The organism is Enterovibrio norvegicus FF-33 (assembly GCF_000286835.2).
In the GTDB taxonomy this organism is placed as follows: domain Bacteria; phylum Pseudomonadota; class Gammaproteobacteria; order Enterobacterales; family Vibrionaceae; genus Enterovibrio; species Enterovibrio norvegicus_A.
In genome coordinates, this window is the sequence record NZ_AJYD02000038.1 from 2,827,626 (window position 1) to 3,058,311 (window position 230,686).

Here is a 230,686-nt window from a genome sequence, read left to right on the forward strand (position 1 = left end):
GTACTCTTGGCGCTGTCGATTTTATTGTCGAAAACCCGCAAGGCCAATTAGAACATTGGGAAGTGGCCGTTAAATTTTATTTGGCATTTAACACCGACTGGCATGGCCCAAACGGCAAAGATACACTGGCTAAGAAATATCAAAAGATGACAACCCAACAACTGTTACTTTCTAATACCGAGGAATTCCTCTCGCAATTTCCGCAATATCCCATTAGCCAGCGAAAACTCTTGATGCCAGGCAGGCTATATACCAATCCTTTTCTTCCTAAACATAAAGTCACTACGCCGTCAGTGACATCAGATGCGGTTTGCGGGCATTGGTGCTGGCCTTCTCAATTACCCAGTGATAGACGTTTTTATCATCTTCACCGTCATCAATGGATGGAAGCGCCATCAGTTCATGAGCTTGATAAATTTACACTGAAGCTGCCATTGTTACGTGCACAGCATGTTATCGATGAACAGGGAGTGCGCTGGTTCGTTGTACCCGAGACTTGGCCTGAGCCCCACTAAAAAAGCCACCGATTTTCGGTGGCTTTATACACAACATTAGCGGCTACGTTTACAGGCCTGCGCTTTTGAACACTTCGCTGACGATTTTCTTCGCTTCTTCTTGGATCTCACGAAGGTGCTCGTCGCCTTTGAAGCTCTCACAGTAAATCTTGTAGATGTCTTCCGTGCCAGACGGACGTGCCGCAAACCAACCAAATTCAGTGGCGACTTTCAAACCGCCAATCGCTTGGCCATTGCCTGACGCATGCGTAAGTTTGGCTGTGATTGCATCACCCGCTAAGGTTTCAGCCGTCACCATCTCAGCGGAGAGCTTACTCAGTACCGCTTTTTGCTCACCGTTGGCAGGCGCTTGGATACGCGCATAACAAGACGCGCCAAACTTTGCCGCTAGCTCGTCATAGTACTGCTGTGGGTTTTTGCCGGTGACGGCAGTGATTTCTGCGGCTAACAAACAAAGTAAAATACCATCTTTGTCCGTTGACCATGGCGTACCATCCATACGAAGGAATGATGCACCTGCGCTTTCTTCCCCGCCAAAGCCTAATTCACCGCTATACAGTCCATCAACAAACCATTTAAAACCGACAGGCACTTCGCACAGTTTTCGGCCGAGATTCTCAACCACTTTGTCGATGATCGCACTTGATACCAGTGTTTTCCCAACCCCCACTTCACTGCCCCATTGTGGGCGATGCTGATAAAGGTAATCAATGCACACAGCGAGGTAGTGATTTGGGTTCATCAAACCCGCAGGTGTCACAATGCCATGGCGATCAAAATCGGGGTCGTTACCAAACGCGAGATCATATTGATCTTTGTATGCCAGCAGTCCTGCCATTGCTGAAGGCGACGAACAATCCATGCGGATCACGCCATCTTTATCCAATGACATAAAGCGGAATGACGGATCGATATCGTCATTCACTAGCGTAATATCTAGGTCGAAATGTATCGCGATGGCTTTCCAGTAATCAATACCAGAGCCGCCCAGCGGATCAACACCGATGTGCAGTTTGGCTTTTTTGATGGCTTCGATATCAACAACCTGACCTAACTCACGCACATAAGGCATGACCAGATCCGTTTCAATAAACAGATCGCTCTCCGTCGCTTGCGCAAAACTGATGCGACGTACGCCATTGAGGCCAGCTGCAATCAACGCATTCGCGCGTTGCTCAATGGCCTTCGTTAGCTCACCTTCCGCAGGACCACCATGCGGCGGGTTGTATTTGATACCACCATCTTGAGGCGGGTTGTGAGAAGGCGTAATAACAATGCCATCTGCTTGCATCTCGTTGGTTTTGTTGTGTGTCAAAATGGCATAAGAGATACCCGGCGTCGGCGTGTAACCACCGTCTGCCTGCGCAATCACTTTCACGCCGTTTGCGACCAGCACTTCTACCACAGAGCAAAATGCTGGCTCAGACAATGCGTGCGTGTCTTTACCTACGAAGAGTGGGCCAGTGAACCCTTTCTCAGCGCGCACATCTGCAATCGCTTGTGCTATCGCCAGAATATGATCCTGATTGAAGGTATATTTATCTGCACTACCACGGTGACCCGAGGTGCCAAACTCGACTTTATGAGCAGGGTTGCTTGGATCCGGCGTCAGCTGAAAATAGTTCGACACCAATAGAGGAATGTTATGAAGATCTTGTTGCTGAGCACGTTGCCCCGCGCGATCAAAACTAGCCATGAGTTCGCATCCTTTCAGGAAATCTAATTCATAAAAATACAAAGAGGCTCGTCAATGACAGAGCCTCTATTCGATCTTATGTATTCGCAGTAAGCATTTCGATGTGATTTATTGCGATATACTTAGATTTCGCCAACAACTTTTTCAGTAATGTCGCTAGCAAAACCCATTTTAGTCATCAGCTGCTCAACCATCTGGCGCTTACGACCGGTATTCGTATTGGTGATCACCCAAAACGGGGTGCTCGGAATGTGCTTAGGTTTCGTTGTTTTGCCACTTTCTAGCAAGGTTTGCTCGTTATCAGCGAAGTAAACGCGAGTACGGCCTTTCAACGCAGTAACCTCTGAAAACGCTGGACCATCAATACGATAAAGTGTTGACAGAACAAGCATAAAACGTCCGATCGCTCTTTCTTGCGCTGCAAATTCGTCAGAGATCAACAATGAGCGCATTTCTTTAACGCGATCCACAGAATCGTGTTTTCCCGCATCTTTGCTGACAACAATTCCCTTTGGCTTATTAGCGGGAGTCAATGTCGCAACGGGTTCTTGCTCCATCTGCGGTGCCATTAACAGGCGGCGCAGGATGTCCGATGCACTTTCGCCAATGTGATGCGTTTGGCTGGCAATGTACCGGTATAGCTCTTCATCAACCTCAATTGTCTTCATCGTTTGATCATCGTGTCCTAATTACAATTCAACGGGGCGATTATACAGAGTTAGACAGGTATACTCTACGGCAAACGATTCATATTGAGAGAAAAGAACGGTGTTTTTGAACTACAAGATCCAAGGAGAAGGACACCCTTTGCTGTTGATCCACGGACTTTTTGGCAGTCTGGACAACCTAGGGGGACTCGCACGCGTATTGGCTGAGCATTATAAGGTCTATCAAATTGATCTGCCGAACCATGGACAGTCGCCACGCTCTGAACAGGTAGACTACCTTTCACAAGCTAATGCAGTGAAAGAGTTCTTGTTTCAACAAGGCCTTGATCGCGTCTCCGTCGTCGGTCACTCCATGGGGGGTAAAGTCGCGATGATGCTTGCCATCACCTGCCCCGATCTTGTTGATCAATTGGTGGTCATGGATATTGCGCCCGTCGCTTACCAAGTCCGTCGACACGATGCCGTTTTTTCGGGTTTAAATGCTTCTGTGCAATCCCCCATCTCAAATAGAAAAGAGGCGGAAGCGCGTTTAGCAGAGCATATTCAAGAGCCCGGCGTCCGCCAATTCTTACTTAAGTCACTGGCAAAGCAAGAGAACGGAGAGTTTGGGTGGCGCTTCAACGTTAACGCATTGGAAGTGAACTACAGTGACATTACTGGCTGGCCCGCGAGTGGCAAGTTCGACGGTGACACGTTATTTATGAAAGGTGCGGATTCGGATTACATTTCAGCGCAACATCGTGATGACATCGAGCGCCAATTTCCTCAAGCAAAAGCGCACGTGATTGCGAATACCGGACATTGGTTGCACGCTGAAAAACCCGACACAGTTGCCCGTGTGATCACTCGCTTTTTAACAAAGTCAGGGCGTTAACAGACCGGTCTGAGTTGTGATATAGTGCGCGACGAAATAGGTTCCGAAAGGAGAGGGAAATGCTGTACGAGCATTTTGAATTGCTCGAAACGATAGGACTTGATCTGCTGTTTGCAGCAATCTTCTTCTTCATCGGCATGGCAATCAAGGACGTTTTAAAGGAAGGGAACGTACCGCCTTTTGGCCGACGTATTGTTTGGCTGGTACTTTTCTTAGGTTGCGCAGGTTTCATTACCAAAGGCGTGATTCAGTTTTTCTGGGAAGGCGCAGGCATCGGCTGATTGTCAGCATCTTACCCAAAACAGCAAGAAGGCTTGCCCTTCTTCTACACTTTAGAATTTGGGATGTGTATATTGCATCTCGACTAACAGAAAACAGGTATTCTCTATTATGGCGAGCGTAGGTCTCTTCTTTGGCAGCGATACAGGTAACACTGAAGCTATCGCCAAGATGATTCAAAAACAACTGGGTAAACAACTGGTACACGTTCAGGATATTGCTAAGAGCAGCAAAGAAGACATCAACAACTTCGACCTGCTGTTACTGGGTATCCCAACGTGGTATTACGGTGAAGCGCAGTGTGACTGGGACGACTTTTTCCCAGAGCTTGAGCAAGTTGATTTCTCAACCAAACTCGTTGCGATTTTTGGTTGTGGTGATCAAGAAGACTACGCAGAGTATTTCTGTGATGCGATGGGCACCGTTCGTGACATCGTTGAGACTAAAGGTGGCACTATCATTGGCCATTGGCCGACTGAAGGCTACGAGTTTGAAGCATCGAAAGCCTTGGTAGATGATAGCCACTTTGTTGGCCTATGTGTTGATGAAGACCGCCAACCAGAGCTAACTACACAGCGCGTTGAAACTTGGGTTAAACAAATCCACGAAGAAATGTGCTTGTCGGAATTGGAAGGTTAATTCCCTCCTCCGGCGGCAAAAAAACGCGCCCCGAGCGCGTTTTTTTATGCCTGCTATTTGTGTAGCCTCGCAAATTCGTGATGTTTGGATAAATGCTTAAGGCTCTTGACGGTACTTCGGCTTTTTTCGCACATACAGCACCCGCCTGACACGACTGACGACTTCGCCACCCTCATCAACAACATTGACAACAAATTCGGGAAACACCTTGTCGCCGCTGGCCGTTGCGTGCTGAATGGAAGTAATTGTTTCTTCCGAGATAACAAATTCTGCAAACAAATCCGACGAACCTGGTTTGATGAAGTTAATGTCCGCTTCTTTGTCCCAAACAAAGTATTTTTCACCCAAAATCCCCATCAACATCAGGGCATAAGTTGGATCTGTCATTGAAAAAATACTGCCACCATACTGAGTACGGTTGGCATTTTTATTCCACCAGCGAAGCTTTAAACGCATTTTAACAAAACGAAAATCATCGCTGATCTCTAGAATTTTAATGCCAGCCCCCCAAAATGGTGGCCAGCAGTTAAGCGCAAATTTCACTATCCCTGGTTTGTAGTATTTATACACAGTAACTCCCTTTCTGGTCTAACCAGTTTATCGTGCCATTTTTGCTTAACAACAACAAGCCGCAAAACCAACCAATTAGGTCAGTTATTTATCGCGTGACACTGGCGGCGACTTATCACATTTGTTACGCTAACACACAACTTTTCCCGTTCTCACAATTACAGGGAAAAAAGCAATTACGTAGGAAGAACCGGATGTCAGATAATAACAAGGCACTGAAAGACGCAGGACTGAAAGTCACGTTGCCACGATTAAAAATCCTAGAAGTCCTGCAACAACCGGACTGTCAGCATATCAGCGCCGAAGATCTCTATAAGAAATTGATTGATATTGGCGAGGAGATTGGCCTTGCTACCGTTTATCGTGTTCTAAACCAGTTTGACGATGCTGGGATTGTCACCCGTCACCACTTTGAAGGTGGTAAATCAGTATTTGAGCTCGCAACGCAGCAGCATCACGACCATTTGGTGTGTTTAGATTGCGGAAAAGTGATTGAATTCACAGATGAAGTCATTGAACAACGTCAAAGAGAAATTGCGACTCGCTTCAATGTACGTCTGACAAACCATAGCTTATATCTCTATGGTCACTGCATCGAAGGCGACTGTAAGACTGATGAAACGCTGCACGATGCACGCTCTTAAGTCACCTTTGTAATTCAGCCTCTGTCTGTTTTAGTCACTAAAATAACAAGCATAAAAAACCGGAGCTTATGCTCCGGTTTTTTTGTTTACTACGGGTGATACACCAATCGGATTAAGTAAGCGGTCATAAATTTGCGCAGTAATAATTGGCAAGAATGACTGAGTACTGCTTCTGGTTGGTATTAGCCGTCAATTTTCGCCCAAGTGTCACGAAGACCCACGGTGCGGTTAAAGACCAGTGCATCTTCCGAGCTGTCTTTACGATCTGTGCAGAAATAGCCCATGCGCTCAAACTGATAACCTTGCTCAGCAGCCGCTGCTTTTAGGCTAGGCTCAACAAAGCCATGAACCACAGTCAGTGACTCAGGGTTGATTGTTGCAGCGAAATCATCAGCAGCACCAGGATTTGGCACAGTGAACAAGCGATCATAAAGACGGATTTCAGCTGGTAAACCTGCATCTGCAGATACCCAGTGAATTACGCCTTTAACTTTACGGCCATCCGCTGGATCTTTACCCAAGGTTTCTGGATCGTAAGTACAGTAAACCGTCGTGATCTTGCCATCTGCGTCTTTATCACAACGCTCAGCTTTCACCACGTATGCATTACGCAGACGCACTTCTTTACCTAGTACCAGTCGCTTGTATTTCTTATTCGCTTCTTCGCGGAAATCTTCAGCTTCAATCCAGATTTCACGACTGAACGGCACATGGCGCTCACCCATTTCTGGTTTGTTCGGGTGATTCGGCGCTGACAAGGTTTCAATCTCACCATCGAAGTTTTCAATCACCAGCTTAATAGGATCGAGAACGGCCATGGCACGCGGTGCATTGTCGTTCAAGTCATCACGAATACAAGACTCAAGAGAGCCGATCTCAATCGTGTTCTCTTGCTTGGTGACACCAATGCGCTTACAGAACTCACGAATAGACGTTGGCGTGTAACCACGACGACGTAGACCTGAGATCGTTGGCATACGCGGGTCATCCCAGCCATGGACCAGATTTTCACTCACCAATTGGCTAAGTTTACGCTTAGACATCACGGTGTATTCAAGATTCAGGCGGCTGAACTCATACTGGCGCGGTTGACACTCAATGGTGATATTTTCCAATACCCAATCGTACAGACGACGGTTATCTTGGAATTCCAACGTACACAAGCTGTGTGTAATGCCTTCAAGCGCATCAGAGATACAATGTGTAAAGTCATACATTGGGTAGATGCACCACTTATCACCGGTTTGGTGATGGTGGGCAAAACGCACTCGGTACAATACAGGATCGCGCATCACCATGAACGGCGACGCCATATCGATTTTCGCGCGTAGGCAAGCTTTACCTTCTGCGAATTCACCGTTCTTCATTTTGTCGAACAGTGCCAAGTTCTCTTCAACGCTACGTTCACGGTATGGGCTGTGCTTACCCGGTGCAGTCAATGTTCCGCGATATTCACGGATTTCATCTGCACTCAGCTCTTCCACATACGCCAAGCCTTTCTCGATCAATTCGACGGCATAACCGTGCAAACGGTCAAAGTAGCCAGACGAATAACACACTTCGCCGCTCCATTGGAAACCCAGCCAGTTCACATCGCTTTTGATTGATTCAACAAATTCGATGTCTTCTTTTTCTGGGTTCGTATCGTCAAAACGCAGGTTACATTGACCTTGATAGTCTTTAGCAATACCAAAGTTCAAACAGATCGACTTCGCGTGACCAATGTGAAGATACCCATTCGGCTCCGGAGGGAAACGCGTATGAACTGTTGTATGAACACCACCAGCCAAATCTTTATCGATGATTTGACGGATAAAGTTGCTTGGACGAGCCTCAGACTCACTCATCAAAAAATACCTCGTAGGAAGAACTACATGAAATTAAGTCAATGATCCACGATCACGAGGTTTTACTCAACCTCTACAGAACGTCGAGACGAAAAAAAGCCCGCATATAGCGGGCTTCTGAGTCATAAGGTGTCGTTATAGTGACACTACACGGCCTTCACGTTGTTTGTCAGCACTCAATGCACGTACTTTTACATTGCTTGCGTCGGACACGGTAACAGGTGCAGCGTAATCAGCCCACGTTTCACCGCCGTCTACAGAGTACTGAAGTGGCAGGCCAGGCATGCTGATGTTCATGTGCAGTTTACCTGCTTCAATCATAGCGCCAGGAACTGGGATACGGTATTGAATACCCGCCGCGTCCAGTTTCGCCATTTCACGTTGACCCATTACGTTTGCAAAGCGTGTCCAATCTTGCAACTGAGCGTCTTTGTTTACGTGGTCGGTATCAAGGTTAAAGGCTTTACCCGCTTGGTAGTCCAATTCCCAATCTGCTTTATGCCATGCGCGTTCTGCAGCAGCAATGACACGCGGGAACACCATGAATTCATACTGCTCGTCAGTACGAACGGTTTCGCTCCATAGCTGCGCAGACAAACCGTGGAAGCCTTTCGATTCCACAGTGCCTTTGCCGTTAAAGCCATTACCATCACGGTCTACTGATGTTTCAGCGTTCTGTGGCAAGTTTTCTGGTGCAAAGCCAAACATTTTACGCGTATCAGTAGCACGGGTTGCCCAATAGTAACCACGTTCTTTTGGATCAACCTCGTAAGGCATATCCATGTAAACGTAGTCTGGGTTTGACACGATCACGTCATAACCCTTATTCGCCCACTCGTAAGCCGATGCGTCTCCGCCCCAGTACAGAACGTCCCAGAAGTTAACGCGAACGTTGTCAGTGTCAAATGCTGATGCATCTTTCGAATACTTCAGGCCATCCTGCCACGCTTGGAAGTTAGGAATATCATGCGCCGCAACCACCTTGCTTACGCGCTCAGCAAAGTAGCTTGGCAGGTGACCGAAATCTTCTGCCACACCTTCTGCAATCGCTTTTTGACACACTGGCGACTTAGCGAAAGGCTTGTCTTCCTTGCTCAGATCAATGTTACCTTTCCAAGAAACAGGCTCTGCTGCATTCACGTCTTGGAAACCTGCGTTTAGCTTGATGTTCTTCGCTTCGTCACCACCAAAATGCCACGTCGTCAGAGGCATACCTGCTTCCGCGTGCATGGCTTTAACTTCGGTGATCACTTTGTCCACGAAGTTCACTGATGAATCCATGCATGGGTTGATGAAGCTGCGCTTGTCATAAAGCTGAACCGTCGTCACATTTGATGTATCCAACGGATCCATCAGACGGAACTCTTCTGCTTTAGCCAGATCGCCTTGCTCTGCATACTTGCTGTAGCGTGCTTCCATAGAAACAACGGCTGCACGAGAGTGAGCTGGCATATCGATTTCAGGGATCACTTCAATACCGCGTGCCTTCGCATGGCGCAGGATTTCCATGTAATCCGCTTTAGAGAAGAAACCTGAACCGAAGTTTTCAGTTGTTGGACCTGAACCCAGTTGTGGCAGAAGACATGAGGTTTCAGACAAATCATGACAACGATCCGCGCCGACTTCTGTCAGTTCTGGCAGGCCTGGGATCTCTAGTCGCCAGCCCTCGTCATCAGTCAGGTGAAGGTGCAGTTTGTTCAGCTTGTACGCCGCCATCTGATCAATCGTGCGCAGCATGGCTTCTTTTGAGTGGAAGTTACGCGCAACGTCAACCATCACACCGCGGTATTCAAAGCGAGGGGCATCTTCAATCGCAACCCATGGCAGCATGCCGCTGTCGTCTTTGTCCATCAATGCCATCAGTGATTGCAAACCGTAGAATGCACCTACACGGTCAAAACCAAGAACATCAACACCAGCTGCATTCACTGCTAGCTTGTATGCACCCGATACCGCTTCTTCGCCGCTAAATGCTGTCGCATCAACATTGATGTTAAGTGCGATATCACCGTCTACGTTGACACCCAAAAGCGCTGCACGATCTTCAAATGCCGCCAATTGGTCAGCATCAAGGGCATTGTTCGTCACGGCAAAGCCAGACGTAACATGCAGAGCGCCACGCATTTGCTTAGTTTTCAGTGGTGTTGGGATAATAGATGCTTCAATCGCACCATCCGACAGTTGCGCTACATCGCTGTTTTTTGCAAAGCGCGATGCCGCGGTTGCCAAGATATTGTTGTCTTCAGGCGTGCGTTTCCACTTGTTCCCATCGATTTCAGCAACAAATGCATCAACGTTTTCAGTGTCCATTGAAGCGATGGTTTTTGGTGTTGCATCACCAGCAACAACATACGCACGTGGCATAAAGTCAGTTTCAAACAACTGCCAGTATTCCGCAATCAGGGGAATTTCGATTTTTTCGCCAGCCGCGAAACCATCGAAAGATTGTGTTGGCGTCAGCGCGTAAAGATCACCCGTTAGGTGTTCAATCGTGAAGTCGTCACTTGCGACATCTAGGAACACACGAATGCTGTGCAGATAGATTGTCCAATCGTTGCTAGCAACGGCATCGCCTTCATTAACAACCGTCATGTTTACTTTGTTACAAGATGCCCACTCAGCGCCCATGTCCTGACATGCTAGACCTTCTTGCGCACCATGGTTGGTTTGAACGTCGTAGCTAATGTTCAGCTGAGAAGCCAATGCATCTACCGTTGCTTGTTGTGCAGAGCCAGAAGGCAGAACGCCACAACCAGCCAGACCTGCAGCAACCGCTGCAGATAAGATTCCCATCTTAAATGTCTTATTCATTTGTATTTTTCCCTACGATTTAGCCGAATTCGGCCCAAAAAAAGCCGACCCCGCTAAGGGCCGGCTATATTGACTGTTTAGTCAGTATAATTTAATTAAGGCAGTTTGATTTCCGTCAAGTCTTCAGTTGTGCCGACTTTTTTCATTTCGCCAGCAACGATTTCTGCCAAAGGACCCAAGATAACCTGCAGGTTATTGGTGCCCAATTTAACAACACCCATCGCACCTAGTGCTTTCAGTGTTTTCTCGTCGATCTGAGCGCCATCTTTAACAGTCAGACGTAGACGAGTAATACATGCATCGATAGTCGTCAGGTTGTCGTGACCGCCCAACGCTTTAAGATACTGGCGAGCCAGGATGCTGGTTTCTTTAGATGCTTCAACACCATTTGATTCAGCGTCGTCATCTAGGTCTTCACGACCAGGCGTTTTCAGGTTGAACTTAACAATCGCGGTGCGGAACACGGCATAGTAAACACCGAAGAAAACCAGACCTTGAACGATAAGCATGTACCAGTTAACAGCCAGCGGGTTACGTGTAGACAAGAACATGTCAACAAGACCTGCAGAGAAACCGAAACCTGCAATCCACTGCATAGATGCAGCGATGTATACAGAGATACCAGTCAGAAGTGCGTGAAGCACATACAGACCAGGAGCCAAGAACATGAATGAGAATTCAAGAGGTTCTGTTACACCGGTAAAGAACGATGCGAAACCAGCAGCGATCATGATAGATGCTACTTTTTCTTTGTTCTCAGGCTTAGCCGTGTGGTAGATAGCTAGCGCTGCACCTGGCAGACCAAACATCATGATTGGGAAGAAGCCCGCTTGGTACATACCTGTTACACCAACAGTTGCAGTACCTTCAGCCAGAGACTTAGCGCCACCCAGGAAGTTAGGAATATCGTTAATGCCAGCAACATCGAACCAGAATACTGAGTTCAGAGCGTGGTGCAGACCCACTGGGATCAAAAGACGGTTAAAGAATGCATAGATACCTGCACCCAGTTCGCCCATGCCCTGAATACCTTCACCGAAGTTAACCAGACCACCGTAAACAGTTGGCCATACGTACATCAGGATGAAAGAAACAATGATTGCAGCAAAAGAAGTAACAATTGGAACCAAACGCTTGCCCGAGAAGAACGACAACGCTTTGTGCAGTTCTACTGTTGAGAAACGGTTGTACAGTTCCGCTGACATGATACCGACCAAGATACCAACGAATTGGTTCTGGATCTTACCGAAAGCCGCTGGAACAGCACTTGGGTCAATATTTTGAATTTGAGCAACAGCACCTGGCGACAGTAGCGTCGTAACAACGTACATACCAACCAGACCTGCTAGTGCAGCAGCGCCGTCTTTGTCTTTAGACATACCGTAGGCAACACCTACAGCAAACAGCCAAGACATGTTATCGATAATTGCAGCGCCTGCTTTAATCAAGAATGCCGCCAGAACGCTGTTCGCGCCCCAACCGGTCGGATCGATAAAGTAGCCGATACCCATTAAGATTGCAGCTGCAGGAAGCGTGGCAACGGGTACCATTAACGCTTTACCTACTTTTTGGAAATAACCGAGAATATTCACCTGTGTTCCCCCTATAGTGGTTCTTTCTCAGAGATGTAATGACAACATGGGACTTTTTTTACTATCCAATGTGGGTCAGGTGGAGTTTATTCCATTAATTTCGCCCCGCAAATTAAAACAGGTGCAATTGTGATTTTTGTCACTCAAAACGATACGAGATCCTGTTTTTTGCTAGCACCATCATAAAACTTATTTTATGATGAAAACTAAGATACAAATCCACTATGCTGTATAGTCTGAATTTGAATTAATTAAGAGGTGTACCGTGAGACTTATCCCTTTACAAACCGCACATGAAGTAGGCTTTTGGTCAGCACGCTATATTGTTGATGCAATTAACAAATTTGCTCCAACTGAAGATCGTCCGTTTGTTCTGGGTTTGCCAACTGGTGGCACTCCACTGAACACGTATAAGCAACTGATTAATCTTCATAAGCAAGGCGAAGTAAGCTTTAAAGATGTGGTTACGTTCAACATGGACGAGTACTGCGGCATCCCAGCAGATCATCCAGAATCTTACCGGAGCTTCATGTTCAATAATTTCTTCAATCACATTGATATTAAACAAGAAAATATCAATCTATTGAACGGAAACACTGACAATCACGAAGAAGAATGTCAGCGTTACGAAGACAAGATTAAATCTTACGGTCGAATCAATCTGTTCATGGGCGGCATTGGCAACGACGGTCACATCGCATTTAACGAGCCAGCATCGTCACTTTCATCACGTACTCGTATCAAAACCTTGACGGAAGATACGCGTATTGCTAACTCTCGTTTCTTTGATAATGACATCAACCAAGTACCTAAACACGCACTGACCATTGGCGTAGGTACCTTGCTTGACGCAAAAGAAGTGATGATTCTGGTTACAGGTCACAACAAAGCACTTGCTCTGCAAGCAGCGGTAGAAGGTTCAGTGAACCACCTATGGACTGTCTCTGCACTTCAATTGCACCCTAAAGCACTGATGATTTGTGACGAACCATCAACAGCTGAGCTTAAAGTGAAGACAGTTAAGTACTTCCATGAGCTAGAAGCTGAAAACATCAAAAACCTGTAAGGTAAGGAAGTATTCATGTACGCACTGACTAACTGCCGAATTTTTACTGGTAGCGAAGTGCTGGATAATCATGCTGTCATCGTCGATGGTGGCCTGATCCAGAACGTTTGTCCTGAAAGTGAATTGCCAGAAGGCATTGAAACTCGTTCACTTGATGGCGCATATCTCAGCCCTGGCTTCATCGATCTACAACTCAACGGTTGTGGTGGTGTGATGTTCAACGATGAAGTGACCGCGGACACTATCCACACGATGCATCTGGCTAACCTGAAGTCTGGTTGCACCAGCTTCTTGCCAACACTGATCACGTCTTCTGATGAAGATATGAAGGCATCAGTCAGTGCGATTCGTGATTACCAAGCACAATACGAGCATCAAGCACTCGGTTTGCACCTTGAAGGTCCATACCTGAATGTTGCAAAAAAAGGCATTCACAGTGTTGATTTCATTCGTCGTTCAGATGACGCAATGATCGATTTCATCACTGCTAATGCCGATGTCGTCACGAAAGTGACGCTGGCACCAGAATTAACGCCAGCGGATCATATCCGTCAGTTGGCTGATGCAGGTATCGTTGTATCGGCAGGTCACACCAACGCAAGCTACGTTGAAGCGCGTCTAGGCTTTAAAGCGGGTATCACGTTTGCCACCCACCTGTTCAATGCGATGACGCCAATTGCGGGTCGCGAGCCTGGTATGGTTGGCGCTATCTACGACACCCCGGAGGTTTATACGGGCGTGATTGCAGATGGTTTCCACGTAGATTATGCAAACATTCGCATTGCCCACAAATTGAAAGGTGAGAAACTGGTTCTTGTTACTGATGCAGCAGCGCCTGCAGGAGCAGACATGGATCACTTTATTTTTGTAGGTAAGAAAGTATATTACCGTGATGGTAAGTGTGTTGATGAGAATGGCACACTTGGCGGTTCGGCATTGACCATGATTGAAGCAGTACAAAACTCTGTCGAACACGTAGGCATCGCTTTGGATGAAGTGATCCGCATGGCAACCTTGTATCCTGCACGTGCAATCGGCATGGATGACAAGCTAGGGGCTATCAAGAATGGATATGTCGCTAACCTGACCGTGTTTGATCGCGATTTCAATGTCAAAGCGACTGTAGTTAACGGCGAATATACATTGAATTAGGACATTTATGACAGGCGGACAAATTGGTAACGTAGATCTGGTTAAACAGCTAAACGGTGCCGCCGTTTATCGACTTATCGACCAACAAGGGCCGATATCTCGAATCCAAATTGCTGACGTGAGCAGTCTTGCTCCAGCAAGTGTTACCAAAATTACCCGCCAGTTGCTTGAGCGCGGCCTGATTAAAGAGGTCGCGCAACAAGCGTCCACAGGAGGTCGACGAGCCATCTCGTTGACCACCGAATGCGCCCCTTTTCACTCTCTTGCTGTACGACTCGGCCGTGACCGCATCGAACTAACACTGTTCGACTTGTCGGGCAAACCTCTCGCCGAGCATGACGAAGCGTTTCACTATCCCAATCAGGAAACCCTGATTGAAGGTCTTCTTTTTCACCTTCACAGTTTCCTCGCTAGCCAACAAGACATTGTAAAAGAACTGATTGCCGTGGCGATTTCGCTTCCCGGTCTCGTTGATGCCGAAACAGGTATCGTCGAATACATGCCACATATTACGATCGACAAATTACCGTTAAGTGACTTAATTCGCGATGAATTTGGTGTGCAGTGTTACATCGGAAACGACACCCGGGGTCAGGCACTGGCAGAACATTATTTCGGGGTGAGTAAAAACTACTACGACACCCTACTCGTCAGTGTTCACAATGGTGCTGGTGCAGGTATCATCGTTAATGGCCAAGTGTTTTTAGGCTACAACCGCAACGTTGGCGAGATCGGACACATTCAAATAGACCCGCTCGGCAAGAAGTGTCAGTGTGGTAATTTTGGCTGTCTTGAAACGGTTGCTTCTAATCCAGCTATTATCGAGCACGCACAGCAGCTTTTGGCACAAGGCCATGAAAGCATGCTGCAAGGCAAAAAAGACCTCAACGTATCCGACATCTGTCGTGCTGCTGTTGCCGGTGATGAACTCGCGCGTCAGGTATTGGTAAAGGTAGGTAATCACTTAGGCAAAGCCATCGCGATGACAATTAACTTGTTCAATCCACAACAAGTGGTGATCTCTGGTGAAATTACCGAAGCAAAAAGCGTGGTGTTCCCAGCCATTCAACGCTGCGTAGAAAACCAATCACTAAGAGCCTTCCACCAGAATCTTCCTGTTGTCGCAGCCAGCTTGTCTTCTACTACACCGACACTCGGCGCATTTGCGCTGGTTAAACGCGCGATGCTTAACGGAATATTGCTTCAAAAACTGCTCGAAGACTAAAATTCTGTTACACAAATTAGGCACAGCTTAAGCTAATTTATGTTTAGCTTCATAGGCAACACAGGTTTACCGTGTTGCCTTTGTTTTATCTTATCATTTTCTGTTGTTAGGCCCCCTGTTTGACCGGCTTAGGCTTAAACGCGTTATTTTTTCGCAAGGAAACAATCAAAACCATGGATCTCGTTATCATTGCCGTCGCATTTCTCAGCGGTTTTTTAATGCTGCGCTGCCACATGCCCCCACTCGTCGGCTTCTTGATTGCTGGATTTGGCTTACATGCAGCAGGATTCACCTCCACGCCCGTTATCCAAACGTTAGCCGATTTGGGTGTTACCTTGCTGCTGTTTACTATTGGTCTCAAACTCGACGTAAAGTCTCTGCTCAATAAAGAGATTTGGTTCGGTGCCACACTCCATAACGTGATGACAACTGCACTGTTCTCACTTTGCTTGATGGGCTTTAAGTCACTTGGCTTTTCCGCATTTTCAAGCCTCGCGTTAAACGACATTGTACTTGTTGCTTTTGCTCTCTCTTTTTCCAGTACCGTTTTCGCCATCAAAGCCCTGCAAGAGAAAGGCGAAATGAACGCCACCTACGGCACGTTAGCTATCGGCGTTCTCATCATGCAGGATATCTTTGCCGTTATTTTCCTGACCATCGCCTCAGGAAAAGTGCCCGGTATAGAAGCTCTACTGTTATTTGCATTGCCATTGGCCCGTCCGTTGTTCTTTAAATTACTGGATCGCGTCGGTCATGGTGAAGTCTTAGTGCTTTATGGTGTTTTCCTTGCGTTGGTCGCAGGGGCGGGGTTCTTTGATGCTGTTGGCATGAAAGCAGACCTAGGTGCTCTGCTTCTGGGCATGATGATGGCAGCACATCCCCGTGCATCAGAGATGGCCAAATCACTGTTCAACTTGAAAGAACTCTTTCTGGTGTGCTTTTTCCTTAATATTGGCTTGTCAGAGCAGCCAACGTTGCAAGGATTGATGATTGCGCTATTGCTGTTGCTACTGTTGCCATTAAAAGGCCTGCTTTACTATGTCATATTCAATGGCTTCAAATTCCGTGTCCGGACCTCACTTTTCGCCACGCTCACCCTGTTTAACTACAGTGAATTTGGCTTAATTGTCGGTGGTATTGCCTACCAAATGGGCATCATGCCCGGCAGTATTTTGGTCGCCATCGCCATTGCAGTGTCTTTGTCCTTCATGTTAGCTGCACCACTAAATACGTTCAGTCATAAAATTTACGGTGCTGTATCATCACGCTTCAACGACCCGTCACCAGAGCGAATCCATCATAACGATCAGCTTATCGATCTCGGTGATGCTTCCGTGGTTATCATCGGTATGGGCCGCATAGGCAGTGGTGCGTATGATGAACTCGCAATAGAGTTTCCGTCAAAAGTACTAGGCATTGAAGCGCGTGAAGATTCAGTCGCTAGCCATCAAGAATGCAACAGAAATGTGATTCATGGTGATGCCACAGATCCTGATTTCTGGTCTCGTGTCACCTCCTCTCACCATATCGAACTGATCCTTCTTGCGATGCCTAATAGTCAAGCTAACACCTTGGCCATGGAGCAGATCAATCAATTAGGATTCGACGGCAAAGTCGCCGCTATTGCTAAGTACGTCGATGAACTTGAACAACTCAAAGCGCTTGGCGTTAACGAAGCCTATAACATCTACAACGAAGCAGGTGCGGGTTTTGCTCGCCATGTAAAAGACCAACTGCTTTAAGCCTCATTCTGAAATCCGTGACCACTCTTGTGCTCCCAAGCACAAAAGCGGTCACAAAATCATCAGCACCAATGTTTCATTCACTAAAAACCGCATATTGGTGAATGAAATTAAACTTCACCTCGGGTTTATTATTTTTATCTTCATAACAGGTTGCTTTTTTCTATCAAATTGGCAAATTGAAGACAATACAAAATTGAAACGCGTTTATGATGCGTGCATTAGGGAAGTTTGAGAGGGAATTATGTGTTCTGTATTTGGCATTTTAGATATTAAATCAGATGCGTCAGTGTTACGCGAATCTGCCTTGGAAATGTCCAAGAAGTTACGTCACCGTGGACCGGACTGGTCTGGCATCTATTCATCAGAGCGTGCAATTCTCGCGCACGAACGTCTCGCTATTGTTGGTTTGAACAGCGGCGCACAACCTCTTTATAGCCCTGATGGCAAGCTTATCCTTGCGGTTAACGGTGAGATCTACAACCACAAAGAAATTCGTGCGCGTTACGAAGACAAATACGATTTTCAAACCGATTCAGATTGTGAAGTCATCTTGGCGTTATACCAAGACATGGGTGCAGATCTGCTAGAAGAGCTAAATGGTATTTTCGCCTTTGTTCTTTATGACGAAGATAAAGACGAATATCTGGTTGGTCGTGACCACATTGGTATTATCCCGCTATACCAAGGCTACGATGAGTACGGCAACTACTTTGTTGCATCAGAAATGAAAGCACTCGTGCCTGTGTGTAAAACCATCAGCGAATTCCCTCCAGGTTCGTACTACCGCTCTCAAGATGCAGAGCCACAGCGCTACTACATTCGTGATTGGAATGAGTACGCAGCCGTACAAAACAACTCTACCAGCAAAGAAGAGCTGACTGAAGCACTGGAAGCTGCTGTAAAGCGCCAGTTGATGACTGACGTACCTTACGGTGTATTGCTATCAGGCGGTCTAGACTCGTCAATCACCTCTGCAGTTGCGAAACGCTACGCGGCAATGCGCATTGAAGATGATGGACAATCAGCCGCATGGTGGCCTCAGCTTCACTCTTTTGCCATTGGTCTTGAAGACGCACCCGATCTCAAAGCCGCACGTGAAGTGGCTGAGCAAATTGGTACTGTTCACCATGAAATGACGTACACCATCCAAGAAGGTTTAGACGCGATTCGTGATGTGATTTATCACATTGAAACCTATGACGTGACGACCATCCGCGCTTCGACGCCTATGTATCTGCTAGGACGTAAAATCAAGGCGATGGGCATCAAAATGGTCCTGTCTGGTGAAGGTGCAGACGAAATCTTCGGCGGTTACTTATACTTCCACAAAGCACCAAATGCCAAAGAGTTCCACGAAGAAACCGTGCGTAAACTGCTTGCGCTGAACATGTTTGACTGTGCACGCGCCAACAAATCACTGGCTGCATGGGGTGTTGAAGGTCGTGTACCTTTCCTCGATAAAGAGTTCATCGACGTAGCAATGCGCCTGAACCCTGCAGACAAGATGTGTGGCAACGGCAAAATGGAGAAGCACATTCTTCGTGAGTGTTTCGAGCACTACTTGCCAGAAGCGATTGCATGGCGCCAGAAAGAGCAGTTCTCTGATGGCGTAGGTTATGGCTGGATTGATACATTGAAAGCTGTTGCTAACGAGAAAATCTCTGATCAGCAAATGGAAACCGCCAGCTACCGTTTCCCTTACAACACGCCAACGACAAAAGAAGCTTACGTTTACCGTGAGATCTTTGAAGAGTTGTTCCCACTGCCATCAGCAGTAGAGTGTGTACCAGGTGGTCCATCAATCGCATGTTCAAGTGCGAAGGCCATTGAGTGGGATGAAAGCTTCAAAAACGCAGCAGACCCTTCAGGTCGCGCAATTGCAGCAGTTCACAACGAAGCCTACTCAAAAGCATAAACACCAGCATCCACCAATAAAAAAACCGCCATCACGGCGGTTTTTTATTTTTCGTCTCTAGCAAAGACCCGTTATCTCAACGCATTTGACACCAAGGCAAGGCGATGAAATGGTGACTGCTTAGTAGCTTAGTTCACTCAGTGACTAACAGCATTCATAAAATCAACGCAGCATCAGTGCCCAATAAGGCAGAGATTTAGCGCTCCCAGTAAGCTTCTTCCAGAGAATCTTCTCTCTCTGGCAAGCCGCGAGAAAGGCGCGGAGAATGCTGCGCCAACACTTCATAACTCACTCGGTTTGCGTACTTACACACCTGTGAAAACGAACTGTAGGTCAAGAACTGATGCACATGCTTGCTTGAGTTTGGCACGTTATCGCGATGGTAACGGTTTGCAGACATATCGTGCAGTACCGCTGACAACGCGCCATCGCCCGCACCATTGGTGTTTTTGATACGCTCTGGACCGCCCATGTAAGGCGCAATATGTGAATACACCTTCACTGGGTTAACGCACTGATCTTTCATCATCGGACGGCTGAATTCATAGCGGTTGAACTCAGCAATCGAACCTGGCAGCAATGGCAATGTGGTCTCACGTTTTGCATCATCATCGGTGTAACCTGCCATGTAAAGGCCAATTGGGCCCGCGGTGCAAAGCACCATGTCGACCCAATCCAACGTTTTGTCTGCAGCCACTAACGGATCAGATTCACCGGTTAGTGCTTCTGCTTCTTCTTCGTTCATGGCAACCACGGACACGTGCTCTGCCAAGAACTCACGCCACCATTGCGGGTTATTTTGAATGACGTACTTAGTACCCATGGTCATTACAACTGGCACATCATATTTTTTCGCGTATTCAATGGCTTTCATTGTCGCTTCAGGCATCGGATCGCCTTCCTTGCAACGCACCAAATAGGCAGTTAGCACCAGTGCCGACGCATTTTTAAAAATGTGCTCAGGAATAGATTGCGGTGTCAGCTGATTCATCAGCCCTTCGCTAATAGCAAAGGTACGCTCGCCTTCTTCACTGATAAGCGCATAGCAACGACCAATTGGGCCTTGCACTGCTTCGAGATAATTCAGATCCATACGGCTAGACGTGTTGCACAAGTAGCGGTAAGAATAGCTACCAATGGTGATATCGCGGCTCATCACACCCAGAAGGATCGACTTATCATCTGCCAGCGTGGAATAGTTATGTAGCGTATTCCCAATCGTGCCACCCGCAAACTCATGGCTGATCATGTTGTTTTCTTTTAGCTCTTGATACAGCGCTTCTGCTCGCTTGTCATCAATCACCAAAGAATGGCCCTTACTTAGCCCATACTTTTCCACAAATTCATCGCTCACCTTCGCTTCAATATCAACCAGCGTTTGGTCAATACCGATAACATGAGGACGTTTCAGCTTACGTTGTTCACTCGCTTGAACAATCAATGGATCGCGGGCATGTACCGGAAAATAATGCTTAGACTTGCGTTGGCCTGGGAATTTCATGATTCAATGCGTCGTAGTAGGGGCGAAAATGAGAATTCTATCACAGATTTTTGAGGGTGGAATATCCCAATTACAAATATACCCGAGCACAGATCATATGCTCGGGTATAACATCAAAACGCAATCAGGTGGGAACTGGGGCTACCAATTTTGGGTATGACGCTCAACCAACTGTTTCATCATGGCAATATGCGCGGGAGAATCATTTAGGCAAGGAATAAAGTTAAAGACTTCCCCGCCCGCTTCCATAAACGTCTCGTGGCATTGATCAGAGATTTCTTCCAACGTCTCTAGGCAATCGACCGAAAATGCAGGAGAAATGATGTCAAGGCGTTTAACCCCTTCCTTTGGCAATTGCTCCAATGTTTTGTCGGTATATGGCTGTAGCCACTCTTCCCGACCAAAACGTGATTGGAACGTGGTTTTTATCGCGACATCGGTATCGAGACGTGCAATTAGCTTTTCCGTGGTCGCTAGGCAATGCTCGCGATACGGGTCACCGTTATCCGCATAACGTTTAGGAATACCATGATAAGAACACACCAACATGTCAGGCTTTCCATTCGCAGCCCACTGCGCTTCGACCGATTGAGCCAAGGCATCAATGTAGCTGTCCTCACTGTAATAGTGATTAATAAACCGAAACTCAGGCAAGACAGGTTGGTCTTTTAACGATTTGGCCAGCTTATCAAACACCGCCGCCGTGGTAGTGCGTGAATATTGAGGGTACAAAGGTAGCACCAAAATCTTGTTACAACCTCTGTCCTTCAACGCGCTCACTGCAGACGCTATGCTTGGCGACCCGTATGTCATGCCAATCTCAACGGGGATATCCAGAATTTGCTCTAGCGCCGCTTGCTGACGCTTTGAGTGCACCATTAACGGTGAGCCCTCATCCATCCATACGCTTTGATACAGCTTTGCCACTTTCGGCGAGCGCACAGGAAGGATAATACCGTGTAACAACGGGCACCAGAGCCAGCGAGTCATATCAACCACTCGCTGATCGTGCAAAAACTCACTTAAAAATGCGCTAACTGCTTTGGCGGTTGGCGCTTCTGGCGTTCCAAGATTAACCAGCAGAACCCCTACATTGTTTTCGTTATTTTCCATTTCAACCTGCTTAAACAGAGCGTTATCAATACACTGACCCAAGATTCATCTCATCGAGATTAGCGGGTTTCGTCTTAAAGGCAAAGCGTTAACTACATACTCTTTTTGTATCCAGTAACCTTGAGAAGTTTGGGAATAGAGGAACACAGAGCATGAGTCCAATACTGCTTCATTCATTAAAGCGATCAAAAAAGGGCAATCATAAGATTGCCCTTTTTGCATCGAAAAAAGGAATTAACCTAGTGCTTTTTCGATCGCTTCGCTCACGTCAGAAACTTGCAGTGTTCCATCGAACTTCAGGTATTGAGTGTTACCTGCTTCAGCTTCTTTTTGGTAATAAGCAATCAGTGGAGAAGTTTGCTCATGGTATACGCCAAGACGTGCCAGAACGGTTTCTTCTTTGTCGTCATCGCGAACAACCAGATCTTCACCCGTGATGTCATCCTTACCTTCCACTTTTGATGGATTGTAAACGACATGGTAAGTACGACCAGAAGCTAGGTGGGCACGACGACCGCTCATGCGTTCAACGATAACGCTATCAGCAACGTCGAACTCCAAAACGTAATCCACATTTACACCGACTTCTTTCAGGCCATCCGCCTGAGGAATCGTGCGTGGGAAGCCATCCAACAGGAAGCCTTTCGCACAATCTTCCTGTGCGATGCGCTCTTTTACCAGACCCAGAATGATATCGTCAGATACCAATTGACCTGCGTCGATAACCGCTTTCGCCTGTTTGCCCATTTCAGTGCCTGCTTTTATTGCAGCACGCAGCATGTCACCAGTGGAAATTTGTGGAATACCATATTTTTCCATGATGAATTGCGCTTGAGTACCTTTACCTGCACCTGGAGCGCCCAGAAGAATGATGCGCATAGTTATCCCCTTTCTTTACTTTGGAGTTTCGCAAAAACCTGAAACATACACGGTTATTGATACCTAAACAACCTCACGTCCTGAGTTTTAGCACGCTAGAGCACGTTTCGAACGGTTTCCCGTTAAACGTTCTTTGCACTAAAATTCGTGCTGACTTGCCCGATAAAAAATTCGATTTTCATGTCTCAATGAGGGCGTTTAGGTATATGACATAAATAAGCCCAGCTTTTCATGCTGGGCGTATATTGATGTTTATCTATTCGTTACCTGAATGCAATTAGCCTTTAGTCAAGAGTTGGTTAACTGCAGTCAAGAACTGTGACGGATCTTCCATTGAACCGCGCTCTGCGAGCATGGCTTGCCCCAACAGCATTTCCACCCAACGACCAAATACCGCCTCGTCGGCTTCATCAGCCATTTGTTTGATTAATGCATGCTCAGGGTTCAATTCGAAGATGTACTTTACTTCTGGCGCTTGCTGACCCGCTGCTGCCAGTAGTTTTGCCATCTGTGTGCCCATTTCAAACTCATCCGTCACCACCACTGCTGGTGTTCCTGACAGCTTGAAGGTCGTGCGTACTTCTTTCACTCGATCACCCAAGTAAGCTTTCGCACGCTCGACCACAGATTCAAACGCTTTTTGGGTTTCTTCACGTTTTTCTTTCTCGGCATCATCGTCAAACTTGCTCAGATCCAGGTCCGCTTTCGTGATGGCCTGGAACTGCTTACCGTCAAACTCTGGCAAATAACTCATTAGCCATTCGTCGATACGGTCATACATCAGAACCACTTCAATACCTTTCGCTTTGAACTGCTCAAGGTGCGGGCTGTTTTTAGCCGCTTGATAGCTATCTGCCGTCAAGAAGTAGATTTTGTCTTGTTCTTCTTTCATGCGTGAAACGTAGTCAGCCAGTGACACGGTTTGCTCACTGCTGTCAGTGTGCGTTGATGCGACACGCAGCAGACCCGCAATTTTCTCACGGTTTGAGAAGTCTTCCGCAGGGCCTTCTTTTAATACCAAGCCAAACTCTTTCCAGAAGCTTTGATATTTTTCAGCGTCGTTATTTGCCATACGCTCCAGCATGGTTAAAACACGCTTGGTACAGGCATTGCGCAGCGTTTGCGTCACTTTGTTATCTTGCAGAATTTCACGTGACACGTTCAAAGGCAGATCATTTGAATCAATCAGACCACGAATGAAACGCAGGTAGTTCGGCATAAACTGCGCGGCATCATCCATAATGAACACGCGCTGGACATATAATTTCAGGCCGTGTTTGTGATCACGGTTGAACATGTCCCATGGTGCTTTTGAAGGCACATACAGCAAGCTAGTGTAATCATTCTTACCTTCTACACGGTTGTGGCTCCAAAGCAGTGGATCCGCAAAATCGTGGGAGAGGTGTTTATAGAATTCTTGATATTCTTCGTCACTGATATCAGATTTTGAGCGGGTCCAAAGCGCCTGCGCTTTGTTAATTTGCTCCCACTTACCTTCGTCTTTTTCGTTGCCTTCTTCGTCGCGTTCTTTGGTCCACATTTCAACCGAAATACCAATGTGATCAGAATATTTACCAATCACTTCACGAAGACGCCATTCATCTAAGTATTCTTTGTCATCTTCACGAAGGTGCAGGGTGATTGACGTACCACGGGTTGTTTTCTCAATGCCCTCAATGGTGTAGTCACCTTCGCCAGCAGATTCCCAAAGGGTCGCATTCGCATGGTCAGTGCCAGCAGCGCGGGTAGTGACAGTCACTTTGTCCGCCACGATGAACGCAGAATAGAAACCCACACCAAATTGGCCGATAAGTTGGCTATCTTTGGTTTGATCATCTGAAAGTTGTTTGAAGAAATCGGCGGTACCTGATTTTGCAATCGTCCCCAAGTTCTCGATCACTTCTTCACGAGTCATGCCGATACCATTGTCATCAATGGTCAGGGTTCCTGCTTCTTTATCAACACTCAGGCGCACACGTAAGTCGCCTTCATTTTCATACAGTGCAGAATCAGACAGCGCTTTAAAGCGTAATTTATCTGCCGCATCAGACGCGTTTGAGATCAATTCACGTAAAAAGATCTCTTTGTTGGAATAAAGAGAGTGAATCATGAGGTGTAGCAGCTGCTTCACTTCAGATTGGAAACCTCGTGTTTCCTTATTATGTAGAGTGGCTTGATCGCTCATTATAACTCCAAACAAATGTGGTTCAGTTAAGTACCCTCTTTAGATAAGGCCGTAATGTTGCTTTTCAAGGTCTAAATTTCATTTTTTGATTTCTTGAGGTCTTTTTCGCAATTCGAGTATAATCCTTCTCAATCCCGTCCAAATTCAGTGGTTTTTATCTAAAATCGCTCAAAATACGCGCAGGTTAATATATCGGATGTTAATTAAATCGAACCGTTACCTTCTGGGAGAGCGTTTTGTCTTTTCTCCTAGCGAAAGCTCGTTGGTCGATCTCCATGAAAATGATGACCTCGTCAGGCTGGGCAGTAACGAGTGCCGGGTACTGATGGTTCTTATCGAGGAACCTCACGCTATCGTTACGCGTAATCGCATTCATGACTATGTTTGGCGTAAACAAGGTTTTGAAGTCGACGACTCCAGCCTAACCCAATCTATTTCCACACTGCGAAAAGCGTTAAAAGATTCGACAAAGCACCCACTAGTGGTCAAAACCGTGCCTAAACGCGGCTACCAAGTTATTTGCTCTGTCGAAGCGTATAACGACCAAGCAGTAGATCTGCCGCATACCGTTGAGGCGACAAATCAAGAATCCGAGCCAGAAGTGACATCCGGTGAGATTACAGAGATTCAAGAAGACGACATTAAAGTCAGCGAGCAACACGACGTGTCTGTGGCGCCAGAGCCCATAGTTGCTGACGTATTCGCCCAGCCAAACGTTGTTAAAAAAGTCAAAACTCCCCTGAGTTCTTGGACTGCCTTTATTTTGGCGCTACTGGTACCCATCGCATTTCACGTTTACTCGACGCCAAAGTCTGAAGCATTTCGTGAAATACTCACCGTACAAAACATACCCGTCTATATCCCAGTGACCAATGCGCGTATTAGTCAGTGGCAACCTATGGTTGAACGATGTGTCGCTAAGTACATTAGTTACTATGGTCAGGATCGCGAATTAGAAGAAGTGATTGTGACTGGTGGGCAAGATAGCCAAATATCATTGAATTACATTCACAGCGAAAAAGATGCAGATGAAAACCTCACCTATGTTCTGCTGACGAGCCATGAGGAGAGTCATACGCTATGCCGTTAATGAACGCACCGCGCAGAAGGGATCAACTTAAGCGCTTCGGCCCTTTTGTTTTGCTACTGCTCTCGATTGTTGGCAGCGGCTGGGTATACCTGGGTGAAGATTTCCGTATCGCTAATCTGTTGCTTACCAAGCATTGGAACTCTAAAACCATTAACTATATTGAAGAGTCAGCGTACAGAGATGTCACTGGCCTAACAACCACAGAACAACATAGCAATATGGTGTTCTTGCCGGACAATACCTACTCTCGCGATACGCAGATCATACTGAAAAATGAAACCGAAAATATTCAGATAGTGATGTCTGTTTCCGAATCGGGCGAGTGGGAAGTCAGCGGCGGCTATTTAAAACTGAAACTGGGTCAAATCAAAGACGTAACAACAGGCGACACCACAGAGTTGTCTGAAGAAGACCTTGCACTGGTGCGCACCTTCTATCGACTCGGTGCGGAGAAAGTTCGACGTATCGATGTCTTGGGCGACGGTTCATTACTTCTGACGAGTTTGAATCATGGTTCGATGATTTTATACAATCAAAGTTAGCCTTACCCTCTCTGTTTCTTTTTCGAATCCAGTTTATAAAAACGTCAGCATTGCTGGCGTTTTTTTTTGTTTTTCGCTTTATTGAAAGTTACTCAGAAACCATCAGGTTTGACCGGAAAAACAAAAGAATCTTGCACCAATTTTTAGACCGATTAGAGCAAATAACTCTGTTGTGATCCTTTCTGATTGTTCTTATTGTGTAGACATTGCTGATACAGCAATTTTGACAGGAGATATTATTATGAAAACCACAATTCTTGCTTTGAGTATGATTTTCAGCTCTTCTATCGCAATGGCAATGCCATCACATCAGTTAGATATTGACGTCACACCAATAAACGATGGCGCCTGGGTTAAGCTGACACAAGCTGGTGAGCCTATCGTTGGTGCAAGCATCAATAATCAATTTGTCACTAACGATCGTGGTCGAGTGTTTGTTTCCGTGGACAGCCAACGACCGAAGTCCGTTAAATTCACTGCGATAACCCTTGATGGTGAAACCGTTTCAACAAAAGCGTTTATTTCACATCAATAAAGTCATCATTAGCGTAAAAAAATAAAGGCCGATCTCTCGGCCTTTATCTATTCAAACAAATCATTAACCTAATCGGTGCCGGCCAATGATGGAATGGGACAAGGTTGTACCGTCCACCAGTTCTAGCTCACCTCCCATGGGAACGCCATGGGCAATACGACTCGCTATCACACTATGTTCAACGCATAATTCGCTGATGTAATGCGCAGTAGCTTCGCCTTCAACCGTCGGATTCGTCGCCAAAATCAGCTCAGAAATAGACTCAGTGGCAAGGCGTCGTTCCAACACATCCAAACCAATGTCTGTCGGCCCAATCCCATCGAGAGGTGATAGGTGACCCATCAGCACAAAGTAGCGACCAGAATATTGCCCCGTCGCTTCAATGGCTGCAATATCTGCGGGGCTTTCTACCACGCAAATCTGCCCATTTTCCTGACGACGAGGATTGGCACAAATCGCACATTCCTCTTCCTCAGTGAAGGTTCGGCATTTAACGCAATGACCAATATCTATCATTGCCGATTGCAGCGCTTCAGATAGCCTAATGCCACCTTGACGATTGCGTTGAAGAAGATGAAAAGCCATACGCTGTGCCGACTTCGGGCCTACACCCGGCAGACAACGTAACGCTTCCATCAATTGTTCAAGCAGTTGGCTTGTACGCATAATTAATTAACGAATTCCGTTAGAATGGCATTTTAAAGCCTGGTGGCATCTGCATACCGCCAGTCACATCGCCCATTTTATCTTTTTGTGCTTCTTCAACACGACGCGCCGCATCGTTGAATGCCGCAGCAATCAAATCTTCCAGCATGTCTTTGTCGTCTTCCATCAAACTTTCATCGATTTCGACACGACGAACACTATGGCTGCCCGTGATGGTGATTTTCACTAGGCCTGCACCTGCTTCACCGGTCACTTCCATGTTTGCGATTTCTTCCTGCATCTTCTGCATGCGCTCTTGCATCTGCTGCGCTTGCTTCATCAGGTTGCCCATTCCGCCTTTACCAAACATAATTTTCTCTCTTTTTGATGGAGCTATTTACCTTGAGGTCGACACTCAATGTGGCCTCAACTTAGTTCATTGTGGCCAATCATAAAGCGTATACCGCTAAAAATTCAATTTCGAAAAGTAAATAGCCTCTTAGGTGGTTTATATAGGTCGAATGCTCTCTTCATCTATTTCTGCAGAAAACCGCTGACAAATAAAGCGAACATTTGGATCATCACTCAGGTTTTGACTCGCTTGAGCCAGTTTTTCTGTGTAAAGCTTGTCTCGCCATTCCAGTGGTGTCGTGCCCTTTTCACTCAACTCGACAGAGAGAGTGACGGCAAAGCCAAGCTGTTGGCTCAATGCTTCAACAAGCACCGCCTGCGCGGGTTCTGTGTTTAGATGGCCTTGTTCCGCGCGAAGAAACAAGTGGATCTGCTGTCCGTCTTGCTCCATCGCAGCATTGAGTGCCATTTGCTTAACAAGACGCGGAATGTTCAACGCACTGGCTATTTGACTCCACGGATCTTGTTCTATGGATTCCACCTCAAGCTTTTCACGCATTTCTGGCGTACGTTCATGCGCTAACGCTTTCTTTATTTTCTCTGGTGTAATCACGGCTATTTGAGGCGCGGGCGCTGCGAATGTTGGCTTCCAACGATAAGCGTCATCACCAATATTCACTTCAGCTGTCGGCATCGACGCCGCTTGGAATTTTGCCGGATCGGCAGGTTTATGCTTTGCCGCGATCCTCTCCATCACTGACAGCGATTCGCTGCCAGCCGATACCGTTTTACCCTTTTTTGGCGATTGGCCCTCTTGCTGACGTACTCTGCTTCTCAGCATATTACGTGCAGCTAATAAGCTTTCCGCGGATGAACCACCTTGTGATCCAGAAGTCGACGTCGCTGTATTCGTGCTTCCCGTCTGAACAGGCATTTGGGGCGCTGATGATTCAGGTTCAATATGCCCATCTTGCTCATATTCACGCTGCGCATCTTGCTCCATGGCCGCCATGTGTGAAGACAACTGTGGGTCTTCATCATATTGCGGCTGCGCAACAGGCACAGACTTTTGCGGTGCAGCCTGAGAAGGTGCTACCGCAGGCACAGCCGTCGATGGCATCGCCGCAGGAGCAATGGTTGGTGAGGCGGCCTGAGGTGCAGGAGGCACTTCCACATGTGGCTGAGGCACTCGGCTATAAGCCACTTGCGCTTTCAACGAGGCGAGTCTGTCTTGCGCGACCGAGCTTGCAGCTTGCGCAGGTGAGCTCTCGGCTGTTATTGAAGCGGGTTCTACCGATGGAACGGCAATCGATGCAGGTTCGAATTGAGACGACGTCACAGGTCTAAAGGCCAACAGACGAAGTAACACCATTTCCAATCCAGCACGACCGTCCGGTGCATACGGCAAATCTTGACGCCCTTGAAGCGTAATTTGATAAAACAGCTGAACGTCTTGTGGCGACAATGTGCGCGCCAAAGACAAAACGCGTTCAGCATCAGGCGAAGAAGCATCAACCGATTCAGGCAATGCCTGCGCCATGGCGACACGATGAAGCTGCGACGCGATTTCTTTTAACAATCCGTCCCATTCAACGCCGACTTCAGCAAGATGGGTCAAACACTGCATGACATGATCGGCATGGCCTTCAGCCAGTGCTTCTAGCAACAAAATCGCTTGGTCTGTGCTCAACGTACCGAGCATTTCGGTGACTTGCAGTTCAGAGACTGAACCATTGCCAAGCGCTATGGCTTGATCGGTCAGCGACAGCGCATCACGCATACTGCCTTCAGCCGCACGCGCGATCAGGGATAATGCACGAATCTCAGAAGGGACTGCTTCTTGCTCAAGTACATACGTGAGCTGATCTTTAATTTGGGTCGCATCTAGGTGCTTCAGGTGAAACTGAAGACAGCGAGAAAGTATCGTGACAGGCAGCTTTTGAGGATCGGTGGTCGCCAACAGGAATTTAACGTATTCGGGCGGCTCTTCCAGCGTTTTGAGTAAGGCATTAAAGCTGTGTCTTGACAGCATATGCACTTCATCAATCAAGTAGACTTTGTATCGCCCACGTGCCGGCTTGTATTGCACGTTATCAAGCAAGTCACGGGTATCTTCAACCTTAGTACGGGACGCGGCATCGATCTCCATCAGATCAACGAATCGACCTTGATCGATTTCCTGACACGTTGAACACACACCACACGGCGTTGATGTGACACCTTGTTCGCAGTTCAAGCCCTTGGCAAAGATACGAGCAATGGTTGTTTTACCCACGCCTCGGGTACCACTGAACAAGTAGGCGTGATGCAATCGGTTGTGATCTAACGCGTTAGCTAACGCGGTCAGAACGTGTGACTGGCCGACCACATCGCGAAACTGATGCGGGCGCCATTTTCGGGCTAATACCTGATAACTCATGCGTTATAAATTCTGGTGATAATCTTCGGCAATCGTAGCACAGACACAAAAAGAGCGCGATCCTGACGATCACGCTCTTCCATCAATAACCGTTCAATTGGGCAATTAGTGACCGTCGAATTCACACAGGCTGTAAACATCAAGGCCGAGTGCTTCAAGGCGCGTTTCACCGCCAATCTCTGGCAAGTTAATAATGAAAGCGGCGTGAGCGACTTCGCCACCTAAACGACGAATCAGCTTAGTGGTCGCTTCGATTGTGCCGCCAGTCGCCAGCAGATCGTCGACCATTAAGACCTTGTCACCTTCTTGGATCGCATCGACATGAATTTCTAACGTGTCGACGCCATACTCCAACTCGTAGCTTTCACTGATCACTTCACGTGGCAGTTTACCCGGCTTACGAACAGGCACAAAGCCAACGCCCAACTCGAGCGCCAGCGGTGCGCCGAAAAGAAAACCGCGCGCCTCTGTACCCACAATTTTAGTGAAGCCTTGGTCACGATATTTCTCAACCAATAGCGCGATGGTGGTTTGGTAGGCTTGCGCATTTTCCATCAAGCTAGTGATGTCACGGAAAATGATACCTGCTTTTGGATAGTCAGGAATGCTTTTGATGCTGTCTTTAATAAATGCGATTTTGTCTTGGCTCATAATAGCTCACCACGAGAAGTGGCTTCCGTAATACTCAGGAAGTGTGTGTGTCCCATTGCGTGAGTGCTTTACATTGGGCATTAACGCCCGCCCGACAATGGGGACCAAACCGCCATGTTATGTATTTTCAGGGGCGTGAGCAACAGGTTCAATTTCGCGCAAACGATTAAACCAAGTTAAAAGTACGCACGCCATCACAATCAGCATACATTTGTGCCAAAGCTCAGGGACAACAGCAACAGAAAGGGAAAAGCTCAGGACGATGAAGACATTGGCGCGACGTTTGATTTTTCGATCAATCGCACGATGCTCATTCCAATTACAAATGATGGGACCAAATGTGGGATGTTGATGCAGCCAAGCTGCAATACGGGGAGAGCCACGCATAAAACACGCACTGGCTAACAACATAAAAGGGGTTGTGGGCAACAGCGGGAGGAATATACCGATAACGCCTAAAACAACCGATATCCATCCGAGGATGATAAATAGAAATCGTTTTAAAGAAAACTGCACGCTCCCCCCTTGCTTGCAGATTATCTGCTCAACATGCCGATCCACGTTAGGGTTGCCGGCAATGTTGGGATCAACACCACTGCCACCATTCCCAAAAAATATACGGCATTAAACGGGTCTTTGTAGTTAGCATCCATCATTCACTTCCTTCTACTTCAACATCTATTGATTGGGCTGACAATATAACCGTTTACCACCGCGCTAAATACCGACAAACATCAGGGTTTATCCGCGTTGTCTTGATATATATCAGAGCACGAATACCGTGATTCGCTAGACTACTTCGGATATGACGCGCACTGAGATATCACCATGCTTGATATAGAAATCGTAGCACAGCTACAAAAAAACCTCGTAAATGAGAAAGAAACCGTTCGTAGCAGATTGGAAGATGCGCTGATTGAACTGACAGGATTAGATGTATCCAACGTACCGACGGCACATCTGATTAAACTTTGCAGGAGAGAAAGTAGTACCTTGCATGCTGATGGCTTACGCTTAGAAAAAATTGATGCGGCACTTTGTGCAATCCACACAGGTCTCTATGGGCTCTGTGCAGACTGCGAAGAAGAAATTGCTTTAGACGATTTACAACGTGACCCAGCAGAGTTACGTTGTGAAGAGTGTCGTAATCACAATCACTACCATCATGTAAGAGCCTCTTTATAGAGGCTTTTACTCGTGCTGAGTTTGGTTAATCAAAAGTCTTGATCAATCATCCAACGTTTAAATGCTTTCTTCTCTTCGTTGGTTGCTTTTGTATACCAAAGTTTTAGCTGTGTTGCGGCATCGCCAGTGATATCAACGTTGCCTTTATCATCAATATTGACCAAAACATCTTCTAGATCTTTCGCTTCGCCGCCTTCGATGATGATACCGTTCTGGCGATTATAGTTTGCGACAGCCTCTTCCATATTGCTGTAAGAACCAAAACCACTGCCCTTCATCAAAACACCTAAAATGATTGCAGTTTTACCCGTAGAGACAGTTTCAATTCCCCACTCAGGATTTCTAAAGAAAGCTTTCGCTTGGCTCTCAGATCTAAATTTCGGAACAACTAAAACAAGATCTTCATTCTCAATCTCAACATCAAACACGTAGGGCTTGGATGTGAAGATTGTTGTTTTAGAACCACGCTTCACTTCTCCATCAAATCGAGCAACAATTTGGTGATTCCCCGAAATAAGGTCTAATCGCTTATTGGCTTCTGGCCCAAATTCTTTAGCGCCCTTACCATTGATAACGAGAAACTCAAGACCATGGCTCGCTTCAATCTGCGCCGCATTTACGCTACCCGAAACAATAACAAACACCGCCAAAAGCACTCTAAACATCTATTCTCTCCATTCAAACAAAAAGCCGCCTGAAAGGCGGCTTTAACATATTACGTTTAAGCAATAATTAGAATTTAACTTCCATGCCCAAAACATAACCAGTGTCAGTGTTAACATCTGCGTTGTTTACTTCTTGGTCAGTTACACCAACTTCAGCATAAACCTTAGCATTGGTAGCTACCTTGTAAGTAGCGTTTGCGTAAAGGCTGTTGGTTTCTTTTTTGGCATAAGAACCATTCGCCGATGGGCTGGTATCAATAATGTCATAACCTACAGCGAAATATGTTTTTTCATCCGCTTGGTACCCACCAGAAATACCAAACACATCTACTTCTGTTTTGTCAGAAGTATTTGTGTGAATTTTGTAGTCAACTTGACCGTAGCTCAATGCAACATCAAATGCATCGGTAATAACCCAGTTCAATTCTGCATTAAAGCCTGATACATCTTCGCCTGAGATATCTTCAGCATCGTACAGATACACGCGACCATCAAGACCTTCATAACGCGCACCGATACGACCACCAAGAATCTGACGACCGTCTGTAGAATCAGCCTTATCTTGGTCTAGATCTACGTTAGCACCCGCATAGAAAGTACCATTATCGTATACCCACTTGATAACTTGTGAGCCTTGAGTTACAACAAAATCAATTTGCTCGGTACCTAACTCGTAATCTTTCTGGTTGCCTGCATCATCAGATAGCAGCAATTGGCGACCAAAAGTCAGTGAACCAAATTCACTGCTCGCAAAACCTACCCACAATTCATCATTTTTAACAGCGCCATTGTCATTAGAAAGGGTGCCATTGAATTGGTCTTCGTACTTGAAACCCATACCTGCAACGGCATCCAAAGTATCAGACACAGCAATAGCCGTGCTCAAAAACAGGTCTGCATCGTCAATACGAAGGTTTGCATCTTCTGATTCGCTGTAGCCTTTGTAGTATTGGATTTCAGCTGCGCCTGACAGATCAACAGAAACGCCGTCTGCATCGTACAAGTTAACGCTTGCTTGTGCCGCGCCTGCTGCCAACAGAGCTGGAACTGCCATAGCTAGAATTGTCTTTTTCATGTTAATCCACTGCCTTTTCTTTATTAGAATGGAATTCCTGTTCCAGGATCCCTTTTATAGTTTGTACTTGTCACAGCGTCACAAAGAACGAGCAACAAATACGCTTTAACTTCGAAACTTAGAGTGCAGAGAAATCTAAAATCTGTCAAATCCACAAAAATCAATATCAAAAAAACAAAAAACCATTTAAATACAGCAATATAGACAGGCAGCCTCGAGCGAGATCACAATATTAATGTCAAAATGTAAAAAATCTGCAAAGTTACTCGCAATATCATCACGATATATAAATCCGAAAAACAGCAAAAAAACAAAGATTTTTAGCATAACATGCTGCAAACCACTCCACTATTCAGTGAATGGCATTCACTATGGTTTTCATAGCGATAGCTAATATTAGTTCAACTCATATTCGTGATCTGAATCCCAAAACAAAAAACAAATGACCGAATACTTGAACTCATTCACATTCTCCAGCCGTGATATAATGCGGTTCCCGTTACCTTTATGTGCCCTCAATGCTTAGTCCATCAGTTAAAAAAGACATACGTTGCAGCTACGAGAATTTAAAAGCGCAATTGCAGAATTTTGTTCCAAGAAAGGCGCAAAACTACCTTGTTGCAGAGTTAGCAAAAACACTTGCTGGGGAGTACAACCCCAAGCGTCGAATTCTGGTTGCAGAGGCTGGCACGGGCATCGGGAAGTCAATGGCTTACCTGATGGGTTCTATTCCTTTTGCATTGAACAACAATAAAAAGGTCGTTATCTCTACCGCCACGGTTGCCCTGCAAGAGCAGCTCATCGAAAAAGACTTGCCGTTGTTCAGACGGATCATTCCGAAAGAATTCAGCTTCGTCTTAGCCAAAGGCCGTCAACGATATTGTTGTGGAGAAAAACTCGCCGGTGCAGCGAGCGCCGAAGGTCATGGTCAACAGGCACTTTTTGAAAAGAAACCTAAAAAGTCTGATATCGACCTCGTCAACGACATGTATGAGGCATATAAAAAGGGGAAGTGGGACGGGGATAGAGACGCATGGCCGAAAACCATTCCCGACTCGGTCTGGATGAGCATTATCTCAGACAAGCACACTTGCCACTCCGGTTTACACGCACACCGAGGCTGTCCATTTGCAAAGGCGCGTGAATTTCTCGACAAAGCAGACGTGGTCGTTGCCAATCACAGCCTTCTTATGGCGGATTTGGAGCTTGGCGGTGGCGTGATACTCCCAGAACCTGAACAAGCGCTATATATGATAGATGAAGCGCACCATCTTCCTATTGTGGCACGCGACTTTTCGGCAGCATCGGCAAGTTTAATTGGTGCGGCTTCGTGGTTAGAGAAACTCAATCAATCCGCATCAAAACTCGCTAACGCAGGCGACATCAAACGTAGCAGCCGATTCCTTGATGCACTTCAAACGGGCATCCAAGTTCTTATTCCCGGGCTTCGTGCAGTGCGCGAAATGCTCAAATCGCTGCCACTTAATGCCGATGGCATCTATCGCTTTGAAGATGGCGAGTTGCCTGAATCTCTGGTTAACGAAGCCAAGGAGCTGCAAAAGGCAGTCAAAAAAGCTCATCAATCTCAAGCAAAAATGCATGACCTTGTGTCCGAGCGAGTGAAAGACGGCGAGATCAGCGCCCGACTTGCCGATCCCCTACTAGCTGAATCCGCGTTCTTCCTGCAACGGATGGAAAACCTAGAAAAGGTTTGGACACTGATGGCACAACCCAACGCCACCAAAGGTGCGCCTCTGGCTCGCTGGATCCAACAATGTCCTGAACGTGAAAATGATCTTGTCGTGCATGTTTCCCCGCTCGAGATCGGTTGGCGACTCGACCAACTGTTGTGGTCGCGCGCAGCAGGTGTGAGCTTAATGTCTGCAACACTTCGCGCGCTCAATTCGTTTAGCTATTTTTGCCGCCAAGTCGGGTTGGATGAAAACGATGGCACACGTTTCTTAGCCCTGCCATCGCCGTTCGACTACCAAGAAAACGCATTGCTCGTTGTTCCATCGTTACCTTATGAGCCACAGCAGGATGGGTTTACCAACATGCTTCCTGACGTATTGATGGAATACCTTGAAGGGCAAACATCTAGTCTCGTGCTGTTTTCCTCCTATTGGCAAATGAATCAAGTGGCAGACAAAATGCGCGCCCAGATCAAAAAGAATGGATGGCATCTTCATATTCAGGGAGAAGCTTCACGCACGGCCATTCTTGACGCGCACCGGCGTTGCTGCAAAGAAGGAAAGGTGAGCGTACTGTTTGGTACAGGCAGCTTTTCAGAAGGCCTGGATCTGCCCGGTAATCAACTGACAAATCTTATTATCACAAAGATCCCGTTTGCGGTGCCCACCTCGCCCGTTGAAGAAGCCCATGCAGAGTACATTGAACGGAAAGGTGGGAATCCTTTCCTGCAAATTTCAGTTCCAGAGGCAAGTAAAAAGCTTATACAATCAGCAGGTAGACTGCTGCGCAAAGAAGACGACTCAGGTCGAGTGGTCTTGTTAGATCGACGCGTCGTTACCCGCCGCTATGGCAAGGCACTGTTGGATGCATTGCCACCGTTTAAACGTGTCATAGATCACTTATAGCCGTTATGACACACAACTTGACGAGCCACCTTAAATGCTAGAACTTTTTGACCCATCCACTATTGCCATTCTCGCCGTGGTTGCATTTTTGGCTGGCTTTATTGATGCTGTCGCAGGCGGAGGTGGCATGCTCACCGTGCCCGCCCTCTTGTCAATTGGCCTACCGCCGCACATTGTTTTGGGTACCAATAAACTCGCTGCCACGTTTGCCTCCTCAACAGCAGCGTTAACCTATTACCGTAAAAAGCTTTTCTCTCCGACATTTTGGCGTCAGGCGTTTTTTGCCACGTTAGTGGGGGCAATATTAGGTACTTTACTGGTGAACTACATCAGTACCGCATGGCTTGAGAAAGCACTGCCTCTTATCATATTGGCGATAGCGGTTTACACCATCTGGCATCCACAGCCGAAAGTCGATGGGCATGCATTGCCAAAAGATGACCCAAAATTAAAAACAAAACAATGGGGCCAAGGACTCACGCTTGGGTTTTACGATGGCGTCGTCGGGCCTGGAACGGGCGCGTTTTGGGTCGTTTCGTCGATGTCGATGTACAAGATGAATATGTTGTTATCATCCGGTCTCGCAAAGGCGATGAATTTCACCAGTAACATTACTTCGCTCATCACCTTTATCATTCTTGGTCACGTTAACTGGGCAATTGGCCTCACCATGGGCGTTTTTCTGATGATGGGCGCTTTCATTGGCGCACACTCTGCGATTCGTTTTGGCAGCGCTTTTATTCGCCCTGTGTTCATCACCGTTGTCGTGATACTGTCGGTGAAGCTCGCCATCGATGCGTGGTTCTAATACCAATCAGCGTAAATATTCAGTCATTCTTGCTGGTTTATCCGATTGGTATGATTTTTCACCGTCAATTTGAGAAATAACATGGATTTATCCTCGCTAAAAGAACAGCTCAATGCATTGGCAATTCAAGCCGCTGAGATAGATAGGCGACGCGGCGAAGGCATCAAGCCACTGTTTGATGAGCGCTTGTTTCGTACCCTTTCTCGTTTCCTCACGCCTTGCGTGGCAGAAGCAAAAAGCGTGGTGGACACACTAGAACGAGAACAATCCAGTGGCCGGCTATCACCTCAACGCGCTGAACATCTGTGTGAAAAACTCATCAATCAAATTAGCGCGTTGCAACGCGAAATGGCGACGGTATCGATTCGACAGAAAGAGCGTAGTTTTGCACCGAGGTTCGGCACCTCCACAGGGCAACTATACCAAGAGCTTGCTCAACATCAGGAGTGGGAGCGGCGTTTAGCCGATATGGTACGCGATGCGGAATTGAACATCGCGCATGGCAATACTATCGCGGAACAACAAGGCGCACAGAAAAATTTGTTGGTCGCGGAAAACCGACTGGCACGTTGTCGAGAGTCCAAAAAGAAAATTGAAGCTCAGATTGCATTTCGAGAAAAGAAAGGGTGATAAGAAAATATGTTGCCCCTTGTTTATCATGATATTTATTCTAATTTCCCGTTACCTGACGGACATCGCTACCCGCTTCAAAAATATCAATTGCTCAAAACATTTATCGAGCAACAGCAGTGGCCCGTTCAATCGTTTGAACCTACTGTCTTGTGCAGCGACAAACTAAAGGCCATTCATCATGTCGACTATGTCGATGCGCTCATCTCTGGCAACCTCCCTTTGGTCAAAATGCGACGAATTGGTTTTCCTTGGACCCCAGCGCTGATTCAGCGATCACTGACATCTTTAGGCGGTACAACACTCACAGTCGACAAAGCAATTGAGCACGGTGTGGCGATTCACCTTACTGGCGGCTACCACCACGCACACTTTGATTTTGGTAGCGGATTTTGCTTGTTTAACGATCTTATTCTTGCCGCTAACCATGCACTGTCTTACCCGGAAATTGAAAAAGTACTCATTGTGGATTGTGATGTTCATCAAGGTGATGGCACCGCAACACTGGCACAAGACCGATCTGACATCGTGACGCTCTCGGTGCATTGCGACAAGAACTTCCCATCGCGCAAACCTGAATCTGACATCGACTTACCCATGCCCATCGGTACAGACAGCGACAAGTATCTTCGTGAGTTTATACCGTGTCTGACACTCGCCCTCGCGCAGCATCAACCCGACATGGTGATCTATGATGCAGGCGTTGATATTCATACCGACGATGAACTTGGCTATATGTCTGTCTGCCAGAGTGGTATTGCGCAAAGAGACAACGCAGTATTTGAAGCGTGTAAAGCACACCAAATTCCTGTTGCTGCAGTGATCGGTGGCGGTTATCGTACGGAACAGACGGCACTGGTTCCGCTCCATGCAGAACTTGTTCGCGCGGCATTGAACACCTACTACCCACATACCGAGATATGAAAACAATGAATCAATCTGGATTAGAGCAAGCACCTGACGACGTAAAACTTGCCGTCGATCTTATCTATTTATTGGAGAACAATAATGTGACGCCAGAAACCGTATTGAAAGCGTTAGAGATCGTAAAAGCGGATTTTGAAAACAAAGTACAACGTCAAGAAAACTGATTCTTCAGGGCACAGCCCAACGCTTTACTAAGCAGGGCTCGTTTCATTTCTTCGCCCCCTACTGCTACATCTATCCCAGTCGAATCCACCCCTTCAATGTTAACCAATTTCAGTGTTTATGTTGGAATTACCCATCAAAACCCACCCATATGATTACAGAACGTACAATTAGCAAAACTTTCAGATGCTCAGATCACCAATTTGAAGTATTATCGCGCCGTTTTAAATCTCATGGCGCTAAAAGCTCATGAATTAAGACTGGCCGTAGGGACATGCTCAAACGGATTTGGAGATAGCGCAATAGACGCGCAACGCTACAGGCCATGAATCTCTGCAAGGAAGCGTCGCCAGGGTGATTTTTGTTACCCGGGGCAGAGAGCTGAAAAGGAAGTTTCAGATCCCTTGTCTCCTCCTTATCGCTCCGCTGCCTTTTTATTTTTGACGACAGTAGAGTTTGTTATGACGGAACTAAAAGAATTATTCGTATCCTTTGTCGATGCCGGGAATGGCTTGCTATGGGGAAGCGTGCTTATTTACCTTTTGATCGGCGCGGGTCTGTACTTCACTATTCGCACTGGTTTCCTCCAATTTCGCTCTTTCGGGCACATGTTCTCACTTATCAAAGTCAGCCGAGAAGGCGCTGATGGTGGTATTTCCTCTTTCCAAGCATTCAGCACCAGCCTCGCGGCTCGCGTTGGCACCGGTAACATGGCAGGCGTAGCTGTCGCTATCTATCTGGGTGGTCCTGGCGCCGTATTCTGGATGTGGGTCACTGCATTGGTCGGCATGTCGACTAGCTTTGTGGAGTCAACACTGGCTCAGGCATACAAAGTTAATCACAAAGACAACACCTTCCGCGGCGGCCCTGCGTACTATATCGAAAAAGGTCTAGGACAGCGCTGGTTAGGCATCGCCTTTGCAATTTGTTTGATTGTTGCATTTGGCTTGGCATTTAACGGCGTCCAATCAAACTCGATTGCCGCAGCGATGAACACCGCATTTGGCACTGATAACACCTGGGTAGGTATCATTCTGGCCATAGGCGTCGCGCCAATTATCTTCGGTGGAATGCGCTCCGTCGCGCGTGTTGCTGAACTGGTTGTGCCATTCATGGCCATTGGCTATCTGATTGTGGCCGTTTACGTTATTGCTATTAACATCGGTGTATTGCCTGAAATTTTTGCCACCATCGTTAAAAGCGCGCTGGGCTTTGAACAAGCTGCCGGCGGTGCGATTGGCGCTGCAATGATGCAAGGTATCAAACGCGGTCTATTTTCGAATGAAGCGGGTATGGGTTCGGCGCCAAACGCAGCTGCAACTGCGACAACACGTCCAAACCACCCTGCCGCCCAAGGTTACGTTCAGATGCTGGGTGTGTTTATCGACACCATCGTTATCTGTACAGCAACAGCGTCCATCATCCTGCTTTCAGGCATGTTGGATACGGAAAGTGGCCTAACAGGTATTGCACTGACTCAAGCAGCACTGGTTACCGAAGTAGGCCCATGGGGCGCAGGTTTCGTTGCTATCGCTATTTTGTTGTTTGCATTCACGTCGTTGATTGCCAACTACTCGTATGGCGAATCAAACATCGAGTACATATTCAAAAGCAAGTTAGCAATCAACATCTACCGTGTAGCCGTACTGGCTATGGTAGTGATTGGTGCAGTGGTCGATTTGCCAACCGTGTGGGCATTCGCTGATTTGTCGATGGGTATGATGGCGATGATTAACTTAGTCGCCATTCTGGGCCTTTCTGGCGTCGCGTTCGCTTTGTTGAAAGACTACGAGGCACAACGCAAGGCTGGTAAAACGCCAACCTTCGACCGCAAGAAGTTCCCGAAACTGGACAAAGAAATCGACAAGGACGTTTGGCAATAAGCCTCGGCTTATACCAATCGAATTAAGTCAGCGGTCATTAAAAAAGGGAGCCTTCGGGCTCCCTTTTGTGCATCAATAAAATCATTGGTTGGTCGGTGTCGACTAAGGCTCGGATCTTAGAATGCGCAAAGCTTCTTTGGCGTGCTCAACCGCATCACGACCAATAGATGTCAAATACCCACCGTCTTTCGCTGTGACCAGTTTTTTATCATACAAACGTTCTGTGGCAGCAACCAGAATAGGATCAGCATCGCTGCGAACCTTTAATCCCGCCATGTCTGTTGAAAGTGTAAATTTCACCAGTACATTCATTTCTTCAAGCAGTTCTGAGGTAAAAAGCATAAGGGCTCCGCAATCATTTACAATCAAACAGTTGAGTCAATATAGACCTTCAAACGTGCGGTAAACTGTGCCGAGATCAAGAACTGGTCGATCAATTTATTCAATTTCCAGTAAAACCTCAGAAATTTGATTTATGCCACATCTTGGGTGTGCTTCGTTCTGAAAAATCGCACTTCATTTCCAGGCTCTGGTACTGAAGGAATAAAGCGAGATAACACCAACGAACTCAACGCCAACGCTGTCCCGAACAAAAATACAACCGTTGGAGAATACAACCATACCAACCCTAACGCCGCAGGAATGATAACTGCCGCAATGTGATTGATGGTGAAACTGACACCTGCCGTTGACGCAATATCTTGTGGATCGGCAATCTTTTGAAAATAGGTTTTAATGGCAATCGCCATAGCAAAAAACAGGTGGTCAATCACATACAAGGCACCCGCCATTTGCGCGTTCTCAACAAAAGCATAACTCGTAAAGACAATGGCGAGACCCATGTATTCAACGGTCAGCGCCCGTCGCTCTCCCACCCTGCCAATCCACGCGCCAATTTTAGTGGCAAACAACATGTTGAAGGCATAATTAACGATGAACAGTAGACTGACCTCACCCACTGAGTAACCGAACTTCTCCACCATCATAAATCCCGCAAATACGATGAAGATTTGTCGGCGTGCGCCGCTTAAAAACGTCAAGCCGTAATAAAGCCAGTATCGTTGACGAAGAATTAACTGACGTGTTTGTACGTGGGGCGAATCAAACGAGGGGAAGCTAAGCCACAGAAACAGCACGGCGCCCAAGCCAAAAAAGCCGAATAACATGTATACCGCATTGTAGTCCGCACCTAGCCATTCCATGACAAACCACACAGTGGCATAAGCGATGAGACTCGCGGCGCCTTTCCACGCCAATACTCGCCCCAAAAACTGCGCACTTTTGTCTTTATCCACCCACTGTAGAGTCAACGACTGATTCACCGTTTCGAAATAGTGAAACCCAATCGACATCACCACGGTGGTGAGATAAAGCCCCCATTCGCTAGGAAACCACCCCGTCACAGCCACCCCGATGCACATCAGGGCGAGAAACAAAATTGCAAAGCTCTGCTCGCGTATCCAAAGCAGCAAATAGATAGCAGTAAATGCCAGAAAGCCAGGGACTTCGCGCAAGCTTTGTAATATCCCGATTTCTTTCCCCGTAAATGCCGCTTTCTCTACCACAAAGTTGTTAAGCAAAACATTCCAAACAGAAAATGTCATCGCCATGATGAAAGCCATCGCGATCAATAAGTTCGTTGGTGTTTTCAGTGCATTCACGCAGACGCTCCCAGCAGGTTTTTCCACACTGTAACTGCGTTGTATCAAATAAGCTAACGAGAATGGTTTAGGTCAAACATAAGAATCATTGAAGTCATGTTGCTTATCGTTTGAAGATGATTGAAGAAAGAAGGGGGTTAAACGTTAAGCAGGAGAGCAGGAGGGTAGGAGTTAATCGGTAACGGCGACGTTAAGCTAAAGTATGTAAGACGTGAATGGCAACAAAAAAGCAGCTGACTGGCAGCTGCTTTTTCAATATCGCTAGCGAGCTTGATATTACGCTTGGATACCCACAATTAACCATGGTGAGTTAGCTTGTGTCATATCGCGTTCCAAGTGCCAGATGTCAGTAATGTCTTCTTCGACACCTTCCTGACCATCACGGTAACGACCGCTGAACTGCAAGCTCAGCTGCGCGCGTTGATTGTCGTAATCCGCACGAACAATTTCCGCATCAACATACATCACTTCAGTTTGCTGCTCGCCAGAAAGCTTACTGCGCTCTTCTGACAGGTCATTGTAAAGCTCAGGGGTCACATACTCTTGGATGGTTTCGAGTTGGTTGTGATTCCATGCGCCTTGCAAAATACGGTAATGCTCACGCGAACCGTTTACAAATCCCGCCATGTCAAAATTAGGGGGAAAGTTAAAAGGTACGTCGTTGTTTACCGCACCAAAACCACCCGTTGAAGACGTTGCTGTCGACTCGCGAGACTGAGGCTGCTCATGATAATAGCCGTTACTTTTTTGCTGGCTATTACCGGCATACGCTTGTCGATTCGGCTGGCTTATTGCACCATTTTTCGCGGCCATTAAGCTCTTGAAGATCTTAAACAGCACAAAGGCAATCACAGCGATGATCAGAAAATCCATCATCTGGAAGCCATCAAACGCGCCCCCAAACATAGCAGCGATCAAACCACCAGCAAGAAGGCCGCCCATCAAGCCACCCAACATGCCTTTTCTAGACGAAGATTTCGCCGCAGAAGCAGGGTCATTTTGCTTGTTGAGAGAATTCGTGTTGGTTGGTTGAGATTTAGGTGCTGGAGCAGTCTTAAAGCTTTTGCCGAAAGATTTCCCGCCACCAAATTTTTTCGCTTCAGCATGTGGGGCAGAAACCACCATCACAAACATTAGCGCGAACAATCCAAAAAAACGTTTCATTGCAAACCTTTACGTTCAGTTTCAAGACTACGCAAAAAGCGTAACATGCATTCATGCTAAGCCCATCGCAAATAAAGTCAATCTATGCACCCGTTGAAAATGTTACTAAGCGTTTATTTCCACCTTCATGCTCTCTCATGCCTTTTGCGATCAGGCTTCTTCTTTTAGCGACTTTGACAAAAAAAACGCACTCAATACGATTTACATCAGTCACTTTGCGCTTAAGTTGTTTTACACTCTCGCGTTAAATGCTTTAGGGGGAAATTCCATGAACGATACACACAGTAAAACAGTCGGTTATATACTCTGGATTTTTGGTTTTCTTGGCGCGCACCGTTTCTATTACGGCAAACCAGTGACGGGAACGATTTGGTTATTCACGCTCGGATTGTTCGGTATCGGCTGGTTAATCGATCTCTTTTTGATCCCTTCCATGGATCGCGAAGCCGATCTTCGTTTTAACAGCGGGCAGTATGACTATTCTGTTGCTTGGATTTTGCTGACATTTCTTGGTTTATTTGGTGTTCATCGTATGTACATGGGCAAATGGATCACCGGTATTCTTTACCTCTTTACAGGCGGATTTTTCCTTATCGGACTCATCTACGATTTCTGGACACTAAACGACCAAGTGTCCATTAAAAACTCTCAGCGCTTCTCGTAAAAGCACACGCCGCTCACATAAGCCTCTCTGTTTGCTCTATATCTTCAAACTGAGAGGCACGTAACTTGCCCTTTAGATCCGCCACTCCTAGAATATCGAACATTGTTCACTATTTTGTAGCATTGATGTAATGGCACGCAGAAACGACCATAGCCGCGAAGAATTGGTAGAAATGACGCTAAATTGCGTTGAAGATTTTTTGAAGTCAGAACCCTATCAATCGCTAAGCCTCCGCAAAATCGCCGCCATGATCGGCTACGTCCCCAGCACCTTGGTCAATGTTTTTGGCAGCTATAATATTTTGCTTCTCCACGTTGTTACCCGCACCTTGGACGATCTTCAGTATCAGGCAAAAAATAGACTCGCCGATACCGATACCCCAAATGCCGCCCTCTTTGCACTTGCGCACCTTTATTTAGATTTTGCAGCGGCCAATCCTTATCGCTGGCGATTAGTGTTCGAACACACCATGCAAGGCGACAAAATGCCTGAATGGCACAGTGACCGAATCCAAAATATGACAGGAATGCTCGAAACGCTGCTCCGACAGCTTTCACCAAACAAAAGCGACGATGACATTGTACAAGCCAGTCGTGTCCTGTGGTCTGGTGTTCATGGTATTACCTTGTTGAGTGTTGATGACAAATTGTTTACTGATGCCCCCGTTGACGGCGGTAAGTTGATTGATAACCTGCTCACAGGGTATTTATCCAGCTGGGTAGCAAGCTAACTGCAAGGAAAAGGGCAATGTCGAAGCAATCAGCACTGTTAACACAGCGACGCTTTCTTCCGTATTTCGTCACCCAAGCGTTTGGCGCATTTAATGATAATGTGTACAAGAATGTACTGCTGATATTGGTCGCCTTTGCTGCACCAGGCGCACTTGGTGTAAGCACCAATCTATTCATTAATCTCGCTGCTGGCTTGTTTATTCTGCCTTTTTTCCTTTTTTCCGCGTTTGCAGGAGAGCTGGCTGACAAATACGAAAAATCGCAATTTATCCGCATTGTTAAGTTGGTTGAAATCGCCATCATGAGCTTGGCAGCGGTCGCTTTTATCTTCGAAAGCTACATGCTCTTGCTTTTTCTTCTCTTTTTGATGGGCACACAATCAGCTTTCTTCGGGCCCGTGAAATATGCTTTGCTGCCTCAAACGCTCAAATCCAATGAACTCGTCTCGGGTAACGCCTTGGTCGAAACCGGCACCTTTCTGGCCATTTTGCTTGGCACGATTGTCGCGGGGGTCATCGCCAACCAATCCGATGCCAAATACCTTGCCGCATTCTCGGTGATACTGTTTGCTGCACTTGGGTATCTCAGTGCGCGTTATATTCCTAAGGCCAGTGCTGGTAACCCATCACTCAAGATTCGCTTTGCCCCTGTGCGCCAAATGAAAACCACCATGAGTATCGCGCACAAAGACAAAGTGGTGCTGCAATCCATTTTAGGGATCAGCTGGTTTTGGTTCTTAGGCGCCAGCTACCTCACCCAGTTTCCTAACTACGCCAAGCTGTATCTCGGTGGCAATGAAGCATCCGTCTCCTTCTTACTGACCTTGTTTTCCATTGGTATTGCACTCGGCTCATTGCTTTGCGACAAATTATCAGGGCACCGAATCGAACCGGGTATCGTGCCAATTGGCGCACTAGGGCTGACTGTTTTTGGGGCGCACCTGATGTTTTCGACGCCGGATGTTGCGCCGCACACTGACACTTTTCTCGGTTTCATCTCAGAGCCGTCTCTGTGGTGGGTGTTTATAGATTTATTGTTTATTGGTGTTTTTGGTGGGATTTTCATTGTTCCGCTGTACGCCATGATGCAAAGTCGCGCCGAAGAAACGGAGCGCTCACAAGTCATTGCTGCCAATAATATCTACAATTCACTGTTCATGGTGGTGAGTGCGATTCTCGCCATAGTGTTATTGGGTGTGATTGAACTCAGTATTCCCGCGTTCTTCTTCACGTTAGCCATGATGAACCTTGCAGTGGCGTTGTACGTTGGTAAACAGGTCCCCGTATTTGCACTTCGCTTTATCATTTGGGTGCTCAGCCACAGCGTTTACCGTGTCCAACACAAAAACTTGCAGCATATTCCCGAACAAGGAGGCGCATTGCTGGTCAGTAATCACGTCAGTTATGTCGATGCACTGCTACTCGCCGGAGCCTGTCCTCGCCCTATCCGCTTTGTGATGGATGAAGATTATTACCACCTCCCTGTGTTGCACTATTTCTTTCGCACCACGCGCGTGATCCCTATCAAACTCACCAGCGGCTCTATTCGCTGTGCGCTTAATCAAGTCAAACAGCAATTGGAAGCCGGTGAACTTGTGTGCATTTTCCCTGAAGGGCAACTCACCTCTGACGGTGACATGCAGCCCTTTAAACGAGGGATTGATTTGATCCTCAAGCAAACGCCCGTTCCCGTCATCCCTATTGCCCTAAAAGGCCTTTGGGGTAGCTATTTCAGCCGTGAAGGTGGACGCGCTTTATTGAAGTTTCCAAGACTTTGTCGATCTAACGTGGAGGTTGTGGCGGGCTCGCCTGTTTCACCTTCAGAGGCGTCATCAGAACGGTTGTTCAATGACGTGAAAGCGTTGCGAGGAGATATCTGTTAAGGCTAACTTGCCTAAGCAAGCTTAATCCATCAACTGCTGGTTCAGCCAATCTGACAGTGCTTTACGAGACACTTTAATGCCCGACGCCAAGAGATGTGTTGGCAGCACAAAAACACGTTGCGGGCACTGATACGGTGGCACCTGCATTTTCGCCCATGTCAAAAAATCCTGCGCGTCGCACTCCCCTTCGATCAGCACCACAGGCACTTGCCCCCACGCTTTGTGTGCAACCGGTAGGATAAAAAGCTGAGTCACCCCATTAAAAGCACTGAGTATTCGTTCCACCGTTTCTGGCTGAACGTTTTCGCCACCGCATATAAACATATTGTCTAAGCGGCCTATGATTTGAAGATCTGGTCGCCGACGCCCTTCAACACGCCAACTAGCTTTGTCTTTGGTCTGAAACCAATCCTCGGTTAACGGGACCAATTCGCCATGAATCATGTAGCCCGGTGACAATGTTTTCCCTTTTACGCACACTTCGCCGTTTGGTGACACACTCAACGCTCGGTATGGCAGCGGCGATCCGACAGAGAAATGCCCATCGGCGCGCTTTGCCGTGATCGTCGATGCCATCTCTGTCATGCCGTAGCCACACCAACAGCGAATGCCTTGTTTCTCGGCCAGATCAACCCAGTATTGAGGGATCACTGCGCCGCCAAGCAAGACAGAATGCAAGCTTGCAGGCTTGCCAGCCATGACAAGGCGTTCAAGTTGTGTCGGCACTAGCGATGCGTGGGTCGCACCATTTAACGCCGTCATAAGCTTTTCACCGCGCGTATCAGCAATTTTTAGCGTTGCGCCTTGCGCTAGCCAACGCCAGACAATGGCAAGGCCTGAGATATGAAAAAGTGGAAGAGACAGTAACCAGCAGTCAGCAGATTCAAACGGCATGAGCGAAAACAGGCCTGTTGCACTGGCAAGGTGATTTTCTGCCGTATGAGCAACCGCTTTGGGTCTGCCACTGGAGCCGGAAGTCAGGGTTAACGTCAGACAACGCTGCGCGTCATAGTCAAACACTGGCGTGTTAACCGAGGTGTTCAGCATCATTCCACTTGGTGTCGTTACTAAGGAATCAATACCAATATGGATTAGCAGATCGTTGCCCTCACGTTCTGGAAAAGCAGGATTGAGCATAAGCGTCGTCAAACCGCGCTGCCATGCGGCAAGCATCAGTACGAGGGTATCGTAATGATTATCGCTAGGGATGGCGATAGACACGCCAGCTTGCAACGAGACGTCGAAGTGAACGCTCGCAACGTCGGCGCAAAGCTGTCGCCAGCTTATTTCAACATCATCGCGCACAATGGCCGTCACATCAGGATACGTTGTCATCCAATGCTGCCACGGCCACTGCTCGAAACGGATCAGGCTGTTTGCTGCCATACAAAGCTGCAATCGGTCAGGGAAGTCAGAGGCAACGCGCAGCCCGGCCAAGGGGTATCGAGTTGTGCACCAAACAAATCCACCGTATCTAAACCGGGAAGCGTGTCCGGTGTCAGCCAATGCGCAATGCGTGCCAGTTGATTCAAACCAAAGCTTGATTCAAGACTTGAACTTATCACCGCATCCATGCCCAATGCGTGAGCTTGCGAAACAAGACTTTTAACTGTGTGCAGGCTACCAACCAATGTCGGTTTGATGACAACGGCGCGAAGCCCCTCTGCTGCTGCCAGCGCAAAGCCGTCATCACGCACGGTTTCATCCCATGCCAGTGCAATCCCGGTTTCTTGCGCAAACACCAAACTTTCTTCCGGTGTTTGACAAGGCTCTTCCAAAAAAGCGATGCGGGAACGAAAAACAGGACTCACATACTTGGCAAACTGCCGAGCTTTTGTGGGTGTCCACTGACGGTTCGCATCAAGGCGCAGCATGAGATCGGGGATCGCTTCAAGGAACATGTTAACCACCATGCCATCGCGAATCGCCTCGTACATGCCCACTTTGATTTTCGCCACTTTCTGCCCCGGCATGTCAGCAAGCTTTTGTACCAACTCATCCGGATCGCCGCTGCACAAAGGGGCTGTTAGAAAGTTGCCCTGCTCAGGAAGCTGACCATCAAGCTCTGCCAGTGCCACTGAAAAGCCAAAGGCGACAGACGGATATAGCGCATTCCAATCAATCGATTTGTTGGCAAGCCAATCAGACAACACCTGCTCAATTTGCTTCGCGGCATCGTCCACGGTTTCTTGACTGAACTCTGGCAAAGGCGCGATTTCACCACGCCCTAGTCGCCCATTATCACTCAGCTCAAGGATCAACCCCTCACGCGTTGCCAGACGGGTGTGACGTAAAATCACACCACTGTCCATCGGCAGCGAATAGCGATATATTTTCGCGTGTTTCATTGCCGCTACCATTATGGGTTGCGCGGGAATTTATCGAAATCAGGGCGACGCTTTTCGTTAAACGCGTTGCGTCCTTCCTGACCTTCTTCAGTCATATAGAACATCATGGTCGCATTGCCCGCCAATTCTTGTAGACCAGCTTGGCCATCACAGTCCGCATTCAGCGCGGCTTTCAAGCAGCGCAGCGCCATTGGGCTGTGTTGTAACACTTCACGACACCAGCGAACGGTTTCACGCTCAAGCTCTGCATAGGGCACGACATGGTTAACCAGCCCCATATCCAACGCTTCTTGCGCATCATAGAAGCGGCACAGGAACCAAATTTCACGCGCTTTTTTCTGGCCCACAATGCGAGCCATGTAAGACGCCCCCCAGCCACCGTCAAACGACCCCACTTTCGGGCCAGTTTGGCCAAACTGCGCGTTGTCTGCTGCTATAGTCAGGTCACACATCATGTGAAGCACATGACCGCCGCCAACCGCATAACCGGCGACAGCGGCGATAACCGGTTTCGGGCAGGTGCGGATTTGACGTTGGAAATCCAACACGTTTAAGTGGTGGGTGCCTTGGTCATCACGGTAGCCGCCGTAGTCGCCACGAATTTTCTGATCGCCGCCTGAACAAAACGCATGCTCACCTTGGCCTGTCAGCACAATGACGCCCACTTTCTCGTCATAACGCGCATCCGCTAACGCTTTGATCATTTCGTTGACAGTTTGAGGACGAAACGCATTACGCACTTCCGGACGGTTGATGGTAATGCGCGCAATACCGTCAACAGACTTATGAAACAGAATATCTTCATAGCCTTCAGAGCAGTCATTCCACTCTACCGATGCATAGAGTTCTTGTTCGGTTAAACCTGTTGTTATCGCCATAATGCTTCCATTAATTCATCAATTAAATGTCAAATCAGCCTTTTTACGTGCTGGCTAAACAGCGCTGGCTGTTCAGTATGAATATTGTGTCCAGCGTTTGGGATGGTAAAAAATGCGAATCCCGAATACTTCGCCAGTGCAGCAAACTTGTGGTCGTTCTCGCCACACAAATAATAAAGCGGCAACCCGCTGTTTTTCAGTGCTTGCGATAATATCGGCTGCTTAGCTAACGATGTAGCACGCAACATACTGGCCACTTTGACTCCGAGGTTATCACTGCGAATAGCCACCAAACTTTGTTTTTGCTCATGATTTAGTGAGGAAAAGACAGCTTGTTGATACCAATCCTGAAGCACATCAACAATGGGCTCCTGCTCAAATCGCGCGGCCCATCGCGCATCATGGTCTTTTCTTGCTGCCCGCTCTTGAATGGGCAACCCTGTATGGCCGCTTTCAATGATGAGTCCCGCCAACCTTGCATCACCTTCGCCAACGCTCTCTCGCTGTACGGCAGACAAATACATGGCAAGGCGCGCGCCAAGAGAATAGCCAATCAGCCAAAACGGTTGATGAAGATGATATTGAATGGTTGTCGCAATCAACACGCAGGTATCGTCAAAGCCGGCAACATCAATGTGCTGGCTCTCTCCATGGCCGGGGAGGTCAATGGTTAGGCAGGTGAAATCATTGCCGAGCGCGTCGATCACGTCTTGCCAATCTTTCCCGTTACCCAGCAGACCGTGAAGAAACACTAACGCATGCTTGTCTTTCGCATTGCCTGACGGTGAAGACAACAAGCGAGCAGACAATACAGACGCAGAAACGGGTTGTGCTCCAATTGAAGGTAAAGACGAATCCTCAGAAAAGATGGGCATGTGCAATGACATCAAAAAGGGCTTTCACATCACGTCCGCACTCACCTTCGGGCACGGTTAATTCCATTACCGTGGTGCCGTTTTGCGTTAAAGCTTCAAGGCACGCATAACGCGCTTCAAGCAACGAAGTCGGACGGAGGTAGTTAAGACCAAACATGGCTGCAGCATGAGAAAATTCGACGCCATGGGGCATACGATAATAGGCGTCTTTTTTAGCATCCGGCACGGGCAACATATCGAAAATTCCGCCGCCGTTGTTGTTGACAACCACTATCACCAGCGGCAGAGGATTACGCGCCAGCAAGGCCAAGCTGTTCAGATCGTATAACGCGGACGTATCACCAAGCACACACAGCATCGGACGTTGACGCGTTCGCTGAACTCCCGCTGCCGTAGCAATCAAACCATCAATGCCTGATGCGCCACGATTGGCAAACACAGTGACATCCGGCAAGCAGCAGCACATATCCAGAAGACGGATTGCCATGCTGTTGCCAACAAAAAGATCGGTCTCTGACGTCAACCAATGAGCAAAATCGGTAGCAAACGTTTTTTCAGAAAGCGTATTGGACGCTTCACATTGCTGGCGAAGCAGTGCGAGGTATTTATTGCTCGCGACGGCCAGTGATTTCGCCCAGTTTTTTCCCGCCACGTTGGCATCTAAAGCGACCAGATCTTGTGCGAGCGCATCCGCAACTTGCAAGGACCTAGCGACAATACGATATGCCGGCTTGTGCGACGGGTCGAGTCTGCCGGGGTGCTCATCCACCAGCCAGTATTCCCCAGCAAAAGATGAGATGAATTGGCCAAGGCGTTTTGATACCAAGCGAGCGCCAAACTGCACCACGCATTCCGCCTGATTGAGTACGGATACGCAGTCTGGGTTTTGCAGCCAAACGTCAAAGCCCGCAAACTCGGAGCCTTGCCCCGCTTGGGGATCACACAATAACGGCCAGCCTAATTGTTCGGCCAACCTTTGTATGGCGTGGCGATCGGCTTGCGTCATCCGACCCGCAATCAACACGCCTTTTTTGTGTTGCAAGGTTTGCCATTGCGTTAGCGCGGTATCAAGCGAGGTGGATGTCTTAGAAAACGTCAGATAAGGCTTATCACCCGTTAGCCAGGTTTGTATCGGCGCAAGATAACGACCTGCATCATCGACATTGCCATAAAGCGGCTCAGGAAACGGACAGTTGATATGCAAACTGCCGCCATTCACGGCCTGATGATGTAATTTTTCACTTACCAGCGAAAGCAGCCAGCCCGGCGCGATGCTTTCAGTGGGGCTGGGCAAATCAGCAAAGCCATCGGCATGTTCACCGAAGATCGCTTTCTGGCTGATAGCTTGATTCGCACCGCACTGGATCAGTTCTGCGGGGCGATCTGCTGTCAATAAAATGAGTTTTTCGCGAGTAAGACGACTTTCAGCCACGGCGGGTAACAAGTTAGCCACGGCGGTGCCTGAGGTGACAATCACCGCAACAGGACGGCTCGATGCTTTAGCAAGGCCGAGCGCAAGAAAGCCCAAGCCTCGTTCATCAAAATGCGTATGTAAGGTAACGCTCTTGCCATCTTGGCGTAATTGTTCAGCTTCAAGGGTCAGTGGCGTCGAGCGAGAACCCGGCGCAATACAAATATCAACGACGCCAGCGCGATGCAGGGCTGTCAGAATAAGACGAGACCAGATCCGGTTTAACGTGACCTGGTTTAACGCCGTTGTGTTCGAAGAAGCCGTGTTTTCAGAGGCCATGTTTGCAGAAGCTGAATTCATCCTGCTCGTTTCTCCAAGGTGGAATCAGGGATAGGTGTGAGCAGGCTTAAAAGTGTCGACATTTTGCGGTCCAACTCTTTCCACTCGCTCTCAGCCACAGAGCCTGGAACAATGCCCGCGCCTGCGAAAAGCTGCAAAGAATCCCCCATCATCAAAGCGCTTCGAATGGCGACGCAAAATTCGCTGCATTCTGCACTCAAATACCCCACAGACCCGCTATACCAACCACGAGCAAACGGTTCGTTCTCCACAATAAACGCCACCGCGTCTTCTCTCGGCAATCCTGCGATTGCAGCGGTCGGCTGCAACGTATCGAGCAAGGTTGCGCTCGACACACCTTTATTGAGCGATGCATCAATCGCGCGCTTTAGGTGCTGCACTTTGCGCAAGCGCACCAGATGAGGTGTTTTTTCAATGGTTAACGTCTGGCAATGCGAGGCCAGACGCGATGAAATGTCATCCACCACCAAACGGTTTTCATACACATTTTTGCTGTCATTAAGCAGCCATTTGGCCAGCGCAAGATCGTCTTCCGCACTCTTGCCACGACCAATCGTTCCCGCTAAAGCTTCCGTCGAGAGATCTTGCCCATGGCGGTTGAACAGACGCTCTGGCGTTGATCCCACAAAGCAGTGTTTCTCGTCCAGCGCTAACATGAAATGGAAATTTGCGCGGTTCTGGTCGCGGCTGGCTTTAAGCAGTTGGGCGGCAGACACGGGGCGATCGAGCGATAATGAGGTTTTTCTCGCCAAGACCACTTTTTGCAGATCGGTTTGTTCGATGTGGGTCAGAGCACGATCAATCATGGCAGACCAATCAGGGAACGACGGCGAATGCTCAGTAGACAGTATATGGCACTCTGGCGGAGACAATGTGGGGTGCGCCATGGTCACTTTTGACAATGCAGCCTGTGTCTTCAGCAAGTCACCACCCAAATTAACCGTCAGTGTCCACGTGTCGTCCTGACGCGCAACTTCAATTTGCGGCAAGAAAAAGAAAGACTGCAAACAACGCTGATTGCGCGCGGTTCTACCGTCAAATGAACGGCCACCCCAAATACGTTGATTAGTCGATAACACGTTTTCCGCAGCAGCGGGATCGGTAAAGGTTTTCACTTGACCGAGCGCCATCACTTCTTCGCGACCGTCACGAGTTTGCCAGTAGAATTTGGGATAAATAGGTTGGGCATCCAGCCATTCAATCGGGTCGACCTCTTCAGGCCATGAAAAACACACCGAAAGCTGATGGGGGATCGGGGACAGTGTCGACAAGGAATCAACAAGCTGGGCTATCGCTTGGCTTAAATCGGTCAAACTAACCTCACTGAATACTCACAAAGTGCCCGATTCCTTGGGTATTGCTGTTTGCTGAAACTCACGGGTAAAAGACCCCGATTCAACCTCTGCTCACACCATGTTCCAAACATGCAGTATGATTTATGGGCAAAATATCACCAAAGTGGCTTTTTTTGCACCAACAGACGTCATTTCGCGACAAACTCGATAATATTTCCTGTTGGAAACGCATTCTACAACCTTATTGATTGTGATGAAAACCGAATGTTCTAGCATAACGTATGGGTTTACTGGCATTAAATCACTGATTTCTCTCTTTTTCGTTATTTATTACTATTAGCTACTTATATAAGCCTTTTCGTTAGTGTAATTTACTGCAAACACCAAAATTTAAGCTCAGGAATCATGATGCAAGATATCGGGATGTCGACCAAGCTGGATAATGTCTGTTACGACATTCGCGGGCCAGTGATGAAGCAGGCAAAGCGCCTTGAAGAAGAAGGCCACAAAATTCTAAAACTGAACATCGGCAACCCCGCCCCATTTGGCTTTGATGCACCAGATGAAATTCTGGTCGATGTGATCCGCAACCTGCCAACTTCTCAGGGATATTGTGATTCCAAAGGCATTTATTCCGCCCGCAAAGCCGTGGTTCAGCATTACCAAAAACGCGGCATGCTCGATTTAGACGTTGAAGACGTTTACTTGGGTAACGGCGTGTCCGAATTGATCGTGATGTCAATGCAGGCACTGCTCAATAGCGGTGACGAATTGCTGGTTCCATCACCTGATTACCCACTGTGGACGGCGGCAGTGTCGCTGTCTGGCGGTAATCCAGTGCACTATATGTGTGATGAAGAATCGGATTGGTATCCCGATCTGGCCGATATCAAAGCCAAGATCACACCAAAAACCAAAGGGATTGTGTTGATCAACCCGAACAATCCGACGGGTGCCGTATATAGCAGAGATTTCTTGTTAGAAATCGCTGAGATCGCACGTCAGCACAACCTGATTATTTTCTCTGACGAGATCTACGACAAGATCTTGTACGACGGCGCTCAGCATCACTCGATTGCGCCACTGGCACCGGATGTCTTCTGTGTCACCTTTAGTGGCCTGTCTAAATCCTATCGCGTATGTGGTTTTCGCTCTGGCTGGATGATCCTGTCTGGGCCACTCCACAAAGCGACAAGCTACATTGCGGGACTGGAAATGCTGTCTTCAATGCGCTTGTGTGCCAACGTACCGATGCAGCACGCCATTCAGACGGCGTTAGGCGGATATCAAAGCATTAACGAGCTGATCTTGCCCGGTGGTCGTCTGCTTGAACAGCGTGACAAAGCCCATGAACTGCTCAATCAAATTCCTGGCATCAGCTGTGTGAAGCCCAAAGGCGCACTGTATCTGTTCCCGAAAATTGATACTAAGCGCTACAAGATCTATGACGATGAAAAAATGATGCTGGATTTTCTGATGCAGGAAAAAGTATTGATGGTTCACGGCACAGGCTTTAACTGGCCGAAACCAGACCACTTCCGTATCGTAACCTTGCCTCGTGTCGATGATTTAGAGCTGGCGATTGGTCGCTTTGAACGCTTCCTGTCGACGTATAGTCAATAAGAGCAAGAGATAGTATCGAAGGCCTAGGATTGCGGAAATGTGGTTCTAGGCCTTGTCGCTCTATAGGTCCTAGGTCCTAGGTCCTAGGTCCTAGGTCCTAAATATTTTCACTTCCACTCAGTTTCCACACTAACGCGAAAATTAAGCCTACGACAGCCCCTGCCCAGTGCGCTTGATACGCGACCCCAGCTTCAATTAATTCCGCCGTCATCGAATCACCGCCCGTATAGGCTTCATGAACCAATTTGAGCGTGACGCCTACCAGCATGACCCATCCCAGTGGGACTTTGTTCTGAATATCTCGGACGACACCAAACACAAATAACCCATGCAGTACGCCTGACAGCCCCGCATACCAATCGAATGGGCTAATAAACATCACTGCACCAATTGCCGCCATCATGGTCCATAGCATGGCTAACAGCGAGCGAGGCGCATAGTACCTGCGATGCAGTAAAGCCAATACCAGCAAGGCTGCTAAGTTCATGGCCATGTGGATAGCGTTGGTATGGGTAAGGTTTCCTGTTACGATTCGCCACCACTGACCCGCTTGTATATCAAGGCGATCCCAAACCAGCGCCTCATGGACAGTGGGAACTTGGGCAAGCAGGGTGAGAACCACCAAAACAACCAGTATTCGAGAAACTGACAATCGTGTCTCCAACTCTCGATATTTCATTTAGTTATAGCGTACCGTGGTAATGAATAAGAAAGCCAGTCGATATTGCGAACATTGCGGGAAAGCCAAAAAGGCCTGTATCTGCCACTTCATCTCTCGTATTGACAGCGATGTGCCTGTCATCGTGCTTCAACACCCTTCTGAAGTCGACCAACCCATAGGCACGGCGCGTATTTTGTCCTTGTCACTGCCCCATTGTGTGTTGTTCGTGGGTGAAGACTTTTCCGATCATGCGCAGCTCAATACCCTGCTGGCTCAAGACAATATCGACTTTGCGTTACTTTATCCTGCCGAGAACGCCATTCCTGCGTCTCTCTGGCAGGGAAAGCCCAATACAACTCGCGGCATCATCTTGCTAGATGGAACATGGCGCAAAGCCTTTAAGATGTATCAGCTGTCTGCCAACCTTCACGCGCTGCCTGCGGTGACATTGGATGCAATAAGTGAGGGGAATTATCGTATTCGTAAGTCCCCAAAAGAAGGTGGACTATCAACGGTTGAAGCGGGGTATCACGCGCTATCGGCAATGAGCGGCAATGATATGCGTTTTCAGCCGTTACTGGATGCCTTTGATGGAATGATCGAGTTTCAGATAAGCCAAATGCCGCCCGGGGTGTATGAGCGGCATTATGGGAAGAAAAGCGAATGAAAAGAGCTTAAGGTCCTAGGGTCCTAGAAGGAATTGTCCATCACTTCTTTCGGCGGAGATTCTCTGAGGTTGAATAAAGCAGGCACGAGTAAATTATTCAACGGCACTGCTTTTCCTAGGACCTAGGACCTGCTCTTTACCTAAGACCTGCACTCCCCCATTCCTACCTTATCTGATGCAAGGGTCCCTGATTTACCGCCGTAAACATGGTGGCGTATAGGCGCTGAGCGTAACCATCTGTCATCGCAGAAATGTAGTCAGCAATCACGCGTCGACCTGTTTTTCCATCAGCCACATCTTTTAACCATTGGTCACGCGTGGCGACAGGCAACAGACGTTTTGGGTCGGCATCAAACGCATCGAACAACTCCATCACTAATTGCTGACCTTTGTATTCAATCACCTGAAGCTCAGGCTTTTGCACAACGTATTCGCTAACAAAAGCTTTGAGTACACCTAGTACGGTGTGCATCACGTCGGTCAGTTTGGCATTCCACTGCAAAAGCGGATCGTCGAATCGGCTGACACCGTCTTGTACCGCAGGCTCAATGGCAATCGACGTCAGCAAGGTATTCACCAGCGCGCCAATGGCATCTTTGCGCTCATGATGAGGGCCAAACATCTGCTCACTCAAATGGCCGATATTGGTTTCAAGCCAAGGATCGCCGCATTCGGCCAGTTTACTGGCGACAGCTTCTTGCCATTGGTCTCGCTGAACAATCCCCATCGCGATGGCATCTTCTAAATCATGCACGCCATAAGCAATGTCATCGGCCAATTCCATGATGGAACAATCGAGCGATTTATATTTTGATCGGCCGTGGTGATCATCATCAGGCGCACGTCTTAAAGACGTAAACAAGTTCGCGTCTTTGTCAGACAATCCGCCTAACACCCAATCAAAGCGATCGGTATCATCCTGATAAATGCCCTTGGCGGGATGCCATAACGCTGCTTTGAGATGGCGAAATTCTTTCACATCCTCCGGCAATTGAAGCCGTCGAGTGTGCTTCAACAACGTCGGATATTTCAGCAGCCCCAATAAGGTTCGGCGAGCCAAATTCATGCCATCTTGCTCAGTATAAGGTTCGAGCAATGACACGATACGAAAGGTTTGCGCATTACCTTCAAAACCATCGTCGTTGCGCATCATATAGTTCAGCGCAATCTCACCGCCATGCCCATAAGGGGGATGACCAATATCGTGCGCTAAACACAAGCTTTCCATTAAGCTGGTTGAAGGCAGCAAGGGTTTAAAATCTGGTTGCTTCTCTTTGAGCTGGGCAACGATGCCCGTGCCAATCTGTGACACTTCTAGCGAGTGCGTCAGGCGGGTTCGATAAAAATCGCTGTGCTCGGCCCCAAGCACCTGAGTCTTAGCTTGTAGGCGCCTAAAGGCAGCCGAATGAAGGATACGGGCGCGGTCTCGCTGAAACACCGTGCGCTTATCGTTACGACGCTTCTTATTCTCTTCTGCCAGCCGTGCTTCCCATGTCGATGACACCAAAAACTTACTCATCGCTGATCTCATCGAGCGTTAGCCCAAAGCTCGCGCCAAACGTTGACATAAAATACGCCGTCGCCTCACTGCCACGGTCTTCCATGGTGGTTTCAAGACGACGCTTCGCCTGCTCGAATTCGTGGTTGCCCGCCGACAGCTCTTCTAAACACTTTAAATAGGCACAGATAGAATCAGCTTGCTTTACTAACTGATAGTCTTCGGCGTCTATCGCCGCGCTGTCGATTAACGGGCGGTAATCATCACGAAACTCTTCCGGTAACATGGCCACCAGTTTGTCTTCCGCAATACGCTCAATTTTTTTGTATTCGTCGGCAATAGCAGGATTAAAGTACTTGATTGGCGTAGGTAAATCCCCCGTCAGCACTTCACTGCAATCGTGAAACATGGCCAACAAGGCAACGCGTTCTGGCGAATAATTGCCGCCAAATTTTCTGTTTTCAATCAGTGCGAGCGCATGGGCAACAAATGCGACTTGAAGGCTATGTTCAGAGATATTCTCGTTGAACACATTTCGCATTAACGGCCAGCGATAGATAAGTTTCATTCTCGCGAGATGGGCAAAGAAATGGCTGTGTTTCTGGCTCATGGCTTCCTTGACTTAGTTGAGGCGTGGGTACTGATACCATTCTGTTGTCACAGTGATCTTTTCTCAAGCTTTTCACATGAAAAATCAGCCCATAAAGGCGGTAACCACTCGAGTGTCACGCATCAGAAGGTTAGGTTCAAATAACAGAAGGCAAGGGAAGACTACAAAACGCAGGGGGCAAATTAAATGAGACTGGGGAGAGGGTGCTCCCCGACACACAGCCTAGCGGGGATTACAGCGTAATGCGATCGCGATTTTTCTCTACGATGGCGTTACCAATACCTTTGACACCTGATAGTGCTTCTATAGATTCGAAAGCACCGTATTCGTTGCGAAAGTCGACAATAGCCTGCGCTTTTGATTTACCGATCCCATCCAGATACTTATCAAGCTCATCGGCTTCCGCCGTGTTGATGTTCACTTCAATTGGTGCGCCCTGAGCCCCATCTTGCGCTGTCGCAAAAGGGCTGATGATTAGCGTTGCCGCCAGTACCAATGCTGAAAAGAGAGTTTTTATCATTTCCTGTTCCTTAGGTTGTATGAATGACTGTCCTCACCAGCATACGAATCCTTTCCCTCGGCTCCATTACAATGTACAAAAAAACGACGGGGCGCTAAAAGCGCCCCGTCGATGTGACTTATCAATTACAACTGCGATGCAATCACTTCAAAATATCAGTGATTATTGCTCCGCCGTGTCTAAAGAATAAGTGACCTCTGTTTTTTGTTTTAGCTGTGCAATCAAAGCATTCAGATCAGCATTGGCGGTGGTACGTGCCACACGTTCTGCCATCTGGCTTTGTAAGCTAATCTCTTCGGTTGCCGGTTCTTTCACGCTATCAAGCGCAACGATCAGAACATCACCGTTAACAGCACGCGTCAGACCATACTCACTCGCATCAGCAGCAGGTGTAGGCATGGTAAACACCAATTCAACCACTTCACGCTCTGGTGACACACGGCTAACTTCACTTTCAGCACCAAATGCGTAACCTGATGCGTTAACGCCTGCATCATTGTCAGCGTTGAGTTCAGTGAGCAAGGTATTCGCCAATGCATCCGCTGCTTTTTCGCCATCTTGACGCTTAAGCATCGCCGTCACCTGCGCTTCCACGTCTTCATATGGTCGCACGGCTTCAGGTCGAACATCATCAACTCGCAGAACCAACACGTGTTCTGGTGCAATTTCGATGATGTCGGAGTTCAAGCCATCTTCACGCACTTCTGGTGTTTGTAACGCTTGCACAACCGCAGGGTTTGCGAGCGCACCGGACAGTTCGTTTAAGGCAATAAAATCCGTTTTATTCACCGTCGCATTCACTGCTTCAGCGGCATCATCAAGGTTGTCTGGCATTTCAAAGGCTTTCTCAGCCAGTTCGTTTGACAGTGCGTAGAATTTTTCAGCGGCATGTTGTAGCTTCAACTGAGCGATAATTTCATCGCGAACATCAGCAAAAGGCTTTGCATCAGACGGTTTAATCTCATCAAGTTTGATGATGTGGAAACCAAAATCAGACTGAACAACATCAGTGACATCGCCCGTGTTAACCAGTGCAAAAGACGCATCTTCAAACGCTGGGTCCATCACGCCTTTGTCAAACCAATCCAGTTGACCGCCTTGTTCTGCGCTAAAGGTATCATCTGAACGCGTTTTTGCTAGCTCTGCAAAATCCGCACCTGCGTTAAGCTCAGCAAGTACAGCCTGTGCTTTTTCGTTGGCTGCATCATCATCACCTTGGATCATAATGTGGCTAACTTTACGCTGCTCTGACGTGCCGTAAGCGGCTATGTTCGCGTCGTAGTAAGCTTCAGCTTCTTCTTCGGTCACATCCGCAACGTCAGCAACGCCTGAACCCGTAAGCTCAACATAAGACAGCTTAAATTGCTCAGGGCGAACAAATTGACTCGGATTTTGCTCATAGTACGCTTTCTTCTGCTCGTCAGTGATTTCCGCTTTATCAGAGAAATCAGACAATGGCAGCGTCAAGGTACGCACCATGCGCGTTTGTCCTTCAAGCTTATACAGCGACTCTAATTCGTCTTCTAGGGCAAACTCGCTGCTTACCAGCGCGTTAACCAACTGCTCACGAACCATGTCTTGGCGAACGTATTCAGCAAATTGATCCGGACTTAAACCGTTACGACGTAGTGCCGCAAGGTACAAATCATTATTGAAAATGCCATTGTTTGAAAAAGCAGGCATTTCTCGGATTGATTGTTTAACCTGAACATCACTTACTCGTAGACCCAGTCGATCAGCTTCTTGGTCAAGAAGAGACTGATTCACCATACGGTCTAGAACATTGCGACGGAATTGAGCCAGATAATTGGGATCGCTCAACATCGTTGAGAAGAAATCTCCAGCCTGTGATTGCATCTGCGCGCGCTCATTTTGATAAGCTTGCTCAAATTGGCTACGGCTAATTTCTAGATCACCTACTTTCGCCGCCGGAATCTCAGTACCACCAGCGAGGTAGCCACCGACACCTGCAAAGGCAAAGGAAAAGATAATAAGGCTTAAGATGATCTTAACCGCGATGCTATTTACGCCTTCACGTAGTCGCTCCATCATAACGTGCCGCTACTCCTGCTAAATTGAAACGTTCGTCTTAAAAATTAAAACCAAGTAATAAAGATTAAAACTTAAGTATTAAAAACTAAAAAAGCGCATCCCGAGATGCGCCTTTACACTCTGTTGAGCCTGATTATACGCTGATGTCACAGACATTACAGCCTTAAACTCGGCTCTCTGCGACAAAGAGCAAACGGTATATTTAAGATTAGTTAACCGCGTCTTTCAGAGCTTTACCCGCTTTAAAGCCAGGGACTTTAGCGGCTGGAATATCAATTTCTGCGCCGGTTTGTGGGTTACGACCAGTACGTGCTGAACGCTCACGAACAGAGAAGGTACCAAAACCAACTAGAGCAACTTGATCGCCATCTTTTAGGCTACCTGATACTGCATCGATCAGTGCGTCTAGTGCGCGACCTGCTGAAGCTTTAGACAGATCTGCATTTTCTGCGATTTTATCAATTAACTGCGACTTGTTCACTTTTTCATCCCCTTTACAAACGAACCACAAATCCCATTTTTTGCGGTGGCGAATAATTAGTCATCGCCTTTGTTATCAAAACAAGGCTGTAAAACGCTGTAGCTGTTATGAATTAAGGGCTTGCAACGTTTCTCTTAACTTAGCCCTCAAAAAAAAGACTGACAAGCCTTTTACTGACTGTCAGCCCTTTGCGTTGCTTATTTTTGCTACGCGTCACTCTTTTTAGCGGTGACAAGCTCGATTCCGAGCGGATTGTTCTGCAATGCAAGGGTCAGAACATCGTCGATCCAACGCACAGCATGGATATCTAGGTCCGCTTTCACGTTATCTGGGATTTCTTCCAGATCGCGTTCGTTTTCTTTTGGAATGATGACCGTTTTAATACCACCACGGTGTGCAGCAAGCAGTTTTTCTTTCAAACCACCAATCGGCAACACTTCACCACGAAGCGTGATCTCACCTGTCATGGCAACATCAGAGCGTACAGGGTTACCCGTCAAGCTAGAAACCAACGCAGTACACATTGCGATACCCGCACTTGGCCCATCTTTCGGTGTTGCGCCTTCTGGTACGTGTACGTGAATATCACGTTTTTCGTAGAAGTCGTTGTTAATGCCCAGTTTCTCAGCACGAGTACGCACCACGGTCATCGCAGCCTGAATCGACTCTTGCATCACATCGCCCAGCGAACCGGTTTGTGAGAGCTTACCTTTACCCGGCATTGATTCAGTCTCGATGGTCAGCAGATCGCCGCCCACTGATGTCCACGCTAGGCCCGTTACCTGACCCACACGGTTGCTCTCGTCTGCTTTTCCGAAGTCGAAACGCTGTACACCAAGATACTTCTTCAGGTTTTCCTGATTAATGGTGATCGATTTCAGCTCTTTGTTTAACAGAATTTCTTTCACTGCCTTACGACACAGTTTAGAAATCTCACGCTCAAGGCTACGCACACCCGCTTCACGCGTGTAATAACGAATGATGCCAACAATGGCGGAATCTTCAATCGTGATTTCGCTTGGCTTAAGGCCGTTACGCTGCACTTGCTTATCAAGTAGGTGCTGCTTAGCAATATTCAGTTTTTCATCTTCGGTGTAACCCGACAGACGAATCACTTCCATACGGTCAAGCAAAGGACCGGGAATATTCATGGAGTTCGACGTCGCCACAAACATCACATCTGACAGATCGTAATCGACTTCCAGGTAATGGTCATTGAACGCATTGTTTTGTTCAGGATCAAGCACTTCTAACAAAGCAGACGATGGGTCGCCGCGCATGTCTGAAGACATCTTGTCGATTTCATCCAACAAGAATAATGGGTTTTTCACGCCCACTTTAGCCATTTTCTGAATCAGCTTGCCCGGCAATGAGCCAATGTAAGTACGACGGTGACCACGAATTTCCGCTTCGTCACGCACGCCGCCCAATGCCATGCGGGTGTATTTACGTCCCGTTGCTTTGGCGATCGACTGACCCAGAGAGGTTTTACCCACACCAGGAGGGCCTACCAAGCAAAGGATTGGACCTTTCAGCTTGTTGATACGGTTTTGTACCGCGAGATACTCAAGGATGCGTTCTTTGACGCGCTCCAGACCATAGTGATCAGAGTTAAGGATCTCTTCAGCTTTCGCCAAATCCTTTTTCACTTTCGAGCGCTTCGACCATGGCACGCTGACCATCCAATCGATATAACTGCGCACAACGGTCGCTTCCGCCGACATAGGAGACATCATCTTGAGCTTTTGCAGCTCTTGCTCTGTCTTCTCTTTGGCTTCCTGAGGCATTTTCGATTCTTCAATCTTCAGCTTCAGGCTTTCGAATTCATCTGGTGCATCATCCAGCTCACCCAGTTCTTTCTGGATAGCTTTCATTTGCTCATTGAGGTAATACTCGCGCTGGCTCTTTTCCATCTGCTTTTTCACGCGACTACGAATGCGCTTCTCAACTTGTAGCAGATCGATTTCTGATTCCATCATGGTCATCAAAAATTCAAGGCGCTCAGCGATGTCCACAATTTCGAGCACTTGCTGTTTGTCATGCAACTTCAATGGCATGTGCGCAGCAATGGTATCCGCCAAACGTGCGGCTTCTTCAATACCATTTAGCGAAGTGAGGACTTCCGGCGGGATCTTCTTGTTCAGCTTAATAAAGCCTTCGAACTGGCTGATGGCTGTACGCACCAACACTTCTTGCTCACGCTCATCCATTTCTGGCGTTTCGGTGTACTGAGCATCAGCAATGAAGAAATCATCCTCGCGGAATTTTTTAATTTCTGCACGCTGCAAACCTTCAACAAGCACTTTGACCGTGCCATCAGGCAATTTTAGCAACTGCAGGATTGAGGCCACTGTACCGACTTCATACAGATCAGCAATGGATGGGTCATCAGTTGCCGCGTCTTTCTGCGCAACCAATAGAATCTGCTTATCATTGTCCATCGCTGCTTCAAGGCAACGGATAGATTTATCCCTTCCCACAAATAGTGGAATAACCATATGAGGATAAACAACCACGTCACGCAAAGGCAGGACCGGAATCTCAATGCGCTCGGAACGCTCCAAGTTCATATTTTTCTCTCTTCCGTTTTAGATACTAATGAGTATATGGGGATAGTTTGTCAGGATTCAACGGCATACCAAGCAGAATGTAAAAAAGGGAGCGAGCGCTCCCTTTTTTTTTATAATTTGTTGGTTAAATAAGCTATTTAACCGCACGCATAGTAGGACTTATTCCGCACCCGCTGCTTGACTCTCTGCTGCTTCATAAATAAGCAAAGGCTCAGATTCGCCTTTAATCACAGATTCGTCGATCACCACTTTGGAGACGTCTTTGCTCGAAGGCAAATCGTACATGGTGTCCAGCAACACAGCTTCAACGATTGAACGCAGGCCACGAGCACCCGTTTTACGATCCATTGCTTTCTTAGCAATCGCCGTTAACGCGTCATCACGGAACTCTAGTTCAACGCCATCAAGCTCCAACAACGCAGCATACTGTTTCGTCAGTGCGTTCTTAGGCTCGCGCAGAATTTGTACTAGCGCATCTTCGTCCAACTCGGTCAGCGTCGCCGTCACAGGCAGACGACCGATGAACTCAGGGATCAGGCCATATTTCACCAAATCTTCCGGTTCAACCTTGCTGAACAAATCACTCAGGGTTGCTTCTTGGTCTTTAGAGCGAACTTCCGCACCAAAACCAATACTGCTACCTTTTGCGATGCGTTGATCAACCACTTTGTCGAGACCCGCAAATGCACCGCCACAGATAAACAGAATCTTAGAGGTATCAACCTGCAAGAACTCTTGTTGTGGATGCTTACGGCCACCTTGCGGTGGAACAGAAGCGATGGTGCCTTCAACCAGTTTCAACAGCGCCTGTTGTACACCTTCACCCGACACGTCACGTGTAATTGAAGGGTTGTCAGACTTGCGTGAGATCTTATCGATTTCATCGATATAGACAATTCCACGCTCTGCTTTGGCTACGTCATAGTCACATTTCTGAAGCAGTTTCTGGATAATGTTCTCGACATCTTCACCCACATAACCCGCTTCGGTCAGTGTGGTTGCATCAGCCATTGTGAACGGAACATCCAGAAAACGCGCCAGCGTTTCAGCAAGCAAAGTCTTACCGCTACCGGTTGGACCAATCAGCAAGATGTTACTCTTACCTAGCTCAACACCTTCCGCCGTCGTATCACCATTTCTCAGACGCTTGTAGTGGTTATAAACCGCTACAGAGAGCACTTTCTTCGCTCTGTCCTGACCGATGACATAGTCATCAAGGTGTGAACGAATATCCTGTGGTGTCGGAAGTTCGTTGCTGTCGCGCTTAGGCATGACCTCTTTTATTTCTTCACGAATGATGTCGTTACACAGGTCAACACACTCATCGCAGATATAAACAGAAGGTCCAGCAATTAACTTGCGTACTTCATGCTGGCTTTTGCCGCAGAAAGAGCAGTAAAGCAGTTTGCCGCTGCCACCGTCTTTTCGCTTGTCTGTCATTCGCTAACCTCTTTAGGCTTTCGCCCATGTTTGCCATGATCTGAGTCTATATCAACTCGGCGGAAATTTCCGACAGCCGCAAGACCCAATTCCAAAATAAAAGGGGGATAAACCCCTAACTATCTCAGAACTAAAAAATTAATCGCGCTTATTTAATATCGAATCAACTATGCCATAGTCTACCGCATCTTGCGAAGCCATGAAGTTGTCACGATCGGTATCACGCTCGATCACTTCCAGCGGCTGACCAGTGTGCTCAGCAAGCAAGCTATTTAGCTTGTTCTTGATGGTCAGAATTTCTTGCGCATGGATTTGGATGTCCGACGCTTGGCCTTGGAAGCCGCCCAGCGGTTGGTGGATCATCACACGTGAGTTTGGCAGACAGTAACGCTTACCTTTCGCACCACCAGCCAGTAGAAATGCGCCCATCGAACACGCTTGGCCCATACATACCGTGCTCACGTTAGGTTTAATGTACTGCATCGTGTCATAAATAGACATACCCGCGGTAACTGAACCACCTGGAGAGTTGATGTAAAGGAAGATATCTTTTTCTGGGTTTTCTGATTCGAGAAACAGCAACTGCGCAACAACGAGATTCGCCATGTGATCTTCAACCTGACCGGTCAAAAAGATCACGCGCTCTTTCAGCAGGCGTGAGTAGATGTCGTAAGAACGTTCACCGCGGGAGGTTTGCTCAACCACCATTGGCACTAGCGCATCAATAATAGAAGGCATTCCGTTTTTTTCTTGAAAGCTCATAGTGTTATTTCCCTAAAATAAATGGCCCGGATGAATATACTTCATTCGGACCATTGTTATCAGAAGAGTGAATTCTAAGTCAAATGTCCACTCTACAATTCTAGCACTTATGCTTGAACTGGGTTCATCAGCTCAGAGAAGCTTTGTGCTTTTTCAGAAACTTGTGCTTTAGCTAACAGAGCGTCGATAGCTTGTTCTTCAAGAGCAACATTACGCATGTTCTCCATTAGACGCTGATCTTTCGCGTAGTAAGAAACCACTTCTGATGGATCTTCGTAAGCAGAAGCCATTTCTTCAATCAGTGCTTTCACACGATCTTCGTCAGCTTTCAGCTCTTCAGCTTTAATCACTTCACCAAGTAGCAGGCCAACAACAACGCGACGTTTCGCTTGTTCTTCGAACAGCTCACGTGGAAGTTCAGGTGCGTTTTCCATGTTGCCACCGAAACGCTGAACCGCTTGTTGACGCAGAACATTCACTTCTTGGTCGATCAAAGCAGAAGGAACGTCGATGTCGTTTTTCTCAACCAGACCGTCGATCACTTGCTCTTTGATGCGGTTTTTCACAGCTTGCTTCAGTTCGCGTTCCATGTTTTTACGCACTTCTGCTTTCAGGCCGTCAACGCTACCGTCTTCAACGCCGAAACGCGCAACAAACTCTGCCGTCAATTCTGGCAGTTCTTGTGCTTCAACTTTGTGCAGTGTGATGTCGAACTTCGCTGCTTTACCTTTCAAGTTTTCAGCGTGGTAATCTTCTGGGAAGCTCACTTCAATCGTGAATTCTTCGCCTGCTTTCTTACCAACAACGCCGTCTTCGAAACCTGGAATCATACGGTTTTGACCCATAGCCAGCGCGAAGCCTTCAGCTTTACCGCCTTCGAACTCTTCGCCATCGATAGAACCGATGAAGTCGATAGTGACACGGCTATCAGCTTGTGCTGGTGCATCAACGTCTGCCCAACCCGCTTGTTGCTTACGCAGGGTCTCGATCATTTCAGCAACGTCGTCTTCGTTAACGTCAGCTTGTGGCTTAACCACTTCAACTTTGTCCAGATCTTTCAGTGCGATTTCTGGGTAAACTTCAAAAGACGCTTTGAATACCAGATCTTTACCTTCTTCAACATCAACTGGAGTGAAAGTCGGTGCGCCTGCTGGGGTGATTTTTTCTTTGATGATAGCTTCGATGAAATGACGCTGCATCACTTCACCCATCACGTCGTTACGTACTGCTGAGCCGTACATACGAGAAACCATTTTCAAAGGCACTTTGCCTTTGCGGAAACCATCGAAACGACGATTTTTAGCAATGTTGCGTAGTTCAGCAGTCACTGCATCTTCGATGTTTGCTGCTGGAACAGTAATATTCAGGTGGCGCTGCAGGCCTTCTGTGGTTTCAACGGTAACTTGCATTGTATATTTAACCTCAAAACTTACTCAGATTAGCTGAGTGATGTTGCCCGGCTCCAGCCGGTAGCATCCTTTCGTGCTACAGCGATTCGATCGCCATAGCGCCTGTGAATTTGCGTACAAAGCGATAAAACGCTTGTATCAAATAACCTCAAAATACGAGGTGTGGTTTTTTAGACGCGCCATTATAGCGACACTGCCCTGCCGAGTCGAGACAGGCTGGGTCCATCGTCGTGTTTCTGTGAGATTGGGGCGTGAAAATGGAATTCAAGGGGTATAACGAAGGTTTTTAGGGTATTAAGGCATAGATCTTAGATAATAGGGGCCTAGGTTTTAGGATCTACTCTTCCCTGAAAAAATTCTATTCGGGAACAAGGAGTTTGACTGTTTAAGAGAGTGAAGCGAACAAAGGAACTCGGGGGAAGGAAATTGGTACGCCCTACAGGATTCGATCCCTTATAGGGTATAAATCCTATCTCCACAAGGTAGGTGAGTAGGTAATGTCGCCGTCTCACATTAATATTTCTCAATCGGCGTAACTTAACAGAACACAGAGAGGACAAGGGCTCTTGCCCTTTTTGTATGCGCTCAACAAAAGAAATACAGATCTATCCGTCAACCCATCCGCGATAATTTATAGATGCACTTGAGTGCAAACGTAAATATCTCGGCCAGTGCAACCTAGTGCAAGCATGCGAACCTGCCAGAAGTAAAACAGCCCAACGGATCCCTCTTTATAGCCAGCCGTTCGCGGTATTCCTGTCAACTAGATACAAAAGACGGACCCAAAATACTACCAAGTTTATAGTGTCCTATTGCCCCCCGACCACCATTCCAAGCTCTGCTAGAAAGTTTGACACTATCATGTCTATAAGTATTTATACAATTAGCTAAATCGTCGTCGACTACTTGACTGCCTTCAACTTGAACACACCTAATTAGACTCACCTCTACACATCGTGGTTAGCTCACAAGTGAACAGAAACATGTCAGTAATTTCTCTAAATTAGTAAATCATGAATTATTTCAAGTATGGCGAAGTTGCTTTGTACAAAGTTCATACTGATAGTGTATTAAGATACAATCCTACTAGCTTAAAGTAGTGTAGCCTCCTCTTTAAGAAGCTAAGTACTTCTTAATTTTTTTGGTATAGAATCGAGTTAGTATCTTTTGAGGTAATATTATGTCTGGCTATCTGACTAAAATTAAAACTAAAATCCCTTATTCAAATAAGGAAGTAGACATCAATGTCAATGGAAAAACACTGATTTTAACTGGCGGAAATGGTTGCGGCAAGACTCAACTACTCAACTACTCAACTATCTTTACGAAAAATTAAATCAATATATAGTCAAGAAAGAGAACACTAGTTTAGAGCAACTAGAACGAGATAAGGCAAATTACGAGCAGGCTCTGGAGCGTGATGGGCCCGCAAACAAGTCTTATGACTCTTGGGCTCAACAGTTACAAAATACTGTTCAGAAAATAAAAGAAGCCAAGCAACCACCAATAATTTTATCTGATCTGGAGGGGTTTGTTTTAAAGCACAAAGATTTTCAAGCGCTCCTTCTTTCTTTCGAAGCGGGAAGAAAGTCAGATATTTTGAAACCATCATCAGTTACATCAATGAGTAGCCTTAAGGAAAAAGACCGAAATTCTGTAACAAGGCCACACAATAAACAGACTGCCTCATCCCTCTTTGAAGAGTTCCTCGTCACAAGTATTGCCAATCAAGCTTTTTCTGAATCCAAGAAAATCAACAATGACCCAGTAGAAGCGGATCGCATTGATAAATGGTTTAAGAAGCTAGAGGCGGATTTACAGAACCTCTTTGAAGATGAAGAGCTTAGATTAGTTTTCCAATCGGACTCATTTTCTTTTGAGATTCATCAGCCACACAAAGACCCCTACACCTTTCAAAGCTTGTCATCTGGATTCTCTTCAATCATGGCAGTGTATGCTGATTTAATTACTAAGGTGTCATTACGTTTAATAGACCCAGATGACATAACAGGAATCATTTTAATTGACGAGATTGACGCACACCTTCATGTATCATTACAGAAAAAAATTCTAGCTTTCCTTAAAAACGCATTCCCGAAAGTGCAGTTTATTGTGACTACACATTCACCGTTTGTAGTTTCATCTGTAGATGATGCCGTAATTTACGACCTATCAAAACTAGAGCAAGTCGAAGATCTATCTATGTATTCTTATGAATCTGTTTTAGAAGGCTTGTTTGGCGTACTTCCAATTTCTAACTTACTTCAACAAAACATCGAAGCACTAGCTAAGTTGTTAGAAAAAAATCCTATTAACCTTGATGACGTTCAATCACTTTTAGATAAGCTCCCGCAAGATGAAGATTCACTGGATTCTGAATCACTCTACTTTGTTAATTCAGCAAAACTAGCTATCAACAAAGCAAAGAGGTAGTAGTATGTTCAATGTGGTAAAAAATGTACCAACTCCTGCTTCGCTAGCTGGTAAACGAAAGTACGACTCAGAAGATGTATGGAATGCGCTAAACATAGTATTCCACAAAAAATGCTATATCTGTGAAACTTGTGAGCCTCAAGACATAAATGTTGAACACTTCATACCACATGAGGGTGACGAAGATTTAAAGTTCGATTGGAATAACTTGTACTTCTCATGTGGGCGTTGTAACAACATAAAGCTTGCTAAATATGATGAGCTACTCGACTGCTGTGATCCAGGCACTGATGTTGTTCGCGCTGTTAAACATTTACCACCATCGACTCCATACGCAAAACGGCTTCAAATTGAAGCTCAACATGATGATGATAAAACTAATTTAACAGCTGAACTCTTGGACAAAGTTTTTAACAGTGAACACACACCTAACAAAGCGGTTTCAGCTTCGTTCCTAAGAAGGAGAGTGTTTGATCAATACAACCTGCTCTTAAAACAATTAAGCAATTACTATGACCCTGTTGCTTTGCCAGAAGAAAAAGCTAGTGCTGTTGAGCGCATAAAGCTACTTCTCAAAGCTACTTCACCATACAGTGCATTTATAAGTTGGTGCATCATGGAAGATGAGGAATTAGGACCTGTATTGCATGACTTTATTGGTATGGCTGAGTAGTATTTTCATACATAGTACTATTAGAAAAGGTAAGGAAAATAGCTACCCTAAGTTACTTTGCCAACCTTGTTATAACTTGTTTTGGGGCATAAACGTGCCAGAACCGATCGGTTTATCACGGGTTTGGACATAAACGTGCCAGAACAGATCTGCCGGACACGCTTATGGACATTTATGAGTTAGGAATTGCGTTTCCGACAGCACAGTTCGGATAAATTCAGGTAGGGGAAAACGGAGTAGACGACTTTGTTGTTCGAGAGCATTGGCTGCTAATGCAGCCAAAAGAATGCTATTGCCTATTGACCGGAGAAGGGCTCATATGTGTTAAGTACCTTTACTACAATGTTAAATAGTTGGCACTGACGGCATTGATTGAAAGCGAATAGCTCCCATTGCCCATTTGTTACCCGAAATTGCATACTGATGTAAATTTTCCGGTGAAGAAATTATGAAGCCTGAGATTTTCTTCTTTGCTGCTTTCGATGAATACCTTTTTTGGCACATATCTACAAAGCTACTGATATGCTCGGCTATGTCATCTGGAAACCTAAACTCTACATTTTCGTCGTAACGAATTTGGTCTCTATATTGTAGACTCTTTGGCAATGAACCTTTTCGCTCCCAAGCAATCATTGGCATTGGGACTCTTGGTACTTTCGAGCTTTTAGGTAGATAAGAAACATTTGGATCCAGTAACACATCGTTGACTTCCACCCAATAATGACTTGGTTGATCACGATTGGAACCAGCAAAGCCCTCTAAGGAAGCTTGACGCCCATCGATTGACATTGTGAATGCGCCAACATTACCCCCAACAATAATGGAACTAACACCTTCTTTTTTCAGTATCGAATATATTGCGCAAGCCGTATAAAGACACCGAGAATCATAATCTGTTGGAAACGTTTTTTTCAAACACCAATCTATTGTTGCGAACAAATCGTCTACTTTTACTCGACCAAGTCTCAATCACATTCTCCTTTTACTATTTGATGGTTCGATAAACTCACCTAGGCACTTAACGCCCGCCTTAACTGCCGGAAGCTACTGGCGTTTTTTTTCCGGGGTTTTGGCAAAAAAGGTGACAGTGGCCGGAGGTCAGATTGCAGGCGCTTGTTAACTTTTTCTACGTATCAAGCATATCCCAATCATCACCTAGGACCCAGCGAAGTGCAGATAGCTTGCCATTTAACATTCCCCATTCGAAATCATCCCAAGGGCCTGTATCATCATATTTTTCGGTTACTCGTTGCGCAGACTTTATCGCTCCAGCCCAGATGCTTTCATATATCACATCATTACCATATCTTTCCGTACCATCTGGAGCAATCTCGATATTCCCATTTTCAATATGGTACGCACGATTACAATGTCGGTTAAACCAAATTTTATCTACAAACTCATCCATTGCATTGAGAATTTCACTTAGGCCACGAGTTTCCTCTGTGAAGTCATACTCAAACTGAACTTCATCTAGAAATTCATCATCAATTAGAGAAATTGCAGACGCAACGTTATTGCAGTAATGCACATTATCCTTTTGAAATATTTCCGATAAATCTTCATGCGGTTGGCGATGATCTTTTGAAGAAAAATCATTGTGATTATGAGTTATAAAAACAAATACATTCTCTTCTGAATCGTTGTCAGAAATATACTCAGAGAAAAGCTCTATGATTATAGCGTCTGCTACAGAGTTCTTACTTATATGAAAAGGGGCTTTTTTATCTAAGGCTCTCTGGACTGATGAAAGTTTAGCAGTATCTGAAACAGGATAATTTACCGACTCTTTGATTAATTTTTCAACTCTAGCAATCGTTCCGTAATTAGCCTCTGACAAAAGTGGTAAGCGTGTATTCACATCATTTAATATTTCAATGGCCTTATCTTTGTCATCTCCACCGAACTCATTAATTACACTCTTTACTTGCTTAAACTCTTGAGAAAGGCGTTTTCTAGTCTTATCCGCCACATCATCTTTATTTCGTTCATATTCATCAATGACTAAGCTTGGGATAACTAAAGTGACTTGACCACAATTTACTAAACTTTCCAAAGCCGCAACAATCGGCAAGTCATTTTTTCTTGTCGATATATCAAGTAATACACAAGTATCAAGCATTAGGTAATGCATTTATTCTTCCTAAATAGAGCAGAGTTGAAAAGATGCGTCAAAGTTAACGCCGCACTAAGCGGACTAAAATAGTGGTTTATAATGTGTAGCGAATCAAAACTTAAGCCACTGTTTTAGTTGCGTTTAAGTGCCTTGTTAGCTGCTTCTACCAGATCGATACTTTGTAGTGTCCAGCTATCTTTACTCAAACCACAACCGAACAATTTACTTTCTGGTTGATGCTCTTCTACTATACCTATTAATTCAAGAGCTTTATCTAGCCCCATATATTCAGATCTTGCACCAACGTATACCTCTTTGATAGTTCCTGGCTTCAAACTCAAAAGGTATAAAGGTCTGTTTTGGATTTCAATTACTGAAAAGTCACCACTTTTATTTGAGCTTTCTTCGTCTAATCCTTTTAGGCATTTTGCAACTCTCACTTCTTCCTCATATGCCCAACAAGCTGGCTTATAAAGAAATAAACGTTGTAGTTGTTCTAGTTGACCATACGGGAAGTGGAATGTACCTCCAACTTCAATCGCTTCTTTTGGAGTGCTTATAAAATTATTTACAGGCCTTTTATCTGTATAGATTACATTTCCAAATTGAACAGGAATAAGATTTGATCTTTCACATGAAAATTCAGAACAAGTTACATCAAAGCCAATAACCATACCTTTATGCTCCTTGCCATAATGAGCCCACATCAAAGGATTCAAAGGTTGTCTTGTCAAAGAAAGTATCCCTGTACTATTTTTCCATGCTTCTTTCTTTATATTGTTTCGGATTTTTTGAATTGGATCTTTTAACTCTTCTGGTGGATAAGAAGCTTCACTCTCAAATGGGTCATTAAAAAACTGAGGTTGAGTAAAACCTATAGAGTTATTCTCTATAATTTTAATCCCTGCTTCAAATGACACGTATTTATACAGAATCAATGTGCATACTCCTTAGCAGCTAACAACTTATTAGCGGGCAACTTGCCCGTTTAGTACAAAAAACGGGCCGCCCGATTAGTCCGCGTACAGTTATCCAAACTTACCATATATCTCCATAAAATCAGTAGATTAACTTTTTGGGTTGCGACCTGAATGGGAAAATTCGGGCGTCGCGTACTAAGAACGAGCACATTTTTACTATGTCCAATGACGTGTGCTTTTATCAGGGGAATGCATAAGAAAAATTTGGCCGCAGAGAGATAATTCAAGAGCTCAGATGCTCGAAGTATCAACTCACTTTGGGGCAGAACCGTGTCAGTTTTCTAGTTCTGACACAGTCCCCCATTGTCCATAGGCTTAGTTGTAACAATAGGTGCAACTAACTCACGTAGCGAAACGCTTCAATGACTCGTTCTTTGAATTGATTGAGCTGAATATCGATGCAAACGCTATTTGTGCTGTTTTTTGATTTTTGAACGCTCGGTGTAGCGTTCCAATCGATATTCACTGGGTCGTTAACATTGTCCGCGGACGTCACTGATATGAGGGGAGCAGTCTTTAAACTTGAACCGTAAATCGTATCATTTGTGTGGTGATTGAATTTTACATAGAAGCAGCTTTCAGGAATGTCTCTTTCGATTTCTTCCGAGAACTCCAACAGAGAAGGTTCTGCGAATGTATACAGCCACGCTTCTTGATTAGGAGCACTTGTTGTTCGAAGTATTCGCCCTAAGACTTGGCGGAAATGTAGCTCGGTTTTAACGTTACTGAGGTGACAACACACCTGAAGTCGCGGGATATCGGTTCCTTCACTGACCATTCCGACGCTGACAATCCATTCCAAGTCGTTTGTTCTGAACTCATCGATAAGTAACTGAGAGTTATCATGTCTATAAGTGACAAGTACAGTGGTTTGCCGATATGAATTCACAAGCAGCTCTTGTATATGCTTTGCATGACCTACGGAGGCAGCAACGATCAATCCGCCAGCGTTAGGATTATGTCGGCGAATCGACGCCAACTTCTTTACCGCGAGCTTCAAAACGTTATCTAGAGCAATTTCATGATAAAGAACGTTTCGGTATTTTATCTTTCCGCGAGTGAACAAAGCGCTCAAGGAATCAAAAGTCTGTGTGGGTTCGTTTCCCTTTGTCAAGACCAAGTTTTGACCGTCGATAAGAGTGATCGTTGGACGGCGGCAAACTTTGTCTAACACGGCTTCATGCAAAGAATATTGATAGTCACATGTGATCTTTCCTTCAGCATCAGAGTATGAAGCGAGAGCAACGGGCGTTGAGTCTGATCGCCAAGGCGTGCCTGTCAATGCAAGCGTATAGGCAGATGCGCTCTCTATTCTGAATAGGATCTCATGGCCCCAAGAGTTGGTGTTGAATTCATTATCGCCAGCACAATGGTGAATCTCATCGAAAACGCATAAGACACGATACTTGGCCAATGTTGACCAAAATTGGTCACCCAAATGCCTCAATGACTGATAAGTTATTGAAAAGCCTCTTGAACCAATCTTCCCATTGAACGGGCACGAAAGCATACTGGAGAACGTATCTTGAATGCTTGCTGAAACTGACTTTGAAGGGGAGATACAGACAATGAAATCGACCATATTTTCATCGACAAGTTTTTTGGCCAAATGCGCAGCCATTAGCGTTTTTCCTGCACCAGGTGTTGCTTGTACTAAAAAATGACGCTGGTTTGTTCGATATTTGGTCATTGCTTTGGTGATACAGGTATGTTGCCAAGATCTCAGCATGGTGCAGGCCTACTTTGTTTAGTAAGTTCGATCGCTTTTGACCAAACATTCAGCTTTGCTAAATGCGACGCTGCTTTTTGAGTGGCGGTTGAATAATATGGACCAAGTAAGCTGTTTAATTCTCCAGAGCGCCCCATCAACGTCTTGTATTCCTTGATCTCAGCAAGCGCCAGTGTGAGTTCAGACTCGATGTCTCTCTTTTCTTGCTCCAACTCAAGGAGGATTGATATGTCTCTTTGATGTGATTCAGTATCTGTTTCTTCTGCTCGTCGTCGTATATCTGTCAGTCGAAAGTTGGCACTATCGAATAGCTCTGATTTTATAAAGTACTTACTTCTCCCGTTACCACTGCTTGTAAGAAGCCCTTTACCTTCTAGCTTGTTTAGCTGCCTAGCGACAAATAGGCGCGTCGATTGCTTGGTTCCGAATTTGTTGGATGTTGATTGAATGTGATCTCTTATATCAATCACTTTGAACTGGTGAAACATGTTGGATGAAAGTGCGTCGTAGATAGCACTGTCGATTCGAATTTTGTTAGTCACTGCGGTACTACCTTTAAAATTTTGCGGATTATAATCCGTGGTAATATTTGCATCAAGAACGGATAGTCTTTCATTTTGTGAGCCGTTTTAAATGAAAGACTTAGCAAAGCGTTTCGGCATCAGATTGAAGAACGTGCGGCGGGATAAAGGCATTTCTCAAGATAAGCTCGCTTTACTCGCAGACATTGACAGAAGTTATGTGGGCAGAATTGAGAGAGGTGAAGTAAACATCACACTCGAAAAGGCTTACCAAATTTCGGCCGTGCTAGAGTGTGATGTAAGGGACCTGCTTCCTTGAATTATCTGCTTGTTCAGCAGTGATTTGATCTTGAACGCGTGTAAAAGTGGTTCGTTTTTTATCAGCTACTATGCAGCAGTGATGAGGCTTATAATCCTCATTGGAAGTTAAAACAAACAGGCTAAAGGCTGTTTGTGATGTTACAGTCCGTGATTTGAGCTTTGTCTTAGTTTGTATCGGCCTATGCGACCGTGAACAAGCAGAAATTGGATGTGTTGATACAACCATCTGTTGATATTTACGTAAAACTGCAATCTACGAAGTTTTTCCCAGAAAGAAAGTTTCAGACACTTTTGGGGAGCAATAATGCCACCCCAGAACGGCATAACACGAGTATGGACAATTTCTTGTTAGAGCCAAAACCTAGCTTTGGCTCTTCAGATTAGCTTGTTTAACAAATATGAGTCTGTCCATCCTCACTGAGGAAGAGGTAGTACGTTGTTTCTATTGCGTATCGACGACTAAGCGTGCCTGTTCCATAAAGTTAATCCGGCCCACTGGCATTCCGAATTTTTTGTACTTATAACGGAAGTAAGCAGACATGCGATCCTCATGCGTTGAGATAATAATCTGACGGTTTGCAAACTCAGTACGCAACAATTCAATGAAACCTGCTACATTAATTTCGTCTAATGTCTGTACTGGGTCATCAATCAGCAATAAACTGTGTTTCGCATACCGTTGATTAAGCGCTAACGTAAAAGACAGAACCAAAGCGGAAAGTTGACCAGAGCTCATGGAAAACACGACATCATGGTCTCGCCCTGGCGTTTCATGGAAAGCAATCGAATTACCATTGTTCTCAATGAAGATCCCTAATCCTTGTTGATAACTTTGCATTAGTCGGCCTGAATAAATATGAAACAAGATTTCGATCTCTTTCACAATGGATTCTAGATAGCGTTTTTTTTCGTTTTCGTATATTTCCTTGAGCTTTTTCAGGTGCCCTCTGACCTTACTGGCATTTTTCACCTGTTGGTCAGCGTCCCTATACGCCTGCTCACAAGTCGTTGCATATATTGAAGACGCAAGAGACTGTTGCTGTCGCATGTAGTTAGTTTTCATCTCGATCTGCTTAAGCGTTACCTGCCTTACCGCCGACGAATCGTTGTTAAATACTACCCTATATAAGCTGTCAAAATCAGTATAAAGACAGCTGTCGTCTACTGGTTTAAACTTGGACCGAACTCGCTTATCCAACTCAGACAATTGTAATTGAGCATTCTGATCAAAGCTCTCAACTAGCAAATCCTGAAATTCAATTCCAGCCACCCCCAACTGCTGGCTGTAATTCTGCAACCAATGGATTTGCTCTTGACTCAGTGCAACAAGTTCACGTTTGAAAGCAACCTTATCTTGCTGTTGTTGTAAGTAAATACCCAGTGCTTGCTCAATTGGTAACTGGTATGTCTGCTTAAATTCAGCTAACTGCTCAGTCAATTGACCGTTTTGCTGCTCAGCCAATAGCTGTAGTGTTTCTCCCTGTTTCTCGATCCCTTTAAGCAGTGCTTCAACTGAGTCCCAGCTATGACCACATATAGGGCAAACTTCTGTGGGTTCTCCATGTAACTGGTGCTGTTTAAAGGCTTTCACCAACTGCTCACGCATCGACACCAGACCAGCCAAGCTCTCATCCAGTTTGTCAATCGAGGTCATATGCTGTTTTAGGAGTACGACCTGACGACCGAACTCGCTCGGCGTAACATTCTCTGGGAGTAGATCCGTCAGGACATGAGGAAAAGTAAGCTGATCATGTTTGACAGCCTTCACAATATCTTTAAACGCATCAGTTATCCGTATAGCTGCGTCATATCGCTGTAATTCTAGCTCCCACGTCTGCTTATGAGGGATACGATGGACAAACATAAGCATCCGCTGCTGTAACTCTTTCTGCGGCAGGAGATTTCTTGTAAGTTCATGGTTGTAAATATGATTTTCATAATTTACAAAATTCTTAATAAATCTCCCTATACGGAACAACTCGCCATCCGTTGATAGCCATTGCTCAAACTGTTGAACTTCACACTCTAAAACTTCCCGATCCCAGGGTTGATCGGTAACATTGATTAATCGTTTATAATTAACAGGCTCACCATCCGGTAACAGTTGCTGTTTAGCCGTTTCCCATTTGGCTTTTAGTGCTTTAACCTCCTGCGTTTTTTGCGTGCCACATAACTTACCGATTTTGCCAAATGACAGGTTGATATTATTGATTTTCTGTTGGATCTCCCCAATTTCAAACAGGTGAGCGATCTGTAGCTGGCGATCTTTTTCTTTCTGTTTCAGTAACCGAGTATTTTCTTCCTGCTCCACATAGTGGAACAATTCAAAGTCTCGCTTATACTCCGCCCCTTGTAACTCAGAAAGATATCCCTCCTCATCGGAAACCGGTACATTACGCTCAGCTTCCAGAGCCGTTAATTCATATAACGGTAACTTTAATTCCTTCAGTCCCTTATGCTTATCCAGTTCATTCTTACAAGCCGCCCGTTCAAAGAACTTGGTTTGTTCGTCTATTACCACTTCCGCACGTATGGATAACCACGATCCCGCTTTTGCTTTATTAAATAGCCATGGGCATCCTAGTTTCTGGCTGCGCCCATCCACCGTAAGATCTTCTAGCTCGACGTAACGCCGAATAGTCCCAGTCAATAGCAACTCTAAAGCATCAAAAAACGATGACTTGCCAAAGCCATTGGGACCATCGAGAACAATCAGGCGATCGTTATCAATGACTATTTCACGACGTTCAAAAAGTTTGAAATTCTGGATTACTAGACGTTTAACAGTCAAGTTCATAGCCATTCCTGCCTAATTCTTCAGTCATAAGTGCTAGTAAATTTTCTGGGGTGATTTCATGTAAGGGATTTTGGTCAGTTATAGCCGAGAGAGCCAGTTCAGTCGCTCTCAAAATCTCAGCATTGGGCGACTTCAAGACTTTTTCCTGAATATTCTGTTCAAGGTTGGTTAGATCCGCTTTACTTGAGCCTTGAATCGTAAGTGCTGATACCTTTATCGCCAACCTGTACAGCAAACTTTGCCAGCCTCCCTGATTGTACTGTGCTTTGTATGCGGTAAATGTCTGAGTATCAGTCAGAACATTGCGAAACACTGACTCCAGCCCATCCTGTTCAACTATCAGCTGTAAAGCTTCCAGTTCATCAGACGTATAAGGTAAAACATGCTTTTTAAAGAAGTAACTATCCTCTTCTGCGTGATGTACCATTTTACTGGTTTTCTCATTCAAACTTTCGGTTTGCCATGCAATCAACAAGTTAATATTTTTCTCAAGTGCAGGGTCTACCGTCGTTTTCTTGCAGTCGCTCAACCAATTTGCCTGAAGTTCAGGAGAAAGATCAGGCTCACCATGAATCACCAGCCAGTAACCCGTTTTAATCGGCTCGCTGTATTCATACAACTCCAATTCAGGTAGAGCTTTTCGCTCCATCCCCTGCAATTCGAACAACTTTTCAATTAACTTCTGCATCTTTTAAGCTCTCAGGTACATTATTCAAAGAAACCAGCCCCACCTGCTGAAACCTGCCGATACTAGTTCCTATAAACGTTTCTTCTTCCGTGGCATCCACACCAATTTTCACATAAGTAATAGATGGCCTATCTATAGCGCTGGTAATCAAAGCCCCACACTCAAATAAGCACTCAACATTTTCCTCAAGTGCCTGTTGCAAAATATCATGGCAGACCACGTCTTGATGTTCTGCTGCAGTATGAATCCCTGTTGGATAATAGAATCGACCGTCAACTTGCCATGCGAAATGAACCCTTTCACTGTCTGGTCTCTGTGCCTTAACCAACTTATGGAAAATCGTAAACAGCCCCTGTCTCATCGAGTCACGGTCAAGCGTTTGGTCCTTAAACTCACTTAGTGTGGTAAATCGCCCTTTTCGATGTGGCATCGTTGCGCGAAGAAATGCCTTCATACCTTGGCTATCCAAGTCGGTGATTGCTGCTATGCAGTCATCTAACTTGTCGTATGCTGCTTGTGTTATCGTATCGTGCTGCTCGCAGAATTCTTGATAGTAAGCTCCAATATCAATTTGCAAGCGGCTAAGGAAATACTCTTCATTGTTAAATTGCTCATAATCGTCAGCTTCCAGAATTTCATAGATATCCGAAAACTCGATAAACTCATTAGCTGCAATCGCTGTCTGGTTCCGATTTGATTGGTGTATCTGGTGATGTACCATGACAACTTTAGTGTTCACTATCGCTTCGAGGGTCTCTCGGATTGAAGTGCAAAGCATTGTTTTCCAAGGAAACAAACAACCTACAACTGATATCATTTCCCTGATCTGAGCTTCAATATACCTATCAACCTCATCCAGTGGACAATAAAGCTTGGTATGCTCCTGCTCCGCACTTGGTTGTAATGGGTAGCGATACAACGCTACAGGTTGGTATTCCTGTTCGAATGATTCTGGTAGATCCCTTATTTCACGAGCAACGTGAAAATATGCCGTTTGGATGCCCCGTTCTGTGGCATTTTCCTTTTGGCTATTAATACCTGCGCGATAGCCAGAAAACACCGTAGCCTTGTACGCTTTGACTTGGTGCAATGATAGGCACTGGTTTGCTCGGAAAATCGCAAAATCATCCTGACTTTCCAACTGCAGTTTAAGATCGCGATTCGCCTCATAGTCATTAGTCATTAACCGAAGACAATGATACAGAGCGAGCTTTCCCTGATATACAAACCCACTCCATGTTGAAACCGCTGTATGAGGGTCGTCCTGGTGGTTTTGAGTCATATAATTTCCTGTCACCTGAAATCTGGGTCACCCACAAAGCACTCACGAGAATTCGTAACGCTTCCGGAAAACAACTAACCATCAAGTGTTTAATATAATTAATAAAATATACCACCAAGCATATAATAGCGGACTTGAATTAGGTCAAAGTGGCGGCCGTTTGGTGAAAAAATGAGCAGGCACCAAGTTTGGATATGACTTGAATAGCAGGTATTTTGCCATAGAAAAAGGTAAGCTGTTTAAAGTTGAGCGCTAACACGAATTGGGGCAATAATGCGTTCTGCTCCTCACATGATTTTATGTATGCGCTATCAAAGCGATTTTAGTTGGGGTATAAGACGATTACACCTAACCAGGGAAAAATTTGATATTAATTAAGAAAATAGCGATATCCCTTTTAGCGCTCATCTCTGCTTCAGAGGCCCAGGCAGAATGGAAGGAAGCTGATTATATAAACCACTACTGTAAAGGGGAAATTGAGTATGTCTTGCCTGACTTAACGAGGATAGATTGCCTGACAGCTAATCACGCTATCGAATATGATTTTGGTCACAAATGGGCAGAAGCCATAGGTCAATCGATTTATTACAGCTCACAAACAGGACGGAAGGCAGGTATCGTTCTAATTGTAGATGAACGAACCAAGCACAGATACTTAAAAAGGTTAACCGCTGCAATCGATGCTGCAAAGCTAGATATAGATGTGGTAACCATACCCACTAAGCCGAACGTTGAAGAATAATGGCTGATATAATGTGTAACTTGTTGAACTCATTACCACATTAGTTTGAATTGAATATAATTGGGGGAGCAGATTAATCAGTTCTTTCTTATTTTTATCACTAAGCTTATCAATCAAAAATTTTATTACCCTCACTATCATTCAATCCCTAGCTAATTATATTTCCAGCTATAAGAAATTGAGTTGTGAAAAATTAAAATCATGATAATGCACGTAAAATTTAACTAGGAAGGCGAGGTTTTCATCGAAACTCAATGCGCTAGGTTGGTCTGTATCCAAGCTCAACCAATTAGCCCTTAATCTGTAACTTATACTCCCTGTACCACTTAAAGAACTGAGGACATTTTTCGTTCAAAACTAGACTCTTGGTATTAAAATTCATATCGAGCTTTGATATGTTATAACCATCGATTGACACGCCATATTCATCAAACGCTTTAACAAGTTCAAGTAATACTTTGTAGGCCGCTACCTCTCCGGAAGGGTATTCCTCTTTAACACCACCTTCTGTTCGAGAATTAATATCTTCAATCCACACATTATCCATTTTGGAATGAGCCACTTGAAGAGCCCGCCGAGTTTCTTTAAGCTCTTCAATTGCATTGGCCAAATCAAGCTGAGTAAGCAATAACTCTTGCTCCAACTGAAATTCACGATCTTGATATCTTGCTTGTACGCGCGCTTCTGTCTTGTAGTAGCTCTCTACCAACGCCCTATATGCACTATTTTTCCTTCTAATCGTTGATCCACTCATAAGGGTGTTCGTTATCTCTTGATACCGAGATGCAACAGCTTCTGTAAGAGCAGTAAATGAATCGTAATAATCACAATTCATATCATGAAGAATATCTTTTAAGACCTCTTTTCGCTCGCTAACAGTCTTCATTTGTTTTAAGCGCATTTCATCATGGCTTTTGACTTCTTTAGACAAGTTTGAGCACCTCAATAAAGGAAACATCCTGATTAGACATAGTAGTTTGTTCAATTAAACATTCAGGCGTTGTATTATGAAGCTGAGCTAACATACTAAGGTTGTTAACTACATAACTAACGGGGTCATACCGCAGTATGAATTGTGTTTCAGCAGATAATGCAGGCATTGTTTTTTGGCTAACATTGTTGTTAATTTTGTGTGCAATCATAGCAGCTACTTTCTTCAGCGCATTACTCTGCAATGACGGTACACCACTTACCTCTGTCATCTTAGCTAACAACTCGTTTGAAACTTTGCTCGCCGGTACATAGCTGTACTGCTTCAAGGCATCAAAGCCAGCAATGACAAACTTATCTGGGTTATTCCTGATGTGGTTGTGCCTGGCAATCCAACAAGAAGCAATATGTACTTGCTCCAAATACTTAACATTTAGCTGCTGCTTTTCGGATTCATTGCTTGAGACAAGAATCATCCCAGAATATTCCTGCATTTCATCAAGTGCTCTGCGGGCTGCAGCCGCGATGGCAAATCTATTGTGGCTAGTGATACATGCATGACTACATTCATGACAGTTCATGTAACCATGCAAATTGACAACCTCTTCTGGGCACTTATTGTCATAAGGGCAAATGTGAGTATGGTTGATTGCCAAACCACGACCACCTGAGTCTCTGAAGACTTTAAGAGCCATCTCTGATTCTGCGAAAAAAGGTATATCGTTATTAGTCCAATTTATCTCATCAAACATTTGTGTAAGAACACCCTCGGTGATACTCATTTTTAGTACAGGTACCACATCACTGCTATTTTTAATTTTTCTCGCTATCCTAGATAGGTTTGCTTCATCTTCAGGCGTTGCTTTGGTGTAATAGCCAATCGTGCCATCTGTTTGCCCAGTGAACATCCTTACAGCTTCGTTATCACCTGTTGTGATTTTTATGAATGTGGCCAGTTGGGCACGTAAACTGTGTGGTGTCAGAGGTGTTTTTGGCGTTAGCGGAGTAAAAGGAATTGGCTCATCTAAATCCTCATACTCAATCAGCATAACTTTGGCTATTTCTTCTAAGCCATGTTCTCTAACAGTCTCATATTGCTCAACTGTAAGATTGTTAGGAGTTAAAACTAGCTTCGAGTCGAATTCTATTCCATGCTTTTTAAGCCATTTTTCATACATAAAGACATAAGCCCCCATATTGGGGTGTATGTCAGAGTGCCCCGTAGTTGACTGAAGTAATGGCCTAAAATGTCCGTGAACAGAAAGATCATTATTTTGATAGGCTCTTGGGTCTGTGAAAGCCTTATGGGAATAGTGTTTACGGATTTCCTTGGCGTGACGCAGCATAATCATCACATCCTCTTGGATGGTGCTTTCTAAGCCATTCGCTTTAATCTTGTCAGTTCTTATACGCAGAGGTACAAGAACGTCAACGGGGTTTTCAGCTGCAGTTCGAATATAGTCTTGGTCGAATGTATCAGCACATAAGTGAGCACCGTTAGATGAGCGCTGTCCAGCATATGCAGATACATTGAGAACCAGAAGGCTTTGGTAGTTAGGCAATGTCACCTTCCTAGCGCTCTGACCTATATTGTTAGTCTTAGTACGCATATACCGAAATTCAGGTGAAAAAATCTCACCTATATCAAGCATTTTGCTGCCTATTTTAATTGCGCTAGGAATAGTGATGCGGTCGAAATTTGATGAGTAAGTAACAAGATCAAGGTGTTCAAACCCCTTTATCTTGGTAAGTTCACGATTATATTCTAATAGTTTCTTTCCTTCATGAGGAGCAAGTGCTTTTATCACTTCTTTTGAAGCCGCAAACATTAAACCTTTAGCTACTTCTTTAATAAATATACGAAAAGCAATCCAATACCCTAGATTAAAGGTCTCTTTAACGGTCTTACCTGAACGCCTATAACCAACATTTTTCAAGGGTATAATTGGGTTGCTCTTTATGGCAAACCCATCGATATCGCTATACCTTGCTTGAATGAAATCGAAGAATCTTCTTAGGCCTGAGCAAGCATCCCTCAAGCCATTACCAATATTTTTTTTCGTCACTTTCATTCTTGAAGAATTAATCAGCCCATCAGCGAAGGATAACAACGAAACCGGATAAATCACTTCTTTACCAAGTACTTTAGCTTGTTTTTTATATTCAGAATCAAGAACAGGATCAGTCTTTACAAAGACACTCCCCAAAAATTTGCTTGGAGTATCAGGATATTCAAATAATACATTGGGATGCTTTTCAAAGAACCACGGTAAATATTCAAATAGATAAGCATTGAGATATAGCAGCATATTTGAGCGAACCTTTTCTGTTGAACGCTCAATATCAGTGATGCTTGTCCATGATAACTCAACCTTTTTCCAAGCATTTTCATCCGAAAGGTGCTGGTGTGCAAAATGGTCAAGCTTTCTGTTAATCATAAACTCGCCAAATGAAACAATATTTTCTCTACCTTCTGGGACATAGACTCGCACCACACCCTTAGAATAGATGCTGCTAAGCACTTGTTTCTTTGTACTTCCGGAGTCCAATTTGAACTCGCCGAATACATTTGAGATATAACCGCTACGTTTTATTTCTTCGGAGCCATTTCTTTCTGCCGCTTTCATCAATGCCGCAGGTTGAGAAAAACTGTACTCCTCAATGACCTTTTCAACCCATCCACTTGGAAGGAGGCCCTGTCTTTCATAGATTTCACAAAGGATTTTCCAAGGGATATCTGTTGTTGGCCTATCGATAAGTTGCTCAATTCGAAATGATACAAAACTCTCAACAGTCATTTCATTGAATGACTCGATTCCACGACATAGCATATATCGTGCAATTTGGTTCGCATTCGCACTTAATGATTTAGGTTTGATATCAAACCCAGTTAACTTCGGAGTAATAATCCCTTTGTACTTTTCCTGTCGAATCTTCGAACTTTCAGCTAGCACTTCCAAAGCAAGCCTTGGGTAGCAAAGGCTTAGTGGGCTAGAACCATGGATCTCTTCCACAACATCAGTATCCCATCTTAAATGAGCCGGGATTGGTGCTACTTTCTTTCTAGCACAGTTAGTTACTAATGATAGAAGTGAAGAGCGAAAGAACTTCTTGCTCGGCGCAGATATCCCATTGTACGGAAATATCTCGTCCATGACATTATCCCAACTCGAAGCAACAGACACATTATTCAGCAAGGTTTCCACCATTTCAGGCGCCCACGTAGTAACATTATTGCGGAGCCACCACACTGTCCACATCTTCTGATTCATGTTTCGAGCCGGAGGCTTTGTTGAGCTAAAATATTCAATATCTCCAGCCAAAGATTGACCGACTAGTTCGAGATATTCATCAGTGTAACTAGGAGAGGCCATTGTTAAAAACCCGCCCCGAAACTACCCATAAGTAATTTTTTTTGTTCTTTATCAAGCCCGACACTATTAGTCATGTTAAGTGCTTTCAGAACTTTACTCATCACTCGACTTGTATCCGGCACCGCGTAAACTTCAGTAGCAGAGATATTCGCGTGGCCCATTAGGTGCTGAACCACATTTAAATCAAGACCTATAATTGGAGTGCCATCCTTGTGGAAACCAATACACAAGTAATTCAGGCAATAAACACCATAGAAATGTCTTAACGAGTGTAAGGCTAAACCTCGCGGTTTCGGCAAGCCCCTTTTCTTATAAACGCGTGTTAGTGCCTGTTTGAATGCGTGCTGCCTAGTTTTATCTGAACAAAGTGATAGCGGACGACCTTGAGTCTCACCTTTTCTCAAGACAACAAACAAAAAGCTGTGCCCCACATTTAAAGGCTTTCTCTCTAGCTCAAGGTAATCTCTCAAGGTCCGAAAGAAGATTGTTCGAAAAGGTTCTATGAAGAACGTTTCATCGGTTGAACGGCCTTTGTAGGCCATATCATGCGCAGTCTCACCATGGAATGATTCGAACGCGTTGCCGTAAGCTAATGGCCGACTTAACGGGTTGACACTCCTAATGGACTTATTCTTAACATCTATGTCTTGCAAAAGGATGTTAGCTGCCTCTATTTCCCTCAGTCCCGTTCCCAAAGCTAGTGAGATGAATAGACGATCACGCATAGTCTTAGCTTCAGACAAGACAGGCATTACATCTTCATGGGGGAGCGCTTTGTTGATTGAAGAACCTCTTTCTTGGTTAACGATAGAGCTTTTTCTTGTTTTCAATATGGTGCTATTTGCCAACCTAGCACCATTGCGACAAACCCCTGAAATTAAAGATTTTTTCAATAGTGCCTTACGTTGACTTCTCGGCATGCTTTGGCGAAATAGTGACTCACCAAACATGATATCTGGTGCTACAGATAGGTCTACAACACCCATTTCAGAGGCGCTTTGTAATTCAGCTTGCAACTTTGCAGACTGTTTAAGGAACCCTCTTACTGAAGAGATCACCCTTTGGTTGGTAACATTGGAGGTTGGCTTTCGGTTTGTCTTGCCAGCTACAAGCGCAGCTAATGATTTTTCTGGAGCCTTACGCCCCATAGATAGGTAGAGTGGAAACTGTAAAACAATCTCTGTAAGAAGAGACGTCCCGGTATCTTTGCATACTTCAAGCTCAGTAATTTCATCTGGGTTATCGAGTACATCCAAGTACGCAAAGAAGATTCTGAGATCGGATGCCTTACTCTTTACTGTGTTAGCAGCTTCGGTTCTAGCTAGATCATTTATGTAACGATTAAAAGCATAAACAGGCTCTCCATTGATGTAGAGAGCATATGATTTTTGACCCGATGCCAGACGAAAGTTAACTGATTCCATTTTACCCTACGCACGCACTGCAGATTTATACTTTGTAGTCTATATACAAGTGTAAATCTCGTGCAAGAAAACTAATGGGTAAAAAAAAGAGCACAGCAAGTTTAATTGCTGTGCTCTCATATGTGGCACGCCCTGTAGGATTCGAACCTACGACCACATCCTTCATCACACTATAGCTTTCGCTACCACCTATAAAAGGCTTTGTGCGCTGGACTATCCCTTTACCATAGCTTTAAAAGCTTTAGGTAGACGCCGTCTAGTCTCTACACCTTCCCAGTATTACTGGGCTTGGCTCGGGATTGCCAACTCGTTAAAGTAAGGTTTCCCCGAATTTGACGTCTTACACTCTTATCGTTTCCAAAAAGAGGCCCAACCTGAATGCTAGAAAACTAGCGAATTAGAAGGGACGTGCTCTATCCAGCTGAGCTAAGGGCGCATTATTTGTTCCACGACTATAACAGTCAAAGAACGAAATTCAATTTTTTTGCAACTTACGTATGCACTGTCATCTTATACTTTATAAGAACCTGTGACCCACGGCTTAGAAGGCCGTTGCTCTATCCAACTGAGCTAAGGGCGCACTTGATTCACACGAGTGTGCAAATGCAAGCCGGATTATAAGGGTCATAGACACTGCGTCAACGCTTTTCCTCACGCTTTGATATCAAATGCCTAATAAACAAGCACAGTCACCGCTAATTCGATTCAAACCACACCGTTGCACGCTCCGATCATGTCCATGATGTCTCGAGACGGACAAATCCAAGGCGTCACGTCAGCAGCCGTGGTTTGGCTAATGGCAGGATTGGGTATGATCATCGCTTTTGACTATGGCCGACAAGCACTTTTATTGTGCGGATTCGTACTCTTTGTTCTGGTGGGATTAGATAAAGTTGAATCTACATTTTCTGCGTTACGCCGAGGCGTGCATAGAAAGTGGGAAAGTTCGCGTAAGAAGCCGGAAATACCTGACCAACAGGCCTAAGCGTATGCACAATTCTGAATATTCATTTCGATAAAAAATATCGATTATTACAAACAGTTTATCTCACTTTACGTTTTAGACTGGCGAAATAATAATCACGCCAACAAACATAGAAAACCTGCCCACTTTGAGCAGGTTTTTTTCATTTTACGTCATTACGATAGAGAAAACGCATTGCAACAGACCCTCGAAATTCGGACTGAAGGTAACAGCCCACTCGTGCCTGTTATCAGCCTGAGCCTATTTGCCGTCGCTTCAGGTTTCCTGATGAGCTTGATCCCGCTTGCGCTGAGTGCAAGAGGGATGTCGGTCGATCTCGCCTCTTGGCTTGCAAGTGTGTTTTACGCTGGCCTGTTGGGCGGCGCACTCATTAGTGCACGTATCGTGGGTAAGTTTGGGCACCGCAATGCGCTAGTTGCATTCTTAATAGCTATCGTGGCGACAGTCGGCATGATGGCCACTATTGCCTCACCTGCTGTTTGGCTCGTCTCACGATTTCTCGCAGGCGTTGCCGTTGCCGGCGTTTTCGTGGTGATCGAATCATGGCTATTGATGGCTGATACTGAAAAAGCACGTGCAAAGCGCCTAGGTCTTTATATGGCGTCTCTGTATGGCGGTTCGGCGTTAGGTCAACTGGGCATTGGTTTCTTTGGCACTGAAGGTGCGATGCCATTAATGGTCGTTGCCACCCTGTTCTCTGCTGCCATGCTGCCACCGCTGATTTTCAAAAAAGGTCAGCCAAAAATCGTTGAACATTCGAGCATCAAGCTACGTGAAATGCGAGATTTACCGTCAGCTGCCTACATTGGCTGCATCGTGTCAGGCTTGGTGTTGGGTTCTATCTACGGGTTATTGCCGCTCGATCTAGAGCAACACTACAGCCACAACCAGGTGGGTATGTTGATGGCTATCGTGATCTTGGGTGGCATGGCAGTGCAGCCACTTGTGAGCTGGCTAAATTCACGCGTAGAAAAAGCACTGTTAATGGCCATGTTTTGCTTTGCTGGCCTCCTGGCTATCGCGATGATTGAAATCGCGACCGTGGATGCTGGCTTAATGGCGGGATTATTTCTACTCGGCGCAGCAGCCTTTGCACTCTACCCGGTCGCCATTACCCTTGCATGCCGAAAAGTGAGTGAGTCGAAAATTGTGGCAGCAGCAGAGTTAATGCTACTCAGCTACAGTGTAGGCTCCGTGATTGGCCCCGTATTGGCAGGTAAAGCAATGAATACAGAAAGCGGTTTGATGTTCTATTTCGCTATTTGCTTCGCTGCTACTCTCATTTACATGCTGGTATCCACCAAGCGCAACCGCCGTCGTGGTGCGAATGGTGTCGATGACGTGATGCCGGTAGATTTGTAATTGGGCTTTAGGGCCCTAGGGTCGTCAGGATTTGGCTGATGCTTGGCAAATCAAATAAAAAGCAGGTCTGTATTTATAGACCTGCTTTTTTATGCTGTTTTTTCATGCTGTCTACCCTCTAAGGCACATAGCCAAAACCCAGATTTTACCGACCTGCTGTCGATATAATTTTGGCACTTACTCACTTTTTTGCTGTTCCATTTTCATCACTCCATACCTAACGCACTCTTTTTCTTCTTATCTTTTTTAATTCTCGATGAGAATAAAGAAACCGCACTTCATGCCTTATATTGTGAAAAGTATAATTTTCAATACAGCCCAGAACCCTTAAAGACTGACTAAGAAGACAATAAATATATACAAAATTAGACCTCGCCATAAATCCGACCAAAAACAGCCATTTTTGATAAAAACAAAAATATTAAAGATATTTAAACTATTACATTCAGTAACTTAATTATTAATTGAGTGAATAATCAATAGATTTTTGTGCATTGCTAACTTGCTTCCTATGCTCACATTAGCCGCCTCATTTTTGAGACGCGCGTCACGGCACTGGAGGTTTTCAAATGGCCCAGGTTATACGCAATGCTTTAGTCTCTCTGGTTATCCTTTTTTCTCTTCAAGGATGCTTTTTGATTAACGGTCCTTTGGAATACGCACAAGAGACCAATGTACCAGCAGTTAACTACCTCCCCATCGGCATTCCATTTGTGCTTGGTGGTCATGGCAGCAGCGTTCCCATTACCCCAGAACTCAGCCTTACTGCCAAACATATCGCCAAACTCGATTACAGTACGGTAGTTGCTTATCACCCTGATTGTGACATCGCATTGATCAAAGAAGACAACACAGGCAAAAACACCGCCCCAATGGGCACCGTGAAACAAAATGAATCCATCACCACCGTCGGCATGGGTCTCACGGGTAAGGTGATTGTTGGACAGGGAAAATATTTTATCGACGTCAACTTCGTTGATAGCAGCCTATTTGCTAGCTGTCCTGCCAGTATCACCGACGCGCCGGTTCAATCGGGCATGAGTGGTGGTGGTGCGTTTAATCACAAAGGTGAGTTGGTCGGCATCATTTCAGGCATTTCAGGTTCGGGGTTCAAATTGCTTGATGGCACCGACCTCGGCAATGAAAGGACCAGCGTGTTTGTCTCCACGCTTCACGTCAAACCGTGGCTAGCAGAAGCGATTGAAAACTACTACGGTCAAGCCATGGATATGCTCACCGCAAACTTAACCTCACCCGCATCTGAACCACTTATTGACGCTTCTGGGACAGGAAAAATAAAGTGAGCGTAGCGCAAACGTTTGCGCTATAGCCATGTCACATTTTTTTTGTCAAAATACGGCCTCTTTCCCGTCTGTATCTTTGCCAAAGGAAAATCATGGCCGCTCAAATTATTGATGGAAAAATCATTTCTCAAACTGTTCGACAAGAAGTTGCCGCGCGCGTCGAAGCAAGAAAGGCTGCGGGCCTGCGAGCGCCAGGGTTGGCTGTTGTTCTCGTCGGTGATGATGCCGCGTCACAGGTCTATGTCGGCAGCAAGCGTCGCGTTTGTGAAGAAGTGGGTTTTATCTCTAAGTCTTACGATCTCCCATCAAGCACACCCGAAGCCGATTTGCTGGCATTGATTGATACGCTAAATGCAGACGACGAAATCGACGGCATTCTGGTTCAATTGCCTCTTCCGGCGCAAATGGACGCAACTAACGTACTTGAGCGTATTCACCCAGAGAAAGACGTGGATGGCTTCCACCCGTACAACGTAGGTCGCCTGTGTCAGCGTATTCCTAAGCTTCGCTCATGCACACCGAAAGGCATTATTACGCTGCTTGATCGCTACAACATCCCGCTTCGTGGTATGCACGCAGTCGTGGTTGGCGCATCAAACATTGTGGGTCGTCCGATGACCATGGAGCTTCTGCTCGCAGGGTGCACCACCACCACATGTCACCGCTTCACCAAAGATCTCGAAGGGCATATTCGCCAAGCCGATCTTGTGGTCGTAGCGGTTGGCAAACCTAATTTTATTCCTGGTGATTGGATCAAACCTGGCGCAGTCGTGATTGATGTGGGCATTAACCGCATGGAAGATGGCAAACTGGTGGGTGACGTGGAATACGATGTCGCCAAAACGAAAGCCAGCCACATCACGCCAGTACCGGGTGGCGTTGGCCCAATGACCGTCGCAACATTGATTGAAAATACGCTACTGGCGTGTGAGCAGTTTCATTCGTAAGCCAGCCCAATACATCGCATAACCTCTCCATATATCAAAAAGCACGGCACTCCTCGTGTCGTGCTTTCTCTACCACAGCATGCTCGTCGGCATATAGAAGAAAACCACGAGCTCTCCCTGTTCAGTACTGCTATTTCATTCTACTCGGCAACCTCAACCGCACTTTGTAGCACCTATATCCAATCAACCTGAAGATGCTCGCTTTCTACATCTTTGACATCAAAACTCGCAAAAACTCAAAGCCTTTCATGTCAATTTATTGACTACTCAGTCTCATTTTTGAATCCTATGCATATTAATCAAGACATTGTTTGGGCATTATTTTGCGCATTAGAGTGGGGTACCAAATGAAACCACCAGAATGAAACCACCAAACGACGTCAGAACTCACTAATAGGCCTGACTCCATTAGCAAGACTGTTGGAGCTAACATGTTAACCCCACTCGTGATGGTATTTGGACTGTCGTTTTTATCTCTCTACCTTCTTAGACTCTTAGCCTTCCGTATTGGCTTACTCGATAGGCCCTCAGAAAGAAAACACCACGCAGGTGCCGTGCCATTAGTGGGCGGGCTCTCGTTATATGTTTGCCTAATGGTCTATTTCTTGTTCTATCATCACCTCGATACGGTTGAGACGATCTATATTCTGTCCATTAGCTTATTAGCGCTTGTGGGCGCTCTCGATGATAAGTTTGATGTGAGTTACAAAGTCCGGTTTTTCATCCAAATCATGTTAGCCCTGCTGATGATATCAACCGTTGAGGTTGAACTTTCTTACCTAGGAAACATGTTTGGATTCGGCGAAATCCATTTAGGTATTCTTAGCTACCCCATCACCTTATTGGCTGTCATTGGCGCAATTAACGCCTTCAACATGGTGGATGGTATTGATGGTTTGCTAGGTGGGTTATCCATTGTGACATTCTCAGCGCTTGGCTATCTATTTGGCACGTCCGGTGCGACTGATTTGATGTTGCTGTGTCTCATTGTGATCGTGGCACTTGTGCCTTATATCATCATGAACTTGGGACTGATTGGAAAGACAAGAAAAGTCTTTATGGGGGATGCGGGATCCATGTTGATTGGCTTTACCGCTGTATGGTTACTGATCAAAGCAACCCAACCCAACTTTGAGCCGGTGATGCGTCCGGTGACAGCGCTCTGGATCATCGCACTGCCACTCATGGATATGGCCGCCATTATGATACGAAGAGTAAAACGCGGCGACTCTCCATTTAAACCCGACCGCGAGCATTTACATCATATTTGTCAACGCGCTGGCCTTAATGCGAACCAAACCCTTACAGCAATTTGTACCGTTGCGCTGTCGATGACAGGCATAGGATTGATTGGCGAGAACTTACAAGTGCCAGATCTCGCCATGTTTGGGCTATTTATTATCATGTTTTGCGCCTACTATTTGGCACTTGCTCATGTTTGGCGTTTACTGACAGTGATTCGACGACTCGTCAAAAAAGACAAAGTATTTGAAACAGAGGCTAAGTCTTGATTGTTCACATAACTCACTGGAATGATCTGTCGCTACGCTAGTCAGCGCCAAACAAATCTCTTGTGTACACCTTATCTTCAACATCCAGCAAGGCATCATCCATACGGTTCGACACAATCACATCGGTGCACTGTTTAAAGGCATCAAGATCGGTGAGCACTTCTGAGTTGAACAATGTTCTCCCCGTGTACACAGGCTCATAAATCACAATCTCAATGCCCTTCGCTTTGATGCGCTTCATCACGCCAAGAATCGAAGAAGCACGAAAATTGTCCGATCCTGTTTTCATGATCAAACGATAAATCCCGACCACTTTTGGCTTTCTTTTCAGTATGGATTCCGCGATGAAGTCTTTTCGGGTGCGGTTCGCCTCAACAATCGCCCCAATAATGTTATTGGGTACCGAATTGTAATTCGCCAACAGCTGCTTAGTATCTTTCGGCAAGCAGTATCCACCGTAGCCAAAAGAAGGATTGTTGTAATGGCTTCCAATCCGAGGGTCTAAACACACCCCTTCAATGATCTCGCGAGAGTCTAACCCCAAAGCTTCAGCATAAGAATCAAGCTCATTGAAGTAAGCAACACGCATGGCAAGGTAGGTATTCGAAAACAACTTAACCGCTTCGGCTTCGCTGGAATGGGTAAATAGAACGGGGATATTCTCGTCTTCTGCACCTTCTAACAACAGGTTTGCAAACAACTCCGCAAACTCGGTTTGCCCACCGATAATGATACGAGAAGGATGCAGGTTGTCATACAGCGCTCGCCCCTCGCGCAAAAACTCCGGTGAAAAAAGCAGGTTTTCTGTCTGATAGTGGGTTTTGGCATTTTCCGTAAACCCAACCGGTACAGTCGATTTCACCACAATGAGTGCATGAGAATTGCAACACACCACGTCTTGAATGACCGCCTCAACGGAAGACGTATTAAAAAAATTGGTGACAGGATCGTAGTCCGTCGGTGTCGCCACAATCACAATGTCTGCCCACGCATAGGCTTCGCGACTGTCCAATGTGGCGTAAAAACGTAACCCTTTATGCGTTAGAAAGTTTTCAATGTCTTTATCAACAATCGGCGACACACCATTGTTAAGCATGTCGACTTTCTCTTTCACAATATCAACGGCAACCACATGATTATGCTGTGCAAGGAGCATGGCGTTCGAAAGGCCAACATAGCCCGTTCCTGCTACCGCTATCTTCATTCAACGCTCCATGCTCTGCAAAGAAAAGTGCAGAAACGACAAAATGCACGCACCTAGATGAGCTCATTTGCATATCCATCACACCATTAATCTTAAATATAGAACATGACGTTTTTCTGATGTTTATTTTGAGGTTTGATGATGTTGTCGTCGCGAGGAAAGGAGGAAACGAAGGGGAAAAACTGAAAGGACCGCGAGGACATTCACAGTCGCATCACTCATGCTCCCATCGCGCCCTTGAACCCAATAGGTTTGGGCTAACTCGGAGCCAATACCAAGGGCTATGAGCAAACACCACACGAAACGTCTTTTTCCTGAATCAAGGGTAAAAACAAGCCAACTGCTTAGATGGAAAAGCGCGAAATGAAATAGCCAGTCACCATGACCGAAGAAAAAATGGCTGCTTTCGACGTTAATGGCAGAAAGCCCGACGCCCGTAAAGAGAGAACCCACACCGATAAACGCAATACACAGTGCGGAAATATATAGGGCGAGAGATAACGACGATTGTTTCAACGAGTGAGATTCCTTAGAAACGGGAGTAGGGACTAGGGAGGAGTAGTAACTAGGAAAGAGCAGGTCCTAGGGCCGAGGGAAGAGCGGGGGCAAAAGCAAGAGCTCGACATCAACACTCACAGCCTTTCGCTCTTGTCTCTGTTCTTTCTGCTTTTCCTAGCACCTAGGACCTTCTTTTCCTAGGACTTTGCTTTCCCTAGAACCTTGCTCTTACTTATCAGGATAACCATTCGGGTTGTTTGACTGCCAACGCCACGTATCCGTTACCATGTCATCAAGCGTATGGGTGGCTTTCCAATCCAGTTCAGTTTGCGCTTTGATTGGGTCAGCCCAGCACTCAGCGATATCGCCCGCGCGACGTGGCGCCACTTGATAGGCAATCTCTTTGCCGCTGGCTTGGCTAAAGGCCGCAACCATTTCCAATACGCTCTTACCGTCGCCAGTCCCCAAGTTGTAAATATGCAGCCCAGGCTTAGGCCCGACTTTATCCAGCGCCGCCAAATGGCCATTTGCCAAATCAACAACGTGAATATAATCACGCACGCCACTGCCATCTGGCGTTGGGTAATCATCACCAAACACCGACAAAAACTCGCGGCGACCAACAGCCACTTGTGAAATGAACGGCATCAAGTTATTCGGAATACCTTGTGGGTCTTCACCCATCTCACCGGACTTGTGTGAGCCTACAGGGTTGAAGTAACGAAGCAGCGTAATGCTCCAATCAGGATTTGCTTTGTGGAAATCCGTTAAACACTCTTCCACCATCAGCTTGCTGCGACCATATGGGTTGGTGGCAGACGTTGGGAAATCTTCACGAATAGGCACAGAGGCCGGGTCGCCGTATACCGTGGCAGAAGAACTAAAGATGATTGATTTCACCCCCGCATCACGCATGGCATCCACCAGCACCAGTGTACCGTTCACGTTGTTGTCGTAGTATTCAAGCGGCTTTTCTACCGACTCACCCACCGCTTTCAAACCCGCAAAGTGGATGACTGCTTTGATGTTGTTTTCTTTTTCAAAAACAGAAGTAAGAAAAGCTTTGTCTCGAATATCACCTTGATAGAAGTTAGGTCGCTTACCCGTGAGCTTTTCTATACGATCAAGCACAGCCAACTTACTGTTGTGCAGGTTATCCACCAATACCGGATTAAACCCTGCTTCAATCATTTGTACGCAGGTATGGCTACCAATATAACCAACACCACCAGTAACGAGAACGTCCATTTTTAAATCCTGTTTTGCTTGCATATCAGCTTATACCAACATAACAACCGCTGCAAAAGCGCCTGCTGTGTCTTTAAGTAACCGAAAGCACGAATATTAATTAAAAATCTGGCAATGATTATATCGCCAATCGGCAAGTTTTCCGATAACTATCTAGATACTCTCGCCTACCAATTTGGACCAGCCGCACGCGATAACCGTCAACCTTCGTGCGCTTTGATTCTAGGAGCAAGCACATCGCGGTATGACGAAATTTTGAGTCCTATTAGTTGAAGATCAGGATGAGGGTGAGAACGTCGCAGTTAACATGGCCGAAAATTAATGGTGGCGAGCGGGGATTATCAGGTCCAATGCGAGGAAGATGCGCTTCAGTTTCTGGTGGGGAAAGGCTGCCAACACATTGTGATGCATAGCAAAGCCATGAGTGATGACGCGCTCACCGCATGGGCGAAAAACTGCCTGGGCTAGTGCTGGTGAATCGCTGTGTGAAAGACATCGCGCCGCAGTGTGTGTGGCTCGATAATGCACAAGGCACGTACTTGGCTACCAAGCATCTGATTGAACACGGCCACCGAGAAATTGCGTATATTTCTTGTGAAATGGCGTTAGATGATAAAGCCGCGAGGTTTGAGGGGTATCAACGTGCGTTGCAAGAGGTGGGAATTGCGGTGAATCCAGACTGGGTTGAAGAGGTGCCGTTTGGCGAGCAAAGCGGTGCAATAGCGGCGACTAACCTTCTCAACAAAGGCTTGCCGGTTACCGCCGTGGTGGCCTTCAACGATTTCTTTGCCGCTGCCGCCATGCAGGTGTTTCGCGAACAAGGCGTGAGCATGCCAGAGCGGTTATCGATTGTGGGGTTTGATGACGTGCTGCCCTCGTGCTATTTCAGCCCTGCACTGACAACGATAAGAGGCCCTATTGAGAGCGCGGGCATGAATGCGGCCAGATTATCGCTAGGTGAACAAACCACCGCGCCGGTGCGCGAGTTCCAGCCAATTTTGATTAAGCGCCAATCGGTGCAAAGGCGTTAAGGCTGAGCGAGTTGGCCCTTTTAGCAGGCCAATCATGCTCTCGCTTCTCTTTTTATCCTTGTTTCTTATCTCGTGACACTGAGCGGCTCTTACTCGACCCGACCTTCCCACCAATAAGACAAAACAACCCGCCATCGCCCATTACTATCCTCTCTATCACATCACTCGTAACAGACTGATAAGCAATTCATTTCTATTAATCGCATTGATTAATGCAGAGGGGATACGGATGTCCAAAACGCTCTTCACCATTGCCATCATTTTATCTTTGATGGGCTGCAATCATTCAACGTCAAACCCAAATACCCGTTCGACGCCCCCTTCCAATGATGCGCCGCCGTCATCAGAGCCCGACACTGAAACTGATACTGATAATCAGGAAGAAGAATCAACGTCATCGTTTTCCATGGAACTAAGAGCGCAACCGTCGGTAGACGATCAACTTGGGCTTATCTACCAACATTTTGACCATACCCTCGACAGAACCGATTCGTTGACAGGCACTGATGACAATCAAGACGGTATTCGTGACGACATTGAAGCCTTTTTAAACATGCTGGAAGTGGAAGAGCCGGTGAGAAATGCCCTCAAACAAAATGCACGTCATGTTCAAGATAACCTTCACTATGATTTCACCGAAGATACGCCAGAGAATGAAGATCTCGCGTTTGAAATCAGTAAGAACTACGTCAAAGTCATTGCTTGCGAGGGCTTTCTAGGCATGCCTGTGCGTGACATGACCAATACGTCAAAGACGCTCGTCGCACTCACCTACAACACCAAAGCACGCACCATGGCATTTCTGGCCTACAACAGGCTGTTAGATGGAAACTACTATAAAATGCTTGACGACAAGGAGGAGTATTGTGAATAAACACCTCATTACGATGATGTTTATTGTTTTAGCATCACAACCCTTGCACGCAGCAACATCGCCATTGTTCACATCGCCCCTGCTTCGCCTATCTTGAACGGTGACTATGTATTATCAAGCAGCGACTTCGTGATAAACGGGTTACAGTTTACCGGCCCCACTAGTGTGCCATTGCCCAATGCCTTACTGCCTATCACCCGCACTGACCCATCAGGTCACATGTTGATTGAAAGTTATTTAGGGCAATCAAAGACACGCACAAAAATAAAAAGTCTGATCAGCAAAGCATTTGCTCGCCTGAGTAAACCAGAGATGGAAGATTACCTGTTCCAACTGAGTTTTGAGTACTCAGCAAACTTTGTACAGCATCATGAAAAAGCGCAATTCGACTTTATCGATTCCAAGAAAGATCGTAAATACTGTGATTTCTTTTGTTATGAGTACCTAACACGCACCTCCGAGCGCGCGACCTATCCTCATATATACGAGCTAAAACCCGCTGAAAATGTCAAACCACTGATTTTTGTGGAAAGAAAGGAAGAACAAGACGAGGAAACAAATAACGAGGATGGCGCAGAGGAAAGTTCAGGCGGCGGTGATGGCGCAGAAACAGAAGAAGGAACCGGTGAAGATATGGAAGGGAAAACGCGTAACATTCATGTTGAAACCTGCCAGAAAATCCCCGAGGAAGGCTCATTCCTGTTTGGCGAATTCTCAAACATTACCGATCTTTCATCACCGTTGGACATGACCAAAAAGCTCAAAGTGATAGACCGATACGGTGATACCTGGATATCCAAAACCCGAGATGTCAGCCCCCGTTATGAAGACGGTTACTCACCCTGCGCAGGTAATGGCGAAAACATCGAAATCATCGCGAGTCAGGCTCACTACACCAGCAAGCAAAAAAGCTATCTCGAGAAAAATGACCTGTCAGGTAACTATCGAACAGGATCAACCGATCTCGACGGAACTTGCATACTGCACTGAGGCGAGTTGGCGAGTACGTATCCATTCTTACTCGCCACTCGACACTGCTCTCCCTCGCCCCTGCTCGTTACGCCATCTCCACCAACGGTGCTTTACCCATCCACTGGCGAATTTTCGACGTGATACGAAATATGTGGCTAATGGTGGCAAAGTAAACCGCAAACAATGCCATGAAGGTGATGAACATAGCGGTTTCATTCACTTGATATAACTCACCCCAAATACCGATACCGGCGAACGAAGCAGCAAGCAGACAAATCGCCACCAAGGTCATACGAGATGACAACCCGATACGCTGACAAATGTGATGCAAGTGCTCACGATCAGGTCTAAACGGTGAATGCCCTTTGCGAACACGACGCACCATAATGGTTGCCATGTCCATGAGCGGTAACGCAATAAACCAAAGCGCAGTCACCGGGTTTATCGAGGTGGAGTGATCGGGCTGAGAGCCGCGGATCAAAAACCACACCACGGTAAAGCCAATCAACATGCTGCCCGCATCACCCATAAACACCTTAAAGCGGGGGCCAAGCGGAATACCAAGATTAAGCAAAACGTACGGAATAATCGCCGCAATCAACATGGCACAGTTCAGCGCAAGAGCGACATCCCCTTGCAACCAAAACATAATACCCAAGGCCCCAAAAGACACTGAGGCCAAACCGCCCAGCAAGCCATCGATACCATCCACCATGTTAAAGGCGTTAATCGCGCCGATCACGGCAACGATAGTCACGGCGTAGCTCACCCAATCAGGCAAATACACAGGCACATTACCGGCAATGTTGCCCAAACTCTCTAAGCTCAAGTTCGCCAACATGATCATAGAAAGCGAAATAGCGCCCTGCACAAACAGGCGCACTTTAAAGCTGATATCGAATTTATCGTCGAGCACACCAATACCAATCAATACCGCGCCACAGGCGAGATACAACCAATCGCTTTGCGCCATATCGATATATAAAAGGGAGGACAGCAAAATCGAACAATAAATGGAAACGCCACCAACAAGCGGAATCGCACCCTTGTGATGTTTACGCTCATTCGGTTTATCAACCAAATTAATTTTCTTCGCCACTTTTCGGAAAACAAAAAGCAGCACAAAAGACAACAGAAATGTTGTTGTGATAGCCAAAGACATAGTGGGTTCTTATTTTGGTTATAGAGACAGGTTACGGATTACGGATTACGGATTATGGATTACGGATTACGGATTACGGATTACGGATTACGGATTACGGATTACGGATTTTCCCAAGGTCACACTGATTTTCAAGCTTTTCCCTGTAATCGGTATTCCTTGCTCTTCCCGTATTCGAGCTCTTCCCCGTATTCCTAGCTCTTACCCCTTATAAACATTCTCAAAGCAGTAATTGGTGGCTTCAATAAACCCTTCGACGCTGCCGCAATCAAAACGCTTACCTTTAAACTTGTACGCCAATACACAACCGCTCTTGGCCTGTTGTAGTAATGCATCCGTTATTTGGATTTCGCCCCCCTTACCTGGGGGTGTATTTTCAATAATATCGAAAATATCCGGCGTCAAAATGTAGCGGCCAATGATCGCCAAATTACTTGGCGCTGTGCCCTGCTCTGGTTTTTCGACCATGTCAGTCACACGCATTAGGTTATCGGTTAATGGTTCACCCGCAATCACGCCGTACTTATGGGTTTCATCGGCTGGCACTTCTTCGACGGCAACAATTGAGCAACGGAACTGCTTATACAACGCCACCATTTGCGCCAGCACGCCTTGGTCGGGGTTAATGCAAAGGTCATCCGCCAGAACAACAGCAAATGGGTTATCACCCACTAAGTCACGCCCCGTTAAAATGGCATGGCCTAGGCCTTTCATTTCACGTTGGCGAATATAGGTAAAGTTCGCTGAATCAATCACACTGCGAATATCATCAAGCAAGGCTTCTTTGCTGGTGCCTGATATTTGATGTTCCAATTCATAGTTCTTATCGAAGTGGTCCATCAAAGAGTGTTTACCACGGCCAGTGACAATACACATGTCCGTCATGCCTGCTTGAATGGCTTCATCAACACCGTATTCAATTAAAGGCTTGTTGACGATTGGCATCATTTCTTTTGGCATGGATTTGGTGGCTGGCAAAAAGCGTGTCCCGTAGCCAGCAGCGGGAAATAAGCATTTTTTTATCATTTTAGTAAAGGTCCTAGTATTTTAGGTCCTAGATCCTAGGTAAGAGAGTCCTAGGGAGAACCTTTGCGACTAATCATTTGTGGGGAAAAGATAAATGGAGTTAAGTCGATATATTTCCTAGGCCCTAGGATCTTCTTTTCCTAGGACCTGAATTTTAATCACTTCCAAACAAATCTCGGGTATAAACCTTGCTGGCTACATCCGCTAATTCTTCTGCCATGCGGTTCGAAACGATCACATCAGATTTCGCTTTAAATGCATCAAGGTCGGCCATGACTTCAGAATGGAAGAACTCTTTTTCTTGAAGTACAGGTTCATACACAACAACTTCAATGCCTTTGGCTTTCAAGCGTTTCATGATCCCTTGAATAGAAGACGCACGGAAGTTATCAGACCCTGACTTCATAATCAGGCGATAGATTCCGACGGTTTGAGGATTCTTCTTTAGAATAGATTCCGCGACGAAGTCTTTACGTGTGGTGTTTGCATCTACTATTGCGTTAATCAGGCAGTTAGGTACGTCTTGGTAATTTGCGCGTAGCTGCTTGGTATCTTTTGGCAGACAGTAGCCACCGTATCCAAACGAAGGGTTGTTGTAGTGGTTACCAATACGAGGGTCTAAACCAACACCTTCGATAATCTGGCGTGCATCAAGGCCATGAGATTCAGCGTAAGAATCCAACTCGTTAAAGTAAGCCACACGCATTGCAAGGTAAGTATTGGAGAACAACTTAACTGCTTCTGCTTCCGTTGAATTAGTGAAAAGTACTTCAATCTTTTCTTTCACTGCACCTTCAACGAGAAGACTGGCGAAGACTCGTGCACGTTCACTTCGCTCACCCACAATAATGCGAGAGGGGTAGAGGTTATCGTGAAGCGCTTTACCTTCACGCAGAAACTCCGGCGAGAAAAGAATATTCTCACAGCCAAATTCTTCCTTAATACGTTGAGTATAACCAACAGGCACAGTGGATTTAATCACCATCACTGCTTCAGGATTAATAGTCATAACATCTTTAATCACAGCTTCAACAGAAGATGTATTAAAGTAGTTATTCTTAACGTCATAATCCGTTGGCGTTGCGATAACAACAAACGCAGCGTTCTTGTAGGCTTCTTCTTTATCCAAAGTCGCTATAAAGTTTAGATCTTTATTTTTAAGGAAGTCTGTAATTTCAGTATCAACGATCGGAGAAATACGATCATTTAGTAACTGGACTTTTTCTTGGATAATATCAACCGCTATAACTTCATGGTTTTGCGCCAATAGCATAGCGTTGGAAAGGCCAACATAGCCTGTTCCGGCAATAGCAATTTTCATAGTTTTCTCGGAAGATTAAGAAAAGTGAACAGTCTGAATGTTTTGTAGGGCTTGGTTTACAATACGTTGAGCGCTCATCTCGGAGTCAGATTCAGCATAACAACGCAACTCGGGGGCATTGCCAGAAGGCCTAAAATGAATGATATCGCCATTCACGAGAGTGATACGCAAGCCATCTGTTTGATCGACAAATTCAACCTGAGCGGATTCAAAACCCAATGCGCTCAAGAATGACGACGGCTGTGCTTGAGCGCTGGCTAAAATCGCTACGCTCTTTTCAGTAGCAAAATTTTGGATACGATCACTGTGCGTAAAGCGTTTAGGTAATAGCTCTACCAACGTAGAAATTGCGATATCCTTGGATGCAGAAAGAAGCATTAATGCGGGAAGCACAGCATCTCTCGTTGGTAGAGCTTTAATGATCTGTCCACCAAACGTTACGTCTGATCCTAAAAGAAAACCGCCATTAGCTTCAAAACCGGCAACACTCTCGTGATTTTTTGCAAGATGATCAAACTCTGCAATCACATAGGGAGAACCAATCTTTGTGCGAGAGGTATGTGGGAATACATTAGATAGCTCGACAGAAGTATTGCAGCTAACCGGCAATGCTAACGCTTCTATTCCTAACTCTTTTGCACACAATAGACCAAGAACATCCCCTCTCAACCAATTACCCTTTTCGTCAGAGACTAATGGTCTATCGCCATCACCATCTGTGGAGAAAATGAAATCAAGTTCATGTTGTTGAAACCAACCAATTGCCTTTAGTTTATCCGCCTCAGAAACAGCTTCAGTGTCGATAGGAACAAACTCATCGCTCCGCTCAAGCGAAATAACTTCTGCCCCCATACTTTCAAACAGTTGTCCGTATAGATCACGTCCAGCACTTGAATGTTCGTAAATACCAATGCGGCGACCTTTTAGAAAGTGCTTATCCAATAGAGAAACATTTCGGTCAAGGTAAGCCTCAGAAGCTTTTGAGCTTACGAACAGTTCTTCTTCACTGACTGAGAGTGAAAATTCAACGTTCGCGTTCAAAATAGCTTGCTCATCGCCTTTGGTGATTTCACCATCTGGGCGGTAAAATTTCAGGCCATTTCGATCAAACGGAATATGGCTGCCGGTGACCATAATACAGGGCATTTTATCTTGCATGGCAACATAAGCCAAAGCTGGCGTTGGAACAACACCATAATAAATTGGTGTTAACCCCATTTGCTTTACCGCACTAACAATAGCTTTCGCCATATCAGGGCTACTAGGGCGATTATCTATCGCGATAGCTACCGATTCGAACTCAAACTGATTACGGACGGAACAAATAAAAGCATGGGTGAAAGCGGCACAAGCTTCCGGAGTAAATTGCTCAACCAAGCCTCTGGCACCGCTAGTACCAAATTGTATGCCTGAGCGCGAGAGAACATTAGACGTCATTAGCATATTAAACACTCTTGAAGAATTGGGGTATTTTTGAAAGGTTTTTGACCAAAATCGCTTTCGCCCAAGGAACTTCACTGTTATTAAGTGCTCGAATATCTTCTTTGGTCTTATGAATAATATTCGAAATACTACGGTTACTTGCTCCGCCTACGCGCATCTTTATTGTGACGGTAGGAACATAGCACAGTGTAATTTCACCTTTCCAGAGATACCTTAGAAGTGAGTCGTAATCAGCAGCGATTTTGTATGACAAATCAAAAAGGCCATGTTCTTCATAAAGTGATTTTTTCATATAGAATGTTGGATGAGGAGGCATCCATCCATATTTCATCGACTCTCGTTTATATTCTTTAGACTTCCAATATCGGAGTACCTTATTGGTATCTAACTTGTCTACATATTGCAAATCAGAGTAAACCGCATCCGCATTACTCTCCTTAATTGTAGATACGATGTCAGCAACAGCATCTTCATAAGCAAATAAATCATCAGAGTGCAAGAAACCTACAATATCACCTGTGGCCGCTCGTATCCCTTTATTAAGCGCATCATAAATACCATTATCTGGCTCCGAAATCACTTTAGATATACGAGTGCAATTTTTAGATATTATTTCTAAAGTCTCATCAGAAGAATTGCCGTCTACAATGATGTACTCAATGTCTGGATATGTTTGTAATTCCAATGAGCGGAGTGTGTCGGTAATGGTTTTCGCACTATTATAAGTCGCTGTGATAATACTAACTTTCATCAATAACCTACGCCATAGTCTTCGATGCGTGTCACATCATCTTCGGAAAGATACGCGCCCGATCTGACTTCAATGAGTTCAAGGGGAATTTGACCGGGGTTTTCAATCGAATGTGCTTCACCAATTGGGATATAAGTCGATTCGTTTTCTGTGAGAAGAAAATGGTCTTCGCCATTTCTGACTTTTGCTGTACCTTTCACTACGATCCAATGTTCAGCACGATGGTAATGCATTTGAGTGGCCGTTTTTTCTCCAGGTTTTACCGTTACATGTTTAACATGAAACCTATCTCCTGAAGCAATTTCGTCATGTGTACCCCAAGGGCGATAAACTTCGCGATGTTGAAGATGCTCATAGCGTTCTAGCGCGCTGAGCTGATTTACGATGCTTTTTACATCTTGAACTTTGTCCTTGTGAGCCACAAGAACAGCATCTTTAGTTTCAACAATCACTAAATCAGTTAGACCAACGGCTGCGACGAGCTTATTTTGGGAGTAAATGTAACTGTTCTTTGTATTCTCAAGAAGAACGTCACCCTGTGCAGCATTTCCATCATTGTCCTTATTGCTCACTTCCCACAAAGAAGCCCAAGACCCTACATCACTCCAGTTGGCATTGAGAGGCACCACTGCGGCGTCATTGGTTTTTTCCATAACGGCATAATCAATAGAATCACTTGGGCATTCAGAGAAAATTTGAGAAGATATGCGGAAAAAGTCCAAGTCTTTTTCGGCGTTTTCCAAAGCAGCTCTACAGACTTCTAAAATCTCTGGTGAATGAGTTTCAAGTTCTTCAAGAAACTTAGATGCTTTAAATAGAAACATCCCGCTATTCCAGTAATAGTCCCCGCACTCACAATACGTCTTCGCGACATCTAAAGCAGGTTTTTCAACAAATGCATCAACCTTGTAAATGCCATCAGCAATACTTTGACCACCCCGAATATAGCCATATCCTGTTTCTGGGTGAGTAGGTACGATGCCAAACGTTACAAGCTTGCCGTCTTCAGCACTTTTCTTTGCACGTTCTATCGATTGAATAAAAGCATCTGTATCTTGTATCACATGGTCAGCGGCCAGCACTAGTAATAGTGGGTCATTACCGTTTTCAATAGCCTTTAATGCAGCCAAGGCAATTGCTGGCGCTGTATTCTTCCCCATTGGCTCTAGAATAATGCCATTATTTTCTATATTCGCTTTTCTTAACTGTTCAGCGACAATAAACCGATGCTCCTCGTTACAAATAAAAATAGCAGGTTGATGCGTTAAGCCTCCTAATCTATTCACCGTTTCTTGCAGCATGGTGGCATCTTTGGTAAGTGATAAAAACTGTTTCGGATATAGCGTTCTAGATAGCGGCCAAAGACGGCTCCCTGAGCCACCTGCCATGATGACGGGTAACAACATGTGTTTTACCTTTTATTATTTGTATAAACCTGAGAAATAGGCCTTAGTATTTCGATGCACTTGATTGCTATTTAATAGTTCTTCGACGTCCCACCACTTATAGTTATTATGCTGATCTTGTGGTAGTTCGGATAATTTGAGGTCAATACTAAGCTGATATCCGAGCACGACATAATGCGTTGAAAAAGTCGTCCCGGAGAAGTTATCTTGATAAAGATGTTGGTAAGGTCCAATAAATTCTGCCTGGCCAATATCAGTCTTTTCACCAAGTTCAATGTAAGTCAGACGCTGAAAAGCGTCATTAAAGGTTTCGTCTTTGCAAATACGCCCACCAGGTACAAACCAATAACCTTGAGCTGGCCGATTGGTTCGGTAACCAAGCAAGACCTGATTGGCGCTGTTACGCACAATCAGATCAATCGAAACTAATGGGGTAGATGCAACGACCGTTTTGAATGTCTCAATGTCTAATCGTTGCGTCATAGCTGTCTAATAACTAGTTACGGAAGGAGTTTTGATTCTCTAAGAACCACTGATAGGTTTTGGTCAAACCGCCTTCTAAATCTGTTGTGAACATCCAACCAAGGTCAGCCAAACGTGACACATCCATCAGCTTGCGAGGTGTTCCATCAGGCTTTGTCGAGTCAAAAGAAACACTTCCTTTGAAACCAATAACTTTTGCCATGGTTTCGGCCATCTCACGAATCGTACAATCGACACCAGTGCCGACGTTGATGTGCGAGAGCATGGGTTGAGTGCACGAGTGATATGTGTCGTCAGAAAGTTCCATTACATGAATACTAGCTGCCGCCATATCATCCACATACAAAAACTCACGCATTGGTGTGCCCGTACCCCAAACGATGACTTCGGAGTCTTTATTGACTTTGGCTTCATGAAAACGACGCATTAATGCCGGAATGACATGAGAGTTATCAGGATGAAAATTATCATTCATTCCATACAGGTTCGTCGGCATAACGCTTCTGTAATTTCGACCATATTGGCGGTTATAAGACTCACAAAGTTTGATACCAGCAATCTTAGCGATCGCATATGGCTCGTTCGTAGATTCCAACTCACCTGTAAGCAATGCAGTTTCAGTCATTGGTTGGTCGGCGAGTTTTGGATAGATACAAGACGACCCCAGGAACAGAAGGTTTTGAACACCATGACGATGAGCTGAATGGATAATATTGCATTCCATCATCAAGTTTTCATAGATAAATTCTGCAGGAAACGTGTTATTTGCGTGTATACCACCAACTTTTGCTGCCGCCAGATACACTTCATCGATATCATGTACAGCAAAAAATGTGTCAACAGCTTTCTGATCCAACAGATCGAGTTCAGTTCTGTCCTTAACTATAAGCTCTACGTCGTTGCGACAAGATAGTTGACGAATAATAGCAGAGCCGACCATCCCTTTATGACCAGCTACAAATACTCTTTTCTTTTTCAAAGCCAATCCCTTAACTCTCTAGAGAAATTGCCACATCGAAGCCATGCTCTTTCAGCAAAACATGCTGCTTTGCTTTGTCGATATCGGAAGCGACCATTTCAGCACACATTTCTTCAACTGTGATTTCAGGAACCCAACCGAGCTTTTCTTTCGCTTTAGATGGATCACCTAACAGAGTTTCAACTTCTGCAGGACGGAAGAATTTAGGACTAACACGAACAATAATGTCACCAACATTTACAGCAGGCACCTTTGCACTATCAACATCTACCACAGTCGCAATTTCATCCACACCTTCGCCAGAAAACTCAAGTGTGATGCCTGCTTCTTTTGCAGATAGACGAACGAACTCGCGTACTGATATTTGCTTGCCTGTAGCGATGACAAAATCATCTGCAACGTCTTGCTGAAGCATCATCCACTGCATACGAACGTAATCTTTCGCGTGGCCCCAATCTCGTAACGCATCCATATTTCCAAGCTGCAAACAAGACTCTAAACCTTGAGAGATATTAGCAATAGATCGCGTGATTTTGCGTGTCACGAAGGTTTCACCACGACGAGGAGATTCGTGGTTAAACAAAATACCGTTACATGCATACATACCATATGACTCGCGGTAATTTACTGTAATCCAGTACGCGTACATTTTTGCCACAGCATAGGGAGAGCGAGGATAAAAAGGTGTTGTTTCGCGTTGTGGGATTTCTCGAACCTCACCATAAAGCTCAGAAGTTGACGCTTGGTAGAAACGTGTTTTCTTTTCTAGGCCATTGATACGAATTGCTTCGAGCAAACGAATCGTGCCAAGCGCATCTACATCTGCAGCGTATTCTGGCGACTCAAATGACACCGCAACATGAGACATTGCACCAAGATTATAGATTTCATCGGGTTGGATTTCCTTAACCAATCGAATAAGATTTGATGTGTCTGTCAAATCACCATAGTGCAGGTGAATTTTGTCGTTAGAATTACAAATTGAATCGATTCGACCAGTATTGTAAGAGGATGCACGACGAATAATACCATGCACTTCATATCCCTTTTCAACAAGGAGTTCCGCCAAATAGGAACCATCCTGTCCTGTGATACCAGTTACTATTGCCACTTTTGTCATTATTACACCTCAAATATTTCTTTAATTTTTTCTTCGTGACGAATGTTAGAGTATCTTTGAAAATAATAATTTCTATTCTCGCAACCTATAGCCGTATAGTTTGATTCAATACACAGCTTCAAAGTATCATAAAGCGAGGAGACATTTTTAGGCTTACAAATAAACGCATAATTTTCATCAAACATCTCCGGTATATACCCCACATCCGATGCAACAACAGCTAAACCATTGTACATTGCCTCGATTATAGATAATGGCTGACCTTCATTATGTGAAGGCAGGATGAATATATCAGAACGACGAAATGTATTATATTTACAAGCTAAACTGACTGGAGGTTCTAATACCTCTATACTGAGCCCTTCAGAAGCAGCATTAATCTCATTCAAAATAGAGGCATCCTGTGGAAGTCCGCAAAACGTCAGTTCCAGTGCACTGAAATCACGCGAAAGCATACGAAAAGCAGAGATGATTTCAAAAACGCCCTTTTCCCTTATTATATTAGAGAAGTAAAGCAATCTAATATTCTCCCCACACTTAACCCATGGTTCCAATTCACTTTCATCAACCTCTTCAATAACATTTTCTAGTATATGAACGCAATCATCCCCCAACAACTTTCCAACTTCATTATCGTGAGACAAGAATATGAAATTTTGAACAAACTTTCTAAGTGTTTTCAGTAACAATAATCTACACATGCTTTTAACAAAAAAATCATGAAAGTCGCCTCGATGTACATGCGTTACAATTTTCATATTATTAAATAAAAACTTAACCCACACAATCATTACTAGATCCCTTAAGAGACCAAAATTCGTCAAAGACAACGAGAAATAGAAGTACGTGGGATTTATTTCTTTCTTTTTTTTAAATGCGTACCTCATGCTGCCAATTAGATTAATTAATACCCTGAATTTTTTATTATAGTTCGACTCTTTACCATAACCTGAATCATAGCAAATCTTGGTTATGTTAAAATGCCGTTCTAAAATATTAACATTAATATCATTGGATATACTTACACCATGCACCACATCTGGAGGAAGTTCTCCAAAAAAAATCAAATCTTCCACGTAGGCCTCCGATAATTATTGGAAAAAAGTAATATAAGCATATAAACAAAAGGATTTGAAAACGTTACTCCACCAAACAAAGGTATGAACAGACCTATAAACATTAGTCGTTTAAATTTTGTTCTCATCATTACAAAGCACAAGAAAAAAATGTATAAAATTGAGATTATCCCTATTTCATAGAACAGTGCACCCCAGTATGAAATGACTTTATCACTTACTGCTCCATACCAAAACAAACCATCACTAAGAGAAGCTTTGTTGCCTGTATAATATGAATAAGTATTGAAGTATCCTGGTAATAAATTATTATCGACAAACCCGTAAAATGACAAATACACCTGCCCAACCCGATCATTAATACTAGCATCCATAAGTATTGCACTAATATCCATACTCATTAGAAGGTCAACAATCTTGAACAAACGGCTACTATCGTCCAGCATGGATTGGCTCACAGAAGCAAGACCCAAAAATGAAGGAATTATTACCAAGGAAAGATACAGCACACGCTTTGGTTCAATTACAGACAGAAGAAAAAATAATAGAAAAACTACTGCCATAGAAGACTTAGCTATAAATATTATAGCCAAAATCATAGAAAAAATTAATGTTTTCTTTGGTTCGAAATCCGGAAGCACATAGACAATCAATACCATAAGGTACAATATTATCCCAAAAAATGTAGGCTCAGGGGTTAGGGAAGTCACTCCTCTATCTAGCGTTGTCCTTGAACTAACCAGCATTGATACTATATCTGGGCTATACAGCTGTAAGATGCCAACTCCAATATAAACAGCAATGGATAATAAGAAAAGTTTTTTTGGAAACCCATATTTTTTAAAATAGACATGAAGGCCGATTAAATAAATCACAGCGGCATAGTAATTTGCAAAACCTCTTAAAATTTCAACACCTCCACTTTTAAATATACCTCCAATCATAGAGATAACTGCAACTGAAAATAAAAACAAAAAGAGGAAAATGAAATGTCTTGGCACTCTTTCGCCTGAAAGAATTGCACAAAATACAAATAAACTTGCAAGTAATATAGAGTAGGGCTGCGTGTCAAGCCCATTTGGAATAGGAGAAACATAGAAGTAAAGGCAAGATATAAACATAACATTACCTAATGTAAGCAATAAGCCATTCTTCGCAAAATTGTTATTTATATCAGTATTCACTATCTCTCAAGAACTCCTTATTTTCCTTAAAATATCTCGTTTTATTCTTGCCATACATATCTCTAAGTACCTAGATAACAGGTTAAAATTTGCGTCTTTGACAATATAACAAAAAGATGGATATGAAAACATCGGATACTGATGCTTGTTTAAATAGTTTATTTTTTCTATAGGAAACTCTGGGTAGATTTCTTCATGTTTAGAAAAAAATTCACTTGCGTCTTCAATCCTTTTTGACGAAATCGATATCGAATCGCTTGACTCTTCAACAAAGTAAGAAAACGCGCCTACATTTAAAGCACTACCATACTCAGTAATGAGTCTTATCCATAGCTCATGATCTTGCCATGCTGGCAACTTACTATTGAAACCCTTTACGTGTTCCAATTTATACTTTTCAATGAAGATTTGATTTCCAATGCCATTTTTATAGATTATATCTTTAAGGCTTATTCTATTAGATCGAGTTAATGATCTTTTACCTATATTGTAATTGCTATATAAGAATGAATGATCATTTAGCCTATCAATGCTATTAACGAACTTTTCAATACGATCGTGTTTAAAATAGTCATCATCATCAAGACCTGTAATATAATAACCTGAAGCAGCTTCTATCGCCACATTTCGAGCATGGCATGCACCTTTCGGACTTTCACTACGAATGTACTTTACATTAATTTTTTTTTCCAACAATGACTCGCAAAAAGTCTTGGTGTTATCGCTTGACCCATCGTCAGATATTATTATTTCAATATTATCGTAGCTTTGGCGGAAACATGAATTTAAAGCCCTCTCCAGTTTTTCCTTTCGATTATGTGTTGTTACATAAATGGAAACGAGAGGTCTTATGTCTTCATTCATTTTAATTTCCTATAAAAGTAATTGTCACTTGAGATGGTAAGTTCACTTAGCTCTGGGTATATAGACTTACGCACAAATCTTCGATAAATTAGAAACTTTACGAAGGATGAAACATAATTTTTCTTACCCTTTTTTTCTTCTGTTTTTTTTGTGAAATTAATTTTCACACTATTATTTTTAGTATCATTTATAACACTAAACTCACTACCGACTCTAACAGAGACCTTGCCCAGTTGATCCTCGTGGAATACCCCAGAAGTCTTAGTGATAATCTCGTCGCCATCAGAGTGCAATGTATATATCAAAACCAGCGCTCTAAGAGACCATAGAGCACTGTTCGGTCCACTATAATCATCTACAACCTGTTTACTATCAGTTATAAATCCTTGAGTTATTGTTCCGTTTTTTAAAATGCCATTTTTGAAATGATATTTGAAAAAATTTGGCAACAGAGAAGAAATCCTATCCTTATCACGCTTCGATGCTTTCAAAGAAAAATATGTTATGAGAGGACATATGGCAGCCAATCTATATGATACACTACGACCAAAATATGGTAATCGCCCACTGCTATCAAAGAAATATTGATATTTTTGAAAAGTATCAGACACCATACTTTCCAAACCTGGGTCAAGGTCACCTCCCGAAATCCTATTTAACCAAAACAATCCGTAGTTAAAACCCCAAGCATTATAATAATCAATCCCACCATCATTCCCATCTTTAAACCACCCAGGTTCCACTTGAAATCCGGAAATTTTTTCGTATTTATTTTTGTCTATGGAATCGAGGAATCCAAAATTATAAAGCACAGCTTCTATTGTTAGCTGAAATATGATCCAGTTATTCTGGGACACATCTTTTTCAGTAGCACTTTTTAGCCAATTACAAACATTTTCTTTCTCAAAATTATTTAGTCTGTCCCATATGAAAGGTTTAGAAATCCAAAGGCTGATAGCTATATCAGATGCCTCGCATATAAGCTGATCATAATCTAAATGGTCTCCCCAGTAATAATCTCCTTTAGTGGTACCATTTACAATGGATTCCCTTACAAAGGTTAGCATCTCATTGAAGCATTCTTTTTCATCGTCTGCAGAGCCATGCATATAATTGAGGTAACTTGAAATTATAGGTAGAAATCTAGACACGCCCTCAATAGAGTCGATATCATTGCCATTTCTACTAGCTAAACCAACTGTCTTTATCCTCGTGTTTCCTATAATTGCCCTAGAAGAATAGCACTTATAGATGTATTCAGTAAGAGAGTTGTAATCTAAAATATCATTGAACTTTAAATCCCCAATACTTTCTTCAAACTCTGCATCACTGTAAAAGCCTGCATTATTTACATAGAGCCTGCCGTTTCTATAATACTTCAACACTCTGCGATATATTTCTTTAGCTTCAATCATCACTTCAGCTCTTTTTTCAAATATGACTTTATCTCTTTTATATTTAGCATACCAATGTGTACCTTAACGTAATCAACTTCCTTGATTAAAATATAATTTAATATCGAAAAAGCCAACAACTCAGTAATCAGGTAAGCAAAACCCGCGCCACGAATACCATAATTTTCTGTTAGTGCATATGAAAGAGCCACTGCCAGAATAGAAACAGTAAAACTCTTGATCACGAGTCTATTCCTAGAATTTTGGAATAGACCTATTTGTCTGTTAGACAAAAATACAAGCACGCTAAACAGATTAGCCACGACTAAAATAGGAAGTACTGAGGCACCTTCTAGATAAGCAATTCCAAATGCATGCTCAACTATTTCGTTTGAAAATAGGAACGAAAACATTATTATCGGTAGCGAAACGAGTATTGGAATTAAAAGCGATACAGAAAATCCAATATTTTTATTATCTTTCCCCTCTAAAGCTTTTGTCAATATCGATATCCCAATCGAGCTGGGTATAAATGTCCACGCAAGAGCTAACGACATCATTGCAGAATATATCCCCAGTGATTCAAACCCCTCCCAATATGCAATGGAACTTATATTAACCTGAGAATAGATAACAACTAACGCGCTTATAAAAAAGAAAGGTAATCCTTCTTTAAAGTAGAATTTAACATATACACTTTGGTCTTTCTTTTTTTTCTCTTCTTCGTTTATGACTTTAAATTTATATATATAAAGTATTATTCCATCTAAAAAAAACGGTATTATAAAGTAAAATGCATCGAGCTCACTATTTACAAGTATAAGTCTAACTGACATAGAAACTGTTTTAGAAAGAAGCGAAGCTTTGGTGTTCTCTTTTGACTTCAACCTCCCATTGAAGTGATACTGCATTATATCTAAGCCAATAAATAAATTAGAAACCACCAGTGAAAACAAAAAAACCGTCACACTTTCATCATTTGTAAATAGATAATAACAGATAGAAAAAATGACTGAGCACAATAGGTATATCGAGACTCTATACCATACTGTTGACCTAATATATTTCAGACTCCTAGAATTGTTTTTTATTGATGTCTGGAAAATTATTTGACTTGCCCCAAACTGCGACACTACGCTACATACACCTGCGATGAAAATACCAAAACTAAACTGTCCTAGTTTTTCAGGCCCAAGATATCTTGATACTATCGTAGTTACTATTAACCCACCAATTAAAAGGAAAAATTTATCTGCAATTAGCCACAATGTGTTTTTTATATACTTATTATTAACCATATTGTTACGTTCGCCCTTTTTCTACTCGCTTGCGTCGTTTTGTTATTGATGGGCTCAATTTAGTTGCTTGGCAGAAAACCATTTTCATATTATTGTCATAGAAATTAGACGAAGTAGAAAGCACTCTGTGCCCACTTAACCTTCTGTTTTTAATTAGCTTATTTCTCTTTGGTCAACAGGCTTCACTGTTGGACTAATCTTCCTGCTTAAAAGTATGGCGAACAAGCACAAAACCCACACCAATCATCCCACCAAGTAGTGTTGACAATATGAAAATCAAAGCGCGCTTCGGCTCTGTCTTCATTTCAGGAACAACTGGGCGGTCAATGACCTTGAATACAAATTCATCTTGCACTTCGGCCAGCATCAAGCTCTTGGTTTGTTCTTCAATGAGTGAGTAAAACGTGCTTTGCATGTCCGCAATGGCCGTTTTTTCCAACTGGGTTTCTAGGTAGACAAGGTTTTGTGTCGTTTCTTTTATGGTGCGCTCACGCATGACTTTGTTAATGTCTGCAATGAGCCAATCCGTCCATTGTTTCGCTAAATATGGCGAATAATGTTTGATTGAAAGCGTATAAAACCCACTTTTTTTATCTGAACCCACGGAAAGGATTTCTTTCACAAATGCTTCATACATTTCTTGTTCAGAAGGCTCAGGACCTCGCAGTCCTTTAGCTTCACGCAACCAGGTATTCGTTTCGGCGTTATACAATTCTTCGTCAAGAATCAGTTCATTCTTGCTTAAGTCCCACCCTTTGGCTGCCATAAGCGGCACCATCAGTTCGTGTTTTGCGATGAATGCGTTCACAAATTGGCGAGATTTAATCACTTCTGCTGCTAAATCGGTTTGTGAGGCTTCTCCGCCACCCAAACTCACACCAGCCAAAGATGCCAAGCCACCAAATTGCGCTGCCATTTTTGAAAGACCACCACTGCTTGATTCTGCGGGCGCCAAAAGCGCATCGGCTTTGTAAATGTTTGGTAGGCTCAGAGCGTAAAACACGCCAGCTGCAGCAAATAGGAATGTGGTTGCGATGATGATCCACTTGCCTTTCCAGAGGGCGGAGAAAAGTTCGCGGAGGTCGATTTCATCGGAAGGTGGAGACGGAAAGTTAACGTCAGCAATATAGCCTGTTTGTGTATCTGTAAGATTCTTATTCATAGTTAGTGGTTTTTGAGTACGGATTACTGATTGCTGGGAAGGGCTAAGAGCCTGGATTAATGAAAACTGATTACGGAATACTGGTAGAACTAAGAGCCTGATTACGGAATACTGGCAGAGCTAAGAGACTGATTACGGGATACTGGTAAGCGCAAATCGCTTGGATTGCTGATTACTGGTTATCGTAGTCGGGTGTGTCTTCGCCAATTCGTGACTTCTTTGTTTTAATGAGCTTTCCTAAGCTTCCGGCGATTGATTCAGCCTCATTGATTTGTCTCAATCCTTCCGTTTTATCGATATATCCGACTTCTATTCCTATATAAATTTGCGTAATAAGTTCTGCGGTTGATGATTTAGCGATGTTGAGAAATCGAATTTGGTCTTTTGGCGAGTCTCTCTCTTCACCTTCAGCAATATTGGACGGTATAGATAAGCCAGAACGTGTAATTTGGTCTCTGAAGCCCCAGTCGCGACATTCCTTCATTAGCTTGTAGATGTCGCAAGAAAGTCGACATGCTTGCTGCCATACCTTTAGCTGCTTAAATCTCATGGAAGTCCTTTTCCAAAACGGAGAGTGAGCATGGATTACGGATTACGGATTACGGGAAAAAGCATGATTACAGAGAAGAACAAAATCGCTCATTCAGTATTCAGTAATCCAGCTTTTCCTGTATTCTGCTTTTTCCGCTCTTCCCTGTATTCCGTAATCCACCTTTTCCGTAATCCCGCTCTGCTATTTCAATGCATTCACCGCTACACCTGTTTGGTAAAGGATCTGCGTGGCTGCTGTCCAAACACTCAGTGCATCGCGGTAGTCGGTATCCAATGGAACGACAACTGTGTCGCCGGCTTTTAGCGCTTCGCTTTGGTTGCCGAACCAGTAGCCGCTGTTTGGTTTGAATACCGAGCCGTCTGCACGAACTACAAAGATGCGATCTTCATCCGCCTGCTTTTTCAAGCCACCGGCTTTGTTGATGTAGTCATCTACGTCCAGCTTGCTGTCTCGTAGGTAGGTAATCGCGACTTGTACTTCGCCCATTACAGAGACTGTGTTGCGGTAGGTCGGAACAAACAAGAAGTCGCCGTCTTCCAGCATGAAGTCTGCCGCGCGGTTGCCCTCGATCACTTCATCAAGCTGCACAACCATGCGGCCGAGTGCTTTGCTTTTGCTGGCTTCTTCTACAAACGCTAGCGTTTTATCTGGGTCGGAAATCATCGAGCCCATGTTGCTGTCTTTGTTAAAGGTTTTCTTCGCGGTTTCTTTACGAATGTCTGCCGCGTAGTTTTCCAACAACTTTTGTTCTTGAAGGCGCAGTGCCTCACGCGTGAATATTGCACCTTGCGAATTTGCAAATTCCGTTAGCCCACCAGCGCGTTGAATGATGTCTTGCAGGGTGTCGCCTTTGCTTACCGCATAATTACCCGGGAAGCGCACTTCGCCTTTTAGCGTTACGGTTGTTTGTTCTTTTACACCCGGTTGCTGTAATACGTTCAAACGGTCACGCGGGGCAATGGTTAAGTTTTCATTTGCGTCACCCAACACGGCGTAACCGAGGTTCAACGGCGAGATCTGCACAGTCGCGCGTTGGGTATCTTGGTTGAGTACCGTTCTCGCGAGTTCTGCATTTAATACATAAGCTTCTGCGTTTAAGCCGCCTGCTGCCGTCACTAAATCTTTCACTGTGTTCTTGTCTGTGATTGGGTAGCGGCCTGGGTTTTTCACTTCCCCCACCACTTCGGCAATCATCGCAGGTGCACCGTAAACTGATTGCTGTTGAAGCTGGAGAAGAACCGATGCCAAGAGTACATTTCGTGTTGACCCTTTGATTTTGTCAATTTGCTCTGCAGTAACTTCTTGCCCTTGATAAATCAGTTTGGCTTGTTGGGTTGAAAGCTGTTCTTCCCCTTCAATTGCCTGTAGCTCTTCGCGCTGCTCGCTCGCCGCTTGCGCTTGTGCTTCTTCCAGTGTTTTTGCTGTTTCTTGTTTGTCGTTGAACGCGTTTAGCGCTTGCCCGTCAAAACGGTTAAACACCAATACACGGTCACGTGATTGCAGCTTAATGTTATCCGCACTCGCTGGGTTCAAAATCGCGTTAGCTAAGTTGAATTGCATCACGCGAATGTCACGTTGTGGATTAATTTCTCGCACCACCAGCGCGTAGCTCAAATCTGCGGTGGCGTTAAATGCGGAATCAACAGAACTAAACAAGTCACTGATGCGCAGGTTTTTCTCCCACTGCATGTAACCCGGTTGCAGTACATCCCCTTCCAGCTGCACAAAGTGTTTGAGTGCATTGCTGCGTTTGGCAATGTCAATTTCGTCGCCGTGTTGAATACGAGTTGAAAGCCCAGCGCGTGATGCTAAATCTAACGTCAGCACATCACGCATGCCTTCTGCGGCTGGGCGTTTTACCAAAACAAATTCACTCAATGCGTTGGCCGTTAAGCCACCTGCCATTTGCAACATGTCTGCATAGGTTTCGCCACGTTTCACTTCATAAATGGCAGGGCGGTTGACTTCACCTTGAATAGACACGGTTTGCGCAACGGGGCCAATAAATACGGTATCCCCGGGTTGCAGGCGGATATCATTGTGTGAATCGCCTTTTAGCAACAGTTCATACATATCTAATGTGCGAATCAGCTTGCCATTGCGCTTCAGTTGAACGTTACGCAATGCGCCAGATTCGCTAAACCCGCCGCTGTAGTAAATCGCTTGCGAAATGGTGGTCAATGCACTGACGGAATACGCGCCTGGTTTATACGCATCGCCCATCACGAAGATTTGCATGCTGCGCATTTCACCCATGGAAATGTCACTGCGAACGCCGATCATTTGTTCTTTAACGCGTTGTGTCAGCGATTCACGCACTTCGGTAAAGTTCATGCCTGCGACTTGCACGGGGCCAAGGGATGGGAAGTTCACCACACCCTCACGGCTTACGCGCAAGCGGTGGGTGTTGTTTTCTTTACCAAAAAGCTGAATGACGATTTCATCACCTGGGCCAACCTGATAATCAGACGGCACGGGCACATCGCTCATTGGTGCGAAAGTGGTTGGAGAACCGGCAAACAAAGACAAACCAAAGCGCGTGAGGGTTTCTTCGTCAGCATTTGCTTTTTGGTTGCTTGGTTGTGTTTGGGTGTCAATTGGGCGGGGTTCGACCACGGGGGCGGTTTGATAGCTTTCAGAAGACGCTGCGCCACTTGGCAAAGCAACGCCATATTGCTTGGCCAATGCTTGCTGTTGATCAGCCGGCAGGCTTTTAAACATTTGCAGTTGGGCCGCTGTTGGGGTTTGGGCGCTAGCAGTAAGGGAAACAAAAGAAGACACCAGCAATGCCCCCAAGCACGCCAGTTTGTGATTGCGATAATTCATTGTTCAAAGCTCGTTACGTGAATAGGTAAAGGTGATGGAAGTTGCGTTGATGAGTGGCATTGATTAGAAGCGATATTGAAAACCAAGGTTAAGTGCGCTCAACCCCACGTTGTCGTTGTTGGATCCGCTGCTCGGCACATTGATAAATTCAAATGTTACTGCGGTTTCACTGCTTAAGGCGTAATGCATACCCAAGCCAAAGCTGGCGCCACTGCCACTTACTGTGCCAGCCATGGCATTATCAATGTCGGTGGCGACGTAACCTGCCAATGCATACATGGCAATTTGGTTAGTCACGGGAATGTTCCCTTTCACGTACGCGGACGCCACACTGTTTACGGCCATACCATCAGTGCGCTGTAGTGATGTACCGTATCGGCCTTCTAGCGCAAGGTAGTCATTGAAAAAGTAGCCCGCTTGCGCTTGCAGCAATATGGGCGTCGCTTCTTGAATGGCGGCATCGCTTGATGGGCGCGACTCAACGTTGGCATAGCTCACCATTGCACCCGCATATAAATCAGCAACAGCTTGTGGCGCGGTGAATACCGCCAACATCGTGGCTGCTACGTTGGAAAATATAACTCTGTTCACCTTACTTACCTCAAACATGTCGCTGTGATACACAACAGCTTTATTGCCATTAACGCACTGACCGTCGCGTTTCACTTACGCTACCGCCCTTGGGTGTCGTTCCCAAAGTACGCAAAAATTCAAAATGTACTGCTAGATGTACTGCCAAGAGAGCCGAACTCTGGTCGGTTCAACCTCTGGGCTCAACCTCTGTGATAGGTGCGATATACGCACTCACTTCACTCGCGCTGTTGCCATTTTTGGGCAACAGGTATCATCACACCTAGACGCACAACCCAACAGTGACCCTTTTGACTTCAAAATGAGGCAGGAGTGTATCATTTAAGGTATATCGAGATTAATCCAAAACTTGTTATTTTTAGACCAAGTGTCTCTTATTTGAGCGATAAATATTAACTCGCTGAGTTTTCGAACAATTAGCGAGTGATTAACCAGACACCCCTTGTTTAAATTGCGATTCACTTCTCGCTATCGATCCAATCAAGAAATATCCATTTACAATTTAAGAGGTAAAAACACTCAATTGACCTACGTTCTGAACAACCCCGTTATTAAGAAGTTCCACTTCGCCTTCACCGCAAACGGTTAAACGAACAGCAGGCTTAGGTTCATTCACGTAGTATTCGCACTCAGGGGTACTCGCGCCGTTAATACTACTGTAAACAACCACTTGACTACCTGAAAAGCCGTTACTAACAAAAACAAAATGGTCGTTTGACGGCGACACACGTACTTTTTCTTCAACGCCGTTACTCCACACGATAACGCCATTGGCTTGAATCGCAGGTTGCGGAACAGCGCAAGCAGAAAGCACACTGATGCTGATAAAGAAGGGAAAGAGATGTCGATAGTTCACGGTAATACTCCAAACACCATAAAAACTGGCGAGAAGTGTACGATTTTAATGCCACTGACTCAAAATCTATTAATAAGCTCTTTATTTGAGATTTATTTCTCATTTAATGTTCATTTAAATGCCCAACAATCTGATTATTTGTTTACTTAACTTCTATTACTGTTTAGCATTTTAGCAGCCTGTCTGACTTTCAAAGCAGGCGTAACATTTATATAACGGAGTTATTCATGAAAAAATCAGTAATTGCAGCTGTTGCTGCGATGATGATGGCAGCTGCGCCAGCAATGGCCGCTGAAGAAGCAGCATCTACTGGCGGTTCAGCTGGCGGTGCAACCGCTTCAACTGCCGCTGTTGGCGGTGTATCTGCTACTGCTGTAGCAATTGGTGCAGCTGTTGTTGCTGTTGCTGTTGTTGCGGTTGATGCAGGCAACAACGACACTGCAACAACGACTTCAACGTCTGTAACCACTCAAGGTTAATCAGCACGTTGTAATAAAAAACCGAACGGTGAATGCTGTTCGGTTTTCTTTGTTTTTAAGCCCATAATTTTGCTATTGCGACTGATAGCTACTGTTCCCTGTTGAGATCGCGTTGTCGTGCTATGAAGAATAAGTTAATTAGCCTAAAGGCCGCCGCGCTGATAGGTGCAGTAAGCCTACTTTCTGGCTGCAGTCAGAAATTTGAAGATGTGCAAGACACCATGTCTCTTGCTTTATTTGGCCATGACGATGTTGTTCTCTCGCCAGAAAAGATTGAAGACCTCCCCTACGCCAGCCTTTACGCCAAAACGGATACCAGTGGCCAATCTTTCATGGTGCTGGGTTACGCGTCGCCAAGTGTTTCTAACTTGCCGCGCCCCGAGCAAAGTGTTCAGCTGAAATGGCTGTCTGCAAACAATGAAATGCTGGTGACAGAGTTTGGGCGCATTGTCAAAACCGTGAACCTCATCGGTGGCAATTTAACCGCAAGTTATTCCCTTGATGCCGACCCTTTAGCGCTTGGGTTATTAAACAACGCGACCCCTTATGCCTGGCGTCGTAAAGTGGATTTTCAGCCGGGTTATCATTCTGGCTATACCTTGGAATCTCGCTTTGAATTGCAAGGCGAAAACACTGTGATGGTAAACGAGAAGCCCGTATCTACCCTCCATTTCATCGAATATGTTCACGCCCCAGAGCTGAATCAACGCTTTGAAAATGAATACTGGCTTCACCCTGTTTCTGGCGACGTTATTGCCAGTAAACAAACCCCTGCACCCGGTATGGCGAGCATTGAGTTAACCATTCTGAAGCCCTTTGCAGGAGTGAAACGCTAATATGACTATTTCCTCATTCATTAACCGCGCGGCTAAGCAAAGCCATGCCGTTATCGCTACCATTATTCTGGTTGTTTTTTCGCAAAGTGCTTTCGCAGAGCAAACCGTGTTGACGGTGACGACTGGCGACAGTGCAAAAAAAACCTATTCAGTGACATTTAATGGCTCCCCTCGCGTTTCTCAAGTGGTAGAGCAAGGCCGCTCTCTTGTTACTAAAAATGGCCAAAACATGTTGGCGCACAGCACGGATGTTATTTACTGGCAAGGTGCGGGTTTGTTTAACAACTCGCTGTCTGATGGCACAAGTGCACTTTATGATGGCGTAACTCGCCAGTTATCAGCGCTCACTGAGCACTGGCAAGGTGATGATGAAAAACGCGCTGCCGTGCAGTCGCTTTCTGAATTTCTTGCTGCATCCACCTTCAAAAATCGCATTGACGTTGAATTAGATCACGACTTTTATCTTGCGGGCAGCAAGGTTAACCCGTTGGTTCAGGGTGGTTTAACGCTGTTGCTTCCCCCTCGTCAGAATCATGTTTGGGTGATCGGCGCCGTGGCGCAATCTACAGATACTGATTTTTCCCCAAGCCGAGCAACCGACGATTATCTGACACCGCTAGACACGCTCAATCTTTTTGGAATAAATAACGTTTCTGTGGTTCAGCCTGATGGCGTGTTAGAAACGCACAAGGTTGCTTATTGGAACGAAGTTCCGAAGAACGTTGCACCGGGTGCCATTATTTTTGTGCCTTATCAAGGTTTGCCTTCTGCGCTGAAATCGCTTAATGGCGATATTCCTCGTCTTCTTCAACATCGGGTTATGTAACCATGCATCGTCGTATTTTTAAGTTCTCTTCGCTTTCTCTGGCATTGATGCATGCCTTGCCTGTAGCTGCGAATGATCTCGATTTCACGCCATTTAAACCCACACAAAGTGATTTTGGTGGCGTTGGCTTAATGCAAATGCCAACGGGCCGTGTCGCGCCGGAAGGGGAATTTTCGCTAGGCGTTACCATGAATGACGATTACCGTCATTACCATACGTCTCTTCAGTTAATGCCTTGGCTAGAGGCCACGATTCGCTACACCCAAGTGCCTGATTTATTGTATAGCGGTGATGATAGCTTCAGTGGTGACACGTACTACACCGACAAGGGCATTGATGTAAAACTGCGCTTGTGGGAAGAAAGCTATTGGCTACCTGAAACCTCTATCGGCATGCGTGACATTGGCGGTACTGGCTTGTTTGATGGTGAGTATATTGCAGCCAGCAAGCATGTCGGCCCTTTTGATTTCACAGCGGGTATTGGATGGGGTTACATCGGTAATAGTGCCAACCTAAAAGGCGATACTAGCTTAGGTTATGACTGTGGGCGTGATACTTCTTACAAAGGCAAGGGTGGCAGTGTTGATTTCGCCCGTTGGTTTACGGGGTGCGCATCTGTTTTTGGTGGTGTTGAATACCAAACCCCATGGCAGCCGCTTCGCTTAAAAGTCGAGTACGACGCCAATAACTATAAGAGCGATTTCATTGTTACGCGCTCTGACAAACCAATGCCGCAAGATTCGTCATTCAACTACGGCATGGTGTACACCTTTGGTGATTGGGGCGACATTCGCGCCAGTTATGAGCGCGGCAATACTTGGACACTTGGCTTCACGCTGAAAACCAACTTTAATTCATTGTCGCAAAGCTGGGTAGATACGCCGACACCGGCTTATGCGCCAAAGCCTCAGACAGATGCGGCTGACATTGATTGGCAGCGCGTCGCACAGGATCTAGACACGGTAGCGGGTTATCGCGACGCGAAAATCTATGCCGACAATGAATCTGTCACCGTTGTTGGGTCGCAAGGCAAGTACCGTGACCGCGAGTTGGCGCATGAAAAAGGCGCAATGATTCTGGCGAACACAGGAACGTCAGCGTCGACGTTTAACTTGGTAGAGCAGCAAGCTAACCAGACGACAACCCAAACCACCATTGATGCGGCTGCGTATCGCAAGGTGGCGAATCAAGAATATGTGGGGGCAAAGGTCTCAGACACGACAACGCTGGTTAACCCAAATTCGCCACGCGGCATGCTACAGACTGATACCAGTGAACCTTGGTCTGTCAGTTTCTCCCCTAACCTTCAACAATCGATTGGTGGTTCAGAAGATTTCTACCTGTTCAACATTGGTGTGAGTGGTGGTGCGAGCTATTGGCTGACGGACAACATCGAGGTTGGTGGCAGCGTTTACGTTAACCTTTACGATAACTACGACAAATTCAAATATGACGTACCACCTGATGGCACTGATCTAAAACGTGTTCGTACTTTGGTTCGCCAGTATATTTCGGACAACCCTGTTCGTGTGAGCAATCTTCAGTTAACGGCGTTCGATAAGTTCGGCGACAGTGTTTATGTACAAGGTTACGGCGGCTATCTTGAAACCATGTTTGCGGGTGTCGGCGGCGAAGTGCTTTATCGCCCACTGAAGAGCAACTGGGCATTCGGGATGGATGTGAACTATGTGGCGCAGCGCGACCCGAATTCTGAGTTTGGCATTTTCACGGAAGAGCGCCATTATGACCCAACAACAGGCCGTTACTACAATGTTCAGACCGGTACGCCAACGGGGCATTTCACGACGTATTACCGCCCTGAGTGGAGCTGGTTTGATGATTTGCTGATCAAAGCGAGTGTGGGTCAATATTTAGCGGAAGATAAAGGCGTAACACTGGATGTGTCGAAGCAATTCGACAGTGGTGTGATTGCGGGCGCTTACATGGCGAAAACCAACCTGTCGGCGGAGCAATTCGGCGAAGGGAGCTTTAACAAGGGCTTCTATATTTCTATTCCGTTTGACATTTTCACGGTGAAACCAAGTGCCAACCGTGCCTTGATCGGCTGGACACCTTTGTCTCGCGATGGCGGTCAAATGCTGAGTCGTAAGTACAGCTTGTACAGCATGACTGACGCGCGTTATCCAAATTCTGAGTTTACGAACAAGTAATTAACGTAAATAACCACACTGACCAGAAAAAAAATGGCGCTCGATTGAGCGCCATTTTCTATTGGTCTACGGCTAACGTAACTTTTTCTGCTAATCCCTTCTGCCGTATCAATTCGCCTAACGCCTGTTGGGCTTTTTGATCGCCGTGAACAATTCTGATTTCTTTGGGTTTGGTTTCTATGTCTTCAATGAACGCGAGGAGATCGTTTCTGTCTGCGTGCGCGGAATAGCCTGACATGGTATGTATGTGAGCGTTTACTTCGATGTGTTCGCCTGAAATTTCGACTTTCTTCATTCCCTGCTGTATGTCTCGTCCCAATGTGCCTCGCGCCTGATAACCTGCAAGAATCACATCGGTTCTTGAGTCAGGAAGCAGCGCTTGAAGGTAATTGAGGATTCGGCCTCCGTTACACATGCCGCTGGCGGCAATCACGATTGCAGGTTCTCCCGTTTGTTTTAGGCGGTTCACCAAGCCGATATGATCACCGTGAGTATTGATGGTAATGCATTGATCAAAAGCGAGCGGGTGTCGCCCTGATTCCAACGTGGTTTTGGCTTCTTGGCTCCACAATTTTTTGAAGGCACGGTATTGCTCTGTCACTTTCGCTGCCATGGGAGAATCGAGAATCACGGGGATGGTTGACCAAGCACGCTTTTCATCTTCGGTAAGTGACTTAGCAATCATGTTTTCTATATCGAATAGCAGCTCTTGTGTTCGCCCAACGCTAAAAGCCGGAATAATAACCACACCACCGTCAAGCAGGGACCGATTGATTAATGTTTTTAAGCGTTCGGTTCGCGAAGCAATCGATTCGTGCGTTTTGTCTCCGTAAGTACTTTCGATGACCAATACATCAGCGCGCTCTGGTGATTTGGGATCGGGCAGTAACGGGGTGTTGCTTGGTCCAAGGTCGCCAGAGAACACCAAAACCTGCTCATCCGGTAATTTCACTTCAATGTAGGAAGAACCCAAAATGTGCCCCGCCGGTTGAAAGCGAATATCGGCGGTTGTCCCGTACGCGTTAGCGACGCTCGTCCAAGTGCCATATTCTATTGGCTGTGTGAGGCAACGGATCAGGTTCAAAATGCGCTTTCGCTGCCTCGCTTTCATTCCTAACTGCAAACGAAGCCCATCATCAAGCATCATCGGCATCAGTTTGGCTGTGGCTTCCGTACAGTATATAGGTGCGCGAAAACCTGCCGCTAATAGCCAAGGTATTCTGCCGATGTGGTCGATATGGGTGTGAGTGACAAGTAACGCATCGATATCTTTAACGGGAAAATCGATATTAAGCGGTTTGGTTTCATCGCCCTGAAATAGCCCGCAATCAATGAGCAGCTTACCGTGATGGGTGTCGAGTTGGTGGCATGAGCCAGTGACGCCCGTTTTTGCGCCATGATGGGTGATGTGGTAGGTGTTTGGGTAGATAGTTTGCATGGTATTCACTCCCAGGTGATGAGACTGGAAATATTGTCACTCAGTGAAGAGTAACCATGTGAAAAATATTTGTTAGAAGGGAATAAAAACGAGTTTTGAACGCACCTCCGATCAGCCGTTTCAACGAAGGTGCGACAAAGTTAACGATGGACATCGCTAACGGATTCGTTCGCCACACGTTGCCGTGTAGGTTATTAGCTTTTGATGCGGTCGCCAGAGCCACTGCCCGTGACAGTTTGGATAATGTAGGTGAAGTAGTTCTTCACGGACAGGGTTTGGATCATTCGTTGATCCCAATCAGCGAGTTTTTGCGGCGTCGACATGTCAATGTCATTGACCTGAGCAAGACCTGTCACACCCGGAAGCACATCAAACACGCCTTTAGCTTGTCGCGCTTTTATCAATTCTTCTTGGTTGAATAAGCAAGGGCGAGGGCCGACTAAGCTCATCTCCCCCTTCACAACATTAATCAACTGCGGCAACTCATCCAACTTGGTTTTGCGCAGAAACGCACCAAACTTGGTGACTGAAGAAGCACTGGCTAGGTGCGTCGCCACAGACGCGGTGTCGGGTGCCATGGTGCGAAACTTAATCAGCGTGAAAGGCTTTTGATTTTTGCCCACGCGTGTTTGGCAAAAAATGGGGGATTTTGTATCGAAGTAGCCAACCACGGTGACGAATAATAGCACCGGCCATAAAAACAAGAGGCCGAAGAAGGCGAAAAGAAAGTCGAGGAGTCTAATCACTATGGAGTTCTCTCTAGTTTTATCACTTGGTGGGGTTTAATGCGTTTAGATACGCATCAACCGTATTGGCAATTCCCTGTTCAAAACTAACAGGCGGTATCCAATCTAGCGATTCTATCGTATCTGAAATATCCACCTGAAGGTTACCACACAAGCGATTGGCAATATCCGATTTTCCTAGTGTGTTCGCCACGAAATGGATAGCGCGTTCAGGTATGGGTAGTAGTCGATTTGGCTTTTTCATGCTCTTGGCGATTTGTTTTAGCAGCCTTGTGGTAGAAACATCATCGTTATCTGAAACCAGAAAGGTCTTTCCTGCGGCGTTTGGATGTGTGCAGCAGGTTATTATCAATGATACTAGGTTATCAATATAAACAAGGCTTCTGTGGTTGTTGATTGCACCGAGTGGCAACGGGATGCCTCTGCGCACGATATTCATCATGGATTGAAAATTAGCTTTTACTCCCTCGCCATACACGAGCGGCGGGCGAATAATAACGACTTCCAGCCCCGTCTGTTCGGCGATCGCTTTCAAACCTATTTCTGCTTCGTATTTACTTAAGCCGTAGGAGTCACTTGGCGGTTGTGAAACGTCAGGAACGAACGCTTGTTCAGGGGAGGTCTGTTCGCCATTCACTTTAATGGAGCTGATAAAAACAAAACGTTTAACGCCGGCGTCAGCCGCCTGACGGGCAAGATTCAACGTCCCGAATCTATTTGTCTCCCGATAGGCTTGAAGAACGTCGGCACCACTTTTTGCCTCTTTCATTTGATGAACACGAGCAGCGCAATGTACGATGCAGTCGATATCTTGGAGATGCGCAGACCAATCCGTGTTGGTTTGAATATCGCTGACAATGGTATCGTCAGTCTTCAATGCTAGATCTCTGACTTGCTTCTTCACGCCCCAGTTTTCGTGTTTGGCAGCGCTTGATACGCGACGGCCAACAAAGCCATTTGCGCCTGTGACGAGTAACTTCACCCTAATTCCTGCATTTATTGGTGTTCATGCCAATATTCTACCACCCAACACTGGCGAGTCGCACTAAAGGTACTTACAATGGGGCCATAACGAATAAATACATGTTTTAGTTCGCCCAATTGTTGCTGCCAACGTCTACGAGAGTTACCAAAAACCTAATGTTTACGCCGATCCAACTGCTTCTCAGTGCACATCGTAAGAACAAGCGAATCATCAGTGTCATCTACGATATTTTCGCTGTGACTCTTTCGCTCTACTTCGCCATGGCGCTGCGCCTAGATACTCTGATTTTCCACATTGGGACAGAAGAATTTCTTTGCCTAATGGTGACATGCGCAGTGACGATTTTCAGTTTTGTCAAACTGGGCATGTATCGTGCCATTCTTCGGTATATGATGATGCCTGCGATAGGAAATATCTTCATTGCTGTCATCATCTCGGCAGTCACTCTGGCTATAAGCGGCTTTTTCTTTCAAGCGTTTGTGCCAAGGAGTGTGCCTTTCATATACGCAGGCCTAGCAATACTGACGCTTGGTGCGCCACGCATTTTCATTCGTACCATTTACTATCACTACTACCGTAGAAAAAAACCCAATGTATTTATCTATGGTGCTGGTTCAACGGGACGCGATCTTGCCTACGCACTGATACAAGGCGGCGAATATCACCCTGTGGCATTTTTGGATGATGACCCCAAAAAAGCAGGGCAAATATTGACTGGTGTAAGAATTCACCCAGCGTCGGAATTTGGTAACCTTCTCTCGTTGTACCAACCTGTAAAGCTGCTACTTGCCATCAACAACATTAGCAAGGGCGATCGCTTAAGGCTTGTTGATGAATTGTCTCATTGGCCGATTGAGGTGCAATCTGTTCCTTCTGTTGAAGATATAGCTGCTGGCAAGGCAAGTGTTACCGATATTAAAGATTTGGATATTGCCGACCTTCTCGGAAGAGAACCTGTTTCTCCCGATGTGGAGCTACTGCAAAAAAACATTGCTGGTAAAAGCGTTTTGGTAACTGGCGCTGGTGGGTCTATCGGCTCTGAACTATGCAGACAAATTCTTGCTCAGCACCCAAAAACGCTAGTTCTGTTTGAACTAAACGAATACAACCTTTATGCCATTCATCAAGAACTCGAAACGGCAAGAAACAACCTCGGGTTAAACACTGTTTTGGTTGCCGCTTTAGGCTCAGTACAAAAAGAGAACCGATTAACCAAGCTAATGACAGCGCACCAAGTCGAATCTGTATACCATTCTGCAGCTTATAAGCACGTTCCGCTTGTCGAAGACAACGTGATTGAAGGCATTCGAAATAACGTTTTTGGCACACTCGCATGTGCGAATGCTGCGATTGCAACAGGCGTTAAAAACTTCACGCTGATCTCTACCGATAAAGCCGTACGCCCTACCAACATTATGGGCGCAAGCAAACGAATGGCTGAATTAGTGCTTCAGGCCCTTGCTGATCGTGGCACTGAGACAAGTTTCACCATGGTTCGCTTTGGCAATGTATTGGGATCTTCTGGCTCTGTTGTCCCCCTCTTCAAAAAACAAATTCGTAAAGGTGGGCCAGTAACCGTTACCCACCCAGAAATTACACGCTATTTCATGCTCATCCCAGAAGCTGCTCAGTTGGTTATTCAAGCAGGTGCAATGGGACACAACGGACAGGTGTTTGTTTTAGATATGGGCGATCCAGTGAAAATCGTTGACCTTGCGAAGCGCATGATCAAACTGATGGGGATGAAGAGCTATCTCTCAGATAACGGTGAAACCGATGCAGATGGCGACATAGAGATCCGTTTTACAGGGTTAAGGCCAGGCGAAAAGCTTTATGAAGAGTTGCTGATTGGGGATAACGTGGAAGGTACGAGCCATCAAAAGATCATGACGGCTTGTGAAGCCAAATTAGGCTGGAAGGAAATGGAAGCACTAATCAGTGAACTAGACGTTTGTTGCCATAATTTTGATACCGACTGTATCAAACGAATATTGCTGGAAGCCCCTACTGGGTATAAGCCGAATGAGGTAGTTTGCTAATGGCTCTATTCATTTCAGTCATCAATCACTCACATGATGAGATGATATGCGCTAGCGACACACTTAAGACATTAGCAAAGCACCATACGGTTGTTGTCCGCTCTAACACGTTTCCCTCAGAGAGCCTCGTCGCTTATACAAGTAATGCTGGAATTGAACTGATTGTTGGCGAAAAGCCAATGGGTTTTGGCGCCAACAACAATGCGGTATATCGATTTTGCAAAGAAAAGCTCAACATTCAGCCTAACGATTATTTTTTGGTATTGAACCCTGATGTTGATATCTGGCCAGAGAGCATTGAAAAGTTACTTGACTTGGCAAAAACCTACGAGTCCGATATCTCTGCTATCAACCTATACAAAGATGCCCAATTCACAGAGTATGATAACTCTATCAGGTATTACCATAAGCTGTTGTCACCAATTAAATCGCTTCTAGGCTACAAAAGAACGGATATCTATAATAAAGACGACATCAAAGAGCCTATTACTATCGAGTGGGCTGCTGGATCGTTCTTGCTCTTTAAAAGTGAATCGTATGAAAAGCTAAAGGGCTTTGATGAAAAGTATTTTATGTATTTTGAAGATGCGGATATTTGCAGAAGAGCAAATGAGACTGGGATGAATGTTATGTATTTTCCTTCTGTAAGAGCTGTTCATTATGCGTCTCATCAGAATAGAAAGTTCATGTCGAAGCATTTTATTTGGTATGCGAGTAGTTTGTGGCGATATCATTTCAAGAATCAATTGGCACATTAACTCTTTCCTAACGGCAAGAAGCTATATCTGATATAGCTTCTTGCTTAACTGCTAGCGATTGCTAGTATTTTGACGCAATCGCGTCTGCTATTCGCTGCGAAGCCAACCCGTCTCCATAAGGATTGTGAGCAAAGCTCATCAGCCGATATGCTTCTACATCATTCAACAATGTAGATACTTGATCGACGATCAAGCTAACATCCGTACCGACCAACTTCACAGTTCCGGCCTCTAGTGCTTCTGGTCGTTCAGTTGTATTTCGCATTACTAGAACCGGCTTACCAAGAGAAGGGGCTTCTTCTTGGATGCCACCAGAATCAGTAAGAATGATGGTTGAGCGGTTCATCAGATATACGAATGGAAGATAGTCCAAAGGTTCTATCAAGTGGACATTATTCTTTCCTGATAAATAGCGATTAACTGGCTCTCTGACATTTGGGTTCAAATGTACAGGATAGACAAACTCAACGTTAGGGTACTTAGTAGAGAGAATCGAGATAGATTCACAAATTCGCTCGAATCCTCCACCAAAACTCTCCCTTCTATGGCCAGTGATAAGTACTACCTTGTTATCTGGATTCAAGAAATTAAACTGGCTTTCTAGTTCATCACCAAGATCATGATTAACTTCAAGTTTCTCCTTGACCATCAATAGAGAATCAATCACAGTGTTGCCGGTGACAATTATGTCATCTGCACATACACTTTCACGAAGCAAGTTGTCTTGAGATGTCTCTGTCGGCGCAAAATGCAGACTAGCTAAACAGCCCGTGACTTTGCGATTGCCTTCTTCCGGCCAAGGCGAATATATATTGTTCGTTCGAAGACCAGCCTCTACGTGACCAACTTTTATCTGCTGATAATATGCCGCTAGAGTGGTGGCAAGCGTTGTAGCTGTATCACCATGCACAAGTACATAATCAGGCTTGAATTCAGCCAATACTTCACGGAGCCCCTGCAAGATAGCAGTAGTCACATCGGTAAGATCCTGACCTGGCTTCATTATATTGAGATCATAATCCGGAACAATGTCGAACAGTTCCAATACTTGATCCAACATTTGCCTGTGTTGACCAGTGACACATACCTGCCCTTCAAATCTAGGATCATTTTTTATAGCTTCTACTACAGGAGCCATTTTGATTGCTTCTGGGCGAGTCCCAAAAACGGATAATACTTTTATTTTGTTCACTGATTAACCTTTAATACTGGTTTAATTGGACACGTTAAAAGTGTAACAATTCATTTTGGGAAATATTGCCGACCTTGCAAAGCTACTAACAGTCTTTTCAACTAAATGCCAAGAAAGAAAAGACAGCACCATTGTAAGAAAAACTACAAACAACAGGTAGTAATAGAAGCCAAGCTCAGAAAAGAATATATAAGATAGTTGAGATACTGGGTATGCGTACAGGTAAAAACCATATGAATAATCGTTTTTTAAATTAAAATCAAGATACCTTCTCAAAACATAGCCAGAAGAAATTACCAGATAAGAAAGCAACATTGAAATCACAATTGATGGCCACTCAAACCTATACTTAACAACGAGTATAGATGTGATAACAACAAGTATAGGAGAAACAGGGATAAACTTTCTGTTCACATACAAAAAACACCCCAAAAGAAAGTAAAACAATAATGAAACAGAACCAGGTACAGGGAAAATTACGCTGTAAAAATCAGGGAACTTGAAGTTTACAAATACAGTAATAAAAAGAAATGAGTTAAACACAGACTTCCTTTTTGTTAACCCTAACATTACTATTAAAAGCGCTACAACATATGCTCTAACTTCAACTGGCAGCGTCCACAAAGATCCGTTAATAGCTTTGTCTGGATTATTTTCAAACACGCCGGCGATAGTGAACTTCAGAGTGTCTAAAATTGAATTTATTTTCAAGTACTCCTTTGCTTCAATAGTAAAAACAAATGAGATCCAGTTTAAATCCATTGCTATTGGAATAATGAAAACAATTGTTGTAAAATTACACAAGATTAATGCAGGGTATATACGGATAAATCTAGCAAGTATATATTGTGGGAAACTTCTGTCCATTGCACTTTTTATTATAAAAAATCCACTAATAGTGAAAAAAATATAGACGGCAAATGTTCCGGTGTAAACACCAGTCCGTTGCGTAAATGGGTCTGCCCCTAAACCATATATGTGATATGAGTGAGCATATAGAACTAAAAAAGAAGCTAAAAACCTAAATATTATAAACAAGTCTTTTTTGCTATCCACAGCATCTGACAAACTTGAATTATGGAAAAACAACATCAATCTATGTCTAATATTCACCATCATTGCCCTCAATCAAAAAAACGCGTCCTTTAGTATCCAAGGATAGATTACACTTAGGACGTTCTACTAATTCCGAGTCTAGTTCTCCCTCAAAGTACACGTTGTTGTCAATTTTCACATCGTCAATATAGCCTCGAAAAGCTATGGCCCTAACCGCAACCCAGGAAGTACTGCCAGCCTCAGGCTTGATAACATAAGAACACTTCTTATTACCACCTTTGATAACGGAGTAAAGTGTGCCCACAAAATTATTTTGATACGAACCGGTAGAAACGTAGTTTACTTGAACTTTAATGCCATGCATGGCAAGAAGAACAAAGAAAATCATACTTGCGAATCTCTTTCGTTTATTTTCAAAGAAAAGAAAAGATATACCAAATGCAGTAACAAACCCAGAAGCATATATATAGTGGGGCAAACTCATGTCTAAAATAAGAATGGGGACGGCAGTGACAAAGTAACAGCCAAAATATAAGAAGTATTTAAGTTTATCTTGCTTGCAAAGCATTAAAACAAGCAAGAAATGTATACAAAAAGCTGTAATCAACTCAGATAAAGAATGTTGTAAAAACAAACCATGAAGTTCAACATTGTTAATCAAGAAAGGGTAAATGAAATATTCAAGCATTCTAATGGGTATATTGGAAAAAGCAGCGCCATAGCCCCCACCATCACTAGGAAATAGAAATTTAAACCTTATTGTGATGTAGAACAGGAAGATTATTGTACTCAGTAGGAAAATTATAATGTCAGATTTATTTATAAATATTCTAAAATCACTACGTTCTTTGTATGTAGCATACACTACATATATAAATAGAACGCCAGGGTACACCACCGCCGTTTCCTTAAACATCAAGGCTAATATGAAAAATAACAGAGACAAGGCAATTAAAGGAAAATTTAGACTATCCAACCGCCGGTTTGTTTGATGTATCATTAACGAAACAATACAACACATAAACCAAAACACATCTGCCATTGTACCTATCCAACCATTAACAAAGGCTATGGTAGGCATAATTGTTGAAATCACAGCAGTAAGGACGGCTAACTTACTATCCACTTCTCTTTTTAAGAAAAAATATACCAGTACTGTGTTTGTCAAACCAAATAAAACGATCAAAAAATGATATAACTGAGGCAACTCGTATAAATAATAAGATGTTATTAACCAAGAATTAAAGTTGAGAGGTCTATAGTGGAACTCATTATAGTGGAAAATGTTATAAAAACTAATGTCTGACAATGAGTTACCTGATGTAGCTTTGATCCCCCATGAAATTTCATCATGGCTAAAATAGCCAGGATTCATTATCAACCCTAAACTCATAATTAGACCAGCGATAAAAATCAAACTTACCCTTTTCCAATCACTCATCATTTTTACCTGGGTTATTAATTTTCTCTCTAATAATAAACTTCGGCCTATGCTTACTTTCCATATAAATACGGCCAAGATATTCGCCCAAAACACCTATTCCAATCAACTGGATACCACCCAAAAACAGTATCGCTACCATAATAGATGGGTATCCAGCAACAGTATTTCCAAAAAAAAATTTAGATGTTACAAGCTTAACAGCATAAAGCATAGAAACGGATGAAATAAACAACCCTAAATATGTCCATATCTTTAGAGGCACAGTACTAAATGATGTGATACCTTCAACAGCCAAATTCCATAATTTCCACCCATTAAACTTTGTGTCACCTGCAACACGCTCTTCTCTTCTATATGTGATAATTGAAGCTTTATATCCAACCCAAGAAAGAACACCTTTCATAAACAACTGAGTCTCAGGTAGTTGTTTGATCGAATTTACGACATCCCTTTTCATTAGCCGAAAATCACCAACGTTGGGTTCAATTTTCACATCTGAAATCAAATTGTGTATCTTATAAAAAATTTCAGCAGTTTTCCTTTTCAAAAAATCATCAGACGAACGATCATTTCTTTTTGCAAGAACAACATCATATCCTTCATTCATTCTTTCATACATAGCTTCGATTAAATGAATAGGATCTTGCAGATCTACATCAATTGGAACAACCACATCACCTTCTGCATTTTCTAGCCCCGCAAATAACGCAGCTTCCTTACCAAAGTTCCTAGAGAAATTCAATAGCACTACATTTGGGTCATCACTAATTAGCGCATTTATAATTTTTTCGGTATTATCTGTACTTCCATCATTAATAAATATTAACTCAACATCTTTTCTTGACAAGAAACCATCATTTCTGACGGTCTTATAAAATATTGGGATAGCATCTTCTTCATTGAAGACTGGAACAACTAAAGATATCTTCACTATTTCCCCCTGAAAAATCAATCCTCACAAACTAATTAGGTCCATGCAAATGAAACATTCCCATACTTACTATTTCAGATCTAAATTTAAAACACTCAATGCAACACAACTAATTACAGCAAGCATAATCATAAAGTTTTACTGAAAAGCTGGATGAGACTAAAGTTAATGAAGGTACAACCGAACAATAGATGCCTCCATTTATATTTACATCAACAGATTGGTTGGCTACATTTAGGCAAAAAGCATTTTCCCAAAAACGTTATAAAACCTGTCATCCCAAGTAATTGAACCACCTTGTTGTGGTGTTAGCCCTTCCTTGAACTGATTGAAACTGACTGCTTTCCCACTATCAATTCTAAATCTCATCTCACCAAACTCTGTCGAGATTACATTCAGACCTGCTGCCACATATTCGTAGTACTTTACTGGATCGACTGAATTCGTTAGTTCATTTATCTTGAAGGGAATTAAGCCAAAATCAAAAGAAGCCAGCAATTTTGGTAGTTCACTATGCTGCACAGCCTTTCTTAATTCTATATTTGAAGGCAACTTAGGGATGCTTTTTGCGTAATTTGGACCAACAATTACAACTTTATCCTTTGGATTATCTATGGCCAGAGATATCACGCTACCCCAGTCAAACCATTCAGCAATACTCCCTACATATCCAAACGTTCTGGGACTTGATGATCTTAAATGTCTCTCATGTGCCAGTGATTGACACTGGCTTTGAAACTCATCATCACACGCATTTAAAACAAGTTCAGACTGTTTAGCCAGAGAACCATATTTTGCTTGAAGATTATGGGATGAGAAAAAGCACTTATCTGCGCTTTGAATAACTATACGATTAAGTTTATCCATACTTCTTGCGGATATCCCTTGAAAGAACTGAGGGAAATCATCCATAACGTCAAAGATAACTGTCCTAAACTTCAACCCAACCATTACCTTTAAAGATAAACGGCTCGGTTTACCAATCACTAAAACAGTATCTGCACCACCCAGAGAATAATCATGAATGCGTCTTAAAGCATCGGATACCATTTTTCGATTAACAAAATCATAAACTTTCCCCAGCGGTTCAACCGGAATACAGCTTAGTTTTAAGAGCTCTATTTCTTCCGGCTTATAGAAACTATCGGCTTCGACAGAGAACAACTTAGTTTGAAGGTCATTCAGTTGTGGAAGTCTGGATGGCGTTGGCTCGACCCACAACACAGAGCTGAAGCCACTTCGAAGAGCAGCTTTGGCAAAGAAATGAGGACGCTGTGCGACGCTATTCCAAGGCACCGGTGATATATACACTAAATGCATTTTATTTAACACCAGAACGGTATTTATGCGGCTTCCACTCTCCCCATTTTGATTCAAAGATTGCTTTATTTCTGTCCATTAGTTCCTGTTTTTTATTGTCTTTTAGTTTATTAAAACTGGCTGACAAATGATGATGTACGAATGATTGCTCTACAGCGGCTATCTTCCATCCACAGTTTTTAACGCGAATACAATAATCATCATCTTCAAAAAAACCTAAACCATATTCCTGTGACATATCACCAACAGATTCAAAAACGTTCCGCGTTATAGCAACACAGAAAAAAGCCGCACACTCTAAAGGATATAATTTACCAATATTCCTCGAGTAATAGTCAATAACTTTCACATTCATATCTGACCAATCTGAATAGGCCAAATTTATTTTTGACTCGTTACCAATGTTATTTGTTACAGGGCCAATTAGGCCAAGATCTGAGTTTTTATTAAATGTATTAACTAAGGCACCAAGCCAAAATGGACTGACATATGTATCGTTATTTAACAAAACAAGAATCTCACCTGTAGCTCGCCTCAGTCCGACGTTATTTCCGCCAGAAAATCCCAAATTCTGATCATTTAAAATAATTTTATAATTATCCACACCATGATAATTACGAGACAGATATTCTCGAGTTCCATCCGTAGACATATTGTCCACAATAATGACCTCATAATTATTGTATTTAGTATTTCTTCTGATACTTTCCAAGCATTCTTTGGTCAATTCTAGATTATTGTATGTTAGAACAATTAAACTCACTTTTGGATGCTTCTTATTAAGCAATTTTATTTGTTTGTGTATTTCTTGTGCCCTATTGCTCCAATCATGCCCCATGGCCCATTCTTTTCTACTTTTAAGCAGAGCACTATCTTTCGACTCGTCCATGGCTACTTGCATTAGTTTAATGAAGTCTTTATATGACTCTGCCACATGAACCATATCATCAATTATCTTCACTTCAGGCATTGCTGTGCACACAACAGGTTTTCCTGCTGCTAAATATTCGTAGACCTTAACGGGGTTTGTGCATAACGTTAGTTCAATTAACTTAAACGGTATCAAGCAAATATCAAAGTCAGCTAGGAAACCCGTTAGTTTGTCATAGGGTATTTCCCCAAGAAACCTTACATTCCCGAGTTTCTTAGCTTCAGATACATCGCAGGTCACATTGCCAATCATTATGAAGTCCCAATCTTCATACGCTTTGGCACATCGAATTAATAATTGAACATCAAACCATTCGGCTATTGCTCCATAATAACCAACGATCGGTCTGTTTTTATTTAAAAGGTTTATTGTGTTCGGTCGTTTAGAAAAATACTCAACCTCTGCACCGTTTCTTATAATAACGTTTTCTTTCTTTTCTGCTACAATTTCAGATAAGCGCTGAGCTGTTGTAATGACCAAATCTGAGCATTCAAGAAGGAGCTCCTCCTCTTTCAACATTTCGTCTTCATTGTTGTCAAATCCCTCATGGTGATCCATACAATCGTAGATGATGTCATTTGAAGGCAAGGCTTCTACGACTCTTCGCCAAAAAGGTAAATTAACTATCGACTGCGTGACATCCATTCCCAAAGACAACCTTAGCCAATAAATACTATGCGTAATGAATTTGAGTAGCTCGGCATCTAGATGGTCTTTATAAATATTAACACCGTGTCTATTAATATTGAGCTGACAAACTACAACATTACACGCAGGGCTTTTAATGATCTTAAACCCTGGTTCAGGACAAACATTAAATGTGGTTGTAAGGTATACAACTTTGTAGTCTAATTCACCTAGCCCACGGGCCAAATGTTGAGGACGCTGAATGCGAAAGTCCCAGTCTATAACAGGGAAAACTAATATGCTAGATTGCCTATTTTCTTTACTAAAGACTCCAAGACAAGAAAGATCACCAGTAATCTTTGGATTTATTACTGTAGTTAATTCCGAATTAAATTTTTCAGTTGACTCAAGTGTCACAACGCCAACATTTATCGCCTTTTGATATAAATGAAGTAATTGGTGCCTTCTTTTAGGCGGGAGTTTATAATACGCACTTCTTAGCAATTTTTTAGCGTTAATCTTAAACATTACATACCTACACTGTACATTTACAATATATTTTGGAATTACTTTCGAATCTTATCCACTATTTTAGCAAGAATTCTTAAAGGATACCTATCGAATAAATGCTGTATTCTTAAAGCCTGTTCATATTCAAGTTTCAATTCATCATTTTCAAAACTCAACCTGTCAATTTCTTGGTTTGCATGTGCCAATTGTTTATCCAAAGATTGGGCCCATGACGAAACTTCATGTACACTACTTTCAGTTTCTTTCAAGCTTTGAATCCAATTTTCATATCCAAGAATTGAATCTTGTAAAACTTTGTTTTGAAATCTATTAACATCCAATTCACGTTCTTTAAAATATGAACCATGATCGAAAAAGTATGCTTTTGACTCATCACTAGTTAATTTTTTAAGCTTATGGCGACGTAAATGCGTTTCAGCGTCAAAAAATTTTCTCTCAGAAAGAAAATATTGGTGATACGTTAAATATACGAATTTAAGTAGTAAATCATCTTCGATGTCAGCTTCTGGGCTATCTTGGAAGATCGAGTTAGTTTTTGACTTTGTCGCATCTACAATAATTCTATCTTCTGTATACGGCGATTTACCAAACGTATACACTTTCTTCCCAGCTAAGCAGGCTTCAAAACCGAGTGACGAATTGATTGTAAATACGTCGTTGGATATGGCAATAAGCTCTTCTGTTGATATTTCATTGTCAGCAACAATTGCTCTCTCATAAGTATCTAATTCGCAATCTGGTTGACCCGGGTGTTTTTTGATTACGAACCATGTGTTTTCATCACCATACGTTAGACAATCATTAACAAACTCTTTCATTGTTTCATATTTCGAACCGGCAACAATGTTTGAATCATCCTCAACCTGAAGCACGACTAATACGATCCTACAACTTTCAGGTATATCAAGAGAGTCAAATATATATTCCCTCCTTTGGTGACGTGGTTGAGGGTAGTTGCTTCTAACTTTAGCTAAAGTCAATCGAGAAATTGTTTTTTCGTGTTCAGACAGTTTAAAATCGCCAAATTCACTCCAAAAATCTAAAAAAGCGCTCTTGTTATTAACTCCATCTGGGTCACTGTAATATATAGTCGGATTTGGTGTTCTTGATATACCTAACTCATTAAAATATATACTTATTTTATTTGTATAACATTGCTGCTTTAATAGACCGTCAAAGTTCCAGCAAAAAACAATTTCTGGTAATTGATCACTTAGCATGTTTGACAAAAACTGCTCATGCAATTCATCTGATTCGCTATTTAAGATACGTTTCCAACGTTGAAACCATGTTGCATTGTCATAGTCAACGTTATATGTTGACGGGCTTATAGTTGACCAGCCATCTTTTGAGATTTTTTGTGCCAATTCATTGGTTGAAATAAACACGACATCCCAATCTTGATGCCTAAATGATTCTGCTAGTTTTTTATATCGGTCATATATACACTCGAATGTCAAAGCACTCTCACGCATTTTGAAAGGTAAAAGATAAAATGCAACTTTGTTTGTTTTCTTCCTTTCTTCAACGATAGCATCACTCGATTTTAATATTGTATCAGAAGCAACATCCGCTTTTATAACACAGTTAGCTCCGATTACACTATTATCACCTATTGTAACTCCTTTAAGGATAGAAACATTGCTACCTATCCATACATTTGAACCAACAGTAACTTGAGCAAGAGACATGCCTTGGTTAGCTATTGGTGTATTCTCTTTTATATGGTGAGATGAGCTCGTAATTATTGTATTTGCACCAATAAGTGTATTGTCGCCGATTAATATGTTACCTGTTGCATTAACCCAACAGCCGTAGCCCAAAACGGAATTCTTACCTATTTTAAATTTGCCACCATTGTGATTTTCTATCACAACATTTTCCCGTATCTCCACACCGTCTGCGATATCATAGCATCCATGTGAGATATTCGGTTTAAATATCGCAGAGCCAGCAATAGAGGCAACATCGGAAACTATTGATTTATTTTTCTTGCCTTCCATCTCTTTTGGCTCTCTATCTTTGATAACTGTATCAATAAACCCGATAGTCATATTTTTCGGATACTTACATATTGCAAGCGCAAAGCCCCAATGTATATTTTCATCTATACGAATGAATCTATCCTGATCCTGTATTCGTATTTCAACCTCGTGAAAGTAGTTGGATAAAATACGTTTCAAGTCATCATTGGTAAACTCGAGTACATGATAACTGTTCAACGGGTTCTCACGACTAGTTTCGCGAACTGGTGTTGAAATTACAAGTTGTCCATCAGGTTTAAGAACTTTCATAAAACCATCAAGTAATATTCTTGGGTCTTCTACATGCTCCAACGTTTCAAGGCAGACTACCGTATCGACAGGTTCTAAACTGGGGGCTAACTCTCGAATGTCGCCGCACACGAATTTCAAGTTATCAGCTTTATATTTGTTTTCAGCAAACCTGATAGCATCGGGATCTATATCTACGCCTATTATGTTTTTGCAGTACGCCTTTAATATATCGCTTCCATATCCACTACCACAGGCACAGTCTAATACCAAAGAATCACATGTTAACTGTTTTGCTGCGAATTGATATCTGGATTCATGCCTTTCTATATTATCCAAATCTTCAGCATTCGATTCTATATTGAGTTGAGAATCAGATGAAAAATATAACCTTTCGGTAGCCATTACTTACCCCCTTCATCAACATGAACTGATGGCTTCATGTTAATGAAACCCATGCAATTAGTATCACCTGAAATGGTCAACAATTTCATCCCCCAACGATGGTCATGTTCAATAAAGGGCATATTTTCAGGAAAATCAACCAATCCAGCATTAATTGTATAAGAACCTACAGCCAGGAAGTTGGGAACGCTAATTGTAATCTCTTTTTTCCCTTTAGCACCATTTAACTTTAGACCCATTTGCTTAGTATTTACGCCCCAAACATCAATTCCGGAAGCATTTCTTAAGGTTAAGGTCACTACTGGATGTTCAAAATCATCATATAACTCATATATCAGTTTAAATGAAATATCACTGTTCGCTTCAATATCCAAAACATCATATTTGCCTTTTGAAGATACAATAACGTCATCTATAATCCCACCACCTTCGCCGAACCTATATTCAGAACGTATTTCACTTTGGCTTTTCAACCAAGTTATTTCATTTGTTTTCATTAGCTCTTGATACGAGTTAACAACAACGTCGGGTGTAGAGTCTAAAATCATTTTCCCTTTATCAATTAAAATTGCCCTGTCACAGGTATTTCTTACCGCAGTTAGATCATGTGAAACAAAAAGCACTGTACCGCCTTTAGACTGAAATTGCTCAAATGCTCTGTGACATTTACTTTGGAATAAATAATCTCCCACAGAGAGAGCTTCGTCTACAATCAGTATGTCGGGATCGACATTGATTGCGACGGAAAAAGCCAATCTAACAAACATTCCACTAGAATATGTTTTGACCGGTTTCTCGATGAAATCTCCAATATCTGCAAACGCTTTAATGTAAGGTATGCGTTTCTCTATAGTGGTTTTATCTATCCCTAATAGAGAAGCATATAGGTAAATATTTTCAATGCCAGTAAACTCAAGATTAAAACCAGCGCCTAATTCAAGCAGTGCTGCTACTTTTCCGTTTACTTCGACAGTGCCCTTAGATGGGTTTATTGTTCCTGCAATCATTTGTAGAATTGTTGATTTGCCTGCTCCATTTGCCCCAACAATACCAACTCTCTCTCCTTTCTTCACTGAAAAGGAAACATCTGACACTGCTATAAAATTGTCTGCACCATCCATGCTTTTATTCGCAAGCAAACGATAGACACTGCGGATTGGTGTTTTGAATTGGTGGAATTCTTTTGTAATTCCTGAAATTTTGATAGCTTCATTACACAACATCTGAAAAACCTCGACTTAGCCTTCTGAATGCGATCTTTCCTAGACAGTAAAAAATAACTGATAAAACTGAATATATCGCATATCCATATAGTGAGAATTCAGTTGTAGCAAATGCCATAGATCTAAAGCCATCTACTACAAATGAAATTGGATTAATGTAAACCACACTTTGGACCACCTCAGGCAATGTATCAATCGGAAATAGAATTGGACTTGCGAATAAAAATAGCGTGGACGCCAAACCTACTACATGCACAATATCTTTTATGTACACACCAAATGAGCTGAATATATACGATAACCCCAATGTCAGAATTAGAAATGGCGGTGCTATAATCAGCATTCCAAAAAATGCATTAATTGCGTCCCCTCCTGTCACGATTATCGCAGCTATAAGTAACGAAAAGCCAATTAATAGGTTGAATATATGTGAGATGAAATTGGAAATAACAAGTACTTCCAGTGGGAACACGACTTTTTTGACATAGTTGCCATTAGACGTAATTAACTGGCTACTTGTTGATAGCACTTCTATAAAAAAGAAATGAAATATTAAACCAGAAAACAATATAACAGGGTAACTTGCAAGACTCCCATCCCCCCACTTGGCTTTAAATATAAAACCAAATACAAAGGTATAGACAGTCAATAAAAAGAGTGGATTTAGGAGGCTCCAACATATACCTAGCATTGAACCTTTATATCTTACGTGTATATTTCTTTTTGAAATCTGTTGAATTAAATCTCTATTTTTTAGAACGTTCAAAACAATAATCCCTAGTCTAGCCTAGCATGCTGAATCAATGAGGTAGCTTTTTTGTCTTTCTCTGATAATTGTGGTAACTTGCCACCTTCAATAGGCCATTTGATCCCAATATCACCATCATTCCATATAATTGACTGTTCAACTGTCGGGTTATAGTAATCGGTGCATTTGTACACGAACTCAGCCTCTTCGCTGGTTACATAAAATCCATGCGCAAAACCTTCTGGGACCCATAGTTGACGCTTATTCTCTGCTGAAAGATAAACTCCAACCCACTTGCCAAAGGTTGCCGAGTTTTTCCGTATATCTACTGCCACATCAAACACTTCACCTGATACGACGCGAACTAGCTTACCTTGGGTATTTTCTGTTTGATAATGAAGGCCACGAAGAATACCTTGCTTTGACTTTGAATGGTTATCTTGTACAAAATGTATTGGCTTTCCTGTCACCAATTCTTCAAATTTTTTATGATTCCATGTTTCCATAAAGAACCCACGCTCATCACCAAACACTGTAGGCTCGATGATCTTTACATCTGGAATATCTGTCTCGATAATATTCATAATTAACTCTTGTACTCTTCTAAGTTCTTTAAGGCTTCTTTCCAGTCACTCGCATCTATCGATAATGCACTGGTGATTTTTTGAGTACTTAAACGGGAGTTAGTTGGCCGCTTTGCCCGTGAGGGATAATGGGCTGTTGTAATACTGCTTAAGCTTGGCTTTTTCGTGATAACGGCTTGCTCGACTGCCGTATTGAAAATAGCCTCTGCAAATTCATACCAACTAACATGAGGCAAACCTGAATAGTGATATACCCCATATTCTAAGGCGTCACCTTGGGTGATGCGCATGGCTATTTGAATTAACGTCTTTGCAATATCACCTGCATACGTTGGCCCACCAAATTGGTCTCCAACAATACCTAGCGCATCTCTATCGGCACCCAAGCGCAACATGGTTTTTACAAAATTATTGCCCCTCTCACCAAACACCCATGCGGTTCGAAGAATTATGTGTTGAGCGCATGCTTCTATTACAGCGATTTCACCAGCAAGTTTACTTTCGCCATAAACCCCTTGCGGATTTGGGATGTCGCTTTCTTCATACTCGCTCTCCTTATTGCCTTCAAAGACATAATCCGTCGATATATGAAGTATTGCAGCGCCTACACCTTCCGCCGCTTGTGCCAGGTATTTTGGTCCATCGCGGTTAATCGCATAAGAGAGTTCTACTTCTTCTTCCGCTTTATCAACCGCAGTATGCGCTGCCGCGTTAATAATGATAGTTGGCTGGAACTCTTCAACAGCGGCTTTCACCGCATCTTTATTGGTTATATCAAGGAGTTCTTTATCAAGAGCTAGCACTGTGGTTTTTTCTTTGTTAGTTAATTGCTCAGTAAGGCAATAACCCACTTGACCATAACAACCCGTAATTAGTACACGCATTATCTCAGACCCGTTTTTTGGCTGTCATTTACTAGACGAGTCAAATACTGACCGTATTCATTTTTCATCATCGGTTTTGCCAGTGTTAACACCTGCTTATCATTCAACCAACCATTGCGCCATGCAATTTCTTCTAAACACGCGACTTTTAAGCCTTGAACATTCTCTATAGTTTGAACAAAAGAAGACGCTTCATGAAGGCTTTCATGTGTGCCTGTATCTAGCCATGCAAAACCTCGACCTAATAATTCTACGTTCAGTGAACCATCATTAAGATACATTTCGTTCAAAGTAGTGATTTCAAGCTCTCCTCGATGGGATGGCTTAACTTGCTTTGCCATTTCTACAACACGGTTATCGTAGAAATAAAGACCTGTTACTGCATAGTTTGATTTTGGTTCTTCTGGCTTTTCTTCAATCGATACAGCTTTCATATCTTCATCGAATTCAACCACACCAAAACGTTCTGGGTCTTTAACTTGATAGCCAAAGACCGTTGCTCCTGATTCTCGTGAAGCTGCTTTATTAAGGGTTTTTGAAAAAGACTGGCCATAGAAGATGTTATCACCAAGTACCAAGCAAACGCTGTCGTCACCAATGAATTCTTCACCGATGATAAACGCTTGAGCTAAACCATCCGGGCTAGGTTGAATCGCATATTCAAGTTTAATACCAAAATAGGATCCATCTCCCAACAAGCGCTTAAAGCCAGCATTATCTTCTGGGGTAGTGATGATTAAAATATCTTTAATGCCTGCAAGCATTAAAGTTGAAATTGGATAGAACACCATTGGCTTATCGTAGATAGGCAGAAGTTGCTTTGATACACCACGAGTTAATGGGTACAGACGCGTGCCTGAGCCACCAGCAAGAACAATACCTTTCATGGATTTAAGTTCCTAGATTAAGAGGTTCGAAGCTCGAATTAGAGCCAGATAATAAAAATTAAAGACCCGTTAGTTTGAGCCGAAACGTTCGCCAGTGTATGAACCGTCAAGAACGCGTGACCACCATTCTTGGTTGTTTAGGTACCATTCAACAGTTTTTCTAATGCCGGATTCGAAGGTTTCTTCTGGTTTCCAGCCGAGTTCTCTTTCAATTTTTGATGCGTCGATAGCGTAACGTACATCGTGACCAGGGCGGTCTTTTACATAAGTAATCAGATCGTTATAGTGTCTGACACCCTCTGGCTTGGTTGTGCGAAGCTCTTCAAGCAAGTCGCAAATCGTGTTCACAACTTCGATGTTGGCTTTCTCGTTGTGCCCACCAATGTTGTAGGTTTCGCCTACTTTTCCTTCCGTGACGACTTTGTAAAGCGCGCGGGCATGGTCTTCGACAAATAGCCAATCACGAATCTGCATTCCATCACCGTAGACAGGCAATGCCTTGCCTTCCAAGGCGTTAAGGATCATTAGCGGAATCAACTTTTCCGGGAAATGGTATGGACCGTAGTTGTTAGAGCAGTTTGTCACAAGGGTTGGTAAGCCATAAGTTCGTAGCCAAGCTCGCACTAAGTGGTCGCTAGATGCTTTTGACGCGGAATATGGGCTCGATGGTTCATAAGAGGTCTCTTCGGTGAAAAGATCATCCGTGCCCACCAAGTCACCATAAACTTCATCGGTTGAAATATGGTGGAAACGAAATGCTGATTTTCGTTCTGAATCAAGTTCATTCCAGTAACTTCTTGTTGCTTCCAACAATACATATGTTCCAACGATGTTGGTCTCGATAAATGCTGCTGGCCCATCAATTGAGCGGTCTACGTGAGACTCAGCTGCTAAATGCATCACAGTGTCAGGTTTGTGTTCTTTGAAAACTCGATTCAGTGCTTCTCGATCACAAATGTCGACCTGCTCAAAAGCATATCGTCCATTTTTACTGACTTCAGTCAATGATTCTAAGTTACCTGCGTAGGTCAACTTGTCTACATTGACCACGCTATCTTGAGTATTATTGATTATGTGGCGCACAACCGCCGAACCAATAAATCCTGCACCACCGGTGACGAGTATTTTCATGTTCAAACTCTTTTTTAAATCTAAAATTAGCGAATTTACACGCTACCGCCCTTAGGTGTCGTCCCCAAAGCACGCGATAGCTAGAATTTTCGTTCTCGAATGTTTGTACTATTTTCTTCTCAACACACTGTTTTCAGTGGAGACTTCCACCTGACGGCTGAGCAAGTTGATCAGCAAGATCGAGCGCATTTCCCCATCCGCTTCTTTGTAAATAGCATCAGAGCCTTCAAATTGGCCATCTAACACTTCGACTTCATCACCTGGCTTCAATATGTCATTGAGTTGATCACGTTGCTCATCTGAATCCTCATGAGCCATTAGGCTCAAAATCAGTTCAAACGGAACAGTACAAGGCACTGCACCATGCCTCACAAAATCTACAACACCACGGGTTGAACGGACTGTGGTATACGCGATTTTTTCGGGGTCAAAGGAAGCAAACACGTAGTTTGGAAAGAGAGGTTCAAGCTGCGGGGTTCTTTTACCGCGGCGAATTTTTTCAACCGTGACTTGAGGGTAGTAACAGTCGACGCCTTGTCGCTTGAGGTGCTGCTCTGCGCGTTGTTGCTCGCTGCGTTTACAATAGAGCAGATACCATGAATTCATTATATTTCTCGCCGATGTCCTAGCTAGCCAATTTTGCACCGTCTCTGCGACGCGACTCAAGAGTATATTAGGCTGGTCATCGAGCAGCAAGGGCTGTGCAGCCGACAGCTCAATTTGTCTGCACTAGTTCATAGTTTGAATTGTTGTATGTGGCATTTTTCAGAAAAACAAAAGGCCACATTTGATGTGCGGCCTTTAATGAGCAGGTTTTGAGAGGATTTATATTTGTGAATTAAGCACTCAAACGTTGAATATCTAAGCTAAAGCTGGTGAGCCCGACTTCACTGAGTGAAACGCGCACATTTCCGCTTGCCAGATCAATCGTTTGAAAATGCTCACTAGCAGCATCTACACCTAGCAGATGGTCGTTGTTGACGATGATAGCGTTTCCTGTCCCATCAACCACGGCGTTTAGCCCTGCGGACAACACACTAAGTTCGTTATCGGCGGCATTGAGTATGCCAAACATGGCTCTGATGGGGCTGGCGTAGGTCGATTTTTTAATGGCATGTTCTATTTGATGAACAAGATGCACAAAGCCACGTTCGTCTGCGTCTTGAGATCGCAGGTATTCGTTGAAAAACGCACGAATCATCAGCGTGGTTGCGGTGCCGTTTTTTCCTGCTGAGCCGCTATCCACCATGTAGAAGGCCATTTGGCCATCCATCATCCACGTATAATCAAGCACCACTGGGCTGGAGTCTGCTGATTGCAGGGAATGGTATGAGAGTCTCCAATCTCCTTGGCGTGAGTCTTGGTCTGGCATCAACCCCATCAGTAAATCTCTTGCATTGCCGGGATTATCGAGCAAGTCATCGAGATGCCACTTCAATTCTTCGGTTAATGGCTGGTCGCCGCCTTGTGCGAGCTTAAACCACTGCTGGCTAAAATCGGCGTCGCTACTCGTACCACCGTCTGCATCTTCTAAAACAGAAATGATGGCCGACTTCACCACCATGATGTCGTCAATGGGTTTAATCAGAAAATCTTTGACGCCAAATCGCAATGCCTGTGCGACATCGGACATCCCGCCCGTGCCAGAGATGACGATCACAGGGAGCATGGGATATTCGAGGCTGACTTCCTCTACGAATTCCAAACCTGTCATAACAGGCATAGATAAATCACTGAGCAGCAGATCGGGAATGCCTTCTCTGAGTGCTTTGAGCCCATCAAGACCATTCCCCGCCTCTCTAATAATGCACCCTTCTTTACGTAGAAAGCCACCGATGATCCGAATGAACACGGGATCATCTTCAACAATCAGAACCTCTTTACCTTCCAACACTGTCTTGTTCTCCTGATTGGGGGCTAATTTACGCTTGACGAACGTCGCCGAATCTCTTTAGGATAGTTTGAAATCCGCTACGACGTTGCAACATACACGTAATTCTCCGTACCAGTACACATAACCTGATGTATACAGAAAAGAAAAAACTCGCCCAATAAGTTAGCTATCGCATGAACATTACGCGAACTACGACGCTGCTTATTGATATGAGACAACGAAAAGTCCGCCTTGTTAATTTCAAATGGCTAACTCCTTGCCTTTTTATTGAAGGCAATCGCATTATCGTGAATACACATGAAACTTGATGACCTAAATCTCTTTCGTCTTATCGTCGAAAACGGCAGCTACACCTTAGCTTCAAAGAAAACAGGTATACCTGTCGCTACATTGACTCGCCGTATACAAGCGCTTGAGGAAGACATAAAGATTAAGCTTCTTCATCGTGATGCGAGAAAGCTATCGTTGACCGAAGCCGGCCAAGGTTTTTACGAAAAGTGCTCCCCTTTGCTCGAACAATTGATGGAGGCGACTGAAAGCCTCTCTGAATGTTGCAAAGGGGAGTCTGGAACGCTCAAAATCAGTGCGCCGTCCAATATAGCAATGAAACTGCTGCAGCCCATGTTTAGCGCATTCTTGACTAAATATCCTGATATCAAGCTCGACCTTGAGCTGTCAAATGATTCAACCGCGCAGCATTCTGATGATCGTCATGCTTTTATCCGCATTGGCCCACAGCGCGATTCATCTCTGATTGCACGAAAGCTGCACACGGTAAAAGACATTCTCGTTGCTAGTCCTGAGTACACCACAAATCATTCTCCGTTAAGCGATGCAGCGGATCTCACTCAGCATCATTTGTTAAAGGGGTGGCCTCTGATGCGCTGGCGACTAACAAATCAACAAGGCCAGCAGCTATGTATTACGCAACAAGGCCGTTTTGAAGCATCAGAGCTTCGGTTAGTGCGCGCAGCCGCTAAAGATGGATTGGGTATCGCATTAATACCTGATGTGCTGGTACAAAAAGACATCGAATCCAATGAACTCGTCCAAGTACTTCCCGAGTGGACAACCTGCCCCCGCGATATCTTCCTGATGTACCATGGCAAAACTAACTTGCCTGCCAAGCTGCGCGCATTTATTGATTTTGCATTTGGCTATTTTCATACAAACAACACTCAAACGTGACCTAGTTCACTGAATGTCCCAAAAGCGATAAGTGCTTAAAAAATCAACACACTTTTGCCAATGAAAACTTGCTAAGCCGCCCGGTGACCGCTAAATGTTATAGGGATGTAAAACCATAAAGCAGCGATATCTTTCTCTGCACAAACGTTAACGATGGTTTCTGCAAACGGAAGGAGCGATTATGATTTTGGGACACTTGCTAGGTTTGTATACCCATCCGAAAGAGGAATGGCAAAATATTGATGACCGCCATGAAGGCGCATCAAGCAGTTTGGGTCACGCTGCCATCATGGCGCTTATACCACCAATTTGTGCCTATTACTCGAGTGCGCACATTGGTTGGAGTATTGGTGTCGGCGACCCGATTTTTCTGACGGAACAAAGCGCACTAATTATTGCTGGCGCCATGTATTTTGCCCTGATCACGGGTGTGATGGCTCTCGCCTACCTGACTCTATGGATGAGTCGTACTTTTGGTTCCGATCCAACTTACACGCAAGCGCTTGAGCTTTCTGCCTACACGGCCACTCCTGTCTTTATGGTAGGTTTAGCCGCGCTCTTTCCTGTGGTCTGGTTCGTCATGCTGGTCGGGTTGGCAGGTATCGCCTATTCGATTTACCTTCTTTACACTGGTGTGCCAATCATCATGCACATTCCTGAAGAACGTGGATTTATTTATGCCAGTTCAGTGGTCACCTGTGGGTTGGTTCTGCTTGTCGCAATTTTGGCAAGTACTGTGATCATGTGGAATGTCGGCTTTGGCCCCATGTTCGTGAACTAACCGAGTATGCTCTCCGTTGAAAGCTGATGAGTCATTGGCAAAGCTCACAACTGAAAACACGAGATACAAAAAAGCGCGGTCGCTATTGCAGTGACCGCGCTTTTTATTTGTCTCTGTTTTTCTTAGCTCTCGTTATAAATCTCGAGGTTTGCTAGTTCTTGCTGTTGCTCGCGAAGCTCTTTGGTTTCATCGTTTCGCAAGCTATCAATATACTCAAGGTATTCTTGATTGATGTCCTGGGTAACGTATTGACCGCTAAATACAGAGCTGTCAAATTGCTTCACGTCAGGGTTACCCTCTCGTACCGCATCTTCTAAGTCAGCTAAGTCTTGGAAAATCAAGCCGTCAGCACCAATGATGCTGCCGATTTCATCCACTTCACGGCCGTGTGCAATCAATTCGTTAGCACTTGGCATATCAATGCCGTAAACGTTAGGGAAACGAACTTCTGGCGCCGCAGAGGCCATATATACGCGTTTCGCGCCGGCTTCTCGTGCCATTTCGATGATCTGCTCAGAGGTTGTGCCGCGCACGATAGAGTCATCAACCAGCAGCACTGATTTACCTTTGAACTCAGAGCGAATTGCGTTGAGCTTGCGACGAACAGATTTACGACGCTGCTGCTGACCAGGCATGATAAAGGTACGACCAACATAGCGGTTTTTCACAAACCCTTGGCGATACGGTTTATTCAGCTCTTGAGCGATTTCCAGCGCGATGTCGCAAGACGTTTCTGGGATAGGAATCACCACGTCAATGTCGAGGTCATCCCATTCACGACGAATTTTCGCACCGAGTTTCTTGCCCATATTGATACGTGCGGCATATACCGAAATCTTATCAATGAAGGAATCAGGACGAGCAAAATAGACAAACTCAAAGATACATGGCGACAGTGACGGAGTATCTGAGCACTGACGTGTATACAACTGTCCATCAAATGTAATGTAAACCGCTTCACCCGGCGCAACATCACGCACGAAATCAAAGCCGACTGCATCAAGGGCAACCGACTCAGACGCGACCATGTATTCTTCACGATTGTTCACAGTGCGTTTGCCCAAACATAATGGGCGAATACCATGCGGGTCACGAAATGCGATAAGCCCATGACCAATGATCATTGCCACGACAGCATAAGCACCGCGAATTTGTTTATGCACTGCGCGAACAGCTTTAAACACATCTTCTTCCGTCAGAGGAAAAGCGGCAGCTTCATCGATTTGATGAGCAAGAACGTTGAGGAGAACTTCAGAATCAGACGTGGTGTTAAGGTGGCGGCGGTCTTGAGCGAAAAGCGACTCACGCAGTTCATTCGCGTTAGTGAGGTTTCCGTTGTGCGCAAGTGTAATGCCGTAAGGTGAGTTAACATAAAACGGCTGTGCCTCAGACACACTAGAACTGCCGGCTGTTGGATAGCGCGCATGCCCTATCCCAACCGTTCCCTGCAAGCGTTGCATATGCTTGAGTTGGAATACATCTTTTACCAAGCCGTTCGCTTTTCTTAAGCGAAAGCGGTTGTTGTCAATAGTTACAATGCCGGCGGCATCCTGACCACGGTGCTGAAGTACTGTCAACGCATCGTAAATTGACTGATTAACCGGGGTTTCACCCACGATTCCAACAATCCCACACATGTATGCTGTTCCTTGTAACGCAAAAGTAAGCCCAGGGAACTGTTTTACGTTTTCCTGCCTTTATCTGCTAAAAGCAGGCTGACGCTAGATCACCTTGGGCAAAAAGCTGGAGCTCTGCTCCAAATACGAGAAAAACCATTCAATCACTACCCCAAACTTAGGGATCAATTGTGATTGTTTCCACTCGCTGGCGCTGGAAAAATTAGTGAACGCATCGAGGAAGAACAATAACGCAGCGACTATCAGTACGCCGCGAATACCGCCAAAAACCACGCCTAGCACTCTATCAGTTCCAGAAAGGCCTGTTTTTTGAACTAATTGCCCGATGACATAGTTCACCACAGCGCCAACAATTAAGGTGGCAATAAACAGCGCCGCAATAGCAGCGCCATTTCGAATCATTTCGTCATGGATGTTCGTGAAGTAAGCGGCCAATTGCGGGTAGAAATTACTCGCGACAAAGAAGGCGCCAAACCAAATAACCAGCGATAACGCTTCTTTTACAAATCCACGGACCAAGCTAATCAATGCTGAAAAGCTGATCACTCCAATAATGACGTAGTCTATCCAATTCATCTTTTAATCATCTGAGCGATTCGCGCGCATTTTAACAGAAAAAATGACGACGCAAACGTTTTCTTATGGGTTGAGTGGGTTAAATCTAAGCAGTTGACCTTTCAATCCGGTCAAAGACTCTAAATCTGCTGTCATAGCCGACAAATTGTCCTTAGACACATCAGGGCCAATTTCAACACGCGCCAACTCGCCTTCTTTCACATTACGAGGCATCAACTGTGCGGGATAACCCTTACTGCGCAAGGTTGTCACCAAATTCTTCGCGTTGTCGATGTTTCGAAATGTCCCTAAACGAATGATCCATGCCGAATCTGCGTAGCCTGTTTTTGGCAAGGCGTTATCGTCAGCAACAGGCATACGCCCCTCTGCTGTCGCATCATCTGTATTTCCATTATCAACATCGTCCCCAATCGTCACCGAGACTGGCTCGTCTTGCGGAAGAAATGTATCCACGTCTTCAGGTGCTTCTATCGGCGTTTGAAGAAGCGTCTCGTCAAAATCTTCACGCAAAGGAATGGCTTGATAACTTTCCTGATAATGCGCTTTTTCACCGTCGAATACATCGGGCAAAAAGATCACCCCCAACGAAACCAAAATGAGCGTGCCGACTAAGCGATTCTGGAACTGAGTTGCCACAATTACTCCGTTTGAACGAGGTGGTCAGCGATTTCGCCGACGGTGTGGAAAGAACCAAAGACGATCAAGGTATCGCCATGCCATGTCAACGCGGCTTGTGCTGCGTTAAATGCGTCTGTGGGCGATGCATAACCGTCGATGCAGTCAGGTAGGTAACAAGCGAGTTGTGTCCAGTCAGCGGCTCTTAGGCCAGTCAGTGAGGCGGGATACCACACATCGACCACTGGCTTCATTGCTTCCAGTGTTGCGGTGATATCTTTGTCGTTCAACATAGCAACAACAGCGTGAACCTTACCGCCCGATGTTAGTTTGATCGCGGCTATTTGCTGAGCCAGGTAGGTCGCAGAGTGCGGGTTATGTGCCACATCGAGCAATACCAACGGGGACTCAGACACTCTTTGCATGCGACCCGCCAACGTCACCGAACTTAAACCGTCAACTATTTGCTCATCCGTTACATCAAGCTCTGATAGCCCCAACGCCATGAGCGCCGTCGCCGCATTTGGCAAAGGAAGATTCGGAACAGGCAAATCGCGCAAATCAAACGCACCGCACTGCCAGTGCCAAACATCATCTTGTTGTTGGTAGTTAAACTGATAGCCAACTTGATGAAGCTCTGCACCGATATCATCGGCGTGAGCCGCCACACTCGCTGGCGGTTCAGGTTGCCCGCAAACGGCAGGGTTCCCAGAACGGAAAATACCGGCCTTTTCAAAACCAATCACTTCGATATCATCACCAAGCCAATCAACATGGTCGATAGCAAGGCTGGTGATCACGGAAACATCATGGTCAACAATGTTGGTCGCGTCTAATCGACCACCAAGGCCAACCTCGATGATTGCCACATCAATCTGGTTATCAATAAATAACCAAAGCGCAGCCAGCGTGCCAAATTCAAACAGACTTAAGCTGGTGTCACCGCGGAGTGATTCTACCGCAGCGAAGGCTTCGGAGTGGCGCTCGTCATCAAGCTCTTGACCATTAATGCGAACGCGTTCGTTATAGCGAATGAGGTGTGGTGAGCTATATACCCCGGTTTTATAACCGGCTTTTTGCAAGATCGCTTCGATGATAGCGCAGGTCGAACCTTTACCATTCGTGCCCGCGACGGTAATGACTTTTGGTGCAGGTTTGATCAACTTGCCTTTTTGACCGACAAGCGCGACGCGATCCAGCCCCAGATCGATGGCACTGGTGTGGAGTGATTCTAAATAGCGCAACCACTCAGACAATGGCGCAGTGGCGCCGGGAGAAATATGTTCTGACATCAGTATTCTATTCGAGCTTCCAATAGCTCAATCATATCAGTTAAACGACAAAGAGCGCCATAAGGCGCTCTTTCGATGTTCATTTGTGGGACGTTTATTCTGTATCGTCCAGAGGCTCGGCTTCGATAACCTCACCTTCCAGCGGTTTATCAACTGGCACGACCAACGGCGATTCATGGTTGGTCATTTTCGCCAACAGACCACCGATACGCTGACGCAATTCACGGCGATCAACAATCATATCAATCGCGCCGTGCTCCAACAGAAACTCACTACGCTGGAAGCCTTCAGGAAGCTTCTCGCGCACGGTTTGTTCGATCACGCGTTGACCCGCAAAGCCAATCAGTGCTTTAGGCTCACCAATATTGATATCACCCAGCATTGCGAAACTTGCTGTCACGCCACCGAAGGTTGGGTCAGTCAGTACCGATATAAACGGCAAGCCCTTTCCAGACAGACGCTCAAGCGCTGCGCTGGTTTTCGCCATTTGCATCAGTGACGTTAGTGCCTCTTGCATACGTGCACCGCCACTGGCAGAGAAGCATACAAAGCCACACTTGTCTTCCATCGCTTGCTCTACCGCACGAACGAATCGCGCACCAACCACAGCACCCATTGAACCGCCCATGAAGGCAAACTCAAAGGAAGCGGCAACAACGGGCATACCCAGGATTTCACCTTTCATCACAACCATGGCGTCTTTCTCGCCACTGGCTTTTTGTGCTGCTGAAAGGCGATCTTTGTATTTCTTCGAGTCACGGAACTTGAGCAGATCTTTTGGCTCTAGCTCCGCACCCAACTCAATGCCTTTTCCTTCATCTAAGAAGGTTTCTAGGCGCTTACGCGCCGTCATACGCATGTGATGGTCACACTTTGGACACACATGCAGGTTACGCTCAAGCTCAGCGTGATAAAGCACCTGCTCACAGGAGCCACACTTGGTCCATACGCCTTCTGGAATGGAGACTTTACGTGAAGAACCAATATTGCTTTTTGTCAGTATTTTTTCAAGCCAGCTCATGAACGACCTTTTCTAATGGAGCACCTGTCACTTCGACCTTTTGCCGCTCGTTATTAGTGAGCAGTCTCTATGTAGCGAAGACAAGTGGCCTGGATATTTACAAATTCAACAAGGAATTAAAACACAACTTGTTAAGACTTTGGACAAAAAACTGGTACTACCTATTTTTTGCCTAGCCTTTAGCACACCTGTCTGCAAAACGACTGCACGTTCAAACCCCAGAATGCCTAGTTATCCTTGCAGTTAAAAATTTCTCATCCCCTAGTAGTCTCAAGAGGCTTGGGTAGTTAACTGGGTATCGGGTAAAAAGAGTGGCCCAACTGGCGATGCAGGCAATTCAAATATTGCCGGGTACTCCACTTCAACCAGATACAAACCATTCGCTTTTGCCGTCGCTGCCGCCAAGTTGCGGTCTTTTGCCGCCAAAAGCCACTGAACCCACTCTGGCTCTTTCGCTTTGCGGCCAACATCGATCAAACTACCTGCAATGTTTCGCACCATGTGATGCACAAACGCGTTCGCTTTGATATCTATGATCACGAAACGGCCTTGGCGGGTCACATTTAAATGATGAATGTTGCGCCATGGCGTTTTCGATTGGCATTGAACAGCACGAAATGATGTGAAATCATTTTCGCCTAACAAATGTTGTCCGGCTTGATGCATTAACGCTTCGTCTAGCTCGTCATGGCAGTGTGTCACACCATGGCGAAGAATACCCGGACGTAGCGCATTGTTGTAAATGATATAGCGATACCGACGCGCTGTGGCTGAGAAACGCGCATGAAACTCATCAGGTACTTCTTTAGCCCAACGCACGGCTATAGCATCAGGAAGGTGAGTATTAACCCCCATCGTCCATGCGCGAAGCGGTCTAGAAACGTTCACCTCAAAATGAACCACCTGACCCGTTCCATGAACGCCCGCATCTGTGCGACCCGCGCATAGCACTTCAATCGGTTCATTGGCGATTTTTGACAGGGCTTTTTCAAGGTGTTCCTGCACACTGGGTACTTCACGCTGTCTCTGCCAGCCAAAATACTGTGCACCATCATATTCAACACCCAGGGCGATTTTCATTGTTTTTTCTCTGTCTTAGCGGTTCATTATTTTGTGAAGCTGCGCATTATACCCTTCTCAAACTAAAATGCAGCGATGAGCGCAAGGATAAAAAAACGGCAGGGTCTCCCCTGCCGTTCTCTTTATGTCTTTGAGTTCGATGATTCTCGCTTAATGAAGATTTTCAATCATCATTCGCGCTTCTTCTTTGAGGTTTGAATCGTCACCTTGCATGACTTGTTCTAGAAGCTGAATCGCTCCATCTACATCGTTCATTTCCAGATAGGCTTTTGCCAAATCCATATTGGTAGCCGCTTCACCGCTGCTATCAACATCAACAGGCTGAATGTCATTCAACACATCAGGGAAATCTTCGAGACCGACATTTAAATCCATTTTGGCCGCATCAGGATCGTCTTGTGGTAAACCGTCGTCTTTCATGAGTTCATCGATGCTGATAAAGCCATCACTCGACGACGTCGCTTCAATAAGTTCACTTTCGGCTTCTTCCAACAACCCTTCGAGATCAGCATCCAAATCCATGGATTTGATGTCATTGCCTAGAATTTCCGGTTGCTGTGACCAATCTTCGCTCTCTAGTTCGGGTTCAGGCGTTTGCTCTGCATTCCAAATGCCACTTTCATCTTCGGGGATGTCTTGCTCATCAGAGGCATCCAACATGTCATGCGCATCAAACTCGTCATCAGAATCCAGCGCACTCTCAATGTCTGAGGCTTCACGGGCACTCAAGGCCTCGTGAGTATCAAGCGCTTCCATCTCAAAGTCGCCAAGACCCCTATGATCATCATCTAGGGGTTCTGAAAGCAACGCTTCCATATTAAGCCCTGCGACTTGATGCTCATCATCATCTAATTCGGCTATTTCATTAAGTTCGGCGGCACGATATGGCGCTTGTGAAACGGGTGCTGAAGGTTGTGAGAATTGGCTGCGCTCACTTTCAGGCACCGCTTCATCAAGTTCGCGCTGCTCATCAAGCGCCGCGCCCAATGCGTCGCCTTCATCAAACTCCCCCAGATCATCCAAACTAATAGGCTCGACGGGTGGAAATGCGAGGGTGTTATTTTCCGTTGCCGCAAACGGTGCGGGTGTTTCTTCAGAAGATGGCTTTACTTCTTCCTCTAACTCTTGAGGTTCAATGTCTTCTTCAACAGGACGTTCTACGTCTGCGTTATCGTCGTCACTCGGCGTACTCTGTGAGTCAAAATGCGCAGCATCGAAATCAACCGCGGCATCTTCTTCGGTGTATTCTGGCAGATTATCGAGATCAAACGATTCCTCATTAACCTCTGCTTTTACTGGCTCTTCAGGTGTCGCTTCTTCAAAATCGCTATCAGCAAGTGCGGCTTCTTCGTCATATTCTGGCAATGATGAAAGATCGATGGGCTCATCGTCGGCAGTGTTCGTCTCAACACTGTCTGTTGCTTCCATCGAAGCTGGCTCTATGGCAGCCAGTGCATTGTCCAGATCGGCTTCATCACTGGCTGATGCAACTTCCTCTGCAGCTTCGCGTGTTTCTGCTTCGCTAGCTTCAGGCTCAGTCGTCTGTGTGACAGGCGTTTCATCAACAAGCGCGGCAATGTCATCGTCACTTGACGAGGTATCAGCGCTTTCTTCGTGCTCTTCACCTAATAGGCTATCAAGCAAGTCGATATCGTCTTGGGTTGCTTCTGGCGTTTCACGTTCTTCTGCGTCTAACGCAACTGTTTCATCGTTTGTTGGCTCTGCCGCTGGTTCTTGCTCTGTTTCATTGTCTTGTGCCAGCAAGTTATCAAGCAGGTCGAGATCAGAATCAGATGCAACAGGTTCAAGGTCATGAGCATCAGAGACTTCGTCTACCAACTCTTCGAGCTCAGTAATGTCGCTATCAGTATCTACGCTTTCTGGCTCTTTCGTTCGCTCGGGTTGTGCCTCTTGAATATCGTCTAATGCAACACCATCTGTTACTGAATTCTCTAGATCATCAAGATTGAACTCATCGTCATCAATAGCGATCAGATCTTCACCAAGCAGATCATCGTCTTCGCCGTCGTCACCTAATAGCGCACTGTCACCGTCGAGTTCATCATCTTCGCTGACTAACTCATCCAACAACACATCGGTGTCACCCAGATCGAGGTCTTCATCATCGGTTTTTTCACCAATCAATTCTGACAGCATATCGTCGTCATCAATGGCTTCATCAAGCAATGCGCTTTCGTCTAACGGATCAACATCTTCGTCATCAACAAGCTCATCCAGTAAAATATCACTGTCAGAAATATCGTCGTTGTCTAACGCTTTATCCAGTGATAGAGATTCCGTGTCATCGCTGTCCTGTGGTGCCAGCAGGTTACCGTCTTCATCCAGCAGTTCTTCATCGAAAAGCTCATCAAGCAACGCATCAGTGCTGTCGAGCTGTAAATCAGTTTCGTCAGTTTCTTCAAGAGAGGAATCGCTAATAAGATCGATATCATCGCCTAAAAATTCATCGAGCAATGCCGTGCTGTCTTCGCTCAGATCGCCGTCTATATCCGCGTTTTCATCCGTGGCTGACGCCGTCGCCGTTTGATTGAAAATATCGTCTAAGTCATCATCAGAAAGGTTGATATCTTGCGACAAGTCCACTTCTGGCTCGTCATCAAGCACCTTATCAAACAGTGCTTCATTGGTCGTCTCATCGCCTAAATCATCAAGCGTATCATTAAGATCGCCAGCCTCTGGTTCAGGCGCTATTACTTCTGATTCTGAAGCTTCTGGTTCATCCGTCGTCTGTGTTGCGTTTAGCAAGGCATCAATGTCATCAACATCGCTGTCATTACCTTCGCTGAGTGATTGCTCCCACATGGCCGCCAGCGCTTCATCTGGACTAAGCTCGGTTTCTTCAGGCTGAGACGCCATTTCATCAAGGGCGCGTTCCATGTCTTCTAAACCAATGGCACCTTCTGTGCTCGCTTCGACACCCATTTCGGAGCCTGTGTCGAAGTCATCACCCAACATGGAATCCAAATCTGAGTCCATCGATGAACTCAGATCCGTTTCGCCGCCAAAGTCCGTGTCGTTATCAATATCTAACCCTGACTCCGAAGGCTCATCCGACAGCTCCAACGTGTCAGACAAATTAATGTCGTCCAGCTCAGAATCAAAGATGCCTTCGTCGCCAAACAGATCGTCAGCATCGGTGTCGTCTGTCACCTCAAGTTCATCATCTTCCAGCACGAGCTCATCGTCGTCTTCATCGACGTCTGGCACCATGATGACATTCATGTCTGGGTCGGCGCTGTCTAGCCCTTCCGGCTCTTCGACATCATCATCGTCTTTACGTCGACGCATGATAATAAAGGCGGCGGCACCAATGACTAACAGTGCAGGAATAATCGCAACCGTCGCCAACATGAGCGGGCTTGCCATGAGCGACTCGACAAAAGATGGCTCTTTCATTTCCATCTGAGCCTGTCGCATACGTTGCGCTTCTAAGAAAGATTTAATTTCCTCAGTAAGCTCTTCGTCGGCATTCATCTGATCTTTCAGCGCGACTAGCTCGTTTTGCACTTCGGCAAGACGAATTTTGAGTATGTGGTTACTTTCAACCAACTTGCCCATTTGCAGATCAGATTGGTCGATCTGATTTTGCACCATCCCCATGTCTGGCTTAGGCGGAATCATATCCGCACCCATGCCTTCTTGCGCCTTCATTTCTGGCTTGGATGGTGTGTCAGTTTCTGCCATCTCTGGCTCAGCGGTCTTAGTCGCGGGTACGGGTGCGCTTTCAGCCGCAACAACAGGCGGTGAAGTGGGTTTTGGTTTAGCCACAGGTGCAGCGACCTGCTGACTTAGAGGCTGACGATTCACGCCGCGCTGAGCGTCTTTTCGCGCTTGGTCAATTTGCAGACGCTGGGCGACATCATCCGTGCTCTCACGACGGATCTCAGTCAGCGTCGGCATCAATAGCGTACTACCCGGCACTAACCCGTGAATATTTTGGTCTTCAAACGCATTAGGGTTTAAGCGGAAAACCGCACCTAAGGTTTGATACACCGTCACTGCATTGCTTGGCTGGTAACGTGTGGCGATAGACCAAAGGGTATCGTTGTCTCGCGTTGGGCCAACGGATTGGCGGCGATTAACGGTCGAGGGCGCTTGAGTGGATTGGGATAAAGGCGTGACGGCGCTCGGTGGTGGCGACTCATCAATAGGCCCAAGAATTCGAATGGCCGAATGCACAGAAAAGGTCGCAGCAAGGCTCAGCACTAATGTTGAGGCTGCAAGAATTTTGCCGAGTCGACGGCTTGCATTTGATAAAGAAAGCGTTCGCTTCATGGCGTTATATAAATCTGCGTCGGACACTGCCCGCATTCCCCTATGGCAGAATAATAGGCTTATTCCAAAACACTGCAAATATCGAACCAGCCTTGCCGGGGAAACGCATAACAGCATCACTGCTCATGAGAAATTTGCCCTGCGATATAGCGGTATCCGCGCAAAGTAAATCATGAATTTTGCGTCGCAACGTATGGTTAAGTACTTACTGTGGTTGGCATTACGTTATTTCCCTAACTATATCGGAAGCCAGGGTGAAAACTGTAGTGTGAGAAGATAAAACTGTGTTTTGTGATCAAACAACCGGCTCGAGATCACTCGTAGCCGGTTGTTTTCAGGGATTACAGGTAATCGCGAATGAGGACTTCTGCGATTTGAACCGAGTTAGTTGCCGCCCCTTTGCGGACATTATCTGCCACTATCCACATATTCAAACCATTTGGATGGCTGATGTCATTGCGGACACGACCGACCATAACGTGGTCTTGTCCCGTGCCTTCTTTGACTTGCGTTGGATAATCTTCACCCATGAAAACTTGAACGCTTTCAGCGCGAGAAAGCAAATCCATCGCTTCGGTAGCGTCAATAGGTTGACGGCATTCAATGTGCACAGCTTCTGCGTGACCATAGAACACAGGAACACGCACACACGTTGGGTTCACGGCAACCGTGTCATCACCCAAAATTTTCTGTGTTTCCCACACCATTTTCATTTCTTCTTTGGTGTAGCCGTTGTCCATGAACTCATCGATATGCGGCAAGCAGTTGAACGCGATCTGTGTTTTGTACAGGCTCGGCTCAGCCTCTTGGCTGTTCAGCAGCCTTACGGTTTGCCCTGCCAGTTCATCAACGCCTTTCTTGCCCGAACCTGACACTGACTGATACGTTGCCACGTTGATGCGCTCAATGCCGGCCACATCATAAATTGGCTTCAGTGCCACCAACATTTGGATGGTTGAACAATTTGGGTTGGCAATGATGTTGCGGTTGCGAAAATCAGCAATCGCTTCTGGGTTAACTTCTGGCACGACCAATGGAACATCATGCTCATAGCGGAAGCGCGAGGTATTATCGATAACCACCACACCTTCGTCAGCGGCAATCGGTGCCCAACGGTCTGACAGTTCTGCACCCGCTGAGAACAGAGCAAGTTGCACTTGGCTCCAATCGAAGTCTTCAACGTCTTTTACCAGAATGCTTTTGCCATTGAAACGAATGGTTTCACCGGCACTGCGCTCACTTGCCAGCAAGTAAAGATTGCGCACAGGGAATTTACGCTCTTCCAATACCTCGATTATGGTGCGGCCAACAGCGCCCGTTGCACCTAATACAGCGATATCAAAAGCCACATCGAATTCTTGTGTCATGTTTATTCCTCTACGGTAAAACCTAATTTAGCGAGCGACTCTAACCCAAACTCGGCCTTGCCCGCTACTGTAATCGCACTGTACTCACGTCTGTCCCAGTAATTCTTGCGTAAGCGGTCAAAGCTTATGCGCTGCTGAGCAACATCGGCCATCTCGCGGCGAAACTCGGCATCGTCTCGGCGAATGTCGTATATCAGCTGACAGAGCGCCATAAGATCTGCGCTATTCCAAGGTTGGCTTAATGCAACATGCGGAATTGGCGCGACGGGTAGCAGTGAACTCGCCGCTACATGCTCTTCGCTATTTCCGAGAAAATCACAGTAGGCGTTGTAAATCATGGTGGTGCCACGGGCTTTGCCTTCTAGGCCATATCCTGCGATATGTGGCGTTGCAAAGGCCAATAGCGGCAGGAGTTCTAGATCCACTTCGGGTTCGAATTCGAACACATCCAACACTGCCGTCAATTTTTCAGCTTTCAATGCGGCTTTGAGCGCATCATTGTCCACAACCGGTCCACGAGCGGCATTGATCAAAATACTGTTTGGCTTTAACGCAGCCAATTCTTTTTCCCCAATCAAATGATGTGTTGGGTATTTGCCTGCCCGAGTGATGGGTGTGTGCGTCGTGATCACATCGCACTCCGCAAGCAGGGTTTGTAGCGAATGAAACGCGCGCTCATCTCCTTCGGCTTTTTTTATTGGGTCACAAAGCAGATGTTCAATATTCAGTGCGCTGAGACATTTTGAAAGATAGCTCCCGACTTGCCCTGCCCCAATGATGCCGACTTTGCGATCAGTCAGCGTAAAGCCATGCTGCTGACTGAGAACAAGAAGCGCGCTGATGACATATTCCGCGACTCCAACTTTGTTGCAACCCGGTGCGGCAGTGAAATGAATACCTCGCGAAGCCAGCAATTCTGCATCGACGTGGTCAGTCCCGGCGGTTGCCGTTCCAACAAACTTAAGGCGATTAGCTTTCGCTAGTAAATCTTCATCCACTTTGGTCACAGAGCGGATCATCAAGGCATCCACATCAACCAAGTCGTCTGCCGTCAGGGTTCGACCCGCTTTGGCTGTCACCGTTCCCAGCTTACTGAATAGTGCTGCGGCGTACGGCATATTTTCATCAATCAGGATATTCACGCAATGCTCTCTTCAATCAAACTCACTGACGCCATTGTGACGCTTTTCCTTGCGACTTAAAACGAAAAAACCCGACCAATGGCCGGGTAAAATCCAGGATCTGAAAGATAGAGACCGGCTCTCAACGGTCAATACCTGCGTCTGTTGTAGGCACAATGCCAACTTCCCGGAAAATCTTAAACAACAAGCCAGTGACAGGCTCGTCATACCGAGAGACAGCGGTTTCGCTTATCCTTCGTATTTTTTAATGACCAGTGTGGCGTTAGTACCGCCAAAACCGAAGCTATTTGACATCACTGTTGTCAGCGTTTGCTCGCGCATTTCAGTCACGATATCAAGGCCTTCAGCAACAGGATCAAGGTTGTCGATATTGATACTCGGCGCAACAAAGTTATTTTCCAACATCAGTGTTGAATAAATCGCTTCGTGTACACCTGCAGCGCCCAATGCGTGACCTGTCATTGCTTTAGTAGCAGAAATGGCTGGGCTGTTGTGGCCAAACACTTCCTGAATCGCGCCCAGTTCTTTCACATCACCCACTGGCGTTGAAGTGCCGTGCGTGTTGATGTAATCAATGCTGTCGACATCTTGCATCGCCATCTTCATACAACGGATCGCGCCTTCACCAGAAGGAGCAACCATGTCATAGCCATCCGACGTTGCGCCATAACCGACGACTTCGCCGTAGATTTTCGCACCACGCGCAAGCGCATGCTCAAGCTCTTCGATCACCATCATGCCGCCGCCACCAGAAATAACGAAACCGTCGCGGTCTGCGTCATAGGTGCGTGAGGCTTTTTCTGGTGAGTCGTTATATTTGGTCGACAATGCGCCCATGGCGTCAAACATCATGGTCAATGACCAATCAAGCTCTTCGCCACCGCCTGCAAATACCACGTCTTGTTTACCCAATTGGATAAGCTCTACCGCGTGGCCGATACAGTGTGCTGATGTTGCACACGCTGAACTCATGGTGTAGTTCACGCCACGAATTTTAAATGGTGTAGCCAAGCACGCTGAAACGGTTGACGACATGGTACGAGGCACCATGTAAGGTCCAACACGTTTTACGCCTTTCTCGCGCAATGTGTCTGTCGCAAGCACTTGGTTAATAGAAGATGCGCCACCTGAACCAGCAACCAGGCCAGTACGGTCGTTAGATACCATGTCTTCAGTCAGACATGAATCTTCAATCGCTTGTTCCATTGACAGATAAGCGAAGCCAGCGGCATCGCCCATAAAACGGTATTTCTTACGATCAATATGTTCTGCGGGAATAAGCTTTAAATCACCCCAAACATTACTGCGTAGTTTCATGTCTGCGAACTGCTGGGAAAAACTGATCCCGGATTTCCCCGTCTTCAACGACTCCAGCACTTCTTTAACGTTGTTACCGATGCTGGAAACAATTCCCATACCTGTAATTACGGCTCGTTTCATCTTTTGTTCCTACAATTCGAGTTCGCACCGATGATAGCGTTTTTGCTCATCTAAAGTGGTCAGCTTTCCTAGAGTACGCGTGTAAGCTGAAATTCTTTTCCATACTCGCACAGACGCCCCTTAGAATCTGTAAATTCCGCTGGATTGACGTTAGAATCCGCGATCTGAGTGCAAATACACTGTTAATTAAGGCAAGGCTTGTGACCCAACCCCGTATCGAACATGCCCAAATCCACTGGAATGATGCTGGAACACCGGTATCTGATAATTTCGACGATGTGTACTTTTCTAACGCCAATGGCTTGGAAGAAACGCGCTATGTGTTTCTGCATCAAAATCATCTTCCGGCACGCTGGCAACAATTCGAGCGAGACCGCTTTGTTATCGCAGAGACTGGCTTTGGAACTGGCCTAAACTTTCTCGCAGCGTGGCAGTGGTTTGATGCGTTTCGTGCAGACAACCCGCAGGCGAAAACGCAGCAGCTGCATTTTATCAGTTTTGAGAAGTTCCCCGTTACACAAATCGACCTTGAAAAAGCCCATGCGTCTTGGCCTGAGCTGGCCGACTACGCAAAAGCACTGCGTCAGCACTACCCCGCTGCCGTATCTGGCTGTCATCGTCTGATACTTGCTGATGGCCGGGTGACGTTGGATTTGTGGTTTGGTGACATTAAAGACTGCATGCCTCAAGTGTGGACATCTGATGATGGTATTGTGGATTGCTGGTTCCTTGATGGCTTTGCGCCTAGCAAAAACCCCGAGATGTGGAGCCAATCGTTGTTCGATGGCATGGCACGTCTGGCGAGAGAAAACTGCACCGTCGCGACGTTTACCGCCGCTGGCTTTGTCCGCCGTGGTTTGATCGACGCTGGCTTTGACATGAAAAAAACGCAAGGCTTTGGCACGAAGCGCGACATGATTGTCGGCACGATCAATCAACGTAACCAGCCTCGACAACAAGCGCCTTGGTACAAACGCTTACCTCCAAAAGCCTCAAATGACATTGCGATTATTGGCGGCGGTGTCGCCAGTGCCACACTCGCGCTGTCTTTGGTTCGTCGCGGAAAACCCGCGACACTCTATTGTGAGCATGACAAGCCGGGACTTGGCGCATCGGGCAATCGCCAAGGCGCAGTGTATCCGCTGCTTAATGGCAGTGATGATGTGCTTTCTCGCTTTTTTGCACCCGCGTTTTTGTTCTCACGTCAGTTTGTTGAGCAAGCGGCTGAAACCATCAACTTTGATCATGACTGGTGCGGCGTGACGCAATTAGGCTGGGATGAAAAAAGTGCTGACAAATTAGGGAAACTACTCAAGGGTGGGTATCCCAAGGCACTGGTTCATGCCGTCACTGCTGACGAAGCGGCAGCCATGACTGACATTGACACATTACATAGTGGTATCAGCTACCCGCTTGGCGGCTGGTTGTGCCCTCAGCAACTGACACAAGGTTTGATCGCACAAGCGGAGGCCACAGGTTTATTGACCTGTCTCTACAACACCAAAATAACAAGGTTGACGCTTCACGACAGCAAGTGGACGCTTCAAGCCGACGACACGACGTTTACTCACCAGACAGTCGTGGTTGCCAATGGCCATGAATTCTCGCAGTTTAAACAAACCGCGCCGATCCCTGCCTTTTCAGTACGCGGGCAAGTGACTCATATCAACACCACCCCGGCGCTGAAAAAGCTCAAAACGGTGCTTTGTTACGATGGCTATCTGACCCCAGTTAATCCAAAAAATGATACGCACTGTATCGGGGCGAGCTACAGTCGCAATGACAGTTCGTTGGCATTTAGCATGGATGACCAGGTTGATAATAAACAACGTCTGGTGAAATGCATTCCGACCAAATGGTCACAAGCAGTCAGCACAGATCATGGCGCTGGACGTGTCGGCGTGCGTTGTGCCAGTAGAGATCACCTGCCATTTGTTGGTGATGTCTGTGATTACAGCGAGCTGGTTGCGAGCTATAGCAACCTACGTGATACGCAAGAAACCGCACAAGATGTGCCGGTTTACCCCAACCTTTACAGCCTTCTAGGGCTGGGTTCGCGCGGCTTAACTTCGGCGCCATTGCTGGGTGAGTTGATGGCTTCGCAGCTGTGTGGTGATCCTTTGCCGTTACCCGTGGATGTACTCAATGCATTGCATCCGGGACGCATGTGGGTAAGAAAGTTACTGAAAGGCAAAGCGCTGTGATGTTAGGCGGTTAAACGTGAATATTCTGTACTGATATATTCCGAGCATAAAGAAGGCGCTTCATTGAGCGCCTTCTTTGTATTTGTTGATGTTGATGTCTATTGCGATGGCTTTCAGCTCGCTTTCGCTTGCAAAGAGGACCACAAATTTGCCACCAGCACTTGATCTGCAGGGCTTAACTCGTTGGCATTGTTTTTCAAGCTACCGTCCACAAAGACTTTGAGTGCTTCGATATCATCAATCCCATCTTGCTCACAATCAGCGGCAGCCAATGAGATATGGCCACGCAAATACCCACTTGCAAACAATTCGTCGTCTGACGCGGTCTCTACCATGGCGTCTATCAAATCAAGGATCTGTTCTTCGTAGTCTTGGATCATAATCTCTCTCATACCAAACGCATTCGGGATGGTTATCAATAGGTAAAATCTGCGGCCGTTAACGTCGGACGATGATAAAACGCGCGGAGGGCATCTGAATAGGTTTTTGCGCGCGCTGGCATACCTTCATCGAGATAAATCAGCACTTGCTCACGCACTTTGGTCGTAAAACCCGCGCGATCAGACTCGACGCCACTCAAATTGTCACAGCTCACTTGAAAGCGAAAACCACAGCTGGCAGAAAGAATCCACTCTACCGCTTGTGGCTTTATCTCCACTTTCTCAAATTCCGCCTGCGTTTTTTCATCGCGTCCATCAGGGTGATACCAGTAGCCATAATCTTCCAGCAATCGACGCTCAGGACCGGCAATACACCAGTGCGCCACTTCATGCATCGCGGATGCAAAAAAGCCACGAGCAAAGATAATACGATGCTTCGCGTGAGTTTCATCGGCGGGGAAATAAATAGGTTCATCACCACCGAGCAATAACTCAGTGTTAAATGATTCAATAAATGTCTGATTGAATACAGAAATAAGGTCGTTGTAATCGTGATGCATGCGTTATTTGTAAATGCCTGGTTACAGCCAAAATCAGTCAGGCGGCATTTTACCTAGTACATGCCCTATTGTCGCCGTGATAATTGCCCATTTTGACGATTTTATCCGCGATAAGCATGAAATTGATTCATGGGTGACGTCGTCTATTTTCATTGGCTTGTGACTGGCATCACATTTAGAATCGCACCACTTTCTCTGATTAAATGCAACCGACTGAATAATAATGTTGTTGTCTACTTTGTACATTGTTGGCATTACTGCCGAAGCCATGACAGGCGCGCTCGCGGCTGGTCGAAGAAACATGGATTGGTTCGGCGTCATGCTGGTGGCAAGCTGCACCGCCATTGGTGGTGGCACAGTTCGAGACATTTTGCTCGGCCACTACCCCTTAGGCTGGGTCGCCAATCCGCATTATCTCGTGATTGTCTGTCTTGCGGGTATCGTGACCACATGGATGGCCTCATGGGTGGCGCGAAACCATAAACTGTTTATCTGGCTAGATTCTCTAGGCTTGATAGCCTTTAGTATTATCGGTTGTCGCGTTGGCATGGATATGGGCTTGTCACCGCTCATCGCAGTTGTCTCTGCCGTGGTTACTGGTGTTTTTGGCGGCTTGCTACGTGATTTACTGTGTCGTCGCCAACCCATGGTATTACACAAAGAGTTATACGCGTCGATCGCGTTTTTCTCGGGCTGGATGTACTGGGGATTGATGACTTATGGCGGACAATTTGGCGTCAACGAAAACTACGCGACACTCTCCACGCTGATTCTGGGCTTCACATTTCGTATGTGCGCAGTGAAGTTTCATTGGCGCTTACCAGTGTTTAGCCTTGCCGAAGAAGAGAAAACAGAAGATAACGCAGAAGTGAAGGTGAGTTGAACGGAGGCTAAGAGCGAGGTCCTAGATCCTAAGACCTAGGACCCCAGACGTTAAATCTTCGGCGTCGTCGTTGTGACACCCGCATTCTGTGCGCGATGACGCAGCAAGTGATCCATCAGCACGATAGCCACCATGGCTTCTGCGATAGGCACCGCGCGAATACCCACACAAGGGTCATGACGACCGCGTGTTATCACATCAACCGTTTCACCATCAACATTAATGGTTTCGCCCGGCACGGTAATGCTTGATGTCGGTTTCAATGCCAAGTGTGCAACGATATCTTGCCCTGACGAAATCCCACCAAGAATGCCGCCCGCATGATTGGTTTTAAAACCAGTCGGCGTTAATTCATCACGATGTTGGCTGCCGCGCTGATTCACCACATCAAAACCGTCGCCGATTTCAACGCCTTTCACCGCATTGATGCCCATCAGTGCAAACGCAATGTCAGCATCTAAACGGTCAAACACAGGTTCGCCAAGACCGACAGGGACATTGTTTGCCACGACGGTCAGCTTAGCGCCGATGGAGTCACCGTCTTTTTTCAATTGACGTATCAATTCGTCCAAAGCGTCAAGTTTGGTTTCGTCGGGGCAGAAAAAGGGGTTTTGCTCAACTTGATCCCAATCCACTTTGTCGATGGTCACATCACCCATTTCAGACATGTAGCAACGCACTTCAATGCCATATTCCTGTTTCAGGAATTTCTTGGCGATCGCACCTGCCGCAACACGCATAGCGGTTTCACGCGCAGACGAACGACCGCCGCCGCGATAATCGCGGTGACCGTATTTCTGGTGATACGTGTAATCGGCATGACCGGGGCGAAAACGGTCTGAGATTTTGGAATAATCTTGTGAACGTTGATCGGTGTTCTCAATCAACAGACCAATAGACGTGCCCGTTGTTTTGCCTTCAAACACCCCAGACAAGAATTTCACCTCGTCTGCTTCACGACGTTGCGTGGTGTATTTCGACGTACCCGGACGACGACGGTCCAGATCAATCTGTAAATCCGCTTCTGAAATTTCGAGTCCCGGCGGGCAACCATCAACGATACACCCTAATGCCAATCCATGACTTTCACCAAAGGTGGTGACGCGAAACACCTGACCAATAGAATTGCCTGCCATTACTTCCTCTGTCTTTTAACTGGCTGCCTTTATTAAGGCATAACTGCATGCTTGTTAATGAAACATAACCGCGCACGAGAAGCAAAAGCTTTTTGCCTGCAAAACAGTCAACCCGCTGTAGAACGGGGCTCATTTCAAGAAACACGACAAAATGCAAGATGTGAAAACAAAAAAAGGCTGAAACAGATGTTTTCAGCCTTTTTGATAGCGAATTAACCGCGGTTCACGCGATTAAGCTTGATAGATGATGGTTAGTCTTTGTAGATAGAGAACTCGTCCGCGACGCTCACCAGATCTTGATACGTCATCATGAATACGCCGTGACCGCCGTTTTCAAACTCAAGCCACGTTAGCGGAAGCTCTGGATATTGTTCTTCCACATGCACCATAGAATTACCCACTTCACAGATCAAAACACCCTGCTCGCTTAGATAATTGGGCGCATTGGCGATAATGCGGCGCATCAGTTTCAAGCCATCAGAGCCCGCAGCCAGACCCAGTTCAGGCTCGTGGCGGAATTCATCGGGTAGGCTGTTCATGTCTTCTTCATCCACATACGGTGGATTAGAAACAATCAGGTCGTATTTGTCTTGTGGCAGATCGCGGAACAAATCCGAACGGATTGGGAACACTTGTTGCTCCATGCCGTGATCTTGCACATTCATTTCCGCCACTGCTAGCGCATCGGTAGAAATATCCACCAGATCCACTTCTGCGTCAGGGAAGGCGTAAGCACACGCAATACCAATGCAACCGCTACCCGTGCACAAATCCATGATTCGAGTCGGTTCAACAGGCAACATTGGGCTGAAACGGTTTTCGATCAACTCACCAATTGGTGAGCGAGGCACCAATACACGTTCGTCGACAAAAAACTCAAGACCACAAAAATAGGCTTTGTTGGTCAAATAGGACACTGGCGTGCGATCGTTAATGCGGCGAATAACACGCTCTACAATACGATGGCGCTCACTGGTCGTCAGGCGGGAGTGACGAGTATCTGCTGGCACATCAAGTGGCAGATACAAGGTTGGCAACACCAGTTGTACCGCTTCATCCCATGCGTTATCCGTTCCGTGACCGTAAAACAAACCTGCTGCATTAAAGCGGCTTACCGTCCAACGTAGCATGTCCTGCAGCGTACGTAACTCGTTGACAACTTCATCAACAATAATTTTATCCAAAATGGCCTCCACTAGCCTGATTCACCCCAACGCACCGCGTTCATCTCTATTGATTTGGACAATTACAAATTCGACAGCGAGACATTGCTTCTATTTTGGGTACAATGCGCCTATCGGCATTTGGAATTGACTTATGAGTAAGAAAACCCCGATCTCAGACGATGACTTTTCATTGTTCCGCGATGCGGTAAAAGGCGTTAAAAAACTGCAGCAGGATACCATAAACCCGCCAAGACGCCAGACAGTGGAACAATCGAGAAAAAAGTTCTCTGACTCGACAGCACGTGACCACACCTTTTATTTTTCAGACGAGTTTGAACCCTTGCTGAAAGAGGATGGCCCAACGCAATATGCGCGTACCGGTGTGTCTAAGTATGAAGTGAAGCGTTTACGACGCGGCATTTACGTGCCTGATATGTTTCTCGACCTTCATGGCATGACACAACGAGAAGCGAAGCGTGAGATGGGTGCGTTGATTGCTGAGTGCATAAAAGAAGGGATTAGCTGTGCCTGCGTGATGCATGGCATCGGCAAACATATATTGAAGCAGAAAACGCCATTGTGGCTGGCACAGCACCCAGATGTTCTGGCATTTCATCAAGCGCCACTTGAATTTGGCGGTGCTGGCGCGTTATTGGTGCTTATCGAGATCCCAGAACGATAACCAAGAACAACCGCCAATAAAAAACGCCCCACGAGGCGTTTTCGTAGTGAGTCGTTTCTTGATCATTCAGTGCTATGCGTAGCCCATCAACTGAGAAGGGCTTTTCAACCACCGTACATCACTTTTCTCGCTCACAGCATCAAGCTCAATACAAGCAATCGACGACGTCGGAAACATAGGTGCCTGCATGTCGACGGCGAATTCGGCGGTGAGATAACCCACCAGCGGCAAATGCGACACCAGCAAAATGCTTGCTGGATGATCAACAGTCACTAACGCGCGCAGATACGATGCAACGTGCTCGCTGTCACCATAGGGCGTAATACCATCTTCTGTCAGCACTTTTTGCGCCGTTGGCAACACGGTCTGACAGGCATTCCACGTTTGTTGGGCGCGCAAATACGGGCTAACAAGCACCAAGTCTAGCTTCCCTTCTGGTAATTCATTTGCAAGCCAACGAGCCATTTCTACTGACTGTTGCTCTCCGCGTTCAGTTAATAGTCGTTCTTCATCACTGGCTGCAAATGTCTGCGCCTCACCGTGGCGCATAATATAAATTCGCATATCACTACTGTTGATTTCTTAGATTCCTGATTATGCTACCAGTCAATTGTTGTTTCTGGAACGATAAAGCGCACAGATGTTTGCCTCAATTTGCTTAGGTGGTCATAATTAAGACCTAGCCTCAACCAGTGAAGGTGCTTTGTGCAAATCAGTCCGAATGATCACCGTGGCTATCGCCAGATTACACTCGATAACGGGTTACGTGTTTTATTGATCGAAGACGCACAAGCGCCGCGCAGTGCTGCAGCACTGACGGTGAATGTTGGCCACTTTTGTGACCCTGCTGATCGTGAAGGGTTAGCCCACTTCCTCGAGCACATGCTCTTTCTGGGCACAGAACTGTACCCAAAGGTCGGCGAATTTCAATCTTTCACCAGCCGTCACGGCGGCAGCAATAATGCCTGGACAGGCACCGAAAATACGACTTATTTCTTTGATATTCAACACGATTACTTTGAAGAAGCGTTAGAGCGTTTTGGGCAGTTTTTTTCTGCGCCACTGTTTAATGCTGACGCCGTAGATAAAGAGCGCAACGCGGTTGATTCAGAGTATCGTTTAAAGCTTCAAGACGACGTTCGCCGTATCTATCAAGTACAAAAAGAAACCATCAATCCCGAACATCCCTTTTCCAAGTTTTCCGTTGGTAGCACTGAAACCTTGGCAGATCGCGAAAACAGTTCGATTCGAGATGAGTTGATCGCCTTCTATCGCAGCCACTACAGCGCCAATCTGATGGCGGCATCCGTTACCGGGCCTTTTACTCTCGATTCCCTTGAAGAGCTAGCCCAAGAAACCTTTGAACTGATCCCAAACCACGATTTGCCGCTTTTCATTCCCGAAGTACCTTTTGTTGATATCCCTCAGCGGCAACAGTTTATTCGCATCGAGCCATTAAAAGACGTGCGCAAACTGACACTGGCATTCTCAATGCCAGCCACCGATGAACACTATCGCATCAAACCATTGTCTTACATTGCGAGTCTGCTTGGCTATGAAGGCATTGGCAGTGTTATGTCAATGCTAAAAAACAAAGGCTACATCAATAACCTCTCCGCTGGCGGGGGCATCAGCGGCTCGAACTTTCGTGAATTTACCGTCAGTGTCAGCCTGACGGAAGTTGGCCTGAACCACATTGACGATATTGTCGCCTATCTGTTTCAAGCGATTCACCTTATTCGTGAGCAAGGTTTGAACGAATGGCGTTACAAAGAAAAACGCGCGGTACAAGAAAAGGCATTTCGCTACCAAGAACCTTCTCGCCCCATTGATACTGTCAGCCACATGGTCCTCAATATTCAGCACTATGAAGAAGAAGATGTGCTTTATGGTGATTACATCATGGCGAAATATGACGAAGAATTGATCCGCCAGATGCTCAGTTATTTAACAACGGAGCACCTTCGTCTGACGTTGATTGCCAAAGGCGGCGACTATGATAAGCAAGCCAAGTGGTATGACACGCCGTACAGTGTGACCCCCTTTACCGACGCGCAACGTACAAAATGGCAAATCACGGATGTTTCGCCAGACCTTGCCTTACCCGAGCCCAATCCGTTTATCAGTTACGAACTCGACCCCGCGCAATTGGCATCGCCAAACACGACCTTGCCAGAGAAAATCCAAGAGTTACCAGGATTTTGCCTTTGGCATTTGCAAGACACCGATTTTCGCGTGCCTAAAGGCGTTGTGTATGTCGCTATCGATAGCCCTTATGCGGTGAAATCGGTTGAGAACATCGTTAAAACCCGCGTCAGTGTCGAAATGCTGCTTGAGGCTATCAACGAAGCGGCTTACCCCGCCGAGGTCGCTGGCTTGAGTTATAACCTCTACGCTCACCAAGGCGGCGTGACGTTAAAACTCAGTGGATTCAACGAAAAGCTGCCGATCCTGCTTGATTTGGTCTTGGATAAATTTGCCAATCGTGACTTTAAACCAGAACGTTTTGAGATCATTAAAACGCAACTGTTAAGAAGCTGGAAGAACGCGACTCAGAACAAACCCATCAGCCGATTGTATAATGCAATGACGGGCATATTGCAGCCAAACAACCCGCCATACGAGGCGCTTATCGAAGCGCTGGAGCCGTTAGACGTGTCTACCCTTCCCAATTTTGTATATCGAGTCATGTCTGAGTTACACGTCGAGATGTTCGTTTACGGCAACTGGCAGAAGCATCAAACGCTGGCATTGGCTGAATCAGTCAAAGATGCCCTTCGTGTTCATGATCAGCGTTATCAGGAATCCATTCGCCCATTGGCAATGCTCAAAGGTGCCGGCAACGCGGCATACCATTTAGATTGCAGTAATCAAGACTCCGCGGTACTGGTTTACTATCAAAGCCATGGCACAACGGCGCAAGATGTGGCGCTGTTCACTTTCGCCCAACATTTATTATCTGCCATATTTTTCAACGAATTGCGTACAAAGCAGCAACTGGGATATATGGTGGGTTCCGGCAATATGCCGCTCAACCGCCATCCGGGTTTGATTTTCTACGTGCAATCGCCGCAAGCCGGCCCAACGAAACTGATAGAAGCCATTGATGACTTTCTGAATGCTTTCTTCTTAGTGCTACTAGAGCTTAATGAAGCACAGTGGCAAGCCAGCAAAGAGGGCTTAATCGCACAAATAGATGAGCCTGATGCAAACCTACGTGCGCGCGGTCAGCGACTTTGGGTGAGTATTGGCAATAAAGACGAGAAATTTGAACAACGTCAGAATGTCGCAAAATCTATCAAAAACATGGCGCGATCTGACATGGTGAAATTTGTTGTCGAGCAGCTTAAACCTCGCACGGCGGATCGGTTAATTATGCATAGCTGCGGCGGTGCGCATCCTGATCAGTGCATACCGGAAGACACTAACGAAATCGATTCTATTGCCGCATTTCGTCAGCATCGTTTAGAAAGAGATTAAAAAAAATCCCCTACTCAGAGGTCGGGGATTTTTTTACGTGTTTGATTTGATTAATCAAAGAAACGGTTTTCTTCCGCAGCCATGGCTTTGAGCATTTCACACGGTGCAAATCGCTCGCCATATTTCGCTTCATGCTGTTCAAGCATTTCAACAAGGCGTTTAATGCCGATATGATCCATGTAACGGAACGGGCCACCAAGGAATGGTGGGAAGCCAATACCGAACACGGCACCAATGTCGCCATCACGCGCCGATTTCACCACGCCTTCATCCAAACAACGTGCCGCTTCATTTAGCATCATCAATACGCAGCGCATCGCCAGTTCATGGCCAGAAAGCTGACTCTTCAGTTCTACACCCAGCAATCCGTAAACACGCTTATCGACTTCTTTCTTCTTGCCGTTGTAGACGAAGAAGCCTTTGCCCGTCTTGCGTCCTTTACGGCCATCACTAAGCATGACATCGAACACATCTGGTGCACGGAAACGCTCGCCGAGCTCATTGAGCAGAATTGGGCTGATCTTCGCGCCAATATCAATACCCACTTCATCCAGCAGTGTGACTGGGCCAACAGGGAAGCCAAAATCCAACAAGGCATTGTCGATGTGCTCGACAGATTCGCCTGCCAGCAAGGTCATGGCCGCTTCATTCATATATGGCGCTAGGATACGGTTCACATAGAAGCCCGCTTTATCGGCAACCACAATCGGGGTCTTGCCTTGCTTTTTCGCAAGCTTAACGACTGTTGCTATCGCCTTCTCAGACGTTCCCGCATGGGGAATCACTTCCACCAGCGGCATTTTATCGACAGGGCTAAAGTAATGCAGGCCGACAATGTTTTCAGGCCGTTTTGCCCCTGCTGCAATTTGGTGGATAGGCAACGAAGAGGTATTGGTTGCGAATAGCGTATTTTCATTTAACGCTTCTTCCACTTCCGCAATCATCTTGTGTTTCAAATCAAGATCTTCAAACACCGCTTCAATCACCACATTGCAACGATCCATGCCGCTGTAGTCTGTTGCGCCACTGATCCTAGCCATCTGCGATTGCAATTCCGACTTGGAGATAATGCGACGTTTGCGTTTTTTATCCAGTAACTTGTAGCTGTAGTTCATGGCGTTCAACAAGCCATCATTACTGACATCTTTGATCCGCACAGGAAGGTTTGCTTTGGTCGCTGACACATTCGCAATACCCGCTCCCATCAATCCGCCGCCCAGTACGGCTACACCCGTTACCGTATCTGGCTCGGCATCAGCGCCAGTTTCTTTTTTCATTGCTGTCGTGGCGAAGAAAATGCTGCGAAGTGATGCGGATTCATTCGTCATCACCAGCTCGCCAAAGCGTTTCGCTTCGAGCGCTAGCCCTTTCTCAACCCCTTTGTCCAAGCCATGTTTGATCACGTCAAGAATGGCTTCGGTGGCGGGATAATTGCCACGGGTTTTTGCGCGGGTTTTCTTGGCGGCTTGATCGAACACCACTGAGCGGCCTAGTGCATTGCCACCCATGGCCCAGCTTTGCCAGCTGTTCTGACGTTTAGGCTTTCCTTTTAGCGCTAACTCTTCAGCAACCCGAAGCAACACTGAGTGGGGTACAACATCATCGACGACACCCATTTTCTTGGCTTTTTTGGCACGCAGTTGCTTGCCTGTCAGGATCATATCCAGTGCACCTGCAACGCCAATCAAGCGAGGCAAACGTTGTGTACCGCCCGAACCCGGCAGCAAACCGAGCTGAACTTCTGGCAATCCAACACGCGTTTTATCATCGTCTGTGGCAACACGGCTGTGGCATGCTAGCGCCAATTCAAGACCGCCGCCCAAGCATGGTCCGTGAATCGCAGCGACGACATGAAACGGCAGTTTCTCGATACGAGAAAACAGCTTTTGCCCTTGCTCTGCAATGGCTTGTGCGTCTTCTGCTGTTTCACAGGCATCCAACATACGAACGTCTGCGCCAGCGACAAAATTATCCGGTTTAGCGGAATACAGTACCAAGCCTTTGATGTCGGTTTTGCTTTCAAGCTCGCTCAAGATACCGCTGATTTCATCAACAAAGGTCGCTTGAAGTGTGTTCATGCTTTCGCCAGGCACATCAATGCTCAGCCATGCAATGCCATCATCTCCGTGACGCAGCGAAAAGGCATTTGGGGTCATTGGTTCATTCATTATTCGGCCTCCAAGATCATTGCAGCACCTAAGCCACCCGCAGCACATGCGGTATTCAAGGCCAAACCGCCACCGCGACGACGTAGTTCGTTCAATGTTTGAGTGATCATGCGTGCGCCTGTTGCAGCAAACGGGTGACCGTAAGCCAAAGATCCGCCCAGCACGTTAAATTTGTCCATGTCGATCTCACCGATCGCTTGGCTTCGCCCGAGCTTTTGCTGTGCGAATGTCTTAGAGCCAAACATCTTCACATTCGACAATGCTTGGGCAGCAAATGCTTCATGCATGTCAATCAAGGTCAAATCAGCCAGGGTAATGCCCGCACGATCAAGTGCGATTGGTGTGGCGTATGACGGCCCCATTAGCATGTCGTGCTCAACTTGAATAGCGGCAAACGCATAAGAGCGGATGTAGCCCAAAGGCTTCAAACCCAGTTCTTTGGCGCGACCTTCACGCATCAGCATCACCGCGGCAGCGCCATCTGTCAAAGGTGTGCTGTTAGCGGCAGTCACAGAGCCATGTTTTCGATCAAACGCGGGACGCAACTTGGCGTAGCTTTCAACGCTGGAATCTTCGCGAATGTTGTTATCTTTATCAATCCACGCGCGATAAGGTTCGGGGAAGGCGGTCATTACTTCATCACGCACCAGCCCATCAGCCCACGCTTTTGCTGCAAGTGAATGAGAACGGTGCGCTAAAGCATCCTGATCTGCTCGGCTAATATGATGACTCTTGGCCATTTGCTCTGCAGTCTGGCCCATGCTCAAGCCCGTTGAATATTCGGCAACAGCAGGGGGAACAGGCGCGAGATCTTTCAAAGAAAGCTTGCTCAATAAACTCATACGCTTGCTGAGGGTTTTGGCTTTGCTCAAAGCAAGTAATGTCGCCGCAAGTTTCTTTGACACGCCAATAGGAAGCACTGACGAGGAGTCCGCACCACCGGCGATACCAATATCAATGGTTCCCGACATAATACTTTCTGTTACGTTAACAACAGACTGAAAGCTAGTGGCACACGCTCGGCTGACGCTGTAGGCATCCGTATGAATATTCATGCCTGTACCAAGCACGATCTCACGTGCAATGTTTGGCGCTTCTGGCATTTGCACCACCTGACCAAACACAAGCTGCTCGATCAGCTTAGGGTCAATCGCGGTACGGTTTAGCATTTCACTAACAACCATTTTGCCAAGATCGACAGCGGGCACATCAGCATATGCGGTAGATTGTCGTGCGAACGGGGTACGTAAACCCGCCACAACTGCGATACGTTCTCCCTGACGCGTAGTCAGGTTCTGGGGAGAGTTCATTGCCGCTCCTTGCTAGCATTAGAGGTCAGACCAGAAGAGTGTAACCAATTTGTTATCAGATTAAAACGGGCGTTTAATTGAATTGGAATGTCAAATATAGACAGGGACAGCAAATTTGCGATAAACATCGGGCTAGCCGTCGTAGTGGCCACCTTATCTCAGCTGTCAGCGATGAGATACGGTCGAAGATTGGCAAAAAAGAAAATAACTGAATTTTGAGCAAAAAAAACCACACCTAATAGGTGTGGTAAAATTTTTGGAAAGCAATTGTGTATCAAATTCAATTAACGTAAAGCCAATTGCAAGTCAGGTCTAAGACCTGAGGAGAAAGTAAAGTCAGCCTTCAAAAAAAGGAAGTTGTCATCTTGCTCAACTCAGTCACGCACAGCCAAGGTCCGGTAAACCAGCGAAACCTGCAGCGCGCTCCCAGATGACAGTGCCTACTATACCCATAGAAAACGGCGACTTTTTGAACCAGATCAATTTTTCGCCTGATTATCCTCCATCACTTCTCGCCATGAGTGTTGCACCGAAATTCCCCACAAATATAAGCAACTCAATCCATAATGACATTGTAAGAGCAATTGTCTTATTAGCGCGATTCAAATGCGTATCGTTTTTCTGCCTATGATTAGACGCATTTACCGAGGTAACATGGTCCTCAATGCAATTATTTTTAATGCTACACACTTGTAAAATCAAAACTTTCAGGAAGAAAGCCCATGGTTTTGAAAATATTTGGAAAGAAATCGTCAACTTCCAAGGTCTCTACTGATATGGAAAAACAAAGACGATATGAAGCGCTCGTGAGAGCTTGGCACAGAGATCTTTATCGCTACGCTTACTGGTTGACGAAAGACCAGCATGTAGCAGAAGATCTTGTACAGGAGACGTGTCTCCGTGCTTGGCGATCGCTCGATAGCCTTCAAGATGATAACGCAGCGAAAGCATGGCTGATCACCATTCTTCGCCGAGAAAACGCACGCCGATTTGAGCGTAAACAACTCGAATTAGTAGACATTGATGACCATCAGGTGGCAGATAATACGCAGCCTAGTGAAGAAGCCTCGGTAGAACAGCAATGGCTTCACAAGCAGATAATGCGTTTGTCACCGGAATATCGCGAACCGCTTGTTTTGCAAGTTATGGCTGGATTCAGTGGTGAAGAAATCGCTGAGATCATGGATCTCAACAAGAATACGGTGATGACACGTTTGTTCAGAGCGAGAAACCAATTGAAAGAGTTCATGGACAGTCAAAACGAAACTCAACGAGGAGCGAAGAATGGACGAGCTTGAATTTCGTCGCCGCCTTTTGGCTGACCCTCAAGATAATGATCCCGAGCTATCAGCGGCGAAGTTATCTTCACCTGCCAATCAAAAGTTGGCCTCTGAACTCGACAGTTTGGATGCATTAATTGATCAAGCTTTGCGTGTTGATGTGCCCGATGATTTGGTCGACAAAGTGTTGTTTAAACAAAGCAGCCATGTGATCCGTGAAAAAAGAAAACCAAAGTTCCATTTGGCTATCGCGGCCTCAATTGCTTTTGTGTTTGGTGTGATGTTGGGTCAATTTAACTGGCAGACCATTCCGCTTTCACCCAATCAACAGAACTTGGGTCAAATTGCGCTTCAGCATTATTACGATGAGACAGATTTCACTCGAGATATTAATGAGGGCGTAAGCCTTCACCAAGTAAACGCTAAGCTTTCCCCAATTGGCGAAGCCTTCAGTGGGTCTCTGCCAGGCCAAGTTTCTTACCTCAATCATTGCAGCTTTGATAAAAAGCATGCGGTGCACATGGTATTGAAAGCAGACAATGGTGAAGACTTTACGGTGTTTGTAGTGCCTCAGAATTCTCCAGCCATGGAAAAATTCAGTGATGGCAACATGGAAGCCATTTCGCTCCCGGCCAATAACAGCAGTGTGATTGTAGTCGGTAAAGAAGGCTCAGATGTATTGCCTATTGCAGAGCAGCTTCAACTTCATTTGAACCAAAAAGCGTAAACACACAATCTATTACATTTAAAAAGGGAGCCTTTGGCTCCCTTTTTGTTTCCTTTAAAGAACAGTCACCTGCACCTTCTCTGCTTCTGTTTCAAAACAGCGTCCCGTAACTGGTCAGATTTCCTAATAATGAGCTTCACAATAGAATCCGCCCAGCTTATTTAAAAAGCACATAAAATGATAAAACTATTATAAATTTCATTGGATTAATTCACACCATGAATAAGAAGCGTCTGTTTATCCGTTCAGCAGTGGCAATTGCTGTAGCGGCAAGTTCTACATCAGCTCTCGCAGCTGGTTTCCAATTAAATGGTCAATCTGCTACTGGCCTAGGCCGTGCTTTCGCTGGTGACGCTGTTATCGCTGATAATGCATCTGTCATGGCACGTAACCCTGCAGCAATGGCATTGTTCGATGCGCCTGAACTGTCTGTGGGTCTGATTGCAATTGATACCGATGTGGTAGTGAAAGGTACAACCTACTCACCTATCATGCTTGGTGAACGTTCTTTGGACGATGCACAAGCTGGTGACATTTCGTATGTACCAAACATCTTCTATGTACACCCGATCAATGACAAATTTGCTGTTGGTGCAGGTATTTACTCAAACTTCGGCACAAAAACTGAATTCGACACTGATTATGCAGCCAATGAGTTAGGCGGCCTGACTGACGTTAAAAGCGTCAACTTTGCATTGAGTGGTTCATTCCGAGTTAATGAGCAATTGAGCTTTGGTGCTGGTATCGACTTCATCCAAGGTACAGGTAAGCTCAAGCGCTCTGGCCTAGAGTACGTCGGCCAAGCTATTCCATCGTTTGCAGACAGTGTTGGCGATAACATGCTTAACATTGATGCAGAAGGTACCGGCATTGGCTGGAACCTAGGTACCGTTTATGAAGTCAATGAGAAGCACCGCTTTGGTCTAAGCTACCGCCATAGTCCAGATATCAAAGCAGACGGCGACACCATGATCTACAAAGGCGAACAGCTAACCGGAGACCTCGTTCTTCCTCTGCCAGACATCGCTGAGTTCTCTGGTTACCACTTGCTGACCAACAAGTTTGCTATGCACTACTCTGTTCAGTGGATTGAGTGGAGCACTTTTGACCAGCTTGCGACGACAAATGGCGTTGTTCTGAATGAGTACAATTGGCAGGATGGCATGCACTACTCGATTGGTGGTACTTACTACCTGAACAACGACTGGACACTTCGTGCCGGTTACATGTATGACACCAGTGCACAAGATCAGAAGAAATCAATTTCTGTACCCGATTCAGATCGCCAATGGGTATCTGCAGGTTTCACCTATCAGGCAACCAAAAACTCGACCATTGATTTCGGTCTGACTTACCTAATGGGTCAAGATGTGGAAGTGAATGACAAGTTGGTGACAGACCTGCCTGGTGGCGGTGAACTTCAACTGTCTGAAGTCAATGCGACCACCCGCGCTAACGCATGGTTGTATGGCGTTCAATACAGCTACCAGTTCTAATCAAGAACAGCGAACACCAAGGGGAGCATTGGCTCCCCTTTTCTTTATCTCGTTTCCTTCAGCACCCGCCACATCACTCTATTGGCAGTATTTTTCAGCGTACATTAGTTCGCTCAAGTCCGTATTTATCTATACAAGTGTTCGCTGAGTTTCAGCGTACACCTGTGCCAAACACCACTTCATATAGACGATCTATCGGAAGATGGAATACATGACAAAATTTCCATCTAAAAATATTCAACCTAGTTCATTAAAATTGCATCCAAAGCTTTGGTCAGTACCCTATAGCGACCTTCAAAAACAAGAAATATATAATGAACAAGAACAAACTTCTTCCGTTGGCAATTGCCGCAGCACTTGGCTCTCTTTCTTCCACCTCAGCAATGGCTGCTGGTTTCCAGCTTGCAGAGTATTCTGCAACCGGTCTTGGTCGTGCGTACGCAGGCGAAGCAGCAATGGCGGATAACGCCGCGGCACAGTTCCGTAACCCAGCGATGCTGACGTACCTGCCTGGTACACAAGTATCCACTGGTATGATCTACGTTGACCCGAACGTTGATGTAGATGGTATGAATACAACCACTAACCAACCAACGTCATCTAAAGATTTTGCAGATTCTGCCGTCGTACCGAACTTCTATGTGTCACACCAAGTGAACGAGCAGGTGTTCCTTGGTTTGGCACTAAGCTCTAACTTCGGTATGCACACCAAGCTAGACGACAACTTCAAAGGCACGCAGTTTGGCAATGAAGCCTCTGTGATGACCATGGAAATTAACCCTAACATTGCTTACCGCATCAACGACCAATTCTCCATTGGTGGTGGTGTTCGCTTTGTCATGGGTGAAGGCAGCATTGGTGCGAAGAGCTCTGGTGGATTCGCTCCAAAGGGCACAACACTAAAGTTCATGGAAGGTGATGACACTTCTTGGGGTTGGCAGGCTGGTGCTGCTTGGCAGATCAATGATACCAACCGAATTGGCTTTAACTACCGTTCAGAAGTTGAGCTGAACCTAGAAGGTCATGCAGAAGGCCTAGCTTTCAACCTATACAACGGCGGCACATCGCCTCTTACTGACATGGTTCAATACGCTGGCAGCATGGGACTAACCTTGCCCGCCACTGCCGAGCTTGCTAGCTTCCATCAGTTGACTGACAAGGTTGCGGTACATGCTAGCGTGAACTGGACTGACTGGAGCACGTTTGAGAAGCTAGAAGCGAACATTCCTTCATTGTCTGTTCCTTCACAAATCGTGAAGCAAGAGAACTGGAAAGATAACTACCGCTTTGCCGTGGGTGCGACTTACCAACTCAATGATAAAACGCAATTGCGTTCGGGCGTTGCATACGATATGGCTGCTGTGGATGACGCTAACCGCACTATCACTATTCCAGAAACAGACCGTTTGTGGCTGAGCCTAGGTGCAGGTTATGCGTGGTCTCAAAATCTGACGTTGGATGCAGGCTTTACCTACATCTTCGCAAAAGACGCAGATGTTGTTGAACCTCGCCCAGGCATCGCCTCTGATGCATCTGGTGCGGCATTCGGCGGTAAGTTTGAAGGCCAAACAACCGGCAGCGTATGGTTAGCGGGTGTTCAAGCGACCTATCGCTTCTAAGTAAGCAGATATAAAAAATGGCCACTCATTGAGTGGCCATTTTTGGTTTTAGTAATCATCTATTTCGTCTAACAAGTCTTCGTCAAGGTACTCGTCATCCGGTTCAGGTTCTTCAATCGCTTTGCCACCACGCGCTTTAAATGCTTTGTGCTGCAAATAAGCATCGCGGGCAAATGCATACGGATCAGGAGAATTCTCTAGCAATGGTTCTTGAGGCACGACCGCCGCGCGACTTTCCATTCCGTCCAACGCCCACTTGATGATTGATTGTGGCAGCGTCAACAGCGACAGCGGAGGATAGAGATCGTCGACCATGTCACCTGCACCTTCACGCAAAGTAATCGGACCATATATTGGCACCATAAAGTAAGGGCCTTGTCCGATATCGTAGTATCCCATCGCATCACCAAACTGACGGTCGTCCAGTTTTTGAATATTTGCTGCCGAGGCGATATCTATCAAGCCTGCCAGTCCAAAAACGGTATTAATCCAAAAACGATTAAAATGAGTGACCGCCGCCTCGCCTTCCAGCATAACAATACTGTTCACCATGCTCGCGGGCTCGCCAAGGTTATCAATAAAATTTGAAACCCCTGTTCTGGCAAAGCTAGGTACGTAGTTGACATAAGCGAGGGAAACCGGACGGGCTACGTACGGATCCAGAATGTCGTAGTTGAAAGCCCACATGGTGCGGTTGAATCCTTCAAAAGGGTCATTCGGGTGCGAGATATCAAATTCAGTATTTGTTTCCGCATCCACGGCGCTCTCATCAGGCGCCTGCGCACAACCACTCAATCCAATAATAACGCCAACTGCCAATATCAGACGTTTCCACATTATTAATATTTTCCCTAAAAAAGAGGCTGGTTATTCACCAGCCTTATCCATTTTTCCTCAATTATACCCGAGTAACGTCAAAATGCATGCTCAGATAAGAACGACATGTCAAAGTGGGTCGGCGATAATTCGGCTAATTCTTTTGGTTAATCACTATCTGTGATGAACCGCCTAGGGCAAATGGCTCACTCTCACCAAACCAATCGCCTTCTTTAGTCATCACATTGCCATCACGATCAATGCGAGCTTTGACCAGCACATTTGGCAGTGACGACATCAGACGCTCTGGGATCATACTGTCTGCATCGGTGAGCTCCACATCCAGCGGGAAACTGCTGAGAGGGATTCGCTTCGCGGCCACGGGCATCGGCGCACCGTCGGCAGAGTGAACAGAAACAATAAGCACGCCCTCATCAGGAATACCGACTGCGTCATCCAATGAAATTGTCACAGAAACCGTTTGACCATTTCCTGCGCCAACTTGTGCTTGTGCGCGTGCAATACTGCGATCCAGCATCGAGATACGAGGGTCGTTTTCAGGCAGAAGCTGCTTCATGGTTGACCAAGCGGCAATGGCTTCATCATATGCATTGCGCTCGAACGCTTCGAATGCAAGTAGAGACAAGGCTTGCAGGTTGCCATGATCTTTCTTAATAACCTGACGCAGCAAATTTCGTGCTGTTTCAACGTTTGTCTCGTCACCACTCAACATCAACGACTGCGCGTAACCAAGCTTCACATCGTTGTCATTTGGCATGAGTCGATACGCTTTACCCATCGCGCCTTCCGCGGTTTGAATATCACGATTCGCCAAACCAATGCGACCTAGCAGCAACCAGCCCATGGCATCGTCTGGCGTTTGTGAAAGCTTAGTACGAAGCGACAAAGTGAGATCAGCCATTTCTTGATCGGTCATTGGCTCTTCGCTGTCAGACATCAGACGACGCGATAACTCAGGTAATCGTTCTGCCGTTTCCTGCCATGCAACCACCTGCTGCTGATTGCCTTCGAGAAAGTACAGGGAATAACTCAAGCCAACCAGGATAAGTACGCCCGGTAAAAGCATCAGCATTGACACTTTATTTTGTGTCTTTGCTTTATCCCCTTCAGGGATATCATCCAGCAGCGATTGTTGAAGCTCCAATGCCAACTCGCTTTGGTTGTCCACCAAACCTTCATCGGTTTCTTCTTCCAGTTCATCCATGCGGTCACGGAAGAACGCTTTATTCAATTCATCACGACTGGCCGCTTCATCTTGGTCTTTACCCAGATAGATCGGCACGACAAAGAGTCCAACAGAGACAAGTACCATCAAGGCTGTGATCAGCCAGAACCACAATTCGGTCATCCGTTTGTATCCTTGTTATCTTTATTTGCGGATTGGTTATTTGCAGTGTCTCCACCCAACAACGCGGCGAGACGCGCTTGCTCGTCAGTGTCTAGTTGTGCTTTCTCTGCCTGTGCTTTTGGTTTGCGGCTACGCATGACCAACACAGTAAATCCGATAAGCACAAACAGTGCTGGTCCCGCCCACAAAATCAACGTAGAAGCCGTTACCGGTGGACTATAGGTAACAAAGTTGCCATAACGCGCCACCATGTATTCCACAATCTCATCTTCATTCTTGCCTTGTTTGAGCATCTCATAGACTTTCAAACGAAGGTCTTGAGCCAACCCGGCATTCGAATCTGCGATATTGTTGTTCTGGCACTTAGGGCAACGAAGCTCTTTGCCGAGTTTATGGAAGGCATCTTCTTGTTGCGGCGTATCGAATTCATACACCTCAATCGCGGCAGACACCGAAAATACAGCACTGCTTGCCAATAGCAGCAAGAGCCAAAAGCGCTTGATCATCCTTTGGCCTCCGCCAGCATTTTCTCATACATAGGGCCAAGCTTGTCCTGCCAGTTACGTTCGTTAACGTCACCAACATGGCGATAACGAATCACACCGTTAGCATCTATGAGGAATGTTTCTGGTGCGCCATAAACGCCCAGATCGAGACCTAGCATGCCGTTACCATCAAACAGGCTCACCAAGTAAGGGTTGCCCAATTGATTCAACCAGCCGATGGCTTTAACACGATCGTCTTTGTAGTTAAGGCCAATGATTTTTACGCCATTTGCCGCCAACTCATTGAGATACGTATGTTCGGCATAACAGGTTGGACACCATGTTGCCCAAACATTCAGTAATAACGGCTGGCCTTTGAAGATGTCTTGATCATAAAGCTTGCCCGCTTCGGTGAGATCTTCGAGACGAAACTCTGGCACAGGTTTACCCACCAACACAGACTCCAATTTCGTGGGGTCATCCCCTTGTGCATTATTTAAAAGCTGCCCAAGAAGAAAAACAACAACCACAAAAAACAAGCCCAGCGGGATAAAGAGTACAGGACGTTTCACGCTTAAACCTCCTTCACAGATTCGACAGAGACTGCCTCATCTGATTTCTTACGGAAACGGTAACGCTTGTCAGACATGGCCAGTAATCCACCAATGGACATGACCAATGCACCGAACCAAATCCAGCGTACGAACGGCTTGTAGTAGATACGAATGGCCCAAGCACCATCATCCAAACGCTCTCCCATCGCAATATACAAATCACGAGTAATACCGCGATCGATGTCTGCTTCGGTCATCATTGAGCGCTGCACGGTGTAGAAACGCTTTTCCGCATGCAATGTATTGATGCGCTTGTCACCAAGGTAAATGTCGAAATCTGCAACATAGCCATCGTAGTTAGGGCCATCTTTGTCTCGCAAACCCGCAAAGTGGAATTCATAGCCTTGCATCTGAACGCGCTCACCTGGCGCCATCTTTACATCTCGTTCAATGTCGTAATTTTGCACCATCGCAATACCCAAGATTGAAATCGCAAGACCAAGATGCCCAAACACCATCGCCCAATGACTGCGACCTAACTTGCCTAATCCGGTCATCAAATCGTGACGGTGCGTAGCACGTTGGTACAGTTCTACCGAGAGTAGAATAGCAATCCAAAGCCCCATCACTGCGCCTAGCGCCGCTAATGGTTTAAAGGTATCAGCAAAAATCCAAACCAGACCAACACCAATAACAACAGATGCCACACCGCTGAAAAGGACTTCCTTTTTCACGTTTTTCAGGTTGTCACGTTTCCAACGAATTAGCGGTCCAATACCGAGAAGGAAAACAAAAGGAACAGAGAGCCACGTAAACAGCAGATTAAAGAAAGGTTCTCCGATGGAGACTGAACCCAAACCAATCTGTTTGTGTACCAACGGCAACAACGTACCAAGAAGCACAACCACCAGCGCGGCAATCAGGAAAATATTGTTTGCGAGCAGCACGTTCTCACGCGATACCAACTCGAAGTTGCCTCGTGAGCGCACTTCTGACGCGCGCAGTGCATAGAGCAATAATGAACCACCGATAACTGCAACAAGGAATGCCAAAATAAACAAGCCACGCGCAGGATCAGAAGCAAAAGCATGAACGGAAACCAGAACACCAGAACGTACTAAGAAGGTTCCTAACAAGCTGAGAGAAAACGCTGAAATTGCCAGAAGTACTGTCCAAGCCTTAAACGTGCCACGCTTTTCTGTGACCGCCAACGAGTGCATCAATGCCGTACCCGCAAGCCAAGGCATGAATGATGCGTTTTCGACAGGATCCCAGAACCACCAACCACCCCAGCCAAGTTCGTAATAAGCCCACCATGAACCCAGTGCGATACCCATGGTTAGGAAAACCCACGCGGCCGTCGTCCAAGGGCGAGACCAACGCGCCCATGCGGTATCAAGGCGTCCGGCCATTAATGATGCAATGGCGAAAGCAAACGCGACTGAGAAGCCGACATAACCCATGTAAAGCATTGGCGGGTGAATAATCAAACCCGGATCTTGCAGCAGTGGATTGAGATCTCGGCCGTCAACAGGGAAGTAAGGCAATGTGCGTTCAAACGGATTCGACGTGACAATAATAAACAGTAAGAAGCCAACACCGATCATGCCCATAACAGCCAAGACTCGCGCGACAGATTCTTGCGGCATACCGCGGCTAAATATGGCTACAGCGAGTGTCCATCCCGCTTGGATCAATACCCAAAGCAGCAATGAGCCTTCATGTGCCCCCCACACCGCCGTTAGACGGTAATACCAAGGCAACGCACTGTTGGAATTACTGGCTACATAGGTAACCGTAAAGTCATTAACGTAAAATGCCCAGCTCAGCGCAAAAAATGACATGAGTAGCATGAGGAACATGCCGATGGCCAACGGGCGCGCCGAGCGCATCATGGCTTGGTTTCCGATTTGCGCACCCCATAGCGGGTAAATGCTCAGCAACACCGAAAAACCCAGTGAAATCATTAGGGCAAAATTGCCCAGTTCAGCAATCATTAGTAGCTACCTTGTTGTTGCTCAGTATATTCAAGCGGCGTATGGCTCTTGTTCATTGCTTCTGCAATTTCCGGTGGCATATATTCTTCGTCATGCTTTGCAAGCACTTCGCTCGCATACACAGTCGTTGCATCCATGAGTTCACCCTGCGCAACGATACCTTGCCCTTCACGGAATAAATCCGGAAGAATACCTTCAAACACAACAGTGACTTCAGGGCCAATGTCCGCCACTTTGAATGTTACTTTTAGTGATTCAGGGTCACGACTCACTGAGTTTTCAACCACCATACCGCCAATGCGTAACCGCTGACCAACATAGGGTTTAGAACCGTCAGGTTTGCCTTGCACGATCTCTGATGGCGTGTAGAAGAGATCCATGTTCTGATTCAGTGCATAGACCATCAAACCAACGGTTGAGCCAACACCCAGTACCAGAGCGAGAGCTAGCCCTAGTCGTTTTTTACGTCTCGGGTTCATAATGTGTTCTCCATCTTTTGGGCTTTCTCAATGCGTTGCTCTCGGGCAACTTTGTTCTTTATTTCACGATACAATTTACGTCGTGTGAGATGGGACGAAAACACCACCCAAAACATGGCGAAAAACGTAATCGCGAATGAACTCCAAACATAAGCGGCATAGCCGCCCATGTCTAAAAATGCGGAGAAGGAACTAAAATGCATGGCTAGGCTCTCTCTACCAATTCACGGACCCATGGACGGTGCGATTCTCGTTGTAAAATTTGGTTTTTCAGCGCCATCAAGGTCGCTGCACCAAAGAACAATGCAAAGCCAAGTATGTTAAGCAGCAACGGCCACAACATCTCAGAGGCTATCGATGGTTTGGCAAACTTGGTGATTGTCGCGCCTTGATGCAGGGTATTCCACCACTCTACTGAGAAGTGAATAATCGGCAGGTTAATCACACCAACCATCGCCAAAATACCCGCGGCACGAGCGGCCGTGCGATCGTCATCGAACGCGTTATAGAGCGCGATAACACCCAGATATAAGAACAACAGAATAAGTTCAGACGTTAGACGTGCATCCCATACCCACCAGGCTCCCCACATCGGTTTGCCCCATATTGCGCCTGTGACCAGTGCAATAAAGGTGAACACTGCGCCCACAGGTGCCATCGCCGCCGCCGCCCAATCAGACGTTTTTATTTGCCAAACCATGCCAATAAACGCAGCAATGGCCATCGACATATAGGCACCCATCGACCATATGGCCGCAGGCACATGAATGTAAATAATTCGGAAGCTATCGCCTTGCTGATAATCAGCCGGAGCGAATGCCAAACCCCAAACAGTACCCGTCATCAAAGACAACAATGCCAACACTGCAAACCACGGAAAAAGCGTATTACACAATTTGTAGGTTGCCTCAGGCTTGGCATAAGGATGAAGCCATTTCCACATTACTTTATCGCTCTTAATTAATCATAAAAATGGGATTATTGAACGCTCACACGCAATGCTGCAGACACAGCAAATGGCATCAGTGTTGCCGAACCCACAAGCATTGCGCCTAGAATCGCAAGCTGACCGTTGATCGGAAATCCATTCGAAGCCATCTCAATCGCTGACGTTGCAAAGATCAAAACTGGGATAAACAAAGGCAGCACAAGAAGACTTAACAGCACGCCTCCTTTACGAAGTCCTACCGTTAGCGCAACACCAATTGCCCCTAAAAAACTCAAGGTTGGTGTGCCTAATAACAATGTAAGCACCACGGCTTTGTAGGTCGCCCAATCTAAAGAAAGTAATACTGCCAATAGCGGACTTATGATCAACAAAGGCAAGCCTGTTAGCAGCCAATGGGCAACAATTTTAGCAAATGCCAATACAGACAAAGGTTCTGGCATCAATAACATTTGCTCTAGTGAGCCATCAATAAAGTCATCACGAAACAAACGCTCAAGTGACAACACAGCAGCAAGTAACGCGGCCACCCAGATAATGCCGGGCGCGATTTCTGCCAATAGGTTTGGCCCAGGTCCAATACCTAATGGAAAAAGCGTGATGACAATGATGAAAAACCATAACGGATTTAACATGTCTGACTGGCGTCGATAGGCAATCAGCAGTTCACGTCGAATAATTTGGTACATCGCCGCCCCCATTACGCACCCAACTTAATGCGACGCAGTAATGGATTTCCATCAAACATATCTTGATGGGTGGTGAACAACACCATCCCTCCGCCATCGACATGTTTTTGAAAGAGACTTTCCAGCACTTTTACGCCTTGTTTATCGATCGCGGTAAGCGGCTCATCCAGTATCCACAGCGGAGATTTGCTAATCCACAGCCTCGCCAATGCAACTCTTCGGTTTTGTCCCGCGGAGAGCTGCGCAGCAGTGACATCTTCTCGACCGGCCAAACCCACACGGGCTAACGCATCCCAAAGCGCTGTTTCATCGGTTTCACCATGCATCTTTTGATAAAACGCCAGATTTTCAAAAGCAGTCAGTTCACGCTTTACGCCCGTGCTGTGCCCCAAAAACAATAGATTGCTGTAAAACGCTTCACGTGCTTTGGTCACTGATTTTCCTTGCCAAAGCACATCGCCTGATTCAGCCAATCCCAACCCTGCAATAATTCGCAGTAAGGTGGTTTTGCCCGCACCATTTGGGCCTTCTATCTGTACAAGTTCGCCAGGCGACACTGTAAAGCAAAGGTCTTCGAACAATACTCGTTCATCACGAATACTGTTGAGTTGACGTACTTCCAACATGAGAAATCAATGTTCCCGATAAAGTATTCAAAAATTTGCCCGATAATAACATAGAGGTTTTTAATACCGTTAGCGGCGCGATCCCGCTCTTGTCCGCCATACGTTAATAATTGTGAGTAAATATGAAAATAGATAACGCCAGTAACATCAACGTATTAACGCTTGAGAATATCCAAAGTAAACTTCAGGGAAAACTGTTGCAGGTGGGACAAGACAAAACGGGCATGAGTTCCCCCCCTCAACCACTATCTTCGCAACTTGCTCAAGTTCTAAGACTGATCAATTTATTCCCTCTTTTACTTTCCTCGCCAGCCTCCTCTTTGCCAGGAAATACGCCAAGTGCGCACGCTGTGAGTACTCTATTAAATGCACTCGTCATGCCAAGCACACCAGAGCTTGCAGCAAAATGGTTGGCTGAACGGCAATCGGACAAAGCGCTTCTTGATGCATTGCGACTCATCACGTCGGGAGCGGACGACGAAAGCAGCGGCAAGCTTAAAGCTCTACTTATGCTGGTAACCGAGCAACGTTTGCAAGACGGCAATAAAGCCAATGAGCACCACTGGTTGTTTCCTCTTAGCCATTTAACACCAACACCGGTTCGCATCACCGCCAAAAAGAAGACCTTGGGTAAACGGAAAAAATCTCGTTGGAGCGTGACAGTTAACCTCACATTGTCAAAAAACCGTCACCTCACCGCCACCGCAGAGTTAGAAGAAAAATCGTTGTCGCTGACGCTAACCACGGATTCCCCAGCGTTACATAAGAAACTCGAGCATGCCCTGCCAACTTTAGAGAAACAACTGAATAAACATCAAATTTGTATGTCTGAATGCAAAATAGAAATGAGCGAATACTGCGAACCTGTCGCGCTAGAAGCCGGAGTTAACATTCAAGTATGAAGAAACCCAAAAGCGCGGTGGCGCTTCGATATGATGGCATTAATGCACCGCAAGTTAGCGCGAAAGGCTATGAAGCGTTGGCAGAAAAATTGATCGAGGAAATGGAGAAAAACGGCGGTTTGGTGCACAGCGACGAAACCTTGATGAACTGGCTATCTGCATTGGAAGTAGGCGATGAAATACCAGAGCAATTGTACTTGGTGATCGCAGAATTGATCGCGTTTGCATGGTATTTAGACGGAAAAACCCCGCCCGGATGGGAAGGGTCTGTCGTCAACAAATCAGTGTGACCGTAGTTTGCTATCCTAGAGAGGACATTTGCACTACCTCACCATCCGTTGCTTTCTGATGCTAAGCAAAAGTTCCGCCTCAGCTTTTGGAAGATCACATTCTTCCATCAACTCATGGATATCGGCACCTAGCTCCACCATCTTGCTTGCTCGACTGTAGAGTCGACCATCCGGATCGTGCATTTCCAACTCGTTTTGCTTATCAACCAAGTCATCGAATCGTTGGGATAGTTCGGCGAGTTTCTGGCTCATGCCAATCGAGCCTGCACGCAATTCATTGAATTGCTTTGAAAGGCTCTCATGCTGCTGGCGAGAGTTTTTATATAGCAGCTCCATTGCCTGGAATTTGGCATCCAGATTCAATCGGGCTTTTTTCTCTCGACGTAGTAGCAAGAATGCAACCACCGCGACGGTGATGGACACACCGAGCGGTAGCCAATGCAACACGACGTCAAGCATTACAGCATGGCCATGTCTGACCACTCATCGTCAGAGAGCAGTTTGTTCAAGTCAACCAGGATCAGCAAGCTACCATTGCGGTTGCTAACACCTTGGATAAACTTGGCACTTTCATCGGTACCCACGCTTGGCGTGGTATCGATTTCTGAAGTTCTGAGATAGACCACCTCAGCCACGCTATCGACCATGATACCAATCACTTGCGACTCAGCTTCAATCACGATGACGCGAGTGTTGTCAGAGACATCACCTTGCATCAAACCAAAGCGAGAACGCGTGTCGATAACCGTAACCACGTTACCACGAAGGTTGATGATGCCCAGCACATAGTCTGGTGCACCCGGTACCGGCGCGATTTCGGTATAGCGTAAAACTTCTCGAACCTGCATGACGTTAATGCCATAGGTTTCGTCTTCCAGCTGGAAGGTCACCCACTGTAGAACCTCGTCATTCACGTTATCTTTTTGAACTTCAGCTACCTGACCCATTTATTTTCCTCTTTACGTGCTGTGCTGCGTCAATTACGCCAACGCGTTGGCATCTATACCTTGATTTAGCATGGCAATCAGCGCTTCGACGTGAATCAATGCGCACATCTTTTGTTTGACTAACCCGGCCAACCAAGGCCGCTTGCCAGCTTGTTCACGCCATCGCACTTGTTCGCCCTTAAGTGACTCTGTACCTAGCAGGGTATTGCAAGCCAATCCCCACTTGCTGTCACCCAAGATCACTATATAACTATAGCCTTCGCGATGGTTGTTATCTGTTATTTTTTCCGGCATTACCCACATGGCCGTATCCACAACGTCGAGCTGCTGGTCTCGCTCTGTTTGCAAGCCCAAATACCAGTCCGGCCGACCGATAAGGTGATTGCAGTCTTCCAGTCGATGAATACCCCCTAGCTCGGCCAATGGCACAGCATAGGTAACACCAAAAGATTCAAAGAATAAAACCTGGAAAGCAGACTCAGACGCAATGTTTTGCCAAGGCGGCGCAATATCTTCGTCTTCTTGCATTTCCGGTTCGACGTCAACGTTGGTTTCAACATCAACAGTCTCTTCAATCGCAATGTCGTCTGCAACAACCTCTTCGACGTGTGCCATCACGATGTCTTCAACGACAATGTCCACATCGGGTTCTGCACTGAGCGTGACCGTGTCGAGTGCCACATCCGTTGAGATCTCTACGTCAAGGTCAGCCTCGACTACGCTCTCAACCTCAATTGAGATATCAATAGCGACATCAACATCGGTCATCACGTCAACATCTTGCACTGTGTCGACGTTAGTCAATACATCTATGTCAGTAACGACATCGTTGTCAGTTGCAGCCTTAACGTCAGTGTCAGCCAATACCTCGGTATCAGTGCTAATTTCAGCATCAACGTCGAGTAGTGTATCGACGTCTACGTCTGCGTCTAATTCGACTTCAACTTCCATGTCCTCTTCAAGCTGAAGCTGACTAAGGAGTTTTTCCACTGACGACAAATCACGCTCTTCTTTCGTGAGTGTCGCGCCACTGAATGTGTCTGTTGGCTCTATCGCCGCAGGCTGAGGCACCAAAGCTACGGCGTCAACGACCTGAGAGGTCGCATCCGTGTCTTGCGACTGTGGCAGAACATCGTCTTCCAACAGCGCATCAAAATAATCGTCCAGCGCCTGAACACTGGACAAGGCACGGCTATCTTTCATCCTGTTCCAGTCGCTCCAAATAAGAGAGCAGCGTTTTGTAAGCAAATACGCCGCGACAGTTTTTCGCATAATACGATGGCGGCATGTGCTTTAAGCTGGCATCACGGAATTTAGTATCAATCGGTACCGCTGACGACCAAACTTGATCGGGATAACGCACTTTAAGCTCTTGCAACGTTTCCAGCGAAGCACGTGTACGTTTGTCGTACATGGTAGGCACAATGCACACTTTGAAGGCTGAGCTTCGAGATTTCTGCATGATCTGCAAGGTACGGATCATGCGTTCCAAGCCTTTCATAGCCAAGAACTCAGTCTGTACTGGTATTAGAATACGATTGCTTGCAGCCAAGGCATTAACCATCATCACACCCAAGATAGGCGGGCAATCGATCAGTGCGTAATCGTAATCTTCTTCGAGGCAAGCTAGGGTCTTTTTAAGCATCAACCCCATGCCACCGCGATTACCCATTGCTCTGTCCAATGTCGCCAAAGACATGTGGGAGGGCAACAGATCTAGGTTTTTATATTCAGTGTTAAGAATGAGCGGTTTGACCGTGTCTCGATTGATAGTCTGTAATTGGAATAGATCAAACAGCGTACGTGGCAATTTATCCGAATCGTAATTCAGATACGTTGTCAGGGACGCATGTGGGTCGGTGTCGATCAACAACACACGTTTATTTCTTTCACTGAGAAGCCCAGCAAGGGTGATGGTTGAGGTTGTTTTTCCTACGCCACCCTTCTGGTTTGCAATGCTCCAGACTATCACAGCCGCTCCTTAAACCAGATTGAGCTCAACAAGGATACGCTCGGCAATGCGATCTAGAGGCAGGTCTTCCGTTGAAATCCCTGCTTTCGCGACTGCTTGCGGCATACCATAGACAACACAGCTGTCTTCGTCTTGTGCCCAAACGGTTGAACCTTGTTGTTTCAGCATTCTAGCACCGTCTCGACCATCAGCACCCATTCCGGTGAGTACCATAGACAGCACTTTATCGCCGTACACGTTTGCAGCTGAACCGAATGTCACATCGACACACGGTTTGTAATTCATACGATCGCCACCATCGATGATTTTGACACGCGTTGAACCTGGACGTCCATCAATCATCATCTGCATGCCGCCTGGGGCAAGATAAGCCGTACCGGCTTTAAGCGGCTCGCCATCTTGCGCTTCTTTCACTGAAATTTCACACAGACCATTTAGACGCTGCGCAAAGGCCGCAGTAAACGTGGATGGCATATGCTGAATCAAAAGAATTGGCATTGGGAAATTCGCGGGTAAAGCACTGAGCACTTTTTGCAGAGCTACAGGGCCCCCCGTCGACGTGCCAATCGCTGTAAGCTGATACCGCTTACCCGTGGCTTTGAATCGCCCCCCCGTTGACGCTGAGCGCGCAACGGGTGCAGTGTTAGGTGTCGAGCCCGCTAAGGGTCTAGTCGAAGCAGGCCTAGCAATTGAGCTGGGCGAAGTGGCCGTGCTTGTCGAAGATGTCACCGGGGTTGAAGTTACCGCTGGACGACGCATGAACGATCGCTTACGCGCTATTTCGCTCACACGTTGCTGCAACAAACCCACCGCTTCATCTCTATTGCGCGCGATGTCTTCAAATTTTTTCGGCAGGAAGTCGAGTGCACCCGCATCCAGTGCATCAAGCGTTGCTTTGGCGCCATCATGCGTCAGTGACGAGAACATCAAAATTGGCGTTGGATTGGTCCGCATGATCTCACGAACTGCGGTAATCCCGTCCATCACCGGCATTTCGATGTCCATCGTAATTACATCGGGTTTTAGCTTAGCGGCTTTTTCAACAGCCTCTTTACCATTGACTGCACAGTCAATAACCTCAAGACGAGGATCCCCGTTAATAATTTCACTCACTCGGCGGCGGAAAAAGCTCGAGTCATCCACCACCAGTACTTTCACTGCCATGTTATTCCTTTAAATTATTATCGGCTAGCGTAGCGCTTGAGCAGATTAGGCACATCAAGAATCAATGCAATGTGACCATCACTGGTAATCGTTGCACCTGCCATTCCTGGCGTTCCTTGCAACAATTCATCCAACGGTTTTATAACCACTTCTTCTTGTCCAATCAAGGAGTCGACAACGAACGCAACCGACTGATGCCCCATCTGAACAACAACAACATGACCGCTGTCTCTGACCTCTGCGCGCGTCTTACATAGCCAATCTTGGAGATAGAACAATGGAATTGCTTTTTCACGAACAATGATGGTTAACTGACCGTCAATCGTATTGGTTCTCGATAAATCCAAGCCAATGATTTCATTAACATTAGAAAGCGGGAATGCAAACGGATTGTTACCAATACCGACCATCAACGTTGGCAAAATAGCCAGTGTGAGTGGCACTTTGATTGAAATGACAGTACCACGGCCTAAGGCCGAGTCGATGGAGATCGTGCCGTTAAGTTGGGTAATGGCGGTTTTCACTACATCCATGCCCACGCCTCGGCCGGAGATATCTGAAATCTCGACTTTGGTTGAAAAGCCCGGCGCAAAAATCAGGTTGAACGCTTCGACATCCGTCAAACGTGCTGCCGCGTCAGCGTCCAACACGCCACGATTAACTGCGATTTCACGAAGTTTTTCAGCATCCATACCGCCACCATCATCTTCGATGGTTAGCAGAATATGATCGCCTTCTTGAGATGCCGCCAGTGTGACCGTACCTACTCGAGGTTTACCGTTTTGCTCGCGAACATCGGGCATTTCAATCCCGTGATCAACCGAGTTACGCACCAAGTGGACCATTGGGTCGGCCAGTGCTTCAACCAGGTTTTTATCAAGATCAGTTTCTTCACCGCGCATTTCCAGCACGATGTCTTTTTTGAGAGTACGAGCCAAATCGCGAACAACGCGGGGGAAACGACCAAACACCTTTTTAATCGGTTGCATGCGGGTTTGCATCACTGCACCCTGCAAATCAGCCGTCACGACGTCGAGATTTGTCACCGCTTTTGCCATGTGCTCGTCGTCGCTATTAGCGCCCAAACTCACCAAACGGTTTCGCACCAGTACCAACTCACCCACCATGTTCATAATGGTGTCGAGCGTTGACGTGTTAACACGAACGGTTTGCTCTGGCTGTGGAACCGGCGTTTTTTTCTCTTCAGCTTTAGCTGGTGGCTTTGCTACTGGTGCTGGCGGCTTCGCCGCTGGCGCTTCTGCTTTTGGAGCAGGAGGTGGAGCAGGTGCTGCTTTTGGTGCTGCAGCAGCAGGTGCGGGTTTGTCATTAGACACTGCATTTTCGATAGGGCTTTTGCCCTTACCGTGCAAATCGTCTAATAGTTTTTCGAATTCATCATCACTGATTTCATCACTGCTTGGACTTTCTACCGCTGAATTTTGAGGCGGCGGAGAAGTATGTGAATTGTCACTACCAAGGTCTGGGCCTTTACCTGCACCGTGTAAGTCATCCAATAATTTATCGAATTCATCATCGGTCATGTCGCCACTGTCCGACGAGGCAGAAGGGGCGGCAGGCTCTGCATTACCCACCGTTGGCGATTGGCCTTTTCCATGAAGCTGATCAAGCAAGCGGTCAAACTCATCGTCGGTGATTTCATCAACAGAGTCGCCCGCAATCGCATCGCCGCCAGATGGCGTTTCGACGATTTCAGGTTCGGGTTCTGGCTCGGGTTCTGGCTCGGGTGCAACAGCTTCAGTCGCTTCGTCTTCAGAAGCTGGTCTGCTGTATTTGTGCAATGCAGCCAACAGTTCTGGATTAGCGGCTGGTGCTGGCTCACTTTGTTGAACACAAGCAAACTGTTCATTAACAGTATCAAGCGCTTGAAGGATGATATCCATCACTTCTGCGTTTATTTCACGGCCACCATTGCGGAGGTTATCAAAGATGTTTTCGGCACCGTGGCAGGTATCTACCAGCTCAGTGAGTGACAAAAAGCCTGCACCACCTTTAACCGTGTGAAACCCACGGAAAATTGCGTTCAACAAATTGCGGTCTTCTGGCGTTTTTTCCAGATCCACAAGCTGTTCAGACAATAGTTCCAGAATTTCCCCTGCTTCGATCAAAAAGTCCTGCAGGATTTCTTCATCCATTTCAAAGCTCATAACGCCCCCCTAAAAGCCAAGACTTGAAAGTAAATCGTCCACATCATCCTGACTCTGCATCACATTTTTCTCTTGACGCTGTTCCTCAGTGACGACGGGACCTTCAGCCTCGATGCCAGATTGTTGTACTGTTTCTGGTTCTATTTGTTCCTGTTCATCATCCAACCCAAATGCTGTCAGGATTTCGACCAGTTGTTTTTCGACTTCTTGAACCAAATCTATAACGCGACGAATAACTTGCCCCGTAATATCTTGGAAATCTTGCGCCATCAAAATCTCAGTCAGTTGACTGTGTAATTTGGTGGTATCGCCTTCGACCTGTGTCAGCAAACCATCGATCTGATGACACAACTCTTTGAAATTTAAGAGGTCAATCCGCCCTCCCATGAGATTATTCCACTGAGGTCTAACCTGAGAGAGACAATCTTGAAGGTTATCGGCGATAGGTAACGTCGCTTCCACTGCATCCATGGTTCGGTTTGCAGCGATTTCCGTTTTTTCCATAACAAAGTTAAGGCGATCTTTTGCATCAGGAATCTCGCTAGTAGCGAGATCATTGACGCGCGGATCCAAGCGAAAATTAGAGAGCGAATCGTGCAGTTGCCGTGTCAGTTTCCCAACCTCATTGAAGAGCGGATTACGCGGGTCGCCGGTCAATTTGGCCAACAACTCGTTCGCGCCTTCCTGATTCCCTTCTTCTAGCAAACTGACCAATTCTTTAGCTTGGTCGAGTGTTATCATTATTTTAATAATCCTTCACTGCGCGAAGAAGCAAATCACATGCGTTCGAAAATCTTGTCCAGCTTCTCTTTCAGCGTGGCTGCAGTGAATGGCTTAACAATATAGCCATTAACGCCCGCTTGAGCCGCTTCTACGATTTGTTCACGCTTGGCTTCGGCTGTGATCATCAATACTGGCAAATGCTTAAGATCAGCATCAGCACGAATATTTTTGAGCAGATCGATGCCCTGCATTCCCGGCATGTTCCAGTCAGTGACGACAAATTCAATACCACCTTTTTTGAGAATAGGCAGTGCTGTTAAGCCGTCATCTGCTTCAACGGTGTTGTTGAAACCCAGATCACGAAGGAGATTTTTAACTATACGTCTCATTGTTGAGAAATCATCAACAATGAGGATTTTCATATTTGTATCCAAAGTTGCCTCCGGTGAGGTCCCTTATAATTATAAAAACTTACTTTGACCAAGCAGTTAGCTTGGTCCGTAACCGCTGCATTGCCTGATTTTGAATCTGGCAAACTCGGGATTCACTGACCCCGATAATGGCACCAATCTCCTTGAGGTTAAGTTCCTCGTCGTAATAGAGAGAGAGTACCAAAGCTTCTCTTTCAGGGAGTCCTTTGATGGCTTTAGCTAGGTGCGCCTTAAAGCTATCTTCTGCGACTTCCTCAAAGGGAAGGTTCTCTTCGCGATGCTTTTCTGTCACGAAAGCATCTTCTGAAACGCCTAGATCTTCGATACCAATTAGTCGCCCAGCATTGATATCATTTTGGATCTGATAATACTGGTCAAGGCTCATACCCAAACGTTTCGCAATTTCTTTGTCGTTAGGATCTCGTCCTAACTCGCCTTCCAGTTGCGAAATGACCTCGCTGATCTGGCGGTTGTTTCTGTGCACAGAGCGTGGAACCCAGTCACCTTTTCGGATGTCATCTAACATGGCACCACGAATTCGGATCCCGGCGTAGGTTTCAAAACTCGCCCCTTTTGAGGCGTCATAGTTTTGTTGCGCTTCTAACAGGCCAATCATGCCCGCCTGAATCAAATCATCAACCTGCACATTAGGGGGCAAACGAGAAACCAGATGATGAGCAATACGCTTTACTAGCGTTGAATATTGCTCAAACACTGTTTCCGTTGAGGCTCCTGTCCTGCTGTAGGTGAGCGCTCTATTCACCGAGATAGTCTCCTGCCGCTTCATCGCGTACAAGAAGTCTCTCGACAAAGAACTCCAAATGCCCACCTGGGTTTCGAGGTACTGGCCAGGTCAGCGCTTTGTTCGCAAGTGCATTCAAAGCGAGGGCTGCAGGCGATTGAGGAAACGCATCCACAACCACTTTTTGCTTCTTCACAGACTGTCGCACCCGTTCATCTAATGGAACACATGCTACTAATTCTAGATTAGCATTTAAAAATCTTTCTGTTACACGCGTTAATTTTGTAAATAAATCGCGACCTTCTCGATAACTGCGCACCATATTGGCCACAATTTTGAAGCGAGTAACGCCATGTTCACGGCTTAACAGCTTGATTAATGCGTAGGCATCAGTGATGGATGTTGGCTCATCACACACCACAATCAATACATCTTGTGCCGCTCGTGAAAAGCTAAGCACCATGTCAGAAATACCCGCTGCCGTATCGACAAGCAGTACATCCACCTCTTCATCCAAAGTACCAAAGGCACGAATAAGGCCAGCGTGTTGCGCCGTTGATAGCTCTGTCATGCCTCGCATTCCCGATGACGCAGGAATAATCTTTAAGCCATGAGGCCCTTCTACAATAATGTCTTTAAGGTCACAGACACCTTGCATAACGTGGCTTAGGTTTTTACCAACACGTATTCCCAAAAGCACATCAATATTCGCCAAACCCAAGTCAGCATCCAACACCATGACTTTTTTACCTTGCTTCGCCATTGCCATGCCGATACCCAAGGTAATATTGGTTTTGCCCACGCCACCCTTGCCACCCGTTACGGTGATCACTTTGGTGCGAGTCGGGTTTGTCATACGGCGGAGGCCGCTTGCTTGATCATGCATGGTTGTCTCAATCATAAAAGTCCGCCGCATTCGACTCTGGTACATCATGACTCCAGAAATGGTTTTGCTGCTCTGAATCTTGATCCATTAGTTCACTTGCCCTGTTGACAAGGTATCTTCCACTGGCATGACGAATGTCTTCTGGCACTCGTTGCCCGTCAGCAAGATAAGTCACTGGAAGCGCATTTTCGATGGTCACGCTCAGTAGCTCCCCTAGGCTGAGAGATTCATCCAATTTTGTCAGCACACACCCTGATAGGGGAATACGTCGAAAATGGTCAATGGTCTCTTGTAACACGCGACGCTGTGAGGTGGCGGGTAAGACAAGTAAGCTTCGGATATGTGAACCACTACTTTGGATCAGAGTATCAAGTTGTTCTGAGAGCCTCAGATCACGCTGGCCCATGCCTGCGGTATCCAAAAGGATCAGTCGACGATGACGTAACTGATACAGAATATCGGCCAGTGTGTCTGCATCTTTAGCAACTTTTACCGGACAGCCTAAAATTCTGCCGTAAGTCGCAAGTTGCTCGTGTGCGCCGATACGAAATGTATCTGTTGTCACCAGTGCTATTTCTTCTGGGCCGAAGTCCATTGCCGCCCTTGCCGCAAGTTTCGCGATCGTGGTGGTTTTCCCTACGCCTGTAGGCCCTAAAAGAGCAATGACGCCACCGGTTTCCAATAGGTTTTCGCTTGAAGTAATCACTTGATCTGCCACAAGTTCTAGCAACTCTGACCACGCTTCATTCGGTGCGGTATCTTCCGGAATATACCCTGCTAACTGGTCAGCCAGCACGGGTGAAATCCCCATTTTTTCGAGTCGTTTGATTAACATGGCGCGAAGCGGCTCTTTACGCTCAACTTCTTGCCACATTAAGCCTGATAATTGGTGTTCCAGCAGGCTCCGAATTGTTGCCATTTCTTTACGCATCGATTCCATTTCGTCCGGTTGTCGAGGCGCTGGCTTACGTAATTCTTTGCGAGTGTCGTCAAGACGATTTTCCTGACGCGCACCGGTTCTTGGGTCACGGCGCTCCATGTCGTCACGTTTTTGACGATACAGGCGATCGAGTTCCTGACCTTTGGCTTGCTGCTTGTTTCGAGCCGTTGTTGAGCTATAGCCTTGACCACCTGCATTGCCATTTTGAGCATTGCCTTTTTGAGCATTGTTGCCTTGAACACCATTGGGGCGACGAAGTGGCTGCTGCGCCGCACCGTAAGCAGCTTCTGTTTCACGGCGACGTATATCACTCTGACGAGCAAGCAATGCACTGAGTGAATCAACTTCTGGTTCAGGCTCTTCAAGGCGTTCATTGTCTGGCAGTTGTGACTGATAGCGGTCCAGCAAGCTTGAAAACTTGCTACCAAGAGCACCACCTAATGGCTTTCTGGACGCCTCTTTGTTGATGTCACGACGAAGATGGACTTTGTCGTCAGCAACGCGACGAGGCTGTTGAGCGCGATCCATACTCTGTGCCATTTGTGTTTTTGCGGCTTCTTTGCGCACATCACGAGTTGGCGTTTCAGTATCAACAGCCGCCACGATTTCGACACCGCCGGTCACTTTCTTGTTCGACATGATGACCGCATCTGCGCCGAGTGCTTCTTTCACTTCGGCTAATGCTGTACGCATGTCTTTGGCAAAAAATCGTTTAATTTTCAAAATCGTTGTCCTGATTTACTGATGCACGGCATCAGTTGCCAACCGCTCTTACAATTCTTATTTGTTTTTCGTCTGGCACTTCCTGATAAGACAGAACGCGCAATGACGGAATCGTGTTCTTAACAAACTTGGCTAAGGTGGAGCGAAGAACGCCTGAGGTTAGCAAAACTGCGGGTTCACCCTGAAGTTCCTGCTGCTGCGTTGCCTCTGACAAGCTTTGCTGCAATCGCTCAGCAAGCCCTGGTTCTATACCTGTGGACTCGCCACCTGATGCCTGCATAGTTTTATGCAATATCTGTTCCAACTCAGGAACCAACGTAATCACTGGCAACTCAGGCTCTATACCATTGATTTCTTGTACGATTAATCGCTTGAGTGAAATGCGCACTGCGGCCGTCAAAATGTCAGGATCTTGACTCTTCGGCGCGTACTCAGAGAGTGTCTGAATAATGGTTCTAACGTCACGAATAGGAATGGCTTCATTAAGCAAGTTCTGCATCACTTTCACGACCGCCCCCAGCGACACAAGGTCGGGGATCAACCCTTCAACCAAACGAGGCGCCTGCTTGGCCAGCATGTCGATAAGATTTTGTGCTTCTTCGTGACCCAACAAACGCTCTGCGTTGTTAGTCAGCATCTGACTTAAATGTGTCGCGAGTACCGTGGCGGAATCAACCACGGTATAACCCAGCGCTTGCGCATGCTCACGCTGAGATTTATCAATCCAAACCGCTTCAAGGTTGAATGCAGGGTCAACCGTCGGTTCGCCTTCAATCGGGCCAAAGACTTGCCCTGGGTTAATCGCCAACTCTTTGTCAGGTCGAATATCGGCTTCACCGACAGCCACGCCCATCAAGGTAATACGGTAACTGTTAGGTGGCAGTTCGAGGTTATCGCGAATATGTACAGGGGGTATGAGAAAACCAAAATCCTGCGACAGCTTTTTACGCACGCCTTTCACACGGTCGAGTAGCTCACCACCTTGGTCTCGGTCAACCATAGGAATTAAGCGATAGCCTACTTCTAAGCCAATAACATCAACGGGTTGTACGTCATCCCACGACAACTCTTTCGGTTTAGGTTTGACCAAATCTTGTTTAGGCGTTTCTTCTGCCGCCTTCTTAGCATTGTCACGCTGCTGCGTTTTCCAATACGCAAAACCACCGCAAACCAGTGCCAACGACAGGAAAGGAAAATGTGGCATACCTGGCACCACGCCCATCACGGTCAAAATTCCCGTCGCGATGATCAGTGCTTTAGGGTTTTCAACAAGCTGGAACACCACTTGTTGTCCCATGTCTTCGTCTGTGTTTTGACGCGTCACCATGATAGCGGCGCCAATAGAGAGCAAAAGTGATGGGATTTGTGCGACGAGGCCATCACCGATGGTCAGCAGCGTATAGATTTCAATGGCATCGGAGAAGCTGACGTTATGCTGAACCATGCCAATCGACAAGCCGCCGATGATATTGATCGCCAGAATCAAAATACCTGCGATAGCATCGCCTTTTACGAATTTCGACGCACCGTCCATCGAACCGTAGAAGTCAGCTTCTTTTGTGACTTCCGAACGACGCGTACGCGCTTGGTCTTGGTTGATCAATCCAGCATTCAAATCGGCATCAATCGCCATTTGTTTACCTGGCAATGCGTCCAAGGTAAAGCGGGCGCTCACTTCGGAAATACGGCCAGCACCTTTGGTAACAACCATGAAGTTGATAATCATCAAAATCAGGAAGACAACGAGGCCAACAGCGTAGTTGCCACCAATCACCACCGAACCAAAAGCGTCAATAACCTGACCCGCAGCACCCGGTCCTTCATGACCGTGCAACAAGACCACTCGCGTTGACGCAACGTTCAGCGCCAAGCGCAGCAATGTGGCGATAAGAAGTACGGTTGGAAACGCAGCGAAATCGAGAGGTCTACGGGTGTAAATGGTCACCAGCAGGACAACAAGCGACAAGGCGATATTGAAAGAGAAGAACATGTCGAGCAAGAAAGCGGGAACGGGTAAAATCACCATCGCCAACGCTGAGAGCACCAATATCGGCGCACCCACTGCAGGCATGACGCCAAGCTTGAACGGGAGTTTTTCTTGCACCTTATTGATGTACGGCAACGAAAGCTTCATGGGTCGTTTGTTGTCTCAGGCTAAATCACTAATTACTACTAAGCAAAAAACGAACCATCTTTTTTAGGCTTTAATATCAACATACTGCTAAAAATCGTGCGCATTTCAACCAATTAACGACGTAATTCTGTCGGTATAGGGAGTTGTTGGTCCGCCAACGACGTCGGTTTACGTCCACGCCCCTTTTGATACTGCTTTAGCTGGAACACGTAAGCCAGCAATTGCGCCACCGCCGCGAACAAACCGTCAGGAATTTGGTCTTCCAGTTCCGTGCTGTAATACACTGCACGCGCCAACGGAGGCGCAGGGACAATGCTAATGTCATACTGTGCGGCAACTTCTCGAATTTTAATCGCCATAAAATCCGAACCTTTGGCGACCACGACTGGGGCACGGTCTATTTTACTGTCATAGCGAAGGGCGACCGAATAGTGCTCTGGGTTGGTGATCACCACGTCAGCAGACGGGACTTCCGCCATCATGCGGCGCTGTGCCATTTCACGTTGGAGCATACGAATACGCCCTTTAACCTCAGGTTTACCTTCGGTATCTTTGTATTCATCTTTAATTTCTTGTTTCGTCATTTTTAGCTGATCGTTGTGCTGCCAAATCTGGAACGGCACATCAATCGCGACAACGACCAGTAAAGAACAGCAGATGAGAAGCACAAAATTCAGCAAGATATCTAGGGCGTGATACAAATTGGTGGGGAACATTTCAACGTTGAGCTGATAAAAATCACCAATACTGGACCACATCAGGTAAAACGCCACCCCAGCCACCAGCGCGACTTTCAAAATCGATTTGAGCAACTCCACCATACTCTGCATGCCAAACATGCGTTTTATCCCCTGAAGTGGGCTCATTTTGGAGAGTTTAGGCCTTGCTGCTTCCCAAGAGAACGACACCCCACCCAGTGCAGATGCGCCAATTAAGCCAGCAACGAACAACATCAGCAACACCTGAGCCAATGGCCAAGTGACGTGAAATATGGCGCCATAAATGATCCGTCCTAACAGGGTGACGTCAAAGATTTCCTCTCGCGACAGCGTAAAAAACTTACGCATGGTTTCCATCAGCGCTTCACCTACGCTTTCGCCAAACCACATGAGTGCGATGGCACCTATCACCAATACAGCGACTGATGCCAGTTCTCTTGAGCGCGGTACTTGACCTTTTTCTCGCGCCTGCTCACGCCTTCGGGGCGTGGCGTCTTCTGTGCGTTCTTGGCCTTCGTTTTCTGCCATTAGGCACCTCCACTCACATTACAGTCGAGACGAATCAAGTCACAGATGGCATTCACACCCGTATCCCAGTGGTTCAGATAATGCGGTAAGATCCCGCTGAGCAAATACATGCAAATCATCAAACCAACCAGCAAGGCAAAGGAAAATCCGAGCGAGAAAATGTTTAACTGAGGCGCGGCACGGGTCATCACACCAAAGGAAATGTTGACCGTCAGCAGGGCAATAATGCCCGCCAATGCCATGCCCAATGCCACGCTGAACATGATGCCAAACCAATCAGTCAGCGCCCGATAATCTGCAGATTGCAACGTTTCGCCAATGGGTAAGCTTTTGAAACTCATCACCACCAGACTCAGCATTTGTAAATGCCCATCGGTAGAAAGGAAAAGCATGGTTGCGATAAACAGGTAAAACTGCCCCAGTAAGGGCGTGTTTTGGCCGTTAGCGGGATCAACCATTGAAGCGAAGCCAAGACTCGACTGCATACCGATTATCTGACCAAGCAACACAAAGGTTTGCATCACATATTGGGTAATCGTACCCATCGCGATGCCAATCAGTAGTTGTTGAGCCAACACCAAAAAACCACCAAAAGAGACTAGCTCTACGGTGTCTGGAATACGGGGAATGGCAGGCATCACAGCAAAAGTAATCGCAAGTGATAGATACAAACGTACGCGCACCGGAACAAAACGCGCACCAAAGAACGTCATGGTCATCATCATGGCGGAGATGCGTGTCAACGGCCAAAAGAACTGGGCCATCCACTCAAGAATAATGTGCGCGGGATATTCCATGCTGAATGCTCAGTCAGTAAAGCAGCGTGGGGATTTCTTCCACCAAACGGATGAAATACTCCATCAGCATTCGTGTCATCCAGTGACCAAACACCATCATAGCAACTAGCGTTGCAATCAGACGCGGCAGGAAACTCAAGGTTTGCTCATTGATTGAGGTGGCGGCTTGGAACACAGCCACGATTAAACCCACGATAAGACCCGGAATAATGATGGCGCAGACCATGACAAGTATCAGGTACAACGCATCTTGAAACAGCTCAACAAACGCTTCTGGTGCCATAACGAACTCCTACCCAAAACTGCCGGCTAATGTGGACAAGATGAGGTTCCACCCATCCACCAGCACAAACAGCATGAGCTTAAACGGCAAGGACACAATCATGGGTGATAGCATCATCATACCCATCGCCATCAACACAGATGCCACAACCAGATCGATGATCAAAAAAGGAAGGAATAACATAAACCCGATCTGGAATGCGGTTTTCAGCTCTGACGTGATGAACGCAGGGATCAACACTGTCATTGGGACTTGCTCAGTCTCTGTGGCATCAGAGCCGGACATACTCACAAAGGTTTCTAAGTCTTTCACTCGCGTTTGCTTGAGCATGAACTCTCTCAGCGGGATCTGCACAAGGTCAAATGCTTCGCGGGAACTAATTTCTTCATTGAGGTATGGCTGAACGGCAGTGACATTCATTCGGTCGATAACAGGTGACATCACAAAAAAGGTGAGGAACATGGCGATACCAATGATGACCTGATTCGACGGTGTTTGTTGCAAGCCCATGGCCTGACGCAATATCGACATCACCACCACAATACGGGTAAATGAGGTCATCAAAATCACAATCGCTGGTAAGAATCCAAGCGCTGTCATGAGCGCCAGAATTTGCAGCGTCACCGAATAGTCTTCTCCCCCATCGGGATTGACCGTCATGGTCAGCGCTGGAATACCACCGCCTCCATTGGTGGCTTGCATCATTGAGGCTTCACCGGCCTCACTGATCAGGGTTTCTGTCACCGTTTCAGTCGCGGGGGCAGGCTCTTCTTGCGCGAACGCATACGGTGTGACAATAAAACAACAAAGCGCCAGAAAAATGGCACTGACAGATTTAAGACGCATCATTTTTTCTCAGAATTTGATTAAGTTGAGAAGAAAAGGACGGACCTTGCTCTGGCGCAGCAATGGGCGTATCCAACGTTTTCAATAAAGTGATTTGATGCGGCGTGACCCCCACCAAGACTTGTTCACCGTTAACATCGAGCACAACAACACGCTCTTTTTGTCCAAGTGGTATTTGGCTAACGACCTTGAGCCCTGACTTAGCACCCATCAAAGAAGGAACTTGCATACGCTTAAGCACCCATGCCAAACCAAAAATCACACCGATCACCACCAGCAGAGCAACAAAGGTTGTCGCTAGATTTTGGCTGTTTGAGGTTGCTGCAAACGCGCTTGGCGTAAAAAGTAAACCCAATATAGTCAGTCGCAGGTGTGCCATTTTCTCTCTTCTTCACATTCGTTTTTTGAGCAATTTATCTGTTTAAGCAAAATTCAGGCCGAAAAAAAAGCACGCCACTAGGGGCGTGCTCTTTCTATGCATTTTTTATGGCATTCAGGGGACGTGCCAGTACGATCGCGATCGATTACCCGTTCGAATAAAAAACGGTTAGCGCAGTTTCTTGATACGCTCTGTCTGGCTGATCACATCCGTTAATCGAATACCAAACTTATCATTGACCACAACCACTTCGCCGTGGGCAATCAAGGTGCCATTCACCAATACATCCAGCGATTCACCGGCGAGGCGATCCAGCTCCACCACCGAACCTTGGTTCAATTGCAGCAAGTTACGAATATTGATATTGGTGCGCCCCACTTCCATAGAAATGGTGACAGGTATGTCGAGAATAGCGTCAAGCTTACGGGCTTCATCGGCATTAATTGGCGGAGCTTCATCTACCAATTCATCCAGTGGTGCCGTTTGAACGTCATCCCCACCTTCGACTTCTGCCTGTTCGGCAAGCGCCGCAGCCCAATCGTCTTCTACATCACTCATGATTATCTACCACATCGTGTTTGTCAGTGTTATTCATCGTGGTTAATTCTGCCGCTTTCAGCATGCTCAAAATCTGACATGTCTTCTTCCAACAGCACGATGTCGCTTTTCGCCACTTCAGGGCGTTTCAATTTTTCGCTAATTTTGATAGCAAGATTGTCGTTAGCTTGTCCCATTTTCCCGCGGAACGTCGGCAAATCTTCAACAAAAACGGTGCAGGCATCAGGCATTTTCACCGGAATGACATCCCCGACTTCCAATTCCATCAAATCACGTAAAGAGAGTTGGGTTTCCAGCAGCTTCGCTGTTAACTCCACTTCCACATCCATCACTTCATCTTGCAATGCTTTTGACCAACGAAGGTCCGTATCCATCTTGTCACTTTGGATACCTGCATCAAGTAATTCACGTATCGGCTCCACCATGGAATACGGCATAACCACGTGGAAATCACCACCGCCACCATCCAATTCAATGTGGAAGGAGCTTACAACAATCACTTCTGTTGGGCTCACAATGTTCGCCATTGCTGGGTTTACTTCGGAGTCGAGATACTCAAACTCCACTTTCATCACTGGCGCCCACGCGTCTTTGTAATCTTCAAATACCAGTTTCAACAGCATTTGAATCACTCGACGCTCCGTGGGTGTAAACTCACGGCCTTCGATACGGGCGTGGAATCGACCATCACCGCCGAAGAAATTCTCCACCAAGATAAACACCAGTCTCGCTTCCATGGTCACTAACGACGTGCCTTTAAGCGGACGGAAGCGCACCATGTTCAAACTGGTGGGAACAAACAAGGTGTTTTGGTATTCACCAAACTTCACCATCTGAACGCCGTTAATCGACACTTCAGCACTTTTACGCAGCATGTTGAACAAGCTGATCCGCATATGTCGCGCGAAACGCTCGTTAATCAGCTCCAGTGTGGGCATTCGCCCACGGACAATGCGGTCTTGCGATGAGAAGTCGAAGTTGGAAGCAGAAGCAATATCGCCTCCACCACTCGCTTCGGGTTCATCATCTTCTACATCGTCCACACCATGGAGAAGCGCATCAATTTCGTCTTGACTGAGTAGATCGGTCACATTGCACCTATTGCATTACAAAGCCAGTAAACAACACCCGCTCAACCACAGTTTTGCCGGTGACTTTTTCCATTGCAGCCTGAACAGTGTCGACTGCTTGTTTTCGGACTTCCACTTGTCCTTGCGGCGTACGAAGTTGTTCCACGGTTGCAGCCCCAAATGTCGTCAGGAGACTGTGCTCAACCAGAGGCAAATTCTGTTTCGCCATTGTTTCATTTCTATCGCCACGCACCATCAATTGGACATTCACTTGCACCAATCTCTGTTGCATGTCTCCTGTCACGTTGAACACAAACGGCTGCTGCAAGGTGACATAAATTGCCTGAAGATTCACCGGTTCGGCTTCTTCAATCACGATATCTTCTTGTGCCGCGCTGTTATCTCCTCCCATGAGGAATAAAAAAGCACCAGCACCACCGCCTAACAACACCAATACCGCGACGATAATAATAATCAGTTTCTTTTTACCACCACCACCACCGCCTGCTTCGATATCTTCGTCTGCCATGACTCACCTCATTTTTCGGTTTAATCGAATTTCAATCTCAATACATGCAAATCATAAATGCTACATTAAGCATAATAGTCAATGCTGTCTTTTGATGAGTTGACGTACAGCTCATGGTTGGTACTGGAGCGGTCAAGTTCATGATCGCCATCGCCGCGACCAAAACCCGATGATTCACTTTGTCTACCCTGCCCACCTTGGCCATCACCTTGTTGGGTTTGGCTTCCAGCAAAGGATTGACGCCCGCCTGTATCTTGCTGCTGCACCGAAGACTGTGAAAGTTGCAAACCTTGCTGTTGCATCATTTCACGAAGACGTGGCATGGATTGCTCTACCAATTCTCTTGCGGCTTGGTTGGCAACCGTAAACTGTACGGATGCCTGATCTTGATTCATTGATAGTTTAATCTGCATCCGGCCAAGTTCGGGCGGATCTAAACGAATATCAACATGTTTGAGGTTCTTCGACAACATGACGTTGACGCGTTCTGACAAAGCGTTGGCTGCATCACCTTGATTCTGGCTCATCTGCAACGGGCTCTGTGCAACGGTGGTGTCCAATCGCGCTGCCGTGGTCGAACTTTGATTACCAAAGCTTGATGCTAACTGCTGGGCCAATTGTTCGGTTTTTACATCAGTGCCCGGTCGGGTTGTTTCTGTCAGCGCTTTTGCCGATGCCGCTTCTAACGCTGCGCTGCTTGCGTTCAATTTCGGTTGACCATCACTAACCGCAGCAGGTGTCCACGGAATCGCAGCGAACGCGGACATTGCAGTAGCTTGCGCTGCTGGAGGATTCACTGCTGCATGCACCGCTGACGCAGTTTGGGTCATGTTCGCTTGTGCTTGGGTGGACAAGCCTCGGGCGTTTAACTCATTCATCAAAGCACTGGGTTCGCCATCGGCTGCCAGCGGAGAAGCGAGTCCAGATTGCGAAGCCAGGGCTTGAGCGCGAAGCATCGCGTCTTGCTGACTTTTAGGCAGTGACTCAAACGCAACACCGGCTTTTGCCAACATTTCAGGGGTGATTTCACCCTCGGCATCGGCTACTACAGCCTGTGTCGCTGTGTCGCTAATCTGTGTCTGCGTTAATGGCGATGGCACCTGCACCATTTCTGCTGAAAGTAACACAGCGCGTTCAGCGTCCGATAACGTTTCAGCACTTGCCGCTGCTAATATGGCAGGAGCCACTGTTTCGGCTGACTCGCTCATGCCACCCAATCCAGAAACGAGGGCTGCTTGTTGCTCACCAAGAAGTGCGCCTGAGGCACCATTCTCGGTGATGGTTTTATCAGTCAAAGCAGGTTTTTCAGCATCTGACAGCAACGCTCTGGTTAAAACAGGCTGTCCTGCCTCGGTCATCGCAGCTTGCTGAGATAACAAGGCTGGGTTTTCTTCAACAGATAGTTTTTCATTTTTTGTCAACACGACGCTTTGCTTTGTCAGCAACGCAGAATCGACGGCAAGTTCAGTATCACTCTCAGACGGCAACTTTTTGCCAGACGCTAATTTATCTCGCTCATAGACCGGAACGGCTACGCCATCATCGGTCACTATGGCTTCACCTTGTAGCGCTTGACTGGATTCGTTAAGACGCTGCAACAAGGCCTCACCGTCTTGCTTGGCTAGCTGTTGCGGGGCGGATTTTCCACCCTCTGCATTTTTGGCATCACTTTTAAGTGCCAATGCTGCATCTTCACTGTCTTTGCTCGTCGAAAGAGAAGGCTTTCCTTCACTGGCTGATAGGCCTTCAGCGTCAAGGTTTTCTCCCTTATGCGCCAAGTTTTCGGCATCTTCTCCGTCGGCAAGCGTCATGGATTTTAGCAAGGCATCACTGATGGCTTCTTCGCTTGCGGCATCACCTTCAGTTAAAGCGGCGTCGCTGGCTAGTTCAGTTGTTGCGTCGCCATCACCGGAAACCAACTGAGCAAGTTGAGCGAAAAATCCTTCACCTTCACTTTCAGAGACTTCGGGAGACAAAACGCCTTTGCCTTCGACTAGGGCTGCTTTATTGTTAGAAACGCCTGAGAGTAAGAAACTGGTTTGGCTCATAGTGATCCCGCTTCAGAAACTTTGTCGTTAAAGGGCAGTCTGTGTAGGCTGACCATTCGTTACAGGATTTGAAGCAATTATCAGGCCAAGTGCCTAGAAACGGCTTTTTTGGCGGGCAAAAGCAAGGGTAGCAAACTCATCCATCTGTTTTTGATCCAGACGCTCAGCCCGCATTTTTTCTTCCTTGAGGCGTTTTTCAATCAACCATTCTATCGAGCGCGTTTTCTGTCGACATTGCTGCCAATGTTCACGACAGCGCTCAACATTGTCTTCAAACTCACTTGCCGCCTGGCGTTGTTTCGCCAATGTCTCATCAAGCTGAACGATAAAGCGGTTGAGGTGACCATAACTGCTAGCACTTAGCCCTTGCCGACCACGATCGGACATCTGACGAAAATATTCTAGGCGGTAATGTTCAATCTGCTCAACTTGCACGTAGTATCCCTGCAATTCTTGCTGAGCGGCAACCAAAATCAAATGCGCTTGATGCTCCGTGTTTTTGGCCTGTTCAAGTAACAAATTCATGGCGTTAGAAGACATATATCACCTACTGCAAAGAAGAACGTAACATGTTGACGCACATGTCATAGGGCACCACTTCTTTCATGCCTTGTTGTAGGTAGCCATCAAGTCTTGGTTTCAATGTGAAGGCCTGATCAATACCTTGATCAGTACCTGGTTTATACGCGCCAATAGAAACCAAATCCTGATTTTTACGACAAACGGAGAGAATTTGCCGCACGGCACGCGCCATTAGCATGTGCTCGTCGTTAACAATATTGGGCATTACGCGACTGACGGAGCGTTCGACATCGATTGCAGGGTAATGCCCCGCATCCGCCATTTCTCGAGACAGCACGATGTGACCATCCAAAATCGCGCGCGCCGCATCGGCGATGGGATCCTGCAAATCATCACCTTCGGTTAGCACGGTAAAAAATGCGGTAATAGAGCCTTGCCCTTCATCACCATTACCGGCGCGTTCTACCAGCGCGGGCAATTTAGCAAACACAGATGGCGGATAGCCTTTGGTGGCAGGTGGCTCACCGACAGACAGCGCAATCTCACGCTGCGCCTGCGCAAAACGGGTCAAGGAGTCCATTAGCAGCAACACATCTAACCCTTGATCACGGAAATATTCAGCGATAGTCAGTGCAGTTTGGCAGCCCTTTAAACGCATGAGTGGGGATGCATCCGCAGGGGCGGCAATCACGACAGAACGTGCACGACCTTCAACGCCAAGGATTTCATCAATAAATTCTTTAACTTCTCGGCCACGTTCGCCAATCAAGCCAACCACGACAACTTGTGCCGTCGTGCCTCGGGTCATCATGCCCAGCGTAACAGATTTACCTACACCAGAACCGGCAAACAAGCCGATACGCTGACCTTTACCCACGGTCAACAGACCGTTAATGGCTTTAATACCCACATCTAGAGGTGTATCGATAGGTTTTCTGGCAAGAGGGTTTATCGTTGCTGGCGTAAACGATGCAGTTTGCCCGGTAAAAATGTCACCCAGACTGTCAAGTGGATTGCCGACACCATCAATGACACGTCCCAGAAGCTCAAAACCTACGGGGATGCCCTGCTCTTCTGACATCGGCGTGACGCGTGCTCCCGGCATCACCCCAAAGATTTGTTCACTGGGCATCAAGTAGAGTGTATCACCCGAAAAACCAACCACTTCCGCTTCAATGTTGCCATTGAGGGTTTCCACTTTACACAAGCTGCCGACTGGCGCGCGGCAACCAATGGCTTCAAGCGTCAACCCGACAACACGCACTAACTTGCCTGAGGCAACGGGGCGCATAGACAGGTTATCAAGCGTTAAGGCTTCGAGCTTTTCAGACAGGCTGGCCATCATGTTCTCCGGCATCACCTGTTGGGGTAGTTTGGTCTAACGTGGTTTCTTGTTCTTCTGATGTTTGCGATTCATGCGTTGAATCATCAACATTATTTGGGTCAACGTCATGCTGGTCAACACTGCTCTGCTCAACATGGCTTGTTTCAGTCACGTCATCATGTTCAGCGAAAACGGCTTGTTCAGACTCTGGTGGCTCAACTTTATCCACACCGAGCATGACATCAACATAGCCTTCCGGCGCATTCGGTTCACGGGAGAGGTTTTGGCCAACAAAACGCGCCAAAATTTGTTTGATACGATCTTCTATGCGGTAATCCACCACGGAGTCTCCGCACGCGACCTGAATATCTCCACGATTTAACGCAGGCTCAGCAATCAATCGCCATTCGCGATCGCGCAAAGACGCTTCGCTGTGCGCGGCGGTCACCACATCCATATCGTCTGGATGCAAATAAATGGAGATTTGACGTCCAGTCATTGGCAACGCGTTCACCGCTTCACGCAAGGTGTTTAAAATCATTTGGGGATTAGTCACCACTTCCGTTTGAATAACGGCTTTTGCAAGGTGCATGACCATATCCACGACTTGTTGCTGCACTTGGTGGTCAATTTGTACCAGAGGAAATGCCAGTTTTTCGAGCATGGCGTCAAGATGCTGACAACGCTCTTGTATCAGTAACTGCCCTTCTGTCAGCCCTTGCTGATACCCTTCTTCTTTGCCTTGCTCGAATCCTGCTGTTTTACCTTCTTCGAAGCCAGCTTCTCGGCCTTCTTCAAATCCAGCCGATCGCCCCTCTTCCATGCCTTCATCGACCGCAGACTGTCGGATACCTTCCAACGCATCCGCAGTGAGCATGGTGAGTTCAATCTCAGGCTCTTGATCTTCATCAACGGGCTCTGGTGGCTCCCAACTTGGATCATAGTTGAGCGCAGTATCTTTCGGCGCAGCAACCGCACTTCCATAGCTAGGAATCGACCAACGTTCTAAGGCGTTATCTTGCTCCTCAGTGGCACGAATGTACCCACGACGACGATCTAAGCTCATGCTACACCTTTACTTTTCATCTGTGTTTCAACTGGCGTATGCCATTTCTCTACATGCATCGGCATGGTTAGAGGAACTCGTCCGCACCGCCGCCACTTAGCATGATTTCGCCAGCATCAGACAGTCTACGTGCCACAGAGAGAATTTCTTTCTGCGCCGCTTCCACATCGGAAACACGAATCGGGCCCATGGCTTCCAAGTCGTCTTGCAGCATTTCGGCAGCACGCTTGGACATATTGGCAAAGATTTTTTCGCGTAGCCCTTCTTCTGCACCTTTGAGCGCTTTTTGCAGCGCTTCTTGAGGAACGTCTTTGAGTATGGCTTGGATACCACGATCGTCGACGTCTGACAGGTTGTCGAACACAAACATAAGATCCTGGATCTGCGATGCCATTTCTTCGTCGTTTTGTCCGATTTGCTCCATCAACGCGGATTCGAGCGCATTGTCCATGTAGTTCATGATGTCAGCAGCCGCTTTCAAGCCGCCAATTTTGGCTGCTTGCGCACCCGCTTGACCAGCAAACTGTTTCTCCATGATTTCATTCAGTTCATGCAACGCCGCTGGTTGAACTTCTTCAAGGTTGGCGATACGCATCACAAGGTCGAGCGCATCACGCTCTGCAAATTGCGTCAAAATTTCTGCGGACTGCTCGGGCTCTAGGTAAGAAAGCACGATGGTTTGAATTTGGGGGTGCTCGTTTAGGATAATGGTCGCCACCTGACGTGGGTCCATCCATTTGAGCGAGTCGAGACCTTTTGAGCCACTTCCCAACAAGATTTGATCAACCAAGTTGTTGGCTTTGTCTTCACCCAATGCTGCCATCAAGGCATTACGCACGAAGTCTTCACTCCCCATACCAATGGAAGTAAAGCGCTGAATATCTTCTAGAAACGCACGATGAACGGCTGCTAACATTTCCTGACTCAGATCTTTCATCTGAGTCATGGCACCGCCCACTTTTTGCACCTGCTTAGGTTCCAAGTGGCGGATAATGCTGGCGGCATCTTGCTCAGTCAGACTCAACAGTAAAATGGCCGCTTTATCGACACCGGACAGTTGGGTAATGTCAAAATCTTTACCCGACCCATTATCATCATCTTTAGGAGGCATCTTCACTCACCCAGCTTTTCACGACCTGCGCTGCAAGATCTGGTTCATTGGCAACCAATGCTCGAACAGCTTTGAGCAGGTCTTCATCTTTATGTAAATCAGGTAAGTTGAGGTTTGATGAACTCATACCGAAGCTACCGGAGCCATCTAAATCCGCACCAATCAGGCCGATGTCATCATCTGGGCTGAGTGGCAAACCATCTGGTCCCAACATTTCCCCATTAGGCCCAAGCATGGAATCGTCATCTCTGGCCGGATTGATGAGTTTCGACAATGCCGGACGAACAAGGACCAAAACCACCACGATAACAACCAACGCTGCAGCCAACCAACGAACCCAATCGTTGAAGTTCGGATGCTCCCAGATTGGCACTTCGCCAAGCATTTCCACTTCTGGTATTGCAAACGGCATAGCAATAACGTCTAACACATCACCACGTAATTCTGAGTAGCCAACCCCACCAATCAACAATCGGCGGATTTTTTCAAGTTCTGGTTCGCCCACTGGCGTTCGCGTAATTTCACCCGATTCAGGGTTAGTGCTTGAGATATAGTCCACCGCAACGGACACGGTTTGTCTTGCGACAGTGCCTGTTTGTGCTCGGCGATGGCTAATGGTGGTATCCAGTTCATAGTTACGCGTTGCTTCACGACTGAGCGAGCCTTTATCCCCTGCGCCACCGTTTTTCAGATCATTCACATCTTCAGGGATCGCTGCATCTGCAGGAGGCTGATTACTCAAAGCACCGGGGATACCAGCGACGTAATCACTGTTATTGTAATTCTCACGGGTGTATTCGCTTCGCGTAGACGAGGTAGCAGGGTCAAAGCGCTTACGCGTTTCTTCAACAGCGCTGAAATCCATGGTCACGTCGACCTGAGACGTATAATTACCCAGCCCAAGCACAGGGATCAAAATCGAGTCAATTTTCCCCCGCAGAGCTTGTTCTTGTTTACGCTCGAGTTCGTATTCTTTACGGCGCTGTGACGCCATCGAACTCTCATTGCCCGAACTCAGTAGTCGACCATGTTGATCGGTCACCGTGACACGAGTAGGTTTCAGGCTTGGAACCGCAGACGCCACCATATCGACAATGGAATCCACCTCTTCTTGCCCCAACTGCGTGGTTCCGCGTACGGTCAAAAAGACAGTCGCAGACGCATCTTGATTGTGACGAACAAAGACACTTTGTTTGGGCATCGCCAACAGAACACGGGCTTTGCTAACGGAGCGAATTTTTTCGATGGCAGCGGCAAGTTGACGTTCACGACTGAGTTTAAGACGCTCTCGCTCAAGCTGTTGAGAAACACCAAAGCCCATGTCTTGCATCAAAATATCGTCACCCTCTTCACGGGCGGAGTTAAGACCGGCACGACTGAGGTTGAGCTTGATAGAGGAATATTCTTTGACCGGAACGCGAATGGTATTGCCTTCCAGTTGGTAGTCGGTTTTTTGAGTGTCGAGATGATCCAGGATAGGGATCAACTCTTCTGTTTCATAAGAGCCTAATGGACGCATTTCTGGCTCTTGCACCCAAATAAACAGCACTACAAGCAAGGAAAGGCAGATCACCACCGAGGCGATCAGGATCAATTGACGCGCAATGTCGATGCCTCCCAGTGGACCACTGGACGACGAAACATCGCGTTCCATTAAATCTGGATCGTTTAACGAGCCACCATCAGATGCCATTGGCAGTGCTGCGCCACCTGATACGGCTAGTTGCGTGTTGTCACTATCATCCGCCACGGGTTACTTCCTACTTTAAACAGGCATGTTCATCAGTTCTTTATAAACTTCGACGAGTTTATTACGTGTTTGAACCGTCGCATCAAACGCCACACTGGACTTGTTTCGCGCTAACATTACATCTGCCAAACTGACACTTCGATCACCTTGGTCAAAACGCGTTGCCAGCTCTCCTGACGATTTTTGTAATGTGTTCACATGATTGATTGCAGTAGATAAAAGCTCGCCAAAGTCTTGTGAGACTTGCTGACCAGTGGCGACACGACCCACGTTTTTTGCATCCAATGCCATGGTTTGCATTTCGTGCTGCATCGGGTTGATTTTCATGGTCCATCCTCACTGTCAAAACTTTGGCAATCCGCGCCGTATATGTGTTAACGGCTAATCTGACTAATATTTATGCAACTATCGAGCCAGAAATTATAACGTATTAACTCACTAAAAAGCAGCGCTTTACTGAGGAATGTCGATCCCCGCATCTCGCATTTTTGCTAACTTATAACGTAAGGTTCGAGGGCTTATCCCTAAACGCTCCGCGACGTCTTTCCGACGCCCTTCACACGCGCGGATGGTTTCCAGAATAATCGCGAACTCTTGTTCTCTCAGTTCACCGCCCAGACCTTCATTCGCCGCGCTCGAAATGTCCTCTATTTTGGTCGGTACCGCTTGAGGTTGAATGCTGGGTTGCGCAATATCTTTGCCTGAAACCAGTGATTGGAAACTGCTGGCATCATGCCAATCAATACCTTCAAGTAAAATGTCATTCGCTTCGATTCTGTCTTTCTGACATAAAATCAACGCGCGTTGCATAACATTATCTAGCTCGCGAACATTGCCCGGCCAACGATAGACCCCCAGTTTTTGAATCGCACAAGGTTCAAGATTTGGTGCTGGCTCACCCAATTTACTGCAGTGACGCAGAAGTAAATGTTTAGCCAGTGGCAGAATGTCTCCAGTGCGTTCGCAAAGTGGCAGCCATGAAATTGGGAAAACATTGAGGCGATAGTACAAATCTTCGCGAAAATTCCCTTCTTCAACGTACTGACGAAGGTCTCGGTTACTTGTCGCCAATACGCGAACATCAAGCTTGATACTCTTGCGGCTCCCTAAGCGTTCAACTTCTCGCTCTTGCAGCACACGCAGTAATTTGGCTTGCAATGACAAGTCCATCTCACTGATTTCATCAAGTAAAATCGTCCCGCCTTGTGCTTGTTCAAATTTCCCCGGACAAGCTTGAACTGCGCCCGTAAATGCGCCTTTTTCATAACCAAACAGCGTCGCTTCCAGCATATTCTCTGGAATGGCGGCACAATTAATGGCAACAAAAGGACCATCAGGACGCAATGATTGGCGATGGATATGACGCGCCATGACCTCTTTGCCTGATCCACTTGGACCCAAAATCATGACATTTGCATCTGTCTTAGCGACTTTGTCGGCCAACGCAATGAGCGCCAAGCTTTTTGGGTCTGCCACCACCGCATCCGTATTATCGGTTTTCACTGGTGCATAGCGACTCACCATATTGAGGAGCACTTCAGGTGCAAAGGGTTTTGCCATGTAATCAATAGCACCCTCTTTCATCGCAGCAACTGCGTCCTGAATATTGGCATATGCCGTCATCAGCAGAACAGGTAGCTTGGGATGATGCAGCTTGAGGTTTCTGAGCAAGCCCAACCCATCCATGCCGGCCATTTGCACATCAGACACCACGATATCAACGGATTCATGCTTCAACAGAAGCAATGCTTGCTCAGCACTGTCCGCTTCCAGCCACTGGTAGCCCGCGAGCGCCAGCGTATCGACCAAGGCTTCACGCAATCCTTCATCATCTTCTACGATAAGTACTTTGCTCTGATTCATTGTGCTTCTCCTGATACCTTTTGCTGCTCGATATCGCAGTGTTCTGCCATGGGCAGACAGAGTGTGAAACAGGCACCCTGACCTGGTTGAGATTGCAACGTCAGCCTACCTTTGTGGGCATGGCAGACCATTTGTACAACGGCGAGACCAAGACCTGTGCCCTGCTGTCGCGTGGTGAAAAACGGTTCGAGTATTTTACTTTGCAGTGCTTTCTCTATACCGGGGCCGTTATCGGCAACGGAGAGGAATACTTGCCCGTTCATCTCTCGAGCATCGACAACAACCTTGCAGCTCTTTCCTGCCACTTGAATGGCATTAACCACCAGGTTTGAGAGAGCACTTGCCAGCGCATTCACGTTGCCAAGCAACTGAAGCGATTCGTCATCGCAGTTGATTTCAAAGTCAACGTTCTGGTTGTTTACCAGCGCTTCGACCATGGGCTCGAATTCATTGAGCAGCTGTTCGAGTGAAAAATTGTCAACCACCTTGTTGTCACCACCTTTGGCGAATAACAGCATGTCGTTAACCTGTTTTTCAAGATCATGAAGCCTGTCCACCAGCTTCACTTGAAAGCGTTTTCGAGTAGGCTCGTTGAGATTATTCGCGCCGAGATTGGCAGCATAAAGTAATGCGCTCGACAAGGGAGTTCTGACTTGGTGAGCCAAAGATGCCACCATTTTACCCAGTGACGACAAACGTTGAAGATCACTAAAACGAGACTGTAACAATCGTGTTTCTGTCATGTCAGTGATGAGTATCAGTTGACCAGACGCCGAAGCAGATATCGCCAACTTTACGCGACGACCGTCTCGGAGCGAGACCTCATGGCCATCATCTTCTCGCGGCGAAAAGGCGCGATTAATCACATCAACCCAACGTTCTTGTTCAAGTGGCGCGCCTAGCAGGCGATGTGCTTCGGGATTAGCCTCCGCCACACGACCAAAGGGATCGAGTAAAATAACGCCAGCAGGCATCACATCTAAAACTTGTTTGTATCGAAGAACCTGCTGATCGACGGTCCCTAATGGTGAGTTTTTGGCTTCCATGGTCTTATACTTTCAGCTCTTTATTTCTGACGCTGAATAGCATTAAGCAGATAATGTGCCAATAATTAAATGATTTAAATCAATAGTTTATTTAAATAGAAAACAAAAAAGCGAAGTCATTTTTTTGACTTCGCTTTTTCAAAGCATCTAAACGGCTGTTTTAGATGGCAATGTCTTCTTTGTTGAGGCTGTACTTGCGCATTTTCTCAACTAAGGTCGTTCGGCGCATGCCAAGCATATCTGCAGCGCGTGCAACGATACCCATTTGGGCTTCCAACGCCTGTCGAATCATATCGACTTCAAGATCCGCAAGCATCGCTTTTAAATCAACACCTTCAGGTGGAAGACCTGAAACTGGTGAGCTTGCAAAGCCTGGCATGTCTTCTTCATGTTCATCCATAGCAAAAACAGCGTGCAGCGCTTCGCGTTCCAACACTTCACAGTCCTCAACATGAACAAATTGCTCGGGCTGAAACTCTGGAATATCGCTGTAACGATATTTCTTCGGTAGACGATTAACATCGACCATCTGGCCCGGATAAAGAATAACCATGCGTTCGATCAGATTCGCCAATTCACGAACATTGCCCGGCCAATCATGTTCAACCAATGATGATACCGCACGAGGTGTTAGATGAACCTGATTTCCGCCTTCAGCCTCAAGTCGCGTCATTAACTCTTGAATCAAAAGAGGAATGTCTTCAATTCGCTCTCTCAGCGCAGGCATTTCGATAGGAAACACATTCAAGCGATAGAACAGATCTTCGCGGAATGAGCCCTCTTCAATCATAGCATCGAGATTGCGGTGAGTCGCCGCGACTACACGCACATTGGATTGAATGGTTTTGTTGCCACCGACACGTTCGAAACAACGCTCTTGCAAAACACGTAGCAGTTTCACTTGCATAGGCTGAGGCATGTCACCTATTTCATCGAGAAACAGGGTCCCACCTTCTGCCATTTCAAAACGTCCTTTGCGCGCAGAGATAGCACCAGTAAACGCGCCTTTTTCATGACCGAACAGTTCGCTCTCAAGCAACTCTGGCGGTATGGCACCACAGTTCACAGGGACAAATGGCCCTTTACCACGCGGAGAATGGTAGTGAATATTACGCGCAACCACTTCTTTGCCCGTGCCTGACTCGCCAAGAATCAAAACACTGGCATCAGTGCTGGCGACTTGCTCAATCAAATGGCGTACATCACTGATAGACGCACTGCGCCCAACCATGCTGCGAAATAGTGTATTTTTTCGACTAAGTTGCGGGATATTAAATGCGTGCTTGCCTGAAAATTCCTGACAATGTCTAAGTGCGTCAGACAATTGCGGATAATTCAATGGCAATTCCAGTTCACCCACAAAATTCGGTAAACCAGCTAATTCTGTTTTGTGTTTAGCAAGCGCAATAACCGGTATGTGGTTATTGATAGCCAGGTTATCGAGCACCTGGGATAAACGCTGAGGTGAGTGAATATTACCCAGAAAACAAACGCCCCCCGCTTGTTTCCAATGCGAATCATTGAGTTCAGTGGTTGAACATAGCAGGTATTGCTCACCAATAAACTCCAAGATAACACCTACATCGTGACGAAACTTTTCATCATCTTCGATTACAAGAATCTTCGTTAAACCTTGCATGTGTGAGATATATCTGCCTCATAACCATCAATGTCGTCGACGGGCACAATATCGCCCATGACAGAATAATCCAGCTATTGTAGTTATTGCTTGATATAAGGCAACAAGAGACACCACAAAGCTGTGACTCTTGTGCCATGACAGATTAGATTGTAGTGAAAATGAGGCGGTTTTATGCGTCTGCTTGAGTGATATTGTGATATTCAGCGGGTATTTGATCCCACGCTGACTTAATTTCGCGCAAAATATCGATCACGTCGTCGATCGGGGCATCGTGATTGTCCCTGTTTGCTTCAGAGATTTGACGGATCATAAAGTCATAGAGCGCATCAAGATTGGAGGCAATTTCCCCCCCTTCATCCATAGATAGGCACGTTCTTAAGCTAATAACGATATCCAATGCTTTGCCTAAGCGCTCACCCTTAACGGCAATATCGCCTTGTAACATGGCCGCTTTACCTTGGATCAGGCGTTCAATCGCACCGGCCATTAGCATCTGAATCACCTTGTGTGGCGATGCAGCGCTCAACTGGCTGTCCACGGACACCTTTTTATAGGCCTGAAGTGACCCTCTCATAACAACCCTCACCTACTCGAATTTTTTATAAAGTTGTACTGACTTACGCCCTTTTAAATAACGACTGGCGTCGGCAGCAGCACTGTCGCGATGTCTTTTTATCAAACTGTAAATATGCTCGGTTCGGGAAATCGCTACCGACCAAGCTTCTTTTTCTGGTGGATCCGGCAATATAGTGATGTCTGCCAGACATTGTTTTCTTTCATTCAATAACCGTGCCATTTCATCAGGGTCAACATTCCCTTCTGTAAGCGCAGCCAATAGGCAACCGTCTATTGTTTCTAATTGCATCAACATCGTGGACATGGTCACTTTTCTTACCCTGACGGCATGATATTCATCATGGCCGATAGCTGCGATTGCATCTCACCCATGGCATTGTCCATGGTGGAAAATTGTCGCAACGTGCGATCCTCTAGACCTTGCATACGACGATCTAACGTTTCTTGCTCATCTTGCAAACGTATCCTTTGATCACCAAGGCTGCTCTCTCGGTTGCGTATCGTTCCGGTGAAGCCAGTAAATGACTGAACCGTCTCTTCCACTTTTCGAGCAAAGCCATTGTTACCACCAAAAAAGCCTTCAAGCGCAGAAAAATTCCGATTCAGCTGCTTGTCCAGCATCGAGTTATTGATCTCTAGTCGGCCGTCCATGGTGGTTGAAATCCCTAACTCACTCAAAGTTTTAAGAGAATCCGGCGCGCCTTCGATCGGCGTTGAGAAAAGTGAGCGCATTTGATTGACCGCAGAGCGAATAACACTGTCGCCAACCAGCGGACCGCCTTGCTGCGTTTCAGGGTCGTACTTAGATAAAGCTTTCGTGACTTGATAGAAGGCGTTATACGCATCAACAAACTCAGCCAATGATGCTTTTACTTTGTCACGATCTTCATCAACGGTAATGGTAACAGGGCCATCTTCTGGCATTGTCAGCTTAGATACCTCAATGTCGACGCCTCGAATTGCGTCAGAAAAGGTATTCGTGTCACTGGAGACCGACGCCAACCCATCAATTAAAATGCGCGCATCTTTCGCCGCTTGCATCTCATTCATCGCATTGCTTTGACTGGCAGGATTAAACGCGAACGCTTGAAGTGGACTGGTTATCGGTGCATTAACTGACAATGCGAGTTGATTGTCAGCACCTGCTTTATCTCCACCAAGAATCAAACGTGCCCCGCTATCATCATTAATGACAGAGGCTTTAATACCTGGATTGGAAGGGTGACTATTGATAGTTCGAACGATATCCAACAGCGAGCTGTTGTCTTCCGCAATATCGATGGTCGTCGCGCGACCACCGAGATTTAATGTCAGTTTTCCAGCGCCAAAATCCGCTTTGGGATCCAATCCATCGGATACCAGTTTGTGTGATTGGGCTAATTGCTGTACGTCGATAGAGTAGACGCCAGTCACGGCTTGGTGGTCAGCGGTAGCGGAGACGGTTTCGGCGTTATCTGAAACCGTACTCCGCGCCGCAAAGGTATTATCACGACGAAAATCAAACATCAGATCTTTCATCGTATCGAGGGAAGTTTTGAGCCTACCGTAAGCACTGATGTTAGTTTCAACATCATTCATGTTCTTAACGATACGCTCTTGTTTGGGCGCGCGTTCGGCATCAACAATTTTGCTGACCATGGAACCAATGTCCATTCCACTACCAAGGCCTGTTGCGCTTAAACCCATTATTTACTCACCTCAGTTATACCTTTTCTGCAACCAGTCCCCTCGCATGAAGAGACAGTTGCTGTGCTAGCTCTAGCATTTCCTTCTCTGGAATCTGTCGAATTATATCCCCACTACTCATTTCATAAACAGTGATAATACTCTTGCCAGAATCGTCATCGAGTCGGAATGATAAGCCTTTGTTAAAGGTAGACACAAACTCATCTAGTCGCTCAACCAGCGTTTCAAGCTGTGCTTGCTGTACCTCACGTGTGCTTTCAAACTTGTTAATTTGTTCTGCACGACGTTTGGACAGTTTTTCTGCACTCTCTGCCATTTGCTGCTGGTTTGTGATTTCGGGTTTAGTCCCCCCCACAGATTCTTTACTGCTAGCAACTTTTGTGCCGGACTGTGGAGTCACATGAGACAGGGATGATGTCGAAACGGATGATATGTCCATCTTAATTCACCTCCTGTTAGCTATAGACGGCGAGTAGCACACTCACCGTCATTTCTGCTACATCTCTATTATCCTAGCAGGCTCAAAGCAGCTGATGGAGCCTGCTTCGCTTGTGCAAGTATAGACGTACCAGACTGCTGCAGGATCTGAGATTTCGTAAACTGCGTCGTCTCTTTTGCGAAGTCAACGTCACGGATACGGCTGTTAGACGCGCTCACGTTTTCGTTAACATTGTCCAAGTTGGCAATGGTGTGGCTCAATCGGTTCTGTTTCGCACCCAGTTCTGCACGGTGTGAGTCGATATACTGCATGGCATTATCAACCAGACCGACGGCTTTCTGCGCGCCACCCACGGTGCTCACATCAACGTCTTTTACAGTCTCTGCCGTTTTGGTTGCACCAGCCATACCCAATGACGTAGCCATTGCACCTGTAAAGGCAATGTCAGAACCTGACGCTGAAACAACTTGTAGCTCACCATTTTCAGAAACAGAAGCAGAAATTTTGCTGTCTGCTTGACCGTTAATGTAAGTCGCGATCTCTTCTACGTCATCGCCATCTTTTGCTGAGATAGAAATCGTTGAAGTTGTACCATCTGCATTCGTGATGGCCATGTTCAACGAGGCACCGCCTGTTGCAGTCCACGCAGCCATATCAGCACTTGCGGCAACGGTTGCTTTGAAGGTGCTACCACCCATCATCGCTTCATCAGCGCGGGTGTTTTTGAACTCCATCATGACAGCTTCACCAGCATCTGCACCCACTTGGAATGCTTTTGTGCCGAATGTGCCATTCAACAGTTTCGCACCACCAAAAGAGGTTGTTTCTGCGATACGGTTGATTTCATCTTGCAGTGCAACAACTTCTTCTTGAATCGCTTTACGCTCTTCAGAGCCGTTGGCACCATTCGCTGATTGCAGTGACAGATCACGCATACGCTGCAGGATGTTGGTGGTTTCTTCCATCGCACCTTCAGCAGTTTGTGACATTGAAATGCCATCGTTGGCGTTGCGAACAGCAACATCAAGGCCACGGCTTTGTGAAATCAGGCGGTTAGAGATTTGCAGACCTGCTGCATCGTCTTTCGCACTGTTGATACGGAAACCTGAAGACAGGCGTTCCATTGAGGCATTCAGCGAGTCAGTTGAATTATTCAAGTAGCGCTGAGCGGTCATTGCGGGCACGTTAGTGTTTACTGTAATAGCCATAACTATTCTCCTTCGGTACTAAGTCCGGCTTCCGCCCAGCAATCCAGGGAAAACCAGTTCTAAATCTCTCACACCCTATGTAACGGCACATTAAGAAAAACCTTTACATCTTTTTTCCTAATATTTTTACACCCAATGTTTCTTGGTACTGCTTGGGATTTTCCGTTGAATCATAGTGCTATGAGTGTTTTCGCCCTCACAGAGAAAAACTTTAGTGATGATTTGAAAATTTTCGTTATGACAAAAGTCTCACATCAGACAAACGCAGACAGGCAAAGCGATACAGAGGAGATTTGCGAATATTTAAAACGAAGGCATACGGCGAGATATAAAGTAACACGCACAAAAAAAGCGGCAATTCATTGCCGCTTTTTCGATAAATTTGAACCTACTATTGAAGCAGATTGAGTGCCGCTTGCGGCAATTGCTTCGCCTGAGCAAGGATAGATGTACTGGCTTGCTGCAGGATCTGGCCTTTCGTGAGCTCAGTGGTTTCCTTCGCAAAGTCGGTATCACGAATACGGCTGTTCGACGCAGACACATTCTCTTGAATATTCGACAAGTTGCTAATGGTGTGGCTCAAACGGTTCTGCTTCGCACCTAAATCAGCACGCTGGCTGTCTATATACTGCATCGCAGAATCGATAATGCCCACAGACATCTGAGCGCCACCGACATCACTGACGTCAATATCTTGCGCGGTAATAGCTGCGCCCGCACCTGTCACAAGGCCTAACGATGTCGCTAACGCACCACCAAAGGTGACA

At 45.9% G+C, this 230,686-nt stretch carries 203 protein-coding genes and 1 pseudogene (2 of these 204 only partly in view); 55 read left to right on the forward strand and 149 right to left on the reverse strand.

Features of this window, described 5'->3' with window-relative positions; all coding sequences use genetic code 11:
- A protein-coding gene (locus A1OO_RS20580; RefSeq protein ID WP_017004276.1) for a DUF1853 family protein crosses the window boundary here: on the forward strand, positions 1-515 show its 3' portion. Its footprint begins 250 nt before the window's first position; 515 of the gene's 765 nt are visible here — the last part of the coding sequence; the start codon falls outside the window, past its left edge; its stop codon occupies positions 513-515.
- Positions 516-564: 49 nt separating this feature from the next.
- On the opposite strand, the gene pgm is transcribed toward A1OO_RS20580, so the two are convergent.
- Both pgm and seqA read right to left on the reverse strand, forming a co-directional pair.
- Positions 565-2,211, reverse strand: coding sequence for a phosphoglucomutase (alpha-D-glucose-1,6-bisphosphate-dependent) (pgm, locus tag A1OO_RS20585; RefSeq protein WP_017004277.1), 1,647 nt, complete (start codon positions 2,209-2,211; stop codon positions 565-567).
- Positions 2,212-2,333: 122 nt separating this feature from the next.
- Positions 2,334-2,879 carry a replication initiation negative regulator SeqA gene (gene seqA, locus A1OO_RS20590; protein ID WP_016961071.1) on the reverse strand — a complete coding sequence of 182 codons (546 nt, stop codon included), beginning with the start codon at positions 2,877-2,879 and terminating at the stop codon, positions 2,334-2,336.
- A 100-nt stretch (positions 2,880-2,979) separates the two neighbouring features.
- Here seqA and A1OO_RS20595 point away from each other — a divergent pair, with 100 nt between their 5' ends.
- The 3 genes from A1OO_RS20595 to fldA all read left to right on the forward strand — a co-directional run bounded on the left by A1OO_RS20595 (position 2,980) and on the right by fldA (position 4,671).
- Positions 2,980-3,753, forward strand: coding sequence for an alpha/beta fold hydrolase (locus A1OO_RS20595; protein WP_016961070.1), 774 nt, complete (start codon positions 2,980-2,982; stop codon positions 3,751-3,753).
- Between the two features lie 59 nt (positions 3,754-3,812).
- Positions 3,813-4,034 (forward strand): DUF2788 domain-containing protein, encoded by a 222-nt coding sequence (locus A1OO_RS20600; protein WP_016961068.1) that lies wholly within the window; start codon positions 3,813-3,815, stop codon positions 4,032-4,034.
- 109 nt (positions 4,035-4,143) lie between these two features.
- Positions 4,144-4,671, forward strand: coding sequence for a flavodoxin FldA (fldA, locus tag A1OO_RS20605; RefSeq protein WP_016961067.1), 528 nt, complete (start codon positions 4,144-4,146; stop codon positions 4,669-4,671).
- 96 nt (positions 4,672-4,767) lie between these two features.
- On the opposite strand, the gene A1OO_RS20610 is transcribed toward fldA, so the two are convergent.
- Positions 4,768-5,241, reverse strand: a complete 474-nt coding sequence (locus A1OO_RS20610) for a DUF4442 domain-containing protein (protein WP_016961066.1) — start codon at positions 5,239-5,241, stop codon at positions 4,768-4,770.
- 194 nt (positions 5,242-5,435) lie between these two features.
- On the opposite strand from A1OO_RS20610, the gene fur reads away from it, so the two are divergent.
- A complete protein-coding gene (gene fur / locus A1OO_RS20615; protein ID WP_016961065.1) occupies positions 5,436-5,885 on the forward strand; it encodes a ferric iron uptake transcriptional regulator in 450 nt (149 codons plus the stop codon).
- Between the two features lie 182 nt (positions 5,886-6,067).
- Here fur and glnS read toward each other — a convergent pair whose 3' ends face one another.
- From glnS to nagE, 3 genes are all read right to left on the reverse strand, one after another.
- Entirely contained in the window at positions 6,068-7,732 is a 1,665-nt protein-coding gene (gene glnS, locus A1OO_RS20620; RefSeq protein ID WP_016961064.1) for a glutamine--tRNA ligase, read from the reverse strand.
- A gap of 135 nt (positions 7,733-7,867) precedes the next feature.
- Complete coding sequence (locus A1OO_RS20625; RefSeq protein WP_017004278.1) at positions 7,868-10,543, reverse strand: beta-N-acetylhexosaminidase; 2,676 nt, start codon at positions 10,541-10,543, stop codon at positions 7,868-7,870.
- A 95-nt stretch (positions 10,544-10,638) separates the two neighbouring features.
- Positions 10,639-12,135 carry an N-acetylglucosamine-specific PTS transporter subunit IIBC gene (gene nagE, locus A1OO_RS20630; protein ID WP_016961062.1) on the reverse strand — a complete coding sequence of 499 codons (1,497 nt, stop codon included), beginning with the start codon at positions 12,133-12,135 and terminating at the stop codon, positions 10,639-10,641.
- A gap of 265 nt (positions 12,136-12,400) precedes the next feature.
- On the opposite strand from nagE, the gene nagB reads away from it, so the two are divergent.
- The 5 genes from nagB (at position 12,401) to asnB (ending at position 19,238) form a co-directional block, all read left to right on the forward strand.
- Complete coding sequence (gene nagB / locus A1OO_RS20635) at positions 12,401-13,201, forward strand: glucosamine-6-phosphate deaminase (RefSeq protein WP_017004279.1); 801 nt, start codon at positions 12,401-12,403, stop codon at positions 13,199-13,201.
- A gap of 15 nt (positions 13,202-13,216) precedes the next feature.
- Positions 13,217-14,353, forward strand: coding sequence for an N-acetylglucosamine-6-phosphate deacetylase (nagA, locus tag A1OO_RS20640; protein WP_016961060.1), 1,137 nt, complete (start codon positions 13,217-13,219; stop codon positions 14,351-14,353).
- A gap of 7 nt (positions 14,354-14,360) precedes the next feature.
- Positions 14,361-15,578, forward strand: coding sequence for a DNA-binding transcriptional regulator NagC (gene nagC, locus A1OO_RS20645; protein ID WP_016961059.1), 1,218 nt, complete (start codon positions 14,361-14,363; stop codon positions 15,576-15,578).
- 173 nt (positions 15,579-15,751) lie between these two features.
- Positions 15,752-17,320 carry a cation:proton antiporter family protein gene (locus tag A1OO_RS20650; RefSeq protein WP_016961058.1) on the forward strand — a complete coding sequence of 523 codons (1,569 nt, stop codon included), beginning with the start codon at positions 15,752-15,754 and terminating at the stop codon, positions 17,318-17,320.
- Between the two features lie 244 nt (positions 17,321-17,564).
- Positions 17,565-19,238: an asparagine synthase B gene (gene asnB, locus A1OO_RS20655; protein WP_016961057.1), complete on the forward strand. Its 1,674-nt coding sequence runs from the start codon at positions 17,565-17,567 to the stop codon at positions 19,236-19,238.
- Between the two features lie 196 nt (positions 19,239-19,434).
- Here the strand turns inward: asnB and A1OO_RS20660 are convergent, their stop codons facing one another.
- The 4 genes from A1OO_RS20660 to htpG all read right to left on the reverse strand — a co-directional run bounded on the left by A1OO_RS20660 (position 19,435) and on the right by htpG (position 24,916).
- Positions 19,435-20,739 (reverse strand): inosine/guanosine kinase, encoded by a 1,305-nt coding sequence (locus A1OO_RS20660; protein ID WP_016961056.1) that lies wholly within the window; start codon positions 20,737-20,739, stop codon positions 19,435-19,437.
- Between the two features lie 141 nt (positions 20,740-20,880).
- Entirely contained in the window at positions 20,881-21,852 is a 972-nt protein-coding gene (gene hemH, locus A1OO_RS20665; protein ID WP_026023975.1) for a ferrochelatase, read from the reverse strand.
- Between the two features lie 234 nt (positions 21,853-22,086).
- Positions 22,087-22,731 carry an adenylate kinase gene (gene adk, locus A1OO_RS20670; RefSeq protein ID WP_016961053.1) on the reverse strand — a complete coding sequence of 215 codons (645 nt, stop codon included), beginning with the start codon at positions 22,729-22,731 and terminating at the stop codon, positions 22,087-22,089.
- Between the two features lie 277 nt (positions 22,732-23,008).
- On the reverse strand, positions 23,009-24,916 hold the full coding sequence (gene htpG / locus A1OO_RS20675; RefSeq protein ID WP_016961052.1) for a molecular chaperone HtpG: 1,908 nt from the start codon (positions 24,914-24,916) through the stop codon (positions 23,009-23,011).
- A 196-nt stretch (positions 24,917-25,112) separates the two neighbouring features.
- Between htpG and A1OO_RS20680 the strand changes: the two genes are divergently transcribed.
- The 3 genes from A1OO_RS20680 (at position 25,113) to A1OO_RS20690 (ending at position 27,083) form a co-directional block, all read left to right on the forward strand.
- A complete protein-coding gene (locus A1OO_RS20680; protein WP_026023976.1) occupies positions 25,113-26,006 on the forward strand; it encodes a transcriptional regulator in 894 nt (297 codons plus the stop codon).
- Positions 25,997-26,548: a regulatory protein ToxS gene (locus tag A1OO_RS20685; RefSeq protein WP_017004280.1), complete on the forward strand. Its 552-nt coding sequence runs from the start codon at positions 25,997-25,999 to the stop codon at positions 26,546-26,548. Before A1OO_RS20680 ends, A1OO_RS20685 begins: the two co-directional genes overlap by 10 nt.
- 241 nt (positions 26,549-26,789) lie before the next feature.
- Positions 26,790-27,083 (forward strand): hypothetical protein, encoded by a 294-nt coding sequence (locus tag A1OO_RS20690; protein WP_017004281.1) that lies wholly within the window; start codon positions 26,790-26,792, stop codon positions 27,081-27,083.
- Between the two features lie 63 nt (positions 27,084-27,146).
- Here A1OO_RS20690 and recR read toward each other — a convergent pair whose 3' ends face one another.
- From recR to A1OO_RS20715, 5 genes are all read right to left on the reverse strand, one after another.
- A complete protein-coding gene (recR, locus tag A1OO_RS20695; protein WP_016961049.1) occupies positions 27,147-27,749 on the reverse strand; it encodes a recombination mediator RecR in 603 nt (200 codons plus the stop codon).
- 19 nt (positions 27,750-27,768) lie between these two features.
- Positions 27,769-28,098, reverse strand: coding sequence for a YbaB/EbfC family nucleoid-associated protein (locus A1OO_RS20700; RefSeq protein WP_016961048.1), 330 nt, complete (start codon positions 28,096-28,098; stop codon positions 27,769-27,771).
- Between the two features lie 138 nt (positions 28,099-28,236).
- Complete coding sequence (gene dnaX / locus A1OO_RS20705) at positions 28,237-30,498, reverse strand: DNA polymerase III subunit gamma/tau (protein ID WP_017004282.1); 2,262 nt, start codon at positions 30,496-30,498, stop codon at positions 28,237-28,239.
- A gap of 105 nt (positions 30,499-30,603) precedes the next feature.
- Positions 30,604-31,149 carry an adenine phosphoribosyltransferase gene (gene apt, locus A1OO_RS20710; protein WP_016961046.1) on the reverse strand — a complete coding sequence of 182 codons (546 nt, stop codon included), beginning with the start codon at positions 31,147-31,149 and terminating at the stop codon, positions 30,604-30,606.
- Between the two features lie 117 nt (positions 31,150-31,266).
- Positions 31,267-31,665, reverse strand: a complete 399-nt coding sequence (locus A1OO_RS20715) for a YbaN family protein (protein ID WP_017004283.1) — start codon at positions 31,663-31,665, stop codon at positions 31,267-31,269.
- A 312-nt stretch (positions 31,666-31,977) separates the two neighbouring features.
- Between A1OO_RS20715 and A1OO_RS20720 the strand changes: the two genes are divergently transcribed.
- Positions 31,978-32,334 (forward strand): TraR/DksA family transcriptional regulator, encoded by a 357-nt coding sequence (locus tag A1OO_RS20720; RefSeq protein WP_017004284.1) that lies wholly within the window; start codon positions 31,978-31,980, stop codon positions 32,332-32,334.
- Between the two features lie 29 nt (positions 32,335-32,363).
- Here A1OO_RS20720 and A1OO_RS20725 read toward each other — a convergent pair whose 3' ends face one another.
- Both A1OO_RS20725 and A1OO_RS20730 read right to left on the reverse strand, forming a co-directional pair.
- Positions 32,364-32,990 carry a YccT family protein gene (locus A1OO_RS20725; RefSeq protein ID WP_241819216.1) on the reverse strand — a complete coding sequence of 209 codons (627 nt, stop codon included), beginning with the start codon at positions 32,988-32,990 and terminating at the stop codon, positions 32,364-32,366.
- A 76-nt stretch (positions 32,991-33,066) separates the two neighbouring features.
- Positions 33,067-34,074 (reverse strand): porin, encoded by a 1,008-nt coding sequence (locus tag A1OO_RS20730; RefSeq protein WP_017004286.1) that lies wholly within the window; start codon positions 34,072-34,074, stop codon positions 33,067-33,069.
- A 518-nt stretch (positions 34,075-34,592) separates the two neighbouring features.
- On the opposite strand from A1OO_RS20730, the gene dinG reads away from it, so the two are divergent.
- The 6 genes from dinG to A1OO_RS20760 all read left to right on the forward strand — a co-directional run bounded on the left by dinG (position 34,593) and on the right by A1OO_RS20760 (position 41,081).
- Positions 34,593-36,671: an ATP-dependent DNA helicase DinG gene (gene dinG / locus A1OO_RS20735; protein ID WP_016961036.1), complete on the forward strand. Its 2,079-nt coding sequence runs from the start codon at positions 34,593-34,595 to the stop codon at positions 36,669-36,671.
- Between the two features lie 34 nt (positions 36,672-36,705).
- Positions 36,706-37,479: a TSUP family transporter gene (locus A1OO_RS20740; protein WP_017004287.1), complete on the forward strand. Its 774-nt coding sequence runs from the start codon at positions 36,706-36,708 to the stop codon at positions 37,477-37,479.
- Positions 37,480-37,560: 81 nt separating this feature from the next.
- Positions 37,561-38,109, forward strand: coding sequence for a primosomal replication protein PriC (priC, locus tag A1OO_RS20745; RefSeq protein ID WP_017004288.1), 549 nt, complete (start codon positions 37,561-37,563; stop codon positions 38,107-38,109).
- 9 nt (positions 38,110-38,118) lie between these two features.
- On the forward strand, positions 38,119-39,033 hold the full coding sequence (locus A1OO_RS20750; protein WP_016961033.1) for a histone deacetylase family protein: 915 nt from the start codon (positions 38,119-38,121) through the stop codon (positions 39,031-39,033).
- A complete protein-coding gene (gene rsmS / locus A1OO_RS20755) occupies positions 39,030-39,200 on the forward strand; it encodes a pleiotropic regulatory protein RsmS (RefSeq protein WP_016961032.1) in 171 nt (56 codons plus the stop codon). The genes A1OO_RS20750 and rsmS overlap by 4 nt, the downstream gene beginning before the upstream one ends.
- A 459-nt stretch (positions 39,201-39,659) precedes the next feature.
- Positions 39,660-41,081 (forward strand): alanine/glycine:cation symporter family protein, encoded by a 1,422-nt coding sequence (locus A1OO_RS20760; RefSeq protein WP_017004289.1) that lies wholly within the window; start codon positions 39,660-39,662, stop codon positions 41,079-41,081.
- Positions 41,082-41,183: 102 nt separating this feature from the next.
- Here A1OO_RS20760 and A1OO_RS20765 read toward each other — a convergent pair whose 3' ends face one another.
- The 3 genes from A1OO_RS20765 to A1OO_RS20775 all read right to left on the reverse strand — a co-directional run bounded on the left by A1OO_RS20765 (position 41,184) and on the right by A1OO_RS20775 (position 43,906).
- Positions 41,184-41,423: a TIGR02647 family protein gene (locus A1OO_RS20765; protein ID WP_016961030.1), complete on the reverse strand. Its 240-nt coding sequence runs from the start codon at positions 41,421-41,423 to the stop codon at positions 41,184-41,186.
- A gap of 131 nt (positions 41,424-41,554) precedes the next feature.
- Positions 41,555-42,742 carry an MFS transporter gene (locus A1OO_RS20770; protein WP_017004290.1) on the reverse strand — a complete coding sequence of 396 codons (1,188 nt, stop codon included), beginning with the start codon at positions 42,740-42,742 and terminating at the stop codon, positions 41,555-41,557.
- Between the two features lie 276 nt (positions 42,743-43,018).
- Positions 43,019-43,906 carry a Tim44 domain-containing protein gene (locus A1OO_RS20775; RefSeq protein ID WP_016961028.1) on the reverse strand — a complete coding sequence of 296 codons (888 nt, stop codon included), beginning with the start codon at positions 43,904-43,906 and terminating at the stop codon, positions 43,019-43,021.
- A 268-nt stretch (positions 43,907-44,174) separates the two neighbouring features.
- Here A1OO_RS20775 and A1OO_RS20780 point away from each other — a divergent pair, with 268 nt between their 5' ends.
- From A1OO_RS20780 to A1OO_RS20790, 3 genes are all read left to right on the forward strand, one after another.
- On the forward strand, positions 44,175-44,570 hold the full coding sequence (locus tag A1OO_RS20780; protein ID WP_026023978.1) for an NINE protein: 396 nt from the start codon (positions 44,175-44,177) through the stop codon (positions 44,568-44,570).
- Positions 44,571-44,700: 130 nt separating this feature from the next.
- Positions 44,701-45,300 carry a TetR/AcrR family transcriptional regulator gene (locus A1OO_RS20785; RefSeq protein ID WP_016961026.1) on the forward strand — a complete coding sequence of 200 codons (600 nt, stop codon included), beginning with the start codon at positions 44,701-44,703 and terminating at the stop codon, positions 45,298-45,300.
- A 17-nt stretch (positions 45,301-45,317) separates the two neighbouring features.
- Positions 45,318-47,183 carry an MFS transporter gene (locus tag A1OO_RS20790; protein WP_017004291.1) on the forward strand — a complete coding sequence of 622 codons (1,866 nt, stop codon included), beginning with the start codon at positions 45,318-45,320 and terminating at the stop codon, positions 47,181-47,183.
- Between the two features lie 21 nt (positions 47,184-47,204).
- On the opposite strand, the gene A1OO_RS20795 is transcribed toward A1OO_RS20790, so the two are convergent.
- The 6 genes from A1OO_RS20795 to A1OO_RS20820 are packed head-to-tail and all read right to left on the reverse strand — an operon-like array spanning position 47,205 to position 54,368.
- Positions 47,205-48,569: an AMP-binding protein gene (locus tag A1OO_RS20795; RefSeq protein WP_017004292.1), complete on the reverse strand. Its 1,365-nt coding sequence runs from the start codon at positions 48,567-48,569 to the stop codon at positions 47,205-47,207.
- A complete protein-coding gene (gene menC / locus A1OO_RS20800; RefSeq protein ID WP_017004293.1) occupies positions 48,551-49,531 on the reverse strand; it encodes an o-succinylbenzoate synthase in 981 nt (326 codons plus the stop codon). Before menC ends, A1OO_RS20795 begins: the two co-directional genes overlap by 19 nt.
- An 11-nt stretch (positions 49,532-49,542) precedes the next feature.
- Positions 49,543-50,409 (reverse strand): 1,4-dihydroxy-2-naphthoyl-CoA synthase, encoded by an 867-nt coding sequence (menB, locus tag A1OO_RS20805; protein ID WP_016961022.1) that lies wholly within the window; start codon positions 50,407-50,409, stop codon positions 49,543-49,545.
- Positions 50,410-50,438: 29 nt separating this feature from the next.
- Entirely contained in the window at positions 50,439-51,296 is an 858-nt protein-coding gene (menH, locus tag A1OO_RS20810) for a 2-succinyl-6-hydroxy-2,4-cyclohexadiene-1-carboxylate synthase (protein WP_017004294.1), read from the reverse strand.
- Positions 51,268-53,055: a 2-succinyl-5-enolpyruvyl-6-hydroxy-3-cyclohexene-1-carboxylic-acid synthase gene (menD, locus tag A1OO_RS20815; protein WP_017004295.1), complete on the reverse strand. Its 1,788-nt coding sequence runs from the start codon at positions 53,053-53,055 to the stop codon at positions 51,268-51,270. Before menD ends, menH begins: the two co-directional genes overlap by 29 nt.
- Positions 53,052-54,368 (reverse strand): isochorismate synthase, encoded by a 1,317-nt coding sequence (locus A1OO_RS20820; protein WP_017004296.1) that lies wholly within the window; start codon positions 54,366-54,368, stop codon positions 53,052-53,054. Before A1OO_RS20820 ends, menD begins: the two co-directional genes overlap by 4 nt.
- Before the next feature lie 390 nt (positions 54,369-54,758).
- Between A1OO_RS20820 and A1OO_RS20825 the strand changes: the two genes are divergently transcribed.
- Entirely contained in the window at positions 54,759-55,973 is a 1,215-nt protein-coding gene (locus A1OO_RS20825) for a pyridoxal phosphate-dependent aminotransferase (protein ID WP_017004297.1), read from the forward strand.
- A 97-nt stretch (positions 55,974-56,070) separates the two neighbouring features.
- On the opposite strand, the gene rrtA is transcribed toward A1OO_RS20825, so the two are convergent.
- Positions 56,071-56,625: a rhombosortase gene (rrtA, locus tag A1OO_RS20830; RefSeq protein ID WP_017004298.1), complete on the reverse strand. Its 555-nt coding sequence runs from the start codon at positions 56,623-56,625 to the stop codon at positions 56,071-56,073.
- Positions 56,626-56,674: 49 nt separating this feature from the next.
- Here rrtA and A1OO_RS20835 point away from each other — a divergent pair, with 49 nt between their 5' ends.
- Positions 56,675-57,301, forward strand: a complete 627-nt coding sequence (locus A1OO_RS20835; RefSeq protein WP_017004300.1) for a tRNA-uridine aminocarboxypropyltransferase — start codon at positions 56,675-56,677, stop codon at positions 57,299-57,301.
- A gap of 163 nt (positions 57,302-57,464) precedes the next feature.
- Here A1OO_RS20835 and A1OO_RS20840 read toward each other — a convergent pair whose 3' ends face one another.
- From A1OO_RS20840 to tig, 9 genes are all read right to left on the reverse strand, one after another.
- The gene (locus A1OO_RS20840) at positions 57,465-58,820 is read right to left on the reverse strand and encodes an anti-phage deoxyguanosine triphosphatase (RefSeq protein ID WP_017004302.1); all 1,356 of its coding nucleotides are present in this window, start codon (positions 58,818-58,820) and stop codon (positions 57,465-57,467) included.
- Positions 58,813-59,409: a 5'-deoxynucleotidase gene (gene yfbR, locus A1OO_RS20845; RefSeq protein ID WP_016961014.1), complete on the reverse strand. Its 597-nt coding sequence runs from the start codon at positions 59,407-59,409 to the stop codon at positions 58,813-58,815. Before yfbR ends, A1OO_RS20840 begins: the two co-directional genes overlap by 8 nt.
- Positions 59,410-59,641: 232 nt before the next feature.
- The gene (locus tag A1OO_RS20850) at positions 59,642-59,929 is read right to left on the reverse strand and encodes a ComEA family DNA-binding protein (protein WP_017004304.1); all 288 of its coding nucleotides are present in this window, start codon (positions 59,927-59,929) and stop codon (positions 59,642-59,644) included.
- A gap of 162 nt (positions 59,930-60,091) precedes the next feature.
- Positions 60,092-61,981 carry a peptidylprolyl isomerase gene (gene ppiD / locus A1OO_RS20855; protein WP_017004306.1) on the reverse strand — a complete coding sequence of 630 codons (1,890 nt, stop codon included), beginning with the start codon at positions 61,979-61,981 and terminating at the stop codon, positions 60,092-60,094.
- A gap of 208 nt (positions 61,982-62,189) precedes the next feature.
- Positions 62,190-62,462 carry a nucleoid-associated protein HU-beta gene (gene hupB / locus A1OO_RS20860; protein ID WP_017004308.1) on the reverse strand — a complete coding sequence of 91 codons (273 nt, stop codon included), beginning with the start codon at positions 62,460-62,462 and terminating at the stop codon, positions 62,190-62,192.
- 206 nt (positions 62,463-62,668) lie between these two features.
- Positions 62,669-65,032 (reverse strand): endopeptidase La, encoded by a 2,364-nt coding sequence (gene lon / locus A1OO_RS20865; protein ID WP_016961010.1) that lies wholly within the window; start codon positions 65,030-65,032, stop codon positions 62,669-62,671.
- A 159-nt stretch (positions 65,033-65,191) separates the two neighbouring features.
- Complete coding sequence (clpX, locus tag A1OO_RS20870; protein ID WP_016961009.1) at positions 65,192-66,472, reverse strand: ATP-dependent protease ATP-binding subunit ClpX; 1,281 nt, start codon at positions 66,470-66,472, stop codon at positions 65,192-65,194.
- Positions 66,473-66,610: 138 nt separating this feature from the next.
- Complete coding sequence (gene clpP, locus A1OO_RS20875) at positions 66,611-67,234, reverse strand: ATP-dependent Clp endopeptidase proteolytic subunit ClpP (RefSeq protein WP_016961008.1); 624 nt, start codon at positions 67,232-67,234, stop codon at positions 66,611-66,613.
- A gap of 107 nt (positions 67,235-67,341) precedes the next feature.
- On the reverse strand, positions 67,342-68,643 hold the full coding sequence (gene tig / locus A1OO_RS20880) for a trigger factor (protein WP_016961007.1): 1,302 nt from the start codon (positions 68,641-68,643) through the stop codon (positions 67,342-67,344).
- A gap of 1,284 nt (positions 68,644-69,927) precedes the next feature.
- Between tig and A1OO_RS20885 the strand changes: the two genes are divergently transcribed.
- Together A1OO_RS20885 and A1OO_RS20890 are read left to right on the forward strand one after the other, a co-directional pair.
- Entirely contained in the window at positions 69,928-71,076 is a 1,149-nt protein-coding gene (locus A1OO_RS20885; protein WP_017004311.1) for an AAA family ATPase, read from the forward strand.
- A 4-nt stretch (positions 71,077-71,080) separates the two neighbouring features.
- Positions 71,081-71,749 carry a hypothetical protein gene (locus A1OO_RS20890; protein WP_017004314.1) on the forward strand — a complete coding sequence of 223 codons (669 nt, stop codon included), beginning with the start codon at positions 71,081-71,083 and terminating at the stop codon, positions 71,747-71,749.
- Between the two features lie 345 nt (positions 71,750-72,094).
- Here A1OO_RS20890 and A1OO_RS20895 read toward each other — a convergent pair whose 3' ends face one another.
- The 5 genes from A1OO_RS20895 to A1OO_RS20915 all read right to left on the reverse strand — a co-directional run bounded on the left by A1OO_RS20895 (position 72,095) and on the right by A1OO_RS20915 (position 77,116).
- Entirely contained in the window at positions 72,095-72,718 is a 624-nt protein-coding gene (locus A1OO_RS20895) for a hypothetical protein (protein ID WP_017004315.1), read from the reverse strand.
- 157 nt (positions 72,719-72,875) lie between these two features.
- Positions 72,876-73,883, reverse strand: coding sequence for a PIN domain-containing protein (locus tag A1OO_RS20900; protein ID WP_017004316.1), 1,008 nt, complete (start codon positions 73,881-73,883; stop codon positions 72,876-72,878).
- Positions 73,884-73,996: 113 nt separating this feature from the next.
- Complete coding sequence (locus A1OO_RS20905; RefSeq protein WP_017004317.1) at positions 73,997-74,803, reverse strand: DUF2971 domain-containing protein; 807 nt, start codon at positions 74,801-74,803, stop codon at positions 73,997-73,999.
- Positions 74,804-75,182: 379 nt separating this feature from the next.
- Positions 75,183-76,574: a DEAD/DEAH box helicase gene (locus A1OO_RS20910; protein ID WP_017004318.1), complete on the reverse strand. Its 1,392-nt coding sequence runs from the start codon at positions 76,572-76,574 to the stop codon at positions 75,183-75,185.
- A complete protein-coding gene (locus A1OO_RS20915; RefSeq protein ID WP_017004319.1) occupies positions 76,568-77,116 on the reverse strand; it encodes a hypothetical protein in 549 nt (182 codons plus the stop codon). Before A1OO_RS20915 ends, A1OO_RS20910 begins: the two co-directional genes overlap by 7 nt.
- A 91-nt stretch (positions 77,117-77,207) precedes the next feature.
- Here A1OO_RS20915 and A1OO_RS20920 point away from each other — a divergent pair, with 91 nt between their 5' ends.
- Entirely contained in the window at positions 77,208-77,414 is a 207-nt protein-coding gene (locus tag A1OO_RS20920) for a helix-turn-helix domain-containing protein (RefSeq protein ID WP_017004320.1), read from the forward strand.
- A 444-nt stretch (positions 77,415-77,858) separates the two neighbouring features.
- Here A1OO_RS20920 and A1OO_RS20925 read toward each other — a convergent pair whose 3' ends face one another.
- Genes A1OO_RS20925 through A1OO_RS20935 form a run of 3 tightly spaced genes read right to left on the reverse strand, consistent with a single transcriptional unit; the run spans position 77,859 to position 82,183 of the window.
- Positions 77,859-80,213 (reverse strand): AAA family ATPase, encoded by a 2,355-nt coding sequence (locus A1OO_RS20925; RefSeq protein ID WP_017004321.1) that lies wholly within the window; start codon positions 80,211-80,213, stop codon positions 77,859-77,861.
- Positions 80,197-80,901, reverse strand: coding sequence for an ABC-three component system middle component 1 (locus tag A1OO_RS20930; RefSeq protein WP_017004322.1), 705 nt, complete (start codon positions 80,899-80,901; stop codon positions 80,197-80,199). The genes A1OO_RS20925 and A1OO_RS20930 overlap by 17 nt, the downstream gene beginning before the upstream one ends.
- A complete protein-coding gene (locus A1OO_RS20935; protein WP_017004323.1) occupies positions 80,885-82,183 on the reverse strand; it encodes an ABC-three component system protein in 1,299 nt (432 codons plus the stop codon). The genes A1OO_RS20930 and A1OO_RS20935 overlap by 17 nt, the downstream gene beginning before the upstream one ends.
- 364 nt (positions 82,184-82,547) lie before the next feature.
- Between A1OO_RS20935 and A1OO_RS20940 the strand changes: the two genes are divergently transcribed.
- Entirely contained in the window at positions 82,548-82,925 is a 378-nt protein-coding gene (locus tag A1OO_RS20940) for a hypothetical protein (protein ID WP_017004324.1), read from the forward strand.
- Between the two features lie 289 nt (positions 82,926-83,214).
- Here A1OO_RS20940 and A1OO_RS20945 read toward each other — a convergent pair whose 3' ends face one another.
- The 3 genes from A1OO_RS20945 to A1OO_RS20955 are packed head-to-tail and all read right to left on the reverse strand — an operon-like array spanning position 83,215 to position 88,653.
- Positions 83,215-83,856 carry a hypothetical protein gene (locus A1OO_RS20945; RefSeq protein ID WP_017004325.1) on the reverse strand — a complete coding sequence of 214 codons (642 nt, stop codon included), beginning with the start codon at positions 83,854-83,856 and terminating at the stop codon, positions 83,215-83,217.
- The gene (locus A1OO_RS20950) at positions 83,849-87,229 is read right to left on the reverse strand and encodes a hypothetical protein (protein WP_017004326.1); all 3,381 of its coding nucleotides are present in this window, start codon (positions 87,227-87,229) and stop codon (positions 83,849-83,851) included. The genes A1OO_RS20945 and A1OO_RS20950 overlap by 8 nt, the downstream gene beginning before the upstream one ends.
- Before the next feature lie 2 nt (positions 87,230-87,231).
- Positions 87,232-88,653: a tyrosine-type recombinase/integrase gene (locus tag A1OO_RS20955; protein WP_017004327.1), complete on the reverse strand. Its 1,422-nt coding sequence runs from the start codon at positions 88,651-88,653 to the stop codon at positions 87,232-87,234.
- Between the two features lie 733 nt (positions 88,654-89,386).
- Here A1OO_RS20955 and A1OO_RS20960 point away from each other — a divergent pair.
- The 5 genes from A1OO_RS20960 to wecA (A1OO_RS20980) all read left to right on the forward strand — a co-directional run bounded on the left by A1OO_RS20960 (position 89,387) and on the right by wecA (A1OO_RS20980) (position 94,762).
- On the forward strand, positions 89,387-89,638 hold the full coding sequence (locus tag A1OO_RS20960; protein WP_241819217.1) for an MgtC/SapB family protein: 252 nt from the start codon (positions 89,387-89,389) through the stop codon (positions 89,636-89,638).
- Between the two features lie 174 nt (positions 89,639-89,812).
- Positions 89,813-91,000 (forward strand): MFS transporter, encoded by a 1,188-nt coding sequence (locus A1OO_RS20965; RefSeq protein WP_016961006.1) that lies wholly within the window; start codon positions 89,813-89,815, stop codon positions 90,998-91,000.
- A gap of 569 nt (positions 91,001-91,569) precedes the next feature.
- On the forward strand, positions 91,570-92,304 hold the full coding sequence (locus tag A1OO_RS20970; protein WP_017004329.1) for a trypsin-like peptidase domain-containing protein: 735 nt from the start codon (positions 91,570-91,572) through the stop codon (positions 92,302-92,304).
- A 92-nt stretch (positions 92,305-92,396) separates the two neighbouring features.
- The gene (gene folD, locus A1OO_RS20975) at positions 92,397-93,251 is read left to right on the forward strand and encodes a bifunctional methylenetetrahydrofolate dehydrogenase/methenyltetrahydrofolate cyclohydrolase FolD (protein WP_016961004.1); all 855 of its coding nucleotides are present in this window, start codon (positions 92,397-92,399) and stop codon (positions 93,249-93,251) included.
- A gap of 431 nt (positions 93,252-93,682) precedes the next feature.
- Complete coding sequence (gene wecA / locus A1OO_RS20980; RefSeq protein WP_017004330.1) at positions 93,683-94,762, forward strand: UDP-N-acetylglucosamine--undecaprenyl-phosphate N-acetylglucosaminephosphotransferase; 1,080 nt, start codon at positions 93,683-93,685, stop codon at positions 94,760-94,762.
- 37 nt (positions 94,763-94,799) lie between these two features.
- On the opposite strand, the gene A1OO_RS20985 is transcribed toward wecA (A1OO_RS20980), so the two are convergent.
- On the reverse strand, positions 94,800-95,966 hold the full coding sequence (locus tag A1OO_RS20985; protein WP_017004331.1) for a nucleotide sugar dehydrogenase: 1,167 nt from the start codon (positions 95,964-95,966) through the stop codon (positions 94,800-94,802).
- Between the two features lie 726 nt (positions 95,967-96,692).
- Complete coding sequence (gene galE, locus A1OO_RS20995; RefSeq protein ID WP_017004333.1) at positions 96,693-97,712, reverse strand: UDP-glucose 4-epimerase GalE; 1,020 nt, start codon at positions 97,710-97,712, stop codon at positions 96,693-96,695.
- A 443-nt stretch (positions 97,713-98,155) separates the two neighbouring features.
- Between galE and A1OO_RS21000 the strand changes: the two genes are divergently transcribed.
- The 3 genes from A1OO_RS21000 (at position 98,156) to A1OO_RS21010 (ending at position 100,607) form a co-directional block, all read left to right on the forward strand.
- Entirely contained in the window at positions 98,156-98,743 is a 588-nt protein-coding gene (locus A1OO_RS21000; protein WP_050998973.1) for a substrate-binding domain-containing protein, read from the forward strand.
- A gap of 229 nt (positions 98,744-98,972) precedes the next feature.
- Positions 98,973-99,617, forward strand: a complete 645-nt coding sequence (locus A1OO_RS21005) for a hypothetical protein (protein WP_017004334.1) — start codon at positions 98,973-98,975, stop codon at positions 99,615-99,617.
- 129 nt (positions 99,618-99,746) lie between these two features.
- Positions 99,747-100,607, forward strand: coding sequence for a hypothetical protein (locus tag A1OO_RS21010; protein ID WP_017004335.1), 861 nt, complete (start codon positions 99,747-99,749; stop codon positions 100,605-100,607).
- A gap of 67 nt (positions 100,608-100,674) precedes the next feature.
- Here A1OO_RS21010 and wecA (A1OO_RS21015) read toward each other — a convergent pair whose 3' ends face one another.
- The 19 genes and pseudogenes from wecA (A1OO_RS21015) to A1OO_RS21105 form a co-directional block, all read right to left on the reverse strand.
- Positions 100,675-101,751 carry a UDP-N-acetylglucosamine--undecaprenyl-phosphate N-acetylglucosaminephosphotransferase gene (gene wecA, locus A1OO_RS21015; RefSeq protein WP_017004336.1) on the reverse strand — a complete coding sequence of 359 codons (1,077 nt, stop codon included), beginning with the start codon at positions 101,749-101,751 and terminating at the stop codon, positions 100,675-100,677.
- A gap of 201 nt (positions 101,752-101,952) precedes the next feature.
- A complete protein-coding gene (gene galU, locus A1OO_RS21020; protein ID WP_017004337.1) occupies positions 101,953-102,777 on the reverse strand; it encodes a UTP--glucose-1-phosphate uridylyltransferase GalU in 825 nt (274 codons plus the stop codon).
- 154 nt (positions 102,778-102,931) lie between these two features.
- Entirely contained in the window at positions 102,932-104,098 is a 1,167-nt protein-coding gene (locus tag A1OO_RS21025; RefSeq protein WP_017004338.1) for a nucleotide sugar dehydrogenase, read from the reverse strand.
- Positions 104,099-104,113: 15 nt separating this feature from the next.
- The gene (locus A1OO_RS21030) at positions 104,114-105,541 is read right to left on the reverse strand and encodes a phosphomannomutase (protein WP_017004339.1); all 1,428 of its coding nucleotides are present in this window, start codon (positions 105,539-105,541) and stop codon (positions 104,114-104,116) included.
- 1 nt (position 105,542) lies between these two features.
- A complete protein-coding gene (locus A1OO_RS21035; protein WP_017004340.1) occupies positions 105,543-106,292 on the reverse strand; it encodes a glycosyltransferase family 2 protein in 750 nt (249 codons plus the stop codon).
- On the reverse strand, positions 106,292-107,698 hold the full coding sequence (locus tag A1OO_RS21040) for a mannose-1-phosphate guanylyltransferase/mannose-6-phosphate isomerase (protein ID WP_017004341.1): 1,407 nt from the start codon (positions 107,696-107,698) through the stop codon (positions 106,292-106,294). Before A1OO_RS21040 ends, A1OO_RS21035 begins: the two co-directional genes overlap by 1 nt.
- 15 nt (positions 107,699-107,713) lie before the next feature.
- Positions 107,714-108,181, reverse strand: coding sequence for a GDP-mannose mannosyl hydrolase (locus A1OO_RS21045; RefSeq protein ID WP_017004342.1), 468 nt, complete (start codon positions 108,179-108,181; stop codon positions 107,714-107,716).
- Positions 108,182-108,194: 13 nt separating this feature from the next.
- Positions 108,195-109,160 carry a GDP-L-fucose synthase gene (gene fcl, locus A1OO_RS21050; protein WP_017004343.1) on the reverse strand — a complete coding sequence of 322 codons (966 nt, stop codon included), beginning with the start codon at positions 109,158-109,160 and terminating at the stop codon, positions 108,195-108,197.
- 10 nt (positions 109,161-109,170) lie between these two features.
- Positions 109,171-110,280, reverse strand: a complete 1,110-nt coding sequence (gene gmd / locus A1OO_RS21055) for a GDP-mannose 4,6-dehydratase (RefSeq protein ID WP_017004344.1) — start codon at positions 110,278-110,280, stop codon at positions 109,171-109,173.
- Between the two features lie 2 nt (positions 110,281-110,282).
- Positions 110,283-111,356 carry a glycosyltransferase family 4 protein gene (locus A1OO_RS21060; protein ID WP_017004345.1) on the reverse strand — a complete coding sequence of 358 codons (1,074 nt, stop codon included), beginning with the start codon at positions 111,354-111,356 and terminating at the stop codon, positions 110,283-110,285.
- Positions 111,344-112,540, reverse strand: a complete 1,197-nt coding sequence (locus A1OO_RS21065; protein ID WP_017004346.1) for a hypothetical protein — start codon at positions 112,538-112,540, stop codon at positions 111,344-111,346. Before A1OO_RS21065 ends, A1OO_RS21060 begins: the two co-directional genes overlap by 13 nt.
- A gap of 6 nt (positions 112,541-112,546) precedes the next feature.
- Entirely contained in the window at positions 112,547-113,404 is an 858-nt protein-coding gene (locus tag A1OO_RS21070) for a glycosyltransferase (protein WP_017004347.1), read from the reverse strand.
- A complete protein-coding gene (locus A1OO_RS21075) occupies positions 113,401-114,819 on the reverse strand; it encodes a DUF2264 domain-containing protein (protein ID WP_017004348.1) in 1,419 nt (472 codons plus the stop codon). The genes A1OO_RS21070 and A1OO_RS21075 overlap by 4 nt, the downstream gene beginning before the upstream one ends.
- The gene (locus tag A1OO_RS21080; protein ID WP_017004349.1) at positions 114,819-116,096 is read right to left on the reverse strand and encodes an oligosaccharide flippase family protein; all 1,278 of its coding nucleotides are present in this window, start codon (positions 116,094-116,096) and stop codon (positions 114,819-114,821) included. The genes A1OO_RS21075 and A1OO_RS21080 overlap by 1 nt, the downstream gene beginning before the upstream one ends.
- Positions 116,097-116,289: 193 nt before the next feature.
- On the reverse strand, positions 116,290-117,258 hold the full coding sequence (locus tag A1OO_RS21085; protein ID WP_017004350.1) for a Wzz/FepE/Etk N-terminal domain-containing protein: 969 nt from the start codon (positions 117,256-117,258) through the stop codon (positions 116,290-116,292).
- 172 nt (positions 117,259-117,430) lie between these two features.
- A complete protein-coding gene (locus A1OO_RS21090) occupies positions 117,431-117,808 on the reverse strand; it encodes a four helix bundle protein (RefSeq protein WP_017004351.1) in 378 nt (125 codons plus the stop codon).
- Between the two features lie 183 nt (positions 117,809-117,991).
- Positions 117,992-120,565, reverse strand: a pseudogene (locus tag A1OO_RS21095) (SLBB domain-containing protein); the annotation flags it as partial.
- Positions 120,566-120,700: 135 nt separating this feature from the next.
- Positions 120,701-121,228: an outer membrane beta-barrel protein gene (locus A1OO_RS21100; RefSeq protein ID WP_241819218.1), complete on the reverse strand. Its 528-nt coding sequence runs from the start codon at positions 121,226-121,228 to the stop codon at positions 120,701-120,703.
- A 502-nt stretch (positions 121,229-121,730) separates the two neighbouring features.
- Complete coding sequence (locus A1OO_RS21105) at positions 121,731-122,084, reverse strand: hypothetical protein (protein WP_017004354.1); 354 nt, start codon at positions 122,082-122,084, stop codon at positions 121,731-121,733.
- Between the two features lie 227 nt (positions 122,085-122,311).
- Here A1OO_RS21105 and A1OO_RS21110 point away from each other — a divergent pair, with 227 nt between their 5' ends.
- The 4 genes from A1OO_RS21110 to A1OO_RS21125 all read left to right on the forward strand — a co-directional run bounded on the left by A1OO_RS21110 (position 122,312) and on the right by A1OO_RS21125 (position 126,396).
- Positions 122,312-122,563 (forward strand): hypothetical protein, encoded by a 252-nt coding sequence (locus A1OO_RS21110; protein ID WP_017004355.1) that lies wholly within the window; start codon positions 122,312-122,314, stop codon positions 122,561-122,563.
- 122 nt (positions 122,564-122,685) lie between these two features.
- Positions 122,686-123,399 carry a YjbF family lipoprotein gene (locus tag A1OO_RS21115; protein WP_017004356.1) on the forward strand — a complete coding sequence of 238 codons (714 nt, stop codon included), beginning with the start codon at positions 122,686-122,688 and terminating at the stop codon, positions 123,397-123,399.
- Between the two features lies 1 nt (position 123,400).
- Positions 123,401-124,225 carry a capsule biosynthesis GfcC family protein gene (locus tag A1OO_RS21120; RefSeq protein ID WP_017004357.1) on the forward strand — a complete coding sequence of 275 codons (825 nt, stop codon included), beginning with the start codon at positions 123,401-123,403 and terminating at the stop codon, positions 124,223-124,225.
- A gap of 2 nt (positions 124,226-124,227) precedes the next feature.
- Positions 124,228-126,396 carry a YjbH domain-containing protein gene (locus A1OO_RS21125; RefSeq protein WP_017004358.1) on the forward strand — a complete coding sequence of 723 codons (2,169 nt, stop codon included), beginning with the start codon at positions 124,228-124,230 and terminating at the stop codon, positions 126,394-126,396.
- Positions 126,397-126,454: 58 nt separating this feature from the next.
- On the opposite strand, the gene A1OO_RS21130 is transcribed toward A1OO_RS21125, so the two are convergent.
- From A1OO_RS21130 to A1OO_RS21140, 3 genes are all read right to left on the reverse strand, one after another.
- Positions 126,455-127,834 (reverse strand): MBL fold metallo-hydrolase RNA specificity domain-containing protein, encoded by a 1,380-nt coding sequence (locus tag A1OO_RS21130; protein WP_017004359.1) that lies wholly within the window; start codon positions 127,832-127,834, stop codon positions 126,455-126,457.
- A 194-nt stretch (positions 127,835-128,028) separates the two neighbouring features.
- Positions 128,029-128,583 (reverse strand): sugar transferase, encoded by a 555-nt coding sequence (locus tag A1OO_RS21135; protein WP_026023981.1) that lies wholly within the window; start codon positions 128,581-128,583, stop codon positions 128,029-128,031.
- Positions 128,584-128,602: 19 nt separating this feature from the next.
- The gene (locus A1OO_RS21140) at positions 128,603-129,562 is read right to left on the reverse strand and encodes a UDP-glucose 4-epimerase family protein (protein ID WP_017004361.1); all 960 of its coding nucleotides are present in this window, start codon (positions 129,560-129,562) and stop codon (positions 128,603-128,605) included.
- Between the two features lie 158 nt (positions 129,563-129,720).
- On the opposite strand from A1OO_RS21140, the gene A1OO_RS21145 reads away from it, so the two are divergent.
- Together A1OO_RS21145 and A1OO_RS21150 are read left to right on the forward strand one after the other, a co-directional pair.
- Positions 129,721-131,604 (forward strand): polysaccharide biosynthesis protein, encoded by a 1,884-nt coding sequence (locus A1OO_RS21145; RefSeq protein WP_017004362.1) that lies wholly within the window; start codon positions 129,721-129,723, stop codon positions 131,602-131,604.
- Positions 131,604-132,362 (forward strand): glycosyltransferase, encoded by a 759-nt coding sequence (locus tag A1OO_RS21150; RefSeq protein ID WP_017004363.1) that lies wholly within the window; start codon positions 131,604-131,606, stop codon positions 132,360-132,362. The genes A1OO_RS21145 and A1OO_RS21150 overlap by 1 nt, the downstream gene beginning before the upstream one ends.
- 61 nt (positions 132,363-132,423) lie before the next feature.
- Here the strand turns inward: A1OO_RS21150 and wecB are convergent, their stop codons facing one another.
- From wecB to A1OO_RS21225, 15 genes are all read right to left on the reverse strand, one after another.
- Positions 132,424-133,554 carry a non-hydrolyzing UDP-N-acetylglucosamine 2-epimerase gene (wecB, locus tag A1OO_RS21155; RefSeq protein ID WP_017004364.1) on the reverse strand — a complete coding sequence of 377 codons (1,131 nt, stop codon included), beginning with the start codon at positions 133,552-133,554 and terminating at the stop codon, positions 132,424-132,426.
- Positions 133,555-133,575: 21 nt separating this feature from the next.
- A complete protein-coding gene (locus A1OO_RS21160) occupies positions 133,576-134,673 on the reverse strand; it encodes an acyltransferase family protein (protein WP_139128082.1) in 1,098 nt (365 codons plus the stop codon).
- On the reverse strand, positions 134,657-136,051 hold the full coding sequence (locus A1OO_RS21165) for a hypothetical protein (protein ID WP_017004366.1): 1,395 nt from the start codon (positions 136,049-136,051) through the stop codon (positions 134,657-134,659). Before A1OO_RS21165 ends, A1OO_RS21160 begins: the two co-directional genes overlap by 17 nt.
- Positions 136,044-136,985 carry a glycosyltransferase family 2 protein gene (locus tag A1OO_RS21170; RefSeq protein ID WP_026023982.1) on the reverse strand — a complete coding sequence of 314 codons (942 nt, stop codon included), beginning with the start codon at positions 136,983-136,985 and terminating at the stop codon, positions 136,044-136,046. Before A1OO_RS21170 ends, A1OO_RS21165 begins: the two co-directional genes overlap by 8 nt.
- Positions 136,986-137,219: 234 nt before the next feature.
- Positions 137,220-138,305 (reverse strand): hypothetical protein, encoded by a 1,086-nt coding sequence (locus A1OO_RS21175; RefSeq protein WP_017004368.1) that lies wholly within the window; start codon positions 138,303-138,305, stop codon positions 137,220-137,222.
- 1 nt (position 138,306) lies between these two features.
- Positions 138,307-140,391, reverse strand: coding sequence for a glycosyltransferase (locus tag A1OO_RS23170; RefSeq protein ID WP_017004369.1), 2,085 nt, complete (start codon positions 140,389-140,391; stop codon positions 138,307-138,309).
- Positions 140,392-140,429: 38 nt separating this feature from the next.
- Entirely contained in the window at positions 140,430-143,072 is a 2,643-nt protein-coding gene (locus tag A1OO_RS21185) for a methyltransferase domain-containing protein (RefSeq protein ID WP_017004370.1), read from the reverse strand.
- Complete coding sequence (locus A1OO_RS21190) at positions 143,072-144,295, reverse strand: ABC transporter ATP-binding protein (protein ID WP_017004371.1); 1,224 nt, start codon at positions 144,293-144,295, stop codon at positions 143,072-143,074. Before A1OO_RS21190 ends, A1OO_RS21185 begins: the two co-directional genes overlap by 1 nt.
- On the reverse strand, positions 144,285-145,061 hold the full coding sequence (locus tag A1OO_RS21195) for an ABC transporter permease (protein ID WP_050998975.1): 777 nt from the start codon (positions 145,059-145,061) through the stop codon (positions 144,285-144,287). Before A1OO_RS21195 ends, A1OO_RS21190 begins: the two co-directional genes overlap by 11 nt.
- Positions 145,062-145,072: 11 nt before the next feature.
- Entirely contained in the window at positions 145,073-145,627 is a 555-nt protein-coding gene (rfbC, locus tag A1OO_RS21200; protein ID WP_017004373.1) for a dTDP-4-dehydrorhamnose 3,5-epimerase, read from the reverse strand.
- 2 nt (positions 145,628-145,629) lie between these two features.
- Positions 145,630-146,511 carry a dTDP-4-dehydrorhamnose reductase gene (rfbD, locus tag A1OO_RS21205; protein WP_017004374.1) on the reverse strand — a complete coding sequence of 294 codons (882 nt, stop codon included), beginning with the start codon at positions 146,509-146,511 and terminating at the stop codon, positions 145,630-145,632.
- The gene (rfbA, locus tag A1OO_RS21210) at positions 146,511-147,398 is read right to left on the reverse strand and encodes a glucose-1-phosphate thymidylyltransferase RfbA (RefSeq protein ID WP_017004375.1); all 888 of its coding nucleotides are present in this window, start codon (positions 147,396-147,398) and stop codon (positions 146,511-146,513) included. The genes rfbD and rfbA overlap by 1 nt, the downstream gene beginning before the upstream one ends.
- Positions 147,399-147,467: 69 nt before the next feature.
- Positions 147,468-148,529: a dTDP-glucose 4,6-dehydratase gene (rfbB, locus tag A1OO_RS21215; RefSeq protein WP_017004376.1), complete on the reverse strand. Its 1,062-nt coding sequence runs from the start codon at positions 148,527-148,529 to the stop codon at positions 147,468-147,470.
- Between the two features lie 108 nt (positions 148,530-148,637).
- Positions 148,638-149,135 (reverse strand): transcription/translation regulatory transformer protein RfaH, encoded by a 498-nt coding sequence (gene rfaH, locus A1OO_RS21220; RefSeq protein WP_017004377.1) that lies wholly within the window; start codon positions 149,133-149,135, stop codon positions 148,638-148,640.
- A gap of 232 nt (positions 149,136-149,367) precedes the next feature.
- Positions 149,368-150,423 (reverse strand): response regulator, encoded by a 1,056-nt coding sequence (locus A1OO_RS21225; protein ID WP_017004378.1) that lies wholly within the window; start codon positions 150,421-150,423, stop codon positions 149,368-149,370.
- 297 nt (positions 150,424-150,720) lie between these two features.
- On the opposite strand from A1OO_RS21225, the gene A1OO_RS21230 reads away from it, so the two are divergent.
- Together A1OO_RS21230 and A1OO_RS21235 are read left to right on the forward strand one after the other, a co-directional pair.
- On the forward strand, positions 150,721-151,611 hold the full coding sequence (locus A1OO_RS21230; RefSeq protein WP_017004379.1) for a LysR family transcriptional regulator: 891 nt from the start codon (positions 150,721-150,723) through the stop codon (positions 151,609-151,611).
- Between the two features lie 181 nt (positions 151,612-151,792).
- Positions 151,793-152,392: a Yip1 family protein gene (locus A1OO_RS21235; RefSeq protein WP_016960195.1), complete on the forward strand. Its 600-nt coding sequence runs from the start codon at positions 151,793-151,795 to the stop codon at positions 152,390-152,392.
- Between the two features lie 122 nt (positions 152,393-152,514).
- Here A1OO_RS21235 and purF read toward each other — a convergent pair whose 3' ends face one another.
- From purF to fabB, 10 genes are all read right to left on the reverse strand, one after another.
- On the reverse strand, positions 152,515-154,029 hold the full coding sequence (gene purF, locus A1OO_RS21240) for an amidophosphoribosyltransferase (protein ID WP_016960194.1): 1,515 nt from the start codon (positions 154,027-154,029) through the stop codon (positions 152,515-152,517).
- An 84-nt stretch (positions 154,030-154,113) separates the two neighbouring features.
- On the reverse strand, positions 154,114-154,605 hold the full coding sequence (locus tag A1OO_RS21245) for a CvpA family protein (RefSeq protein ID WP_016960193.1): 492 nt from the start codon (positions 154,603-154,605) through the stop codon (positions 154,114-154,116).
- A gap of 63 nt (positions 154,606-154,668) precedes the next feature.
- A complete protein-coding gene (locus tag A1OO_RS21250) occupies positions 154,669-155,241 on the reverse strand; it encodes an SPOR domain-containing protein (protein WP_017004380.1) in 573 nt (190 codons plus the stop codon).
- Positions 155,242-155,243: 2 nt separating this feature from the next.
- On the reverse strand, positions 155,244-156,512 hold the full coding sequence (gene folC, locus A1OO_RS21255; protein ID WP_017004381.1) for a bifunctional tetrahydrofolate synthase/dihydrofolate synthase: 1,269 nt from the start codon (positions 156,510-156,512) through the stop codon (positions 155,244-155,246).
- 94 nt (positions 156,513-156,606) lie between these two features.
- Entirely contained in the window at positions 156,607-157,533 is a 927-nt protein-coding gene (gene accD, locus A1OO_RS21260) for an acetyl-CoA carboxylase, carboxyltransferase subunit beta (protein WP_017004382.1), read from the reverse strand.
- Between the two features lie 270 nt (positions 157,534-157,803).
- Positions 157,804-158,613: a tRNA pseudouridine(38-40) synthase TruA gene (gene truA / locus A1OO_RS21265; protein ID WP_017004383.1), complete on the reverse strand. Its 810-nt coding sequence runs from the start codon at positions 158,611-158,613 to the stop codon at positions 157,804-157,806.
- A gap of 150 nt (positions 158,614-158,763) precedes the next feature.
- A complete protein-coding gene (locus A1OO_RS21270) occupies positions 158,764-162,945 on the reverse strand; it encodes a FimV/HubP family polar landmark protein (RefSeq protein WP_017004384.1) in 4,182 nt (1,393 codons plus the stop codon).
- Positions 162,946-163,250: 305 nt separating this feature from the next.
- Positions 163,251-164,276, reverse strand: coding sequence for an aspartate-semialdehyde dehydrogenase (locus A1OO_RS21275; RefSeq protein ID WP_017004385.1), 1,026 nt, complete (start codon positions 164,274-164,276; stop codon positions 163,251-163,253).
- 2 nt (positions 164,277-164,278) lie between these two features.
- Positions 164,279-165,418: a 4-phosphoerythronate dehydrogenase gene (locus tag A1OO_RS21280; RefSeq protein WP_017004386.1), complete on the reverse strand. Its 1,140-nt coding sequence runs from the start codon at positions 165,416-165,418 to the stop codon at positions 164,279-164,281.
- A gap of 228 nt (positions 165,419-165,646) precedes the next feature.
- Positions 165,647-166,858: a beta-ketoacyl-ACP synthase I gene (gene fabB / locus A1OO_RS21285; protein ID WP_017004387.1), complete on the reverse strand. Its 1,212-nt coding sequence runs from the start codon at positions 166,856-166,858 to the stop codon at positions 165,647-165,649.
- A 200-nt stretch (positions 166,859-167,058) separates the two neighbouring features.
- Between fabB and mnmC the strand changes: the two genes are divergently transcribed.
- On the forward strand, positions 167,059-169,062 hold the full coding sequence (gene mnmC, locus A1OO_RS21290; protein ID WP_017004388.1) for a bifunctional tRNA (5-methylaminomethyl-2-thiouridine)(34)-methyltransferase MnmD/FAD-dependent 5-carboxymethylaminomethyl-2-thiouridine(34) oxidoreductase MnmC: 2,004 nt from the start codon (positions 167,059-167,061) through the stop codon (positions 169,060-169,062).
- Positions 169,063-169,175: 113 nt separating this feature from the next.
- Here the strand turns inward: mnmC and A1OO_RS21295 are convergent, their stop codons facing one another.
- Complete coding sequence (locus A1OO_RS21295; RefSeq protein ID WP_016960182.1) at positions 169,176-169,442, reverse strand: YfcL family protein; 267 nt, start codon at positions 169,440-169,442, stop codon at positions 169,176-169,178.
- Between the two features lie 35 nt (positions 169,443-169,477).
- Positions 169,478-170,002 (reverse strand): elongation factor P hydroxylase, encoded by a 525-nt coding sequence (locus A1OO_RS21300; protein ID WP_016960181.1) that lies wholly within the window; start codon positions 170,000-170,002, stop codon positions 169,478-169,480.
- A 223-nt stretch (positions 170,003-170,225) separates the two neighbouring features.
- On the opposite strand from A1OO_RS21300, the gene A1OO_RS21305 reads away from it, so the two are divergent.
- Positions 170,226-170,885, forward strand: a complete 660-nt coding sequence (locus A1OO_RS21305) for a trimeric intracellular cation channel family protein (protein WP_016960179.1) — start codon at positions 170,226-170,228, stop codon at positions 170,883-170,885.
- Positions 170,886-170,935: 50 nt separating this feature from the next.
- Here the strand turns inward: A1OO_RS21305 and aroC are convergent, their stop codons facing one another.
- On the reverse strand, positions 170,936-172,021 hold the full coding sequence (gene aroC, locus A1OO_RS21310; RefSeq protein ID WP_017004390.1) for a chorismate synthase: 1,086 nt from the start codon (positions 172,019-172,021) through the stop codon (positions 170,936-170,938).
- Positions 172,022-172,272: 251 nt separating this feature from the next.
- On the reverse strand, positions 172,273-173,205 hold the full coding sequence (prmB, locus tag A1OO_RS21315) for a 50S ribosomal protein L3 N(5)-glutamine methyltransferase (RefSeq protein WP_016960177.1): 933 nt from the start codon (positions 173,203-173,205) through the stop codon (positions 172,273-172,275).
- 133 nt (positions 173,206-173,338) lie between these two features.
- Between prmB and smrB the strand changes: the two genes are divergently transcribed.
- Positions 173,339-173,869 (forward strand): endonuclease SmrB, encoded by a 531-nt coding sequence (gene smrB / locus A1OO_RS21320; RefSeq protein ID WP_016960176.1) that lies wholly within the window; start codon positions 173,339-173,341, stop codon positions 173,867-173,869.
- 72 nt (positions 173,870-173,941) lie between these two features.
- Here the strand turns inward: smrB and sixA are convergent, their stop codons facing one another.
- Positions 173,942-174,433: a phosphohistidine phosphatase SixA gene (gene sixA / locus A1OO_RS21325; protein WP_017004392.1), complete on the reverse strand. Its 492-nt coding sequence runs from the start codon at positions 174,431-174,433 to the stop codon at positions 173,942-173,944.
- 141 nt (positions 174,434-174,574) lie between these two features.
- On the opposite strand from sixA, the gene A1OO_RS21330 reads away from it, so the two are divergent.
- The gene (locus tag A1OO_RS21330) at positions 174,575-177,349 is read left to right on the forward strand and encodes an insulinase family protein (RefSeq protein WP_017004393.1); all 2,775 of its coding nucleotides are present in this window, start codon (positions 174,575-174,577) and stop codon (positions 177,347-177,349) included.
- 50 nt (positions 177,350-177,399) lie between these two features.
- On the opposite strand, the gene fadJ is transcribed toward A1OO_RS21330, so the two are convergent.
- Together fadJ and fadI are read right to left on the reverse strand one after the other, a co-directional pair.
- Positions 177,400-179,517 carry a fatty acid oxidation complex subunit alpha FadJ gene (gene fadJ / locus A1OO_RS21335; protein WP_017004394.1) on the reverse strand — a complete coding sequence of 706 codons (2,118 nt, stop codon included), beginning with the start codon at positions 179,515-179,517 and terminating at the stop codon, positions 177,400-177,402.
- Positions 179,517-180,827: an acetyl-CoA C-acyltransferase FadI gene (gene fadI / locus A1OO_RS21340; protein WP_016960172.1), complete on the reverse strand. Its 1,311-nt coding sequence runs from the start codon at positions 180,825-180,827 to the stop codon at positions 179,517-179,519. Before fadI ends, fadJ begins: the two co-directional genes overlap by 1 nt.
- A 722-nt stretch (positions 180,828-181,549) precedes the next feature.
- Here fadI and A1OO_RS21345 point away from each other — a divergent pair.
- The 4 genes from A1OO_RS21345 to A1OO_RS21360 all read left to right on the forward strand — a co-directional run bounded on the left by A1OO_RS21345 (position 181,550) and on the right by A1OO_RS21360 (position 185,949).
- A complete protein-coding gene (locus A1OO_RS21345; protein WP_016960170.1) occupies positions 181,550-182,125 on the forward strand; it encodes a sigma-70 family RNA polymerase sigma factor in 576 nt (191 codons plus the stop codon).
- Positions 182,112-182,834, forward strand: a complete 723-nt coding sequence (locus A1OO_RS21350) for a DUF3379 family protein (protein WP_016960169.1) — start codon at positions 182,112-182,114, stop codon at positions 182,832-182,834. The genes A1OO_RS21345 and A1OO_RS21350 overlap by 14 nt, the downstream gene beginning before the upstream one ends.
- A gap of 218 nt (positions 182,835-183,052) precedes the next feature.
- Positions 183,053-184,330 (forward strand): outer membrane protein transport protein, encoded by a 1,278-nt coding sequence (locus A1OO_RS21355; protein ID WP_017004395.1) that lies wholly within the window; start codon positions 183,053-183,055, stop codon positions 184,328-184,330.
- 314 nt (positions 184,331-184,644) lie between these two features.
- Positions 184,645-185,949, forward strand: coding sequence for an outer membrane protein transport protein (locus A1OO_RS21360; protein WP_017004396.1), 1,305 nt, complete (start codon positions 184,645-184,647; stop codon positions 185,947-185,949).
- Between the two features lie 48 nt (positions 185,950-185,997).
- Here the strand turns inward: A1OO_RS21360 and A1OO_RS21365 are convergent, their stop codons facing one another.
- The 10 genes from A1OO_RS21365 to ccmA all read right to left on the reverse strand — a co-directional run bounded on the left by A1OO_RS21365 (position 185,998) and on the right by ccmA (position 193,910).
- A complete protein-coding gene (locus tag A1OO_RS21365) occupies positions 185,998-186,786 on the reverse strand; it encodes an MlaA family lipoprotein (protein ID WP_016960166.1) in 789 nt (262 codons plus the stop codon).
- A gap of 133 nt (positions 186,787-186,919) precedes the next feature.
- Positions 186,920-188,134, reverse strand: coding sequence for a c-type cytochrome biogenesis protein CcmI (ccmI, locus tag A1OO_RS21370; RefSeq protein ID WP_017004397.1), 1,215 nt, complete (start codon positions 188,132-188,134; stop codon positions 186,920-186,922).
- Positions 188,131-188,637 carry a cytochrome c-type biogenesis protein gene (locus A1OO_RS21375; RefSeq protein ID WP_026023985.1) on the reverse strand — a complete coding sequence of 169 codons (507 nt, stop codon included), beginning with the start codon at positions 188,635-188,637 and terminating at the stop codon, positions 188,131-188,133. Before A1OO_RS21375 ends, ccmI begins: the two co-directional genes overlap by 4 nt.
- A complete protein-coding gene (locus tag A1OO_RS21380; RefSeq protein WP_017004398.1) occupies positions 188,637-189,191 on the reverse strand; it encodes a DsbE family thiol:disulfide interchange protein in 555 nt (184 codons plus the stop codon). Before A1OO_RS21380 ends, A1OO_RS21375 begins: the two co-directional genes overlap by 1 nt.
- Positions 189,192-189,193: 2 nt before the next feature.
- A complete protein-coding gene (locus A1OO_RS21385) occupies positions 189,194-191,170 on the reverse strand; it encodes a heme lyase CcmF/NrfE family subunit (RefSeq protein ID WP_016960162.1) in 1,977 nt (658 codons plus the stop codon).
- Positions 191,170-191,649, reverse strand: coding sequence for a cytochrome c maturation protein CcmE (ccmE, locus tag A1OO_RS21390; RefSeq protein ID WP_016960161.1), 480 nt, complete (start codon positions 191,647-191,649; stop codon positions 191,170-191,172). Before ccmE ends, A1OO_RS21385 begins: the two co-directional genes overlap by 1 nt.
- A complete protein-coding gene (gene ccmD / locus A1OO_RS21395) occupies positions 191,646-191,852 on the reverse strand; it encodes a heme exporter protein CcmD (protein WP_016960160.1) in 207 nt (68 codons plus the stop codon). Before ccmD ends, ccmE begins: the two co-directional genes overlap by 4 nt.
- Before the next feature lie 2 nt (positions 191,853-191,854).
- Entirely contained in the window at positions 191,855-192,592 is a 738-nt protein-coding gene (locus A1OO_RS21400; RefSeq protein ID WP_016960159.1) for a heme ABC transporter permease, read from the reverse strand.
- Between the two features lie 35 nt (positions 192,593-192,627).
- Entirely contained in the window at positions 192,628-193,296 is a 669-nt protein-coding gene (gene ccmB, locus A1OO_RS21405) for a heme exporter protein CcmB (protein ID WP_016960158.1), read from the reverse strand.
- Complete coding sequence (ccmA, locus tag A1OO_RS21410; RefSeq protein WP_016960157.1) at positions 193,296-193,910, reverse strand: cytochrome c biogenesis heme-transporting ATPase CcmA; 615 nt, start codon at positions 193,908-193,910, stop codon at positions 193,296-193,298. Before ccmA ends, ccmB begins: the two co-directional genes overlap by 1 nt.
- A 122-nt stretch (positions 193,911-194,032) precedes the next feature.
- On the opposite strand from ccmA, the gene A1OO_RS21415 reads away from it, so the two are divergent.
- Entirely contained in the window at positions 194,033-194,812 is a 780-nt protein-coding gene (locus A1OO_RS21415) for a flagellar hook-length control protein FliK (RefSeq protein ID WP_016960156.1), read from the forward strand.
- Entirely contained in the window at positions 194,809-195,102 is a 294-nt protein-coding gene (locus tag A1OO_RS21420; protein WP_016960155.1) for an EscU/YscU/HrcU family type III secretion system export apparatus switch protein, read from the forward strand. The genes A1OO_RS21415 and A1OO_RS21420 overlap by 4 nt, the downstream gene beginning before the upstream one ends.
- Before the next feature lie 33 nt (positions 195,103-195,135).
- On the opposite strand, the gene A1OO_RS21425 is transcribed toward A1OO_RS21420, so the two are convergent.
- The 36 genes from A1OO_RS21425 to A1OO_RS21605 all read right to left on the reverse strand — a co-directional run.
- The gene (locus tag A1OO_RS21425; RefSeq protein ID WP_016960154.1) at positions 195,136-195,561 is read right to left on the reverse strand and encodes a DUF2802 domain-containing protein; all 426 of its coding nucleotides are present in this window, start codon (positions 195,559-195,561) and stop codon (positions 195,136-195,138) included.
- Positions 195,561-196,049, reverse strand: a complete 489-nt coding sequence (locus A1OO_RS21430) for a chemotaxis protein CheW (protein ID WP_016960153.1) — start codon at positions 196,047-196,049, stop codon at positions 195,561-195,563. Before A1OO_RS21430 ends, A1OO_RS21425 begins: the two co-directional genes overlap by 1 nt.
- A 33-nt stretch (positions 196,050-196,082) precedes the next feature.
- Complete coding sequence (locus tag A1OO_RS21435) at positions 196,083-197,252, reverse strand: chemotaxis protein CheW (protein ID WP_017004399.1); 1,170 nt, start codon at positions 197,250-197,252, stop codon at positions 196,083-196,085.
- Positions 197,242-198,021, reverse strand: a complete 780-nt coding sequence (locus A1OO_RS21440; protein ID WP_016960151.1) for a ParA family protein — start codon at positions 198,019-198,021, stop codon at positions 197,242-197,244. Before A1OO_RS21440 ends, A1OO_RS21435 begins: the two co-directional genes overlap by 11 nt.
- 9 nt (positions 198,022-198,030) lie before the next feature.
- Positions 198,031-199,185, reverse strand: a complete 1,155-nt coding sequence (locus tag A1OO_RS21445; protein ID WP_016960150.1) for a protein-glutamate methylesterase/protein-glutamine glutaminase — start codon at positions 199,183-199,185, stop codon at positions 198,031-198,033.
- A 17-nt stretch (positions 199,186-199,202) separates the two neighbouring features.
- Positions 199,203-201,350 (reverse strand): chemotaxis protein CheA, encoded by a 2,148-nt coding sequence (locus tag A1OO_RS21450; protein WP_017004400.1) that lies wholly within the window; start codon positions 201,348-201,350, stop codon positions 199,203-199,205.
- Positions 201,351-201,359: 9 nt separating this feature from the next.
- Positions 201,360-202,091, reverse strand: coding sequence for a protein phosphatase CheZ (locus A1OO_RS21455; protein WP_016960148.1), 732 nt, complete (start codon positions 202,089-202,091; stop codon positions 201,360-201,362).
- Between the two features lie 35 nt (positions 202,092-202,126).
- Positions 202,127-202,495 carry a chemotaxis response regulator CheY gene (gene cheY / locus A1OO_RS21460; RefSeq protein WP_016960147.1) on the reverse strand — a complete coding sequence of 123 codons (369 nt, stop codon included), beginning with the start codon at positions 202,493-202,495 and terminating at the stop codon, positions 202,127-202,129.
- A 49-nt stretch (positions 202,496-202,544) separates the two neighbouring features.
- A complete protein-coding gene (locus A1OO_RS21465) occupies positions 202,545-203,267 on the reverse strand; it encodes an RNA polymerase sigma factor FliA (RefSeq protein WP_026023987.1) in 723 nt (240 codons plus the stop codon).
- Positions 203,260-204,147: a MinD/ParA family protein gene (locus tag A1OO_RS21470; RefSeq protein WP_016960145.1), complete on the reverse strand. Its 888-nt coding sequence runs from the start codon at positions 204,145-204,147 to the stop codon at positions 203,260-203,262. Before A1OO_RS21470 ends, A1OO_RS21465 begins: the two co-directional genes overlap by 8 nt.
- Positions 204,140-205,795: a flagellar biosynthesis protein FlhF gene (flhF, locus tag A1OO_RS21475; RefSeq protein ID WP_017004401.1), complete on the reverse strand. Its 1,656-nt coding sequence runs from the start codon at positions 205,793-205,795 to the stop codon at positions 204,140-204,142. The genes A1OO_RS21470 and flhF overlap by 8 nt, the downstream gene beginning before the upstream one ends.
- A gap of 31 nt (positions 205,796-205,826) precedes the next feature.
- Positions 205,827-207,929 carry a flagellar biosynthesis protein FlhA gene (gene flhA / locus A1OO_RS21480; protein ID WP_017004402.1) on the reverse strand — a complete coding sequence of 701 codons (2,103 nt, stop codon included), beginning with the start codon at positions 207,927-207,929 and terminating at the stop codon, positions 205,827-205,829.
- 113 nt (positions 207,930-208,042) lie between these two features.
- Positions 208,043-209,176 carry a flagellar biosynthesis protein FlhB gene (gene flhB, locus A1OO_RS21485; protein WP_017004403.1) on the reverse strand — a complete coding sequence of 378 codons (1,134 nt, stop codon included), beginning with the start codon at positions 209,174-209,176 and terminating at the stop codon, positions 208,043-208,045.
- Positions 209,176-209,973: a flagellar biosynthetic protein FliR gene (fliR, locus tag A1OO_RS21490; protein WP_016960141.1), complete on the reverse strand. Its 798-nt coding sequence runs from the start codon at positions 209,971-209,973 to the stop codon at positions 209,176-209,178. The genes flhB and fliR overlap by 1 nt, the downstream gene beginning before the upstream one ends.
- Before the next feature lie 13 nt (positions 209,974-209,986).
- Positions 209,987-210,256, reverse strand: a complete 270-nt coding sequence (fliQ, locus tag A1OO_RS21495) for a flagellar biosynthesis protein FliQ (RefSeq protein ID WP_016960140.1) — start codon at positions 210,254-210,256, stop codon at positions 209,987-209,989.
- Between the two features lie 9 nt (positions 210,257-210,265).
- The gene (gene fliP / locus A1OO_RS21500) at positions 210,266-211,102 is read right to left on the reverse strand and encodes a flagellar type III secretion system pore protein FliP (RefSeq protein WP_017006211.1); all 837 of its coding nucleotides are present in this window, start codon (positions 211,100-211,102) and stop codon (positions 210,266-210,268) included.
- Positions 211,092-211,481, reverse strand: coding sequence for a flagellar biosynthetic protein FliO (gene fliO, locus A1OO_RS21505; RefSeq protein ID WP_017004404.1), 390 nt, complete (start codon positions 211,479-211,481; stop codon positions 211,092-211,094). The genes fliP and fliO overlap by 11 nt, the downstream gene beginning before the upstream one ends.
- Positions 211,482-211,649: 168 nt before the next feature.
- On the reverse strand, positions 211,650-212,039 hold the full coding sequence (gene fliN / locus A1OO_RS21510) for a flagellar motor switch protein FliN (protein ID WP_016960137.1): 390 nt from the start codon (positions 212,037-212,039) through the stop codon (positions 211,650-211,652).
- Positions 212,040-212,068: 29 nt separating this feature from the next.
- Positions 212,069-213,130, reverse strand: coding sequence for a flagellar motor switch protein FliM (gene fliM / locus A1OO_RS21515; protein WP_016960136.1), 1,062 nt, complete (start codon positions 213,128-213,130; stop codon positions 212,069-212,071).
- Between the two features lie 7 nt (positions 213,131-213,137).
- Positions 213,138-213,638, reverse strand: coding sequence for a flagellar basal body-associated protein FliL (gene fliL, locus A1OO_RS21520; RefSeq protein ID WP_016960135.1), 501 nt, complete (start codon positions 213,636-213,638; stop codon positions 213,138-213,140).
- 65 nt (positions 213,639-213,703) lie between these two features.
- Entirely contained in the window at positions 213,704-215,686 is a 1,983-nt protein-coding gene (locus tag A1OO_RS21525; RefSeq protein ID WP_017004405.1) for a flagellar hook-length control protein FliK, read from the reverse strand.
- Positions 215,687-215,779: 93 nt separating this feature from the next.
- The gene (fliJ, locus tag A1OO_RS21530) at positions 215,780-216,226 is read right to left on the reverse strand and encodes a flagellar export protein FliJ (protein WP_017004406.1); all 447 of its coding nucleotides are present in this window, start codon (positions 216,224-216,226) and stop codon (positions 215,780-215,782) included.
- A gap of 7 nt (positions 216,227-216,233) precedes the next feature.
- Complete coding sequence (gene fliI, locus A1OO_RS21535; protein WP_017004407.1) at positions 216,234-217,550, reverse strand: flagellar protein export ATPase FliI; 1,317 nt, start codon at positions 217,548-217,550, stop codon at positions 216,234-216,236.
- A complete protein-coding gene (fliH, locus tag A1OO_RS21540) occupies positions 217,534-218,598 on the reverse strand; it encodes a flagellar assembly protein FliH (RefSeq protein WP_017004408.1) in 1,065 nt (354 codons plus the stop codon). Before fliH ends, fliI begins: the two co-directional genes overlap by 17 nt.
- Positions 218,599-218,665: 67 nt before the next feature.
- The gene (fliG, locus tag A1OO_RS21545) at positions 218,666-219,709 is read right to left on the reverse strand and encodes a flagellar motor switch protein FliG (RefSeq protein WP_016960130.1); all 1,044 of its coding nucleotides are present in this window, start codon (positions 219,707-219,709) and stop codon (positions 218,666-218,668) included.
- Positions 219,699-221,459 carry a flagellar basal-body MS-ring/collar protein FliF gene (gene fliF / locus A1OO_RS21550; protein WP_017004409.1) on the reverse strand — a complete coding sequence of 587 codons (1,761 nt, stop codon included), beginning with the start codon at positions 221,457-221,459 and terminating at the stop codon, positions 219,699-219,701. Before fliF ends, fliG begins: the two co-directional genes overlap by 11 nt.
- Positions 221,460-221,474: 15 nt before the next feature.
- Entirely contained in the window at positions 221,475-221,786 is a 312-nt protein-coding gene (gene fliE, locus A1OO_RS21555; protein ID WP_016960128.1) for a flagellar hook-basal body complex protein FliE, read from the reverse strand.
- A gap of 126 nt (positions 221,787-221,912) precedes the next feature.
- Positions 221,913-223,322, reverse strand: a complete 1,410-nt coding sequence (locus A1OO_RS21560; protein WP_017004410.1) for a sigma-54-dependent transcriptional regulator — start codon at positions 223,320-223,322, stop codon at positions 221,913-221,915.
- Positions 223,319-224,368 carry a sensor histidine kinase gene (locus tag A1OO_RS21565; protein ID WP_017004411.1) on the reverse strand — a complete coding sequence of 350 codons (1,050 nt, stop codon included), beginning with the start codon at positions 224,366-224,368 and terminating at the stop codon, positions 223,319-223,321. The genes A1OO_RS21560 and A1OO_RS21565 overlap by 4 nt, the downstream gene beginning before the upstream one ends.
- 160 nt (positions 224,369-224,528) lie before the next feature.
- Positions 224,529-226,007 carry a sigma-54 dependent transcriptional regulator gene (locus A1OO_RS21570; protein WP_017004412.1) on the reverse strand — a complete coding sequence of 493 codons (1,479 nt, stop codon included), beginning with the start codon at positions 226,005-226,007 and terminating at the stop codon, positions 224,529-224,531.
- A 172-nt stretch (positions 226,008-226,179) separates the two neighbouring features.
- The gene (fliS, locus tag A1OO_RS21575) at positions 226,180-226,584 is read right to left on the reverse strand and encodes a flagellar export chaperone FliS (RefSeq protein ID WP_016960124.1); all 405 of its coding nucleotides are present in this window, start codon (positions 226,582-226,584) and stop codon (positions 226,180-226,182) included.
- A 12-nt stretch (positions 226,585-226,596) separates the two neighbouring features.
- A complete protein-coding gene (locus tag A1OO_RS21580; RefSeq protein WP_017004413.1) occupies positions 226,597-226,890 on the reverse strand; it encodes a hypothetical protein in 294 nt (97 codons plus the stop codon).
- 11 nt (positions 226,891-226,901) lie between these two features.
- Positions 226,902-228,272 (reverse strand): flagellar filament capping protein FliD, encoded by a 1,371-nt coding sequence (gene fliD, locus A1OO_RS21585; protein ID WP_017004414.1) that lies wholly within the window; start codon positions 228,270-228,272, stop codon positions 226,902-226,904.
- A gap of 16 nt (positions 228,273-228,288) precedes the next feature.
- Positions 228,289-228,711 (reverse strand): flagellar protein FlaG, encoded by a 423-nt coding sequence (locus tag A1OO_RS21590; RefSeq protein ID WP_016960121.1) that lies wholly within the window; start codon positions 228,709-228,711, stop codon positions 228,289-228,291.
- A gap of 68 nt (positions 228,712-228,779) precedes the next feature.
- Positions 228,780-229,919 carry a flagellin gene (locus tag A1OO_RS21595; RefSeq protein WP_016960120.1) on the reverse strand — a complete coding sequence of 380 codons (1,140 nt, stop codon included), beginning with the start codon at positions 229,917-229,919 and terminating at the stop codon, positions 228,780-228,782.
- A gap of 391 nt (positions 229,920-230,310) precedes the next feature.
- A protein-coding gene (locus tag A1OO_RS21605) for a flagellin (protein ID WP_016960118.1) crosses the window boundary here: on the reverse strand, positions 230,311-230,686 show its final stretch. 767 nt of this gene lie beyond the right edge of the window; only the last 376 of its 1,143 coding nucleotides appear in the window; its start codon lies off the right edge, out of view — the gene reads right to left on this strand; the stop codon is at positions 230,311-230,313.

Bases quoted from the DNA above. Each gene is read 5' to 3' on its own strand.
- A1OO_RS21040 (WP_017004341.1), bottom strand. From the start codon at position 107,698: ATGTTGTTACCCGTCATCATGGCAGGTGGCTCAGGGAGCCGTCTTTGG.
- flhB (WP_017004403.1), bottom strand. From the start codon at position 209,176: ATGGCAGAAAACGAAGGCCAAGAACGCACAGAAGACGCCACGCCCCGA.
- A1OO_RS21160 (WP_139128082.1), bottom strand. From the start codon at position 134,673: ATGATGGTGAATATTAGACATAGATTGATGTTGTTTTTCCATAATTCA.
- fliH (WP_017004408.1), bottom strand. From the start codon at position 218,598: ATGAGCTTAGATCGTCGTCGTGGGTACATTCGTGCCACTGAGGAGCAA.
- A1OO_RS21025 (WP_017004338.1), bottom strand. From the start codon at position 104,098: ATGAAAATTGCTATTGCCGGAACAGGCTATGTTGGCCTTTCCAACGCT.
- ccmI (WP_017004397.1), bottom strand. From the start codon at position 188,134: ATGACCGAATTGTGGTTCTGGCTGATCACAGCCTTGATGGTACTTGTC.
- rfaH (WP_017004377.1), bottom strand. From the start codon at position 149,135: ATGAATTCATGGTATCTGCTCTATTGTAAACGCAGCGAGCAACAACGC.
- ccmB (WP_016960158.1), bottom strand. From the start codon at position 193,296: ATGGGGGCGGCGATGTACCAAATTATTCGACGTGAACTGCTGATTGCC.
- A1OO_RS21560 (WP_017004410.1), bottom strand. From the start codon at position 223,322: ATGAATCAGAGCAAAGTACTTATCGTAGAAGATGATGAAGGATTGCGT.
- folC (WP_017004381.1), bottom strand. From the start codon at position 156,512: ATGTCAGAACATATTTCTCCCGGCGCCACTGCGCCATTGTCTGAGTGG.
- A1OO_RS21425 (WP_016960154.1), bottom strand. From the start codon at position 195,561: ATGCTTGACGTCGTGTTGCATTGGCTACCGCTCGGTGTGTCCATCACC.
- A1OO_RS21415 (WP_016960156.1), top strand. From the start codon at position 194,033: ATGAAAATAGATAACGCCAGTAACATCAACGTATTAACGCTTGAGAAT.
- A1OO_RS21110 (WP_017004355.1), top strand. From the start codon at position 122,312: ATGAAAAAATCAGTAATTGCAGCTGTTGCTGCGATGATGATGGCAGCT.
- A1OO_RS20925 (WP_017004321.1), bottom strand. From the start codon at position 80,213: ATGAACTTGACTGTTAAACGTCTAGTAATCCAGAATTTCAAACTTTTT.
- A1OO_RS21590 (WP_016960121.1), bottom strand. From the start codon at position 228,711: ATGGACATATCATCCGTTTCGACATCATCCCTGTCTCATGTGACTCCA.
- A1OO_RS20750 (WP_016961033.1), top strand. From the start codon at position 38,119: ATGTTGCCCCTTGTTTATCATGATATTTATTCTAATTTCCCGTTACCT.
- seqA (WP_016961071.1), bottom strand. From the start codon at position 2,879: ATGAAGACAATTGAGGTTGATGAAGAGCTATACCGGTACATTGCCAGC.
- ccmE (WP_016960161.1), bottom strand. From the start codon at position 191,649: ATGAACCCGAGACGTAAAAAACGACTAGGGCTAGCTCTCGCTCTGGTA.
- menD (WP_017004295.1), bottom strand. From the start codon at position 53,055: ATGAATTCAGCTTCTGCAAACATGGCCTCTGAAAACACGGCTTCTTCG.
- A1OO_RS21130 (WP_017004359.1), bottom strand. From the start codon at position 127,834: ATGCAAACTATCTACCCAAACACCTACCACATCACCCATCATGGCGCA.
- A1OO_RS21080 (WP_017004349.1), bottom strand. From the start codon at position 116,096: ATGGTTAATAATAAGTATATAAAAAACACATTGTGGCTAATTGCAGAT.
- asnB (WP_016961057.1), top strand. From the start codon at position 17,565: ATGTGTTCTGTATTTGGCATTTTAGATATTAAATCAGATGCGTCAGTG.
- A1OO_RS21070 (WP_017004347.1), bottom strand. From the start codon at position 113,404: ATGAATGAAGACATAAGACCTCTCGTTTCCATTTATGTAACAACACAT.
- fliO (WP_017004404.1), bottom strand. From the start codon at position 211,481: ATGGCACACCTGCGACTGACTATATTGGGTTTACTTTTTACGCCAAGC.
- accD (WP_017004382.1), bottom strand. From the start codon at position 157,533: ATGAGCTGGCTTGAAAAAATACTGACAAAAAGCAATATTGGTTCTTCA.
- A1OO_RS20765 (WP_016961030.1), bottom strand. From the start codon at position 41,423: ATGCTTTTTACCTCAGAACTGCTTGAAGAAATGAATGTACTGGTGAAA.
- A1OO_RS21145 (WP_017004362.1), top strand. From the start codon at position 129,721: ATGTTTACGCCGATCCAACTGCTTCTCAGTGCACATCGTAAGAACAAG.
- A1OO_RS21045 (WP_017004342.1), bottom strand. From the start codon at position 108,181: ATGACGCAACGATTAGACATTGAGACATTCAAAACGGTCGTTGCATCT.
- A1OO_RS20760 (WP_017004289.1), top strand. From the start codon at position 39,660: ATGACGGAACTAAAAGAATTATTCGTATCCTTTGTCGATGCCGGGAAT.
- A1OO_RS21000 (WP_050998973.1), top strand. From the start codon at position 98,156: ATGGGCGAAAAACTGCCTGGGCTAGTGCTGGTGAATCGCTGTGTGAAA.
- A1OO_RS20730 (WP_017004286.1), bottom strand. From the start codon at position 34,074: ATGAAAAAGACAATTCTAGCTATGGCAGTTCCAGCTCTGTTGGCAGCA.
- A1OO_RS20680 (WP_026023976.1), top strand. From the start codon at position 25,113: ATGTTAATTAAATCGAACCGTTACCTTCTGGGAGAGCGTTTTGTCTTT.
- priC (WP_017004288.1), top strand. From the start codon at position 37,561: ATGGATTTATCCTCGCTAAAAGAACAGCTCAATGCATTGGCAATTCAA.
- A1OO_RS20780 (WP_026023978.1), top strand. From the start codon at position 44,175: ATGAACGATACACACAGTAAAACAGTCGGTTATATACTCTGGATTTTT.
- A1OO_RS21430 (WP_016960153.1), bottom strand. From the start codon at position 196,049: ATGGGTCAGGTAGCTGAAGTTCAAAAAGATAACGTGAATGACGAGGTT.
- A1OO_RS20900 (WP_017004316.1), bottom strand. From the start codon at position 73,883: ATGCATTACCTAATGCTTGATACTTGTGTATTACTTGATATATCGACA.
- A1OO_RS20835 (WP_017004300.1), top strand. From the start codon at position 56,675: ATGAATAAGAAAGCCAGTCGATATTGCGAACATTGCGGGAAAGCCAAA.
- A1OO_RS20985 (WP_017004331.1), bottom strand. From the start codon at position 95,966: ATGAAGATAGCGGTAGCAGGAACGGGCTATGTTGGCCTTTCGAACGCC.
- A1OO_RS21565 (WP_017004411.1), bottom strand. From the start codon at position 224,368: ATGGAAGCCAAAAACTCACCATTAGGGACCGTCGATCAGCAGGTTCTT.
- A1OO_RS21275 (WP_017004385.1), bottom strand. From the start codon at position 164,276: ATGACACAAGAATTCGATGTGGCTTTTGATATCGCTGTATTAGGTGCA.
- fliS (WP_016960124.1), bottom strand. From the start codon at position 226,584: ATGAGAGGGTCACTTCAGGCCTATAAAAAGGTGTCCGTGGACAGCCAG.
- A1OO_RS21570 (WP_017004412.1), bottom strand. From the start codon at position 226,007: ATGCAAGGTTTAACGAAGATTCTTGTAATCGAAGATGATGAAAAGTTT.
- rfbC (WP_017004373.1), bottom strand. From the start codon at position 145,627: ATGAATATTATCGAGACAGATATTCCAGATGTAAAGATCATCGAGCCT.
- A1OO_RS20960 (WP_241819217.1), top strand. From the start codon at position 89,387: ATGTCCATGATGTCTCGAGACGGACAAATCCAAGGCGTCACGTCAGCA.
- A1OO_RS21125 (WP_017004358.1), top strand. From the start codon at position 124,228: ATGCATCGTCGTATTTTTAAGTTCTCTTCGCTTTCTCTGGCATTGATG.
- A1OO_RS21450 (WP_017004400.1), bottom strand. From the start codon at position 201,350: ATGAGCTTTGAAATGGATGAAGAAATCCTGCAGGACTTTTTGATCGAA.
- A1OO_RS21245 (WP_016960193.1), bottom strand. From the start codon at position 154,605: ATGAATTGGATAGACTACGTCATTATTGGAGTGATCAGCTTTTCAGCA.
- A1OO_RS20825 (WP_017004297.1), top strand. From the start codon at position 54,759: ATGCAAGATATCGGGATGTCGACCAAGCTGGATAATGTCTGTTACGAC.
- ppiD (WP_017004306.1), bottom strand. From the start codon at position 61,981: ATGATGGAGCGACTACGTGAAGGCGTAAATAGCATCGCGGTTAAGATC.
- A1OO_RS23170 (WP_017004369.1), bottom strand. From the start codon at position 140,391: ATGTTTAAGATTAACGCTAAAAAATTGCTAAGAAGTGCGTATTATAAA.
- A1OO_RS21470 (WP_016960145.1), bottom strand. From the start codon at position 204,147: ATGATTGAGACAACCATGCATGATCAAGCAAGCGGCCTCCGCCGTATG.
- A1OO_RS21365 (WP_016960166.1), bottom strand. From the start codon at position 186,786: ATGTGGAAACGTCTGATATTGGCAGTTGGCGTTATTATTGGATTGAGT.
- tig (WP_016961007.1), bottom strand. From the start codon at position 68,643: ATGCAAGTTACCGTTGAAACCACAGAAGGCCTGCAGCGCCACCTGAAT.
- A1OO_RS21235 (WP_016960195.1), top strand. From the start codon at position 151,793: ATGATTTTGGGACACTTGCTAGGTTTGTATACCCATCCGAAAGAGGAA.
- A1OO_RS20840 (WP_017004302.1), bottom strand. From the start codon at position 58,820: ATGAGTAAGTTTTTGGTGTCATCGACATGGGAAGCACGGCTGGCAGAA.
- menH (WP_017004294.1), bottom strand. From the start codon at position 51,296: ATGTCATTGCACATGCCCATCTTTTCTGAGGATTCGTCTTTACCTTCA.
- A1OO_RS20625 (WP_017004278.1), bottom strand. From the start codon at position 10,543: ATGAATAAGACATTTAAGATGGGAATCTTATCTGCAGCGGTTGCTGCA.
- A1OO_RS21085 (WP_017004350.1), bottom strand. From the start codon at position 117,258: ATGAATAAGAATCTTACAGATACACAAACAGGCTATATTGCTGACGTT.
- smrB (WP_016960176.1), top strand. From the start codon at position 173,339: ATGAGTAAGAAAACCCCGATCTCAGACGATGACTTTTCATTGTTCCGC.
- A1OO_RS21305 (WP_016960179.1), top strand. From the start codon at position 170,226: ATGTTGTTGTCTACTTTGTACATTGTTGGCATTACTGCCGAAGCCATG.
- clpP (WP_016961008.1), bottom strand. From the start codon at position 67,234: ATGAGCTTTCAAGAAAAAAACGGAATGCCTTCTATTATTGATGCGCTA.
- truA (WP_017004383.1), bottom strand. From the start codon at position 158,613: ATGAAAATCGCCCTGGGTGTTGAATATGATGGTGCACAGTATTTTGGC.
- fliL (WP_016960135.1), bottom strand. From the start codon at position 213,638: ATGGCAGACGAAGATATCGAAGCAGGCGGTGGTGGTGGTGGTAAAAAG.
- A1OO_RS20650 (WP_016961058.1), top strand. From the start codon at position 15,752: ATGGATCTCGTTATCATTGCCGTCGCATTTCTCAGCGGTTTTTTAATG.
- fliN (WP_016960137.1), bottom strand. From the start codon at position 212,039: ATGAGTGATGTAGAAGACGATTGGGCTGCGGCGCTTGCCGAACAGGCA.
- A1OO_RS21385 (WP_016960162.1), bottom strand. From the start codon at position 191,170: ATGATTGCTGAACTGGGCAATTTTGCCCTAATGATTTCACTGGGTTTT.
- adk (WP_016961053.1), bottom strand. From the start codon at position 22,731: ATGCGCATCATTCTTCTGGGCGCTCCAGGTGCAGGTAAAGGTACTCAA.
- gmd (WP_017004344.1), bottom strand. From the start codon at position 110,280: ATGACAAAAGTGGCAATAGTAACTGGTATCACAGGACAGGATGGTTCC.
- fldA (WP_016961067.1), top strand. From the start codon at position 4,144: ATGGCGAGCGTAGGTCTCTTCTTTGGCAGCGATACAGGTAACACTGAA.
- wecA (WP_017004330.1), top strand. From the start codon at position 93,683: ATGTTAACCCCACTCGTGATGGTATTTGGACTGTCGTTTTTATCTCTC.
- A1OO_RS21525 (WP_017004405.1), bottom strand. From the start codon at position 215,686: ATGAGCCAAACCAGTTTCTTACTCTCAGGCGTTTCTAACAATAAAGCA.
- rfbA (WP_017004375.1), bottom strand. From the start codon at position 147,398: ATGAAAGGTATTGTTCTTGCTGGTGGCTCAGGCACGCGTCTGTACCCA.
- lon (WP_016961010.1), bottom strand. From the start codon at position 65,032: ATGAACTTGGAGCGTTCCGAGCGCATTGAGATTCCGGTCCTGCCTTTG.
- fliR (WP_016960141.1), bottom strand. From the start codon at position 209,973: ATGGAATATCCCGCGCACATTATTCTTGAGTGGATGGCCCAGTTCTTT.
- A1OO_RS21005 (WP_017004334.1), top strand. From the start codon at position 98,973: ATGTCCAAAACGCTCTTCACCATTGCCATCATTTTATCTTTGATGGGC.
- A1OO_RS21190 (WP_017004371.1), bottom strand. From the start codon at position 144,295: ATGTTGTGTAATGAAGCTATCAAAATTTCAGGAATTACAAAAGAATTC.
- fabB (WP_017004387.1), bottom strand. From the start codon at position 166,858: ATGAAACGAGCCGTAATTACAGGTATGGGAATTGTTTCCAGCATCGGT.
- A1OO_RS20600 (WP_016961068.1), top strand. From the start codon at position 3,813: ATGCTGTACGAGCATTTTGAATTGCTCGAAACGATAGGACTTGATCTG.
- apt (WP_016961046.1), bottom strand. From the start codon at position 31,149: ATGAGCCAAGACAAAATCGCATTTATTAAAGACAGCATCAAAAGCATT.
- A1OO_RS20790 (WP_017004291.1), top strand. From the start codon at position 45,318: ATGTCGAAGCAATCAGCACTGTTAACACAGCGACGCTTTCTTCCGTAT.
- A1OO_RS20660 (WP_016961056.1), bottom strand. From the start codon at position 20,739: ATGAAATTCCCAGGCCAACGCAAGTCTAAGCATTATTTTCCGGTACAT.
- fliJ (WP_017004406.1), bottom strand. From the start codon at position 216,226: ATGTCTTCTAACGCCATGAATTTGTTACTTGAACAGGCCAAAAACACG.
- A1OO_RS20720 (WP_017004284.1), top strand. From the start codon at position 31,978: ATGCTTGATATAGAAATCGTAGCACAGCTACAAAAAAACCTCGTAAAT.
- A1OO_RS21455 (WP_016960148.1), bottom strand. From the start codon at position 202,091: ATGATAACACTCGACCAAGCTAAAGAATTGGTCAGTTTGCTAGAAGAA.
- dnaX (WP_017004282.1), bottom strand. From the start codon at position 30,498: ATGAGTTATCAGGTATTAGCCCGAAAATGGCGCCCGCATCAGTTTCGC.
- A1OO_RS21300 (WP_016960181.1), bottom strand. From the start codon at position 170,002: ATGCATCACGATTACAACGACCTTATTTCTGTATTCAATCAGACATTT.
- A1OO_RS21090 (WP_017004351.1), bottom strand. From the start codon at position 117,808: ATGAGATTTAAGCAGCTAAAGGTATGGCAGCAAGCATGTCGACTTTCT.
- A1OO_RS20740 (WP_017004287.1), top strand. From the start codon at position 36,706: ATGCTAGAACTTTTTGACCCATCCACTATTGCCATTCTCGCCGTGGTT.
- A1OO_RS21420 (WP_016960155.1), top strand. From the start codon at position 194,809: ATGAAGAAACCCAAAAGCGCGGTGGCGCTTCGATATGATGGCATTAAT.
- A1OO_RS20910 (WP_017004318.1), bottom strand. From the start codon at position 76,574: ATGCTGAGATCTTGGCAACATACCTGTATCACCAAAGCAATGACCAAA.
- fur (WP_016961065.1), top strand. From the start codon at position 5,436: ATGTCAGATAATAACAAGGCACTGAAAGACGCAGGACTGAAAGTCACG.
- A1OO_RS21400 (WP_016960159.1), bottom strand. From the start codon at position 192,592: ATGTGGAAATGGCTTCATCCTTATGCCAAGCCTGAGGCAACCTACAAA.
- A1OO_RS20775 (WP_016961028.1), bottom strand. From the start codon at position 43,906: ATGAAACGTTTTTTTGGATTGTTCGCGCTAATGTTTGTGATGGTGGTT.
- A1OO_RS20955 (WP_017004327.1), bottom strand. From the start codon at position 88,653: ATGGAATCAGTTAACTTTCGTCTGGCATCGGGTCAAAAATCATATGCT.
- A1OO_RS20850 (WP_017004304.1), bottom strand. From the start codon at position 59,929: ATGATAAAAACTCTCTTTTCAGCATTGGTACTGGCGGCAACGCTAATC.
- A1OO_RS21355 (WP_017004395.1), top strand. From the start codon at position 183,053: ATGAATAAGAAGCGTCTGTTTATCCGTTCAGCAGTGGCAATTGCTGTA.
- menC (WP_017004293.1), bottom strand. From the start codon at position 49,531: ATGAAACACGCGAAAATATATCGCTATTCGCTGCCGATGGACAGTGGT.
- A1OO_RS21295 (WP_016960182.1), bottom strand. From the start codon at position 169,442: ATGATCCAAGACTACGAAGAACAGATCCTTGATTTGATAGACGCCATG.
- nagC (WP_016961059.1), top strand. From the start codon at position 14,361: ATGACAGGCGGACAAATTGGTAACGTAGATCTGGTTAAACAGCTAAAC.
- fliP (WP_017006211.1), bottom strand. From the start codon at position 211,102: ATGCGTCTTAAATCTGTCAGTGCCATTTTTCTGGCGCTTTGTTGTTTT.
- A1OO_RS21595 (WP_016960120.1), bottom strand. From the start codon at position 229,919: ATGGCTATTACAGTAAACACTAACGTGCCCGCAATGACCGCTCAGCGC.
- dinG (WP_016961036.1), top strand. From the start codon at position 34,593: ATGCTTAGTCCATCAGTTAAAAAAGACATACGTTGCAGCTACGAGAAT.
- galE (WP_017004333.1), bottom strand. From the start codon at position 97,712: ATGGACGTTCTCGTTACTGGTGGTGTTGGTTATATTGGTAGCCATACC.
- A1OO_RS20690 (WP_017004281.1), top strand. From the start codon at position 26,790: ATGAAAACCACAATTCTTGCTTTGAGTATGATTTTCAGCTCTTCTATC.
- A1OO_RS20890 (WP_017004314.1), top strand. From the start codon at position 71,081: ATGTTCAATGTGGTAAAAAATGTACCAACTCCTGCTTCGCTAGCTGGT.
- A1OO_RS21165 (WP_017004366.1), bottom strand. From the start codon at position 136,051: ATGAGTGATTGGAAAAGGGTAAGTTTGATTTTTATCGCTGGTCTAATT.
- A1OO_RS21435 (WP_017004399.1), bottom strand. From the start codon at position 197,252: ATGAAAGATAGCCGTGCCTTGTCCAGTGTTCAGGCGCTGGACGATTAT.
- sixA (WP_017004392.1), bottom strand. From the start codon at position 174,433: ATGCGAATTTATATTATGCGCCACGGTGAGGCGCAGACATTTGCAGCC.
- recR (WP_016961049.1), bottom strand. From the start codon at position 27,749: ATGCGTACAAGCCAACTGCTTGAACAATTGATGGAAGCGTTACGTTGT.
- hemH (WP_026023975.1), bottom strand. From the start codon at position 21,852: ATGGAAAATAACGAAAACAATGTAGGGGTTCTGCTGGTTAATCTTGGA.
- pgm (WP_017004277.1), bottom strand. From the start codon at position 2,211: ATGGCTAGTTTTGATCGCGCGGGGCAACGTGCTCAGCAACAAGATCTT.
- A1OO_RS20785 (WP_016961026.1), top strand. From the start codon at position 44,701: ATGGCACGCAGAAACGACCATAGCCGCGAAGAATTGGTAGAAATGACG.
- fliQ (WP_016960140.1), bottom strand. From the start codon at position 210,256: ATGGCACCAGAAGCGTTTGTTGAGCTGTTTCAAGATGCGTTGTACCTG.
- A1OO_RS21120 (WP_017004357.1), top strand. From the start codon at position 123,401: ATGACTATTTCCTCATTCATTAACCGCGCGGCTAAGCAAAGCCATGCC.
- A1OO_RS20685 (WP_017004280.1), top strand. From the start codon at position 25,997: ATGCCGTTAATGAACGCACCGCGCAGAAGGGATCAACTTAAGCGCTTC.
- rfbD (WP_017004374.1), bottom strand. From the start codon at position 146,511: ATGCGTGTACTAATTACGGGTTGTTATGGTCAAGTGGGTTATTGCCTT.
- A1OO_RS20920 (WP_017004320.1), top strand. From the start codon at position 77,208: ATGAAAGACTTAGCAAAGCGTTTCGGCATCAGATTGAAGAACGTGCGG.
- galU (WP_017004337.1), bottom strand. From the start codon at position 102,777: ATGATAAAAAAATGCTTATTTCCCGCTGCTGGCTACGGGACACGCTTT.
- ccmD (WP_016960160.1), bottom strand. From the start codon at position 191,852: ATGCATTTTAGTTCCTTCTCCGCATTTTTAGACATGGGCGGCTATGCC.
- A1OO_RS21350 (WP_016960169.1), top strand. From the start codon at position 182,112: ATGGACGAGCTTGAATTTCGTCGCCGCCTTTTGGCTGACCCTCAAGAT.
- yfbR (WP_016961014.1), bottom strand. From the start codon at position 59,409: ATGAGCCAGAAACACAGCCATTTCTTTGCCCATCTCGCGAGAATGAAA.
- A1OO_RS21175 (WP_017004368.1), bottom strand. From the start codon at position 138,305: ATGCATTTAGTGTATATATCACCGGTGCCTTGGAATAGCGTCGCACAG.
- A1OO_RS20700 (WP_016961048.1), bottom strand. From the start codon at position 28,098: ATGTTTGGTAAAGGCGGAATGGGCAACCTGATGAAGCAAGCGCAGCAG.
- A1OO_RS21360 (WP_017004396.1), top strand. From the start codon at position 184,645: ATGAACAAGAACAAACTTCTTCCGTTGGCAATTGCCGCAGCACTTGGC.
- A1OO_RS21230 (WP_017004379.1), top strand. From the start codon at position 150,721: ATGAAACTTGATGACCTAAATCTCTTTCGTCTTATCGTCGAAAACGGC.
- A1OO_RS21345 (WP_016960170.1), top strand. From the start codon at position 181,550: ATGGTTTTGAAAATATTTGGAAAGAAATCGTCAACTTCCAAGGTCTCT.
- folD (WP_016961004.1), top strand. From the start codon at position 92,397: ATGGCCGCTCAAATTATTGATGGAAAAATCATTTCTCAAACTGTTCGA.
- A1OO_RS21185 (WP_017004370.1), bottom strand. From the start codon at position 143,072: ATGGCTACCGAAAGGTTATATTTTTCATCTGATTCTCAACTCAATATA.
- A1OO_RS21445 (WP_016960150.1), bottom strand. From the start codon at position 199,185: ATGGCAGTGAAAGTACTGGTGGTGGATGACTCGAGCTTTTTCCGCCGC.
- aroC (WP_017004390.1), bottom strand. From the start codon at position 172,021: ATGGCAGGCAATTCTATTGGTCAGGTGTTTCGCGTCACCACCTTTGGT.
- menB (WP_016961022.1), bottom strand. From the start codon at position 50,409: ATGGCGATAACAACAGGTTTAACCGAACAAGAACTCTATGCATCGGTA.
- A1OO_RS20930 (WP_017004322.1), bottom strand. From the start codon at position 80,901: ATGCAGAAGTTAATTGAAAAGTTGTTCGAATTGCAGGGGATGGAGCGA.
- htpG (WP_016961052.1), bottom strand. From the start codon at position 24,916: ATGAGCGATCAAGCCACTCTACATAATAAGGAAACACGAGGTTTCCAA.
- A1OO_RS21270 (WP_017004384.1), bottom strand. From the start codon at position 162,945: ATGCGGGCAGTGTCCGACGCAGATTTATATAACGCCATGAAGCGAACG.
- flhA (WP_017004402.1), bottom strand. From the start codon at position 207,929: ATGAAGCTTTCGTTGCCGTACATCAATAAGGTGCAAGAAAAACTCCCG.
- fliD (WP_017004414.1), bottom strand. From the start codon at position 228,272: ATGGGTTTAAGCGCAACAGGCCTTGGTAGTGGAATGGACATTGGTTCC.
- fliI (WP_017004407.1), bottom strand. From the start codon at position 217,550: ATGGCCAGCCTGTCTGAAAAGCTCGAAGCCTTAACGCTTGATAACCTG.
- rfbB (WP_017004376.1), bottom strand. From the start codon at position 148,529: ATGAAAATACTCGTCACCGGTGGTGCAGGATTTATTGGTTCGGCGGTT.
- nagA (WP_016961060.1), top strand. From the start codon at position 13,217: ATGTACGCACTGACTAACTGCCGAATTTTTACTGGTAGCGAAGTGCTG.
- A1OO_RS20950 (WP_017004326.1), bottom strand. From the start codon at position 87,229: ATGGCCTCTCCTAGTTACACTGATGAATATCTCGAACTAGTCGGTCAA.
- A1OO_RS20935 (WP_017004323.1), bottom strand. From the start codon at position 82,183: ATGACTCAAAACCACCAGGACGACCCTCATACAGCGGTTTCAACATGG.
- A1OO_RS20970 (WP_017004329.1), top strand. From the start codon at position 91,570: ATGGCCCAGGTTATACGCAATGCTTTAGTCTCTCTGGTTATCCTTTTT.
- A1OO_RS20795 (WP_017004292.1), bottom strand. From the start codon at position 48,569: ATGGCAGCAAACAGCCTGATCCGTTTCGAGCAGTGGCCGTGGCAGCAT.
- cheY (WP_016960147.1), bottom strand. From the start codon at position 202,495: ATGAAAATCCTCATTGTTGATGATTTCTCAACAATGAGACGTATAGTT.
- fliE (WP_016960128.1), bottom strand. From the start codon at position 221,786: ATGAAAATCAACCCGATGCAGCACGAAATGCAAACCATGGCATTGGAT.
- fadJ (WP_017004394.1), bottom strand. From the start codon at position 179,517: ATGAATGAACCAATGACCCCAAATGCCTTTTCGCTGCGTCACGGAGAT.
- A1OO_RS21075 (WP_017004348.1), bottom strand. From the start codon at position 114,819: ATGATTGAAGCTAAAGAAATATATCGCAGAGTGTTGAAGTATTATAGA.
- wecA (WP_017004336.1), bottom strand. From the start codon at position 101,751: ATGTCTTTGGCTATCACAACAACATTTCTGTTGTCTTTTGTGCTGCTT.
- clpX (WP_016961009.1), bottom strand. From the start codon at position 66,472: ATGACAGACAAGCGAAAAGACGGTGGCAGCGGCAAACTGCTTTACTGC.
- ccmA (WP_016960157.1), bottom strand. From the start codon at position 193,910: ATGTTGGAAGTACGTCAACTCAACAGTATTCGTGATGAACGAGTATTG.
- A1OO_RS21030 (WP_017004339.1), bottom strand. From the start codon at position 105,541: ATGCTAATGACGTCTAATGTTCTCTCGCGCTCAGGCATACAATTTGGT.
- A1OO_RS21580 (WP_017004413.1), bottom strand. From the start codon at position 226,890: ATGTCCACGATGTTGATGCAATTAGAAACAATAGACGGTTGCCTATTG.
- fliG (WP_016960130.1), bottom strand. From the start codon at position 219,709: ATGCCTCCTAAAGATGATGATAATGGGTCGGGTAAAGATTTTGACATT.
- A1OO_RS21035 (WP_017004340.1), bottom strand. From the start codon at position 106,292: ATGAAAGTTAGTATTATCACAGCGACTTATAATAGTGCGAAAACCATT.
- purF (WP_016960194.1), bottom strand. From the start codon at position 154,029: ATGTGTGGGATTGTTGGAATCGTGGGTGAAACCCCGGTTAATCAGTCA.
- glnS (WP_016961064.1), bottom strand. From the start codon at position 7,732: ATGAGTGAGTCTGAGGCTCGTCCAAGCAACTTTATCCGTCAAATCATC.
- A1OO_RS21150 (WP_017004363.1), top strand. From the start codon at position 131,604: ATGGCTCTATTCATTTCAGTCATCAATCACTCACATGATGAGATGATA.
- A1OO_RS21115 (WP_017004356.1), top strand. From the start codon at position 122,686: ATGAAGAATAAGTTAATTAGCCTAAAGGCCGCCGCGCTGATAGGTGCA.
- rsmS (WP_016961032.1), top strand. From the start codon at position 39,030: ATGAAAACAATGAATCAATCTGGATTAGAGCAAGCACCTGACGACGTA.
- fadI (WP_016960172.1), bottom strand. From the start codon at position 180,827: ATGAACTCTCCCCAGAACCTGACTACGCGTCAGGGAGAACGTATCGCA.